Annotated in this window: 162 protein-coding genes, 2 tRNA genes and 3 pseudogenes; 55 read left to right on the forward strand and 112 right to left on the reverse strand. The window is 54.7% G+C overall.

Annotated elements, in window-relative coordinates; genetic code table 11:
* Positions 1–108 precede the first annotated feature (108 nt).
* From rfbC to K7H09_RS08980, 6 genes are all read right to left on the reverse strand, one after another.
* Positions 109–657, reverse strand: a complete 549-nt coding sequence (gene rfbC / locus K7H09_RS08955) for a dTDP-4-dehydrorhamnose 3,5-epimerase (protein ID WP_027959709.1) — start codon at positions 655–657, stop codon at positions 109–111.
* A gap of 3 nt (positions 658–660) precedes the next feature.
* Positions 661–2,007, reverse strand: a complete 1,347-nt coding sequence (locus tag K7H09_RS08960; protein WP_230804464.1) for an NAD(P)H-dependent oxidoreductase — start codon at positions 2,005–2,007, stop codon at positions 661–663.
* Between the two features lie 7 nt (positions 2,008–2,014).
* Entirely contained in the window at positions 2,015–2,791 is a 777-nt protein-coding gene (rfbF, locus tag K7H09_RS08965) for a glucose-1-phosphate cytidylyltransferase (RefSeq protein ID WP_230804466.1), read from the reverse strand.
* A 15-nt stretch (positions 2,792–2,806) separates the two neighbouring features.
* Positions 2,807–3,907, reverse strand: coding sequence for an NAD-dependent epimerase/dehydratase family protein (locus K7H09_RS08970; protein WP_230804468.1), 1,101 nt, complete (start codon positions 3,905–3,907; stop codon positions 2,807–2,809).
* An 814-nt stretch (positions 3,908–4,721) separates the two neighbouring features.
* Positions 4,722–6,347, reverse strand: a complete 1,626-nt coding sequence (locus tag K7H09_RS08975) for a methyl-accepting chemotaxis protein (protein WP_230804470.1) — start codon at positions 6,345–6,347, stop codon at positions 4,722–4,724.
* Positions 6,348–6,530: 183 nt separating this feature from the next.
* Complete coding sequence (locus K7H09_RS08980; protein ID WP_442908117.1) at positions 6,531–7,049, reverse strand: alpha/beta hydrolase family esterase; 519 nt, start codon at positions 7,047–7,049, stop codon at positions 6,531–6,533.
* An 88-nt stretch (positions 7,050–7,137) separates the two neighbouring features.
* On the opposite strand from K7H09_RS08980, the gene K7H09_RS08985 reads away from it, so the two are divergent.
* Both K7H09_RS08985 and K7H09_RS08990 read left to right on the forward strand, forming a co-directional pair.
* A complete protein-coding gene (locus K7H09_RS08985) occupies positions 7,138–8,256 on the forward strand; it encodes a glycosyltransferase (protein ID WP_035538532.1) in 1,119 nt (372 codons plus the stop codon).
* Positions 8,234–9,256, forward strand: a complete 1,023-nt coding sequence (locus K7H09_RS08990; RefSeq protein ID WP_230804474.1) for a lysylphosphatidylglycerol synthase transmembrane domain-containing protein — start codon at positions 8,234–8,236, stop codon at positions 9,254–9,256. The genes K7H09_RS08985 and K7H09_RS08990 overlap by 23 nt, the downstream gene beginning before the upstream one ends.
* A 90-nt stretch (positions 9,257–9,346) precedes the next feature.
* Here the strand turns inward: K7H09_RS08990 and sucD are convergent, their stop codons facing one another.
* From sucD to sdhC, 9 genes are all read right to left on the reverse strand, one after another.
* Positions 9,347–10,219, reverse strand: a complete 873-nt coding sequence (gene sucD, locus K7H09_RS08995; protein WP_009287300.1) for a succinate--CoA ligase subunit alpha — start codon at positions 10,217–10,219, stop codon at positions 9,347–9,349.
* On the reverse strand, positions 10,219–11,385 hold the full coding sequence (sucC, locus tag K7H09_RS09000) for an ADP-forming succinate--CoA ligase subunit beta (RefSeq protein WP_009287299.1): 1,167 nt from the start codon (positions 11,383–11,385) through the stop codon (positions 10,219–10,221). The genes sucD and sucC overlap by 1 nt, the downstream gene beginning before the upstream one ends.
* A gap of 163 nt (positions 11,386–11,548) precedes the next feature.
* On the reverse strand, positions 11,549–12,988 hold the full coding sequence (gene lpdA / locus K7H09_RS09005) for a dihydrolipoyl dehydrogenase (RefSeq protein ID WP_022520465.1): 1,440 nt from the start codon (positions 12,986–12,988) through the stop codon (positions 11,549–11,551).
* 126 nt (positions 12,989–13,114) lie between these two features.
* Positions 13,115–14,689, reverse strand: a complete 1,575-nt coding sequence (gene odhB / locus K7H09_RS09010) for a 2-oxoglutarate dehydrogenase complex dihydrolipoyllysine-residue succinyltransferase (protein WP_230804475.1) — start codon at positions 14,687–14,689, stop codon at positions 13,115–13,117.
* Between the two features lie 38 nt (positions 14,690–14,727).
* Positions 14,728–17,562, reverse strand: coding sequence for a 2-oxoglutarate dehydrogenase E1 component (locus K7H09_RS09015; protein ID WP_027959716.1), 2,835 nt, complete (start codon positions 17,560–17,562; stop codon positions 14,728–14,730).
* Between the two features lie 388 nt (positions 17,563–17,950).
* Positions 17,951–18,661 (reverse strand): succinate dehydrogenase iron-sulfur subunit, encoded by a 711-nt coding sequence (locus K7H09_RS09020; RefSeq protein WP_009287296.1) that lies wholly within the window; start codon positions 18,659–18,661, stop codon positions 17,951–17,953.
* A 27-nt stretch (positions 18,662–18,688) separates the two neighbouring features.
* Entirely contained in the window at positions 18,689–20,461 is a 1,773-nt protein-coding gene (gene sdhA, locus K7H09_RS09025) for a succinate dehydrogenase flavoprotein subunit (protein ID WP_230804478.1), read from the reverse strand.
* A gap of 4 nt (positions 20,462–20,465) precedes the next feature.
* Complete coding sequence (gene sdhD, locus K7H09_RS09030) at positions 20,466–20,813, reverse strand: succinate dehydrogenase, hydrophobic membrane anchor protein (protein ID WP_022520469.1); 348 nt, start codon at positions 20,811–20,813, stop codon at positions 20,466–20,468.
* Positions 20,807–21,184: a succinate dehydrogenase, cytochrome b556 subunit gene (gene sdhC / locus K7H09_RS09035; RefSeq protein ID WP_196518187.1), complete on the reverse strand. Its 378-nt coding sequence runs from the start codon at positions 21,182–21,184 to the stop codon at positions 20,807–20,809. Before sdhC ends, sdhD begins: the two co-directional genes overlap by 7 nt.
* A 501-nt stretch (positions 21,185–21,685) precedes the next feature.
* Between sdhC and gltA the strand changes: the two genes are divergently transcribed.
* Positions 21,686–22,972, forward strand: coding sequence for a citrate synthase (gene gltA, locus K7H09_RS09040; protein WP_009287293.1), 1,287 nt, complete (start codon positions 21,686–21,688; stop codon positions 22,970–22,972).
* 622 nt (positions 22,973–23,594) lie between these two features.
* Here the strand turns inward: gltA and K7H09_RS09045 are convergent.
* The 3 genes from K7H09_RS09045 to gltX form a co-directional block, all read right to left on the reverse strand.
* Positions 23,595–23,670, reverse strand: a tRNA-Glu gene (locus tag K7H09_RS09045).
* Between the two features lie 48 nt (positions 23,671–23,718).
* Positions 23,719–23,794 (reverse strand) — tRNA-Ala (locus K7H09_RS09050).
* A 134-nt stretch (positions 23,795–23,928) separates the two neighbouring features.
* On the reverse strand, positions 23,929–25,413 hold the full coding sequence (gltX, locus tag K7H09_RS09055; protein ID WP_009287292.1) for a glutamate--tRNA ligase: 1,485 nt from the start codon (positions 25,411–25,413) through the stop codon (positions 23,929–23,931).
* A 301-nt stretch (positions 25,414–25,714) separates the two neighbouring features.
* Here gltX and K7H09_RS09060 point away from each other — a divergent pair, with 301 nt between their 5' ends.
* Complete coding sequence (locus tag K7H09_RS09060; protein ID WP_176316289.1) at positions 25,715–26,239, forward strand: helix-turn-helix domain-containing protein; 525 nt, start codon at positions 25,715–25,717, stop codon at positions 26,237–26,239.
* Positions 26,240–26,244: 5 nt separating this feature from the next.
* Here the strand turns inward: K7H09_RS09060 and K7H09_RS09065 are convergent, their stop codons facing one another.
* Entirely contained in the window at positions 26,245–26,841 is a 597-nt protein-coding gene (locus tag K7H09_RS09065; RefSeq protein ID WP_041157863.1) for a hypothetical protein, read from the reverse strand.
* 221 nt (positions 26,842–27,062) lie between these two features.
* Here K7H09_RS09065 and K7H09_RS09070 point away from each other — a divergent pair, with 221 nt between their 5' ends.
* Together K7H09_RS09070 and dusA are read left to right on the forward strand one after the other, a co-directional pair.
* Positions 27,063–27,869, forward strand: a complete 807-nt coding sequence (locus K7H09_RS09070) for a sulfite exporter TauE/SafE family protein (RefSeq protein ID WP_039859307.1) — start codon at positions 27,063–27,065, stop codon at positions 27,867–27,869.
* A gap of 198 nt (positions 27,870–28,067) precedes the next feature.
* On the forward strand, positions 28,068–29,141 hold the full coding sequence (gene dusA / locus K7H09_RS09075) for a tRNA dihydrouridine(20/20a) synthase DusA (RefSeq protein ID WP_041157862.1): 1,074 nt from the start codon (positions 28,068–28,070) through the stop codon (positions 29,139–29,141).
* Between the two features lie 46 nt (positions 29,142–29,187).
* On the opposite strand, the gene K7H09_RS09080 is transcribed toward dusA, so the two are convergent.
* Entirely contained in the window at positions 29,188–30,642 is a 1,455-nt protein-coding gene (locus K7H09_RS09080; RefSeq protein WP_009287288.1) for a catalase, read from the reverse strand.
* Positions 30,643–30,850: 208 nt separating this feature from the next.
* Positions 30,851–31,882: a succinylglutamate desuccinylase/aspartoacylase family protein gene (locus tag K7H09_RS09085; RefSeq protein WP_009287287.1), complete on the reverse strand. Its 1,032-nt coding sequence runs from the start codon at positions 31,880–31,882 to the stop codon at positions 30,851–30,853.
* A 206-nt stretch (positions 31,883–32,088) separates the two neighbouring features.
* On the opposite strand from K7H09_RS09085, the gene K7H09_RS09090 reads away from it, so the two are divergent.
* The gene (locus tag K7H09_RS09090) at positions 32,089–32,700 is read left to right on the forward strand and encodes a TetR family transcriptional regulator (protein WP_039859306.1); all 612 of its coding nucleotides are present in this window, start codon (positions 32,089–32,091) and stop codon (positions 32,698–32,700) included.
* Between the two features lie 76 nt (positions 32,701–32,776).
* Positions 32,777–33,706, forward strand: coding sequence for an alpha/beta fold hydrolase (locus K7H09_RS09095; protein WP_009287286.1), 930 nt, complete (start codon positions 32,777–32,779; stop codon positions 33,704–33,706).
* 55 nt (positions 33,707–33,761) lie between these two features.
* Here K7H09_RS09095 and K7H09_RS09100 read toward each other — a convergent pair whose 3' ends face one another.
* The 5 genes from K7H09_RS09100 to K7H09_RS09120 all read right to left on the reverse strand — a co-directional run bounded on the left by K7H09_RS09100 (position 33,762) and on the right by K7H09_RS09120 (position 42,792).
* Positions 33,762–34,448: a hypothetical protein gene (locus K7H09_RS09100; RefSeq protein WP_009287285.1), complete on the reverse strand. Its 687-nt coding sequence runs from the start codon at positions 34,446–34,448 to the stop codon at positions 33,762–33,764.
* Positions 34,449–34,634: 186 nt separating this feature from the next.
* Complete coding sequence (locus tag K7H09_RS09105; protein WP_141439667.1) at positions 34,635–37,823, reverse strand: efflux RND transporter permease subunit; 3,189 nt, start codon at positions 37,821–37,823, stop codon at positions 34,635–34,637.
* Entirely contained in the window at positions 37,823–39,094 is a 1,272-nt protein-coding gene (locus K7H09_RS09110; RefSeq protein WP_230804480.1) for an efflux RND transporter periplasmic adaptor subunit, read from the reverse strand. The genes K7H09_RS09105 and K7H09_RS09110 overlap by 1 nt, the downstream gene beginning before the upstream one ends.
* A gap of 77 nt (positions 39,095–39,171) precedes the next feature.
* Positions 39,172–40,635, reverse strand: coding sequence for a TolC family outer membrane protein (locus K7H09_RS09115; RefSeq protein WP_009287284.1), 1,464 nt, complete (start codon positions 40,633–40,635; stop codon positions 39,172–39,174).
* A gap of 225 nt (positions 40,636–40,860) precedes the next feature.
* The gene (locus tag K7H09_RS09120) at positions 40,861–42,792 is read right to left on the reverse strand and encodes a sigma 54-interacting transcriptional regulator (RefSeq protein WP_051052014.1); all 1,932 of its coding nucleotides are present in this window, start codon (positions 42,790–42,792) and stop codon (positions 40,861–40,863) included.
* 351 nt (positions 42,793–43,143) lie between these two features.
* Between K7H09_RS09120 and K7H09_RS09125 the strand changes: the two genes are divergently transcribed.
* Together K7H09_RS09125 and cynS are read left to right on the forward strand one after the other, a co-directional pair.
* Positions 43,144–43,956 carry a formate/nitrite transporter family protein gene (locus K7H09_RS09125; RefSeq protein ID WP_009287282.1) on the forward strand — a complete coding sequence of 271 codons (813 nt, stop codon included), beginning with the start codon at positions 43,144–43,146 and terminating at the stop codon, positions 43,954–43,956.
* 44 nt (positions 43,957–44,000) lie between these two features.
* Positions 44,001–44,441 (forward strand): cyanase, encoded by a 441-nt coding sequence (gene cynS / locus K7H09_RS09130; protein WP_027959771.1) that lies wholly within the window; start codon positions 44,001–44,003, stop codon positions 44,439–44,441.
* Positions 44,442–44,494: 53 nt separating this feature from the next.
* Here cynS and K7H09_RS09135 read toward each other — a convergent pair whose 3' ends face one another.
* The 12 genes from K7H09_RS09135 to K7H09_RS09190 all read right to left on the reverse strand — a co-directional run bounded on the left by K7H09_RS09135 (position 44,495) and on the right by K7H09_RS09190 (position 57,092).
* A complete protein-coding gene (locus K7H09_RS09135) occupies positions 44,495–45,337 on the reverse strand; it encodes a fructosamine kinase family protein (protein WP_009287281.1) in 843 nt (280 codons plus the stop codon).
* Between the two features lie 90 nt (positions 45,338–45,427).
* A complete protein-coding gene (tal, locus tag K7H09_RS09140; RefSeq protein ID WP_009287280.1) occupies positions 45,428–46,381 on the reverse strand; it encodes a transaldolase in 954 nt (317 codons plus the stop codon).
* 20 nt (positions 46,382–46,401) lie between these two features.
* Entirely contained in the window at positions 46,402–47,889 is a 1,488-nt protein-coding gene (gene xylB, locus K7H09_RS09145; protein ID WP_230804482.1) for a xylulokinase, read from the reverse strand.
* Complete coding sequence (locus K7H09_RS09150; protein ID WP_230804483.1) at positions 47,889–49,394, reverse strand: mannitol dehydrogenase family protein; 1,506 nt, start codon at positions 49,392–49,394, stop codon at positions 47,889–47,891. The genes xylB and K7H09_RS09150 overlap by 1 nt, the downstream gene beginning before the upstream one ends.
* A gap of 107 nt (positions 49,395–49,501) precedes the next feature.
* Entirely contained in the window at positions 49,502–50,122 is a 621-nt protein-coding gene (locus K7H09_RS09155; protein ID WP_039859344.1) for a nucleoside triphosphate hydrolase, read from the reverse strand.
* Between the two features lie 7 nt (positions 50,123–50,129).
* The gene (locus tag K7H09_RS09160; protein ID WP_039859303.1) at positions 50,130–50,915 is read right to left on the reverse strand and encodes an L-iditol 2-dehydrogenase; all 786 of its coding nucleotides are present in this window, start codon (positions 50,913–50,915) and stop codon (positions 50,130–50,132) included.
* 13 nt (positions 50,916–50,928) lie between these two features.
* Complete coding sequence (locus tag K7H09_RS09165) at positions 50,929–51,612, reverse strand: HAD family hydrolase (RefSeq protein WP_039859302.1); 684 nt, start codon at positions 51,610–51,612, stop codon at positions 50,929–50,931.
* Entirely contained in the window at positions 51,609–52,760 is a 1,152-nt protein-coding gene (locus K7H09_RS09170) for an ABC transporter ATP-binding protein (RefSeq protein WP_022520497.1), read from the reverse strand. The genes K7H09_RS09165 and K7H09_RS09170 overlap by 4 nt, the downstream gene beginning before the upstream one ends.
* Before the next feature lie 12 nt (positions 52,761–52,772).
* Positions 52,773–53,639: a carbohydrate ABC transporter permease gene (locus K7H09_RS09175; protein ID WP_039859301.1), complete on the reverse strand. Its 867-nt coding sequence runs from the start codon at positions 53,637–53,639 to the stop codon at positions 52,773–52,775.
* 29 nt (positions 53,640–53,668) lie between these two features.
* Positions 53,669–54,559, reverse strand: coding sequence for a carbohydrate ABC transporter permease (locus K7H09_RS09180; protein ID WP_009287276.1), 891 nt, complete (start codon positions 54,557–54,559; stop codon positions 53,669–53,671).
* 70 nt (positions 54,560–54,629) lie between these two features.
* Entirely contained in the window at positions 54,630–55,949 is a 1,320-nt protein-coding gene (locus K7H09_RS09185; protein ID WP_009287275.1) for an ABC transporter substrate-binding protein, read from the reverse strand.
* Positions 55,950–56,141: 192 nt separating this feature from the next.
* On the reverse strand, positions 56,142–57,092 hold the full coding sequence (locus K7H09_RS09190; protein ID WP_039859300.1) for a sugar-binding transcriptional regulator: 951 nt from the start codon (positions 57,090–57,092) through the stop codon (positions 56,142–56,144).
* 141 nt (positions 57,093–57,233) lie between these two features.
* Between K7H09_RS09190 and K7H09_RS09195 the strand changes: the two genes are divergently transcribed.
* On the forward strand, positions 57,234–57,545 hold the full coding sequence (locus tag K7H09_RS09195) for an NGG1p interacting factor NIF3 (RefSeq protein WP_133731203.1): 312 nt from the start codon (positions 57,234–57,236) through the stop codon (positions 57,543–57,545).
* Positions 57,546–57,561: 16 nt separating this feature from the next.
* On the opposite strand, the gene K7H09_RS09200 is transcribed toward K7H09_RS09195, so the two are convergent.
* Positions 57,562–58,119 carry an NUDIX hydrolase gene (locus K7H09_RS09200; RefSeq protein ID WP_141439670.1) on the reverse strand — a complete coding sequence of 186 codons (558 nt, stop codon included), beginning with the start codon at positions 58,117–58,119 and terminating at the stop codon, positions 57,562–57,564.
* A 94-nt stretch (positions 58,120–58,213) separates the two neighbouring features.
* On the opposite strand from K7H09_RS09200, the gene K7H09_RS09205 reads away from it, so the two are divergent.
* Together K7H09_RS09205 and K7H09_RS09210 are read left to right on the forward strand one after the other, a co-directional pair.
* On the forward strand, positions 58,214–58,885 hold the full coding sequence (locus tag K7H09_RS09205) for a CoA pyrophosphatase (RefSeq protein ID WP_022520503.1): 672 nt from the start codon (positions 58,214–58,216) through the stop codon (positions 58,883–58,885).
* On the forward strand, positions 58,882–59,550 hold the full coding sequence (locus tag K7H09_RS09210) for a 2OG-Fe(II) oxygenase (RefSeq protein WP_141439672.1): 669 nt from the start codon (positions 58,882–58,884) through the stop codon (positions 59,548–59,550). Before K7H09_RS09205 ends, K7H09_RS09210 begins: the two co-directional genes overlap by 4 nt.
* A gap of 14 nt (positions 59,551–59,564) precedes the next feature.
* On the opposite strand, the gene K7H09_RS09215 is transcribed toward K7H09_RS09210, so the two are convergent.
* Complete coding sequence (locus tag K7H09_RS09215; protein WP_141439673.1) at positions 59,565–60,521, reverse strand: L,D-transpeptidase family protein; 957 nt, start codon at positions 60,519–60,521, stop codon at positions 59,565–59,567.
* Between the two features lie 447 nt (positions 60,522–60,968).
* On the opposite strand from K7H09_RS09215, the gene K7H09_RS09220 reads away from it, so the two are divergent.
* Entirely contained in the window at positions 60,969–61,394 is a 426-nt protein-coding gene (locus K7H09_RS09220) for a PRC-barrel domain-containing protein (RefSeq protein ID WP_141439674.1), read from the forward strand.
* 190 nt (positions 61,395–61,584) lie between these two features.
* Here K7H09_RS09220 and K7H09_RS09225 read toward each other — a convergent pair whose 3' ends face one another.
* Entirely contained in the window at positions 61,585–62,007 is a 423-nt protein-coding gene (locus K7H09_RS09225; protein ID WP_027959781.1) for an OsmC family protein, read from the reverse strand.
* A gap of 204 nt (positions 62,008–62,211) precedes the next feature.
* On the opposite strand from K7H09_RS09225, the gene K7H09_RS09230 reads away from it, so the two are divergent.
* Complete coding sequence (locus K7H09_RS09230) at positions 62,212–63,117, forward strand: DMT family transporter (protein ID WP_022520509.1); 906 nt, start codon at positions 62,212–62,214, stop codon at positions 63,115–63,117.
* On the opposite strand, the gene K7H09_RS09235 is transcribed toward K7H09_RS09230, so the two are convergent.
* From K7H09_RS09235 to K7H09_RS09260, 6 genes and pseudogenes are all read right to left on the reverse strand, one after another.
* Positions 63,071–63,919, reverse strand: a complete 849-nt coding sequence (locus K7H09_RS09235; RefSeq protein ID WP_027959783.1) for an MOSC domain-containing protein — start codon at positions 63,917–63,919, stop codon at positions 63,071–63,073. The two genes, K7H09_RS09230 and K7H09_RS09235, sit on opposite strands and share 47 nt — an antisense overlap.
* A 71-nt stretch (positions 63,920–63,990) precedes the next feature.
* Positions 63,991–64,982: pseudogene (gene gntR, locus K7H09_RS09240) on the reverse strand (gluconate operon transcriptional repressor GntR).
* Between the two features lie 86 nt (positions 64,983–65,068).
* A complete protein-coding gene (locus K7H09_RS09245; RefSeq protein ID WP_141439675.1) occupies positions 65,069–65,596 on the reverse strand; it encodes a gluconokinase in 528 nt (175 codons plus the stop codon).
* 29 nt (positions 65,597–65,625) lie between these two features.
* A complete protein-coding gene (locus K7H09_RS09250; protein WP_009287268.1) occupies positions 65,626–66,906 on the reverse strand; it encodes a TRAP transporter large permease in 1,281 nt (426 codons plus the stop codon).
* 2 nt (positions 66,907–66,908) lie between these two features.
* Positions 66,909–67,502 (reverse strand): TRAP transporter small permease, encoded by a 594-nt coding sequence (locus K7H09_RS09255; protein WP_009287267.1) that lies wholly within the window; start codon positions 67,500–67,502, stop codon positions 66,909–66,911.
* A 70-nt stretch (positions 67,503–67,572) separates the two neighbouring features.
* Complete coding sequence (locus tag K7H09_RS09260; protein ID WP_230804484.1) at positions 67,573–68,646, reverse strand: TRAP transporter substrate-binding protein; 1,074 nt, start codon at positions 68,644–68,646, stop codon at positions 67,573–67,575.
* A gap of 250 nt (positions 68,647–68,896) precedes the next feature.
* Between K7H09_RS09260 and K7H09_RS09265 the strand changes: the two genes are divergently transcribed.
* Together K7H09_RS09265 and K7H09_RS09270 are read left to right on the forward strand one after the other, a co-directional pair.
* On the forward strand, positions 68,897–69,340 hold the full coding sequence (locus tag K7H09_RS09265) for a MarR family winged helix-turn-helix transcriptional regulator (RefSeq protein ID WP_022520513.1): 444 nt from the start codon (positions 68,897–68,899) through the stop codon (positions 69,338–69,340).
* Between the two features lie 118 nt (positions 69,341–69,458).
* Entirely contained in the window at positions 69,459–69,890 is a 432-nt protein-coding gene (locus tag K7H09_RS09270) for an organic hydroperoxide resistance protein (protein ID WP_022520514.1), read from the forward strand.
* A 15-nt stretch (positions 69,891–69,905) separates the two neighbouring features.
* On the opposite strand, the gene K7H09_RS09275 is transcribed toward K7H09_RS09270, so the two are convergent.
* Positions 69,906–70,601, reverse strand: a complete 696-nt coding sequence (locus K7H09_RS09275; RefSeq protein ID WP_141439676.1) for an aspartate/glutamate racemase family protein — start codon at positions 70,599–70,601, stop codon at positions 69,906–69,908.
* A gap of 103 nt (positions 70,602–70,704) precedes the next feature.
* Here K7H09_RS09275 and yghU point away from each other — a divergent pair, with 103 nt between their 5' ends.
* Complete coding sequence (gene yghU / locus K7H09_RS09280) at positions 70,705–71,577, forward strand: glutathione-dependent disulfide-bond oxidoreductase (RefSeq protein WP_141439677.1); 873 nt, start codon at positions 70,705–70,707, stop codon at positions 71,575–71,577.
* 94 nt (positions 71,578–71,671) lie between these two features.
* On the opposite strand, the gene K7H09_RS09285 is transcribed toward yghU, so the two are convergent.
* The 12 genes from K7H09_RS09285 to K7H09_RS09340 all read right to left on the reverse strand — a co-directional run bounded on the left by K7H09_RS09285 (position 71,672) and on the right by K7H09_RS09340 (position 83,442).
* Positions 71,672–71,995: a DUF6693 family protein gene (locus K7H09_RS09285; protein WP_022520517.1), complete on the reverse strand. Its 324-nt coding sequence runs from the start codon at positions 71,993–71,995 to the stop codon at positions 71,672–71,674.
* Between the two features lie 78 nt (positions 71,996–72,073).
* Complete coding sequence (locus K7H09_RS09290) at positions 72,074–72,403, reverse strand: hypothetical protein (protein ID WP_027959788.1); 330 nt, start codon at positions 72,401–72,403, stop codon at positions 72,074–72,076.
* Between the two features lie 55 nt (positions 72,404–72,458).
* The gene (locus tag K7H09_RS09295; RefSeq protein ID WP_041157849.1) at positions 72,459–73,448 is read right to left on the reverse strand and encodes a lipid A deacylase LpxR family protein; all 990 of its coding nucleotides are present in this window, start codon (positions 73,446–73,448) and stop codon (positions 72,459–72,461) included.
* 264 nt (positions 73,449–73,712) lie between these two features.
* Complete coding sequence (locus K7H09_RS09300; RefSeq protein ID WP_039859297.1) at positions 73,713–74,252, reverse strand: YaeQ family protein; 540 nt, start codon at positions 74,250–74,252, stop codon at positions 73,713–73,715.
* A gap of 69 nt (positions 74,253–74,321) precedes the next feature.
* A complete protein-coding gene (locus K7H09_RS09305; protein ID WP_022520522.1) occupies positions 74,322–75,023 on the reverse strand; it encodes a glutathione S-transferase family protein in 702 nt (233 codons plus the stop codon).
* A gap of 52 nt (positions 75,024–75,075) precedes the next feature.
* A complete protein-coding gene (locus K7H09_RS09310) occupies positions 75,076–75,693 on the reverse strand; it encodes a LysE family translocator (RefSeq protein WP_022520523.1) in 618 nt (205 codons plus the stop codon).
* Between the two features lie 100 nt (positions 75,694–75,793).
* Positions 75,794–76,567, reverse strand: a complete 774-nt coding sequence (locus tag K7H09_RS09315; protein WP_022520524.1) for an enoyl-CoA hydratase-related protein — start codon at positions 76,565–76,567, stop codon at positions 75,794–75,796.
* 117 nt (positions 76,568–76,684) lie between these two features.
* Positions 76,685–77,533 carry a 3-hydroxybutyryl-CoA dehydrogenase gene (locus K7H09_RS09320; protein WP_022520525.1) on the reverse strand — a complete coding sequence of 283 codons (849 nt, stop codon included), beginning with the start codon at positions 77,531–77,533 and terminating at the stop codon, positions 76,685–76,687.
* 39 nt (positions 77,534–77,572) lie between these two features.
* Positions 77,573–79,201, reverse strand: coding sequence for an acyl-CoA synthetase (locus K7H09_RS09325; protein ID WP_141439678.1), 1,629 nt, complete (start codon positions 79,199–79,201; stop codon positions 77,573–77,575).
* 131 nt (positions 79,202–79,332) lie between these two features.
* Complete coding sequence (locus tag K7H09_RS09330; protein WP_141439679.1) at positions 79,333–81,120, reverse strand: acyl-CoA dehydrogenase; 1,788 nt, start codon at positions 81,118–81,120, stop codon at positions 79,333–79,335.
* A gap of 123 nt (positions 81,121–81,243) precedes the next feature.
* Entirely contained in the window at positions 81,244–82,617 is a 1,374-nt protein-coding gene (locus K7H09_RS09335) for an MFS transporter (protein WP_230804485.1), read from the reverse strand.
* 180 nt (positions 82,618–82,797) lie between these two features.
* A complete protein-coding gene (locus tag K7H09_RS09340; protein ID WP_167522513.1) occupies positions 82,798–83,442 on the reverse strand; it encodes a class I SAM-dependent methyltransferase in 645 nt (214 codons plus the stop codon).
* 40 nt (positions 83,443–83,482) lie between these two features.
* Between K7H09_RS09340 and K7H09_RS09345 the strand changes: the two genes are divergently transcribed.
* From K7H09_RS09345 to K7H09_RS09360, 4 genes are all read left to right on the forward strand, one after another.
* On the forward strand, positions 83,483–83,866 hold the full coding sequence (locus tag K7H09_RS09345; protein ID WP_022520529.1) for a VOC family protein: 384 nt from the start codon (positions 83,483–83,485) through the stop codon (positions 83,864–83,866).
* A 112-nt stretch (positions 83,867–83,978) separates the two neighbouring features.
* Positions 83,979–84,368, forward strand: a complete 390-nt coding sequence (locus K7H09_RS09350) for a DUF4870 family protein (RefSeq protein WP_022520530.1) — start codon at positions 83,979–83,981, stop codon at positions 84,366–84,368.
* A 2-nt stretch (positions 84,369–84,370) separates the two neighbouring features.
* On the forward strand, positions 84,371–85,306 hold the full coding sequence (locus K7H09_RS09355) for a lysophospholipid acyltransferase family protein (RefSeq protein ID WP_141439682.1): 936 nt from the start codon (positions 84,371–84,373) through the stop codon (positions 85,304–85,306).
* 19 nt (positions 85,307–85,325) lie between these two features.
* Positions 85,326–85,676, forward strand: a complete 351-nt coding sequence (locus K7H09_RS09360) for a DUF4870 family protein (RefSeq protein ID WP_141439683.1) — start codon at positions 85,326–85,328, stop codon at positions 85,674–85,676.
* Between the two features lie 8 nt (positions 85,677–85,684).
* Here K7H09_RS09360 and K7H09_RS09365 read toward each other — a convergent pair whose 3' ends face one another.
* Positions 85,685–87,094 carry a mannose-1-phosphate guanylyltransferase/mannose-6-phosphate isomerase gene (locus K7H09_RS09365; protein ID WP_027959800.1) on the reverse strand — a complete coding sequence of 470 codons (1,410 nt, stop codon included), beginning with the start codon at positions 87,092–87,094 and terminating at the stop codon, positions 85,685–85,687.
* Positions 87,091–88,773, reverse strand: coding sequence for a sulfatase-like hydrolase/transferase (locus K7H09_RS09370; protein ID WP_141439684.1), 1,683 nt, complete (start codon positions 88,771–88,773; stop codon positions 87,091–87,093). Before K7H09_RS09370 ends, K7H09_RS09365 begins: the two co-directional genes overlap by 4 nt.
* Before the next feature lie 238 nt (positions 88,774–89,011).
* Between K7H09_RS09370 and K7H09_RS09375 the strand changes: the two genes are divergently transcribed.
* The 3 genes from K7H09_RS09375 to K7H09_RS09385 all read left to right on the forward strand — a co-directional run bounded on the left by K7H09_RS09375 (position 89,012) and on the right by K7H09_RS09385 (position 92,254).
* A complete protein-coding gene (locus K7H09_RS09375) occupies positions 89,012–90,574 on the forward strand; it encodes a glucan biosynthesis protein (protein WP_230804486.1) in 1,563 nt (520 codons plus the stop codon).
* Between the two features lie 72 nt (positions 90,575–90,646).
* Positions 90,647–91,429: an FkbM family methyltransferase gene (locus K7H09_RS09380; RefSeq protein ID WP_035538567.1), complete on the forward strand. Its 783-nt coding sequence runs from the start codon at positions 90,647–90,649 to the stop codon at positions 91,427–91,429.
* Between the two features lie 21 nt (positions 91,430–91,450).
* A complete protein-coding gene (locus tag K7H09_RS09385; RefSeq protein WP_141439685.1) occupies positions 91,451–92,254 on the forward strand; it encodes a creatininase family protein in 804 nt (267 codons plus the stop codon).
* Positions 92,255–92,272: 18 nt separating this feature from the next.
* Here K7H09_RS09385 and ribA read toward each other — a convergent pair whose 3' ends face one another.
* Entirely contained in the window at positions 92,273–93,376 is a 1,104-nt protein-coding gene (gene ribA / locus K7H09_RS09390; RefSeq protein WP_009287250.1) for a GTP cyclohydrolase II RibA, read from the reverse strand.
* 331 nt (positions 93,377–93,707) lie between these two features.
* Between ribA and K7H09_RS09395 the strand changes: the two genes are divergently transcribed.
* Entirely contained in the window at positions 93,708–94,331 is a 624-nt protein-coding gene (locus K7H09_RS09395) for a RibD family protein (RefSeq protein WP_230804535.1), read from the forward strand.
* A gap of 57 nt (positions 94,332–94,388) precedes the next feature.
* On the opposite strand, the pseudogene K7H09_RS09400 reads toward K7H09_RS09395, so the two are convergent.
* The 4 genes and pseudogenes from K7H09_RS09400 to K7H09_RS09415 all read right to left on the reverse strand — a co-directional run.
* Positions 94,389–95,399: pseudogene (locus K7H09_RS09400) on the reverse strand (lysylphosphatidylglycerol synthase transmembrane domain-containing protein); the annotation flags it as partial.
* Positions 95,320–97,272: a glycosyltransferase gene (locus K7H09_RS09405; protein ID WP_141439687.1), complete on the reverse strand. Its 1,953-nt coding sequence runs from the start codon at positions 97,270–97,272 to the stop codon at positions 95,320–95,322. The gene K7H09_RS09405 and the pseudogene K7H09_RS09400, both read right to left, overlap by 80 nt.
* Positions 97,269–97,667, reverse strand: coding sequence for a 6-pyruvoyl trahydropterin synthase family protein (locus K7H09_RS09410; RefSeq protein WP_027959807.1), 399 nt, complete (start codon positions 97,665–97,667; stop codon positions 97,269–97,271). Before K7H09_RS09410 ends, K7H09_RS09405 begins: the two co-directional genes overlap by 4 nt.
* A gap of 171 nt (positions 97,668–97,838) precedes the next feature.
* Positions 97,839–98,858: a zinc-dependent alcohol dehydrogenase gene (locus tag K7H09_RS09415; protein ID WP_141439688.1), complete on the reverse strand. Its 1,020-nt coding sequence runs from the start codon at positions 98,856–98,858 to the stop codon at positions 97,839–97,841.
* A 360-nt stretch (positions 98,859–99,218) separates the two neighbouring features.
* On the opposite strand from K7H09_RS09415, the gene K7H09_RS09420 reads away from it, so the two are divergent.
* Together K7H09_RS09420 and K7H09_RS09425 are read left to right on the forward strand one after the other, a co-directional pair.
* A complete protein-coding gene (locus K7H09_RS09420; protein WP_041157840.1) occupies positions 99,219–99,947 on the forward strand; it encodes a CDP-alcohol phosphatidyltransferase family protein in 729 nt (242 codons plus the stop codon).
* Between the two features lie 266 nt (positions 99,948–100,213).
* Entirely contained in the window at positions 100,214–100,867 is a 654-nt protein-coding gene (locus K7H09_RS09425; protein WP_230804487.1) for a phosphoribosyltransferase, read from the forward strand.
* Between the two features lie 92 nt (positions 100,868–100,959).
* Here K7H09_RS09425 and K7H09_RS09430 read toward each other — a convergent pair whose 3' ends face one another.
* The 3 genes from K7H09_RS09430 to K7H09_RS09440 all read right to left on the reverse strand — a co-directional run bounded on the left by K7H09_RS09430 (position 100,960) and on the right by K7H09_RS09440 (position 103,059).
* Complete coding sequence (locus K7H09_RS09430) at positions 100,960–101,289, reverse strand: four-helix bundle copper-binding protein (protein ID WP_230804488.1); 330 nt, start codon at positions 101,287–101,289, stop codon at positions 100,960–100,962.
* A gap of 146 nt (positions 101,290–101,435) precedes the next feature.
* On the reverse strand, positions 101,436–101,906 hold the full coding sequence (locus K7H09_RS09435) for a GFA family protein (protein WP_041157837.1): 471 nt from the start codon (positions 101,904–101,906) through the stop codon (positions 101,436–101,438).
* A 193-nt stretch (positions 101,907–102,099) separates the two neighbouring features.
* The gene (locus tag K7H09_RS09440; protein ID WP_230804490.1) at positions 102,100–103,059 is read right to left on the reverse strand and encodes a LysR family transcriptional regulator; all 960 of its coding nucleotides are present in this window, start codon (positions 103,057–103,059) and stop codon (positions 102,100–102,102) included.
* 108 nt (positions 103,060–103,167) lie between these two features.
* Here K7H09_RS09440 and K7H09_RS09445 point away from each other — a divergent pair, with 108 nt between their 5' ends.
* Positions 103,168–104,127, forward strand: a complete 960-nt coding sequence (locus K7H09_RS09445) for a sodium-dependent bicarbonate transport family permease (protein ID WP_027959812.1) — start codon at positions 103,168–103,170, stop codon at positions 104,125–104,127.
* On the opposite strand, the gene K7H09_RS09450 is transcribed toward K7H09_RS09445, so the two are convergent.
* A complete protein-coding gene (locus K7H09_RS09450) occupies positions 104,100–107,282 on the reverse strand; it encodes an efflux RND transporter permease subunit (protein ID WP_141439690.1) in 3,183 nt (1,060 codons plus the stop codon). The genes K7H09_RS09445 and K7H09_RS09450 overlap by 28 nt on opposite strands.
* A 6-nt stretch (positions 107,283–107,288) precedes the next feature.
* Positions 107,289–108,476 carry an efflux RND transporter periplasmic adaptor subunit gene (locus tag K7H09_RS09455; RefSeq protein ID WP_041157834.1) on the reverse strand — a complete coding sequence of 396 codons (1,188 nt, stop codon included), beginning with the start codon at positions 108,474–108,476 and terminating at the stop codon, positions 107,289–107,291.
* A gap of 512 nt (positions 108,477–108,988) precedes the next feature.
* Here K7H09_RS09455 and K7H09_RS09460 point away from each other — a divergent pair.
* Both K7H09_RS09460 and K7H09_RS09465 read left to right on the forward strand, forming a co-directional pair.
* The gene (locus K7H09_RS09460) at positions 108,989–109,948 is read left to right on the forward strand and encodes an AraC family transcriptional regulator (RefSeq protein ID WP_022520552.1); all 960 of its coding nucleotides are present in this window, start codon (positions 108,989–108,991) and stop codon (positions 109,946–109,948) included.
* Positions 109,949–110,391: 443 nt separating this feature from the next.
* Positions 110,392–110,958 (forward strand): manganese efflux pump MntP, encoded by a 567-nt coding sequence (locus tag K7H09_RS09465; RefSeq protein ID WP_230804492.1) that lies wholly within the window; start codon positions 110,392–110,394, stop codon positions 110,956–110,958.
* Positions 110,959–111,079: 121 nt separating this feature from the next.
* On the opposite strand, the gene K7H09_RS09470 is transcribed toward K7H09_RS09465, so the two are convergent.
* The 4 genes from K7H09_RS09470 to K7H09_RS09485 form a co-directional block, all read right to left on the reverse strand.
* Positions 111,080–111,967, reverse strand: coding sequence for a sigma-70 family RNA polymerase sigma factor (locus tag K7H09_RS09470; protein WP_230804494.1), 888 nt, complete (start codon positions 111,965–111,967; stop codon positions 111,080–111,082).
* 15 nt (positions 111,968–111,982) lie between these two features.
* Positions 111,983–112,411, reverse strand: a complete 429-nt coding sequence (locus K7H09_RS09475) for a RidA family protein (RefSeq protein ID WP_230804496.1) — start codon at positions 112,409–112,411, stop codon at positions 111,983–111,985.
* A 66-nt stretch (positions 112,412–112,477) separates the two neighbouring features.
* Entirely contained in the window at positions 112,478–112,936 is a 459-nt protein-coding gene (locus K7H09_RS09480; RefSeq protein ID WP_230804498.1) for a carboxymuconolactone decarboxylase family protein, read from the reverse strand.
* Positions 112,937–113,141: 205 nt separating this feature from the next.
* Positions 113,142–114,707: an MFS transporter gene (locus tag K7H09_RS09485; protein WP_230804500.1), complete on the reverse strand. Its 1,566-nt coding sequence runs from the start codon at positions 114,705–114,707 to the stop codon at positions 113,142–113,144.
* A 93-nt stretch (positions 114,708–114,800) separates the two neighbouring features.
* Between K7H09_RS09485 and K7H09_RS09490 the strand changes: the two genes are divergently transcribed.
* Positions 114,801–115,589 (forward strand): helix-turn-helix transcriptional regulator, encoded by a 789-nt coding sequence (locus K7H09_RS09490; protein ID WP_022520558.1) that lies wholly within the window; start codon positions 114,801–114,803, stop codon positions 115,587–115,589.
* Positions 115,590–115,641: 52 nt separating this feature from the next.
* On the opposite strand, the gene K7H09_RS09495 is transcribed toward K7H09_RS09490, so the two are convergent.
* Positions 115,642–116,574: an AraC family transcriptional regulator gene (locus K7H09_RS09495; protein ID WP_022520559.1), complete on the reverse strand. Its 933-nt coding sequence runs from the start codon at positions 116,572–116,574 to the stop codon at positions 115,642–115,644.
* A gap of 112 nt (positions 116,575–116,686) precedes the next feature.
* Here K7H09_RS09495 and K7H09_RS09500 point away from each other — a divergent pair, with 112 nt between their 5' ends.
* A complete protein-coding gene (locus K7H09_RS09500) occupies positions 116,687–117,904 on the forward strand; it encodes an MFS transporter (protein ID WP_190373723.1) in 1,218 nt (405 codons plus the stop codon).
* A 118-nt stretch (positions 117,905–118,022) separates the two neighbouring features.
* Here K7H09_RS09500 and K7H09_RS09505 read toward each other — a convergent pair whose 3' ends face one another.
* Positions 118,023–118,373: a MerR family transcriptional regulator gene (locus tag K7H09_RS09505; RefSeq protein ID WP_022520562.1), complete on the reverse strand. Its 351-nt coding sequence runs from the start codon at positions 118,371–118,373 to the stop codon at positions 118,023–118,025.
* 80 nt (positions 118,374–118,453) lie between these two features.
* Here K7H09_RS09505 and K7H09_RS09510 point away from each other — a divergent pair, with 80 nt between their 5' ends.
* Positions 118,454–119,269 (forward strand): aminotransferase class IV family protein, encoded by an 816-nt coding sequence (locus tag K7H09_RS09510; RefSeq protein ID WP_022520563.1) that lies wholly within the window; start codon positions 118,454–118,456, stop codon positions 119,267–119,269.
* Between the two features lie 295 nt (positions 119,270–119,564).
* On the opposite strand, the gene K7H09_RS09515 is transcribed toward K7H09_RS09510, so the two are convergent.
* Entirely contained in the window at positions 119,565–120,413 is an 849-nt protein-coding gene (locus K7H09_RS09515) for a LysR family transcriptional regulator (RefSeq protein WP_190373725.1), read from the reverse strand.
* Positions 120,414–120,552: 139 nt separating this feature from the next.
* On the opposite strand from K7H09_RS09515, the gene K7H09_RS09520 reads away from it, so the two are divergent.
* The gene (locus K7H09_RS09520) at positions 120,553–121,221 is read left to right on the forward strand and encodes an FMN-dependent NADH-azoreductase (protein ID WP_230804502.1); all 669 of its coding nucleotides are present in this window, start codon (positions 120,553–120,555) and stop codon (positions 121,219–121,221) included.
* 86 nt (positions 121,222–121,307) lie between these two features.
* Here K7H09_RS09520 and K7H09_RS09525 read toward each other — a convergent pair whose 3' ends face one another.
* Both K7H09_RS09525 and K7H09_RS09530 read right to left on the reverse strand, forming a co-directional pair.
* Complete coding sequence (locus K7H09_RS09525; RefSeq protein WP_230804505.1) at positions 121,308–121,844, reverse strand: YdeI/OmpD-associated family protein; 537 nt, start codon at positions 121,842–121,844, stop codon at positions 121,308–121,310.
* Positions 121,845–121,995: 151 nt separating this feature from the next.
* Positions 121,996–122,760 (reverse strand): SDR family oxidoreductase, encoded by a 765-nt coding sequence (locus tag K7H09_RS09530; protein ID WP_230804507.1) that lies wholly within the window; start codon positions 122,758–122,760, stop codon positions 121,996–121,998.
* Positions 122,761–123,233: 473 nt separating this feature from the next.
* On the opposite strand from K7H09_RS09530, the gene K7H09_RS09535 reads away from it, so the two are divergent.
* Together K7H09_RS09535 and K7H09_RS09540 are read left to right on the forward strand one after the other, a co-directional pair.
* Positions 123,234–124,886 carry a sodium:solute symporter family protein gene (locus K7H09_RS09535; protein WP_230804508.1) on the forward strand — a complete coding sequence of 551 codons (1,653 nt, stop codon included), beginning with the start codon at positions 123,234–123,236 and terminating at the stop codon, positions 124,884–124,886.
* 74 nt (positions 124,887–124,960) lie between these two features.
* The gene (locus tag K7H09_RS09540; protein WP_022520569.1) at positions 124,961–125,092 is read left to right on the forward strand and encodes a putative transporter small subunit; all 132 of its coding nucleotides are present in this window, start codon (positions 124,961–124,963) and stop codon (positions 125,090–125,092) included.
* A 91-nt stretch (positions 125,093–125,183) separates the two neighbouring features.
* Here the strand turns inward: K7H09_RS09540 and ilvY are convergent, their stop codons facing one another.
* Positions 125,184–126,062, reverse strand: coding sequence for an HTH-type transcriptional activator IlvY (gene ilvY / locus K7H09_RS09545; protein ID WP_230804509.1), 879 nt, complete (start codon positions 126,060–126,062; stop codon positions 125,184–125,186).
* Positions 126,063–126,305: 243 nt separating this feature from the next.
* Between ilvY and ilvC the strand changes: the two genes are divergently transcribed.
* Positions 126,306–127,778, forward strand: coding sequence for a ketol-acid reductoisomerase (gene ilvC / locus K7H09_RS09550; RefSeq protein WP_027959828.1), 1,473 nt, complete (start codon positions 126,306–126,308; stop codon positions 127,776–127,778).
* A 119-nt stretch (positions 127,779–127,897) separates the two neighbouring features.
* On the forward strand, positions 127,898–129,430 hold the full coding sequence (locus K7H09_RS09555; protein WP_230804510.1) for an ATP-binding cassette domain-containing protein: 1,533 nt from the start codon (positions 127,898–127,900) through the stop codon (positions 129,428–129,430).
* A 49-nt stretch (positions 129,431–129,479) separates the two neighbouring features.
* Here K7H09_RS09555 and K7H09_RS09560 read toward each other — a convergent pair whose 3' ends face one another.
* A complete protein-coding gene (locus K7H09_RS09560; protein ID WP_162836261.1) occupies positions 129,480–129,650 on the reverse strand; it encodes a hypothetical protein in 171 nt (56 codons plus the stop codon).
* Positions 129,651–130,219: 569 nt separating this feature from the next.
* Here K7H09_RS09560 and K7H09_RS09565 point away from each other — a divergent pair.
* Positions 130,220–131,287: pseudogene (locus K7H09_RS09565) on the forward strand (AGE family epimerase/isomerase).
* Positions 131,288–131,379: 92 nt separating this feature from the next.
* Here the strand turns inward: K7H09_RS09565 and K7H09_RS09570 are convergent.
* Both K7H09_RS09570 and K7H09_RS09575 read right to left on the reverse strand, forming a co-directional pair.
* Entirely contained in the window at positions 131,380–132,411 is a 1,032-nt protein-coding gene (locus K7H09_RS09570) for an aldo/keto reductase (RefSeq protein WP_230804511.1), read from the reverse strand.
* 5 nt (positions 132,412–132,416) lie between these two features.
* The gene (locus K7H09_RS09575; RefSeq protein WP_027959831.1) at positions 132,417–133,628 is read right to left on the reverse strand and encodes an MFS transporter; all 1,212 of its coding nucleotides are present in this window, start codon (positions 133,626–133,628) and stop codon (positions 132,417–132,419) included.
* Between the two features lie 112 nt (positions 133,629–133,740).
* Here K7H09_RS09575 and K7H09_RS09580 point away from each other — a divergent pair, with 112 nt between their 5' ends.
* Positions 133,741–134,664: a LysR family transcriptional regulator gene (locus tag K7H09_RS09580; RefSeq protein ID WP_230804512.1), complete on the forward strand. Its 924-nt coding sequence runs from the start codon at positions 133,741–133,743 to the stop codon at positions 134,662–134,664.
* A gap of 109 nt (positions 134,665–134,773) precedes the next feature.
* Here the strand turns inward: K7H09_RS09580 and K7H09_RS09585 are convergent, their stop codons facing one another.
* Positions 134,774–135,982 (reverse strand): MFS transporter, encoded by a 1,209-nt coding sequence (locus K7H09_RS09585; protein ID WP_230804513.1) that lies wholly within the window; start codon positions 135,980–135,982, stop codon positions 134,774–134,776.
* Positions 135,983–136,132: 150 nt separating this feature from the next.
* Between K7H09_RS09585 and K7H09_RS09590 the strand changes: the two genes are divergently transcribed.
* Positions 136,133–137,020 carry a LysR family transcriptional regulator gene (locus K7H09_RS09590; protein WP_230804514.1) on the forward strand — a complete coding sequence of 296 codons (888 nt, stop codon included), beginning with the start codon at positions 136,133–136,135 and terminating at the stop codon, positions 137,018–137,020.
* Positions 137,021–137,074: 54 nt separating this feature from the next.
* On the opposite strand, the gene K7H09_RS09595 is transcribed toward K7H09_RS09590, so the two are convergent.
* From K7H09_RS09595 to K7H09_RS09620, 6 genes are all read right to left on the reverse strand, one after another.
* Positions 137,075–137,602: a GNAT family N-acetyltransferase gene (locus K7H09_RS09595; protein WP_269063975.1), complete on the reverse strand. Its 528-nt coding sequence runs from the start codon at positions 137,600–137,602 to the stop codon at positions 137,075–137,077.
* Between the two features lie 183 nt (positions 137,603–137,785).
* A complete protein-coding gene (locus K7H09_RS09600; protein ID WP_230804516.1) occupies positions 137,786–138,469 on the reverse strand; it encodes a DUF899 domain-containing protein in 684 nt (227 codons plus the stop codon).
* A 136-nt stretch (positions 138,470–138,605) separates the two neighbouring features.
* Positions 138,606–139,376, reverse strand: a complete 771-nt coding sequence (locus tag K7H09_RS09605; protein WP_230804518.1) for an aminoglycoside adenylyltransferase family protein — start codon at positions 139,374–139,376, stop codon at positions 138,606–138,608.
* 531 nt (positions 139,377–139,907) lie between these two features.
* Complete coding sequence (locus tag K7H09_RS09610; protein WP_138799932.1) at positions 139,908–140,294, reverse strand: DUF6559 family protein; 387 nt, start codon at positions 140,292–140,294, stop codon at positions 139,908–139,910.
* A gap of 273 nt (positions 140,295–140,567) precedes the next feature.
* Complete coding sequence (locus tag K7H09_RS09615) at positions 140,568–141,161, reverse strand: hypothetical protein (protein WP_138799931.1); 594 nt, start codon at positions 141,159–141,161, stop codon at positions 140,568–140,570.
* Positions 141,162–141,323: 162 nt separating this feature from the next.
* Positions 141,324–141,662 (reverse strand): low molecular weight protein tyrosine phosphatase family protein, encoded by a 339-nt coding sequence (locus tag K7H09_RS09620; protein WP_138799930.1) that lies wholly within the window; start codon positions 141,660–141,662, stop codon positions 141,324–141,326.
* Positions 141,663–141,888: 226 nt separating this feature from the next.
* Between K7H09_RS09620 and K7H09_RS09625 the strand changes: the two genes are divergently transcribed.
* Positions 141,889–143,700, forward strand: a complete 1,812-nt coding sequence (locus K7H09_RS09625) for a DUF4153 domain-containing protein (RefSeq protein WP_230804520.1) — start codon at positions 141,889–141,891, stop codon at positions 143,698–143,700.
* Positions 143,701–143,739: 39 nt separating this feature from the next.
* Here K7H09_RS09625 and K7H09_RS09630 read toward each other — a convergent pair whose 3' ends face one another.
* From K7H09_RS09630 to K7H09_RS09660, 7 genes are all read right to left on the reverse strand, one after another.
* Positions 143,740–144,753 carry an aromatic ring-hydroxylating oxygenase subunit alpha gene (locus K7H09_RS09630; protein ID WP_230804522.1) on the reverse strand — a complete coding sequence of 338 codons (1,014 nt, stop codon included), beginning with the start codon at positions 144,751–144,753 and terminating at the stop codon, positions 143,740–143,742.
* Complete coding sequence (locus K7H09_RS09635; protein ID WP_230804524.1) at positions 144,753–145,913, reverse strand: ATP-grasp domain-containing protein; 1,161 nt, start codon at positions 145,911–145,913, stop codon at positions 144,753–144,755. The genes K7H09_RS09630 and K7H09_RS09635 overlap by 1 nt, the downstream gene beginning before the upstream one ends.
* Positions 145,906–147,240, reverse strand: coding sequence for a hypothetical protein (locus K7H09_RS09640; protein WP_230804526.1), 1,335 nt, complete (start codon positions 147,238–147,240; stop codon positions 145,906–145,908). The genes K7H09_RS09635 and K7H09_RS09640 overlap by 8 nt, the downstream gene beginning before the upstream one ends.
* Positions 147,167–148,015 carry an MBL fold metallo-hydrolase gene (locus tag K7H09_RS09645; protein WP_230804528.1) on the reverse strand — a complete coding sequence of 283 codons (849 nt, stop codon included), beginning with the start codon at positions 148,013–148,015 and terminating at the stop codon, positions 147,167–147,169. Before K7H09_RS09645 ends, K7H09_RS09640 begins: the two co-directional genes overlap by 74 nt.
* Positions 148,012–149,022 (reverse strand): NAD-dependent epimerase/dehydratase family protein, encoded by a 1,011-nt coding sequence (locus tag K7H09_RS09650; protein ID WP_041157818.1) that lies wholly within the window; start codon positions 149,020–149,022, stop codon positions 148,012–148,014. Before K7H09_RS09650 ends, K7H09_RS09645 begins: the two co-directional genes overlap by 4 nt.
* Positions 149,019–150,014, reverse strand: coding sequence for a 3-oxoacyl-[acyl-carrier-protein] synthase III C-terminal domain-containing protein (locus K7H09_RS09655; protein ID WP_190373740.1), 996 nt, complete (start codon positions 150,012–150,014; stop codon positions 149,019–149,021). The genes K7H09_RS09650 and K7H09_RS09655 overlap by 4 nt, the downstream gene beginning before the upstream one ends.
* A gap of 171 nt (positions 150,015–150,185) precedes the next feature.
* Positions 150,186–150,473, reverse strand: a complete 288-nt coding sequence (locus K7H09_RS09660; RefSeq protein ID WP_027959842.1) for a hypothetical protein — start codon at positions 150,471–150,473, stop codon at positions 150,186–150,188.
* 422 nt (positions 150,474–150,895) lie between these two features.
* On the opposite strand from K7H09_RS09660, the gene K7H09_RS09665 reads away from it, so the two are divergent.
* The 4 genes from K7H09_RS09665 (at position 150,896) to K7H09_RS09680 (ending at position 154,024) form a co-directional block, all read left to right on the forward strand.
* The gene (locus K7H09_RS09665; RefSeq protein ID WP_230804530.1) at positions 150,896–152,143 is read left to right on the forward strand and encodes an AGE family epimerase/isomerase; all 1,248 of its coding nucleotides are present in this window, start codon (positions 150,896–150,898) and stop codon (positions 152,141–152,143) included.
* A gap of 381 nt (positions 152,144–152,524) precedes the next feature.
* Positions 152,525–153,346 carry an aldo/keto reductase gene (locus tag K7H09_RS09670; RefSeq protein WP_022520595.1) on the forward strand — a complete coding sequence of 274 codons (822 nt, stop codon included), beginning with the start codon at positions 152,525–152,527 and terminating at the stop codon, positions 153,344–153,346.
* A 37-nt stretch (positions 153,347–153,383) separates the two neighbouring features.
* Positions 153,384–153,797 (forward strand): hypothetical protein, encoded by a 414-nt coding sequence (locus K7H09_RS09675; protein WP_027959845.1) that lies wholly within the window; start codon positions 153,384–153,386, stop codon positions 153,795–153,797.
* A complete protein-coding gene (locus K7H09_RS09680) occupies positions 153,794–154,024 on the forward strand; it encodes a hypothetical protein (RefSeq protein ID WP_039859276.1) in 231 nt (76 codons plus the stop codon). Before K7H09_RS09675 ends, K7H09_RS09680 begins: the two co-directional genes overlap by 4 nt.
* A gap of 107 nt (positions 154,025–154,131) precedes the next feature.
* Here K7H09_RS09680 and K7H09_RS09685 read toward each other — a convergent pair whose 3' ends face one another.
* On the reverse strand, positions 154,132–155,028 hold the full coding sequence (locus K7H09_RS09685) for a DMT family transporter (protein WP_009287227.1): 897 nt from the start codon (positions 155,026–155,028) through the stop codon (positions 154,132–154,134).
* 168 nt (positions 155,029–155,196) lie between these two features.
* Between K7H09_RS09685 and K7H09_RS09690 the strand changes: the two genes are divergently transcribed.
* Entirely contained in the window at positions 155,197–156,078 is an 882-nt protein-coding gene (locus K7H09_RS09690) for a helix-turn-helix domain-containing protein (RefSeq protein WP_009287226.1), read from the forward strand.
* Between the two features lie 444 nt (positions 156,079–156,522).
* On the opposite strand, the gene K7H09_RS09695 is transcribed toward K7H09_RS09690, so the two are convergent.
* The 5 genes from K7H09_RS09695 to K7H09_RS09715 all read right to left on the reverse strand — a co-directional run bounded on the left by K7H09_RS09695 (position 156,523) and on the right by K7H09_RS09715 (position 160,050).
* Positions 156,523–157,005, reverse strand: coding sequence for a GNAT family N-acetyltransferase (locus tag K7H09_RS09695; protein WP_041157814.1), 483 nt, complete (start codon positions 157,003–157,005; stop codon positions 156,523–156,525).
* A gap of 76 nt (positions 157,006–157,081) precedes the next feature.
* Positions 157,082–157,552, reverse strand: coding sequence for a GNAT family N-acetyltransferase (locus K7H09_RS09700; protein WP_022520600.1), 471 nt, complete (start codon positions 157,550–157,552; stop codon positions 157,082–157,084).
* A gap of 62 nt (positions 157,553–157,614) precedes the next feature.
* A complete protein-coding gene (locus K7H09_RS09705) occupies positions 157,615–158,142 on the reverse strand; it encodes a GNAT family N-acetyltransferase (RefSeq protein WP_035538687.1) in 528 nt (175 codons plus the stop codon).
* A 206-nt stretch (positions 158,143–158,348) separates the two neighbouring features.
* Positions 158,349–159,230 (reverse strand): aromatic amino acid exporter YddG, encoded by an 882-nt coding sequence (gene yddG / locus K7H09_RS09710; RefSeq protein WP_041157813.1) that lies wholly within the window; start codon positions 159,228–159,230, stop codon positions 158,349–158,351.
* 88 nt (positions 159,231–159,318) lie between these two features.
* Complete coding sequence (locus K7H09_RS09715; RefSeq protein ID WP_022520602.1) at positions 159,319–160,050, reverse strand: AraC family transcriptional regulator; 732 nt, start codon at positions 160,048–160,050, stop codon at positions 159,319–159,321.
* Between K7H09_RS09715 and K7H09_RS09720 the strand changes: the two genes are divergently transcribed.
* Entirely contained in the window at positions 160,049–160,225 is a 177-nt protein-coding gene (locus K7H09_RS09720) for a hypothetical protein (RefSeq protein ID WP_155705713.1), read from the forward strand. The genes K7H09_RS09715 and K7H09_RS09720 overlap by 2 nt on opposite strands.
* A gap of 36 nt (positions 160,226–160,261) precedes the next feature.
* Here K7H09_RS09720 and K7H09_RS09725 read toward each other — a convergent pair whose 3' ends face one another.
* From K7H09_RS09725 to K7H09_RS09740, 4 genes are all read right to left on the reverse strand, one after another.
* Entirely contained in the window at positions 160,262–160,795 is a 534-nt protein-coding gene (locus tag K7H09_RS09725) for an AAA family ATPase (protein ID WP_041157812.1), read from the reverse strand.
* Between the two features lie 347 nt (positions 160,796–161,142).
* Positions 161,143–162,354: a DcaP family trimeric outer membrane transporter gene (locus tag K7H09_RS09730; protein ID WP_041157811.1), complete on the reverse strand. Its 1,212-nt coding sequence runs from the start codon at positions 162,352–162,354 to the stop codon at positions 161,143–161,145.
* Positions 162,355–162,392: 38 nt separating this feature from the next.
* Entirely contained in the window at positions 162,393–163,664 is a 1,272-nt protein-coding gene (locus tag K7H09_RS09735) for an Nramp family divalent metal transporter (protein WP_230804531.1), read from the reverse strand.
* A 101-nt stretch (positions 163,665–163,765) separates the two neighbouring features.
* Positions 163,766–164,683 carry a dihydrodipicolinate synthase family protein gene (locus K7H09_RS09740; RefSeq protein ID WP_041157810.1) on the reverse strand — a complete coding sequence of 306 codons (918 nt, stop codon included), beginning with the start codon at positions 164,681–164,683 and terminating at the stop codon, positions 163,766–163,768.
* A gap of 269 nt (positions 164,684–164,952) precedes the next feature.
* Here K7H09_RS09740 and K7H09_RS09745 point away from each other — a divergent pair, with 269 nt between their 5' ends.
* Both K7H09_RS09745 and K7H09_RS09750 read left to right on the forward strand, forming a co-directional pair.
* Positions 164,953–165,957 (forward strand): LacI family DNA-binding transcriptional regulator, encoded by a 1,005-nt coding sequence (locus K7H09_RS09745; RefSeq protein WP_041157809.1) that lies wholly within the window; start codon positions 164,953–164,955, stop codon positions 165,955–165,957.
* Between the two features lie 298 nt (positions 165,958–166,255).
* On the forward strand, positions 166,256–166,444 hold the full coding sequence (locus tag K7H09_RS09750) for a manganese efflux pump MntP family protein (protein ID WP_230804532.1): 189 nt from the start codon (positions 166,256–166,258) through the stop codon (positions 166,442–166,444).
* A gap of 343 nt (positions 166,445–166,787) precedes the next feature.
* Here K7H09_RS09750 and K7H09_RS09755 read toward each other — a convergent pair whose 3' ends face one another.
* Positions 166,788–167,672 carry a LysR family transcriptional regulator gene (locus tag K7H09_RS09755; RefSeq protein WP_230804533.1) on the reverse strand — a complete coding sequence of 295 codons (885 nt, stop codon included), beginning with the start codon at positions 167,670–167,672 and terminating at the stop codon, positions 166,788–166,790.
* A 107-nt stretch (positions 167,673–167,779) separates the two neighbouring features.
* On the opposite strand from K7H09_RS09755, the gene K7H09_RS09760 reads away from it, so the two are divergent.
* A complete protein-coding gene (locus K7H09_RS09760; protein WP_230804534.1) occupies positions 167,780–168,799 on the forward strand; it encodes an NADP-dependent oxidoreductase in 1,020 nt (339 codons plus the stop codon).
* Here the strand turns inward: K7H09_RS09760 and K7H09_RS09765 are convergent.
* Complete coding sequence (locus tag K7H09_RS09765) at positions 168,766–169,701, reverse strand: LysR family transcriptional regulator (protein WP_041157806.1); 936 nt, start codon at positions 169,699–169,701, stop codon at positions 168,766–168,768. The genes K7H09_RS09760 and K7H09_RS09765 overlap by 34 nt on opposite strands.
* Positions 169,702–169,861: 160 nt before the next feature.
* Here K7H09_RS09765 and K7H09_RS09770 point away from each other — a divergent pair, with 160 nt between their 5' ends.
* From K7H09_RS09770 to K7H09_RS09780, 3 genes are all read left to right on the forward strand, one after another.
* Positions 169,862–170,101, forward strand: a complete 240-nt coding sequence (locus tag K7H09_RS09770) for a hypothetical protein (protein ID WP_041157805.1) — start codon at positions 169,862–169,864, stop codon at positions 170,099–170,101.
* 156 nt (positions 170,102–170,257) lie between these two features.
* On the forward strand, positions 170,258–170,509 hold the full coding sequence (locus tag K7H09_RS09775) for a type II toxin-antitoxin system Phd/YefM family antitoxin (RefSeq protein ID WP_022520613.1): 252 nt from the start codon (positions 170,258–170,260) through the stop codon (positions 170,507–170,509).
* The gene (locus tag K7H09_RS09780) at positions 170,506–170,760 is read left to right on the forward strand and encodes a Txe/YoeB family addiction module toxin (protein ID WP_022520614.1); all 255 of its coding nucleotides are present in this window, start codon (positions 170,506–170,508) and stop codon (positions 170,758–170,760) included. Before K7H09_RS09775 ends, K7H09_RS09780 begins: the two co-directional genes overlap by 4 nt.
* A 255-nt stretch (positions 170,761–171,015) precedes the next feature.
* Here K7H09_RS09780 and K7H09_RS09785 read toward each other — a convergent pair whose 3' ends face one another.
* Complete coding sequence (locus K7H09_RS09785; RefSeq protein ID WP_230804536.1) at positions 171,016–171,423, reverse strand: GNAT family N-acetyltransferase; 408 nt, start codon at positions 171,421–171,423, stop codon at positions 171,016–171,018.
* Positions 171,424–171,442 lie beyond the last annotated feature (19 nt).

Genomic DNA, 171,442 nt, shown 5'->3' on the forward strand with positions numbered 1-171,442 from the left:
AAGGCGCTGCGCGCCATGCCTGGCGCACTACTCAAAGGGGCAGCGTTCACGCTGCCCCTTTTTTAGTGTGTTTGATATCTGGATTCGCTACTAGCTATTGGCAAGTGGTCAAAAAAGCTCTTCGTTTCGCTCACTGATTAAGGGCCAGCTAGCGTCTTTTTCAGACACCACCGTGGGTGGCATCGGCCACTCAATCGCGAGACGTTCATCGTTATAGCGCAAACCACTTTCAGCCTCGGGATGATAGGCAGCCGAGACCAGATAGCTGACTTCAACATCGTCGGTCAGCGTCTGAAAGGAGTGCGCAAAGCCTGGCGGTACATACAGCTGGCGCCGGTTTGCGTCGGTTAATTCAAATAACTGATGGTGCAAGTAGGTTTCCGAGTCTTTACGGATATCCACGATGACATCGACAATCGCGCCTCGAATGCAGCGCACCAGTTTGGCTTCGGCATGGGGCTGCCGCTGATAATGCAACCCCCTTAAGGTGCCACGCTGAGCAGAAAAGGAGGTATTCTGCTGCACAAAGTCACTCAGCAGGCCATGGCGCTCAAACTCCGCATGGCACATGGTACGGGCAAAAAAACCTCGCTCATCACCATGCGGTTCAAGCTCTATCAGGCGGGCATCCTTGAGGTTCGTTTGATGAAAATGCATGTCTTACTCCGTGAAAGTAGCAGCGACACCAGACGTCAATTCCAGGGCAAACATGGCTTCCTGTTCGGCATAAAGACGGTCGATCAACCGCCCTGGTGGTATACGCACATCATCAAAGGTCAGCGCCGCATCCTTTTCCACATGCCCCACCACCTGGCAGCCCAGCGCTAGCCCGATAGGTAATAGCCGATCCCTGCGTATTACCTCGATATTTTCCGCCACTCCATAGACTTCGAAGCCACCGAGTTCTTCAATTGTATCGCCCTCCTGCAAAGCTTTTTTGGCTACGGCGATGACGCCCACCCTGGGGCCCTCTATGGGGGATAACACGGGATCACGGAACAGCACGGCGCGGGCAACGGACGTGGGCACTTCGAAATGGCACAGATGGTAAGGCGTCGTGAAGCAGTAATACGGCCCCTCGCCCAGCTTGTAGAGTTCGAGATAGTGGCGCTGACGGGGGCTGTCGGTCGTCCCTAGCACAAACACGCCTGGCCCCGGCCGTGCCCCAACAACGTAATCCACCAGCCCCGGCCCCTTCGGGTTCAGGTAGGGCTCAAATGCCGATACCGTCTGTTCGATGGGTATTAAGGGCCCACCGGCCACACCATCGGAGAAATCAGGGCCAAGCATGCCGCGCTGCGCCACTTGCATACCGGTGCCGTTGGCGACGATCGCCTGTTCGAACGATATCTTGGTGCCATCAGCAAAAGAGGCCACCATTGCCGGCTTTTGCCCCCAGCGTTTGGCAAAACCTTCCTGGGTAGCCGGGTTGCGATATGGGTCATGCAAGCCTTTAATGTTGCCACACAGTACCGGCTTAATGCCTAGCCCGGCGACGAACCGATAGAGATTCATCTGTACACCAGGCTGGTCGCCATCAGCAAAGCTGTAGACAACCCCTGCCGCATCGGCTTTCACTTTCAAGATGGGGCCGATAGTGCCGTCGAGTTCCGCGTTCATTTGAATGACGTCTTTACCACTTTCCAGCGCCGCCAGGACGGCATGCGCCGCGAACTCCAACGAGCCAGTGACTTCAATAATTGCATCCAATCCCTCTGCGCGTGCCAGTGCCACGGCATCCTCGATGACTGCCGGTCGCCCAGCCGCAATCGCCGCTTCAAGTTCCTGCTGAGTATCGCAGGCGACTGGCTCAATCCCGGTTTGCTGGAAGACTTTGATCGCTGCATCCAAATGACGATTGGCAATCGCACAAAGGCGCATCCCGGGCGTAGCGGTCATAATCTGCAGACCGATACCGCCCGCTTGGAACCCCGCCCCGACCATCCCCACCCGAATGGGATTCCCCTGCGCCTCTCGTTGGGCAAGCGCTGTATCAACAATAATCATTGATGGTTCATTCCTTCCAGAGCTTCCAGGGGGCGCCTTCTGCCCAGGCGGTCTCAAGCACCATTCTGTCTCTCAGTGTATCCATGCTTTGCCAGTACCCGTTATGATGGAAGTAGCCCAATTTCCCCATCTCGATCATCCGGTTCATGGGCTCGTTTTCCCATACGGTCTGGCTATCGTCGATCATCTCGAACACTTCCGGATTACAGACGAAGAAGCCGCCATTGATCAGCCCTCCATCTATTTCGCCCTTCTCACGAAAGCCCTCTACCTGGCTGTTGCCCTCTTTCAAACGCAGGGCACCGTAGCGGCCCGGCTGCGTTACTGCCGTCAGGGTGCACCAATTTTTCGAGGCCAGATGTGAGTCGATCAAGGCATTGATATTCAGATCACTCAACCCATCGCCATAGGTCAAACAGAAAGGCTCATCTGCCAGGAGAGACATTGCCTTCTTGAGACGCCCTCCGGTCATGGCATCGGCGCCTGTATCCAGCACGGTGATTTTCCAATCATCATTAACACTCTGAAGCCAGTCGACGTTACCTGTCTTCAGGTCAATGGTGTAATCGGTTCGATTGCCGCGATAATTGAGGAAATAGTCGCGTATGTACTCCACCTTATAGCCACCCAGGACAATAAACTCCTTTAAGCCATGATGGGCGTACATCTTCATGATATGCCAAAGGATCGGCCGACCACCCACTTCCACCATGGGCTTGGGGCGAATGGCTGTTTCTTCACTTAAGCGCGTTCCGAACCCTCCCGCGAAAATTGCGACTTTCATAGTCTAGCCTCCGTTTCAGGCCTCAAGGTTAACGTGGGTAGCAGCAGGCAAAGCGCTCGGGGTGACTGCATCACACATTTGCCAGCGCAGGTTTTCAGATAGACGGCGCGCAGTGATATGTTCCTGCAGCGCATTCAGACGCATATAGCGTGAGGCTCGGAACTGGGTATCGGAAAACTCCATGCTTTTGAGCCCATTGATCAATCCCATGATCGAATCTATTAGCGTCATTTGTGGTTGGTGCTCAGGCGCCAACTTGGCAAACAGGCTGAAATCCACTTGGTAGGAGCGGCTGTCCGCCGGAGCTTGGGTATTGATACTCAGCGTGGTGCCGGGAACGGCTTTGGCCACTGCAGTGGCTAAATCCCGCACTTGATGATTGCGTTCGTTCGATCCGGTATTGATATTGAGTATGCGTCCGCCGTTTTCAGGTTTGCGCTGTACTGCCCAATCGACAGCTCTGGCCATATCGGAGACGTCGATCAAGGGCCGCCAGGGAGACCCATCGCTAAGCACGGTAATATGCTGCTGACTTAGGGCACAGGCAACGAAATCATTGAGCACCAGATCCAGCCGTAAACGCTCGGACATTCCGCATGCAGTCGCAAAGCGTAAACTGGTAATCACCATGTCGCCCCCAATGCCGGCTAACGCTTCTTCAGCTGCTATTTTCGAGCAGGCATAGGCAGTAACGGGAGCCACGGGATCCAATTCACTGCGTGGAGCCCCTAAAGCGACGCCATAAATGCTGCAACTTGAGGCAAAAACGAAGTTTTCTACCCCCGCCTGAGCCGCTGCCTTGGCAATCTCAACCGTCGCCTGCTGATTGACCTCAGCTGTCACTGCGGCGAAACGGTCTCCCATGGGGTCATTGGAAATCGCCGCCAGTTGAACTACAGCCGTATAACCTTCAAAAAAATCAGCCGGAATATCTCGCACATCCCCCATAAACTGCTGGTCGAGATAGCGCTCAGGAAGAAGTTCGGCATTCGTCAAACAGTGTGCGAAGTAGGCAGTGTCATACCCATGAAGAGTGGCGGATGGGTGACGTAAGGCTAGCTCCCGCACCACAACGGAGCCAACATAGCCCATGTTCCCTATGACCAAGATTTTCAAAATACCACCTCGCCATTATCGTCAATTAAACGAGTTTCCCTACGCTCTTATTTTCAAGCTTATTTAATTCCGATTTTTTTATTCATGCCTACTTGTTGCATTGCATATTTCTGGACTAAAAAGTGTATAGCAGGTAACACAAGGATACTTTAAAGCAATAAAAAAATTGCCACTTTCCAATCAGAAACACTTAAGCCGGACAATATGACTACTGCCTATATAAGTAAAAATCACATGTAAACTAACAACACTACACTCCTGCACTAGATTTTTAATGTATTAAAAAATCAATGTATTATGATCTTTATAATTAAATTTCTTCCGGTAGCCCTCATGAAAAGCCACACACCCACACACATTACAATAAGAAACATAAAAATTACCAAAGATTACATTTTAAAGATAAGTGACACCGCTTTTACTGTCAAGAATAGAGACGGGTTAAAAATCTAGTCTGCAGTACTATTTTTTTCATGTAATAAAGCGAAAAAAAGAGTGCTTTTTTCAAACATTGCTTTTTATTTCTCTATATACTTTTTATAAAATCTGCCATCAATCAGTCTTACTAGCAGCTCACCCAGCCTATGAGAAAGCCTCGGCGTTGATGCCAGTGGTGTTTGTTCCCATTGACTACGGCAGAGGAGTGATTGATGACAAAAAAGAGCGTACCCAGACCGAAGAATTAGAGTGTTATACGCTTGTCAGTTCGCTGCGCGAAGAGGGCCACTTCCTGATGGCACAACCTAGTGAAAAACTTTATTAGCCCATTAAAAAGCAGCAGCGCCTTTGAGGCGCCACTGTTGTTATCAGATTATTAGAACTCTGCTTGTCTTGCAGCCGAGGATAAGGCCATTGCAGGCTTGTACTCTGTTGCTTTTTTCACAACAGCTTCATCTATTTGAAAGGCAGCTACCAGCTCGCGAAGTCGCCCAGCCTGATCTTCCAGGGAAAATGCTGCATTAGTCGACTGCTGAACCAAGGTGCTGTTTTGCTGAGTGGTAGAATCCATTTCAGTAATAGCAGTATTGATCTGCTCAATACCACTGCTTTGCTCCCGAGTGGCAGAGGAGACCTCGACCATCAGCATAGCGAGGCGCTGGATCACCGCTTCCGTCTCACCTATGGTCGCAGCGCCTCGCTCCGCTTGGTCAGAACATAGCTTTATTTTGCTACGCGTATCGTCGAGCATACTACGAATCTCACCTGCTGAAGCGGCACTGCGGCTTGCTAGCGCACGAACTTCTGTAGCGACCACTGCAAATCCACGGCCTTTATCACCAGCACGCGCCGCTTCAACGGAGGCGTTTAAAGCCAGGATATTGGTTTGAAATGCAATCGTATCGATGGCCTCAACGATCTTATCCATGCTTAGCGATGCGGCTGTCACTTCGCGCATTAATTCCACACTTCGGGAAACTTCTTCACCACTGCTTTGCATCTGTTGCGAAGCATTATGGGCCAGCGTATCAGCCTCTTTGGTTGAATCACTATTCTGGCGAACCGTTGCCGTCATCTCCTCCATACTTGAAGCCGTCTCCTGCAAGGCAGCTGCTTGCTGCTCAGTACGAGCGGCGAGCTCCTGCCCACCTTGGGCAATTTCATTGGCTCCGTTCAAGACATTCTCGCTAGAGTCACGTAGTGATGCGACCAAGGTAGTGAGCTCTTTACTCATTTCGGCCATGGAGGTTAATAACTGAGCCGTTTCATCACGTCCTGTGGTTACGATATCGTGTCGCAAATCTCCTTCCGCAACGCGCCTAGCAACCTCAACCGCTCTCCGCAAAGGCAATACAATGCTACGCGTAATAGCAATTGCCAGCGCCAGCGCCATCAACAACGCCACCCCCGCGAAAATACAAAGCTGCCAAATAGCCAAACGATACTCGGCATTTATCGCCTCGTTAGCCGTCTTGACCCCTTCAGCAGCCACTAGGCTAATTTCATCAGCCAACTCCTCAAGCTGGTAGATACTCTCTTTATGCTCACCGAAAGCCAGATTGGCTTGAGAGGTTTCGGTAATACTGCCTAGTTCAATTTGGCGATAGACTGACAAAAAACCCTCTTCATACCCCTGGAGGGCTCTTCCTGCCTGTTGGTACAAAGCATCGAGGCTATCCTTATCGGCAATTTGGCTACCCGCCTGGAAGGCGGCCTGTATTGCTTCGATGGTCGCCGTCCAACTTTGCTGGTAAGCCGCTACCCGATCACTACTGTCGATATTGATGAAGATATCTTTTTCAAAACGCCGCGCTTGCAATGCCAGCCGCTGAATTTCTGCGGCATTGCTTGCGAGTGCTACGTCCGTGTCCAAGGTTTTTTGGGCAGTATCCTTGGTGAAGGTGATGCCCATAATTCCCGCTATTAAAGTGCCCAAAAGAAATAGCGAGACCAAGCCAAAAGCCAGTGCGAGCCGTGTACCGATCTTGAACCGTGAAAGCATTGCCAAATCCTAACAAGTGAAAGAGCTAGGATTTTAGGCAACAAGAATGAAAACTGTAACTCAACCTTTGCAAACTATTGTCAACTTTTATACATAATCAAAGAGTATCTACTATACCAGCGCGTCTCACCTGCGCTAACTTACTGACAGACTAGACATAACCTGAGCAGATATCGGCCAGTTCTATGACACTATCTGCCGATGCTGACAGAAGAACCGCAGCATTTCCCGGGCAGCGTCAGGGCCTTGAGGGTCGGTATAGCTGCCCTTTTTGCTACCTCCTGACCAAGCCATGCCCCCATGGATACGCCACTGCTCTAAGCATGGCTTACCCGAAGCATCACGGTGGGTGGTACAGGTGTAGCCGCGGCCCTTGGAACGTTGCCTTGCACTACCGTCGCTCCTGCTTGACGCGATGTGCTGTACTGGGCGGCCACGCGATCCGCGTTGCGGGGGGGGCACGGTGGTGTCGCGGTCGCCATGAAACATAATCGCTGGCACATCCGACGCCCACCCGGCTCCTTTTGCTTTGTTACCGCCAGCGAGGGGCCCTGTGCCTCCCTGCATGACCCCCAAGGCATCGGGGAAACTCTTGACCACGCCGTGGAGCAGCCCAGAGTGCACGCCTACCGCCGCAAAGATATCGGGGTAGATCATCGCCAGAGTGGTCGCCATGGTGGCGCCTGCCGAGAGCCCTGCCACATAGACACAAACGGGCTCCGTTGTCTCTGAACTGACTTATTTCTCCTTTATGGTGAAACGATGACACTCTTTGGGGTTGGAGGTTAGCTTGCACATTGCCGATGTGACGATGTTTCATGCCCCCGCCAGCGGCGGTGTGCGTACCTATTTGCAGGCCAAACACCGTGTTTTCTCGCGTATTCCACAGCTGCGCACCAGCCTGCTGGTGCCGGGGGCGGAGCGGGATAGTCTTGGCGACCACCACACGCTACCGGCGTTACACCTTCCTTTGGGGCAAGGTTACCGCTTTCCGCTACGCGGTTCTCCGTGGCGTGATGCACTGATTGATCTGAAGCCCGATCTGATAGAGGCTGGCGACCCCTATGTAACGGCCTGGGCGGCGCTCGATGCGGGGCAACGCCTCGGCGTGCCTGTGGTGGGCTTTTATCACTCTGATCTTCCGCGCCTGATGGGTGATCGCTTTGGGCGCTACGTTGAGAAACGCTTAACCCACTATGTCACGACGCTTTATAGCCAGTTTGATAGCGTGCTGGCACCCTGTAACGCCATGGCGAATCGACTGAATGACTGGGGCGTCAATAACGTTCGCGTTCAGCCATTGGGCGTCGATTTGGCGCAATTCAATCCCCAGCAGTGTGACTCTGCGTTTCGCCAAACCATGGGTATACCCAGCGACAAAAAGCTGCTGATCTTTGTGGGCCGCAATTCCCGCGAGAAAAATATTGATGTGCTGCTTACGACGATGCGTCAGCTAGGCAGCGATTACCATTTGCTGCTGATGGGGCCCGGCATGCCACATCACGTACCCAGTAATGTCACCATCGTGGATCGCTGCTGTGGCGCCCACGAGGTCGCGAAGGCGCTAGCCAGTAGCGATGCGCTGTTACATGCGGGCACCCGAGAAACCTTCGGCTTAATTGCTCAGGAAGCGATGGCAAGCGGCATTCCAGTAATAGCAGCGAACGCAGGGGCGCTGGCAGAAAACGTGCCGCTGGGGGCGGGTATTTTATGCAAACCGCTCGACCCCGTTGCCATGGCGGAGGCGTGTGTGGCACTGTTCAGTAATGATGTCGCCGCCAGTGGGCGCTATGCGCGCCGCCATGTAGAGCGCCATTTCAACTGGGATGGTGTCATGCATTCCCTGCTGGAGCACTATCAGCAGCTTTGCCACGGCAGCCAACCGTATGCACTCCACCAACACCACTAGTCGCCGTCAGCTACTGAAGTGGCGACCCATCCATGGTGTGATGATTGCCTTAGCGCTGATTGCACCGCTAGTGCTCACTGCTTGGTTGGGTGGCGCTGAAGCACTGCAGCGCGTCAAACACTTCCCACTTGGGCTGCTGTTATTGATGCTGGTGATGGCCTTTCTGTGCTGGAACCTGAATGCAGCAAGGCTACGTTTGATGCTGGGTGGCCGTGCGGGCAGGCTCGGCCAGCGCGGCGCGCTGGGTATCGAGCTGGCGTCCAAGTTTGCCCTGTGCGCCACCCCAGGCGGCAGCGGTGGCCCAGCAACCCTGTTGTTGTTGCTTGCGCGGCGCGGTTTCCCGCCTGCCAAGGGCGCGGCGGTGTTCCTGATTGATCAAGGCTGCGATTTACTGTTCTTCCTGGCCATGCTGAGCGGCCTGGTGCTCTTTTCAATGCTAAGCGACACCCAATGGCCACATCAGTCGCTCGTGCAGTGGGCACTGGTAGGATTAGCGTTCATGGCAGCGCTGGTGATTGTCGTAATGCGTTATCTACCCAGCCTATTGCGCTCACCCGGCGTGAACACGCCATGGCCAAGCCGATATCAGCGACGCTGGCTAGTACGGCGCCTCTTGCGCTGTCGGCATGCGTTAAAGGTCACCCTTAAGCTCCCGCGCAGTATACTGATCACCATGCTAGCGCTGACGACGGCGCACTGGCTCATGCGCTACAGCTTGCTCTATTTGGCAGTACTGGGAGTAGGTGGCCATGCGGACTGGATGTGGACATTCTTGACCCAGATGCTGGCGATGGCAGCCAGCCAATTTAGTTTTCTGCCCGGCGGCGCGGGTGCTGCGGAGGTGGGCGTAGGAAGCCTGTTGTTACCGTTGATGGAGCGCGAGCAGGCCGCAGCAGCGGTGCTGGTGTGGCGGTTGGTCAGCTACCATTTATATTTGGCGGCAGGCGCGCCGCTCTTTGTACTGTATAGCTATCGCATGCTGCGTCGCTCTGCGGCGTGATAGCAGATGTAATGGCGCAAGGGTAGAAACCAAAAACAGTAAGGGCGCCCCGAGAGGCGCCCTTATAGCGTGCAGCTAAACGTCAATGGCTTACCAGCCAGTCACTTCTTTCAGCGCATCACCGATTTCAGCCAAAGAGCGCACGGTTTTAACACCGGCGTCTTCTAGAGCAGCAAACTTCTCGTCAGCGGTGCCTTTACCGCCAGAGATGATCGCGCCCGCGTGGCCCATACGCTTGCCAGGAGGTGCAGTAACACCGGCAATGTAGGAAACCACGGGCTTGGAAACGTTGGCTTTGATGTAAGCCGCCGCTTCTTCTTCAGCCGTGCCACCGATTTCGCCGATCATGACGATAGCTTCGGTTTTCGGGTCTTTCTCGAACATCTCAAGGATGTCGATGAAGTTAGAGCCCGGAATCGGGTCGCCGCCGATGCCCACACAGGTAGACTGACCAAAACCGTGATCAGTGGTCTGCTTAACGGCTTCATAGGTCAAGGTACCAGAGCGCGATACGATACCGACACGGCCCGGCTGGTGAATGTGACCCGGCATGATGCCGATTTTGCATTCGCCTGGGGTGATAACACCTGGGCAGTTGGGGCCGATCAGACGTACACCCAGTTCGTCGCACTTCACTTTGGCTTCGAGCATGTCTAGCGTAGCGATGCCTTCAGTGATGCACACAATCAGCTTGATACCGGCATTCGCCGCTTCAAGAATCGAGTCTTTACAGAACGGCGCCGGTACGTAAATAACGCTGGCTTCCGCGCCGGTTTTCGCTACCGCTTCTTTCACGGTGTTGAAAACGGGCAGACCGAGGTGCTCCTGGCCGCCTTTACCCGGCGTAACACCACCGACCATTTGCGTACCGTAGGCAATCGCCTGCTCGGAGTGGAACGTGCCTTGGCCACCGGTAAAGCCCTGGCAGATGACCTTGGTGTTCTTATCGATCAGGATGCTCATTACTTGCCCTCCGCCGCTTTAACGACCTGCTGAGCCGCGTCGGTCAGACTGGTAGCCGCGATGATGTTCAAACCGCTAGATGCTAGTTTTTCAGCACCCAGCTCGGCGTTGTTACCTTCCAAACGTACGACAACCGGTACGTTGACACCCACTTGCTCAACGGCACCGATAATGCCTTCAGCAATCATGTCGCAACGTACGATACCGCCGAAAATGTTAACCAGAACGGCTTTAACATTGTCGTCAGAGAGGATGATTTTGAACGCTTCTGCCACGCGCTCCTTGGTGGCGCCGCCGCCAACGTCCAAGAAGTTAGCGGGCTTGCCGCCGCTCAGGTTGACGATGTCCATGGTGCCCATGGCCAAACCTGCGCCGTTAACCATGCAGCCGATGTTGCCATCAAGCGCGACATAGTTAAGTTCCCACTTCGCCGCATCGGCTTCACGCTGATCTTCTTGCGAAGGGTCACGCATGGCCTGCAGGTCAGGGTGACGGTATAGAGCATTGCTATCCAGACCCAGTTTGGCGTCGAGGCAGTGCAGATTACCTTCTTCAGTGACGACCAGCGGGTTAATTTCCAACAGCGCCAGGTCTTTGTCGTGGAACAACTGAGACAGACCCAGGAAAATCTTGGTGAACTGCTTGATCTGGTCGCCCTTCAGGCCCAGCTCAAAGGCTAGCTCACGCGCTTGGTACGGCTGCGCGCCGACCAGCGGATCGATTTCGGCTTTGAGAATCTTTTCCGGCGTCTCTTCTGCAACCGTCTCGATCTCTACACCACCTTCGGTAGAGGCCATGAAGACCACACGACGGGTAGTACGGTCAACCACGGCACCGAGATACAGCTCATCGGCGATGTCAGTGCAAGTCTCAACCAAAATCTTGGCAACAGGCTGACCTTTTTCGTCAGTCTGGAAGGTTACCAGGTTTTTACCCAGCCACTGCTCTGCAAATGTTTTGGCTTCAGCCGGGTCTTTAATCAGCTTAACGCCACCCGCTTTACCACGGCCACCGGCGTGAACCTGGGCTTTAACCACCCACATGTCACCACCGATTTTTTTGCAAGCCTCTTCCGCTTCTTCGGGCGTGTCGACTGCAAAGCCTTTAGACACTGGTAGACCATAGTCGGCAAACAGCTGTTTACCTTGATACTCGTGAAGATTCATCGATTCATGCCATTGGTTGCATGTGACTCGAACGATGATCAGCTTTTTTTAAGAACAGTCTTAAAAGAACTGGCCATCCCCGTTCTTTCGATCTTTGTGGATTAAGACAAAGCCGAAAGTTTGCGCCACCCTTAAAAAGGTGGCGCTTCGTTGTTTAACTAAATTACTTACGCTTCTTGCGATTGGCCATATGAATCGCGTGACCATCTACCGCAAGCGCTGCTTCATGAATTGCTTCAGCAGTCGTTGGGTGCGCATAACACGTCAATGCCAAATCCTCAGCGCTGGAGCCGAACTCCATGGCAATCACACCCTGGGCAATCAATTCGCCAGCGTGTTGACCCACAATGTGCATACCGAGAATGCGGTCAGTTTCCGCATCAGCGATGATCTTAGCCATGCCATCTGAAGCGTTGTTGGCGAGCGCCCTACCGTTAGCTGCAAACGGGAAAGAACCCGTTTTAATCTCAATTCCAGCAGCCTTGGCTTCCTGCTCGTTAATACCGACCCAAGCCACTTCTGGTGCGGTATAGATCACGCTAGGAATAGCGTCATAATTCATCTCAGCCTTATGGCCAGCGATAATATCGGCCACCATAACGCCTTCTTCAGAGGCTTTATGCGCCAGCATCGGGCCGCGTACACAGTCGCCGATAGCATAAATGCCCGGGACGTTGGTACGACACTGGTCATCGACAAAGATAAAGCCACGCTCATCCAGTTCAACGCTAACGCCTTCGTCAATTACGCCTTTGGTGTAGGGGCGACGGCCAACACAAACGATGAGCTTGTCAAAGGTCATCTCTTGTTCGCCGTTGGCATCGCTGTACTTCACAACGACTTCTTCGCCTTTGACTTCCGAACCGGTCACACGAGCGCCGAGTTTGATATCCAGGCCCTGCTTCTTGAGTAGCTTCTGGGTCTCCTTGGCGATGGCGGTATCCACCATCGGCAGGAAGGTGTCCATGGCTTCAAGCATAGTGACTTCACTGCCCAGGCGACTCCACACACTGCCCAGTTCGAGACCGATGACGCCAGCCCCAATCACACCCAGACGCTTAGGTGCCTCGGTAAATTCAAGTGCACCACTAGAGTCAACGATCAAGCCTTCGGTCATCGGGGTCGGTGGAATCTCAACCGGCACAGAGCCCGCTGCGATAACAATGTTGTCAGCGTCATAGGTGGCTTTTTCACCATCATGGCCAGTAACTTCGACCTGCTTAGACGCGACTACTTTGCCGGTGCCTTCAAGGGCGGTAACACCATTGGCTTTGAACAACGCGCTAATACCGCCGACGTTCTTGGCGATGACCTGATCCTTGAACTCAAGCATCTTGGCAATGTTCGTTGACACATCGCTGATTTCAATACCAATCTCGGCGTAATGGTCACGGGCCTCAACAAACTTGTGCGAGGTTTCCAGCAAGGCCTTCGAGGGAATACAGCCCACGTTTAGGCAAGTGCCGCCGTGAACTGTCTTACCTTCCTTGTTAACCCATTTTTCGACACAGGCCGTTTTTAGGCCCATCTGTGCGGCACGAATGGCGGCGACGTAACCGCCAGGGCCGGCACCAATAACGATCACATCAAACTTATCAGCCATGTTGGCTCCTCTAGCTTGCTGGCCTTCCGCCCGCTTTAACTCGAACCGGGCGGAAGGCTGTGTACGATTGCAGATATATCCTGGTTAAGCAGAAGCGTACTAAATCAATATGACGCTTATGCTTTTTTAGATATCCAGCAGTAGACGTGCCGGGTCTTCCAGCAATTCTTTCAAGGTGACCAAGAATTGAACGGCGTCTTTGCCGTCGATCATACGGTGGTCATAAGAGAGCGCCAGATACATCATCGGGCGAATCTCGACCTTGCCGTTGATGGCCATCGGACGATCCTGGATTTTGTGCATGCCCAGAATGGCAGTTTGCGGCGGGTTGATGATCGGGGTGGACATCAACGAGCCAAAGGTACCGCCGTTGGTGATGGTAAAGGTGCCGCCGATCATGTCGTCCATGCCCAGCTTACCGTCACGACCACGCTTGCCGAAGTCGACAATCTTGCGCTCGACGTCAGCGATTTTCATGCTGTCGGTGTCACGCAGTACCGGTACAACCAAACCACGGTCAGTGGATACCGCAACGCCGATATCCTGATAACCGTGATAAACGATGTCGGTGCCGTCGATAGAGGCGTTAACGTCCGGGAACCGCTTGAGCGCTTCTGAAGCCGCTTTTACAAAGAAGCCCATAAAGCCCAGCTTAATGTCGTGAGCTTTTAAGAACGTCTCTTTGTACTGCGCACGGAGGGCCATGATCTCGGTCATGTCCACTTCGTTGTAGGTAGTCAGCATCGCCGCGGTTTGCTGCGCCTGAACCAGGCGCTTGGCGATGGTCTGACGCAGACGGCTCATCGGTACGCGCTTCTCGATGCGCTCACCTTCGGCAGCTGGTGCCGCGGCAGCTTTCGCTGGTGCAGACGATTTTGCTGCTTTCTTGGCAGAACCGTCTTTGATCGCTTTCTGAACGTCTTCTTTCAAGATGCGGCCACCTTTGCCGGTGCCTTCAATCTTGGCAACGTCCAGGTCATGCTCGGCAACCATTTTACGTGCGGCCGGAGCGAGGATTTTGTCACCGACTTTCTCGTCGGCGCCATCGCCATCGCTGCTGTCTGCTTTAGCGGACGCTGAATCGCCACCGCTTTCGCTTCCACTGTCGCCACCGGCCCCTTCGGTGAAGGTCGCAAGAATCGCTTCAGATTCAACCTGGCTACCCTCTTCGGCTTTAATTTCAGCCAGGGCGCCATCGGCCGGAGCGACCACTTCCAGCACAACCTTATCGGTTTCGATGTCGGCCAGCACGTCATCGCGCTTGACCGCTTCACCGACTTTTTTGTGCCAGGTCGCCACGGTGCCTTCCTGGATTGACTCAGGGAAGCTGGGGGCTTTTACGTCGTGTTGCTTGCCGCCACCGCTGGCTTTTTTCTCTTCTTTCTTACCTTCAGATTTCTCTTCGGATTTTTCAGCGCTGTCATCGCCAGAAGATTTCTCTTCTTTTTGGCTGCCAGACGCGCTGCCTTCACCGATTTTGCCTAGCACCTGCTCTGACTGAACGGTATCGCCCTCTTCGGCCATTACGTCCGTCAGGGTACCCGCTTCCGGTGCGACGACTTCCAGCACCACTTTGTCGGTTTCGATCTCAACAATCAGCTCGTCACGCTCAACGCTGTCACCCGGCTTTTTATGCCACGCCGCCACTGTGCCTTCGGCAACGGATTCCGGAAAGGTTGGCGCTTTGATCTCAGTAGCCATGTCGTTTCCCTTATATGTTCTCTAAATCCGGTGGTCGCTTATAAATTAAAAGCGTCTTCCACCAGCTGGCGCTGCTGTTCAGTGTGGACGGACATATAGCCAGCTGCTGGAGCAGCAGAGGCAGGACGTCCTGCAAATTTCAACTCGCGACCAAGGCCATCTTTCAGCATGTCGGCCACTGCACGCATATTGTGCTGGCTGGAGTACCAAGCGCCCTGATTAAGCGGCTCTTCCTGGCACCACACAATATCTTCTACGTTGGTATAGTCTTGCAGCGCTTCCAGAAGCTCTTCTTTCGGGAAGGGGTATAGCTGCTCAATACGCACAACTGCCGTGTCATGACGCTCATTCTCAGCGCGCCAAGCGGCTAAGTCGTAGTAGACCTTGCCAGCACATAGCACAACGCGTGTGACCTTCTTCGGCGCCAGATCTGCCTGGTCGGCGAGTACCATATGGAACTTACCGTGAGCGAGATCTTCAAGGCTCGAAATCGCTTCTTTATGACGCAGCAGCGATTTAGGTGTCATCACCACCAGCGGTTTGCGCAGCGGGCGAATCACCTGACGACGCAGTAGATGATAAATCTGTGCGGGCGTGGTGGGTACGCAGACCTGCATATTGTGCTCAGCACACATTTGCAGGAAGCGCTCCAAACGCGCCGAAGAGTGCTCCGGGCCCTGGCCTTCGTAGCCGTGTGGCAACAGCATGGTTAAACCACACACCCGGCCCCACTTCGTTTCACCCGACGAGATGAACTGATCCACGACCACCTGGGCGCCATTAAAGAAGTCACCAAACTGAGCTTCCCAGATCACCAAGTCATTCGGCGCAGTGGTTGAGTAGCCGTACTCAAATGCCAACACTGCTTCTTCCGAAAGGAAGGAGTCATGAATGGTGAAACGCGGCTGACCATCGGCCATATTCTGCAGCGGAACATAGGTAGTGCCATCTTTCTGATTATGCACCACCGCATGACGGTGGGAGAAAGTACCGCGCCCAACGTCTTGCCCGGTAATCCGGATCGGATGCCCCTGCTCTAGCAGCGTGGCGTAGGCTAGCGTTTCCGCAAAGCCCCAGTTAAGTGCCAAACCACCAGCCTGCATTTTACGCCGGTCTTCATAAATCTTGGCCACCTGACGCTGCACTTCGACGCCGTCCGGCACTTCACACATGCGAGCCGCTAACTGCTGCAGACGCTTCATATCAAACGTCGTGTCGGCATCACCAGACCATTCGTGACCCAGGTAAGGCGCCCAATCAACGAACAGAGAAGCGTTGGGCTCTTGCACCAGTGCATTGGCAACGTGGTTGCCTGCCACGAGATCATCACGATAGGTTTCGATCATCGCTTTAGCGGACTCTTCAGAGAGCACGCCCTGATCAACCAAGCGCTTGGCGTACAGCGAGCGCGCAGAAGGGTGATCTTTGATCTTGGAATACATCATCGGCTGCGTGCCTGACGGCTCGTCAGCTTCGTTGTGGCCACGGCGACGGTAGCAAACGAGATCGATCACCACATCTTTTTTGAACTGCTGGCGATAGTCGAGAGCGACTTGGGTGGCGTGCAGCACTGCGTCCGGGTCATCGCCATTGACATGAAAAATAGGCGCTTGAACCATCTTGGCAATATCAGTGCAGTATTCGGTAGAGCGTGCATCCAGCGGATGCGAGGTGGTGAAGCCCACTTGGTTGTTAATCACAATATGGACGGTGCCACCGGTTTTATAAGCACGGGTCTGAGACATCTGGAATGTCTCCATCACTACGCCTTGACCGGCAAACGCCGCATCACCGTGGACGTTGATCGGCAGTACTTTACTGCCCTCTTCGTCGTTACGGCGATCTTGGCGGGCACGCACCGAACCCTCTACGACAGGCGCGACAATTTCCAGGTGCGACGGGTTAAACGACATCGCCAAATGGACTTCGCCGCCCGGGGACATGACGTTCGAACTGAAACCCTGGTGGTACTTCACATCACCTGAGCCGCGTTCGATGACTTTCTTGCCGTCGAACTCATCAATCAAGTCAGCTGGGTTTTTACCCAGAATATTGACTAGCAGATTGAGTCGACCACGGTGCGCCATACCGATGACCACTTCCTTGGTGCCATAACCGCCAGCACGCTGGATAAGCTCGTCCATCATCGGCACAAACGATTCGCCGCCTTCAAGACCGAAACGCTTGGTACCTGGATACTTGGATGCCAGGTAATTCTCCAAGCCTTCGGCGGCCGTCAAACGCTCCAGCACGTGCTTGCGCACGTCGGCACTGAAATCAGGCGCACTGCGTACCGACTCAAAACGCCGTTGTAGCCAGCGTTTCTCTTCCGTATCGACGATATGCATGATCTCGCAGCCGATGGAGCGGCAGTAAGTACGCTCCAACGCATCTACGATGTCACGCAGTGGCGCTTTGTCGATACCTAAAAAGAAAGAACCGGTTTGGAACTCGGTATCCAGATCAGCTTTTGAAAGCTGATGAAAGGACAGATCGAGATCGGGGACGGGGGTGGGATTACGCAGCCCTAGCGGGTCGATATTGGCCTTTTGATGGCCACGGAAGCGGTAAGCGTTGATCAGTTGCAGGACTTTTACCTGCTTTTTGTTTTCACCGCTATCGGCAGCGGCGACTACCCGGCCCGGGCGACTTTCGCGCCCCAACTGGTAGAACTGATCACGCACGGGGCTAAGTGGAACATCGTGGGAGGCACTGCCCTCGGGGCGCGGCAACTCATCAAAATAGCTGCGCCATTCGTCAGGGACAGACTCAGGATCGGCGAGGTACTGCTCGTAAAGCGCTTCCACGTAGTGAACATTGCCGCCACTAACGTGAGAGGAACGCCACATCAACTCCATTATGCCTTGTTGCATCTCTCGGTCACCCTGCACTGATGGGGTGGTATCGGTATCGTCGCAAACATGCGGCGACATCGCTATTGCCCTGCCGGCGGGGCGGGACATTTGCCGGCGGCGCCGGCCAACGGCCGGAAACCCTGTTCGTCTAGCTATTCTTCATCTCACACTTTATGTCGCATCTAGCGGTCATACTGTGTTTCTAGCGGTCATACGATGTTTCGTCTTCAGTTCATGCTCGAAAGCCGGTACCCCAGGCACCGGCTTTCAAACTTGTCTGATCAGCAGTGCGACGTGACGCCGCACCGCCTGACAAACCCTATGATAACAAGCGAAGCGCCATGATTTAAGTGGCATTATCACCCAACTTAAGTGGCAGGCGCTTTTTTACTAAGATGTCATAGGCTTAGGTAGCATCAGCGAGTAACATTTCGCGAATTTTACCAATTGCCCGGGTAGGGTTGAGCCCTTTTGGGCACACCGCTACACAGTTCATGATGCCACGGCAACGGAACACCGAGAACGGATCTTCCAGGTTGCTCAACCGTTCGCTGGTAGCCGTGTCACGTGAATCGGCCAGGAAGCGGTAAGACTGCAGCAAACCGGCCGGGCCGACAAACTTCTCGGGGTTCCACCAGAACGACGGGCAAGACGTTGAACAGCATGCACATAGAATACACTCATACAAGCCATCTAGCTTGTCGCGCTCTTCTGGCGACTGCAGACGCTCAATGGCCGGTGCAGGCGTATCGTTCTGCAGGTACGGCTGAATACGCTCGTACTGCTTATAGAACAGCCCCATATCCACGACCATATCGCGAATAACCGGCAGGCCCGGCAGCGGGCGCAGGGTCAGCTTGTTGTTTTTGACAACGTCTGACAGCGGCGTGATACATGCCAAGCCGTTTTTGCCGTTCATGTTCATGCCGTCTGAACCGCAGACGCCTTCACGGCAGCTGCGACGAAACGCCAAACCGCTGTCTTGTTCCTTCATCATATGAAGAACATCCAGCACCATCACATCGCGGCCTTTAGTATCGACCTGAAACTCCTGCATGTAAGGTGCGGAGTCGGTTTCCGGATTGTAGCGGTATACGGATACCTGAAGATTGGACATAGTGACTCCCTCTCGTCTATGCGGCGTTTAGTAGGTACGAACCTTAGGCTCGAACGTATCAACGGTTTTCGGCTTGAAGTTAACGTCGCGTTTTTTCAGCTCTTTCGTCGCTGGGAAGAAGAGCGAGTGCTTCAGCCAGTTAACGTCATCACGGTCTGGATAGTCGTAACGCGAGTGGGCGCCGCGGCTCTCTTTACGCTCTAGGGCAGCGATCGCCGTCGCTTCAGCCACTTCCATCAAGTTATCAAGTTCCAGTGCTTCTACACGGGCAGTGTTGAAGGCATTGGACTTGTCAGGCAAGTAGGCATTGGCGATGCGCTCGCGCAGTAGCGCTAGCTTGTCGACGCCTTCCAGCATGTTTTTCTCTTCGCGGAATACGCCGAAGGAGGTCTGCATGATTTCCTGAAGCTCAGCTTTCAGCCCAGGAATGCTTTCACCACCCTCAGACTCATTCCAGCGCGTGATCCGCTTCATGGCCGACTCAATGTCAGACTCGGAAGCGTCCAGGTACTCAATGCCTTCGTTCAGCGCGCCTTCAATAAACATGCCTGCAGCACGACCGAAGACCACTAGATCAAGTAGCGAGTTACCGCCCAAGCGGTTAGCACCGTGAACAGAAACACACGCTGCTTCACCACAGGCAAACAGGCCGTTAACGATATGATCGTTACCGCTTTCGTCCATGGTAATCGCCTGACCATGAATATTGGTCGGAATACCGCCCATCATGTAATGGCAGGTCGGTACGACCGGGATCGGGTCTTTTGCCGGATCGATGTGAGCAAACGTCTTGGAGAGCTCAACGATACCAGGTAGGCGCTTACCAAGTACTTCTTCACCCAGGTGATCAAGCTTCAAGAAGACGTGATCGCCCTTCTCGCCACAGCCACGACCTTCCAGAATTTCCATGACCATCGAACGGGCGACAACGTCACGGCCCGCCAAATCTTTGGCATTCGGCGCATAACGCTCCATAAAGCGCTCGCCGTCTTTGTTGATCAGGTAGCCACCCTCACCGCGGCAGCCTTCTGTGACCAGCGTGCCCGCACCGTAAATACCGGTCGGGTGGAACTGCCACATTTCCATGTCTTGCATCGGGAAGCCCGCACGCAGCGCCATGCCAATACCGTCACCGGTGTTAATCAACGCATTGGTTGTGGAAGCATAAATACGGCCTGCTCCACCAGTAGCTAATACTGTGGCCTTGGACTTAATGTGAACCACTTCGCCCGTCTCGATACACATGGCGATACAGCCGACCACATCACCGCTGGCATTTTTGACCAAATCCACTGCATACCACTCATTGAGGAACACGGTATTGTTCTTCAAATTATTCTGGTAAAGGGTGTGCAACAGCGCGTGGCCGGTACGGTCAGCAGCGGCACAGGTACGAGCCGCCTGGCCACCTTCACCGAAGTTCTTCGACTGACCGCCAAACGGGCGCTGATAAATGCGACCGTTATCTAAACGCGAGAACGGCAGGCCCATATGCTCGAGCTCGAATACCGCTTTCGGGCCTTCAGAACACATATACTCCGCCGCGTCCTGGTCAGCGATATAGTCGCCGCCTTTAACGGTGTCGTACATATGCCAGCGCCAGTCATCATTCGGGTCATCGGACGCAATCGCGCAGGTAATACCACCCTGGGCAGAAACGGTGTGAGAGCGGGTCGGGAAAACTTTCGATAACACGGCCGTCTTTTTGCCGGACTTCGCCAGCTCCAGAGCGGCTCGCAGGCCAGAGCCACCGCCACCAATAATAATGGCGTCAAACGTCAGGCTACGCAGATTAGACATGTAATCAAGCTCCCCACAGAATTTGAATGCCCCACACCAAGTACACGAAAATGCCCAAGATGATGACAGCTTGGACACCCACGCGCAGGCGAGTGGACTTGAGATAGTCGGTGGTGACGGTCCACAGACCAATCCAGGCGTGTGCGGCTAAGGCGACGAACGCCAGTAGCGAGAAAATCCGCATCCACGTCTGGCTGAACAGACCGCTCCACGTGTAGTAATCGAGGTTCGGATTAAACAGCAGAAAGGCAACGATAAAGACCGTGTAGAGGGCCAAAATAACAGCAGAAACGCGCTGCATCAGCCAGTCAGAAAGCCCACTACGGCCAAAACTTGTAATGTTAGTTACCATACCCAAACTCCTGCCAGAATAATCAGAACAGCGCTGACCACGACGGTGATCTGCGCTTTTTTAACGCCACCCTCAAGGGTTACCCCAATATCGGCATCCATCAGCAGGTGCTTGATACCTGCTACAAAGTGGAATGCCAGTGCGGATAACAACCCCCAAGCAATCAACTTAGCCAAAAAATTATTGGCCAGTGCATCGCTAACGGCGTCGAAACCCGCAGGAGATGACAAGGACTTGCCCAGCGCCCAAAAAGCGAAAATCAGGCCAACGAACAGGATGACACCCGTGATGCGGTGTGTGATCGACGTCAGCGCCGGCAGTGGGAAATGTATCGTAGTAAGGTCTAGGTTTACGGGTCGTTTGCTATTCACGGCTTTGTACACACTCTCTTGGCCCGCTCTGCGACAGGTCGGGCATGGCCCGAGCGGGCGGTGGTTGCTGGAAGGGGCTCGGCCGTTGCCAAGTCGGGCACGACCACCTACCTGCCGGTCGCGCGCCGTGGATTATAAGAACCTTCGCCCTCGCTTACAAACCGAACTCAGCCCTAACTCGACTATGGTGCAAGAAAATTGTCCGCATCCTGAGTCGATTTTGCGCTGCAGCATGGTTATAGTGACAGTAGATTAGCAATTTGATAAGCCTGTTAACATATCATGTTAGCCTATCGTCAATCTTCTGACGCTTCGCCATAATGTAGGCTTTTTCATCGTATACAAAAACTATTCAAAGCAACAATATTTGTACAACCTGCAGCTAGCGCTTAGGCTAATTGACAAAATGTCGCACACTTCTATAGTGGGCAAGCCTTTTCGCCGGCGCGGTATGCGCAGCAATGACTTTACGTCCCAACCCGAATTCGAAAGGAGGCCAGCATGGCTGACAGGAAAGCGACATTGACGGTAGACGGTCTGGATAAACCGATCGAGCTACCCATGTATTCCGGCACACTTGGCCCCGACGTCATCGACGTACGCGGTTTAGGCGCTGAAGGCCTGTTCACCTACGACCCCGGCTTTATGGCCACTTCTTCCTGCCAGTCTGCCATCACTTATATTGATGGCGGCAAGGGCGTGCTGCTACACCGCGGCTACCCGATTGATCAACTGGCCAAAGAGTCCAATTTCGTAGAAGTGTGCTACACCCTGCTGTTTGGTGAGTTACCCAACGACGAGCAGTACGCGGATTTTGAATCGCGCATTCGCAACCACACCATGGTTCACGATCAGATCAACAACTTCTTTAAAGGGTTCCGCCGCGATGCCCACCCGATGTCTATTTTGTGCGGTGTAGTGGGCGGCTTAGCGGCCTTCTACCACGACCACATGGACATCACTCAAGAGGAAGATCGCGTGATCAGCGCGATCCGCCTGATCGCCAAGATGCCTACCCTGGCGGCAATGTCCCATAAGTATAATGTGGGTCAGCCCTTTAACTACCCGCGCAACGATCTGACCTATGCAGAGAACTTCCTCTACATGATGTTCAGCAACCCTTGCGAAGAGTACAAAATCAACCCGGTATACGCGAAAGCCATGGATCGCATCTTCATGCTGCATGCGGATCACGAGCAGAACGCCTCTACCTCGACTGTACGCTTGGCAGGCTCCACGGGGGCCAACCCATTCGCTTGTATTAGCGCAGGTATCGCGGCACTTTGGGGCCCCGCTCACGGCGGCGCCAACGAAGCCGTGCTGGCTATGCTCGACGAAATCGGTGAAGACTCCGAAGAGAACATCCAGCGCTTTGTTGATAAAGCCAAGGATAAGGACGACCCGTTCAAGCTAATGGGCTTTGGTCACCGCGTGTATCGCAACTTTGACCCGCGCGCCAAGGTAATGAAAGAGACCTGCGACGAAGTACTTGCAGAGCTCGGCATGGCCGACGACCCTCAGCTTAAAATCGCCAAGCGTCTTGAGCAAATTGCCCTAGAAGACGAGTACTTCATCGAGCGGAAGCTGTACCCGAACGTTGATTTCTACTCAGGCATCATTTTGAAAGCCATGGGTATCCCCACCAATATGTTCACCGTGATCTTCGCGGTATCGCGCACTATTGGCTGGATCTCGCATTGGCACGAAATGCTCAGCGAAAGCTACAAAATCGGTCGTCCGCGCCAGCTCTATATTGGCCACGACCAGCGTGACTATCCGAAAAAATAAACCATCCCCGCTTGACAGTACGATCAAAGGCCACCTTCGGGTGGCCTTTTGCGTATGGGCTGATTAACGCTCTGGTTCATAGACCACCAACGCACCACCACATGCGCTCGCGACCATTCACTAACCTACCAGATGCCTTGAGCAAGCTCTCCCCTTAGAGACCACCCCTTGCCCCTTCTGAGCCTAGGACGCTGCGATAGCCGGATGCAACATTGAAGGACGTCAAAAACGCCTAATTCGACTCCATTATCGCTTGACTTTTTTGCTTCTGGATCCTGCTCAAGGTTTTCCACACTATCTGTGGATAACCCTGTTCACAACCACTTCAAAACGTCCCGAAATCGCCATGGGCAGTGGGCCAGCCTTAAATTGGTTATTTTTTAACCTCCTGTAAGTCATTGTTTTTTAAAGACTTAAGTTCTGTTAAAGATTTTTTGCGTCAACAACAAGGGGTTGTGCACAACCTTTAAGCCAGAATCGCAAAAGTGGACAAGTCAAGCACAAAATCGTCCAAAAATTGTCGATTTGTAGCTCTTTTGTGAACAGCGGGAATACAAAAAGCCAGCAAATGAGAAGACTCATTGCCAGAGAAATAAACGATTAGGGAGGGATGCTGAATTAGTGGCGTCCCATAGGGGGTTCGAACCCCTGTTACCGCCGTGAAAGGGCGGTGTCCTAGACCACTAGACGAATGGGACGTATATCGAGCTGCTTCGCGAAAGGTACTGATAACAAGTACTACTAATTGGTGGAGCCTAGCGGGATCGAACCGCTGACCTCAACACTGCCAGTGTTGCGCTCTCCCAGCTGAGCTAAGGCCCCACATGTCGCGAAGACGGAGCGTATAATACTGATTCCGCTGGCCTTCGTCAACAGAAAAAACGCCAATTTCCTAAGGATGAGAAATTGGCGCTAGCGCTATCTCATGCGCGGTTAGCTGATTTTACTAAACTATTTCACGAAGCGATCTCACGAAATTCTTTTTCAAAGCGCTTGGCCTGCTTTTTCGAGACGCCGCCCAATACCTCTATCGCACTACGCAGGCGTGCCCGGGTAACGTCTGAACCCAGAATCGCCATGGCGTCCATCACTGAGGTGCTGGACGCGCTGCCGGTAATGGCAATAAACACCGGCGCCAGAAAGGCTTTCATTTTCAAGTCAAAGTGCTCAGCCAGCGTTTTCACCTCGTTCAACAGCGCCTCTTTATGCCAAGCCGAAACGCCCTCGAATCGCCAAACAAGGAATTGAAGCAGTTTGACCAGCTCCTCTTCCTCGAGCTTCACGCTATCAAACGACGCTTTTGTTAGCGCCGGAAGACCAGAGAAGAAGTGCCCTGCCAACGGCATTACCTGGGAGAGCGTCTCTACCCGTGGTCGCACCTGCGGCAGTATCTGCTTAACGTAAGCTTCATTGAAAGCCCAGTCACGCAGTGCGCTCAACAGTGCATCATCATCCAGGTCTTCACGGATATACACACCGTTTAACCAGGTCAGTTTCTCCAGATCAAATACAGGGCCACCTAACGAGACACGCTGAACGTCAAACTCCGCCATCATCTCTTGTAGACTGAATTTCTCGCGCTCATCAGGCATCGACCACCCCATCCGCCCCAAGTAGTTGGTAACGGCCTGGGGTAAAAAGCCCATCCGACGATAATAATTGATGGAGGTCGGGTTTTTGCGCTTAGAGAGTTTGGATTTATCGGGGTTGCGCAGCAACGGCATGTGACAAAGTTGCGGCATTTGCCAACCAAAATACTCATACAGCAGTTGGTGCTTTGGTGCGGAGTTAATCCACTCTTCCCCACGCAGCACATGGGTGATCGCCATTAGATGATCGTCGACCACATTGGCGAGGTGATAAGTGGGCATGCCGTCTGATTTAAGCAGAATTTGCGCGTCCACCTGCGCCCACTCCACTTCAATCGTACCGCGCAGCATATCGTTGACCACACAAACGCCTTCGGCAGGCACATTCATGCGCACTACATAAGGCCAGCCTTCCTGTTCACGGCGTGCTTGCTCCTGGCTCTCCAATGCTAAGTCAGCAGGCTTCAATGCCAGGTGCAAGCCCGCAGCCTTGCGGGTTTCACGCAGTTCATCAAGCTCTTCACTGGTGCGGTAACACTTAAATGCATGCCCGGCATCCAACAACTGCTGGGCGTATTGAGCATATATATCGCCACGCTCGCTTTGCCGATAAGGGCCGTGGGGGCCGCCAACATCCGGGCCTTCATCCCACTCAAGACCCAGCCAGCGCAGTGAATCGAGAATCATCTGCTCCGACTCAGGAGTAGAGCGCACCCGATCAGTGTCTTCAATACGAAGAATGAATTGGCCACCGTGCTGACGCGCAAAACATAGGTTAAAAAGCGCGATGTAGGCCGTGCCAACGTGGGGGTCTCCTGTGGGAGAAGGTGCAATGCGAGTACGTACGGTCATGAAAACGTCCTATTGGCAAAAATGCATGGCGATATTATACGCACCTTAGGCGCAACCAACAGCGTCGCGCAGGGAACGACTAGCGCAAGAAAGCGTCAGAGAAATTAACTCAACGTTATTTGTCCACTAATGCGCGCTAAAGCACAATCGCTTAGTATGGCACTGCAGCAACATCTTGGGTGCATACCCCAAGCTTGAGATAGACCAATAAAAGTATGTTCATAGCTCCACTATCTATATTAGAGAAATTTATAGTGGAAGACATTCAACGAGCTTGTTAGCTCATCATCAGGAAGACGAAATGGAATCGCTAGGCTCACGTATCAAGCAACTGCGGCTTAGGGCCAAGCTCAACAAAGCTGCTCTCGCACGCAAAGTTGGCGTGTCAGATGTCACCATTTCTTATTGGGAATCTGGGGCGATCAAACAGATCGGTCACGAACGCCTTGTGGCGCTCGCTGATGCACTCGACTGCTCCCTGGCAACTCTATTGGAAGGTGATAGCGCCCCCGAGCTATTAACGTTGACCCATACTGGTCCCCTCCCCTGGGAACAGGTACAGGCAACGACCATTAAAGTGCCCAGTCACCTCCCGCTGAACATCGACTGGAAAGCACCGTGCGTAATGGCAACACCCGGCCCAGGTACAGATTTTTCACCCGTTAATGCTGGCGATCTTCTGCTACTCGGGCCGACCCATGTGTTTCACAAAGCGGGCCACTATGTAGTGCAACGCGACGATCGTTTCGTTATTGAGCACTTCACAAAAGCCCCAAGCGACACATCGATTCATGCAGTACTGCTAGCCCATTGGCATCCTGCCTAAAGCGTCTACCTCCCCGGACTCTCTAGCACCTCCACCTGGTCACGCGTTTGCCTTGGCTCACTCCCCACCAAGAAGCGTCGTGAGTAGGTGGCCACTTGGCCCAGCCCATGGCGGGATTGATTTACCAGCTCTCCCGCCAGGTGCTGGCCCTCGTGGCCAATACGCGCTTGAACGGCTTCCGGCTGCACACTGCCTTCGGAAACCTCAACCTGTACTATATAGCCACCATCGGGTAAGCCACTGCCAGGGCCAAATGGTCCCGCTGCGAACACGCCATTCTCTATACGCGTCCGCTCACGCCAACGCACGCTGCTGATCTCGCGTTCGACAATAATCTGTACCAGCGTTTCATCGGGCAAGTTGCTCTCGCCTTCCACCATTAAACGCCGATCACTGCGCAGCGATACATGCGCCATTATCTCGACGACAAGAGGCGCCACCTCTTCTGCCGCAGCCACGTCTATCTCAGCAGCTGTGGGCTCAGGGGCTGATGTTTGTTCTGCAGTTGATACCGACTCACTCGGCTCGTCTGTTTCGCCACAGCCTACCAGTAGCGCAACGGATATCATGAACACACCAACACTGCTTAATACATTGCGCATATGCACTCCAAAATATTGCCCCGGAGCCTGTCAGGCTTGACCGATCGTCGCGAAAAGCACACGAATTTGCAGTAGATCCGCATTCAGTCTGACAGGCTCCTAGCAGCTTACCACTGCATAGCCGCCACCACAGTGGAATACTTGTATTGGCCCCGCGACAGGCACCGCTTCAGGTACAATATGCTTATCATGCTAACAAGACACTTTTAGGAGCAGCGGCTTTGGACATCATTTGGTGGTTGGCCTATATAGCACTGGGCGGTTTTGTGGGCTTGATGGCGGGCTTATTGGGGATTGGTGGCGGCGGCATTATGGTGCCAATTCTGACGTCGCTTTTCGTACTCCAAGGCGTGCCCCACGAGCACCTTGCCCACTTGGCTTTAGGCACCGCCATGGCGGCCATCATTCCCGCCTCTACCGCTAGCCTGCTTTCCCACCATCGGCACGGAGCCGTTCGCTGGGACATCGTGCGCTTTATTACCCCTGGCATATTAATCGGCACCTTTTTGGCGACCTTTATCGCTGCGCTGCTGCCCACCCGCGGCCTTGCCATCTTTTTCGCCTGCTTTATGGTGCTAATGTCGCTCCAGATGCTGGCAAACATCAAGCCCAAACCGAGCCGCGGCTTACCCGGCCCTATCGGCGTAAGCGGTGTGGGGTTGGGCATCGGTGGCATTTCCGCGCTCGTTGCTATTGGCGGTGGCTCACTAACAGTGCCCTTCCTCACCTGGTGTAACGTCATGCTACCCCGAGCAATAGGCACCTCAGCAGCCGTAGGACTCCCTATCGCAGTTGCTGGTGCACTTGGCTACATAATCAACGGATGGTCTATCCAAGGACTGCCCAGTGCAGCGCTCGGCTACGTTTACCTGCCCGCGCTACTGCTCATGGCGCCCTTCAGTATCCTAACGGCTCCCATCGGAGCAAAATTAGCGCATAGGCTGCCCGTCAAACTTCTCAAACGAGTATTCGCGTTTATGCTGATGGGGCTGGCACTGCAGATGGTGTATGCGGTGTTTACTGCTTAAACCCAGGCTTTAGCGTAAGGTCCTTTCTCGGAATGCTAAAATGGGCAGTATATGAGAAACTGCCGTCCTTTTTACGGCGCTTGCGAATCGTTGCCATACTTGCCTCTCAGATGTACCAAATCAAAAGCGGCTCAAGTACCAAATATGTACCAACGAACCATGTAAAACGCCGCTTAACTACTGTAAATATGAACAGCTATGAATGATACCACAACCGCGCAAACCCGCATGAAGTCTGGCATTTTCCGCCCGGAGCTGGATAGAACTTTCTCCGTAGCGCCCATGATGGATTGGACAACCCGCGATTACAGAGCGCTAGCACGCACCTTAACCAAGCGTGCGCTGCTGTATACCGAGATGGTCACTACCGGTGCGATTTTGCACGGGACGCCCCGTGAGCGCTTTTTGGGCTATAACGAGGTGGAGCATCCGCTTGCACTGCAGTTAGGCGGCAGCGACGCCGGTGAGCTGGCTGAGTGCGCAGCGATTGCCGAAGCCTGGGGCTATGACGAGGTGAACCTGAACGTCGGCTGCCCGAGTGACCGCGTGCAGAACAACCTGATTGGCGCGTGCTTGATGGGCTACCCCGAAAAGGTGGCAGAGGCAGTGCGGGCAATGCAGGCTGCGGTGTCTATTCCGGTCACGGTGAAGTGCCGTATTGGTATTGATGACCAGGATGAGGACGCTGATCTTGAGCGGTTTATCGCTATCGTTGCTGACGCAGGCTGCGAGGTGTTTACCGTTCACGCCCGTAAGGCGTGGCTGCAGGGTTTGTCGCCCAAACAGAACCGCGATGTGCCGCCGCTTAACTACCCCCGTGTTCACCGTCTAAAGCAGAGCCGCCCTGAATTGCATATTGGCATTAACGGCGGGATTAAAACGCTGGCGGAGTGCCAAGCGCAGCTTACCCATGTGGATAGCGTGATGGTGGGGCGTGAGGCGTATCAAAACCCGTGGCTGCTCGCTGGTGTCGATGAACAGTTGTTTGGTGAGCAAGGCCCGGCAGAGAGCCGTTTGGATGCTGCGAACGCTTTCCGGCCGTATATTCAGCAGCGCTTGGATGAAGGCGCGAAGCTGAATCATATTACCCGCCACCTGCTGGGTTTATTCCAGGGTTGCCCCGGCGGCAGGCGCTTCCGGCGTCATTTGTCAGAACACGCCCATAAAGAAGGCGCAGGATTGCGCCTATTTGATGAAGCGTTAAGTTTAGTGCGTGAGCCAGAGGCTCAAGACACACAGCCCGCCGCCCTTTCTGCCCCCCTTCCCGCTTAAGCGTTGAAGGTGTGGACGGCGCGCCGTGTGCTTAAAAAGTCACGCGTTAGCCGCCTTTCACGCCTTTAGCGATGCGGTCGCCGACTTCCTGGTCAATATTGCGCCAATACTCAAACGCACGCTGAAGCACCGGCTCCGTAACACCATCCGATAGATGACCAACAACGTTCGACACCAAACGGTCACGCTGGGCGTCATCCATCACTTCACGCACCAGGGTATGGGCCTGCCCCCAATCGTCGTCATCGCGGCGCAGGGTGTAGGCGGTGCGCACAAAGTCACCACTCACTTCCCAGGTGTTATCCATAGGGTAGCGCTCAGCATCGGCAGAGGGGCCGCCTTTCGAGTTGGGTGCATAAACCGGGTCGGTGACATTTTGCACCCGCATCGCGCCATCTTTAGTGTAGCTGTGCACCGGCGACTTCGGCGAATTCACCGGGATCTGCTTATAGTTCACGCCAAGCCGCGCGCGGTGGGCATCGGCGTAGGAGAACCCACGCGCCAGCAGCATTTTATCAGGGCTTAAACCGGTACCTGGTACCATATTATTGGGCTCAAATGCCGCTTGCTCGATCTCGGTGTGATAATCCGTGGGATTACGATCCAAGATGAGTTTACCCACTTCAATCATCGGGTAGTCCGCATGGGGCCACACTTTGGTCAGATCGAAGGGGTTATAACGGTAGGTCTTCGCCTCTTCAAACGGCATGATCTGCACTTTCAGCGTCCAGCTGGGGTGATCGCCATTTTTAAGGGCTTGATAGAGGTCGCGGGTATGGTAGTCAGCGTCTGCGCCAGCCATTTTGTCCGCTTCTTCCTGGGTGAGGAAATCGATTCCCTGGTCGGTTTTAAAATGGTACTTGACCCAAAACCGCTCACCCTCTGCGTTGATCCACATATAAGTATGGCTGGAATAGCCGTTCATATGACGCCAGGTTTTCGGGATACCCCGATCCCCCATCAGCCAAGCCACTTGGTGAGCCGATTCAGGCGACAGCGTCCAGAAATCCCACTGCATATCATGGTCACGAAGATTGGTATCTGCGCGGCGCTTTTGCGAGCGGATAAAGTGCTGAAACTTCATCGGGTCGCGAATAAAGAACACCGGTGTATTGTTCCCCACCATGTCGAAGTTGCCTTCTGTGGTGTAGAACTTGATCGAGAACCCGCGCGGATCACGCCATGTGTCCGGGCTACCCCGTTCGCCGGCCACGGTTGAGAAGCGCATCAGTGTTTCAGTGGTCGTGCCCGGCTGGAACACGGCTGCCTTGGTGTACTTGCTGACATCATGAGTCACTTCAAAGCGCCCAAAACCGCCGCCACCTTTGGCGTGAGGCTGACGCTCGGGAATACGTTCACGGTTAAAGTTTGCCATCTGCTCAATCAAGTAGTGATCGTTGAGCAGAATCGGGCCGTTGGGTCCTATGGTAAGCGAGTGTTCGTCACTGGTGACCGGTATACCCGCATCTGTCGTGGTGTGATTAGGTTTATCGCTCGTCATCGCTTTTCCTCCATGTCACGGTAGACGTGGCGTTTGATCGCCACTCGTTCGAGTCCGATGAAAGCTTAGCTATTTGTTTTGGGTGTTATCATTTTGAGTAGCCGCTAACAAAGCCCGTCCTTAGGTATAGTCAAATGGCTACTGACTTGCCATTTATAGTAGCTAATCCTTAACTATTGAAGCGATAGCGTTGAGTTATGAACTACGATTAATAAAACGAATCAGGTGGCGGCACCAAGCTTGAGTTAAAGCTCTCAATAGCCGTTTCTGCCTCATCAATTTCATCAAAACGGGCAATATGGAATAGCGCCTCTCCTTCATTGGCCAGCGGCAAGCGACTCATGCCAATCACAATACCGTCGGCAGCGGCGCGCACTTCGCCTTCATCATTGCCAAAAGGGTCAGCGACTTTGCCCAGCACCTCGCCTTTCGCAACGCGGGCGCCTAGGCGCACCTTGGGGCGCAAAATGCCGTCGATAGGTGCCCGAGCCCAGCTTGACCCTTTGGCAAGCTCCGCGGGTGCTGGCGTGCGGCGGCGTTGTTCGCCGGTCAGCATGCCTAGTCGGCGCATGACTCGCAGCACACCGCGAACCCCTGGGGCAATCGCCCACTCGTCAAAACGCAGCGCCTCGCCGGCTTCATAGGTCAGCACTGGAATCCCGCGGTTCTGAGCGTAGTGGCGCAGGCTACCTTCACGCAGTTCCGCATTTAGCACTACGGGCGCACCGAAAGCATCGGCCATACGCTCGGTTTCGCTTCCAGGACGGAGCTGGGCACGAATTTGCGGCAGATTAGTGCGGTGGATTGCACCGGTATGTAGGTCAATAATATGGGTAGCGTGATCGACGATTTGTTCGCGAAACAGATTTGCAATACGGCCGCCAAGTGACCCCGACTCGCTGCCTGGAAAACAGCGATTTAGATCACGCCGATCAGGCAAATAGCGGGTTTGCTGCAAGAAACCAAGTACGTTTACAACCGGCACAGCGATCAAGGTACCGCGGATACTACTAATCGCTTTCGCGCGCAGTACCCGGCGGACAATCTCCACGCCGTTGATTTCATCGCCGTGAATGCCACCACATACCAACAGCACTGGTCCATCCTTACGGCCATGAACGACTTCGACAGGAATATGCAGGGGCGTATGGGTATATAAGCGCGCCACCGGCACATCAACTTGTAAGCGTTGGCCGGGCATAATGGTATGTTCGCCCAGCTGAAAAGGAGCTCGCGCCATGCTTTCTGTCCTGTTTTTTTAATTCGTTTTGCTCACGACATTAGGGCCAGTTTCATTGCCTGTTTATACGCTTTCAGTCGTGAAATGACGAATTTGTTAACCCACGTTATGAGATGGCTCATTTAACCATACAGTTTTGAATGTAAATGTTCTCCCTCTTAGGTTAAAATATGACCATACTGTGTCGATAATGAGGTTGCATTTCCATGGCAAGAAAGACCAAAGCAGAAGCGGCTGCTACACGAGAAGCACTGCTTGAAGCTGCTGAAGAGGTATTTTTTGCCAAGGGCGTGGCGCGCACCTCCTTAGAGCAAATTGCTCGCCATGCAGGCCTTACTCGCGGCGCCGTTTATTGGCACTTTAAAAACAAAGGCGACCTGTTCATGGCGCTGGTTGAACAGGTGCGTATGCCCTTCCAATCGCTGATGGATGAGGTCGACAAAGCCGACGCCGAATTATCACCATTGGAGTCTATACGACTGGCCTGCCATGCGGGTTTAGTGCGCCTTGAGCAACCTTCTTATCAGCGAATACTCTCCATCCTGCTGCATCGCTGCGAGTTCTTCAGCGATATTAACCCGCTCGACATGCAGGAGCAGATCGGCAACGAGTGTTTTGAAGAGATGCTGAATGTCTTTGTGCTCGCTGAGCAGCAACAATTGTTGCGCGAAGACCTTAGCCCCGAAATTGCAACGCGCTTGATGCAGTCCATGCTGGGAGGCCTGTTCCACGACTGGCTACGTAACCCCGGAGCTTTTTCGATTCGGGAACGCGGTGGCGAGCTGATTGATACCTCTATTCGCATGATGCAGCGTTAAACATTGCACCCACTCTCGCTGCAATGCAGCAAGTATGCTTATACTGGCCCCACTGTTCTAGCCGTGTGAGTACCCTATGGATGCCTTGGAGTTTGTTCGCATACGCGAATTAGAAGTCGCCGTACGCATTTGGAACCCTACTGCCCCCCGCACTTTGATCGCCTGGCATGGCTTTGCTCGTCACGGTGGCGACTTTAGCGCGCTGGCGCGGGAACTCGGCAGTGAATGGCGGATTATCGCCCCAGACACCCCGGGCCGCGGCTTATCAAGCTGGTCGCTTTTCCCTGCTCACGACTACCTTTATAGCCATTACGTGACAGTAGCAATCGCACTGCTTGACCACTTTGAACTCGATTACATCGATTGGCTGGGCACCTCGATGGGTGGCCTGCTAGGTATGTTGATCGCCGCTGACCCACAACACAGTGGGCGTATTTCCCGGCTGATTCTTAACGATGTGGGCCCCGAGCTGAACACGCAGGGTCTTATTGGTCTCTCCAGCTATTTCGGCGTTACCCACCGCTTCTCTAACTTCAGCGAACTCCAACAAGAGCTCAATCAGCACTACGCTAGTTTCGGTATTACCGGTGAATCCGCATGGCGCGAACTAGCGCTCAACAGTGCCCGTCGGTTACCGGATGGTAGTTGGACGTATCACTTTGATCCGCGCATCGGCGAGCAGTTTGTACACGATACGCCGCGCGACATGTGGGCAGACTGGGCGAACATTCGCTGCCCGACGATGGTGATACGCGGTGAGGAGTCCACACTTTTAGACCCGGAAACACTACCGCGGATGACCGCAGCACAGCCTAAGCTTGTGACGCTTACAGTGCCTGACTGTGGTCATGCGCCCATGCTGGATAAACCAGCACAGGTAGACCCCATTCACGACTTTTTAAACCGCCCCGCACCTCGTCCTACCTCCGTTGATAAGACGCAAAACGCCACTGTCTGGCAGCGTGCAGTGCAGTGGCTGACACAGCAGTGGCGGCGTTGGAAATAACCGGGATGCCTAGCATTTAGGCTTCCCGGTGACGCCCTTCAGATAGAACGTCGTATTAGTGGGAGGTGGAGTAATGGGTTGAGTGGCGATTTTTCTGGTTTAGCCGCAGTCTATTCAAACGAACTCGCGTTTCGAGATACGCCTTCTCAGAGACGCTGCGATAGGCGCCCTCTTCAGGTAAGTACTTCACCAGCACTCGGCGCTCCCCCTGTACAGGTAGGGCATCGTGCTTGCTCAGCAGTTTGACCCTGCTATTGGGCTCATTATCAATGACTGCGAACGCCTGCCCACCAGTACCTTCGCGCTCAGTCACCACCACCGTTTGCCCCAGTAAACAGCGGCGCGTGAAGGGGCGATAACGGTGCAGCCCACGGTGCAAGGCCTGGCAGAGCATAGCCGCCAAAGGCGAAGCAACCACCAGCGTAGCCCATAGCACCAGCACCCCTACCGGTATACGTATCAAGCCAAGCGGTAGCCACCGCAATACCAGTAGTTCGATCACCAATGTAAGCACTGCTGCAATGGTCAGAATCACCGTCAAGGCCAGCGTCGCGGGAACCCCAGCGAAGCCTAGAGAAACCAGCGTGCTGGCGAGATGGTCTTCTTTGAGGCTATCGCGTTCAAACAGCTCCAGAGGGGCTAAACGGATAATCACTAACAGCCAGTAAAGAGCCAACAACCCGAGTAGCAACGTAAAGACGATGGTCGGAAACTGCGTAGCAGCGTGCAGTAGATCGTTCATGATGGCGCCTCCCCCGGTACTTAGCCGGTGATGTATTGTTACTTCCAGCTTAGTCCAGATTAGCTTTTGGGCGCCACCTCTACCTTGATCTTAGTCAGCTAGCTTGATTATCGTGACCGCAATAAAAAGCGGGTGCCATCCGAAGATAGCACCCGCCTGTTCTTGATGGTGGTTAATCGCTAAGGACTAGGCTTTGTCATGCTCAAGTGCCGACTGTGAGCTATCATGCCTATTCCCTTTCATCTTGCGACCTAGCCAATCAGAAACGGTTGCAATCATGGCGTAGAAGCTGGGAATAAACAGGCTGCCCAAGGTGGCAACTGAGAACATACCCATAGCGACCGTGGTACCAATGTGATGACTGCTCACGTCGCTGGCACCGGTCGCCAATGCGAGCGGTAAGGTACCAAAGATAAATGCCAGGGAGGTCATCACGATGGGACGAAAGCGCAGCTCTGCTGCTGTAATCGCCGCTTCACGGATTGATTTTCCCTGCTCCTTACGCTGCAGTTCGGCGAATTCGACAATCAGGATGGCATTCTTCGCCGCAAGCCCGACCACCACCAACATGCCGATCTGCACATACACACTGGTGTCCAGCCCGCGCAACGCGATACCCCCAATACCCCCCAGGAAAGCAAAAGGCGTTGCAGTCAATACCGCTAGCGGTAAAGACCAACTCTCATACTGAGCCGCCAGGATCAGGAAGACCATCAATAGGCCGAAGACAATCGCTAGCGTCGCGGCGCTGCCCATATTGGACTCTTGGTATGCGGTACCCGTCCAGCCCATGCCCCAGTTGCTGCCCAGCGCTTCCTCCACGACTTCGTTCATTGCTTCGATCGCCTGAGCTGAGCTATAACCAGCAGCTGGCTCACCCTGGAACATTGCACCGGCATAAACGCCGAAACGGGACACTACCGACGGACCGGTTTGGCGCTCAAGCTCGACAAATTCAGAGAGCGGAATACGTTCGCCATTTCCGCCACGCACGTAAACGCTGCTGACGTCTTCCGGCGTCTTCCGGAATTCATCTTCGTTTTGTAGATAGACCTGAAAATTACGGTTTTGATAGCTGAAGTAGTTCACAAAGCCGTTACCAAAGGTATTACCCAGAGCCGAGTTAATGTTCTCCAGCGCCACGCCGTAACTTAATGCTTTTTGCTGATCAATGTTGGCACGATAAGACGGGACATTAACGTTGAACGTTGTAAATACCCGGTTCAAGGCAGGATGCTGGTTAGCTTTCTGCATGATTTGCAGCGATGCTTCATACAGCTCACGTGCCGATGCACCATCAAAGGACTGCAAGTAGCCGGTAAAACCACCAGTGGTCGAAAGCCCCATGATAGGTGGCAAGTTAAAGGCCATCGCGGAACCACCATCAATACTTGCGCCCAACCCCATAATGCGCCCTACAAGTTCTGTGGCAGTCAAATCACGCTCAGACCAAGGGCTTAGATTGATAAACATTACCCCCCGAGCGGTATTCACGGAACTCGACAAAATGTCATAGCCCGCCACCGCGGAGGAGTATTCCACACCGGGAATATCTTCAATCGCTGCACTGAGTTTTGACATATAGCGCTGGGTGCGATCCAGCGACGCGGCGTCAGGAAGCGACACGCTGACCAGCACAACCCCCTGGTCGGTTTCCGGCACCAGCGTTGAAGGCGTATTGGCGTAGAGCCAGTAGGAACCAACCCCTGTCGCTACCGTGAGCGCTAATGCTAACACCCAAAACCGTACCAAGCCTTTTACGACCCACATATAGGCAGCGGTGATCCCCGCAAACAGTCGGTCAAACAGGCGTAGCGGTGTATTTAGGGCGCGTTTGAATTTGGACTGCCCGGCACCGGCGATTTTGTGCTTGATAAAAATCGCTGACAGAGCAGGGGTAAAGGTCAGCGCCATTAACGCCGAAATGGCCACCGAGATCGCCACGGTAATTGCAAACTGCTGGTAAATCTGCCCGGTAAAGCCGCCCAGGAAAGCCACGGGTACAAACACGGCTGCCATGATCAACGAGGTCGCAATCACCGGCCCGCCGACTTCTTTCATCGCCCGAATAGTCGCGTCGCGTACACTGATATCGTCCTCTTCACTCAGCACGCGCTCGACGTTTTCCACTACAAGAATGGCATCGTCGACCACTATCCCTATCGATAGCACCAAGGCAAATAGCGTCAGCAAGTTGATTGAAAAACCAAACATGTAGAAGCCTGCGAAGGTACCTACGACCGCAACCGGCACCACCGACATGGCAATCACGGTGAAACGCCAGTTCTGCAGGAAAATAAACAGAATGACGATAACGATCAGAAAGGCTTCAATAAAGGTGTGGAGCACCGTTTCCACGGAGGCATCAATAAACAGGGTGGTATCATAAGGGGCAACATACTCAAGCCCGGGCGGGAAGCGACCGGCTAGTTCCTCCATGGTATCCCGCACACCCTGCGCAGTTTCCAGCGCGTTAGCACCGGGCTGCTGGTTAATAATAATCGGCGTCATGGTTGAGCCGTTCAAACGCGCATCAACCCCGTAAAAAGATGCCCCAAGTTCAATACGCGCGACGTCTTCCAAGTGTAGCGAAGAGCCGTCGCTATTGGTGCGTAGGTAAATATTACGGAAGTCGTCGACATTATTAAGGCGGCCGCCAGCGGTAATCGTATAGGTGTACGCACGCGGCTCACTTTGCGGCGTCGATGCCAAATTGCCCGCAGGCACTTCAGTATTTTGTGCCCTAATCGCGCTGGCCACTTCACTGGGCGTCAGGTCGTACTGGGCCAACTTATCCGGATCCATCCAGATACGCATGGCAAACTCGCCGCCGCCCAACACCTCGGCATTACCCACACCCGGCACCTGGCGCAGTTCATCAAGCACGTTAAGGGTCGCGTAGTTCTGCATATAGATGTTGTCGTAGTCGCCATCAGGCGAGGTCAACGCGATAAACATCAAAATCGAGTCAGAGCGCAGCTCAACGGTGACACCTTGTGACTGCACGGCCTCAGGTAACTGCGAAAGCGCTCCCTGAACCCGGTTGTTGACGTTGATGGTGTTAATGTCGCCGTCGGTGCCGATGTCAAACGCCACGCTTAAGCTCATGAGGCCGTTATCGGCGCTGTTGGAGGTCATATAAAGCATGTTCTCAACGCCGTTAATGGCTTCGGCGATGGGAGCCGCCACCGTTTGCGCAACGGTTTCAGCGTCCGCCCCAGGGAACTGCGCTTGCACCGATACCGTCGGCGGCACCACGCTGGGGTACTGCTCAATCGGTAGAATACGCATGGACATCACGCCCACCAACGTCACGATAATCGCCAATACCGTGGCAAATATCGGGCGGCTGATGAAGAAGTTAGAGAAGTTCATTATTGCGCACCCTCTTCTCCTTCAGCGGGCTGGTCATCACCTGCCCCCTCTTCCATTGTCTCTGCCGCTTCAGACTGCTGTTGGGCCTCTTCTTGCTCCACATCTTCAACGATGTCCTCAGCGTTACCAGCAAACGGCTGAGGATCAATCACCATACCCGGCTCTAAACCAGCGGGGTCGCCGACCACTACACGCTCCCCCGGCTCAAGCCCCTCACGAATCAACTGCCATAGGCCAGCCACTTCGCCCAATGAAACAGTCCTTTCGCGGGCTTTGTCCTCGTCATCCAGGACAAACACTTGCGGGCCCATTAGCCCTTGGGTAACGGCAATTTCCGGGACTGCCATCACATCAAAACGCTTCAGGCCCTCGATGCGTACACGTACAAATTGGCCGGGCAGTACGGTCGCCTCAGGGTTTTCGAAGGTTGCGGATGCCTGCACGGTACTGGTGCCGCTATCGACTCGTGAGCCCAGGAAGTCCAAATGCCCTTCTAATTCGGAATCGCTGCCGCCACTCACGCCAGGAATGCTCAACCGCGCACGAATATCCGACGTATCACCGCCGTCACTCAACTGACGACGCAGCTCAAAGGCATCCCGCTGAGGCAGTTGGAAACGAACTTCCAGCGGATCCAGCGGGGTGATCGTAGCCAGCTCCGTACCCGAAGTCACCAAATTGCCCACGTTAACTTGGCTCAAACCGATCATGCCTGAGACAGGAGCCGTCACCTGGGAATAGCCTAAATCCAGGTTGGCACTGGTCAAAGCGGCTTCTGCTTGGGCGACGCTCGCCTGAGCTACTCGTTGGTCGGCCAACGCCTGATCATACTGCTGGCGACTCACTGAGTTTTGGCTTAATAACTGCTCGAAACGCTGGGCATCACGCTGGGCGCGGGCAAGCTCGGCACGAGCGCTCTGTAAATCGGCTTCACGCTGATTGACCGTGGCCTGGTAAAGATCGGGCTCGATGGTGTAAAGACGATCCCCCTCCTCCACCAACTGGCCGGGTTCAAAGTGGCGTTCCTCCAGAAACCCATTGACTCGGGCCACCAAAGTGACTTCATCATCACTGCGTAGCAGTGAGGGGTACGACTTATCCAACGGTATATCTTGACGCACCATTTCGGCCACTTCGACCTTATGAGGTGGAGCTTCTTGCTGGGCACCCTGTTGAGGCGCCTCGGCTTGTTCTTGACCGCAGGCTGAAAGTGCCAGCGCAGCTACTAGCGTCACCAGACTCGCTCGGCGTGAGTGAATCATCTTCTTCATACGTTGCATTCCCATATATCTTTTTTAAGGTGACCGATAGCACATGCGCACCTGAATCACTTCCAACCGACAAGCCATTACGTGCCAGGTTGGGGCGGTGCACCGATGTTGAGCGCGGACTCATAGCGGTCGTTGCCACCGCTTTCGGGCAAGGTGAAATTCACCTCATCGCCGGTTAACCACGCATTGACTTCTTCAATGGCGTCTACATCCAGGCGCCCGGCCTGCTGACGCAGTGAGAGCAGGTTAACGACATAGTCGTAGCGAGCCTCGGCGTAGTTGGCGATGGCGTTATACAAATTCTGCTCAGCGTTCAAAACGTCCACGATGTTACGGGTGCCGACTTCGTAACCGGCGCGCGTCGCTTCCAGCGCACTTTGGTTGGATACAATGGCCTGCTCGCGAGCCTCGACAGTTTCCACATCGTTGCTGACTTGAGTGTACAGAGAGCGAACCTGTTGAATTGACGAACGACGCTGGGACTCGAAATCATACTGGCTGCTTTCAAGTTGATAAGTCCCCTGGCGGATGCTGGCGCTGGTACTGCCGCCGGTGTAGACGGGTAAATTAGCGCGTATGCCTACTTGGCTAGAGGAGTCATTTCCAGTGGTGTTATCAATATCACTGTCGCCATACTGATAGTTGCCAAAGGCTGAAAGGGTGGGCAAACGACCCGCACGGGCAATTTCCACACCGCTGCGTGATACCTCAATCCCCGCCTGTTGCGCCAATACCTGAGGATTGCGCTCAATGGCTTGCTCTACCCAGTAGTCGCGGTTGCTGGGTTCCGGGAGGGCGATTGGCATACTGTCGCCCAACGCTTCAATACTGGCGTAGCGCTGGCCGGTCAGCTGCTCTAGTGCCTCAAATGCCACCTGCAGATTACTCTCTGCGGCAATGCGATCAGCACGGGACTGGTCAAAGGTAGCCCGGGCCTCTTCGACTTCGGTAATCGCAATCAAACCGACCTCAAACTGTTCGCCTGCCTGTTCAAGCTGACGGCCAATGGCTCGCTCTTGGGCAAAACGCGCTTCGAGGACTTCATAAGCCCGCAAAATATCAAAATAGGCGCTGGCCACGTCAATTAATAGCTGCTGTTCGGTAGCTGCCAGCAGGTATACCTGCTGGTCAATCTGCCGCTCGGCCTGAGTGACTTGGCGGCGCGTGACCTCATCATAAAGCGCTTGGGTGGCTTCGAGGGTGAGCGCTACGGTGTTGTAACGGTCATCACCAGCGCTCACATTACCCGTTCCAGCCCCTGTTCCCGCTCGGGATGAACCCTGACTTTCATATTGCTCGTTATGCGCCACGGTGCCCGAGGCGTTAATTTGGGGGAGTAACCCACCGCGGGCAACGTCTCTGCCTGCTTCAACACCCAAATACTCCGAGCGCGCCGAAGCAAGCTCAGCGTTATTATCCAACGCATCACGGGTAATCGTGATGAGGTCGGCGGCTTGAGCAGGCAATACAAAAGAAGCAGTAAATACCGCTAACAGTAGGGGTCGTAAAGGGGCATTGACTGCCCAGTGTGCCAGTCGCATGGGATTGCCTCTAGGTATCAGCGTCAGATGGTAAACGCGCTTAGTCTCTCAACCTGCTTGTCCTGCAGAAAATTAAGCCACTCGCACGTTAAGCCATTCAGAAAGATGAGCATTATAGTTACATTCATGTATGTATGCTAGCCTTGAACAATCTATAAATATGTGTGCAGCCTGTTGTCAAGTCGCATCCAACTTACCTTAGTCCAAAGCATGGTGGTTTGGCGATTAATGCGGCGCTCTTTTACGAAATTCCCGCGCATCGATACCCCATTTAGTTAGCCGCGAGGCCAGCGTAGTGGGTTTAATACCAAGCAGTTCTGCCGCGCCCCCGGTCCCAGAAATTTTACCTCTCGCCTGTTCCAGAGCGGCAATCGTGCTCGCCCGCCGACGTTGGCTCAGCGCCTGCTCAGTCAGCAGCGTTGCTTTACTTTGCTCTCCGCCGGTGTGGCGCAACGTCGGCATTGGTTGAGCACGCCCCATCGAGCGCGACGGCTCTCCCGATAGCAGGTCATCAAACATTAAGCGTCGATCCTGGGTCACGATGACTTGGCGCTCGATGATGTTTTCCAGTTCACGAATGTTGCCTGGCCATGGGTAGCGCTGCAGAATCTCCAACTGGGCGGGGGGAATGCGCACTCCCGGCTTATTAAATTTCAGGCAGGCACGCTGTAAAAAGTGCCGCGCCAGTAGCGGCACATCCTCAATCCGCTTGCGCAGCGGTACCGAATCAATAGGAAACACATTGAGTCGAAAATAGAGATCTTCACGAAAGTGGCCCGCATCGATCATGTCGCGCAGTTCGCGATTGGTGGCGGCAATCACCCGCACATCCACTTCGCGGGTACGGTTATCGCCTACGCGCTCAAATTGCTGATCCTGCAGCACCCGCAACAGCTTACTCTGCAGCTCCAGGGGGATTTCACCGACTTCATCCAAAAATAACGTGCCGCCGTGAGCAAGCTCAAAACGCCCTGGACGATCCTGTACCGCGCCGGTAAACGCGCCTTTCACATGGCCAAAAAACTCGCTCTCAAACAGATCACGGGGAATAGCCGCACAGTTCACGCGGATCAGCGGTCGATCGCTGCGCGTACTCCCCGCATGGATGGCGCGGGCAATCAGCTCTTTACCGGTGCCTGACTCGCCGCTAATCAACACGTTGGCGCTAGTGGGCGCAACCAGCTCAATCTGCTGAATCAGCTTGGCCACTGCCGGACTATTGCCGACAATATCGCGATGATTTAGCTCCGCTTTTATCTCTTCCTGGAGGTACTCATTTTCCAGTTCGAGGCGCTGCTTGAGTGACTCCACCTCAGCAAGGGCATCGCGCAACTGCTGCTCAGCACGCTTGCGCTCACGAATATCACGAAACAGCACCACCGCCCCGACCAAACGCCCCATTTCAAAAATCGGTGTACTCGTGTACTCAACGGGAATTGCCTCACCATTTTTGTGCCAGAACACCTCGTTATCGACATGATGCACCTGACCATCGCTAAACGAGGCGTGAATAGGGCACTGCTGCACCGGGAAGTGACTGCCATCGGCGTGGGTGTGGTGGAACATCAGGTGAGCGTCGTGGCCCACCATATCCTCGGTACTCCAGCCCAGAATTCGCTCGGCGGCAGGATTAACGAAGGTTGTTTTGCCTTCGGCATCCAGACCGTAAATCCCCTCGCCCGCTGCGCCAAGAATCAGTTGGTTCTGCTTTTCAATCCGCTCGAATACCTGCTCGACCCGCTGCCAACCCACCTCACCCTGGCGGTGCTGGCGGCCTAATTCCGCTTTTGCTCGCCGCTGCTCAGCTTTATTGCGGTCTATAAGCGTCAGCAACAGCTGTGAAGAGTCGTCGATACGCTGAGCATAAACCTCAACTCGATACGGCTGGCGCAGCATATCTAACATCACCAGGTCATCCGACCAGGCCGCTTTGTGTGTTAGCGCTTCATCGGTGAAGCTCACCCATAGTGACAGCGAAGCACCCAAGCGATGGCTAAACGGTGCCTCCAAAGGCATTGCTTCATCAATATTGAGCAGCGCGCAAGCGGCATAATTCGCAGCGAGCAGTTGGTCGGCAAACGGATCGACCAAAATCATCGCCAGAGGCGAAAAGCCACCCATCAACGCAAAAGCGTGATGACGTTCAGGCTCATCCATTAGTGTCGGTCTCAAATGAGTTGTCCCATCACCATTCAATTACCGCGCCAGTTACGACATTTCGTCACTAAAACAACGAAATATCGTAGTTTACGATATTTCGTAACACCTTAAACGCTCCAAAAACATCCTCTAAAAAATAAATTAATCCATTCAAAACAAAATATTAGAAATCATATGCGCGAGTTGGCACACAAATAGCACTGGATGGGTGGATAGTGCGATAGCGCCACACGCTTAATCTCTTTTGCACCAGGACGGCGCAGCCATCGGTTTTATTGCTCCTATCAGGAAACACTAAAACTCTTGGGTTAGGCGTTAATTAACCGAAATGACACAGGAGACATATTTATGTCTTATCTAATGCCCAGTGAATTTGTCACCAAGTTGGTGGATCAGGGTGAGTCAAAAGTCTATATGGGCACCCGGGATACGCTTATCCGCGCCTTTATGGCAGGAGCGACTCTGGCGTTGGCGGTTATTTTTGCCATCACCATCGCGACGCAAACAGGCCACTTTTTGATTGGGGCACTACTCTTCCCCGTGGGCTTTGTGATGCTCTACCTGATGGGCTATGACCTGCTCACCGGGGTTTTTATGCTGGTGCCAATTGCATGGCTCGACAAAAGACCCGGAGTGACACTGCCGCGCATGCTGAAGTGCTGGGCTCTGGTAGGGCTTGGCAACCTTGGGGGCGCCCTATTTATCGCCACCTTCGGCTACCTGAATTTCACCATGGGCGGCACAGAGGAGATCAACGCTGTCGGCCAAACGATGATGGCCGTTGGTGAAAGCCGCACGGTGGGTTATCAGGAGGCGGGGCTTGCCGGTTGGATTGTGCTTTTTCTGAGAGGCATGTTCTGCAACTGGATGGTATCCATGGGCGTGGTAGGTGCCGCCATCTCCACAACGGTTTCCGGCAAAATCATGGCCATGTGGATGCCGATTATTGTCTTCTTCTACCTTGGTTTTGAGCACTCAGTGGTCAACATGTTTCTGTTCCCAATTGGCCTCATGCTGGGCGCTGACTTCACGCTGTATCAATACATTATGTGGAACGAAATCCCCACGGTACTGGGTAACCTGGTAGGCGGCCTAACCCTGGTTGGCTTGGTTCTCTATACCACCCACGTCCGTACTCAGCCCAAAAAGGTGCTGTCTTGATCACAGCCTAATAGGCCAAAGCCCCCTTTATAGGAGAAACCCTAATGGATAAACTCGAAATGCGTCACACCCTGCTCGCCGCCAAAGCGCGTAAAAAAATGAGCTGGGAAGATATTGGCAAAGCGGTCGGCATGTCGCCGGTATGGGTGGCTTCCGCCTGTTACGGCATGAACAGCGCCAGCCAAGAGGTTGCCGCTAAGCTGTGTGACACCCTTGGCGTGGAGAGCGATGCGGCAGAAGCCTTAGTGGCCTTTCCCACTAAAGCCTGGGATGAAGCGATCCCCCAGGATCCATTTATCTACCGCCTCTATGAAGTCGTTGGTGTGTACGGTGAGACCCTAAAAGACGTGGTGCAGGAGAAATTTGGCGACGGCATTATGAGCGCCATCGATTTCACCATGGAGGTCGACAAAATCGAAGATCCCAAAGGCGACCGGGTACTATTAACCTTGAATGGTAAGTTTTTGCCCTATAAATCTTGGTAAAACCTAAATCCTGGTAACACATAGGTCCTGGTAAAAACATAAGCCCTGGTAAGTCAGGCGAAGGACTCAAGCCTCGCCACGCAGCGTTCAACCGCAGAACGATAGCCGGCACCGAACAGCACCAGGTGATTCAACAGTGGGTAAAGCTGAAACAGAGCTTCACGCCTCGGCCAGCTGGTCGGGGCGTCGCCGTTCCAGTAGGCGTCAAAAAATGCCTCTCCCGGCGAGCCAAATAGCGTCAGCATCGCCACGTCCACTGCCGGGTAGTGGCGATACACTGCCGGATCGATGATCGCCGGCCCTTTTGTAGTGAAGAGTACATTCCCTGACCACAAATCACCGTGCAGCAAGCTGGGCGGCGCATCGGGCAGCCAGCGCTCCAAATCGTGGGCCAAGCGTTCGATACGGCCACGCAGCTCGCTGTCCAATAGCCCACGCTGGTGGCACGCCTCACACAGAGGGAGCAAGCGGCGCTCGCGCTGGAAAGCTCGACCGTCGCTGAGCGGGGCATTCGGCTGGGGTGTGCGCCCACAAGCGTTATCCTGATGCCAGCCGTGGGCATCGCCAATCACGCTGTGCAAACCGCGCAGCCCTTCACCAAGCGCTGCTTCGCTCTTCTGCCCAGCGGGCACGGTGTCCAATGACTCCATGATCAGCCAGCCTTCTGCCAAACCTAACACCTCTGGCACTACCAGCGATGAACAGGCGCCACGCAACGCACGCAGCCCTTCGGCTTCGCCACGCAGCCGCGCCGTATCGTCGTGTTTAATCACCACCTGCCCCTGACGGGTCTCCAGGCGGTATACAGCAGCAATGTCACCCCCACTGAGCGACTGCAAATCGCCAGCGGGGGTTAATTCGATAGATTCCAACAGTTGGCTCAGGGTGGCATCCATAAGGCTTTCTCCCTGTACCCGAATGTATAACGGCGTCGGGGTTAGGGGCCCCTAACCCCGACGCGCTTAAGCTATGGGCTAGCTTATATTTCAGCCTAACCGCTTATCGATCAGGCTCTCTAACTCAAGCTGGTCGTCGTGGAAGCGGCGGATGCCATCGGCCAGCTTGTCGTTGGCCATGGCATCTTGATTGTGGCCCCAGCGGAAAGCGGCTTCGTTCAATGGCTCGGTAGGCTTGCCACTGCCCTCACTCGCTTGGATTTGCGCAGCAACGCTGCCTTCGGTGGCATCCAGCTCTTCCAGTAATGCAGGCGAAATGGTCAGCCGTGGGCAGCCTGCCAATGCAAGTACCTGCCCGGTATTACGGAAGCTTGCGCCCATTACCACGGTGTCGTAGCCGCCCTGGTTGGCACGCTGGCAAACGCCTTGAACAAACTTAACGCCCGGGTCGTTTTCCGACGTGTAGTCGTTGCCGGTCTCTTTTTTGTACCAATCGGTCACGCGGCCTACGAAGGGTGAAATCAGAAACACCCCGGCATCGAAACAGGCCTGGGCCTGGGCATCGCTGAACAGCAGCGTCAGGTTGCACTGAATACCTTCGCGTTCGAGCACCTCGGCGGCGCGAATGCCTTCCCAGGTAGACGCCAGCTTGATCAGCACGCGGTCACGTGACACGCCACGGGCATCGTACAGCTCGATTAACTCGTGGGCCTTGGCAATGCTGGCCTGGGTATCAAACGACAAACGGGCCGCCACTTCGGTGGAAACACGCCCCGGTACAACGGCGGAAATTTCACTGCCCATGGCCACCGCCAAGCGGTCAACGGCATGCTTGACCTGCTCTTCACGGCTGCCAACCGAGGCTTTTACATTGCTCAGCTCTTCGTCGATCAGCGCTTGATAACCGGGCAGACTAAACGCCTTGAGCAGCAGTGACGGGTTAGTGGTGGCATCTTGCGGCTGATAGCGGCGAATAGCCTCAAGATCACCGGTGTCGGCGACGACAAGCGAATGTTGCTTTAACTGTTGCAGCTGGCTGGTCATAAAATCTCCTTGGTATGCGTTTAAGCGCCGCCATGGCGTTGTTCAAGTGCTGCGCAGTAGCGCATATAAATCGGTTGGTACGCGGCCACTCGCTCAGGATGGGGGTCAGCAAGTGACTGCGCATCCAAGTGGACTAATCTTTCACACAACGTTTCCAGGGTTACGCCCTCTGAACGCTGGTCGCACCAGGCCGCCTGTATTGCGGCGCCAAGCGCGGCCGCATCGGTAATCTCAGGACAAATCACCTGGGTACCGGTAATGTCCGCGACCATCTGGCGCCAAACGGGGCTGTTAGCGCCGCCACCGATCAAACGAATCTGGCTGGCTCCGGCGGTTAAATCGCCCAACAATTCCAGCCCATAGCGTAGCCCGAAAGTGGCCCCCTCCACCACGGCCCGGCACAAATTAGCCTGGGTGGTATTCAGACTGGTCAGGCCAAGAAAGTCCGCGGAGGCGTCGGGCAACATCGGCACTCGCTCACCGTTGAAAAACGGCAATACGGTAACGCCCTCGGCGCCTATCGGCGCGCTGGCTACTTTTTCGCCAAAGGCTGCCAGATCCAAGCCAAACAGTTCACGCACCCGCGTGGTGGCCGAAGTAACATTCATCGTGCAGATCAGCGGCAGCCAGCCACCGGTGCTGGAACAGAAGTTGGCGACCATGGAGTTATCGCATTCAACAGGGTTAGCCGAGTAAGCGCAAACGGTGCCGGAGGTGCCCAAACTCAGCGTGATCAGCCCTGGAGTAATATTGCCGGTGCCAATGGCGCCCAACATATTGTCACCGCCGCCGGAGGAGACGACAACCTGGTCGCCAAGCCCAAGCTCGCGGGCCACGGCCGGGCGTACAAAGCCTACCGGTTCATGGGCTTCCAGCACCCGGGGCAATACCCGCGCCGGGTCTAATTCTGGGGCCATCTCGGCAAAAACATCCAGCTGCCAGCAACGCTTACGAGTATCGAAGTAGCCAGTACCGGAGGCGTCGCCCGCCTCAGTGACCCGTTCGCCGGTGAGCCAGAAATTAAGGTAGTCGTGGGGCAGCAGCAGGCTCTCGATGCGCCGATACGCATCCGGATGATGCTCGCGCAGCCAAACGATTTTAGACGCGGTATAGCCGGTTTGTAGCACCAGCCCCAGCTTCTCCAAACAGCCCGGCTCGCCGCCCAGGCGGGTAACTAAATCGGCATTCTGGGCGCTGGTCTCAGTATCGCACCACAGCTTGGCGGGATAGACCGGCACGCCTTCGCCATCGAGCGCGACCATGCCGTGCTGTTGGCCTGAGACACCAATGCCGCGCACTTGGCTAGCCGATACAGCGACTTTATCCAACGCGGCAAAAAACGCCGCTTTCAATGCGGCTAACCACTCCGCAGGCGCCTGCTCCCGGCGGCCATTTTCGCCCTCTTCCAAGCGGTGAGGACGGCTTGCTTCAGCGAGAATCTTGCCTCGCTCAACGTCTACCACCACTACTTTGGTACTTTGGGTACCGCAATCCACCCCGATATACATCACACTGTTCCTTTGGACGACGCCAGACCCTCTAGCGTAGCGCGTGCGCCACGTTCGTGCAGTGAACTAAGGGCCGCTAAATAGGCTTCAACAAAGCGAGTGCTGTCGATTAAGTCACCAAACAGCTCGCGGTTTTCGATAAAGGCCGTTGGCCGTTGGCGGTTCTCGGCAGCAATCGCCATTAACGGCGCTTTCAAGCGATCGACGATATCAATGGACTGGCCCTGCTCGTCGACCCCTTCAGCGTAGCGCGCCCAGCTGGCCACCACGGCGGCGCTGCGCTCTATTTCTCCACCCTGGGCCAACTGTTGGCGAATCACCGGCACTAACCATTTAGGAATGCGGTCAGAGCTCTCGGCGCAAAGCCGTGTCAGGGTATCTTTGATTTGCGGGTTGGCGAAGCGCTCAATCAACGTTAATCGGTAGGTTTCCAAATCAACCCCCGGTACCGGCTCCAAGGTCGGCGTGCCCTCTTCGCGCATATAGCCCAGTAAAAAATCAACGAATAGCGGATCTTGGCACACCTCATGGGCGTAGCGGTATCCGGCTAAATAGCCAAAATAGGTCAATGCCTGGTGACTGGCGTTGAGCAGGCGCAGCTTCATCAGTTCGTAGGGTTCGACATCCTCCACGACTTGGACACCCACTTTATCAAACGCCGGACGCCCAAGGGGGAAGTGATCTTCCAACACCCACTGGGTGAAGGGTTCGCAGACTACCGGCCAGGCGTCCTCTACGCCAAAGCGCTGACTCAGTTCATCAATATCCGTGGGCGACGTCACCGGAGTAATGCGATCCACCATGGCGTTGGGAAACGCCACCTCACGGGCAAGCCAAGCGCCTAACTCGGCGTCCCGCGCCAGGGCATAGGCGCCAAACATGCGCTTGGCCACGTCGCCGTTGCCTTGAATATTATCGCAAGACATCACGGTAAATGGCGGGATACCCCGCGCACGGCGGCGGGCGAGCGCTTCCACCACCAGCCCGAAGCTGGTGGTGGGCTGGGTGGGGTTAGCAAGATCGGCGCGTACCTGGGGGTTATCGAGGTCGAATTCGCCGCTCACCGGGTGAAAATTGTAACCGCCTTCGGTCACCGTCAATGACACAATGCGAATCGCCGGATCAGCCATCTGCTCGATAACTGTCTCAGTGCCTTCCGGTGCAAACAGGTAATTCACCATACTACCAATGACCCGTGGCTCATACTGGCCATCGGGGTGTTTGACCACCAGGGTATAGAGATAGTCCTGCGCTGCCAGTGCCTGCTGCATGCGTTTGTCGCCGGGCATCACGCCCACACCAACAATGCCCCAATCCAGCGCTTCGCCCTGGTTCATCAATGCATCCAGATACATCGCTTGGTGGGCGCGGTGAAAGCCGCCTACCCCAATATGTACGATGCCGGGGGTGAGCGTCTTGCGGTCATATTGAGATTTGGCAACGTAATTAGATTTGGCAACATCGTCGGTTAGCTTGCCCAGGTTGTGATTGTTAAGTCGGGTCATGGGACTCTCCAGCCAAGGCCTTCTTGGCGCGATGGGGTGAATAAAGGCAGGTAACAAGTGACGCTATCAATGGGTTAACACAAAGGGGCTAACACAAAGTACTAGTACTAGCGCCAGCGCTGGTCAGGCGTTAAACAGCAACTCTTCACTAATTGAGCATTAAGCATATCTTTGTGGTGGGTCCGCTCCAGCGCACCGGTGCGATCCTGGCCCATCTCAAGCCAGCGATTGATCAGTCGATCGACCAACACGACGTCATCAACGTCTAGATATAGCGTCCAATCGAACAGCGGTCGCAGCTCACGCCAGGGGGAGCGGTCAAGCAGCAAGTAGTTGCCCTCGACAATGACGATGCGCTGCTCAAGGGTGATTAGTCGTCCACCGGCACGGGCTAGATCCAACGGGCGGTCAAAAACCGGTACAGCTACCGGATGACCCCCTTGGCGGATGCGTTCGAGGTCACAGCGCAGCCCCTCTACATCGAAGGTATGGGGCGCGCCTTTTACCGGCACCTGCTGCTCGCCCAGCACAGCGTTATCGAAGTGGTAGCCATCCATGGGCACTAGCCCAGCTTGGCCCGGCAGGTGCTGATTAATGGCATCGCAGAGCTGAGCACTGCGATAGGATTTCCCCGCCCCCGGCGGCCCTGCCAGCGCGACCAGGTAGCGTGAGGCGCCTTCGGCGGCGCGAATAATCTGATGGGCTAAAGTATCAAGATCAGGGGTCATGGCCACCTCAGCTCATCCAGTTGCCGCCATCGACATTGAGTGTCTGGGCAACAACGTAATCACTGTCTTGGCTGGCCAAAAACAGCGCCGCACCGGTGTGGTCTTCGGGAAGCCCCATACGCCCAAACGGCACCGCCTCGCCCACCAAGCGCTTCTTCTCACCGAGCGGGCGGTTTTCAAAACGGGCAAACAGCGCGTCGACCTCTTCCCACATCGGCGTATCCACCACGCCCGGGGCGATGCCGTTGACGTTGATGCGGTGTTTGATGAGATCCAAACCACTGGATTGGGTAAGGCTGATGACAGCCGCTTTGCTGGCGCAGTAAACGCTTACCAGGGCTTCACCGCGGCGACCTGCCTGGGAGGCCATATTGATAATTTTGCCCCCCTGACCACGGGCCACCATCGAACGGGCAACCGCCTGCAGGGTAAAAAACATGCCTTTGGTATTGACCGCAAACTGCTTATCAAAGCTTTCCTCGGTCACCTCAAGCACCGGCGCCATATCAAAGATGGCAGCGTTGTTGACCAAAATATCGATACCACTGAAGCGCTCTATTACCGTTTTGACCATGGCGTCAATCGATGTCTGATCGCAGACGTTCAGCTCAACCCCCATCACTTTTTCGGCAGGCGCCTGTTGCTGCAGCGTCGCTAAAGCATCATCAATAGCGCCCCGATCGATATCCGCCACAACCACGCTGGCGCCTTCGCTTAAATAACGCTGGGCAATGGCTAGGCCGATGCCCCGCGCGCCACCGGTAATCACCGCGATTTTATTGGTTAGTTTCATCGTTATGCTCTCGTTAAGGCGAACAGCTGGAAGCCTTGGCTTGCCACTCGTCCACCAAGGCTTCCAGGCCGTGCATATGCTCTAAAATACGCCAGGCACCGACTTGAGTAAGGCGCGCCGCTTGATCAACATCCACATGGCTGGCGCCGACAAACCCAATCACGCACATACCTGCAGCACGGGCGGCCGTCACCCCGGCCACGCTATCTTCTACCACTAGACAGTCACGCGGCACTTGGCCTAAATGGGATGCCGCCAATCGGTAGAGTGCGGGGTCGGGCTTGGGATGCGCTACCTGATCAGCGGTAAAAATGGGCACCTCGCCAAACGCATCGGCCAACCCTGTGCTTGCCAGTGATGCCAATACGCGACTGCGTCGACTGTTGGAAACCACCGCCTTTTCCAAGGTAATGCCACGAATCGCCTTGTCGGCGCCGTCTATAGCTTTAAGCTCCTGCGCCAAGCGGGCCTCGATAGCGGTATCTACCTGTTCGGTGGCATCAGACGGCAGCGTGTGGGCGCTTAACGCTTCGAGATGAGCGAGAATAGCCGCCGTGGTCATCCCCAGCGCTTGGCCTAGTTCCTGGTCGATATTCAGATCGGGCAGCCAGCGGGAGAGATACTCCACCAGCGTACCTTCAGCCAGCGCCTCGCTGTCGACCAGCACGCCATCACAGTCAAAGATGAGTGTCCTCATGCAGGCTCCTCAGAAGGCGAACCGGGCGCGCGGTTATCGTGTCGGGTTAGCCCTGCCAAGGGGTGCTGTTGCAAGCTGGGCAAGGCCAGGCCGCCAGCGTCAAACAGGTGGGCGCGCTCGGGGGCAAAGCCGAAATGCACCGTATCGTTGACCCGATAGGCCACGTCGCCATCGGCCATAATCGTGATCAGTTCGTCGTCCATCTGGACATAGAGCGAGGTTTGGCCACCTAGCCGCTCCAGCACTTTGATCTCGCCGCTCAGGGGCCCCTGCTCTTCAAGCACTAAGTGTTCCGGGCGAACACCCAGCTCAAGGGGGGCGTTGGCCTCAAGGTGCTGACCGTCCACCGGCACGCTGCGTTCACCGCCGCCGGGCATACGAATCCCTACGCCTTCAGGCGAAACGCTGGTCAGCGTTACCGGCAGAAAGTTCATTTTCGGCGAGCCGATAAAACCTGCTACAAAGCGATTGCGCGGATGATGGTAGAGCGCCATGGGCGAGCCCACCTGCTCGACCACACCGTCGTGGAGCACGACGATTTTATCCGCCATGGTCATGGCTTCGATCTGGTCGTGGGTGACGTAGATCATGGTGGCGTCCAGCTCATCGTGCAGACGCGCCAGCTCGATACGCATCTGCACCCGCAGCGCGGCATCCAGGTTGGAGAGCGGCTCGTCGAACAGAAAGATGCTGGGGTTACGCACAATCGCCCGACCAATCGCCACCCGCTGGCGCTGACCGCCGGAGAGCGCTTTGGGCTTGCGGTCTAACAGCGGCTCCAGCTGCAGAATTTTGGCCGCCTCCAGCACCTTGGCGCGTCGCTCTTCCTTGGGCACCCCGGCCAGGCGCATGCTGAAGCCCATGTTGCCCTCGACCGTCATATGCGGGTAAAGCGCGTAGCTCTGAAACACCATGGCGAGGCCACGGTCGGCGGGGCCAACGTCATTGATGCGCTGTCCGTCGATCAAAATATCACCGTCGGTCGCACTTTCCAGCCCGGCGATCATACGCATCAGGGTCGATTTACCGCAGCCGGAGGGACCAACGAAGACCACAAACTCTCGGTCATTGACCTCAAGATCGATGCCCTTGATCACCTCGGTGTCGCCGAAACGCTTGGTAATATTGTTCAGTTGTAGTGTTGCCATGAGGAATATCCTTTACTTGACGGCACCAAAGGTCAGGCCACGTACCATTTGTTTTTGGGTCATCCAACCAAGTATCAAAATCGGCGCAATCGCCATGGTGGAAGCGGCGGACAATTTGGCCCAGAACAGCCCCTCAGGGCTTGAGAATGAGGCGATATAGGCGGTTAACGGCGCAGCACTTGAGGTCGTTAGGTTGAGACTCCAGAACGCCTCGTTCCAACTCAAAATGACCGATAGCAGGCCCGTTGAGGCGATACCCGGCAGCGTGAGTGGCAGCAGCAGAAAGAACACTTCCTGGAAGGTGGAGGCGCCGTCCATACGCCCTGCTTCAAGAATGTCTTTGGGCATATCCTTGAAGAAGGTGTAGAGCATCCACACCACAATCGGCAGGTTCATCAGGGTATAGATGATGATTAACCCGGTGCGGGTGTCGAGCAGCCCAACGTCACGGAAAATGAGATAAATCGGCACCAGCACACCCACCGAGGGCAGCATTTTGGTAGAGAGCATCCACAGCAGCGTGCCTTTGGTGCGTTTAGTGGGCAAAAAGGCCATGGCGTAAGCTGAAGGAATCGCAATCAGCAGCGCGAAGAACGTTGAGCCAAATGCCACCGCAACGCTGTTGAGCGCAAAGCGTGCATAGCCGGAACGCGCGTGCACATCCTGGTAGCTCTCTAAGGTGGGCGAAAAAATCAGCGAGGGGTCGGCAATCGCCGCTGTTTCCGTTTTAAAGCCAGTCAGGATCATCCAGAAAATCGGAAAGAAGATCACCAGCGCCACCGACCACCCCAAAAGTGTCAGCAAGATGCGCTTGCTTTGCGTCGACCGCCACCCTGACACCGAGCGTGGCGCTGCGGTTTTGGAACTTAATGTTGTCATCGAAGTACTCCCAAGACACAAGTGCCGGTCTAATCTTCCAGGTTCTTGGCTACCATACGAACCAGGAAGATCGCCACGATATTGGCGAGAATGATCGCAATCACCCCACCGGCGGAGGCAGTGCCTACGTCAAAATCCAGCAACGCACGAATGTAAATCAGGTAAGCCAGATTGGTCGTCGCCAAGCCAGGCCCACCGGAGGTGGTGACGAAAATTTCGGCAAAGATGGTCAGCAGGAAGATCATCTCAATCATGATCACCACGCTGATGGCACGCTTTAGATGCGGCAGAGTGATAAAGAAGAAAATCGCCACCGGCCCCGCGCCGTCCATCCGCGCCGCTTCCACCTGATCCTCATCCAGCGACTGCATAGCAGTGAGCAGAATCAGCAGTGCAAACGGCAGCCACTGCCATGCAACGATGATCACAATTGACGTTAGCGGCAGCGAGGAGAACCAATCGACAGCGGGCAGGCCAATGGACTCAGACAGCCACGCCAGCACCCCGTTAGAGGGATGCATCATCATGTTTTTCCACACCAGGGCACTCACGGTGGGCATTACAAAAAACGGTGAGATCGCCAGCACACGAGCGATCCCGCGCCCCGCAAACTCCTGCTGAAACAGCACCGCCAGCAGGGTACCGCCCACCACGGTAATCGCCAGTACCCATCCCACCAGCAGCAGCGTGTTGCCCATAGCGGCCCAAAGGGCAGGGTCGGTGAGAAGGTATTCATAGTTTTCCAACCCGGCAAAGCCAGTCATACCGGGCATTAGCAGGTTATAACGCTGGAAGGAGAACCATAGCGTCATACCCAGTGGCACAATCATCCAAAGCAATAGCAACGTTACAGCAGGCGCTTGAAGCGAAAGCGTCCGTAGCCCGCCGACCGTCCGGCCAGAAGCACGTGTTTTATTCATGGAAATACCTGCAGAAACAGTGTGGGGGCAATGCCTGCCGGGTTAGCCAAGGCAGGCACTGCGGGTCACATCAGTCTAGATAACCGGCACGCTGCATGGTGCGTTCGGTGGCACGCTGAGCACTGTCTAGCGCCTGCTCCACCGTGGTGTCACCGGTCAACGCCGCGGCAATGGTTTGGCCTACCTGAGTGCCGATCGACTGGAACTCTGGAATGCCCACAAACTGCACGCCCACATAGGGATTGGGTTCCAGGGTGGAGTCGGTAGGATCGGCGTCTTGAATAGCCTTCAGCACGAAGTCTGCAAAGGGGGCTGCTTCGGTGTACTGCTCATTGGCGTAGGTCGACTCACGAGTACCGGGGGGGACACTGGTCCAGCCTTCGGTTTCACCGACCAGCTCAATGTACTCTTGCGAGGTCGCCCAGGTAATAAACTCAAGCGCCGCTTCCTGATTCTCTGAAGAGGCTGGGATAGCTAGCGCCCAGGACCACAACCAGTGTGAGCCTTTGGGTGTTTCTGCCACGGGTGCAGGGGCAAAGCCTAAGCTGTCCGCCACATCGGACTCATTGCCGTCATACAGCTTGCCCGCGGCCGAGGTGGCATCTACCCACATCGCGCAATTACCGCGGGAGAACAGCGCCAGGTTTTCGTTAAAGCCGTTGGAGCTAGCGCCTGGCGGGCCGTAGTCGTTGAGCAGATCGACATAGAACTGGATAGCGTTGACCCAGGCTTCAGAGTTGAGTTCAGGGTTCCACTCTTCGTCAAACCAGCGACCGCCGTAGGTATTCACCAGGGTGGAAACAAAGGCCATGTTTTCGCCCCAACCTGGTTTACCACGCAGGCAGATCCCTGCTACCCCCTCTTCACTGCCGTGCAGCTCGCCCGCCCACTCACGCACCTCTTCCCAAGTGGGCTGATCGCTCATTTCAATACCCGCTTTCTCAAACAGATCCTGACGGTAGTACATCATTGAGCTTTCGGCGTAGAAAGGCAGCGCATGCAACGTGCCATCCAAGCTCAAACCATCGCGCACTGAGGTCAGTAGATCGTCTTCGTTATAGTCGTCGGGCAGGTTATTCAGGGGAGACAGCCAGCCGCGCTCTGCCCAGATAGGCACTTCGTAAGTGCCGATGGTCATCACGTCGAACTGGCCGCCATCGGTGGCAATATCGGTGGTCATCCGCTGACGTAGCACGTTCTCCTCGAGCACCACCCAGTCCAGGGTGATATCGGGGTGAGCTTCTTCGAAAGCCTCGGTGAGGCTCTGCATGATCACCATATCGTTGTTATTGACCGTAGCCACGGTAATTTCGGTTTGCGCCTGGGCATGGCCCGACATGGCAATGGCGGCCGCTAGCGTGGTAACGGGCAAGTGACGTGCGAGTCGCATAAAGCACTCCTATGGGCTGGTATTGGCATTGTTGTCGCCTTGATCTTATTGATCATCTATCGAACAAATGATCGTACGTAAGCCCAAAAAAAGCAAAGCCGATTAGCTTAGACTTTACGCTAATTCATTACCCCTAACGCATGTTGCAGTGCACCCACTTAGGTTTTAAAGACCTAGAGCGGTTTGAAAGCCCTAGAGTGCTTCAACGATCTGCCGAGCAGCCACTTCGTCAGTCACCAAGCCCTTCAGCCAGCCGCCGCGCAACGCGGCGTGAATCGCCGGGGCTTTTTCGCGGCCACCGGCAATCGCCACCATATGATGCTTACCAAAACGTTCCAGGGGAAGGCTGGTAACTCGCCGCGTAATCGAACAGTCGATCACCTCGCCGTCACGGTTCAGCGGCCAGCCTAGCAACTCCCCTACCGCTTTCAGTCCCAGCAGTTCATCCAGCTCGCTTTCGCTAATAAAATGGTCTTGAAACAGCGTGGCCTGGCGGTCGATGCGCCCAACGCCGATAAAGGCAGCTTCTGACTGCCGCGCCACATCGGCAATCGCCGTAAAGAGACGCTGGGCCAGCATTGCCTCTTTTTCAGCCAGCGACTCTGCCACCACCGGCGCGGGCAGTAAAAAGCGCTCACCACCGGTTTTATCCGCCATCACCATTACTGCATCGTAGCGGTTGGCCGAACCATCTCGGGCGACATTACCCACCAGCGACACAAAGCGATGCTGGGGCCGCTCAACACGACTAAGTGCTTCCACCGCTGCCCGCACCGAACGCCCGGTGCCTAGCGACAGAGTCAACGGTTCGATGCGTTCAACCAGCTGCGCAATGCGCTCGGCAGCGGCGACTGCCAGGTAGGAGGCGGCGCCGTCGGCTGCGTGGCTATCGGCAGGTACCACTTCACAGAAGGTCAAGCCAAAGTGATCACGCAGCGTGCTGCCCAGCGCCATACAGTTAGAGATAGGATGATCAATATGTACTTTGACTAACCCCTCCTGGCGAGCCAACGCCAATAAACGCTGCACACCGGGTCTTGAGACACCCAGTTGGCTGGCGATCTCATCCTGAGTCATTCCACCTACATAGGACATCCACGCGGCTCTGGCCGCCTGATCCAGCTTTACCTCAAATTTATCCATAGGATGGCTCATCTAACAGTCGTGGGTAAACGTCATAAAAGCATCATCATACAAAGCCAAGCCCGCGACCAGTAGTCGCCTATCCGCTAACATAGCCAGAGTTCAACGTTTCACACTGGATTGATCGTTTGGAGGTACAGTATGTATAAGCTCGCATTTTTTGTCCCCGTAGAAGATGCCGAAAGCGTTAAGCAGGCGGTATTCGAAGCCGGAGCCGGGCGTGTAGGGGCGTACGAAAACGTCTGTTTTCAAACCCGAGGCACGGGACAGTTTCGCCCAACGGAAGGCGCCCACCCGCACATCGGCTCGGTGGGCAGCTTGGAAAAGGTCGAAGAGTTCAAAGTCGAACTGCTCTGCGATGAAGCGCATATTCACGGCGCCATCGCGGCCTTGAGGCTTGCCCACCCCTATGAAGAAGTCGCTTATGATGTGTGGCAGCTCGCCGATCTATAATCAGACCTTTAACGTCTTACGCACTGCCAAAATAACGCTCGCGATCTTCTGGCGTTACCATGCTGATATGCAGCGGAAATTCATTGCGGGGGCGGTCGGCGTAAAAATGCTTGAGGGTGCGCTCAATAGTCATGAAGGCGAGCTCATCCCAAGGGATCTCATGCTCTTCGAACAGCGCGACTTCCAGGCTTTCCGGCCCGGCGCTGAAGCCACCGACTAATTCGGCGCGAAAAATCATATACACCTGATTGATATGCGGCAGGTCAATTAGCGTGTAGAGGTTGGCCAGTTCGACCTCGGCACAGGCCTCTTCACGGGTCTCACGGGAAGCGGCCTGCTGGGTTGATTCGGCATTTTCCATATAGCCGGCGGGCAGTGTCCAGTAGCCTTTGCGCGGTGAAATCGCCCGTTTACAGAGCAGCACTTTACTACCGCTGACGGGCAGCGTACCGGCGACAATGCGTGGGTTCTGATAGTGAATCGTGCCGCAGGCATCGCACAGGTAGCGCGGGCGGTCATCGCCTTCCGGGATGGCAAAACGTACTTTATCACCACACTGGCTGCAAAAGTTCATCGCATATTCTCAACGGCTAGTGAATAGAAGCCTCGACGCGCTTGACGTCAACGACCGCTGCTGGGTAAAAGAGAACAAAGTAACGGGATACCCCATGTTAGAGAAACTGCGTAAACAGCTGCAACAGCTGACTCCTCAACGCTTGGATCACATCGTGATGCCCGAGGCCGCCGTGCTGTTGCCGATTGTCGAGCGCCCAGCGCCTACCTTGCTGTTTACCCGGCGGGCCAGCCATTTGAGCACCCATAGCGGCCAAGTGGCGTTCCCAGGCGGCAAGCGCGAGCCCTTTGATAGCGACCTTTACGCCACGGCACTGCGCGAGGCAGAAGAGGAGATTGCCCTCGACCCCGCTCTGGTGCAACCCCTGGGGCGGCTGTCGGACGTTATTTCGCTGCACGGTATTCGCGTTACCCCCTGGGTGGGCATTATTCCGCCGGATTTACCGCTGATTGCCGACCCCGGCGAGCTAGACGCTATTTTTGAAGTGCCGCTAAGTCACTTTCTAGACGATCACCGCACCCATACCGACGTGATTACCGTGGATGGCGTTGCCCACTACGTGCCCAGCTATCATGTGGACGGCCATGTGATCTGGGGATTATCTGCCATGATGCTGGTCGAGTTACTGGCCGAGGGCTTCGGTATGCCGATTGATTTATATCAGCGCCCCCAGGGGCCGCTGCGCCACCACCCTGAGCGCAAAAACCGCCTATCGACACCCTCGACAACCGTTTCCAGTTCGGCGCCATCGAGATCCAACCAATGACACCCAGTGTTGCTACATCTTCACCTGCGCTTCAGCCCACGACGCAGGTCGCTCTTGTGGATGCGCTGGTTGAACAGGGCTGGTATGTGGGCCGCGGGGTTATTGACCTGGAGCTATGCGGCGCGCTGAATAATGAGCTTCTACACCGGGCGGCCTATAACGGACTGGATGAAGCGGGCATTGGCCGCGGTCAACAGCACCTGCTGCGTAAAGATATCCGCGGTGACGCTATTCACTGGCTTGATCGAGAAAGCGCTGCCCAGCGGCGTTACTTAGACGCCATGAGCGAGCTACAGCAGGCGCTTAACCACGCGCTGTTTTTGGGCTTATTTGAGTACGAGGCCCACTTTGCCCACTATCCACCGGGCGCTTTTTATCAACGTCACCTGGATAGCTTTCGAGGCCGTGCCAACCGCGTGATATCTACGGTCGGCTATTTGACACCGGACTGGCCCAGCGACGGTGGCGGTGAGATGGTGATCTACCACCCCGACGACCCCAGACAAGAGGTCGCCCGGGTGGTACCCGAAGCGGGCACCTTCGCCTGCTTCTTATCTGAGACCATTCCCCATGAAGTGCTACCAACTCGCTGCCCGCGTACCAGCATTGCGGGTTGGTTTAGGCGCAACGCATCGCTGGGAGGGGTTTTGGACCCAGCACGCTAGCGCTGCGCCATCGTTTAGCTAATCGGCACAATCTGGCCATTCGCTCGCTCTAATATTTCACTTACCTGCTCGTAGTTGACGCTGGAGGCATTACCCCCGTCATGCTTTTCAATTAAGCCAACTACGTTTAACAGCGTTTCCATACCAAATACTTGCTCATCCGTGGCGGTGAAGGCTTGAATGTAGCGATTCCCCTCTTCACCCCAGCCTACTTTGATCGGCGAATCGATAATATTGACCTGGGTGCCTACCGGCACACGCCAGAACACCGACTCGATATCTTCCGGGTGCATGCGGATGCAGCCCCGGCTAGCCCGCATACCAATGCCATCGGGCTGGTTAGTGCCATGGATCAGGTAACCGGGGATATCCAGCAAAATAGCGTATTCACCCAAGGGATTATCGGCGCCAGGGGGAACCACCGCAGGGGCTGGGTCGCCCCGCTCGGCGGCTTCACGACGAATCGACTCAGGTGGATACCAGGCCGGGTTTTCAAGCCGCATGGTGGTTTCGGTAATTCCCAGCGGGGTGTTATAAGCATCCCGCCCGATACCAATAGGGTAGGTTTCGACCCGCGGCGTCTCGCCCTCTGCTACCTCGGGGTAGTAGTAAAGGCGTAGCTCTGCCACGTTAATCACAATGCCGCTACGCGCTTCATCGGGAAGAATATACTGCCCGGGGATCGTCACTTCGGTGCCTTCTCCCGGTACCCAGAGGCTGGTATCCGGGTTGGCCATACGAATTTCTTCGTAGCCCACGTTGTGTGCCCGGGCAATATCCAGCAGCGTATCCTCTTCGGTCGCCGTGACGGTATACACTTGGCCCACCATGTTGCCCTCTTCAGGCAGTAGAAAATGCCCTTTGGGAAGCTCGCTGCTATCGGCCACAGCACTTGAGGCTAATAGCCAAGCGCCTAGCGCAACGCTGCTAACGCAGAACTGTTTTAAACACTGCAAAGGGTGGGAAATCATGGTCAGGGTTCTCCTTTTTATGTGACCTCACTTTTATCAAACCTTTTATCAAACAGAGGATAGAAAGCGAGCCATTTGGAGACGAATATGAACACTGAGCGAGGGCGGGTCAACTCAACAGCCTGTGGCATGACGGCGCGGGTGTAGGCCCATGAGGGCCGAACAGCAGTGGTGGTGTTACTTAAAAGTTTCACTTTAATGGTTGTATTTTTGAACGCAGCGACTAACCTGATAGTTGTCTTGACGCAGTGAAGCGCAAGATAGCGTTAATTATCCAATGCACTAATTCCCAATGCATTAAGTAGCTAGGGTAATTAACACACTTAGGAATAATAGTATCGGCATTGCCATCGCTTATTTTAAACGAAGCCAATACCGTCACTATTGATTTATTCGGGTTGCTACGCGGAGTCGTTAAGCCCAATAAAATCGCAAGGAGCAAGCAAAATGAAAATGATCAAACCCGCTATTCTAGGTACGCTCATGGTTCCAGCCTTTATGTTTGCCGCTGGCAGCGTAAATGCTGAAGAAAACACCACGACCATGGAAGCGACTTACCTAACGGAAACGCCAGAAAACACATTCCACGCTGACGCCTTAACCGGCAATCAAGTCAAAAGCAGCGTCGAAGATGACGAAGACATCGGCACCATTACTGACCTCGTGATTGGTGAAGACGGCCAAATCAATGCTGTTGTTGTTGGCGTTGGTGGCTTCTTAGGTATGGGTGAGAAAAACGTTGCGATTGAATGGGATTCACTTGAGCTGACTAAAGACGAAGATGGCGATGATTATGTCATTACCGTTAATGCATCAGAAGATGCGCTTGAAGCAACTGAAGAGTATAACCGTGACGGAGACGAAGACAAGTAAGCACTAGTCATAAGATAAAAGCCTTGGCAATTGCCAAGGCTTTTTAATGCATGTCATTTAAGATAACAAAGAAATAATCAAAAACCTAAAATGCGTTTAGTTAGCAAAATGGCTCGCGCACACTGTTTATACGCGAGCCATCTATGTCAAAACACAACCTATTTATAAGCAAAGTACAGCCTAGACAAAATTAGGCTTTCAGTTTGGCCGTCATGCTAATATCAGCATTAAGTACTTTGGAAACAGGGCAATTGGCTTTAGCCGTTTCCGCTGCTTCTTGGAATGCTGCGTCATCAGCGCCACTGATCTCAGCCTCCACGTCCAGGTGAATTTTCGAGATACTGAACCCAGCATCGCTTTGGGAAAGAGTCACTTTGGCGCTGGTTTCGATGGCGTCAGCGGTATAGCCTTTCTCGCCCAAAATCATTGAGAGCGCCATTGAGAAACAGCTGGCGTGCGCTGCGCCAATCAGCTCTTCGGGGTTGGTACCTTTTTCATCTTCAAAGCGCTTGCTGAAGGAGTACTTGGCATCTAAAACGCCACTTTCGGTTGAAACGGTGCCTTTACCATCCTTGAGACCACCTTCCCAACGTGCGCTAGCTTTACGATCCATGAACAACTCCTTGTGTGTGCGATTATGCATAGACATGTTATCAGACAAGGCCTAACGGCAGTTGCCGCTCGACCACCTAACCAGCGTAGCTGATTTTCTCCTGTTCTGCCGAACCCGTGCTTCAATCACTTCCATCCCCTTCTATTCGGCCTTAAGCTAGTTAGCTACCTAACTGGATCACCTCTTGAACGTTAAGGACTCGCCATGTCGTCGGCTGATGCGCTGCGCTTGATACTGCTCTCTTCGCTATGGGGCCTGTCATTTATCTTTATGCGCGTGGCCGCCCCCGAATTCGGTGCAGTGCCTTTAGTGCTGGTGCGCATGGGCATTGGCGCGCTGCTATTGATGCCGCTGCTGATCAGCCTGCACTACCTGAGACTCATCTGGCAGCATAAGGGGCCGCTGCTGTTTTTAGGGGTAGTCAATCACGTACTGCCTTTTTCACTGCTGGCACTTGCCACCACGCGCCTTGAAGCGGGCTTTACCTCGCTGATTAATGCCACCACGCCGATTTTCACTGCACTAATTGGTGCGCTATTCTTCGCTACCGCGATACAGCGCCAGCAGTACCTAGGACTTGCCTTGGCACTCCTGGGTGTTTATGTGCTCTCTGCCGATCGGCTCGATTTTGCCCTGGGCGGCGACGGCTGGTTCATTTTGGCCGTTTTAGGCGCCACGTTTTGCTACGGTATTGCGGGCAACTACTCAAAAACACGCCTTGGCCATCTACCAACCCGTGTGCTGGCCGCAGGCAGCAGCGCCATGTCGGCGCTGGTGCTGATGATTCCCGGCATATTGCTGTGGCCAAGCGAACCCATTAGCCCACTGGCGTGGGGCAATGCCTTGGCCTTGGCTGCGCTTAGCACCACGCTGGCTTTTCTGCTCTACTTTGGCTTACTCGCCAGCGCGGGCGCTACTGCCACCTCAACGGTCACTTTTCTGGTGCCGGTGAGCGCGCTGATATGGGGCTATCTGCTGCTTGGCGAAACGCTCAACCTTCAGATTATCGCCGGTATGGTGATAACCCTTATCGGCACGGCGATTGCCACTAAGCTGCTGCGCATTAAGCGTCGCGAGTCGCCGCCGCCAGTCTATCCCCCACACGAATAACGCTGCCTGCGCCTTCAAGCAGCGTGGCATTTTGGCCAAAATGCGCGCCTTTAAGGTTGGGTTGCGTATTGAGTTCAATCAAGGTTTTTAGCGGTTCAGCAGGGGCAGGCACTGCCGCCGTATGCTGATCGATGGTGGTGATTTTGCAGCGCTTACAGGGCTTACGTAACGCTAGCTGAAAGGTGCCGTTTTGCTGAGTCAACGTTGCCCAGCGATCTTCCGCCCACGCCTCGTCACTCTCTACGACGATATTGGGCCGAAAGCGGTTCATGGGCACAGGAGCATGCCCGCCTGCCACTAACGCTTGATTTAGAGCGTCTAACGACCCCGTAGTGGCAACCAAAAAAGGGTAACCGTCGGAAAAGTAGGTATGCGCCGCCCCGCCATCAAGGAAATCCTCTTCAACGGCACGGGTAAACTCGGTAGCAAAGCGCACCATGCTAAACCCCTGAACCTGCTCGCCTAGGGCGGCGACCAACCAGCGCGATACTTCATCGCTCTCCGGCAGAGCTTTGCAGTGGTCATTCCACACGCTGACCAGGCGCAAATTTCCCTCTGGCTCGGCCAGCGGTACGCTCATAGGCTCGACGTTAGGATGCGACAGCACCAAGTGCTCATCGGTCAGCGCGACCTCAACGGTGGCAAGCGCCGGGAGTTGGCGCTGGGTCACAAAACGCTGCTGCGCGTCTACCAGCATCCAGCGGCGATCCCAGGCTAGCCCGTGCTCTTGCAGCTCGCTTTGAGTCACGCTGATGCCTTTTAGCGATTTGACGGGGTAAATATTCAGTTGAGTAATCTGCACGACGGCCTCGCGACAAAAGTAAAAGGCTACTTTAGTCATTTACGCCGCTAACGGCTACTTGATAACGCGCTCTATAAGGTCATCCCCACTTCAATACGATAGCCCAAATCAACCACTGGGTCTGCTTCTCACCGCGAAGCCGCGCTAATAGCTCCCCCGCAGCTGCTTCACCGATGGCCTGACGGGGGGTGACCACACTGGCTAGGCGTGGTGTCATTACATGGCCTACATCGTGGCCGTGGAAGCCCGCCAGCGCCATCTGCCCTGGTACGTCAATGCCCCGCCGCTGACACTCGAAATATGCCCCAACCGCGACGTCATCGTTGGTGCAGAACAGACCATCCGCCGTGGAGTAGTCAGTGATCACCTGTTGCAGCAGCGCCGCTCCCACACTGTAAGAGGAGCGCTGGGTGCTCTGCAGGGTAACGGGCGTCAAGCCGTGCTCTTCCATGGCACGGCGGTAGCCCTGTTCGCGCTGGCGAGTACGCTCATCCAAACGTACCGCCAGATATATCACCTGGCGCCGACCCCGTAAGATCATCTCGCTGACCATGTCGTAGGCGGCTTGAACGTTGTCGTAGCCCACCGCCTGTTGTAGCGGGGGGCGGTGGGTGTCCATGATTTCCACAATTGGAATACCGGCGGTTTCCAGCATTCGCAGGCTGCGCGAAGTATGGTCACGATCTGACAGAATAATGCCGTCGACATTATAGGAGAGCAACGAGGCCAGGCTGCGTTCTTCAAGCTCGGGGCTATAGCCATAGTGAGAAAGCATCAGGTGATACCCCGCCGGCTCCGTCAGCGTTTCGATACCGAGGATAACATCGGCGAATACCTGGTTGGTAAGCGATGGTACCAGCACCCCGATAGAGTGGCTGGTCGATCTGGAAAGCAGATCCGGCGCACGGTTGGGAATATAACCAATCTGTTCGGCAATCGAGAAGATGCGTTCGCGCAGGCCTTCCGAGACCGTTTCAGGGTCACGCAGGCAGCGGCTTACCGTCATTTTGGTAGCCCCTACGTGGTCGGCAATATCCTGCAGGGTGGGACGTTTTTTCTTCAAAAAGTAACTGCCTTATTCAAGGTGTAAGCATTGAGGTCTTCCCTAAAGCTGACCCCAATGCTTATTTTTCCTTTAACTTACTTCCTTTAAATGGGCGAGCGGCTGGGCGTCGGTAGCGTGGCAGCAAATTGCGTAATGATCGCTTGGGGCGATAAGGTAATCGAGGCATTGAAGGCCTCCTCTTCACTGGGCGGTTCCAGGTCGGCCAGTTGACTGGCTAACATGGTATCGCCTTTGAAGAAGTGTCCAGCCCGGGTTTCAAGCCGTTCAAGCAGTAGCTCCCGGCTGCCCTCTAAATAGAGAATCTGCAGCGCTGGGTCGCCTTGCCGCAGCCGATCACGGTAGCGCTTTTTTAATCCGGAGCAGGCAATCACCAGTGACTCCCCCCTTGCCCGATACTCGGCAAACAGCGCCGCCAAGGTGTCCAACCACTCACTCCGATCATCGTCGTTGAGCGGCTTGCCACTGGCCATTTTGGCCACGTTGGCGGGTGAGTGATAGTCATCACCATCGATAAACGTGGCACCCAGAGTCAACGCCAACTGGTGACCAATGTGCGACTTTCCGGAGCCGGACACGCCCATCACCAAAATACGATGCGAGTGGGTCTTCACTGCGGCTCTCCTATTCATTACCAAGAACCTTAATTGCCGCGCACGGCGGTAAGATCAGGCAGCCAAGTCACGATGCCAGGGAAAGCGATCAGAATTACCAGCACGACTAAGAGCGCCACATAGTAAGGCAGCATGGCTTTGACTAACGACTCCATGGAGACTTTACCCACACCACAACCTACGTAAAGGCAGGTACCTACCGGCGGGGTTAGCAGCCCAATGCCCAATACAAACGCCATCAGTACGCCAAAGTAAGCGGCATCAACACCTACCGAAGTCACGATCGGTGCCAGCATGGGCGCCATGATGACCATGGCCGGCGTTAAGTCCATTACGAAACCTACCAACAGCAGCAAAGTCGCCACAATCAGCAGCAGCATAAACGGATCTTGAGTGATCGCTTGCACTTGGCTGACCAGGGTTTGTGGCACCATATTGATGGTAAGGAACCAAGCAATAACCGTCGCAAACGCTAGCAGCATCATCACCATGCCGGTCAAACGAGCAGTGCGAATCAGCATACCGCCGAGCTCTTTGATCTTGAACTCACGGTAAACCACCAGCGAAATAGCCAGCGCATAAAGCAGTGCCGCCACGGCCGCTTCGGTGGCGGTAAATACGCCGCCAATAATACCGCCAATCACGATGACCGGCAGAACAAGTGCAAGCCAAGCATCTTTGAAGGCTTTCCAGAGACGATCCCAGCGGAACTGCTGCACGCCGCCGCCATCCTTTTTGGCAAGAATATAGGTGGTCACCATCAGCGCAAAGCCAATCAACAGCCCTGGAATGATACCGGCTATAAACAGGCGGCTAATCGAGGTTTCAGTGACGATGCCGTACAGAATCAGCGGGATGGAGGGCGGAATAATAATTCCGATCACCGACGACACGGTATTGATTGCGGTAGCATTAGCTGCGGTGTAGCCCTGCTCTTTCATAGAGGGAATCATCATCGCACCAGTAGCGGCCGTATCGGCCACCGCTGACCCACTGATGCCGCCAAAGAACATCGAACCGGTAATGGCAACCTGCCCTAGCCCGCCGCGCATAAAGCCGACCATAGCGCCAGCCAGTTCCATCAAGCGACGAGCAATACCTCCATTACTCATCACCTCACCGACTAAAATAAAGAACGGAATGGCGAGCAGCGGAAAGCTGTTCACCCCACGAATCGACTGCTCGATCATAATCGACAGCGGAATATCTGAGAGTACCGCCATGACCAGCGCCGCCACGCCTAAACCAAAGGCAATGGGCAGCCCAATAACGATAGAGACCAATAAAATGGCCAGGAAAATCCATAGCATGATTAGCGCTCCCGCTCAGAGTGGCGAATAACGTTAAGGCTGACCCACATTCGCCACACCGCTACCACCGCAATAAAGATGACACACAGCACCAGAGAAAGGCTGATAAAACTCAATGGCACATCCATAATCGCTGAGCGCCCGCTTGAACGCGACAGCACTTGGTAGCCACCCCAAATCATTACCACCATTAGGCCGGTAATAATTAGGTGCTGCAGTAAATAGAGCATGTGTGCCAAGCGCAGCGGCAAGCGCCGTACTAAGGCATCAACGGCAATGTGCTCGTAACGGGAAAACGCCGCAGCGGCCCCGATAAACACCAGCCATATAAACAGCATGCGCGCCAGCTCATCGGCCCAGGGCAGTGAGTAATTAAACAGCGCGCGCCCTACCACGTTGCAAGAAACGGACACAATCAACGCCACTAAAATAACGCCGATAAGATACTCCATACCTAAGGTTAGCCAGCGGAACAGTGCAGGGCCTTGGCGGGTATCGGTATCGATTTCCAGCAACTTGCGATTGGGGTCATCCAGATACACCGATGGATCTTCAATCGGCGTGGGGGTATTTGGGGGTGTAGAGGAGAGTGACATAGGAGCTCCAGAAGCACTGACACGTTGGGCAGGCTCGATGGCCTGCCCAACGGTGCGCTAAACGTAAGGTTTAGTTGCTGCTCTCTTCAACGATCTTTTGAATGTCGGCGATCAGGTCTTCGCCAATACGCGGCGCCCACTCTTCATAAACCGGTTGAACGGCATCTTGGAACGCGGCTAACTGCTCGTCGTCCAGGCGAGTAATTTCCATTCCTCGCTCTGCTAGCTGATCCCGAGACCAGTCATCATACTCAGCAGACAGCTGAATTTCATATTCAGCGGACTGGCGAGCGGCTTCCAGCACCAACTCTTGATACTCAGGCGCCATGCGATCCCAAGTACGCTCGGAAAGCATCATGATAAAGGGAGTATAGACGTGGCGTGTTTCAGTGCCATAGTCCTGCACTTCGTTGAAGTTAGAGGTCAGGATGGTGCTCCAGGGGTTTTCCTGACCATCAACCACGCCCTGTTCCATGGCGGAGAACAGCTCACCAAAGGCCATTGGCGTGGGGTTGGCACCTAAGGCTTCCCAAATCGCTAGGTGTACCGGGTTTTCCATGGTACGAACGCTTAAACCGCGCACATCTAGACCTGCAACGTCATCAGGACTAGCCACCGATCGAGCGCTGTTCGAAAGCTGACGATAGCCATTTTCAGAGAAAGCGAGTGCTTTCAGACCGGTGCCTTCAAAGGCGTCCAGCATGTCCTGGGCAACATCGCTCTGCATGACCGCTACAGCGGCTTCACGACTAGGTAGCAGGAAGGGCAGATCAAAAGCGGCCAGTTCTTCAACGTAACCCGCGGTGGCTGAGCTCGACGGATAGGTCATATCCAGCGTACCGGTTTGTAGCATCTCCATCATTTGAACGTCGTCGCCTAACTGACTGTTAGGGAAAACGTTAACAGTGATGCGGCCGTCGGTGCGCTGCTCCAGAATCTCACCAAAGTATTGGCTGGATAGGTACTGCGGAGAGCTTTCCGCCAGGCCGATCCCCATGCGCAAAGTATGCGAGCCGTGGTCGCCGACTACCTCGCCTTCAATTTCAGGCGGATCAGAGAGCTCCGGGCTTTGGGCATGGGCCATACCAAATGTCAGGGTGGTCGCGCCGACTAAGGTCAGCGTGTTGCGCCAAATAGAGGTCATAGCGTTGTCTCCAAATACTCATTGTTGTTAATGACTGGGTTGTTAATAGCTGAGTCGTTAATAGCGATGTTGTTAATGGCCGATTCAATGAACGGCAATTTGTTACCGGTAACATTGAGTATGCGAAGGCTAGCTACCCGCCTTGTGCGTGTCAAAACAAAACTGCCAACTTACGACCAACGTCTAGGGATAGCCACTAACTGCTTCCCGCGCTACATTAGGCGATGTATTTCGGATCGGAACCATACTTGTGCAACCATCTTGTAGCGAATTAGAGCTCGATCACCAACTTTGCTTTGCGCTCTATTCAACCTCGTTGATGATGACCAAAGTTTATAAACCCTTGCTCAAAAAGCTGGGACTTACTTACCCGCAATACCTGGCGATGCTAGTGCTGTGGCAAAACGATGGCATCACGGTAGGCACAATGAGTAAGCGCCTACTAACCGATCCTGGCTCACTGACGCCACTGCTCAAGCGCCTTGAAGCCGATCAGTTGTTGAATCGCAAACGCAGCCACGAAGACGAACGCGTGGTCGAGCTTTATCTCACTGAAAAAGGCAAAGCGTTGCGCGAACAGGCGTGCCATATTCCAAGCTGTGTGGTGCATGCCAGCGAGCAATCGATCGAGGCACTGACCACGCTGAAAGAGGACTTAGTGCGGCTGCGTGATAGCCTGCAAAAGAACCAATAGCCTTCGATTTCTAGCGCAGGGCATAGAGATTTATTTACCATTTATATTGCGCGCAAAATAAAGCTGCGCTAAGTTAATAGCGCAGATTCATAATGAAAACACCGACAGGAGATACAGAATGACGACCACTATTGAAAACGTTGTTTATCGTGCCCACGCCACTGCTACTGGCGGCCGTGAAGGCCAGGCCAAATCGTCCGATGGCGCGCTGGATGTTAAACTCAGCACGCCCAAAGAGCTGGGCGGCGCAGGCGGTGATGGCACCAATCCTGAGCAGCTATTTGCTGCTGGCTACTCGGCCTGCTTTTTAGGTGCGCTTAAGCATGTCGCTGGCCAGGAGAAAGTAAAGCTTCCTCAGGATACGAAAATTGATGGCCACGTAGGTATCGGCGCCATTCCTACCGGCTTTGGCATCGAAGTCGAGCTAAAAATCAGTCTGCCCGGCCTTGAGCAAGACGTTGCCCAGCAGTTGGTCGAGAAAGCCCATGTTGTCTGCCCCTACTCCAATGCCACCCGTGGCAATATTAATGTCACCCTGACACTGGTCTAAGCGTCGTTACCTAGATTAATCATTTAGTGCCCACGCCACCGCTCTCTGGGCATGCAGAGCGGTGGTGTCGTAAAGGGGTACCTTGGTATCACGCTGGCCCACCAGCATGGCGATTTCAGTACAGCCTAAAATCACCGCCTGGGCGCCATGAGCATGCAGGGAGTCAATGATTGCCAAGTAGCGCTGCCGCGATACATCTTTTATACGGCCCTGGCAGAGTTCATCAAAGATCACCCGATGAATAGTGTCGCGCTCAGACTGATCGGGCACCACGACTTCAATACCGAACTGCTTTTCTAAGCGGCCAATATAAAAGTCCTGCTCCATGGTAAAGCGCGTACCCAATAGGCCAACGCGAGTGATTCCGTCAGCGGTGAGCTGTTCAGCCGTGGCATCGGCAATATGCAACAGCGGAATAGTCACTGCCTGCTCAATAGCGGGCGCCACTTTATGCATGGTATTGGTGGCAATCAGCAGGCAGTCGGCACCCGCGCGTTCAACGCTTTGGGCAGCGCTGGCCAGCATTTCACCAGCAGCGTGCCAATTGCCCTGCTGCTGGAGTGCTTCAATTTCGGCAAAATCGACGCTAACCATCACGATCTTAGCCGAATGGAAGCCACCTAGCGCTGCTTTTACGCCCTCATTTAAGGCTCGGTAGTAGCCTTGGGTAGATTCCCAACTCATACCGCCTAGCACACCAATAACACGCATCCGCCACCTCTTTGGAAAATGAACTACTTTATTATCAGGCTAAGCACTAGCTAACCCTTGTAGCCGCTTTGTCACCGATAGAACACTTATAGTGAGGAAACTAATGAGCGACAACACCTATACTCCCCCGAGCGTTTGGAAATGGGAACCTGGCAACGGCGGTAAATTTGCCAATATCAACCGCCCAATCGCAGGCCCTACCCATGACAAGGCGCTGCCGGTAGGTAAACACCCGCTTCAGCTCTACTCCCTTGCCACGCCCAACGGTGTCAAAGTCACCGTGATGTTGGAAGAGCTGCTGGAGAAAGGCGTAACAGGTGCCGAGTACGACGCTTATCTGATTCAAATTGGCGAAGGCGATCAATTCAGCAGCGGCTTTGTCGAGGTGAACCCCAACTCCAAAATTCCCGCACTGATGGATCACTCTACCAATCCCCCCCAGCGGGTATTTGAGTCTGGCGCAATCCTGCTCTATTTGGCTGAAAAATTTGACGAGTTCTTACCTAGTGACCCAGCGAAACGCACCGAGTGCCTCTCCTGGCTGTTCTGGCAAATGGGCAGCGCACCGATGTTAGGCGGTGGCTTTGGCCACTTTTACGCTTACGCACCGGAAAAGTATCAGTACCCGATTGACCGCTACACCATGGAAGTAAAACGCCAGCTTGATGTGCTTGACCGCCACTTGGCGGAAAACCGCTTTATGGCGGGTGATGAGTACACCATTGCCGATATGGCGATTCACCCTTGGTATGGCGCACTAGTGAAAAATCGCGTTTACGAAGCGGCTGAATTCTTGGAAGCCCATACCTACAAGAACGTTCTGCGCTGGACTGAAGAGATTGATGAACGTCCCGCCGTTAAACGTGGCCGTATGGTCAACCGCTCTTTTGGCGAGCCGCACGAGCAGTTGCATGAACGTCATGATGCCAGCGACTTTGAGCTTCGCACACAAGATAAGCTGGCTGATAGCGAGTAATTAGTCACCCAAAAAAGGGCCTACGCTTGAACTCTCAGCGTAGGCCCCGGTGCAGCATCAATACTCCAAGCCGAGTTCTGTTTAACGAGAAAAACTAAACTGACTCAATCCGCGAGTTATTCAACGCGTAATTCCAAACTCGATAGAAGTAGAAAATATACCCTAAACCAAAGGTGACCAGCGAAATCAACATCCATAGGATGATATGGCCGATATTGCTGAACAGGTTGATATCGCAAACCATTTTTCGCTCGACGCCAGTGCTGGCATCAACTAGCGATGTGCGATTGATGACAAACCGCGCAAACGAATAGGGAAAGAAAAATAACGCTATGCCAAACGTGATAATACTCAACACCACCCAGACAAGTAGATGGCCAATGATATCTAGAATGGAGAGGTCGGCTTTGATCTTCACAGGTTGCCCTTAGTATGCGTGGAAAGCGGCAGAGAGTAACACCGCAAGCCCCAACCGTGAATTATAAATTAATATAAATTAGGGAAGCTGTCGTTTACTCTCCCACCACTCGGCATAGGAACTGTTATGGGGCGCCAAACCGCCTTCATCGGGGGCGTCATCATCCCACCATACCGGGCCACGCTCTCCGAGGGCTTCTTTGGCGTTCTGCACCATGTTGCGGGCTTGGCGAAGCGCATCTTCATCGTCTTGCTGCTGGGCTGTCCTAACCGCCCGACGGGCTTTCATCAATGCTTTGATATGGGTTCGCTTTTCGTCTTCATCTAAGCGCGGGTCAGTGCAGCGCCAAAGCCGATTTTTGGCGACAAAATAGCGTCCATCGGGAGTGTGAGGATACTTGTTAGCCATAAGCAATACTCCTTTCCCGTTGGGCGCTTCTACTCACCTCATTTCACCTAACCGTTTAGAAGCGCTTAGATAGCGTGATAGAGCCGAATTTATCCTGCTCTTCCTGGCCGTCAAATTCACGTGAGCGCTGAACTGCCGCGTAAGTGACTTGCCAATCTTCCCAGGCCAGCGCCAGCCCTGCTGATACGTCGCCTACCCACTCTTTGCGATCAACCGAGTGGCTATTTCTAAACGTATTGCCGTCAAGCGTCAGGTTTTGCGCCATGTAGTAACCGTCTACGCTGGCAAACAGGTACCACTGCCACCCCTCTTTACCGGTCATGTGGTAGCGGCTACCAGGGCTTGGCGTTAGCGTAGGAATGCTAGGCGCCTCATCACCCCAGCGAACGCTATACCCGGCGCTTGCATAGGTGTAAAGGTTGCCCAAAGCGGCGCTAACGCTGGGGCCATGGGCAAACTGCTTACCCATCAAAGGGGAGCTATACCACCACTGGCGACGCATGGCGACGTTGACGATGGCTTCATCGCCAAGCTGGTTATCCCAACCGCTGGGGCGGTCGCTTTCGGTGATGCGGTGCACTTCGCGTTGAATGCTATCGGCAAGCGACGAAGGCCCTACCAAACCAATATCCAGGTGCAGGTCAGTCGCTTGGCGCCAATTGCCCATGGGCACGTCTTCGTAAAGTGAGATACCGCCGTAAACAATCCCGGCGTAGGGGCGATCATCTTCAATCAGTCCACGCTGCTCAATATTGTTTGGCGTATAAATCTGATGCACCAAACGAAAAGCTGCCATATCAGCGCTGCCAATAAGGCTATCGGGTAAAGCGGTGGCCAAGCGTTGCGTCCAGCTTTGTGCTTCCGGCTGAAACGTCCAATTGAGTTCAAAGCCACTGGTAAAGTGGCCATCATCGCTGCTGGCCATGCCATCATTTGCGTGCTTAATCGAGAGGACACTATCGTCGGCTTGTGCCAGCGTTGACAGCAGGGTTACTACAGCCACTAGCGGTAGCAGCTGCCATCGTAGAGGGGGGGTATCTTTCATTGCTCGTTCCTTGAGATTGTCCTGGGGAGTGTTTTTTGGGGCTGTGTTTTGAGGCCACTTTTGAAGAACATCAACAAACATTGTTGATTGTATGTAATTGTGCAAAAAGATAGCAAGCATACTTTTACTGTCTTCTACAGAAAAGAGCTAAGTCACTAACATCAAAGGGTGGCTTGTAGGCCACCCCTTCTGCTGTCATTTGTTTAGATTTATTAGCGTAGTCGACTAGAGTAAAGTTGGTAGGCTAATGACTTAGTTGAATCACTATCTGTCGCGCAGAAGCCACTGCGGAGTGATTTCATGTTGGCCGTTTTCATCGGTAATAAACAGCGATCCTTCGCTGATCATTACTGCCCAGTTAATCGCCCGAGGCAGGTCTTTAGCGATAATTGCTAGGGCCTCTTGTGGCAGCCCCGCCACATGCACATTTTTCAGTGATGCCACGCTGGGCAACACTTTACTCTCCCATTGATCTACCCGGCCGTAAGCAAGTAGCGACACGCGCTCTGCCCTACGTGAGCACCAGGTAATCCGCTCGGCATCGGGCAAACCCACTTCGATCCAGTGCAGTAGGCGACCGTCTAGGCTTTTCTCCCACAGTGCCGGTTCATCTACATCTGAAAGCCCACGCCCGAAGGCCAGCGTCTCGCTGTACCACAACACATAAGCAAGCAAGCGCGCGGTCATGCGCTCTTCGGTCTCTGACGGATGGCGAGCCACGGTAAAGCGCAGCGTTTCATACACCCCGCGATCCAGATCGGTCAGATTGATATCAACTTTGTAGGGCGTTGCACTAAGAGCCATGAAAATGTCCAAACGAAATTTGCGTCAGTGTACCCGATGGTGGGTGTCTCTGGTGAATAGTCTGACAGGTTAAGCTTTGCGGTGATCGTCCGTGACTGTGCCATTTTTCAGCGTATCGGCCTCGTGCATGGGCTCATGCCATGGCTCTTCGAGCGCGGCTTGATACCAAGTTTGCATTGCTGGCAGCGCTAGCAAGCGCTCGACATATGCCTGGGATTTCTCATGGATCGGCAGGTTGAATGTCTGCACGCGAAACGCCACAGGCGCATAAAACGCATCTACTGCTGAGAAGTGCTCACCCGCTAAAAACGGCCCGCCAAAGCGCTCAATCCCCTGCTGCCATAGCGCATCCAAGCGTGCCACATCGGCCTTAAGATTGGCCGATAAGCTATTCAATTCCACCCGCATACCGCAGTTCATTGGACACTCGTCGCGCAGGGCGCTAAAGCCGCTGTGCATCTCTGCTGTGGCTGAGCGCGCCCAGGCGCGGGCGGTTTTATCACTCGGCCAAACATTAGCGTGCTGCTCGGCCAGATACTCGATAATCGCCAGGGAGTCCCACACCGCCAGCTCGCCTTCATCCGTCACATCCACCAAGCAGGGCACCAAACCTGAAGGTGAGAAGCGAATGAAGGTGGCATGGCTTGCACCCAAACCACCCTCGAACGGCATCAGGTGTTCGTTAAACGGAATCTCCAGCGCTTTCATCAGCACCCAAGGGCGCAGCGACCAAGAAGAGTAATTCTTGTTGGCAATATAGAGATCAAACATGCAGCGCTCCTTATGTGGGAAATCGAATTAGCCGATCAATTAGGCAGCCACCTTAACGTGCTGCCTGAGCCAGTGTATTACCGCCTAATCCCATTAATACGCCACCGCCAATGCGCTGAATGAGCCGAGAGGAGCCATGGGATTTTTGTAACCACTCACGCAACGGGCTGGCCAGCAGCACCACCACAACATCCGCTGATGAGAACAGCACATTAGTGGCGATACCTAGCCAGAGCAGTTGCCACGCTACCGGCATAGCGCTCTCGGGCTGCACGAATTGAGGCAGAAACGCGACAAAGAAAAGCGCGGTTTTAGGGTTGAGCACCTCCACCAAAAAACTGTCGCGAAGCACGCGTTTAGTGGTTGCCAGCGGCACCTCATCATTATGGGCACGAATGCCCTGCTGCCATAGCCTCAGTCCCATCCAGAGTAAATAAAGCCCACCGATGATTTTCATGGCGATATAAGCAGGCGGAATCGCTGCAAACAGCAGCGCCAAGCCCAATGCGGCCGCCACCACATGAACGTAGCAGCCCATATGCACACCCATGACCGCTAACCATCCTGCTCGTCGGCCACGCCCCAGGGTTTGCGCTGCGGTATACAGCATTGCAGGCCCAGGAAGATAGGCAAAACCTAGTGCGGCGAGGATGAATGCGGCCCATTGCATATTGGCGATTCTCTTGAAGGTAATGGTTAGGTTTCGAGAATAAAACGGGGGTGACGTAAGCGCCACCCCCTAAATAAGTAAAGCTGGAATGAGGCATGGTTTAGAAGTTAGGTTTACGCTTTTCAACAAAGGCTGACATGCCCTCTTTCTGCTCGTCACCGGCAAAGCAGAAGGCGAACAAGCTGGTTTCCAGTGCCAGTGCACTATCCAGATCCTGATCCATACCATCGTGAACGGCCTGCTTGGCACCACGCACTGATTGCGGGCCGTTGCCTTTCAGTTGCTTGGTGAGCTCTTCAGCGTAGCTTTCCAGCTCCGCTTGCGGCATCACGCGATTGACTAGGCCGATACGTAGCGCCTCTTGGGCATCGATTTTGCGCCCGGTAGTCACCAAGTCAATCGCCATTGCAGGGCCAACACGACGCGGTAACCGTTGGGTGCCGCCAAAGCCGGGGATGACGCCCAGCAGTACTTCCGGCTGGCCGAATACGGCGTTGTCACTGGCTACGGCCCAGTCGCAGGCCAGCGCCAATTCGCAGCCGCCGCCAAGGCAAAACCCGTTCACCAGCGCGACCACCGGCACGGGGAGAGTCTCTAGGCGTTTAATAGTACGCAGCGCTTGGCTGGCGAAAGCTCGCGCTTCTTCGGGCGTTTTTTCACGCATTTCAGTGATATCAGCACCCGCGACGAAAGACTTCTCGCCCGCACCGGTAATCAGCACGGCGCGTAGGTTCGGGTGAGCCTCAAGCTCTACTAAGTGCGCTTCCAGTGCGGAAAGCACTTCGCTGTTTAACGCATTCAGTGCTTTGGGACGATTGATGGTCAGACGCACCATCCCGTCGTTATCAACCTTCTCGATGACTGCTTCGCTCATGGCGGACTCCTTATTTGATTTGTTATGGAACATTAAAGTGAACACCACTCAACCCTAGCGAACGCTTGGTTGAGTGGCAATCACTTCTTTACGCCGCACTCTTCCCTTCAGTACAAGCTAATCGTAAGAGTAGAAGCCGCGCCCACTTTTACGGCCTAGGTAGCCCGCTGCGACCATGCGCTTAAGCAGTGGACAGGGGCGATATTTGGGGTCGCCAAAGCCCTCTTGCAGCACGTCCATAATCGCCAGGCACACATCCAGCCCGATTAAATCCGCCAGTGCCAGCGGCCCCATGGGGTGAGCCGCTCCTAGTTTCATAGCGTTATCAACCGCTTCCGGCGTTGCGGTGCCCTCCTGCACGATAAACGCTGCCTCATTGATCATGGGCACCAGCAGGCGATTTACCGCAAAGCCCGGCGCGTCGCCTACCGGCACAGCAGTTTTACCCAACGCTTTAGCTAGGGTTTCAATCTCGGCCACGGTAGCGTCCGAGGTTTGTTCGGCACGAATCACTTCCACCAGTTTGAGCACTGGCACTGGGTTAAAGAAGTGCATGCCCACTACGCGCTCGGGGTGATCGCACACCGCTGCCAAGCGAGTGAGCGACAGCGACGAGGTGTTGGAGGCCAGAATAGCGGTGCTGCTCAAGCGGCTTAGATCGCGAAACAACTTCTCTTTGAGTTCAGGCTGTTCGGGTGCGGCCTCGATAATAATTGCGCAGTCGCCTAGGGCACTCAGCGTGGTTGTGGTAGATAGACGGGCTAGAGCGGCGCTTTTATCCGATTCGCTGATTTTCTCCTTAGCGACCAACTTACCCAAGCCTTTATCGATGTTCGTTTTGGCACGGCCAAGCTGCTCTTCGGCCACATCGTAAAGGCACACGTTAAAGCCACTAGCAGCCACTACCTGAGCGATCCCCTGCCCCATGGTACCGGCTCCTACAACGCCAACAAGTTGGTCACTCATGCACTCTCTCCTCTATCGATTATCGCTACACTAGGGTTATCAATGGTTTTTAGCTTCTTCACGCAGTACGAACTTTTGGATCTTGCCTGTCGAGGTTTTAGGTAGCTCGCTGAAAATAACCGTTTTGGGGACTTTGTAGCCCGCCAAATGTTCGCGACAGTGGGCGATAATATCGGCCTCGGTCACTTCACCGTAACCGACTTTGAGCTTCACAAACGCACAGGGCGTCTCCCCCCACTTCTCATCAGGTTTGGCCACTACCGCCGCCTCTTCGACCGCAGGATGGCCGTAAATGGCGTCTTCTACTTCAATGGTCGAGATGTTCTCTCCACCGGATATAATGATGTCTTTCGAGCGGTCTTTGATCTCGATATAGCCATCCGGATGCCACACCGCCAAATCGCCGGTGTGGTACCAGCCGCCCTTCAGCGCTTGCTCGGTGGCCTCCGGGTTCTTTAAATAGCCCTTCATGACGTTGTTGCCACGCATCAGTATTTCACCCATGGTTTGGCCATCCTTGGGTACCGGCTCCATGGTGAGCGGATCAGCCACGCACAGTGCTTCGAGCATGTGGTAGCGCACCCCCTGGCGGGCTTTGATTTTGGCCCGCGCTTCCAGCGGCAATTCATCCCACGCCTCCCGCCAGGCGCAGACGGTTACCGGCCCGTAGACTTCCGTCAGGCCATAAACGTGGGTTACCTCAATGCCCAGCTTCTCCACCCCGGCGATCACCGAGGCAGGCGGCGCGGCACCGGCGGTGGTGACTTTGACCGGATGATCGAACTGATGCTTATCTTCCGCAGGCAGGTTCACGAGGCCATTAAGAATAATCGGAGCCCCGCTGAAGTGGGTGACCTTCTCTTCGGCAATGAGCTGCATGATCTTTTTAGGATCGACGCGGCGCAGACACACGTTTACCCCGGCGTTGGCGGCAATCGTCCATGGGAAGCACCAGCCGTTGCAGTGGAACATCGGCAGCGTCCACAGGTAGATCGGGTGGTGGGGCATCGCCCACTCCATGATATTGCTCACCGCATTGAGGTAAGCGCCGCGGTGGTGGTAGACCACGCCCTTGGGTTTGCCGGTGGTGCCAGAGGTATAGTTGAGCGAGATCGCATCCCACTCATCGGCAGGAAGCTGGTAGGCAAAGTCAGCGTCGCCCTCTTGAAGCAGCGCTTCGTACTCCACTTCCCCAATGCTCGGGGTCTCACCAAGAAACTCCACATCGGTCACATCAATGATAAGCGGCTTGTGGGGTAGCTTGGCAACCGCTTGCTGGATGACCTCAGCAAACTCGGGGTCGACCAGAATGGCTTTGGCCTCGCCATGTTCCAGCATATAGCTGATCGCCTCAGCATCCAGGCGAATATTCAGCGTATTAAGCACGCAGCCGGCCAGCGGCACGCCAAAATGTGCTTCAAACATGGCGGGGATATTGGGCAGCATCGCCGCCACTGTCTGGCCCGGCTGAATGCCCCGCTTTTCGAGCGCCGAGGCAAGCTGGCGGCAGCGCGACCAAGTTTCGCTCCAGGTGCGTCGCGTACTGCCATGTACCACCGCCGGGTAATCGGGATAGATCGACGCCGAGCGCTCGATAAAGGTCAGCGGTGAAAGCGGCACGTGGTTGGCAACAGTTTTGGGCAAGCCTTGCTCAAAGATAGCGGTCATGGTCGGCTCCTGACTTTTGTTGATGTTTTTGAAAGCGTTCGTTTTAAGAGTTTGTTTAAAATGGTTGTTTTGATCGCTTAGAAACAGCGCCGCCGCCTCAAGAGGCGGCGGCGTGAAGCTGAAAATTAGCGTTAGTGAACCTCAAAATCGCTTAAACACTGTATACCCGCCTCAATCACGGCGCGCTGAGCACGGCCTACCGGCAGCCATTGAGTGATCGCAAATTCGGCGCTGCGCATCTTGGCCGTATAGAAGGGATCATCGCTGCCGTTGTTAAGGGCTGCTTGGGCACTAAGCGCCGCCTGACCCATTTGCCATGCACACAGCACGTGGCCTGCCAAAGTGAGAAACGGTGTGGCGTAGGCCTGCACCGCATCCGCACCGTTTTCAGGATCGCTGCCTTGTTCCAGAACCATCGCTTGGGTGGCTTTTAAATCTTTCAAGCCTGCGTCCAAGCCGCGGCCCAACGCTTTAAGTGCCGGGTCGGCGTTTAGCTGCTCCACGGTGGCGGCAACCTCATGCAATAGTGCAGTGAGCGCTTCGCCGTTGTCGCGCTGGAGTTTACGGCCTGCCAAATCGAGCGCCTGGATACCATTCGTGCCTTCATAGATGGGGGCAATGCGCGCATCGCGCAGCAGCTGCGCCGCGCCGGTCTCTTCCACGTAGCCCATGCCGCCATGTACCTGAATCCCCATGGAGGCAATCTCCACCGCTTGATCGGTAGAGAAGCTTTTGATCACCGGAATAAGGATATCGGCGCGGGCCTGGGCAGCCTGGCGGGCATCGTTACTTTCAGCGTGGCGGGCGGTATCCAGCTCGGCGGCGCAGTACAACGCCAGGGCACGCAGCGCATCGGTGCGTGAGCGCATGGAGAGCAGCATACGGCGCACGTCTAAATGATCGCTGATACTGCATTCAGCGCCGCCACGGGTTTTGGGAGAGCGCCCTTGGCGACGCTCCAACGCATAGGCAAAGGCGTGCTGGCAGGCACGTTCGGCCACGCCAATACCCTGAATACCGACTTTGTGACGCGCCTCGTTCATCATGGTAAACATATGATTAAGGCCACGCCCTTCTTCGCCAACAAGGTAGCCAATCGCCCCGCCGTTTTCACCAAAGCTCAGGGTGCAGGTGGGCGAGCCATGAATGCCCAGTTTGTGCTCGATAGAGGCGCAGGTGACGTCGTTGCGCTCGCCCAAGGAGCCGTCTTCATTGATCAGGAACTTGGGTACCAGAAACAGGGAAATACCTTTGTTGCCTTCCGGCGCATCGGGTTTGCGGGCTAGCACAAGATGGATAATATTTTCGGCGGCGTCGTGTTCGCCCCAGGTGATATAGATCTTCTGGCCGCTGATGCGGTAATGGTCGTTTTCAGGTACCGCGCGAGTGCGTACTTGGGAGAGATCCGAGCCCGCTTGGGATTCGGTCAGGTTCATAGTGCCCGTCCAGGTGCCTTCCACCAGTTTGGGCAAGTAGGTCGCTTTGAGCGCATCGCTACCGTGATGGGCCAGCGCTTCGATAGCGCCAGCGGTCAGCATGGGGCAGAGCCCCAGCGCCATATTGGCACCGTGAAGCATCTCCTGCACCGCACTGGCAACCACTTCTGGCAGGTTCTGACCACCTAGTGCTTCTGATACACCAATACCGTTCCAGCCACCCTCGACATAAGCCTGGTAAGCCGTCGCGAAGCCTTCTGGCGTCGTCACACTGCCATCGGAGTGGCGCTTGGCCCCTTGCTGATCACCAATCTTATTAAGCGGGCCCCAAATGTCACCGGCCAGTTTTGCGGCCTCTTCGAGTACCGCCTCGACCAAGTCTGGCGTGGCCTCTTCAAAGCCCGGCAGGCTAAGCGAACGGTGCGCTAGCAGCTCTTCAAGCACAAAGCGCAAATCGCGTACCGGTGCGGCGTAAACATTCATAGCGAACCTCGGGCTGAAAATTAAACAATTGTTTGAAAGTGTACCCTTGATAGTAGTAACACTCTCTTGCCCACACCATTAGCCCAAGGTATCACCCGCTATGATTAGCGTCCTCACCCGTCTTTACTTTCGCTCACTTGCTTGCTCCACATCATCATAATAAGTGATATGGCTCTCATCTTCCGCAGGCGGCCCTACCACCGGTTCAGCGGCGTCGACGTCCCATACGGCATCTGAGAGATCCTCCAAGTGCTCGTGCTCCAGTGCCCCCTGCATCAACTCCTCGGTGACCACCAGCTCAGCACCAGCAGCGGTCATTGGCGTAGTCGGCGTAAAGGGTGCCACAGGCACAGGCGCCGGGCGCACGCTACGCCGCCAGGAGAAGAACATAACAAAGAACAGACTTAGTGAGCCGAAGGCCCAAAACAGACCCGCATCGCCCATCGCGGTCATCACCGGAGAAATCATTAGCGGGCTGATCGTGGCGCCAATGGAGTTGATCAGCAACAGGCCCTGGCTCATACGCACCAGCGCCCCTGCGGGGGCGCGGTCGGCGGCGTGGCTCACCGCCACCGGGTAGAGCGCAAATACCCCACCGCCAAGCAAGAATAGCAGTACCGCCAACAGCGGCGTAGAGAGCGGCAGCCAAAGCATCGCCGCCGAGATCAGCACGCAGAAACCGCTAATGCCAATCAGTACCATTTGTCGGTCATGGCGATCCGACCAACGGCCAATCGGGTACTGCAGCAGCATCGCGCCCATAATCACCACCGCCATCATCTGCCCCACCTGACTGACACTCATGCCAATACGCTGTAAATAGAGCGGGAGCAGTGTGTACGCTGCGGCTACCACCATCCCAGAGCCTAAACTACCCATCACACCGGTGGGCGTCAGGGTGATCAAACGGTGCGGGGGAAGCGGTTCGGCGTGCTCCATAATCGGTGACACGCGAGGAATCATCGCCATAGGTAGCACAGAGAGCGAGGCCAGTAGCCCAATCACCATAAAGGGCGCAGTGACGCCCATGGCGTTGGTAACACCCAGCAGCAGTTGGCCCAATACACCGGCGGCGTAAAGTGAAATCATATAAAGCGCCAGCAGGCGGCCGCGAACCTTCTGGTCGCCTGACGTGAGCAGCCAGCTTTCGATAACCAGATAAACCCCAACCGTGGCCCAGCCGCCGATAAGGCGCAGTACAAACCAGGCCCAGGGGTCGAAGAACAAGCCTTGCAGCAGCACCGTGACGGCCACTAATGAGGCAAAACTGCCGTAAGCGCGAATATGGCCAATGCGCAGCAACAGGCGGTCATTCACCATTGCGCCCAACGCTAAACCGATAAAGTAAGCCGACGAGACAATACCGATGACCGTGGCCGACTCACCGGCAGCATCCAAGCGCACGGTAATTAAGGTGGCAAGAGAACCGTTGCCAATCCCGAGGATGAAGAGCCCTAACAGGGGCGCCAGCGCCATGGCTAGCAGTTGCCGCGACATGAAAACCTCGTCTTGCCTAAAAGTGGTGAAACAAAGGACTGAAAACAGGCGTAAAAACGCTACTAAGCGTGTTCACAGGAACCGTCATCTCACCTGGCACATCGAGTCAGGCCGGGATAGCGGCGCGCAATTATTACCCCAAAGGGGGCAAAGTCAATGCTTTTCTAACGTTATAATTATTCACGTTAGCGTTTTGTGTAGAATAACCGTGTCTGGCCCAGGAAATTCCACTACTAAACTATTCATTTGTGCCCACCAACGGAAGGTCTCCTCACTAAAAAAGCTGATATGGGTGGGGTCGCTAATATAGTGCCAGCGGGCAAAAGCCTCCGGCGAAGTGACGCGCTTGGTCATTAAGCCCAGATAGCCACCTGGCGAGAGCTGAGCCGCCAACTGCGTAAGCACCTTGCCGGGCTGCGCCAAGTGCTCAACAACTTCTGTGGCGGTGATAAAATCATATATTTGTGTCAAAACTGAGGCATCGGGGGCGTAAAAAAGGTCGTAAATAGCCATCGAGTGCCCCTGCTCTGCGAACATAACCGACAGCGTCGGCCCTGGCCCTGAACCAAAATCAAGACCGCGGGCGTTGGGTTCGAGCTTAGCTAACAGCGGGGTAAATAAACGCCCTAAAAAGCGCCGGTATCCCGTATCATGCGGCGAGTTTTGATGTTTATCGTATTCGGCCTTTTCTGCAGCGGCGCTTAAATGCTGCTCGGGGGGGACAAATACCAGCTTGCACGTGGCACACTGGTAGTAGTCACGACGCCGATCCCGGTGGTAGGGCGCAGTAGTGGGCTCCACACAGAGCGGACAGCAGCGCATCATCGTATTCTCTGGCTTATCGTTACGTATTAAGGAAGGTGGCATGCTATCAGGTCTGGATCATCTTGTTGTAACCGTGACCGATATGGGTCGCGCAGTCGATTTTTACTCACGTGTTTTGGGCCTAGACGTGCGCTATCGCGATGCCCAACGGGTCGATTTAATGCTCGGTGATACGGCACTTCGCCTACATCAAACCGACACCGATATTGCCCCCATTTCAGCCACACCCACCCCTGGCAGCCTGGACTTATGCCTGCGCTGCCAGCTGCCGCTGGATGAGTTCAAGCAGCATTTAGATGCGCTGGCGATAGACGTAGAGCTAGGCCCCGTCGCCCGCCAAGGCGCCACAGGCCCGATTGAGTCGATTTATCTGCGTGACCCGGACGGTAACCTGCTAGAGATTTGCCGCCCCTCTTCGCGTTAATGCTAAGTCTAATGAATCAAGGTATTATATATCGCGCTTAAATAGCGCGCACTGATGTGCCAAGCACCATCACCCACTTCAGCATCTATACAATTGAATGAAAGGAAACGTTATGCTTGATAACGAAAGTGAATCCCCACTCGACGGCCAAGTCGTAAGCGAAGAGCAGAGCTCCCAGCCCGACACAACCATGGCAATGGTTATTTATGCGCTCTATCTGGCCAGTTTTATCCTTGGTTTTACGTCGATTATTGGTGTGGTCATTGCCTATGTCTATAAGGGCAAAGGCCCTACGTGGCTGGACGAGCACTACCGCTACCAGATCCGCACCTTCTGGATAGGATTGGTGTACGGCATTATTTTCTCGATATTGCTCTTTGCAGTGATCGGTTTCCCACTTTTGCTGGCGCTAGCCGTGTGGTTCATTATTCGCTGTGTTAAAGGTTTCAAAGGGCTGCAAGAGAAGCGCGCACCTTCCAATGTAGATACTTGGTTGATTTAACGATGACACCACAGGGGGCTAATAACGCTAGGCTTTTTTCCAAAGCCAGTGCGATCAGTTGGCTGTGGCGTCAACTGTCACGCTGGCCGCTTGCGCGCCTGTGGCGTATTTCTTCGGCGCTCGGCCCCCTGGTTTACCGCTTTAATAAGCGTGAGCGTTGGGTAACCGATCGCAACTTAGCGATCGTTTACCCAGACCTCTCCATTGCTGAACGTAAAACCCTTGGTCAGCACAGTTTACGCCACTCAACGGCTACGATGTTGGAGCTGGGCCACGCCTGGATGGCGGAACCAAACAAGGTAGAGACCAGCATTTTAGCGGTGCACGGTCGCGACAAGCTCGATAACGCCCGCACCGAAGGCCGCGGCGTGATTGTGCTTGCCCCGCACTTCGGCAACTGGGAGGTGCTTAACTTTTGGCTCTCGAGCCATTTCCCTTTCACCGCCATGTACGAGCCACCCAAAATCACCGCCCTCGATCCCGTCATTCGTCATGGCCGCGAGCGTATGGGGGCAAGTTTGGTTCCCACCAACCCCCGCGGCGTTGCGGCATTACTTAAAGCGCTTAAACGCAGCGAAGCGATTGGCATACTACCTGACCAGGAGCCCGACTGGGGCAGCGGCGTTTTTGCACCCTTCTTTAGTCGCGAGGCTTACACCGCCACCCTGCTGCCGAAATTGGTCGCCCGCACCCAGGCACGGGTAGTCACCGGCGTCGCGCTACGTATTCCTGGTAAAGGGTTTGAGATCCATTTTCTGGATGCCGACGAGCGGGTCTATAGCGACGATGATGTGCAGTCTGCCACAGGCGTCAATGCCAGCGTCGAGAGTGCGATTACCTTGGAGCCTGCACAGTATCAATGGGAGTACAAGCGCTACCGTAAAGTAGTGCAGGAGCAGCAAAATCTAGCCAACTTCCGCGACTATCGTCTTTATTAGGCTGAAAAAGAGAGAACTGATGGCACACCCCCCTATACCCCGCGATGAGATACGCGCTCCGCAGATTATCTACGCGCTTTACTTAGCGGGTATTGTCACTGCCAATATCACCCTGCTGATTGGCGTAATCATCGCCTATGTTTATCGTAAAGAAGCGGCGCCCTGGCTGCAGCAGCACTACCGGTATCTGATCCGCACCTTCTGGATCGGCACGCTCTATGCCTGCATCGCCTTTTTGCTAAGCATTGTGATAGTCGGCACCCTGCTCTGGCCGCTGCTAGCGGTATGGCTAGGCGTGCGCTGCGTACTCGGCTGGGTCGATGTTCGCAAAGGGCTAACACCGGCACGCCCTAATAGCTGGCTTTGGTGAGTTAGACGTCATTCACTGCTGCCACGGGCGTAAACATCATCTAAACGCTCAATATCGTCCTCGCCCAAATAACTCCCCGACTGCACTTCAATCAGTTCAAGGGGTATTTTGCCGGTATTTTCCAGCCGGTGCAGTGCCCCAATAGGTATATAGGTGGACTGGTTTTCAGTTACCAAAAAGCGACTCTCTTCTAGCGTTACCTGCGCTGTTCCCCTCACCACGATCCAGTGTTCAGCCCGGTGATGGTGGCGCTGCAGCGATAAACGCCCACCAGGCTTAACGGTAATGCGTTTGACCTGATAACGCTCGCCTCTGTCCATGGCCTGAAAGCTGCCCCAGGGACGCTGGATCTGGGCTGCCGTGCAGGGTTCGCTACGCCCCGCTTGGGTAAGCGATGTGACTAGCTGCTTTACCTGCTGCGCCTGATCACGGTGGGCCACTAGTACGCTATCCGATGTCTCCACGACAATCAGATTATTCACGCCCAGTGTGGCCACCAAGCGGTGCTCGCCAAACACCAACGAATCCTGCGTGTCGGTCAACCACGTATCGCCTTTGGTAGCATTACCCGCCGCGTCAGGCGTAACGGTTGACCACAGCGCATCGAAACTGCCGATATCGCTCCAAGCGGCAGCCAATGGCACTACCGCAGCACGATCGCAGTGCTCCATCACCGCGTAATCGATGGAGTCTGCAGGACAGCGATGAAACGCCGCTTCACCCAAACGTAGAAAATCCAAGTCATGATGCGCACTGCTAACCGCCTCTTCGCAGGCTTCCAGCATATTTGGCTGGAGCCGTTTTAGTTGACCTAAGTAACTTGAAGCGCGAAGTAGAAACATGCCGCTGTTCCATAGGTAATCGCCGCTGTCGACTAACGCTGTCGCCCGCTTGGCATCGGGTTTTTCAATAAAGGCCGCCAGATGATGGCCGCCTTCCAGCGGCTCCCCGCAAGCTATATAGCCGTAACCCGTTTCAGCCTGTGTGGGCACAACGCCAAAAGTTACGAGATAACCCGCTTCTGCTAACGACACAGCCAGTGAAACGCTATATTGAAACGCCTGGACATCACCAATCACATGATCAGCCGGGAGCACTAGCAGTAGCGGGTCATCGCCAGACTGGCGCGCCAATAGCGCCGCACAAGCAATTGCCGGAGCGGTATTGCGGCCTTCAGGTTCAAGCACCAGGGTAGCGGCTTGATCCATTTCGCGCAGTTGTTCGGCCATTAAAAAGCGGTGACTATGATGGCCCATCAGCATTGGTGCTGTGTCGGTTAGCCCGGCTAAGCGGCTTAGGGTTTGCTGGAGCAGACTCTGGGAGGAGGTTAAGCGCAAAAACTGTTTCGGCATCTGCTCTCGGGAAAGCGGCCAGAGCCGCGTGCCGCTGCCTCCGCTTAAAATCACTGGCTGAATCATTCCTGCGTCCTTGTCATTGTGTTTGAAACGGTGACTGGCCGTACATCAGAGGCAACACTTACCCCAGCAGTCATTCCTGTTGTCACATCAGTGGCTACATCCACCGCTAACTCTCCAAAATCGGCCTGTAGCCAGTGGCGTAATTGGCTCATTCTAGGTACGTCGCGCGACTCTTTGAGTGTAGGCAACGTGCCAGGAACAAAGCCACGCTTTATAAAGGGCGCCAATAATTCAGGGTCGCCACTAATAATATGCACCGGTACTGCCGCGCTGGCATCGTCACCGGTAATCAACGGCGCGGCTTGATGATCCCCCAGCACTATCATCAAGGTATTATCATCCACTACACGTTCAGCCCAGCGGCCGGTGACTTTCACAGCGTAGTCTACCGACCAGGCGTAGTGATCACGAATGCGCTCAATGTCCTGCCACAGCACTTCAGGTGGGTCACCGGCATCCTCCCAGGGGGCAAAAATACGCCCATCGCCAATGGATGACCAATTGTCCAGTACCGGCAGAATCGGCGTCCATGGGGCATGGCTGGAGATCAGTGCCAATTGGGCAAACACCGGTGTCTCACCTAGCAAGTAGCGCTGGGTGTAATCGAGAGTGAATTGATCCGGCATGGTTACCCAGTTGAGAGCAGGCCCGGCGTAAGCGATATCTTTCGCTGCGGCAATTTCATCGAAACCGTAGGCCTCCCCTTCCGGCCACGCCAGGGTAATGGCGGGCATCACACTGAGGGTTCGCTGACCAGTGGCACGAAAATCATCGATCAAAGTGGAGTGGCCGCTGTCCAACATCAGCTGATACCACAGCTGGTTGTCGATCCAGCGGCCGCTGAGGGCTGTCGCGTGGGCTAGCCATGACTGCCCACCACGAATGGGTGAGGCCAACATGCCAGAGACCACGTGGAGGTTATGCTCCCCCAGGCGCTGTTGCATCTCGGCTAGAGTAGGCAGTAGAACGTCGGAGTAACGTGGGTTTTCCAGCGCCGAGATACCGTAGGACTCAATAAAGGTGAGCAGTACATTGCGCCCCGCCAATCCCGGCAGTGGTCGCGCCTCCATGGGTGCGGCCTCCAGCTGTGCAGTAAAGGCGAGGCGGGCGGCGTGGGTATCGGTAATTTGCTGCCACTGAAAACGCGTGGTGTCCACCGCTGGCAAGCGCGCGCTTTCTATCAGCCGTACTCCATTGAGTTCAAGCGCCGCGCCGGTAGTGGCAGTGACCAACAGCGTTAACGCGACCACGCCAGGCAGGCGCTTAACAGAGTTGGCAACGGGTGGCATCATCAGGCGTGCCAAAACCAGAGTGATGGCTATCAGCAGGGCAACCCCCAGCAGCATTGCGCAAACTGCCAACAGTTGACCTACATTACCTACTAGCAGGTGATAAATTGAGCGCAGCAAAGGTATATCAAGATAAAGATTAAGTGGCCGGGCAAAGGCCATTTGAGTGGCGGCTGCGCCTAGATTCGCGGCGGTTGCCAACATCACCCAACTAACGAGTCCGATGGACACTATGCGGCGCGCTTGGCCGACGGGGAGCAGCAACATGAGCGGCGCAATGATAAGCGCCTCCCAAGCGAGCAAATATGAGCTGATCTCGCCAAAACGCCACCAGAGCGGCGCGATGAGTAAGAAATTCAGCGTTAGAAGCATTAGTAATAATCGACTCATCGCATCCCCATAGGTGCCTACTTTAGCTTACAGTGTCAAAGGTATAGTCTGTCAGCGCTTGGTCTCGTTGAGTAGCTGTACCCAATCGCAAGATAAGAGAGCAAGGAATAAGGCTGCTGAAAAGCGCAATAATCATGTACTGTAATATTTTATCGTATAGTTGTTGTGTAAAAATTTCACGCTTTGCTTGGCTTTAGGCCATGCGCTTTGCAGGCCCTCACCGGAAAGGATTTCGCCCATGCGTTGTAATCAAGTTGGTAGGAAGCCGGTTGCCAAGTGGCGGCCTGGCAAATGGATAGTGTTAATTGGCTGCGCGCTGACCTTGCCAGCGTTGGCCGCAGACGATGCGCACTTCAGGCAGGTTATTGAACGCGCCAAACAGCTTGCTCAAGAAACCTACCAAGCCCCGGAAGAGACCTTACCAGAGGTATTGCGTGAGCTTGATTACGATACCTACCGGCAAATTCGCTTTGATCCCGAACACGCCTACTGGAAAGACGAGAGCCCTTTTAACCTACAGTTATTTCATAGCGGCTTTCTGTTTCAAACCCCGATTGCCTTGAACGTTATCGAAAACGACACGGTAACGCCCCTGCCCTTTTCAGCAGAGGACTACACCTACGATGGCAATGCCGCCGCACTGAAAGAGCAAGACTTAGCCGGCAGCGGCCATGCGGGGTTTCGTCTCCACTACCCTCTTAACAGCAATGACTACTCCGACGAATTTGGTGTATTTCTCGGTGCCAGCTACTTCCGCATTGTGGGGCGTGACCAGGCTTACGGACTCTCTACCCGCGGGCTGGCGATCGATACCGCCTCGCCAGATGGCGAAGAGTTCCCGGCATTTCGCGAGTTTTGGCTCTATAAACCCGAGGCTGATGCCGAACAGATTGAACTGCTGGCGTTAATGGATAGCCCCTCAGTCAGCGGCGCCTATCGCTTTGTTATCCAACCCGGTGAGAATACTCAGGTCGAGGTCGAAGCGGAGCTGTTTGCCCGGCAAGATATTACCAAGCTGGGCGTTGCACCGCTCACCAGTATGTTCACTTATGGTGAGGCAAGCCGCGAGCGGCCGGACGATTTTCGTCCACAGGTGCACGACTCCGACGGCCTACTGATACATGCCGGTAGCGGTGAGTGGATCTGGCGCCCGCTGAGTAACCCATCTCACCTGCATACATCCGCCTTTGTAGACGACTCCCCTCAAGGCTTTGGATTAATGCAACGGGAACGGGATTTTAACCGCTATTTGGATACCGAAGCCCAGTATCACCGTCGCCCCAGCCAATGGGTTGTCCCGCTGGATGATTGGGGGCCGGGCCACGTGGAACTTGTCGAAATCCCTACCCCCGATGAGACTCACGACAATATAGTCGCCTACTGGGTGGCGGACGACACCCTGGATGCCGGCGAATCGCGCCGCCTGCACTATCTCACTCACACGCTGAACACTCAGCCTGATGCGCACAATCTTGGCCGCGCCATTCGCACTCGTCATGGCAATGCGGCGGTGCCGGGGCAAGCGGACTCTACCTCACAAGGCCAGCGCCAGTTTATTGTCGACTTTCAGGGAGGTGCCTTAGAGGAGCTCACCGCTGACCAGCCCGTCGAGTTAGATATTAGCGCCCAACACGGCGAGGTACTGCTCCCCCAGGTCACCGCGCTGCCCAACAATGGCTGGCGAGCCAGCTTCCGGCTACCCGCCAGCGATCAACCCAGCGATGTTCGCCTAAGGCTCACCTTAAACGGCGAACCAGTTAGCGAAACCTGGAATTACGTGTGGTATCCCGATGACGAATAGCACTTATCAAGCCAACCTTATCTCGCCAGCGCCTGTGTGGATCAAGGCACGTCCATTCAGAGAGCCCAACTAATGCGGCGCATGGCGCTACGACGACTGCGCAGCGCGGGTGGGCTAGCCCGCTCGCTGTTTATTTATTGGCGGCCTGGGCGTCAGCGTGGCCTGCAGCGCCTCTATCAGCCTTTCATACAACCCGGCACCGTTGCCTTTGATATTGGCGCGCATCTAGGCGACCGTAGCGCAGCTTTTCATGCGCTCGGCGCCAAGGTGGTGGCGCTGGAGCCCCAGCCCGACCTCGCCAAATGGTTTAAACGCCTGGTAAAACCGCCGACCATTACCCTGCTGCCGATGGCGGCGGGCCCTACGGTGGGCTTTGCCGAGATCGCGATCAGCCCCAGCAACCCGACCCTTTCCACCCTGGCCACCGAGTGGCGGGAGCAGATCGGCGAACGCAACGCAGGCTTTAGTCAGGTACGGTGGGAGCAGCGTTTACGGGTGCCAGTGACCACGCTGGATGCGTTAATTGACGAGTATGGCGAACCCAGCTTTATAAAAATCGACGTTGAAGGCTTTGAGGCGGAGGTTTTGGCGGGGCTAAATTGCCCGGTGGCCGCGCTGTCGGTGGAGTTTGTGGCAGGTGCCCTGGAAATAAACGACGCCTGCGTGAACCACTTAAGCCGCCTTGGCGAGTACCGCTACAACGTGGTAGCTGGTGAGCAGCGCCACTTTCGCTGGGCCGAGTGGCAAACGCCACAAGCGGTTAGCGAGTGGCTAAGCGCAGGGGCCGAAGGATTGCCTTCCGGTGACCTATACGCCTGCCGCTCGGATCATCGATTACTTCTGAATGATGCTTAATACCTAAAGGCTTCTCATTTTATGATTCACCACTGGCAAACCCTAACCGCTCCGCAGTTAGCCGAGTTCGCCCAATGCGACCCGGTAGCGGTGCTGGTACTCGGCGCCATTGAACAACACGGCACTCACCTCCCCTTGGCCACCGACTTGACCATTGGCGAGGGCCTGCAAGCCGCGATGCTGGAGGCGCTTGATCCGAACCTTAATGTCATCTGCCTGCCCGCCATTGCCGTCGGAGCAAGCGATGAGCACGCCAGTTTCCCCGGCACGCTTAGCCTGCCAGCACCGCTGGCCATTGCCACATTAGAGGCTTATGGGGATAGCCTGGCTCGCGCCGGCATACGCCGACTGGTGCTGCTTAACAGCCATGGTGGCAATAAGGCGGTGATGGATTTGGCAGGCTTAACCCTACGGCGGCGGCATAGCATGCGCGTGGTAAAAGCGACCTATACCCGACTACCACCGTTAGAGGGTGCCATTAATGCGGAAGAGTTGCGCTACGGCTTACACGGGGGACTGCTCGAAACTGCGATGATGCGCTATTTAGCGCCCGCGCTGGTGCAGTTGGACGGCTACAAGGCCACCCCGCCTGCAGCGCCCCAAGGCGATGCATTAGTGAGCGCAGAAGGTGCTGCAGCTGTTGCCTGGCTGGCAGAAGACTTAAGCATCCAAGGTGTGGCGGGCGATGCCAGCCAAGCCAGCGCTGAACTAGGCGAACGGCTGGTTCAGCACTATGCCCGCCAACTAGCGGCCGTAGTGACGGAAACCGCCCACCTACCACCGCTAACCAACCAAACTCGCTGCACAAGTGGGAGACAGCTTTAGCCCGCGACCGTTTTGCGTTTAACGCTGGCCACTGAGCACATCTTCCAAAAAGTGCCCACCTCGGGTCGCCTTGGCATTTAGATAGCGCTGGTTGTGATCGGTAACGCTGCCGTACAGCGCCTGGCGTGATACCACTTCAATACCACCCTGGCGCAACGCTTCCATCTTCAAGGGGTTGTTGGTCAGCAGCTGCACCTGGTCGATGTTGAGCGCATTGAGCATATCCACCGCCACCGCATACTGGCGCTCATCGTCACCAAAACCGAGCACTTGATCCGCATCCACAGTATCCAGGCCACCATCCTGTAAGGTGTAGGCGCGTAGTTTATTGGCTAAGCCAATGCCCCGGCCCTCTTGAGCCAAATAGAGCAGCACACCGCCACCCATGGCTTGAATATCCGCCACGGCGTTGCGTAGCTGCTCGCCGCAATCGCAACGCAGACTGCCGAACAGGTCACCGGTTAAACACGCCGAGTGCAGGCGTAGCGGCACCGCGCCTTCCCAGCGCTCCGGTTTACCGATCACCACAGCAACGTGCTCACGCAGGCCGTCCGGCTCACGGAAAAGCACAAAGCGGCTGTCGGCAGCATCCTCGAGGGGGATATTCGCTTCGCTCACCCGCTTGAGCATGCCCGGCGCCCCGGCAAGGCATTGTGTAGCGTCTTCAGCGCTGACTTGCAGCAGGCGTCCTTCTGCCAACTGTTGCTCAATGGTCGCTGTAGCCTCTTGGCTAACAAAAGCGCAGAGCGCTGCGGGAATCAGCAGGGCTCTGCGCATCAGCGTCACGGCGCCTAGTTCGGCTATTCCGGCGGGCTTTAACCCGCTCAGTAACCCACCCGCAGGTTGTGAAAGCGTTTCCGCCGTGGCCAAGCCATTCAGCTCATTGGTGCTAATGTGAGCTACCAGCGGTAGGCTGGCGGCCTCGGCGGACAAGTTCATGCCCATCGCCGTCAGGCGGTGACGAGTAAGCACCAGCGAAGGCCGCTCGCCTGCTAGCAAAGCCAGCGCTTCGACCGATTCACTGCCTTCCAGCGCCTGCACGAGCAAACGCTGCCCACTGGCATTCACCACCACTGGCAATCCACGACGGATGTCGAAAATAGCGCGTTCAATCTGGTACATGTAGGCCTCCTGGCTTCCTTACGAGAGGGATGGCGTATGCTTGCTCTAAACAACTTGCTCTCAACTGACGAGAGCCCGCATGATGAAGCGGATTTTTTAGCACGGAGGCGTCATGCCCGAATCCCATGTCAACATTATCGCGCTGTCTGATGCTTGGGAATGGCTGTTGGCGTTGCGTCATCGGCGCTCTTGCGATGTGGCGATCACCTTGGCGCCAACCGGCGAGTGGCAAACGGCTAAAGCGATCACCGCTGAGGCGCGAGAGCTGCTCAATTGCCTGACCCCGCTGGCCAGTCGACCGGCGTGGGTGGTGGCGCAGCTGGGACAGAGTATGGATGGCCGCATTGCCACGGAAAGCGGCCACTCCCACTACATCAACGGCCATGAAAGTTTGGTTCACCTGCATCGTCTGCGCGCTTTGGTCGACGCAGTGGTGGTCGGCGCGGGTACCGCCAGCGCCGATAACCCGCAGCTGACCGTGCGCCATGTTAGCGGCACTAACCCGACGCGGGTGGTGCTGGATCCACGCGGCCGCATTCCCAGCGACTTGGCACTGCTGAACACCGATAGCGCCCCGACGCTGCATATCGTGGGGTCTGACGTAAGGTCTGAGCTGCAGGCAACGACGAGCCTGGCCCACGTTGAACGTTGCGTACTGCCCCTGAACGCCAGCGGTCAGTTCGCTCCCCATGGTGTTGTCACCCTGCTGGCCAAGAAGGGCCTGCCGCGGGTGTTGATAGAAGGCGGCGGCATTACGGTGTCTCAGTTTATCGAAGCGGGAACCGTTGATCGACTGCATCTGCTGGTCGCCCCGCTGCTGATCGGCTCCGGTAGGCCAGGGCTGCAAATGACGCCCATCGAGACCCTTGAGAGTGCGCTGCGCCCGCCCGCGCGAACTTTCCGCTGCGGTGACGATACGCTGTTCGATCTGCGACTGCGGGATACTACCGCCTGAAGGTTGCGCTTTTTCACGACGACTCAGCGCCACCCAGATACCCGGTAGGCTCGCCAGCAACACCAGCACCCCGTAAGCCAATGACACCGCCACGCCTTGAGCGGGTGGCAGGCCGACCAGCGCCCAGACCCCGGCAGCGGCGCCTTCACGCAATCCCCATCCGGCTACCGAAAATGGGATCAGCATGGCCAGTAGCAGTACCGGTGTCAGCGCCAGCACTTGCAGCGACGGTAGCTCAACGCCAATCGCCCGAGCCGCACAGACCATTACCAGACCATAGCTCAACACAATCACCAGAGACGAAAGCAACTGCTGGGGCCACACGCCGTGCCGCAACAAACCACGCCTTACATCGCGCGCCAGGGCTTGGCACCAGCTCGGCAGCCTTGTCAGCCCATGGCTAAAACGTTGGCGCAGCAGCAGGCCGCTGGCGATGAGCGCCGCAAGAGCGGCGAATGCGCTTAACCCCACCGCTGTGATCACTGACTCACCCAGCGCGGCATGCCAGAGCGGTGAGAAAAGCAGCGCGGTTAGCGTTAGCATCACCACGGCGACCTGCCCCGAGGCGCGCTCAATAATCACCGCTCGCCAGGCGCGCCCCCTAGACTGCGCTTGAGTGGCATGGCGGTGCGCCCGCCCGGCGTCGCCTAATACACCGCCGGGCAACAGCTGATTGACCAGTAGGGCCAGGTAGTACTCCCGTAGCGCGTAAGCAAACCGCAGCGGTACATCAATAAGACCCGCGGTAAACTGCCAGCGCCAGGCGCAAAGCATGATCTGTAGCGTGCTGATGGCTAACGCCAGCACGACCCACTCCGCGGAGAAACGTTGCACCTCCGCCACAATCGCCTGGGGCTCCACCCACAACGCCACCGCACCCAGCAACGCTATGCTGACCACCATGCGGCGTAGCCATGGGCTTCTCCGCGCCAGCTTTTTATAACAAGCCCCCAGTCGAGTGAACATACCTTGATCCGGCCCCATAGGATTAGGCCTCTTCCCTGGGGTTGGCAAACAGAGGCGTAGCAAACAGGTCGCGGTGCCCCACCCAAATACCCAGTTCGCCATTGGCCACCGCTTGCTGGCGCTGCTGTAACCAGGTGGCAATACGCGCCGCCGCTTCTGGGGCTTGCTCGGTGGCGGCTTCGGCCCAGCCTTCGAGCAGCGCCAACATCAACGGCTGTTGTTCTTGACTGCCAGCAGCGAGCTGCCACGGTGTTTCAGCTTGTTCAATGCGATAATCAGCCCTCTCTAACGCGGCAGCTAATGCCCCGTGCGCCTGCCCGCCTAGTGCATCACCTAAACCTTTATCGCGCTGCTGGTGAGCCATAAACATCGCCTGCAGCCAGCGGTCTTCGTCATCCAGCACCGGCGCGCCTTGGGGGTCAATAAAGTGCCACTCACCGGTCACGCTTAGCGCTATCAGCAGCGCCTGCTGCTGCCCGGCAATGCGAGCCACAAAAGCATCGATCCACTGCTCGGAGACCAGATCCAGCAGCGCCGATGCGGTGACGAGGTGCGCGTCGTCAAGCGGCACCTCAGCAAGCAGTTCCAACGATACGCAGTGCGTCTCAACGGCCACGGGCTGCCCTTGGCTATTGCTTAATCCGGCAGCACGCTGGCGCGCCTGGGCTAACAAAATGGCGTCGTGATCGATCAGCTTCCAGCGCTGTTGGCCATTCAGGCGCGGCGCCAGAAAGCGCATATTACTGCCCCGGCCGCAGCCAAGATCCGCTATCAGCGGCGCCGGAGTACGCGCGCTCAGCCACTCCGCGGCAAGCTCAGCCAAGGGCTGGCTACGGGAATCGACATCAGCCGCCTCCCGCAGCGTCAGCCAGTCGGACGCAAACTGGCTGCCTGGGCGCAAATTTGGAGAATCGGCGGGCGCAGTTAACGCCGCGGCAAACTTGGCCCCCGCTTCTTGCCAGTCGCTTAACGCATCCCGGGCCTGGGCCGCTCCTTGGCGCAGTTGGTGGCGTAGTTTGTCGTCATGGCAAAAACGGCTGAGGGCATCTTGAAGCGCGTCGACGTCACCCGGTTCAACGCTCAAACCAGCGCCTGCAGGCAAGGTATCGCGAAGCGCACCACCGGTAGTGGTAATCACTGGCAGGCCGTGGGCCAGGGCTTCGGTGACCACCATGCCGTAGCCTTCATACCAAGAGGGCAGTACCAGCGCATGGGCGCTGCGATAGGCCGCTTCCAGCGTAGCGCCATCGCACTCGCCGTGAAGCCGTACGCTGTCTTGCAAGCCGTTCTGATCAATCAGTTGCTGTACACGCTGGGTAAAAGTGGCATCCCGAGCGCCACCGTAGCAGTCGCATTGCCAGTGATCGCCGCTAACGCCCGCCAATGCCTTTACCAGAATATCCTGCCCTTTGCGCGGCGTTAACGTTGCCACACATAGCAAACGTAGTAGCTCACCCGGTTCTGCTGCGGGGCTGATCGGCGCCTGAGCAACACCCGGCTCAACCACAGTGACACTGGGATTGAGTGGCATTTCATAGTGGGCCGCCAGCTCCGGTAAGCGCCGGGCGGTAAAGTGACTGGTGACGATAATCCGCGCCACGTGGGCAAGCGCGTTTAACTCGCTGCGATGAAAGCGCTGCTGATCAGCCTCCTCAAGGCCCAATTCATCGCCTAAGGGGTGGTGCAGCAACGCTGTGATTTCCAGCCGCTGGGCATGTTGGGCAACCACCTCCGGCAGCGCTCCCATGGCCAGGCCATCAATCACCACCGCCGCCTGATCGGGAAGCGACGCTAGGGCCTGAGTGAGCGCTTCTGCTGCCTCGGCATCCGCATCAGGAAACGTGCCAGCCAAGCCGACGACGTCAATTTCCCATCCCTGGTCACGCAGGGCCGAGACAATTTGGGCGTCGTAAATATAGCCGCCGGTACGCTGAGCAGGGTCACCGGCAACGATAAGGTTAAACCGCTTACTCATAGAGCGCCTTCATAGCTTGCCCAGGCTACATGGGATTCATGTAGCTTGATCTCCATATGGGTAATCCCTTTGGCGGTGATGCCCATTTTGCCCTCACCAATCGCCTTGGCGAGCTGGTCAAAGATCACCTTGGCCATGAACTCGGTGGTGGTATTTTTACCCGCGAACTCGGGCACTTCATCCAAATTACAGAAGTTGTAACCCGCCAGTACTGATTTTACCGTTTCGCTGGCAAGGCCGATATCGATCACCAGGCCGTCCTCATCCAGCTCGGGGCGCTGAAAAACCACATCGACAACATAGGTAGCGCCGTGGGTACGCTGGGCAGGGCCAAAGATCTCACCATTGAAACTGTGGGCGATCATAAAGTGGTCACGGACACATAAACGAAACATAGAGACTCCAAATGATAAGAAACCTCTGATTAACTATTGCGCTCGACCATACGGCGTTAAAAATCGCCTCAAAATGCTCATTTACAACCCGTAAACTCCGCTTTTTCGTTGATTTTTGCCTTGTCTGGCCTTCGCTCATTACGTTAATCAGAGGCTCCATAAGTAAATAGGTTATGAGAGGTAGCGCAGGCGGTGACAGAGCTCAACGCTACCACGGCCAAACAACTGAGGAGCAAGCGTGGGCAGTTGTGCAAAGTCGCTTTCACCGCTGATTAGCGCATCCAACCGCTCGTCCACCAGCAGGCTCAGCGCTAATTGAAGGCGGCGCTGGTAGTCCCAGCGTGGGCGTAACTTGGGCGGCAGTTGACCTACTTGGCTGGCCTTGAGCGTTAGCCGCTGGGAGTGAAAAGCTCCGCCCAATGGAATCGCAATATCCCCCTGGCCAAACCAGCTCATTTCGATAATGCGCCCTTCGCTGCCCGCTAACGCCAGTGCTTGGCGCAAGCCGGCGGACTGGCCGCTGGCGTGAATCACGCAATCTTGATTATGGAGAGCTTGTTCGGGAGTGCAGAAGGTGGCGCCCAACTGCTCGGCAAGCTGGCGACGCTCAGGGTTAATATCGACTAACTGAACGGTAACACCAGGCACCTGAGCGCACAGGTACGCTACCAGCGCACCGACGACACCGGCGCCCATAATAGTGATTCGCTCACCCAGCATCGGCTCGGCGTCCCACACGCCATTGATGGCGGTTTCCATATTGGCCGCCAAGACGGCACGTTTAGCAGGCACATTGGTGGGTACTTCCAGCACTGCCGAAGCAGGCACAATGTAGTGATCCTGGTGGGGAAACAGGCAAAAAACGGTTTTATCCAGGAGAACGCTTGGCCCCTGCTCAACGCGGCCAACGCTGCAGTAGCCATATTTGACCGGGGCAGGAAACTCACCCGACTGGAAGGGAGCCCGCATGCGCGAGAATTCGCTTTCAGGCACACGACCATTGAACACCAACGATTCGGTGCCGCGGCTGATACCACTGTATAAGGTACGTATACGCACCTCATCCTGGGCGGGAGGACTTAGTTGTTCACGCCTCATCTCGCCTTGTGCTGGGTTGGTCACCCAAAAGGCGGTGGCCCAGGTTTTTTTAGCGGCATTGGGAGCTTTGCCAACATCGTCAAGCGCCGACATGAGCGTTCCTTTTCGTTACGAGCCCACTTGATTCGGGCTCTCTTTCATTCCGTTGAATGTGGCGTGGCACCATTGCGCTGCAAGTTAGGGGTAAGAGACACGCCGTGTGTCTCAGCCCCCGAGTATAATGTGTGGCCATGCATTGCATGGCCTTAGGCAGAACAGTTTTCAATGGTTCACCATCTTCAGCGTAGCGGGTGAAAAGAATATATTCGATTAACCATTTGGAACAATTGAAACTAACCCGTCTATTTCTTGATCTTATGGACAACACTACCTTCTTCTACAAGAATGGTACATATAAAAATAGTTGCATCATTTATTTCAACTGCGGATAGCGACGCCGCTTCGTGAGCCACCATGCCGCTTTTTTCCAACGCTTCTTCTTACACCCTGCCTAAGCGTCTCTATGGCGCTGCAGAACTACTGCTGGGCAGCTTGCTGCTAATTGCTGTAGGCAAAGGCTTACCACTTTTAATGGCTACTCCGGCCAATTGGTGGGTGGCCTTTGCCTTCTACACGTTTATTTCCGCTCTGGTCATCATCTTCTGGCCCCACGGCGCACTGGGTTGGGCTAACCGGGTCACGTTGGTGCGTGCGGTTGTGGTTTCATTAGTGGCAGGTGCGCTCGCCGCCAATGCCTTTGTAGGGGCAATCTGGCAATGGCTGGCGATCGCGGTGATCGCCCTACTGCTGGATGGCGTTGACGGCTGGATAGCCAGGCGCACCAAAAGCCACACCCGATTCGGGGCGCGCTTTGATATGGAGTTGGATGCCCTGCTGATTTTGCTACTGTGCGCAGGTTTGTTGCGGCTGGAATCACTGGGGTTTTGGGTGCTGTTGATAGGCGCAATGCGCTACCTGTTTATCGCCGCCAGTTGGCAGTTCCCGTGGCTTTCAAAGCCGCTGTTTGCAAGCTTTCGCCGTAAAGCCGTTTGTGTCTGGCAGGCGGTGGCGCTACTGCTAGCATTAACGCCACTAACCTCCCACCTTGTTGCCAGCCTGCTGGCCATTAGTGCATTGATCTCATTGCTCTATTCGTTTGGTGTTGACGTGTGGTGGCTGTATCGAAAAACACAGCGCTCCTAGCCCACTGCATCTTGTTAGCAAGCCGCTTGGCGACTCAGGGAAATAACGGTTTGGATAAGCTGTTTCCTCCTGACTATAGTCATTGTTAGGCTATCTTTTCGCCTTTCGTGTACTGGGGAGACTCTTATGGATCACTCAGCAACAGTTCCCCACGGCCCTTCTGAATTCCGCCGCGCACGTGCCCCCATCACGCGATGACTTTGCTACTGTCGAGCGCTCCCCAGGGAGAGCTAGGCACTTATCCTCTTGGAGTTGAGAAGCCACACATGCACAAGCATCAAGAGCTTTTTGATGATCGACGCGCAGCAGGGCGAAAGCTTGCTTATGTATTATCCGACGCGCGTTATGACCTAGTGCTGGCATTACCTCGTGGGGGTGTACCAGTTGCTTACGAGGTAGCGGCAGCACTTAAACTTCCGCTTGATGTGGTCATCGTGCGTAAGATTGGTGCGCCTGGGCAACCCGAGATTGGGCTAGGCGCTGTCGTCGATGGCGACCCACCTCAAGTGCTGTGGACACCGGATTTGCTGCAGATTTTTCAGCCTTCTGAAAGTTATCTGGAAGCTGAAGTACAGCGCCAACTAAGCGAGATAACCCGCCGTCGTCAGACTTATATTGGTAACCAGGCGCCCATTAACGTTAGCGAACGTCACATATTATTGGTGGATGATGGTATCGCCACCGGTGGAACAGCTAAAGCAGCCGCCAGAGCACTACGCCAAGCAGGAGCCGCTTCCGTTACCTTGGCAGTGCCTTTCGCCCCGCAGTCCACGCTGGATGAGTTGGCTACCGAGGTCGACGATTTGATCTGTTTAGCTACTCCCGAGCCATTTATTGCCGTTGGCCTTCACTATCAAGATTTTACCCAAACCAGCGATGACGAAGTGATCTCCCTATTGCAGAAGGCTCACTCTCTTTAACGCATTCTTTGATATAGATTAAAGTACAAAAAAGCCAGCTTTCATACGCAGTGAAAGCTGACTTGTTTAATTGTTGAGGCTTTTATGCGGCCTTAGACAGCCATCGCAGCACACTCATTGGCGCAATGTTGGCACGCTTTGGCGCACTCCTGACAATGCTTAGCATCGTGTTTGGCACACTCATTTCCACACGCTTTACAAATATCAGCACATATCCGACAGATTTCCTTGGCGTATTCACTCCCCTGGGCCATGAAGGAGGCTGCCAAGCGGCATATCTGTGCACATTGACGATCTAAACGGATGCACTCAGCCATCATTTTTACATCATCTTCTTGCAAGCAGGCAGTGGCACAAGAATCACAGTAGATCGCGCAGATATTGCACGCTTCAATACATGGCTTATATTTTTCAAATTCCATCTTTCTACCCTCCTTGTCATCAAACGAGCACTCGGCCTACTCCTGCACAGGCGTGACAAGCCGTATGTTGAGTTCCTGAAGAACTCGTCTAATAGAGTAGAACAGAGAGCTTGCAACACAAGCGCAGCAAGCGGCGTCACTTAACTCTAACACTCCAACCTCAGGCGCTGGTGCCACTCAGCAAGGCTTTCATCGGGGTATTCGTCGAAGCATTTATCTTGGAACTGCCCATTGACCTCGACCCAGTCGGCCCGACTTCCCAGCATCATGTGCGTTTTCCGGGGAGGGGTCGGCAAGTCCGTATCAATCGCCGAAGCGAAAGGGTGTACCAGCTCGGGCCATTCGGGGTCATAAACCCACAGCGACGATGCACAGTGCTTGCAGAAATGCCGCTCTCCCGTGCTCTGCTCCCCCTTAATGAAGGCGCGGTAGACAGTAATATGCTCTTCGCCGCTAACGTTGAGCGTTTTGCTTTCTCCACTGAGGTTGATTGCGTACCCACCCCCGCCAGCCGTTTTGCGGCACACAGAACAGTAACAGCGATTAAAAGGATAGGGGTGGTTTGACTTCACACTGAACGTCACTGCCTGGCAGTGGCATGATCCTTTGAGCAGCATAGTTACCTCCGTTTGCAGCGGTTACCCAAGACAAATATCAAGGTGCGACTGCATGAACCGAGTGCGATCTTAAGTACTCTCTTTAGTACTCTCTTAAGTGCGCTCTCAGGCTCTATCTTAATATCTTAGCTTAGCGCATAGGATCTACGTCGCTTTCAACGGGGATAATTGACGCTGTTTGTGAGTCAATGCATCAGCGTTCAGGCTTTAAGGCTTGGAGCAATTCAGCCACGGCCATCTCCCCTTCGGGCTCGTCAAACGCTTGTGCCAGCGAAGCTTGTACATAGCTCAAAAAACGAATGGCGGCGGGGGGTAAGCGGCGTTGCCGTCTGACCACAAAGTGCCAACGACTTTTCAGCGGAAAGCCCTGCAACGGCAGCTCTTGGACGCCGTTGGGCGAATCTGCAACAACGTGGCGAGACAGCACCGCTAGGCCCATGTTTGACGCCACCGCTAGCCGAATAGCCTCGTTACTGGCGATCTGCTGGGTAGAGCGTAGCTCAATACCCGCACTGTACAGCCAGGCTTCAAAGGTATGCCGAGTCGCAGAGCCCGGTTCGCGCAGCAGAAATCGCTCCTCTTTGAGTGCGTCCATGCTGAGACCTTCTAGGCCTGCCCAGCGGCAATGCTGCGGCCCCACCACTACCAATGGATTGCTCAGAAAAGGCGCGGCTAACACATCGTCATCAATGGGCGGGTGGCTAAATACGTAGATATCATCCTCATGGCGCTCAAAACGATTGAGCATCTGCTGGCGATTACCTATCTCCACCGTGACATCTACCTGGGGGTTAGCCTGACCAAACGGCCCTAACAGCCGTGGCAGTACATATTGCGCGGTGTTCACCAAGCCGATACTGAAGTGTCCGCGCCCTCCGCTGTTGTACTCCTCCAGGTACTGACTAAACACATCAGCACGGCTAAGCAAGTCCTGGCTGAGTTGATAAAGCGCCTGACCAACCTCAGTGGGCACCAGGCGCCCTTCCTCGTGGCGCACAATCGGTTCACCGACAATTTCTCTCAGCCGCTTTAGCTGCTGAGACACCGTGGGTTGGGTCAGGTGGAGCCGATTTGCCGTGGCCGTCAGTGAGCCTGTGCGAACCACGTCGGCATAGACCTGTAGCAAGCGAAAAGTGAGTTGTCGTACTTTCATAGCCAGATCCATAGATAATCATCTATGACTATATAAATCTTATTTGTTTTCATCAATCTCTTTGGATCGCTAAAGTAACTGCTTTAAAACCCATCAAGGAGATTGTCCGTGCCGGATATTGTGGTGATGTTTTTTGTGCTAGGTGTGGTTGCCGGTGTGGTGCGCTCCGATCTCAGTATTCCCAAAGCCGCTTATGACATATTGAGCCTACTGCTGATGCTGACCATTGGCCTTAAAGGCGGCATGGCGCTGCATGGCAGTTTGAGCATATCGCTGTTGGTCGAGTTATCTGGCGTCACTCTGCTGGGGATCATCATTCCACTGCTTATCTTTCCGGTGGTTCACTATTTAGTACGGCTATCCATCGCCGACAGCGCCAGCCTTGCAGCCCACTACGGCTCCGTCAGCGCCGGTACGTTCGCCGTGGCCCTGGCGTATACCGAAGCGCATAGCCTAATAACAGGTGGGCAGGTGACGCTTTACCTGGTACTGCTCGAACTACCGGCCATCATGCTGGGCCTGTTGCTCTACCGGCGCTTCAGCCGTAAAAAGGCCGCTGACACAACGTCAGAGCCGATCAAAACTTCCGGGCTGTGGCACGAGACTCTGACCAATCGCGGTGTAATCCTGTTGGTGGGCGGTGTGCTTATTGGCTGGCTATACGGCCCAAATGCAGGTGAGTCAGTCACCGGGCTGTATACCAAAGCCTTCCATGGCATTCTGGCGCTGTTCCTGTTGGAGATGGGCTTGGTCGCGGCAGAAACACTGCGCAGCCTGCGCTGGGGGCACAGCCGTCTGATTATATTCGCGCTCGCGGCACCTATCGTGCTTTCCTGCTTTGGCCTGCTAATGGCGTACTGGCTAGGGCTACCCGCTGGCTCAGCGGTTATTCTAGCCAGCCTTTCCGCCAGTGCCTCTTACATTGCCGCCCCCGTTGCTATTCGCGCCGCCATTCCAGATGCCAACATTGGCCTTGCCATGCTGGCATCTTTGGGGCTTACCTTCCCTTTTAACGTGTTAATGGGCATTCCTCTCTATCATCAACTTTGGGCATGGCTGGTAGGATGAGGTGAAGTGTCCAACGTAGCGCTGTGATGGCTGACCAATGGGCCAGACAGTTTACGCAGCGCCACGTAGAACACCGGCGTAAGGAACAAACCAAACAGGGTGACGCCGATCATGCCAGCAAACACCGCAGTTCCCAGCGCCGCCCGCACCTCGGCGCCTGCGCCGGTGGCAACTACCGAAGGCAACACCGCCGCGGTGAAGGCAATCGAGGTCATGATGATCGGCCGCAGCCGCAGTCGGCAGGCTTCCAGGGCCGCTTCCACTACGCCCTTGCCCTGCAGTTCCAGCTCCCGGGCGAATTCCACGATCAGGATGGCATTCTTGCACGCCAAGCCAATCAGCACCACCAGCCCCACCTGCACGAAGATGTTGTTGTCACCCCCACCAAACCAGACACCAATCAACGCCGCCAGCATCGACATGGGCACAATCAGAATCACCGCCAGCGGTAGCGTCCAGCTCTCGTAGAGGGCCGCTAACACCAGAAATACCAGCAGAATCGACAGCGGGAAGACCACCAGCGCCGCATTCCCTTGAGTGGATTGCTGGTAGCTCAGGTCAGTCCACTCCAGCGCCATGCCCGGCGGCAGCACCTCTTCCGCCAGAGCGTTGATGGCGTCCATCGCCTGGGCGGAAGAAAGCACGCGGGGGTCAAATTCGCCGGCTAGGTCTGCTGCTGGGTAGCCGTTGTAGCGCAGCACCGGGTCTGGCCCAAAGGTTTGCGTGATGTTCACCATCGTGCCGATAGGCACCATTTCTCCCTGGTCGTTGCGGGTGCGCAGGCGGGCGATATCTTCCACGCTGCTCCGGTAGGGAGCGTCCGCCTGGGCGATCACCTGCCAAGTGCGCCCAAAGCGATTGAAGTCATTCACATAGGTCGAGCCAAGATAGGTCTGCAGAGTGTCGAACAGCTCGGTCAACGGCACGCCCTGAGCCTTGGCCCTCAGCCGATCCACCTCGGCATCCAGCTGCGGCACGTTGGATTGATAGCTGCTGATCGGAAAGCCCATTCCCGGCGTTTGCGAAATAGCCCCCTGGAGCTGGTTCACCGCCTGCTGCAGCGCCCCATAGCCAAGATTGCCGCGATCCTCGATGAACAGCTGGAAGCCCGACCCATTGCCTAGCCCCAGAATCGGCGGTGGCATGAAGGAGAATGCGAAGCCTTCTTTCAGGCCGCCAATGCCCTGATTAATGCGGGCGTTTATCTCCGCAGCGCTGAGGCTGCGCTCACCAAAGGCGCTGAGGGTTAGAAAGGCTACCCCGGTGTTGGAGGTATTAGTGAACTGCAGCGCGTTCAGGCCGGGAAAGGCGATGGCGTGCTCCACACCTTCGGTTTCCATGGCGATGTCCACGACGTCCTGAAGCATCTGGTCGGTTCGCTCCAGCGACGCCCCTTCCGGCAGGATGACGCCGGCAATCAAGTAGAGTTTGTCCTGCACCGGTATAAAACCCGGTGGCACCGCCTTGAACATCACGCCAGTGCCTAGTAACAGTAGTGCGTAGACCACAAAGACCGCACCACGATGCTTTAGGGAGCGGGCCACGCCTCCTTGGTATTTGTTGGAACTGGCATTAAAGAAACGGTTGAAAGGGCGGAAAATCCAGCCGAACAGCTTATCGATCACTCGGGTGAGGAGATCTTTAGGCGCGTCATGGGGCTTGAGTAGCATCGCTGCCAACGCAGGCGATAGGGTCAGCGAGTTGATGGTGGAGATCACCGTGGAGATGGCAATCGTCACCGCAAACTGACTATAGAATTGACCGGTCACCCCCGACAGAAAGGCCATGGGGATAAACACCGCGCACAGCACCAGCCCCACCGCGATGATAGGCCCGGAGACTTCTCTCATGGCCTGATGGGCGGCGGCCTGAGGTTTTAGGCCCTCCTCAATGTTCCGCTCCACGTTTTCCACCACCACGATGGCGTCGTCCACCACGATACCGATGGCCAACACCAGGCCAAACAGGGTCAGCGTGTTAATGGAGTAACCCAGTAGGTAGAGCGCGCCAAAGGTGCCTATCACCGAGACCGGTACCGCAAGCAATGGGATGATGGAAGCACGCCAGGTCTGCAGGAACAGCGTGACCACCAACACCACCAGCAGCACGGCTTCAAGTAAAGTGGCTATCACTGACTTTATAGAGTCATTAACAAAGATCGTAGTGTCGTAGACGGCTTCGTACTCAACACCTTCCGGGAACTGCTCGGACAGCTCCTCCATGGTAGCGATCACCTGCTCTCGGATATCCAGCGCATTGGCACCCGGTGCCTGGAATATTCCCACACCCACCGCGTTGTTGCCGTCCAACTGCGAGCGCAGCGTATAGTCCCCGGCGCCCATTTCCAGCCGGGCCACATCCGAAAGCCTGAGTATCTCGCCGCCCTCGCCGCGCTTCAGCACGATGTCGCCAAACTCCTCTACTGTTTCCAGCCGCCCTTGGGCGTTGATCAGGGTGAGGAAATCACTATCTTCAATGGGCTCAGCTCCCAACTGCCCGGCGGAGACCTGTACATTTTGTTCACGCATGGCCCCCACCACATCACTGGCCGTCAGGCCACGGGCAGCTATTCGATCAGGATCGAGCCACGCCCGCATGGCGTAGTCCCCTCCGCCGAAGATTTGCGCGTCCCCGATCCCTTCGAGCCGGGCCAGCCGGTCACGGACATTCAGTCGCACATAGTTGCGCAGGTAGAGGGTGTCGTATTCACCGCTGGGCGAGGTCAGGTGAACGACCATCAGAAACGTTGGCGACTGCTTCTGGGTGGTGACGCCTTGCCGACGCACGGCTTCCGGCAGTCGGGCTTCCGCTTGGCTGACGCGGTTCTGCACCCGAACGGCGGCCTGCTCAGCATCGGTACCAGGGCGGAAGGTGACGGTCATTTGCAGCACACCGTCAGAGCCCGCCACGGACTTGAGGTACATCATATCCTCAACGCCGTTGATGGCTTCTTCCAGTGGCGTGGCGACCGTTTCGGCGATCTCCTTCGGGTTAGCGCCGGGGTAGACCGTGCGAACGACCACTGATGGCGGCACCACGTCGGGGTACTCGCTAATGGGCAGGTTGGGTATGGAGATCAGCCCCACCGCTAGAATAATGATCGACAGCACCGCTGCAAAAATCGGTCGATCCACAAAGAAACGCGAGAAATTCATGGCGGTCTAGTCCTCCCTGGCAGCAATGGCGGGTTGGGCGTCAGCAGCCGGGGCGGCGGGCACCGTTTGGGGGCTCACTTCCATACCCGGCATGAAGACTTTTTGCACCCCGTTGACGATCACCCGGTCGCCGGCAGCAAGCCCTTCGCTGATGACCGTGCGTTCATCCACCCGGCGCCCTGTGTCGACCGGGCGACGCTGGGCGAGGTTGTTCTCATCCACCACGTAGACGTAGCGGCGATCCTGGTCGGTCAGGACCGCCTTGCCATCCACCAGCAACGCTTGGTCCAACCGCGCGACCGGCATTTCGACCCGCGCAAACTCCCCGGGCCGAATGCGGCCATCCGGGTTGTCCAGCACTGCCCTGAATTGCAGGGTACCGGTGTTGGGGTTCAAGCGGTTGTCGATAAAGTCCAGGGTGCCTTTGTACTGGCGCTGCGGGTCGCCGCCCAGCTCGATATTCAGGTTGTTCGATGCTTCACCGGTGAGAAGTGTCTGGCTGGCAAACGCGGCCTGCTCGTCGGCCTCGAAGTAGACGTGTATCGGATCGATGCTCACCAGCGTGGTCAGAAGGCTCTGGTCGGCGCTGGCCAGGTTACCGCGAGTGACCATCGCCCGACCGACGCGGCCACTGACCGGTGCTGTAATGCGGGTGTATTCAAGGTCAAGCTCGGCGGTCTGCAACGCTGCCTCGGCGGCATCGACCATGGCACGAGCGTTACTCAGGGCCGATTGACGCTGGTCATGCACTTCCTGGGAAATGGCCTGACGCCCCAGCAACACCCGGGCGCGTTCAGCTTCACTGCCAGCCTGAGCCTGCTGGCTCCTGGCCTGGGCAAGATCCGCTTGGGCGGCGTTAACACGGGCCTGGTATGGGCGTGGATCGATCAAGAACAGCAGATCTCCCAGCTCTACCAGCTCTCCCTCCTCGAAGGCAACTTCCTGGATATAGCCGCTGACTCGCGACCTTAATTCAACCGTTTCAGCCGCTTCCACCCGCCCGGTGAATGACTCACTCAACACCACCGGCTGAGCGGTCACTTCTGCCACCTCGACTTCTGGGGGTGGCGGGGGCGATGCAGAAGCCGCCTCCTCACTCTTGGCTTCACAGCCGGTAAGCAAGGCCATCAGCAGCAGGAACAGGAATATCGCCCGGCTGCTTGCAAAGCGGGTTCTTAGAGACAGACTTCCCATGATTACTTGCTCCAGTGGCTATCGGACGCCGATAGCAGCATTCGTTATATAACGCCTCACCGCGTTGGCGGTTGGCATTTAATTAGTCGGTTCAGCACGATCCATTTCGACATTGCCCTGCGGCTTCCACCGTGAGGGGGCGCCTCGCCTCAGATCGGCAGCGTTCTTGAAAGACGCTCTGGTCATACGGAGGACAGGCAAGCCCGCAGCACCAGGCTGCGGGCTTAGCGCCCATCAGACGCTACCTACAATAGGCGGTACGAGCGCGAGGGAGGTATCGTGTTCCTGCGGAAAGCTTGCCTGTTTCTGTCACGGGCAGAGAGCGGCCCAATAAGCAGGCCCAATCAAACAAACGAACGATTTTCGGACTTGCACAGCATGACGGTCAGGTGACAGCTGATGCGGGTTGTCGATTTCTACGGGGTACTTGCCTGATCCTGCAGAATCAAATGAAAAAGCCTACGATTTATAAATCGAAGGCATATACTGCGAACTAATAGGGAGGAAAGCCATTGACCACTATCTTGCCTGAGCAGATTGTCCAGCTCAGCGACAACCTGTCGCAACAGTTAATCAGCGTTGCCCGTCGCTGGAGCCCACTTGAAGAGCTTCAGGATACGGCGATTGCCGAAGTGCAACTGGTGCGCGCTGACGCCCCTACCAGCTTTCACTGTGCGGTATACGAGCCGTGCCTGTGTTTTGTCATTCAAGGCAGCAAGACCGTGCTACTAGGTGACAAGGAGATCGTCTACACCGGGCCCAGCTACATGGGTAGCGCCGTTTACCTACCGGTGGTAGGCAGGATTGACCATGCCACCCCGGAAAAGCCCTACTTGGCGGTAAAAGTCTCGGTGGATCCCCAGGAGGTAGCAGGACTGATACTGGAACTGGGCGACACAGCGCCGCCCGCGGGAAATGATACTATCTGCTCCGAGACGGACTGCGGATTAAAATCGGCCCCCATGGATGCACGCATGCAGGGTGCACTTTATCGATTGTTGAGCCTGCTCGACTCCCCGGAAGACATCAAGGTGCTTTCCCCCTTGGCCCGTCGGGAGTTGATCTATCGGGCACTCATGGGTGCCATGGGGCCTCACATGCGCCGGTTTGCCGCCTCCGACTCCCAGGCCAACCGGATTGCGCGGGTCATCTATGCGCTTAAAGAGCGCTACACGCAACCGCTCAAGATCCGTGAACTGGCAGCAACCGCCAACATGAGTGAATCGACGCTTTACCATAGCTTCCGGCAAGTCACACGCATGTCGCCCCTGCAGTACCAGAAGAAACTTCGCCTGCACGAGGCCCGACGACTCATGCTGGCCGAGGGGCTCGAGGCGGCCACCGCCAGCTACCGGGTAGGTTATGAAAGCCCTTCCCACTTTAGCCGCGAATACAGCCGCATGTTCGGCGCGCCACCCCGAGCTGATGTCATTCAACTGCGGGCAGCGGGAACAGCACCGCAGACTGCATGACTTCCAGTGTAATCGGCTTCTGGTTTTCCCGATGATTCTGATAACGGCTATTTAGTCTTTTATAACTTCAAGCCACTTAATATTGAATTATTGCAACTAAATCACCAGCAACAATAACGCTATAGATGACTATAAACCCTTAACCTTAAAAGCACATCACAATGTCATTAAACATGACAAACACAATAGGTTCACATCTTTCGCACAAGCCGCAAAAAGTATATTAAAAGCAAACAAAATCAGCTAACACACACATTGTTAGCCAAGGCTATATTAGTTCACTATTACAAACTTTATTTTTAAGACTCTGTCTTGTTTGTTTAATAAATCGTGGTAGGATTCATCGCTATTGAATACCCGACTTTTACACTCAAGCATAGTATTACTACTCTGCCACTGGGTAAATGTGCGCGGTACTTTTCCAGCGAGCGAGTTCACACTCCATGACACCGATTACCCTGCTGTTTCTGGCCGTATCCATGTCGGCGGATGCCTTCGCCGCCTCCATCAGCAAAGGCGCCGAGCTGCAAAAGCCACAGTATCGTCACGCCATCGGGATTGGCCTGGTCTTTGGTGTGATCGAAGCCATTACCCCGGTACTCGGCTGGGTAGCGGGCAAGGCATCTCAGCAGTATGTGCAAGCCTGGGATCACTGGGTGGCCTTTACCCTGCTGACGCTTATCGGCCTTCACATGATGCATGCCGGGCTCAAAAAGGAAGACAAGATAGAGCACCGCAAACAGACGCTCTGGTTATTGGTGTTGACCGCCACTGCTACCAGCATTGATGCCATGGCTGTGGGCGCCAGCCTCGCCTTTATCGATGCCAATATCATCGCCACCAGCCTAGCTATCGGCCTCGCTACTACGGTAATGGCCTCTATAGGCACTTTTCTGGGCAATAAGCTTGGCAAGTTCGTCGGTCACTGGGCAGAACTTATCGGCGGTATTGTGCTAATCGGAATTGGCTTAGCAGTATTGGCCGAGCACACAGCTTTTTTTAATGCTTAACCAGCAATTTATAACCTTGACCTCTTTTAAACCTGAAAGTCTTTCTTAAGCGATTGAGCTTTTACACATGAAGCTGCCGTAAAAGAAAAGCTTGAGAAAAACCTATTTACTTAACTAAAGACTAAAGCTGCGGTAGCTGGTCAGCCAAGTGGCGTAATTTATCCGGATTACGCACAACGTAAAGTGCCTGGATACGACTATCCACGACCTCCAGAGTCATGACCTGAGGTAGCCCATCGTGTTCGATCGTTAACCACCCCGGAAGCCCATTGACAATTACATGACTTACCCAGCAAGGGTTGGATGACGTCGACTTGTGGGCCAAGCCTGCAAAGAACCGGCTTATTTTATCTGCGCCGATAATGAGTCTGCGTACAGCAACTCTCTTGCCGCCTCCATCGGCATGCAGCGTCGCGCTGCCGCTCAACAAAGCCTTCAATTCGGTGACGTCGCCACTGCGTGCTGCTTCAAAGAAGCGTTGGGTCAGTTGGCTGTGCTCTCCAGCCGCCACCTGATAGCGCGGGCGTGCGGCCCGCACCTTTTTTCGAGCCCGGCTGGCAAGTTGGCGACAGCTTGTTTCACTACGTTCGAGGCTGATGGCGACCTGACCAAAATCCAGCCCGAACACATCGTGCAGTAGGAAAGCAGCCCGTTCCAAAGGCGACAGCCGCTCCAGCGCCAGCATCAGGGCGAAAGAGACATCGCTGGCTAGCGCCTCGGGGTCTACCGGAGTATCCAGCGTTTCCACCAGCGGTTCAGGCAACCAGGGGCCCACATAAACCTCCCGTTGCCGATGAGCTACCCTAAGGCGGTCAAGACAAAGCCGGCTGGTGACGGTGGTCAGATAGGCACGCACATCGTTCACCGAAAGGTGGTCAGCATCATGCCAGCGCAGGTAGGCATCCTGTACCACATCCTCCGCTTCGCTCACCGAACCCAGCATTCGATAGGCGATACCGGTCAGATAACGGCGCCAGTGATTAAACTGGCGCGCGAATTGTTCCGTCATGGTGCCTGACTCCCGCTACTCAAGAACGGCGGTCGCGTCAACTTCAAACAACATACCATCCAGCGCTAACCGCGGTACCGGCACAAGTGTTTGCGCAGGCAGCGCATCGCCAAAGGTCTCCTTCACATAGCGGGTCATAACCTCCAACATCGAAGGATCATAATTGACGACATAGGTGTTAATACGAGTAACCTGTTGCGGGCTCGCATCAAGTTCTTGCAACACAGTTCTAAGGTTGCGATAAGCTTGGGCAACTTGATCCGCAAACGACTCAGGCAGTACTCCCTGGGCATTTTCGCCTCCCTGACCGGCAATGCAGGCAACCCGGCTGCCTCCGCTGGCAACCACCGCGTGGCTATAGCCGTTAGGTGCAGGATCATAAAGTTCATCAGAATTGACGATGGTTGTTGTCACTCCACCTGCGTGAGCTGTGTTCAGCGCCATAGCGATAATTCCCCATTTAAAGCGTTTGATGATGCAACAAAACATATCACTACCCCTCAGCTCTGATCACTGACGGCTTTGGGTTTCATTCGGATGAAGCGAACGAAACCCCACACTAATGCGGTTCCAGACGTTAATCGCTCCAATCAGTAAGGTAAGGTCAACGAACTCTTTCTCGGTAAAATTCGCCACGCCCTGCTCGTAATCCTTCGTAGGAGCGCCTGTGTCGGGTAGCTTTGTCAATGCCTCGGTCCAGGCCAACGCCGCCCGTTCCCTTGGCGTATAGAGAGTGGACTCGCGCCAGGCAGACAGCAGGTAAAGGCGTGCCTCGCTCTCACCCGCTGCGCGGGCATCGCTGGTGTGCATATGCAGGCAAAATGCACAGCCATTGATCTGAGAGGCGCGTGTTTTAACTAGCTCAATCAGACTAAATTCCAGTCCACAGTGGCGAACGTACTCCTCTAGCTTAGTCATCGCGGCAATGCCTTCTGGAGAGGCTTTAAAGGCGTTCAGGCGTGTTTCCATTGTCTTGCTCCTCTGTTTTACATGGAGTGGAAAGCTATCCACCGGTCGTTCTACAGAGGTAGACGGAACAGCCTTAATGTTTGTGACATGGTGAGAAATAATTTAGAAAATAAAACGCCTGGGAGACGAGGAGTACGCCAAAGCATTGGCTAGTGGCCAGGGCATTTCGGATACTTATCGCTATCTCCCCTACCCTGTGGGCCACTCAATCACTCTCTTTTCCAACGGCTTTCACATGCCGTAGAGTAACGGCTGATATCAACGCAAGCGCCAAAAGGGTGGCGCCACTTACTGCGGCGGCCATATTCATACCTTGCGTAAACGCAGACTGGGCTTGCTCAAGTATCCCATCGGGAAGTCGTTCAGCAACTGACGTTGTTGCCCACAAACTTTCTCCCAGTGCACGCGAGACATCGTCTGGCACCCCATCAGGAATCACACCGGCAATCTGCACGCGATACAACAGGGTCGCCATGCTGCCGAGAAGTGCTACGCCTAGTGCCACCCCCAACTCTTGAACCATCTCGGACATCGACGATGCAGACCCGGTTTTTTCCGGAGGTGCAGACCCTACCACCAAGTCTGTGCCCAGCGCGGCGATGGTACCCAGCCCCAGGTATACCAGTGAAAATCCGATTACGACCTGGAGTACCTGAACGGAGAGTGGGTCTACTTGAGCCAGAAAACCACAACCGATGCTTGAAAGCATAAGCGCTAAAGCAATAACAAACGCTGGCCGAATTCGGCGCGCAAAGATAGGGGCAAGGATACCGGCTAGTACCATCATCAGCGCTGGCGGCCCCATCCACAACCCAGCAATCAGCGGCGTGTAGCCCGCCACTAGCTGAAGATATTGGGTAACTAAGAACATCATTCCCGCCACGCCCACCAGCCCTATCAGGAGTATAAAAAGGGCGGCAGTGAAGGTTTTACTGGCAAACAGTTTGAGATCAAGCAGTGGATCGAGAAGCTGCTTTTGGCGACGCACAAAGAACAGTGTTCCCACTACGCCTAGTGCGAGAGTAACCAATACCAGTGGCGTCAATCCTGCTTTAGAGAACTCCTTTATGGCATAGATACTTGGCAAAATTGCTATCAACAGCAACAGGACACTCAAAAGATCCAGACGGCCTGCCTGTGGGTTACGGTACTCCGGCAGGAGTAATGGGGCAGTTAACAACAGTATGATGACGATGGGCACGGCAATTAGGAAAGCGGCTCCCCACCAAAAGGGTGCTAACAGCAACCCACCGACCACCGGGCCTAACGCCATACCCAGTGCGAACATGGTTGCCCATATACCGATCGCCAGTGCCCGCTGGTGCAAATCAAAAAACATATTGCTAATCAGGGCCAACGTAGAAGGCATCAGGGTTGCTCCGGCAATACCCAGTGCTGCCCGCGCCACAATGAGCCACTCGGCATTGGGTGCATAAGCTGCAAACACCGACGCGACCGCAAACGCAGAGGCTCCCATCATCAGTAGCCGACGTCGGCCAATCCGATCCCCTAGCGTGCCCATAGTGATCAGAAAACCGGCGATCATGAAGCCATAGGCGTCCATAATCCACAGCGCCTGGGTACTGCTTGGCTGTAGCTCTACCGCCAGGGCTGGAAGCGCCAAGTAGAGAATAGTTACATCGAGCCCAAGCAGCATGGTGGGCAGTGCCAATACCGCAAGCCCCGCCCACTCTTTAAGGCCAGCCTTGTTATAAGGCCGTCCTCCTGCAACCGTATAGAGAGGGGTGTGAACATCACAATTGAATGACATGTAGCCTCCGACTTCATCATGGAAGCAGGCATTCTCAGACACTCAATATGGGGTTACAATATAGCCAATTATCCTATTACCAAAGGTAATAGCATGTCGAATCATAGGCTTGAACGAACACAGAGTGATCTCACCGAATTCATGCTGCGGCATCGTCGCAAATTGACGCCCGCGGACGTTGGACTTCCCACCAGCGGGCGAAGGCGTACACCGGGCCTAAGGCGAGAAGAGGTTGCGGCGCTTGCTGGGGTAGGACTGACTTGGTACACGTGGTTTGAGCAGGGCCGTGACATTAAGGTCTCCGAACGCTTCCTGCTCAATATCTCCCGTGCCCTGAAACTGGATGACGCCGAGTGCTGTCATCTTTTTCTGTTGGCACACCGCCGAGCGCCGCCAGCAGAAGCGTATCAAGAGCAGAGCATATCTCCCCGGATACGATCGCTGATGGATGATCTCTCTCGCCCTAGCTACGTCATGAATCTGCGCTGGGATGTTATTGGCTGGAATGCGCAGGCCGATAAGCTACTTCAGTTCAGCAGCCGAGAGGCGTCTGAACGCAACCTGCTAAGGATGGTATTTACCGCCCCCGATCTACGCCGACGACTTCCTGACTGGCAACTGGATGCCTCGCATATGCTGGCGCAGTTTCGTTGTGACTTAGCTGTCGCCCCTGAAGACCCGATCATGCAAACGCTGATCGACGAGCTTTGTCAGTTATCTCCAGACTTTCGGCGCTGGTGGGAAGCTTCAAGTATGGAAGGCTACCATCGAGGAATCAGCAGCCTCCTCGATACAGAGGGCGGGCATCATACTTATACCCATGAGACGCTAATCGTTGATGAGCACCGTCATCTCAAGATGGTTGTTTACTTCGACAGCTAAATCGTTCCTATGCCATCTTCTTTCACGGAATATTGAAGAGAAGACTCAACCGTCACACGGTCTCTGCTTCACGCGCCTCACTCGGCGGGTGGCCAATAATGCGTTTGAACGCGCGACTGAATGAGGCTTCGGAGTCATAGCCAAGCCGGTTCGCGGCCACGGCGATGCGCATATTGTCCCGCGCTATCCACTGTCGAGCCTGAAACATCTTTACCCGCGCCACATACTTGGCGGGAGTCACCCCTAACATCCGGCTGAACTTATCGTTAAAGCTTGAGCGCGAAGCTCCCATGACATCCGCTAACTCGGCGACTGACCAATCGCGCTCCGGCTGCGTATGGATGGCTACCAGCACCTTGCCGAGTTGTGGGCAGCGCACGGCTGCAATCCAGCCGCTAGAGTCGCTGCAGGCACACTCAATCCAAGCACGAATAATAGTGGCGGCCAGCACATCGGCCAAACGGGCAAGTATGCCGCAGGCACCGATTCGATCCAGGCTAATTTCTCGCTCCATTGCCTCCAATAAGGCAGGTACCGAGGGATCACGTTTAGCCAAATCGCTAGCGCGCATCATGTCAGGCATTATCGCAATCAGAGGGTGTAGCGGGTCGAGATTGAAGTGCATGGCGCCACAAAAAAGCACATCCGGCTCAATATCACTCTCTTTTGACTCACTGTTCACCAGATAAATATTCTCGGAGACCGGCCTACGAGCCAACGTAGCCTTATCCACTGCAGGCACGTCCTGCGAGCTGGCCATTACGTAGGACGCTCCACGCGGAAAGAGCACCGCATCGCCAGCGTTCAGGTATGTCCACTCGGTTGTCTCGGTACGCAACCAACACCCGCCTTGAGCCACAAAAAGAAAAAGTGCTGCTGGCTGGGCAGAGGTTGCGACGGCCCAAGGGGCGCGCAGCAGGCAGCGCCCATACTCCACGCCCTCAAGGCGCAGGCCGAGCAGAATTTCAGTTAAGGTGTCGCGCATATTAATGAACCCGGTTTGGACAAATAGTCATGCTTTACGGATTTTATATCATAGAAAAGCCAAACCCTTAATTTTACACTGCAGCTTCAACTAACACTTTAGTAGGCCTGCAATGAACGACACTACTTGCTCCGCCAGCCCGTCATTACTAACGGCAACACCCACCGCTGAACCTACCTCAGCCAATTGGATGGGCATTGTCAGCCTCGCGCTGGGGGTTTTTGGTTTAGTGACTGCCGAATTTTTACCGGCCAGCCTGCTGACGGCCATGGCAGCGGATCTCAACATCTCCGTTGGCGCCGCGGGCCAAGCGGTCACGGCTACTGCTGCAGTAGCTGCGCTTGCCGCGCTAACAATCCCACTTCTGACCCGCAATTTTGATCGTAGGTTTGTGCTGCTTGGTTTATCGCTGCTGCTCGTCGTTTCCAACGTCTTGGCGGCAACGGCGAATAGCTTTTTTGTTTTAATTTTTGCTCGAGTACTGCTGGGAATTGCCTTGGGAGGGTTCTGGTCGATGGCCGCTGCCCTGGCAATGCGCATGGTGCCCGACAATCTGTTTGCACGCGCCATGTCTATTGTTTTGACCGGCGTGTCTGTCGCTACCGTTTGCGCAGCCCCTCTGGGCGCCTATATTGGTGGTCTCTGGGGGTGGCGCAGTGCGTTTATTGCCGCTAGTTGCCTTAGTCTAGTGACGCTCGTGACTCAGCTTTTCGTCATTCCTGCCATGCCGCCAAAAGACAACCCAAGCCTGCGCACTCTCTTCCAACTGCTCACACGCACGCAGGTTCGCGTTGTGCTGTTAGCCGTAGTGCTGATGATTTCAGGCCATTTTGCCGGATTTACCTACATACGACCGCTCCTTGAAGAGGTGGCGCAGCTATCCGTCAGTGCAATCTCTGCGGTACTACTCGGCTTTGGCATTGGTGGTTTTTTTGGCAATTTCGCCGGTGCATTTATCGCGGAGCGTAGCGAGCGCAACGCCATTATGTTTGGTGGGGCACTCATTATTGCGATCACCATTACGCTACTGTTCGCGGGTAGTTTGGCCAGCGTTACTGCCGTGTCTATCGCACTGTGGGGGTTTGCTTTCGGCGCTTTTCCCATCGGATTTCAAACCTGGATAGTTCGTGCCGCGCCGGATCAAGTTGAAGCTGCAGGGGGCTTGATAGTTGCCGCCTTTCAGGTTGCTATCGCCAGTGGCGCTATAGGCGGCGGCATACTAGTGGATTACCTCGGCGCGCTGGGTGGGCCCCTATTAGCCCTGATCACTACCAGCCTGGGAACCCTGCTTGTGCTGTCATTTGGGCCACGCTCACAAAGCCCGGCCTGATAGCAAGAGAGCCGGGAGTAGTGAGACTTCCCGGCTCCTCAGTTGACTAGACCACCCAGCGGAAATGCGGTGATTCAAGCGTTACATGCCTCTTGCAGTTCCCGTTACCCACTGTTCATCACCGTTCAATATCGCACAGGAAACTCTCCAGAATGGCACGGCTTTGGGCCAGTTTGGCTGCTTTCTGGTCGGCAAACTCAATTTGTTCGTGCAAGACATTGCGTAGTTCGTCACAGGGCTCGAAGACTGGGCCCTCCCCTCTCACACACGGTAGGAATTGCTTGATGGTTGCCAGAGTCATGCCTGCTGAACCGAGCAGTTTGATCCGCTCGACAGTGCGAATCTCACCCTGCCCGTAATGACGGTACCCATTGGTGGCGCGCGTTGGCTTAAGCAAACCTTCCGCTTCATAGTAGCGCAGCATGCGAATGCTTACTCCGGTGCGTTTTGCCAGCTCGCCTATTTTCATTTCACTCTATTGACTCTTACAGCGCTGTTAGGGTTTAGGGTAGTGACTCCTCACTGCAAGTTCAATCAGGAGTTAATGCCATGTTCACTAACACCAGCACTTTTCAGGCCCATATTAATGGGCAACCAGCCACTCTTTCAGAGCTGATACCCCTGGCCTTTGCAGGGTTTGCCCATTTCACGGCCATGCAGGTACGAGATCGAGAGGTCAAAGGGCTAGATCTTCATCTTGCCCGCCTGCAGAAAGCGTCAAAAGAGTTTTTTGGAAAGATGCTTCCCGAGGAGCAACTGGTCTCCTACATCAAAACAGCTATTGATAAAGGCCCGAAAGACCAGTCATTAACGGTCACTCTCTTCTCCCGCCATGGCGAATTCACCGCGGCCAGCATGGATGCGGAGCCAGACGTGCTCGTCCGTAGCAGCGCACCGGCTAATGGCCCTAAAGGGCCGTTGAGGCTGAGTAGGGTAGATCACGAGCGACCTCTAGCTTCTATCAAGCACGTTGGTGAGGCGGGCAAAACCTACTATCTACATCAAGCTCTGCGCCAGGGTTTCGACGATGCAGCCTTTGTCGACCGCCATGGGCGATTGAGCGAGGCAACCATCTGGAACCTTGCCTTCTGGGACGGTGAGACGGTGATCTGGCCACAGGCAACGATATTGCAGGGCACCATGATGGGTATTGTTCAACGCCAACTAAACCGCCTCGGTATTGCCCAGCGCCACGAGGAGATCACCATTGAGCGTCTTCAGGAACTGCCCGGTGCCGCGGTGATGAATTCATGGACACCTGGGATCGCAGTCACTGCCATTGCTACCACTGCTTTTGCAGAAATAACCCCGTTCATCAGTCTGCTTCATAAAGCCTACCAAGCTGAGCCCAACAGTGTGTTGTAGGGGGTCTTTCCATATAGCGCGGAATCTGAGACAACACCATCGATTTTCCAGCGTTGTCTCAGCAAGCTCTTCGGCAAAGTGCATTGCACATTGCCCCCCGCCACCACAAGAGTGAACACGGCCTTTCCGTTCAAACGTTGCAATCAACAGACCAGTTGCTCGCTCAATGCTGGTAAGCGCACCTTTATTTAACAAAAGGCTTTCAAGGGCCTGCATGTAGGCTCGCTTGTATGTGTTGAATTGCCATGCCTTACTCACTCTTATAAGGGTAGATTTAGCAAACACAATGTTAAATTTAATTAACTTTAGACTTAAGCCAATCGACAAAGGCCTGCATTTTGGCGCTATGCTGCCAACTTTGGGTCGGGATGTAGTAACACAGCATTGAATCAACGCCTTGATACGACATTGGCTGCAATGTGTTAGCTTTCACAAAGTCAGAAACCAGAGTCTCTGAACAAAACACCAGCCCTTTCCCAGCAATAGCTTCATACACGCCATAGAGCTCCTGATCAAAATATCTTATTTCAAAGTTTGGAAGAGACTCCCCATTTTCCATTAACCAGCTTTCCCAAGGTGAATCCGGTAATTTACTATTCTTCCATTTAGTCAGGTAGACAATAGGAGGCTTACCCGCTGTGATAGAGTTGATAAAAGAAGAGCCTCCATACACGTTAAAACGTTCTTTTTTCAATAAGCTTGACTCATCAACACGGGTTACGTCTCCCAAACGGATAGAGAGGGCATTAACTTTAGATGCCACCACTTCACCTGTTGATATTTCAACATCAATATTTTGATAGATTTTATTGAAATCATGTAATAACGGAATTAACACCAGGGCAGCAAAGGATGAAGTGGTATCAACATTCAGTCGTGATGCCCCTGACTTTATATTATCTAGCGCAGTCTGAATTTTCTGCAGACCTGCTGTTGTTGCCTCAGCGAGCTGGTGCCCCTCTGAAGTTAATATCACTTTTCGGTTTTTTCGGTTAAACAGCCGCACTCCCAACCTACTCTCAAGGTTGCTGATGTGGTGCGACACACCTGCTGGCGTTATCGACAGCTCCTCAGCGGCATCTTTAAAGCTCCCCAGTCGAGCTGCTGCTTCAAACACCTTAATCGCTTGCAATGAAGCCTTCACCGCCAGCCCCCCATTTTGGACTCAAACCCGTTTCTCAATAGGTAAGTTTTATTCATCTATCGAGCCAGTTTATTCATTTGTCGCAGTATTGGCAAAAAGGCAGCATAGCCACTCCACATCACTATCAGTCGAGCCCACTATGCACACATTACTTCATATAGACGCCAGCGTACGCAAGACGTCCAACCCAAACCCCGACCACAACTCAATATCAAAGCGCATTGCTATGCAGTTTGTTGATAAATGGAGGTCTGCTAAAAGTACAGATAATTACATTTATCGTGATATTGGCTTAAATCCACCAGCTTTCATTGACCAAGACTGGATAGGCGCTGTGTTTACTCCGGATGACCGAAAAAGTTCTGAGCAACTCGAAAAACTGGCTTTATCAGATCAGCTATTTAACGAGTTATCTCAAGCGGATGTCATTTTAATATCTTCACCTATGTACAACTACGGCATGCCCGCCCCTCTTAAAGCATGGTTCGATCAGGTAATGCGTATAAATAAAACATTTAGCTTTGACTTGGCTCGTGGCGACCATCCTATAGAGCCCCTTTTGTCTGGAAAAATACTTATTTTAGTGACCTCATGCGGAGAATTTGGGTTTGGGCCAGGAGGTGAACGTGAGCATATGAATCACCTCGGGCCACATATTAAAACATTGGGCAGATACTTGGGTGTCGAGTCATTTTATGAAATAACGTCAGAGTACCAAGAATTTGGGGACGAAAGGCATCAGGAATCAGTTGCTAATGCGCTTAAAAATGCAGGATTACTAGCGACTGATTTGGCTAGCAAAGCATAAATCCTTAAGCAGTAGCAGGGCAGTGCAATATGCGCTGCCCTGCTTAAAAGCTATTAATCTTGAACAGTAATACAGAAACTGCAACGCTAACCTGCCGTTTTAGGTGGGCTAAACGCTTTACTGTAATAGCCAGATGGATCGAAGCAGCAAACGCGGCGCTTTCCAGAAGCAAGCATGTCGCAAGCATCTAGAATCCGCTTCGCTCGGGTCTTGGACTGCTTGGCGGACATAATCCAATGAATCCAGTCCAGGCGAGCAATCGTCGTGGTATCGCTCCAAACGGCTTGAGCTTCTGGAGACGCTGCAAGGGCATCCTGCAAATCAGCGGGCACCTCGGGTTCAGGCTCCTGCTCTACGGGCGTAATCTCAAAGGTGACATCGTCGCCACTATTAACGCCTGCCGATTCAAGCAGCTCTTTACTTACCCGCAACCAATGGCTCAATTGGCCGTCCGGTTCAAGAGTAGCCTGGAAGGCATAAGTATTGAGGGTGCCCTCTACCGTTGTCCTACCTCGCCGTGGGAGCTTCTCACTCACGCTTTTGGGCAGCACGACAAAAGCCCATAAATTATCGCTATCCTGCTTGGCCGGACGAAGAAGCGTTGCATTAAACTGAGATGTCATAGCTCTTTGTGTCCTATTTTTAATGTGGCAATTAATAGCACTCCAATCAAAAGGGGCAGCCCCTCCTCCAGAGCAGGCTGCCTGTGACATGGTGCTGCTGCATAGCTCATGGCCTCCTCACTCTGATTATAGTCAGAGTGAGGCCCTATCTTCAGACGCGATTTATTGATACTCCGCCATCTGCCAACAGTGCCGTTCCGGTCGTAAAGCTTGATGCATCTGAAGCCAGGTAGAGTGCGGATTGAGCAATTTCTTCAGGCTTTGCCGTCCGCTTCATTGCATGCAGGTTGGCTACGAACGCTAACGCTTCGGGGGTATTGGCAAACTCCTTGGCGGCAGCGGTATCCGTTCCCCCCGGCAGTAACGCATTCACCCGAATGTTATCAGGGCCATACTCGCAGGCGAGCACCTGCGTCAGCCCTATTAGTCCCGCTTTACTGGCCGCATAAGCCGCCATGCCAGGCATTCCGGCGCTATAGCCAACAAATGTCGAAGTAAAAATTAACGAGCCACCGCCAGCCGACCGCATGGCAGGCAGTTGATACTTAGCGGCCAGAAAAGCGCTTGTTAAATTAGTCGTGATTACCTGATTCCAATCAGCCAATGACATCTCGGGCACCGGCCCCATCGCGCCTAAAATGCCTGCGTTGTTAAATGCCGCGTCCAGTTGACCAAACCGCGCGAGTGTCTCATCAACGAGCTTTCTGGCGAAAGACTCATCACCTACGTCGCCGGCAACCGCTAACGCTTGGCCACCCTCTTCTTTTATTGCGCTGACCAGCACCTCCAGCTCTGACTCTCTTCTGGCCGCTACCACGACAGTAGCTCCCTCCCTAGCGAAAAGCCGGGCAGTCGCTCTACCAATACCTGCGCTGGCACCAGTAACAATGGCAACTTTATTTTCGAGTGCACCCATCTTTATGACCTCCATCACTGTTCAGAAAAAGGGGAAATTCCCCCACCAACAGCGAAGATCATAAGAAGCCTTTTACCTGGCGCCGACCCGAAACTTGCTACATTGCGCAGGTACTAAAATGCTGAGCATACCTGTGGCCTTTTCAGGGCACGGCGTAGCTGACCCGCCTGCTGATTCCCGACGAGCCGGGCTTCAACCTGTACTGTTCGAGCTTAAGGGAGTAGGGTAGCCCTCCGGATCGACTCCCCCAGCGCTTTGTTGCGATTCACTGTGGAAGTCCATCTGCCTCCCTATTTAAGGCGTTTCCAGCGCCTGACACTTGCACGACCTGATCGCCAACCGCGATATCATCTCGCTACAGACATACCTAGAAAGATGTTCTGTTTTTTGCTTACGTCCTGTCGCGGCCACTCCTTCAAGGGAACTGTGGTTGCTATTTAGGATGCTAGGGCTGCAAAGCCTATGGGTATTCAATGAACGAAGAAAGTTTCTATCAATTCTCGACCGTGACTGTGCTCGCCTTGTTGGCGTTTTTTTACGGCGGCACTTACCTGCTGACCTTGCTGATCAAGAAGAAAAAGGAAAATACTGACGCCTTTATGGTGTCTAATCACCAGATCGGCTTTGGCCTTGGCGCTGCCAGCATGACCGCCACCTGGATCTGGGCAGCCTCGTTCTACGGCGCCGCCACCTCGGGTTATACCTATGGCATTTCCGGCCCTTTACATTACGGGCTGTGGGGCGCGCTGATGATTCTGTTTATCTACCCCTTTGGCCGACGTTTTCGCAAACTGGCGCCCAATGCGCACACCCTGGGTGAGCTTATCCATGCCCGCCATGGTTCTTCCAGCCAGATGATTCTTGCCTCCTCCAACATCCTGGGCAGCATCATCAGCCTGATGGTCAACTTCACCGCTTCCGGCGCGCTGGTTTCGGTGCTTTCGCCCCTCTCTTTCCAGGCCGGTGTGGTTATTGCTGGGGTCGGGGTGCTCTCCTATACGCTGTGGTCAGGCTTCCGCGCCTCAGTGCTGACGGACTTTGCCCAACTGATGGCGATGATGGCCGTGGCCATCCTGATTATTCCAGCGGTAATGTTTGCTCTCGGCGGCCCGGAAACGCTGTCAGACGGCATGAGTCTTCTTACGCCAGAACAAGCCAACCTGTTCTCGATGGACGCGATCCTCAATCAAGGTGCGCCCTTCTTTGTAGCGGTGCTGGCATACGCCATTGGCAACCAGACCATTTCCCAGCGCCTATTCGCCGTGCGTGAAGATCATATCAAACCGACCTTTATCACCGCGACCATTGGTTATGGTGCCATTGTCATTGGTCTTGGCATGATCGGCTTGATGGCATTGATGACCGGCATGGAGCCGATCGATGGCGACATGAACAATCTGATTCCGCAGATGGTTTCAATGTACCTCTCACCGGTGTTTATCGGGTTGTTCTTTATTCTGGTGATCGGTTCGCTCTCCTCCACTGCTGACTCGGATCTTTCCGCCATGTCGGCGATTGTGATGGCCGATGTCTACGGTAAAAACATTGCCAAAAACAAGCCCGACCCGACCAAGATGCTGTTTATTGGCCGGTTAACCATGATCGTCGCGACGCTGATCGGGGTGGTTCTTGCCAGCTTCTCGATGGACATTCTGATCATGCTGGTCTTCGTTGGTGCGCTGTGGGGTGCAATTGTGTTCCCGGTCATCGCCAGTTGCTTCTGGGATCGAGTCACCAACAAGGCCTTCACCTCCGCTGTCATCGCGGGCTTGGTGATGTTCTGTGTCGCACGATTCGAGCTAGTACCGATGATTGGCGTCACTGCGGGGCTGTTTGAACTACTCGCCGCCGTCGGCGGTGGTGTGGTGCTCGGTCTGATGGCCTTCGGCTTCTGTGGGCGCAGAATTGGTTTGGTTTTCGGCACACTCTGCGCCATTGTGCTGGCCTACTTCTGCGTCGGATTCCTGCGGGACTACACCGTGCTGCTGGCTTCCTTAATGGCTTACGGCGTCAGCACCATCTTCTGCATCGCGGTCAGCCTGATGAGTTCCAGTAAGTTCGACTTCTCGCAGATCGATCAGAAAGTGATCAACTACGACCCGACCAAACCTGCGACGCAAGGCTAAGTCCAGCGCCACGCTAGATTCATCACTTCATCCGCTGGTGCGCCAAGCGCACCAGCCAGACAATAGGAAAGCGCATGCAAACCTTTATCTTGGCGTTATATGTACTGATCTGGCCGTTGATCTCACTTGTCATCTTCGCGGTGATTGGCATCGCCACCGTCAAAGACATTCGCATTGCACGACGTGATAAGCGTGAACTGGTGTGATGTAGCTCTTCATCGATGAACAGTAACAGTGGTTAAGGAAAATAGAGGCAAGGAAAAGAGATGCGGCAAAGGATTGCCGTGGTTTGTAACCCTACATCAAGCTCCAAAATGCATCGACCAGCGGGTTTTTTAAGTTTTTCTTTAACGTAAACAAGCCAATATCGTAGGGTTCCAGCTCAGGCTTCACATCAAGCACCCGAATACGATCCTTCAATGGGCTGTTATCGAGCACAATTTTTGGCACTACGCCAATGCCGAAGCCCAAGCTCACCATACTTACAATCGCCTCATTGCCCGTGACCTGTGCATAAATGCGCGGGGCAATATCGCGTTGGCGAAACCATTCGTCCACACGAGTTCTTGAGACACCGCTTTCAGATAAAATCATCGGGATACTCGCCCACTCTTCGGGTGCGGTTGGCGAGGTCGTGGGAATATTTGGCACTTGCTGCTCAAGTGGTGCGATAAATAACAAAGGCGACGTGGCAATGGGCTTGAATGCTAACCCGCGAGGTAAGTTTGCGGGGCGTGCCGCGATGCTGAGGTCTTCTTTACCGTCCAGAACATGCGCAATCGCGTGTTCTGGATCCCCCGTGCGCAGCTTTATTTCAATCGCAGGATAGGCGATACGAAAGCGGCGCAGCAGCTCGTACAGAAAACTGTAGCTCGCGGTGACTGAACCGTACAAGCTGATTTCACCGCTTAATTGATCAGAGTTGTCAGTTAACTCATGGCGGATCAAGTTCCACTGGCTGCTGGTATCGCGCGCGTATTTAAGAAATTTCTGGCCTTCCTGAGTCAATGCCACGGTTCGATTGTCGCGATTAAACAGCGGTACACCCAGCTCGTCTTCTAAATGACGAATGTTGCGCGACAGCGCAGAAATGCTGATATGACACTCATCGCTGGCGCGTCCAAAATGCAGCGTTTCTGCCAGGGCAAGGAATTGTTTTAAAAGTTTAATATTCATAATAAGACCGACGCTCCGCGACTGCGCTTGTGGCGATGTCCGAATACTAACCGACAGTTGCGAAAAATGGGACGTGTTATTGCAAATATATCAATTTAAGAAAGAGTCACTCTTCTATACATTACCTCTCATCACATGCTCTTACCGACATGGCGCTAGCGTTTCCCCCTAGCGACGGTGTCACCTTTTTAATATCGGTGTACCTTACACCGACACATTGATCATAAAATTAGGATGCTAACGATGGCTAACTATTTCAATACGTTACCGCTACGCGAGCAATTGGCTCAGCTAGCGCAATGCCGCTTCATGCACACCGCTGAGTTTGCTGATGGCGTCGAAGCGCTAAAAGGCAAAAAAATGGTGGTTATCGGCTGTGGCGCACAAGGCCTTAACCAAGGTTTGAACCTACGTGACAGCGGCCTAGATGTTTCTTATGCACTGCGTCCTGAAGCCATTGAGCAAAAGCGCCAGTCCTGGAAAAACGCCACTGAAAACGGTTTTGTGGTAGGAACTTACGAAGAGTTGATCCCCACCGCAGACGTTGTTTTGAACCTCACCCCTGATAAGCAGCACACTTCAGTAGTGAACACAGTGATGCCGCTGATGAAGGAAGGCGCCTGCCTGTCTTACTCTCACGGTTTCAACATCGTAGAAGAAGGCATGAAAATTCGCGACGACTTAACCGTCATCATGGTGGCACCGAAGTGCCCTGGCTCTGAAGTTCGCGCTGAATACGTGCGTGGTTTCGGTGTTCCCACCTTGATCGCTGTTCACGAAGACAATGACCCCAAAGGCGAAGGCCTTGCGCTCGCCAAAGCTTACGCAGTAGGTACTGGCGGCCATAAAGCGGGCGTGCTGATGTCCTCTTTCATCGCGGAAGTGAAATCCGACCTGATGGGCGAGCAAACGATCCTTTGCGGCATGCTGCAAACGGGCTCCCTGCTTTGCTTCGACAAGATGGTCGAAGAAGGTATCGACCCGGGCTACGCCTCACGTTTGATTCAATACGGCTGGGAAACAGTCACCGAAGCACTGAAGTACGGCGGTGTGACGAACATGCTGGATCGTCTTTCTAACCCAGCGAAGATCAAAGCGTTCGATCTTTCTGAAGAGTTAAAAGACATCATGCGTCCGCTGTACAACAAACACCAAGACGACATCATGAGTGGCCACTTCTCTAAAACGATGATGGAAGACTGGGCGAACGATGATGCGAACCTTCTAAAATGGCGTGCAGAAACGGCTGAAACGAACTTCGAGAAAACACCCGCTGGCGATGTAGAAATCTCTGAGCAAGAGTTCTTCGACAACGGCATTTTGATGGTCGCTATGGTGAAAGCCGGTGTTGAGCTTGCTTTCGAAACCATGACAGCGGCGGGCATCATCGCTGAATCGGCTTACTACGAGTCGCTACACGAAACGCCGCTCATCGCGAACACCATCGCGCGTAAGAAATTGTACGAAATGAACGCGACTATCTCTGATACGGCGGAATACGGTTGCTACCTCTACAACCACGCCTGTGTGCCACTGTTGGCAGACTTTATGAAAGGCATCAAATCCGATGTGATCGGTAAAGGGCTTTCGCTAGACGACAACGGCGTTGATAACGCACGCCTGATCGAAGTTAACACTGCCCTTCGTTCACACCCCGTAGAAGCCGTTGGCTCGGTTCTTCGTGGCTACATGGCTGACATGAAAAAAATCGTTTAATCGCCTGATTAAACGATAGACGTTCAGGTCATCAAAACCTAAGCCGTCAAAAAAAGCCGAGATATCATCACGATATGCTCGGCTTTTTTGGTTCCCCGAACAGCGTAAGGAAGAGAGTAATGGATTCGTTAACCCGCCTAGACGATATTCACCAAAACCATATCCGCCTAACAAAAGCGACGGTTAGCTTTGATGATCGTTTCACACTAAGCGAGATTGATTGGACCATTACGCCAGAACAGCATTGGGTTATCACTGGCCCCAATGGCGCAGGTAAATCCGCCCTTGCTGCTGCGCTCGCGGGCATTGGTGACATCCAGAGCGGAAGCATTCAAGGCCTTCCCAACAACGTGGAAATCGTCTCTTTTGAAGCACAGGCAGAGCTCATCGCCCAAGAGTTGAAAAAAGACGACGCCGACATTATGGACGTCATTTCACTCGGCACTCCCGTCAGTGAAATGATTTTCGACCACTGCCAAGACACTGAACTTGCCCAATCCTTGGTCGAGAAATTTGGCCTAGGGAAACTGCTCGATCGCGCGTTTCGTAAACTTTCCACCGGTGAAACCCGCAAAGTCATGCTGATTCGCGCGCTGGCCAACAAGCCTGATTTACTTATTTTAGACGAACCATTCGATGGCCTGGATGTAGACACGCTCGCCATGCTGCAAGCACATCTAGCCTCTATCATCGACACCGTTCCCATGGTCATGGTGCTGAATCGCTTTGATGAAATGCCCGACTTCATCACCCATGTGGCCTACTTAGATAAAGAACGTGGGGATAAAGACCGTTCGGATAACAATAGTGGGAATAAAAAGAGAGGGGATAAACAGAGTGGCGACAAAGGCCGCTTGAAGCTCACGGTAGATCGTCTGGACGACGCCGCCTTTAATGAGCTCTACCAATTACTGCATTTGAAAACCACCGACCTAAGCGTGCCGGAGGCCGACCCCACCAATAAGCTACCCGCTCTCGACCCGAGCCAGCCATTAGTAAAACTAACGCAAGCGACCATCCAATACGGCGACACCGTGATTGTCGATAAGCTCGATTGGACGATAGAACGGGGCCAGCATTGGCAACTGAGCGGCCCTAACGGTAGCGGCAAAACCTGCGTTTTATCGTTGATCACCGGCGATCATCCGCAGTGCTATACCAACGATATTTTCGTGTTTGGTTTCCAGCGCGGTAACGGCGAAAGCATCTGGCAGATTAAACAGTTTATCGGCTATGTATCCACTAACCTGCAGTGGGAATACCGGGTTAGCACCAGCTGCAAAAACGTGATTATTTCCGGTTTCTACGACAGCATCGGCATGTACACCAAGCCCACTGACAGCCAGAAAAAAATTGCCGACCAATGGCTCGAACTACTGGGCATGCAAGACCGCGCCGACCAGCCGTTTAACAAACTCTCGTACGGCGACCAGCGCCTGCTACTCATTGCCCGCGCCATGGTCAAACATCCGCCCCTGTTGATTCTAGATGAACCTTGCCTTGGCCTGGACGACATAAACCGCCAACTGGTCCTCGCCCTGATCGAGAAAATCTGCCAGGGCTCAGAAACCACCGTGCTCTACGTCAACCACCACGCGGAAGATCAGATAACAGGCATAGAGCATTATTTAGGACTGGAGAAAAATAACTAATTTTTCAAATAGTTAATATCATTAACTATACTGAAAAATGGCCAGCCAGCTAGTCTTTTTTGTCTATCGTTACCTCAATCGATTTGCTATCGCCAGCAAACCATTTCTGAACATACAGAGTACCCACGATAGGCGCCGTTCCTTCATCAGGCACTTCTTTATAGCGAACGCTGTTTTTGGTTTCTTTCTCGTATTCAAACATAACTACTTTCTTCGACATGAAACATATCCAGTAAATAATAATTAGGACTTGGGCGACTAATGTCGCTCAACAGGCTTGTTAGGTTTTGGAATTAATCAGTCTCAAAGCGAACGGTTACTTTCGATCCGCACACCTGAGCGACGCAACGCGCATAGCCTTCAAGAGATCATCGACCTTGTGATGATATAGATCAAGGTCTACGTTGGATGCAGGCGCAGCCTGTTGCCGTGCCTTCACGCATCACACGGAGGTGAATATTGTTAGCAAGCTCAGGATCCACGCCCAGTCGCAGACACTGCCCGGTAGCAAGGCCGCCTTCGTCAGCGGCCAAACGATCCACCCCAACGGTGGCCCATCGTCACGCCCTCTTGATCACATAAAGATATGGATGCAATGAACCACGGCACAAAGCCCCATGACACCGATCAAAAGCCCCGGCGCTGGCTCGATAGCGCCACCCACCCTTCTGGCTGACCCGCGAAGGGCCCGCGCTGTTTGAGTTCCACCGCCAGGCGCGTCTGGACTCCGGCGGCTTCGCACCGCTCGATGGTGACGGGCGCATACCCGACGACGCCGTGGCCGACACCATGCTTACCGCGCGCATGGCGCATAGTTGTGCCTTAGCAGCGCTACAGGGCGTGCCGGGCGCTGCCGCGCTGGCCGAGCATGCTATTCGCGCGTTGGAAGGTAAGCTGCACGACGAGCAACACGGCGGCTGGTTCGGGGCCGACCCCGCCACCAGCGACGACCGCACTAAGCAGTGCTATACCCATCACTTCGTCGCCCTCGGTGCCGCCACTGCGACCCACGCCGATATTCCCGGCGCGGCTGCTCTGCTCGAAGAGGCCATTGGGGTGATCGACACCCGCTTCTGGTCGATGGATGAGCAAGCTTTCGTCGAGAGTTTCAGCCAGGACTGGAGCGAACTGAGCGACTACCGCGGCGGTAACAGCAACATGCACGGCGTAGAGCTGTGCTTGGCCCTAGCCGATGTGCGCGACGAACCGCTGTGGCTTGATCGGGCGCTGGCCATCGTCGAACGACTGATTCACCGCCACGCGGCTCCCCGGGAATACCGCATCCTCGAGCATTTTCACGGCGACTGGTCGGAGTGGCCGGAACACAACGCCGACCGCCCTGACGACGGCTTCTACCCCTATGGCGCTACGCCGGGGCACGGCTTTGAGTGGTCGCGTTTGATGCTGCACCTGGAAGCATCGCTGCAATCCCGCGGCCGAACGGTTCCTGCTTGGCTGTTCACCGACGCTGCGGCGCTATTTGACGCCAGCCTGCGCGATGGCTGGAATACCGACGGCGCCCCGGGGCTGGTATATACCGTCGATTGGGAGGGTAACCCGCACTCCCTGCGGCGACGCCACTGAACCCACGCCGAGGCGGCGGGCGCGGCGGCCGCGTTCCTACAGCGCACCGGCGAGGCCCACTACGAGCACTGGTATCGGCAACTCTGGGATGCGATCGACACTCTCTTTATCGATCGTAAACGGGGCGGCTGGCACCAGGAGCTCAACGGTGAGTTGCAGATCGACCCCGCCGAAGGCGACGTCAAACCCGATCTCTACCATGCCTACCAGTCCACGTTGCTGCCACGGTTGCCCTTAGCCCCCAACCTAGCGTTAACCGTCCACCGGTTGTAACTGGTTGTAATAAATAGTGCAACGTTCACCCGAGGTGGTCACCCCTCAGTCGCCGTGCCTGTCGTGGGCCCGGCTTTTTCAGTTTATTTCAGTCATACCAGTGGTGGATTACGCTCAGCGAACTGGCCGTTCCAATAGGGATAATAGGGGTAAGGCGGAGTTACCGCGCTCGCCACGTCTAATCGTGCAACCTGAGACTCATCAAGGCGCCAGCCAACCGCACCGAGATTCTGCCGTAACTGGTTTTCGTCCCGGGCACCTATCAAAACCGATGACACCGTCGGACGGCGCAGCAACCAGTTAATCGCTACCTGGGGCACGCTCTTGCCGACTTCGTCAGCGATCTCGAATAGCACGTCCAGTACCCGGTACAGTCTTTCATTCGGCACAGGTGGCGCGAATCCTTCGGTCTCGTGAAGACGGCTCCCGGCGGGCAGTGGTTGGCCGCGACGAATCTTACCGGTTAGGCGGCCCCAGCCCAGCGGGCTCCACACCAGAGCACCCAGGCCTTGATCCTGCCCCAACGGCATCAGCTCCCACTCGTAATCCCTGCCCACCAGGGAGTAATACGTCTGGTTCGCCACGAAGCGCACATAGCCATAACGCTCGGCAACGCTCTGGGACTTCATCAACTGCCAACCAGAGAAGTTGGATGCCCCTAAGTAGCGAACCTTACCAGCCCGCACCAGATCATCCAGTGCGGACATCACCTCCTCCACCGGGGTCATGGCATCGAAGTGATGCAGTTGCAGCACATCGATATAATCGGTTCCCAGCCTTTTTAGTGCGCGCTCGGTGGCGCGGATCAAGTGGTGTCGAGAGCTGCCCACGTCATTGGCGTCATCCCCGCTGCGTAGTGACAGTTTCGTGGACACGATCACCCGGTCACGACGGCCTTTGATCGCCGCACCAAGGATCGCTTCCGATGCACCATCGGAATAAACATCTGCGGAGTCGAACAGATTGACCCCAGCGTCCAGACATATATCGATCAGCCGCTTCGCTTGCTCAACATCGGTATTGCCCCAGGCACTGAACAGCGGCCCCTTGCCACCGAAGGTGCCGGCCCCGAAACCCAATGCAGGCACCTTGAAACCAGACCGCCCTAGATAACGATATTCCATCACACTCACTCCTGTTCGCAGGAAATTGCCGGGGCGGGCCGAAGGGACTCGCCATGCTCACGTTTGATGGCCCAAACGGCCACCGCCAGTCCGGTAAGAGCAACCAGTGCGGCGGCGCCAGGCACGGCGGTAAAGCTGCCGCTGCGCTCAATCACCACACCGCCCAAGCCCGCACCAATGGCATTGCCCAGATTGAACGCACCGATATTGAAGCTGGACGCCAGGCTGGCCGCGCCTTCCGCCCGGTTAAGTACCCACAGTTGCAAGGGCGCCACCGTAGCGAAACCGGCCATGCCCAGCAGGCCGACGAAGACCACCGTTGTCCACTGATAGCCGAGCGCAAAAGGAAACAGACCCAGCACCGCCGCCAGCACTGCCAATGTGATAATCAGGGCCGGTGCCAGCCCCCGATCCGCGAGACGCCCGCCGAGCAGGTTACCGACGATCATGCCAACGCCGAATACCAGCAGAATCAGCGACACCGCATCCTGGGAGAAACCGGCGATGCCGGTCAGCATCGGCTGGATGTAGGTAAACACGGTGAACACCCCGGCGATGCCAAGCGCTGTCATCAGCAACCCCAGCAACACCGTGGGTCGACCGATCGACGCCAGACTCTTTTGCCAACCCAATACCTCTCCGTCACCGCTGTCGCGAGGCACCATGAGGGCGATCACCAGGGTCGCCAGTACGCCCACACCGGTGATTGCCCAGAAGGTGGTGCGCCAGCCATATTCGTGCCCCAGCCAAGCGCCAGCGGGCACGCCCAGCAGCGTCGCCACGGTCAAGCCGGTGAACATCGTGGCGATGGCACTGGCCCGTTTGTCCGGCGCCACCAGGCCAGTGGCGACCACCGAACCGACGCCGAAAAAAGTGCCGTGTGCTAGGGAGGTCACCACCCGGGCAACCATCAGCATCGAGTAGTTCGGAGCCAGCGCGCAGGCCAGGTTGCCGAGGGTAAAAATAACCATCAACGCCACCAGCACCTTCTTGCGAGGCCAGCGGGCACTGGCAATGGTGAGCAACGGCGCGCCCACGAACACACCCAGGGCATATCCGGAGATCAGCAGGCCCGCTTGGCGGATGCTCACATCCAGATCGGCGGCCACTTGCTCCAGCACCCCCATGATCACGAACTCGGTGGTGCCGATGCCGAAGGCACCAATGGTCAAAGCGTAGAGCGCCCAGGGGATCGGGCGCGAAGAGGTTGAAGTCATCATCAAAACGTCCATCAGGGAATGATGAGGCGAATGCTAGACCTGCATCACCCTCCTTGATACCTTTAGTATCTTTAATGACTTTCAATATTTTATTGATAATGAGACCATCATGGATCGTCTAAGCGACATCGCTCTCTTTCTTCGCGTGGTGGATCTGGGTACGATCAGCGCCGCCGCCCGCAGCCTTGACCTCTCGGTGGCCGTGGCCAGCCAACGTCTGCAGCGGTTGGAAAAGGGCCTCAATGTACGACTACTGCACCGCACAACCCGACGCCTTCACCCCACCCCCGAGGGGCTGGCACTGGCGGAACAGGGCCGCGATCTAGTGGAGGGGCTGGAAGCACTCACCCAGGATCTACGCAGCGGCGCCGACAACGTCACCGGCACCCTGAGAGTTACTCTGCCCCACTCCTTCGGGCGTCAGTACATTTCACCGCTGTTACCCGAGTTCCTTAACCGCTACCCCCGCTTGAACCTGGATGTCAGCCTGACGGATCAGGTGGTCGACCTGGTCGGCGAGGGCTATGACCTGGGCATTCGCATCGGCATTCTGGAAGACTCCAGCCTGGTGGCCCGGCGCTTGGCCGACGACGAGCGGGTACTGTGCGCCTCTCCCGGCTACTTGGCCCGCCACGGCACCCCGCAACGCCCCAGCGACCTGGTCGATCACCAATGCCTGGTACTTTCCAGCAATCGGCGTCGGCAGGACATCTGGCATCTCACCGACAAACAAGGGCAAAGCGAGGCAGTACAGGTAGGCGGCCGCATACGCAGCAATCAGGGAGAAATGCTCACCGAAGGGGTACTCGGCGGCTTGGGCATCGCACAGCACTCGGTGTGGCACATCCACGAATACCTGCACAGCGGTCAATTGAGCGTGGTATTGCCGGATTACCGGTTAACGGAAACCAGCATCTACGCGGTGATGCCCCAGCGCCAGTTGGTGCCACCTCGGGTGCGGGCGTTTGTGGCGTTTCTGGGAGAGCGGCTCGCTGAACATCCTGTCTGGGCGTTGCGGCGGGAAGATCAGTAAGTGTCAATTGCATCTAGATCGAGATGGATCCATCGATGTGAGCCGACCAGTGCTTTTCACCAATCTTGCCTATCAAAAAGTTTTCACCCAGCGGTCGTCCTGTTTAACGCTACGAAACTGGAAAACCATGCTTTCGAGCGGCCCAGACAGCCAACAGAGTTGCCGTCAGTAACACCAAGAGCGCGGGCGGGAAAGCACCAGCACCAAAGCGATCCAAAAGCACGCCGCCGATGACACCACCGCCAGCGATAGCCAAGTTCCAGACAGTAACCAGCATCGATTGCGCAACGTCTGCCGCTTCTCCAGCCGCCTTGGCGAGAGCTGTTTGGAACAGCGTGGCAGCTCCCCCAAATGCGAGTCCCCAGGCGCCGACAGCTACATAAATGGCAACAGGCATATCACCTGCGATACCAAGCATCAGTGCCGCTACCCCGAACAGGGAGGTGCTGGCGAGCGTCATTACACGAAGATAGCGATCAATCAACACGCCAATGACCCAAATGCCGACCAACGCAGCAATACCGAATACCAGCAAGACCAGATCGGTTCGCTCAGCCAGATTAGCATCAGCCAAAAAAGGAGCGATATAGGTGTAAAGGATGTTATGCGCGAGCACGAAGGCCAGTACTACAAATAGCACCGGACGAATACCTGGAAGGGTGAATACCTGCCTAAGCGTTAGCCGCTTACCAACGGATTGACCCGCGAAGTCAGGCACCTTTGTATGAACCCACACGATCAGGATCAGCGCCATAAGCGTCATTATTCCAAAGCAAGCGCGCCACCCCATCAGTGTGCCTAGAAACGTGCCAGCCGGGACACCCAAAGAGAGTGCCAATGGTGTTCCCACCATCGCAATAGCAATAGCGCGCCCTTTTAAATGCTCTGGCACCATTCGAGCGGCATAGCCTGCCAATAGAGCCCACAATAGGCCTGCTGCTACACCAGCGAGAAATCGGGCCATCATCGTCAAGATATAGCTCGTTGAAAGCGTCGTGATCGTATTGGCGATAGCAAAGCCCACGATAGCGGCCAGCAATAAGGGCCTACGCCGCACCCCCTGCGTGGCTGCCATCAATGGAATAGCGGCTACTAAGGAGCCGATGGCATAGAGGGTAACAAGTTGTCCCGCAAGAGATTCTGAAACCTCCAGTCCTGCTCCGATCTGGGGCAACAGGCCCGCTGGCAAAGCCTCGGTCAAGATAGTCACGAAACCCGCTAATGCAAGTGCGAGCAAAGCCGTAATGGGCAGTCGATCCGATTGTTCGGTTTCGCTTCTCTCCCGATCTAAGTTACTCATTTCCGATGTAGACATCATTATTGCCCCGTCTAAAGCGAAGATTCAGGTGCTAAAGCACGCTTACCTACCGCATGTGAGAATAGGCACTCACATTAGGCATATTGAGTAATTAGGAGAATAATGCTAATTTTCCGAATATATCGGAACAAAATTCCTTAATGGAAAAATATGGATGTATTAAGCGGCATTGAGTACTTCGTACAGGCGGCTGAAACCCGTAGCTTCTCTGCAGCTGGGCGAAACCTGGGCGTGTCTTCTTCAGCAGTAGGAAAAAGCGTAGCCCGACTAGAAACTCGCCTGGGTGTTCGTTTACTTCATCGAAGCACTCGCAGTATCACGTTGACGGCGGAGGGAGTACTCTTTCTTGAGCGCTGCCGTCGTATATTAAGCGAGGTGGAAGCAGCAGAACTGGAGTTGTCAGAGATACATACGGAGCCCAAGGGCAAACTTCGGGTGAGTTTTCCACTCGTTGGGCAGCTTGTGATGCCAGTGCTGACTTCCTTTATGCATCGTTATCCTTTGATCGAGCTAGATGTGGATTTTTCAGACCGGATGGTAGATGTAATCGAGGAAGGGTTCGATGCCGTTATTCGCACCGGAGAGCCAGCAGATTCTCGTTTGATGTCACGCCCACTTGGGAACTATAGCCTGGTGCTTGTGGCCTCACCGGAGTATCTATCCCAGCGCGGTCACCCACAAACACCCGCTGACTTGGTCGATCATGCTTGTTTGCAGCACAAGTTTCCCAGTACCGGTAAATATGAGGCTTGGCCGCTTCGGGCAGTTGGCAACGAAACAACTCCCACGCTAAATACAGCCATGGTGTGCAACACCTCTGAAGCGTTAATCGCAGTGGCCCGTGCAGGACTGGGCATCGCGTGCCTACCGGACTTTATGGTGAGAGAAGCTATCAGTAAGGGAGAGCTGGTTACTGTCCTGAATGAGCATATCGAGCATCAAGGAACATTTCGCATGCTATGGCCCTCCAGCAAACACTTGGCCCCCAAACTACGGGTATTTATTGATTTTTTGGTTGAAGAGCTTTTTAAGGCTTAGTTTTTTCGGTTCCTTATAAGATTGCAAACCGAGGTGATCAGACTGAGCTTCAGGTTATACAGCTACTATAGATCTGCTTTGAAACGAAAGAAATTTACTGCCACCTAAGATGCGATCCTCGACATATTTCATACCAATTTTTTCGGCTACGCGAGCTGACGCAATATTCTGTGGGTCTATATCCGCAACTATGCGAGGAAGCCCAACGGTGTTGAGCCCATGCTCAAGAATAATCTTCGCTGCCTCTGTAGCGCCCCCTTTACCCCACGCATCCCTGACTAAGCGCCAACCGATCTCTACTTCAGGCTTTAGCACATGGTAAGGAATTAAAAGAACCCAACCGTAGAATTTTTCTGTTTCACGATCACGGATCGTCCAATAGCCCAGCCCAGAGGGATACACTTGCTCAATCCGCTCAACCACAAAGCTTCTATGAGCGCTAGGCTTATGCCAAGGCCCCTGGACGAACCGCGTTACCTCTGGATCACGATCCATTCTCAAACACTCTTCGAGATCACTTAGCCTCCGTGGCCGGAGCGTTAGATGATTGGTGTTAAAGGAGGGTTGCGTATTACGCTGCATAACAAAGCTCTAGATAAAAGCGGCCCCGGGGCAATCCTCACTCCTCGATTTCATTTGGAGGGAAGGTGTTCTTAAATTGCCATTGATTGCAAACTAACGCTTGAACAGAACGGCCTTTGAAACACATGCACAATCTGCAAAAAAACGCCTCACTTCAATGGTTGTTTAGCTCACATATGAGTTTCAGCCGTCATACTCGTCGTGGCGGCGGTTCCACACATACGGCTTCGTCTGTGGCCAACCTTCCGGTGAGTCCTCCCAGGTTTCCTGGCGACCAAACGGCGTCAAATCCAGGTATGTCCAGTGGCTACCTAAATATTCGACGCCACGAGCACCGGTAAAGTAGGTGCGATAAATGTCGTTTCCATCGCGGAGGAAGACACTCGCGCCATGCTTTTCGCCCTCCTCTGTCGTTGCGCCGACATCCTCGTTGAAGTCGCTTCCGTAAGAGGAGTACCAGGGAATCGTCCAGCCCATGCGCGTCTTATATTGATTGATTTTCTCTAGCGGAGCGCGTGACACCATGACTAGCGAGGTGTCACGTGCATGGAGGTGCGCCGGGTGCGTCATGGCATCGGCCACCCACGAGCACCCATCACACCCCGCCTTCCAATCGGGGGCAAACATGAAATGGTAAACAATCAGTTGACGTCGCCCAGCGAACAAGTCGAGGAATGACACGCTGCCCTCATCGCCCTGGAAGACATAAGGCTTTTCCATTTTCACCATGGGTAGCTTGCGCCGCTCAGCGCTCAAGGCATCGCGTGCCCGAGTGTGTTCTTTTTCTTTAATGAGCAATCGGTTGAGTGCCGCCTCCCACTCTTCAGGGGAGACAACTTGCGGTAAAGGGTGTTTAGTTGTTGGCATATTTGGCCCTTCTTCTTTAAAGCCCGTTTGTTCTCGCTCCGCAGAAAGATCTAATTCATGGGTTGATACCAATAGCCGACTCAGTGCTTGAGTAGCACCATAGTCACCTCCCTTTCGGTAAGGGTCAGCGCTTCTATCAATGCGGGGTGGCAAGGCACGTTTCGATGGATTGCCGCATGGAACAAATTAGCGCCTGGAACTCCCCCTGCTTCCCCTGCCATTGGTCGACGACCTTTCCGAAGTAGCCTTGCTTAGCGTAGTCCAATAAAGCCGCATCTTCCTTTGCCAGCTGTTCCTTTGCCCACTCTGCTGCCACATCTTTTGAAGCAATATCACCCGTTGCTACGGTCAGCCACATGCGAGACAAGGTTAAGAGCACATTGCGTTCATCACCTGCTGTCTCTGCCAGCAACGTAGGCAAGGAATCACGAATCGCTCTTTGGACATCAGCCATTGGCACTGGCTCAAACACCTCAGCGGCGTTGATCCCATATAGCGGCAGGCTGTTATCGATCACCTTTTTCAGCACAATCGCCAGATCAGGATCACAGGCTGGTTTCGGGATGTGCCCTGCCTCGAACTCATCCCGCAACCACTCACCGTATATAAGTTCCGCCCGCGGCGGGAACCGCCAGGGCACAACATCAGAGATCGTGATGACCGTCAGCTCTACTGGCCTGGTAGCTTGTGCATTGCCAATCGTGCCAGAGACCTTCATCAGCTGCGCAACCAGAGCCTCCCTCTGCTTACAGGTTGGTGAGTCGCTCACTGCCACCAGAACATCAACATCGCTGTTACGCTGTAAGCCATCGGCAACGGCAGAACCAAAAAGATAAATACCCACAATCGACTCGCCAAGCACGTCTTCCGCGATGGATTGCGCTTGTTGTGCTTCATATGGAATCACGGGTCACACCACTTTTGCTGGAATGTAGTTTCCTACACTGACGAAATGCGGCGATGGTAAAAATCGAACCAGATAGAGAGTGTTTTTGAGTTTTTAGGTGGCCCAATATCTTCATCAAACATAAGCTTATGACCTCGGGTGTTACTACCCCAAACTCATGCAGGCCCCACGGTTTATCAGTGATTCTCTAAAAGATATTAACTCCACGACGCTGATAGTCGTGAACAATCTCGGCGAAACCTTCACAATCTACATAGCCAAAGTAGGAATGTTCTCACGCATCACGAGCAGATAATTCATCAGGACAGTGGCCTAATGAAAAACAAGCTGGACAAGTTCATCGGCCACGGGACTGAGCTTATAGGCGGCTTTGTGATGACCAGCACTGGCTGCTTGATGCGGCAGCACACACGACTTTTCAAACAGCTTTAGCTTTTAAGATGGCTATCGGCTTGCTGGAACAATGCATTGGCAGCTTTAACATATTGGCTAAAACAGATGCAAGTAGCCTCGCCATGGGCTATTACTGGCTCACTGACCGCCGCCATCTCCTCCGCCGCCAGAGCAATCGATGCTAGACGCGTCACCTCCAAAACTCGCTGACGCTGCTATTACGCTTGAACAGTTGAACTCAGTACTACCCGAAAAGTAGGCACCGCCGACCTCTTCACGCAGCTTTTCATAGCTGAAATTTTCATGTAGCTCGCTCTGATAAACGACAAATTCTGGATGATTGGTATACATCGCCAGCGCGTAGTGCTGATGCTGGCTATTTAGCCCCGCACGCTCAATACTCCGCCTTACCTGCAGCTGTGTGTAATATTCCTGGCGGCCATAATCGTTGACCAAAACGTTAGGCAATTTCTCTATGTAGCTTTTAATAGCACGCTTCTTCTTAAAGTTATCGAGTAGCCCCACCCTTAACCTCCGTTCTTTAATAAATACCAGGAAACCTCTGGTTAACTATTACGCTTGGCCATACTCTATTAAGAATCGGCTCGTGCACGAGTCCAATCAAAGTACTCATTTACAACCCGTAAATTCGCACGCGAATCCGATTCTTTTTAATAGGCTGTGGCCTTACCTGGCCTGCGCACGCCGACTTTTCAGAAAAAGCCTAGACATTAGTCTGACTCTATAGGCAACAGATTTTAAACGTCCCCTGTGCGCTCGTTAAGACGCTCTGTTTACTCATGGCCCAAGCAAACCCTGTGACACCGCAAAGAGTGCGAAGAGAGGAATTGCCACGACCGTTGCGGCCGCATCAAATGTAATGGCAACTGGCGTTGCGATAACACGCCCGGCTGTATCGATGGGCCCCCTGGGCATGTTCATCCTGACTTGATACTCCTTTTCGAGTTTTTCAAGCGGCAAACTTCCTTCAATGGTATATCGCTCGCCTCTAATCTCCCGTATCAACTGGAAGCTATCGGTGACGGGGTTTTTCGTAAAGCCCAATGCGGTTAATTGACTGACAAGTTCGGCTGAAGGGTTCTGTTCATGCAGTGTGAGCTTAATGCTGCCGGTCACCACATTGGAGCTAGAGAGCGAGAAGCCGCTAAATTCGGGAAGAAACTCAACTTCTCGGCTAAGCACCAGCGCCTGGCCAAGTTGCTGCTGAGAGGGAAACAAAAAAGCTTCACGCCGCGTAGTGACCACTAAATCGTTCGTTTCTTTATTAACGTAGAAGCCGTTAACGGCCATCAATCTCTCTGGCTTGGGCTCCCACAGTTTTGTGGTGCAGCCCGCTAAAAAAATACATAGAACGATCACTACTCGATACATGCTTCCCTCCTGGTTATGGTCTATGGCAGTCCAAGTAAACTTTACCTGACCAGAGCTTTAAAAAACCAGGGTTTTTTATAAGTATAATTTCATATAAACCTGAAATGGGAGGAGAACGACTCTTCATCGCTATGATCAATCCTACGGCGCACCAGCTCCTCGCTATGTTTCGACTGCTGACAACCGCACATACTCAGGAACCCTTTCCTTGAGCAAGGTGATGAGTTCAGGCTGCATTAACTCGTAGTGGTCGGGAATATCCAGGCAGACTAATCTCTTCCCCTTGAGTAACTCCCCGTACTTCTTAGCGACTTCATCCCGGTGACTCTTTTCCATCACCAGGACGATGTCAGCCCACTCAATTAAGCGCCAAGAAACCGGCGTTTTAGCACTCGAACTTGTCCCAGCTCCAATTGCTTGAATACCGGGGTAAGCTGAAAAGATACGTTCAGCCGTCGGACTGCGGAGTCTATTTGCGCTGCATATAAACAGAAGATTCAAAGCTCCTCCCTGGCCCGGCTTTACGACGTGCCTAAAGCACAGCATAATTAATTAGCAGTATTTCGTTCCGTCTATCTTTGCACTTTGCAACCTTTGTCACTTTCTCACGTTATTATAGTTGCTTAGAGCTAGTTAATTACTTAGGGCCAGCTAGTTACTTAGGGCTCGTTAGCTGCTTAGAAGAATTACGGCCCCCACGCCGCCACTCAACCGTAGAAGAGCTGTCATGGACGATAATCGCCTAAACACCCTCGATCGGGCCACTAGCCTGGGCTTGATTTTTCTCGCCTTCGTACAGGGTTGTGCGCTCTATGTGCTGCATTTGGCTATCGACCATGAGTACTGGCTGGTCGCCGACCAGCGCTGGCTTAAGGCGCTCTACACCGTCGCAGTCGCCTTGCCAGCGTTTTATCTGATCAGCATCGTGCGACTGCGTGATCGCATCAACTTCCTACCGCTGCTGCTGGCTCCCCTACTGTTTTGGCTGGGCTGGCACCTTGGCTGGGTTGAGCAGGTGCCCGAGCCGCAGCAGTGGGGAGGCCACCCGTTTACCTTTGCCTTTTGCATGGCCGTAGGAACTGCCTTGTTTATTCTTGCGCTGTTCTTTCGTAGCAGCGCCGCCAGTGGCACTTGGCCAAAAACCTATCAGCCCATGCTGAATTACTCATGGGAGCATGCCCTGACAATCGCCCAACTAGGCCTATTCATTGGAGTTTTTTGGAGCTTGCTATCTTTGTGGGCAGCGCTCTTTTCAGCCATTGGCTTAGACTTTTTCAAAACATTGTTCCAAACACCCGCTTTTTTCTATCCAGTCACCTGGCTGGTGATTGGCATGGGGCTGGTGATGGTCCGCAATCGCTTTCGTTTTATCGCGAGCGTAAGACTGATGTGCGAAGCGCTTATCAAGGCGCTACTGCCGCTGGTTGCTTTAATATTATTGATGTTCTTTGCCGTGCTGCCCTGGACCGGCCTGCAGCCGATATGGGATACCGGCAGAGCCGCGCAAATACTTATGGCGCTGATGTTGACCCTGCTGCTGTTCTTCAACGCCGTTTTCTATCAAACCGATAACAAGCTGCCCTATCCTATATGGTTACGCAGCGCCGTTATGCTCGCCGTCGTATTGCTGCCGATAGGTAGCCTGCTGGCCGCCTGGGCGCTCTGGCTACGAATCGACCAATATGGTCTCAGCTTGGATAGGCTCTGGGCGGCACTGCTGCAGGCACTGACGGCAGCGTTTACCTTCAGCTACAGCCTGCTTCTGCTCTGGCGAAGACAGGCGGCGCTCCCCAGTATGCAGCGCGCCAATATTGGCCTAGCCCTGCTGGTGGCCGGGGCGCTGATCGTGGTTAATACGCCGCTGGCGGATATGCGCCACTGGGTGGCCCAGCATCAGGTCAAGCGGTTGATAGACGGACGCACCACTGTGGATGCTTTTGACTACCGCTATCTACGCTTTCACCTCGGCCAGCCGGGCAGTTTGGCATTACAAGCACTCGCTGACAGCGAGTTTGCCCAATCGCGACCTGAGCTGATACGGCGTATTGAGCTCTCGCTAAAACAAACCAATCGCTGGAACCAGGATCCACTAGTGGATACCCACAACCTGGATGATGTCGCCCAGCAGTTTAGCGTGCCCCCTGAAGACGCCACGCTACCCGAGCCATTGCTCGCCTTGTTAATTGAGCAGGGCTCAGCCTGCCTAAGCCAAGTTGAACCCTGCCAAGCGTTTCAGGTAAGCAATGAGCATGAATTACAATGGCTTATCTACGCGTCCTACAGCTCGCATGGACAGGTCTATACCGAGCACAATGCAGGCTGGCAGCATCTAGGCACGCTGACTGAGTTAGGCGCAGCGCAGGATGAAAATGCTGACGGCTGTCGAAATACCAAACCGTCAACCAATTTACAGCCCATACCAGGGTCGTTAAATGCCTACCAGAGTGGCAACTGCCTATACAGCCTGCGGCCCACCCTCGAAAGCGTCAGGCAACAAATACAAGCCCGTTCAGAGGCAAACGATGTTCGGATTAATTAAGGTGCCTGCTCCCCGCATTGTCGAGGGTTTACGCGGGGGCTAAAGCCTTACCTCAACGGCTGGATCAGTGCCGGGCTCTAACTGCTCACCAACCCAGAGCTGATGCAATCGAGTTTTGAGAATATCGCCAGGCCCAGAGATGAATTTAGGCTGACCGAAGTGAGTCATCACTTCGTGTTGGCGCTCTAGTGCACGACGATCCTGCGAGACCACTGGTGCCAGGAACAACCGAATGGCCGCTTGTTTAAGCCAACTTGGCGCCAACCCCTTGGGTGTCGAAAAGCGCGCGAAAGGCGTGAAACTGTTTCCCGTCGCTGGCGTGAAAATGGCGGTGACACATAACGTCAACTTGGTCTCACCTTCCCACCGCGCTTGCACCGTGGTGGGCGGATAATAGCGCGAGACGCTGCGCGAGCGATCACGCTCCAAAAAGCGCGACATCAGGCCATAATCGGGCTGGGTTTGTTCGATGGCCATATCGATCCCGTCTCCGTGGCTGGTAACAATCAGCTCCACTGGCAAGCGTCGATCCCGGCGACGAATAAAACCATGATGCAGATGATTGGTGTGGAACGGATCCATAACGTTTTCAACCGCATCGTAGGCACGCCCCACCCAGGTGCCTTGTTGCCACCAGAAATGATCAAGTTCAGGGTTGCCAAAATCAGGCGGTAACACGGGCCCGGGCGGTGCCGCGTCAGAAAGCGCCACAAAGATCCCGCCGTGCCGTTCGACTACGCGCAGTGCGTCGGCCTTCAGCTTTTGATCATGGGCCGTATCGATCAGACAACCGGGCACTTCGATACAGGTTCCATCGCTTGCGAAGCGCCAGCCGTGGTAAGGGCACTCGAGTGCCCCCTTGTGCACACGCCCTTCAGAAAGTGGGTAATTGCGGTGCGGGCAGCGATCGACCAAGGCGCCAATCCCCTCTTCGCTGCGAAAGAGTGCAATCGGTGTATCGCAACACATGACCTTTTGCGCTTTGCCGCGTTTCAGGTCTTTCGATAAGGCAACCATGTGCCAGGCATCACAGACTGACTGGGGGAATGTCATTAAGGCAGCTCCTCACCATTCCACTCGAGATCGTAAGTGGCGGCGGCATTCGTCGAGATATTGTGTTTGCAACCCGTCAGGGAGAAGGAGGCGGCATCGCAAAGCGCACCAAGCAAAGGCCAGCGATCGCCAGGCCGAGACACCACGTCGTGCCCGGTAGCAACGCAGCGCCACCAATCGCGCATACGCGCACCACGCACCGCCTGCGGCAGGCCAAATACGACCATTGCCGGGCCAAGATAAAGAGTGCGTGGCGCGGCCTCAGGTGCGGCGATCCCGCCACCGATTGCATGGGCAAGATGACCGGCACCAGTGAGCAAATGCACACCGCTGGTCGCGCGCGGATTGCACTCAAGCAAGTAAGCAACGCCAGCTTCATCGAACATTGCATCGCAGGCGAACTGCCCGTGAATGGCGGCACACTGCGCTAGGCGAGCAGCTATTTTGCATAGCGCTTCGCGATGCTGATCAGCGACAGGTTCAAAAGCATAGCCAGCTCCCCCGCCCAGGCGCCAGCTGGAACGGTAGGCAGCAAAGGCAACCAATTCTCCCCGATGCGCCACGCCATGAAAGCAGACTTCTTCGCCATGGATACGCGCTTGTGCCATCCAGGGTTTGTCGGGGCTGGGTGTAATAGCGGCCAACGCACGCCGGTCAGGGGCGACCAGTGCGCTATCACCAAATCGGCTGAAGCGCGGTTTGAATACCCACTCGCGACTTCTGCTAGCGAAGCGAGTCAAGTCTTCTACGGAGTCTATCGGATGGCTTTCCGGCACGGGCAGGCCCCATTCGCCACAGTGGCGCGCAAAGGCGAGCTTGTCGTGTAGTTGGCGTAACGTGGCAAGGTTAGGCACAAACAGGCGCTCACCCAATCGGCACTGAAGGGCAGGCGCCGCAAGATGGAAAACCTCCTCGCAGGTCGGCACCACCCGCTCGAAACCGAAGGTATCGACTAGCTCGACAATACGCGCGCGGAAGGCTGCGCCCTGCTGCCGGGGCGCAGGATAGCGGTGAACCCGCGCAGGGGCTTTCGACCAGCGCGCCATGCGCACCGGTACGCTGTCAGCCAGATGCGGCTCCCATCCGGCCGCGGCGAAATCCCGGGCAATATCCAGCGCGGCAACCGCCCGGGCGCCGGTAATAAGCACGCGTCTAGCCATCACGCCACACCACTTTACGGCGCTTGGGGCCGCTCCACGCGCTTAGATCATGAACGACCTCAACCGGCACCGGCAAATCGCATGCCTGGCTCAGTGCCCGTGCAGCAGTCGTTGCGCTCGTAGTGGAGATTGAGGCGGAGATCGTGGTTGAGATAGCGGCAGGGTAACGAGATGACAAATGCAGCACGACGCGCTCAGGCCCTGCTTCGGCCTGCCAGATATTGTCGCCCCCCAGCACCGCCTCAAGCGCTGCTACCACTAGAGGTGGCGTAACGGTGCGACCCTCAAAACGCCAGATATCGTTCACCCGGCCTTGTGGCGCATGGATGACCCGACCCGCAAAACCGCACGGGCAGGGACAAGCGTCGAGCTCAAGATAATCGTCACCGCGAATACGGACTATTGGTTGGCTGGTGCGGCGAAGATCGGTAATGATCGGTCGATAGCCGGGCGTGCCGGGAACCGGCTCAAGCTCGATAGCCAACGCATGGTCGTTGAGATGCAGCCGGCCGTTCGCACACTCAGCGGCCAGAAACCCTTCGGTCGCTTGGTATATTTGACGTGGCCTTACCCCCAGCCGCTCGGTAAAGAAGTGGCACTCAGCTTCACCGGCCGGTTCGCTGCCGCAAAACAGATGCTGCAGCGAGGGGAAATGCGCCCCTGCTTGGGCAAAGGCTGCCAGCCGATGGGGAGGTGCGATCAGGATCGTCGGCTCGAATTGCGCCAATTCCTCAATGCTCTGTTCAATCGACGCTTCGAGAGGGAAATGGGCAAACGTAAACCGCCCTCGCCCAACATCGCTGTAGAGCGCATTACTGGCGCGCAAATGCAGGGCGAGCCGTTGGCGCTTGAGCCAAGCACGCGCCGGTAGCAGTCGGGCCAGGCTCTGACCGATGTAGTCGGCACGCTCTGCGGGGCTGGCGAGAAATAGCCCTCGCGCACCGCCTCCCGTTCCGGTCGACCAGCCTGCCGACAATTCGCCAACGGCTGTGCCTTGCTCCGCGGCGGCGGCCAACCCGCGCAGTTCCTCATCGCTCATGCCTAGGCTATTCCAAGCGCCGTAATCAGCACGAAGATCCTCGATGTCAGTGACCGGAAACTCCGCCAGATCACGACCGGCATATCTTGCCAGTGCGGGAGTACGGGCGATGACAGGCTGCAGCTTGCGCCACATATTGGCTCGCCGCGCAGCCAGTTGCCCCGACGACAGGCTCAGCGCACGCCCCGTTCGTATCCACGCGGCTAAGACCCGGTCAGTTCGCATCATGGCCGCCAAAGCGCTTGGCACTGGCAGCGCAATGCGAAGGTAGGATGACCAAGTCGCCATTGCAGCACGCCGCCTCGCTCAACAGGTTTAGCGTAGCGCGATAACGCAGGGTATCGCCGAGAAGTGCGGTGGTAAGCCGCGGCGGCGGTCGGCGCTGCGTGATTGACTTGCCAAGCCACACCGCATCGGCAGCCAGCAAAACCTGGCGATCATCGGTGGTGCGCAGTGCCAGCCCCCAGTGGCCGACGCAGTGGCCGGGCAGTTCGACGGCGATCAGGCTACCATCGCCCAGGATGTCGCGACCTTCGTTAAAGGGCGCAAATCCGCTGGGTAGCGCCACTGCTGGAGCATCTTCGAAAAAGCGAGCATTGGCATCGGCCGCCTGAGGAACCAGCGCAGGCAGCAGGCCCTGGCGCACGCGGCTAAAGCGACCCGGTCGGCGCAACTCGGACAGGCCCGCACGGGCGCAATAGACCGGCCGCTGGGCAAGGTGGCTCATTCCCGCGACGTGGTCGCCATGAAAATGCGAGATGATGGTGCCGACAATCGCACTGTCTTCAATCCCATGGGTCGCGAGCCAGGCGCTCCACGCCTGCTGTGCATCGATTTTGACCGGCGTTGTCCAGCGATAGAACCGCTCGGGAAACGTCTCGGTTGCATTGATAAAAGCAGGATCATAGCCGGTATCAAACAACAAAATACCCCGCGTCGGGTGATCAATCACCCCCACCATGGCGGGAAAATCAACCGCACACAGGCTCCCACCTGAGAGAGTGGCGATCTCTGGATGTCGGCATAAACCGCGTTCAAGCCAACGAAATCCGACGCGGATCATGGCTGCTTTTCCTGCATGGCAAGCTGCCGCGCTTCGGCCAGCAGGGTTGCCAGTGCATCATGCTGGGGTCGGTAGCCGAGTAGTCGCTGAGCAGGCTCAAGATCAAAGGTCTGAGAGTAGGCCAGCGTCGCCAGCTTGTAGCGGGTCAGCATCGGCTCGCGAGCAGAGCGCATCAGCAGCGCAGCGTTTTCACTGAGCACAGCAATAGCGCGCGCCAAGCCAACCGGCAGTGAGACAAGTTGTGGTGTTTTTCCCAGCGCATCGGCGAGCTTACCAGCCACCTCTCGTACCGCAATGGGGCTACCTCCCGATATGTTGATTGCCCTTCCGGCAAGCCCGACTGCCTGCTCCTCAGCGGCGCAGATAGCCCATGCGGCGTCGCGCAGATCGGTCAACTCAATCAGCGCCCGGCCGCCACGCGGAAGCGGCATCCGCTCGCGCCCCGCCAGTTCGGCCAACTTGGGCAAGATCACCCGATCGCCCGGCCCCACCAGTGCGCGAGGGCGAATGGCGCAGCAGGCCATGGCGTCTTCCCGCGGCTCAAGCACGCGACGTTCCGCCGCGAGCTTGGTACGTGCGTAGTGGTTAAGTGGCTGAAGCGCGGGGCCGTCATATTCGCCGATGGCTATCCGGTCACGATACGCAGCAAAAATTGACGGCGAAGAAACAAACATGAAACGCTCAACGCTCGAGCAGCTGGCCGCTTCAAGCAGGCGTTCGGTCAGTTGAATGTTGTGGATCTCAAATGCTCGCCTGGGGCCCCAGCTGGCCGATAAGGCGGCGGCATGAATCACGCTATCGACATCCTTTAAGAGCCCGCGAAAATCAACTTCTGGCTGGGTAAGATCCGCCCTAACAAACTGCGCGCCGAGTGACGTAAGCGCCTCGCCCGCCGCCTGCGAACGCCCTGTGGCTCGCACAGCATGCCCGCGTTTTAGCGCCTCGCGCACCAGCGCCATGCCCAGCCCGCCGGTCGCCCCGGTGATAAGGATACGCCGTTGACTCATAGCTTGAGCACCATTGCACTGGCACTGATCCCCGCGGCAGTGCCCAACAGCAGGATATAGTCACCCGGCTTGGCGACCCCCGTCGTGAGTGCGTGGGCGAGCACGGTCGGGATTGAGGCGGCGATCTGGTTACCGGTATTCGGGAAGATATTGACCACGCGGTCACTGTTGGGCGCAAAAAGCCGCTTGATATGCTCGACCCCTGGCGCACTCGCCTGGTGGCAAATCACGCAGGCGAGATCATCCTTGCTTATTTCCGCCTGAGTGAGCGCACGCTCGATGACGCCAGGCAACGCTTTGGCAGCGGCCTTGAAGATGCCAAAGGCGTCCATCTCGAAATAGGAACCGGCGACCAGCGCCTGGTAACCTTCAGCGATGCGCAACTTTGTGCCGCCCGCGCGAAGCTGCGCTAGCGCGTGGTGAGCACCATGGGTAACCGAAACGCTTGAACGCATTCCACAGGTTGGGTCTGACGTCGCCTCAATCGCCAGTGCCGCCGCACCATCGCCAAAGATGGAGCGCGTTTTCGGCTCCTCAGGGTTAAGCCCTGCCGACGCGATATCGCTCGCAAATACAAGCGCGCGCCGCCAGCGCCCGCAGGCAATGCCCATGGCGGCGATATCCAGTGCCACCATAAAGGATAAACAGGTCTGGTTAACATCAAAGCTAGGCACGCCGGACTGGCCAAAGCCGAGACGGTTCTGGACTAACGCGGCTGTAGACGGAATCGGTTGCTCCATAACGCCACAACCGCCAATGATGACGTCGGGCGGTGTACTGCCCCAGCCTGCGCGGTTCAGCGCCTCACGGGCTGCCTCAGTCGCCATCATCGAGGTGGTCTCCTCCTCGCTCGCGACATGGCGCGCGGCAATGCCAAACTGACGTTCAGTCCAGCCGGGCGATTGACCTTGACGCTCGTCCAGAGCCCGCGAAGTTAACAGGGTGCGAGGGCGATAGCTGCCCCACCCGGCAATCGTAAAGTTGCTAATCATATGTCCAATTCTAATCGATTCGCTCTCATACTCTAATAAAGCTTAATATCAATCAATTAGAAATTAGACGATGTTCATTTTATGGCTAACTTGGTGGAGCGCGTAAAGGAGAGCCAATCACACGCTAAAAAAGCTCGTGATTTGCGGATAGCTGTCTGCTGCTTACGTTTGTTAAATTCCAGTTGCACCGACCGTGGCGAGGCCCAGGGAAAGAGCCAACACCGCTAATAGCCTCACCCACCACAGAGTGAACTGCCTGCGAAACAGGTTTATAACAAACAGCATACTTCCTACTATCCCAACTAAAACACCTACTCCAACGACTATCGCCCCTGGCTCGCCACCGAGAAAGTAGGCGCGCATTATTTCGGGAAACAAACTCCAGGCAAAAGGGATGAGCAAAGCAACTGCAATACTTGCTAAACCAGTAACTAATGCCGCGACTTCGAGCCTAAACATAGCACTCCAATATATATTTAATGCCGCTTCTCACGGGTGGCAAAAACGCGGAAATGTAGAAGCTATGGTATTCGATACTTGACCAACTGTTTTGGCGCAAAGACTTTGCGCTACAACTAACGAAGCGCGACGATGAAAAAAGCGAACCAGGCTGAGAAGTGCGCCACCTGACGGTGCGATAGGTTGTATGTCTTTATGATTGCATTTTCTATAAGTCGGATTCATGGTCATAGCATATAACGTAGCTTTGGCATCTGGCGCATGGATTGTGTATGCGGCCACAAAGGGCTCGGTGTCTCAATTAAACATAACCTACGCCCCTTGAGCAAAGCACCGCTTATAGCCTTCCAGCTGTCAGACCGGCGGCACCATCGTCAATGGCTGAGGTAAGATCCCACTCGATCACATAAGGCATGGCTGCGATGAACCACGACACCGATCAAAAACCCCGGCGCTGGCTCAATAGTGCCACCCATCACCACTGGCTGACCCGCGAAGGGCTCGCATTGTTCGAATTTCATCGCCAGGCGCGTCTGGCCTCTGGCGGTTTCGCAGTACTCAATGGTAACGGGCGCATTCCCGACGGCGCCAGCGCCGACACCATGCTCACCGCACGCATGGCGCACAGCTGTGCCCTAGCGGCGCTACAAGGTCTACCAGGCGCTGCAGCACTGACCGAGCACGCCATTCGCGCTTTGTCTGGCAAGCTGCGCGACGAGCATCACGGAGGCTGGTTCGGGGCCGATCCCGCCACCAGCGACGACCGCACTAAGCAGTGCTATACCCATCACTTCGTCGCCCTCGGTGCCGCCACTGCGACCCACGCCGACATTCCCGGCGCGGCTGCTCTGCTCGAAGAGGCCATTGGGGTGATCGACACCCGCTTCTGGTCGATGGATGAGCAAGCTTTCGTCGAGAGTTTCAGCCAGGACTGGAGCGAACTGAGCGACTACCGCGGCGGTAACAGCAACATGCACGGCGTAGAGCTGTGCTTGGCGCTAGCCGATGTGCGCGACGAACCGCTATGGCTTGACCGGGCGCTAGCCATCGTTGAACGGCTGATTCACCACCACGCAGCTCCCCGGGATTACCGCATCCTCGAGCATTTTCATGGCGACTGGTCAGAATGGCCGGAGCACAACGCCGACTGCCCCGACGACGGGTTCTATCCCTATGGCGCCACGCCGGGTCACGGTTTCGAGTGGTCACGGCTGATGCTCCACCTGGAGGCAGCGCTTGAATCTCGCGGCCGCGCAGCTCCTTCTTGGCTATTCGCTGACGCTGCGGCGCTATTTGACGCCAGCCTGCGTGACGGCTGGTCCACCGACGGCACCCCAGGGCTAGTGTATACCGTGGATTGGGAGGGTCGCCCAAACTCCCTGCGGCGTCGCCACTGGACTCACGCCGAAGCACTGGCCGCCGCTGCCGCGTTTCTACAACGCACCGATCAGGCCCACTACGAGCGCTGGTATCGGCGGCTTTGGGATTTCATCGACACCACCTTTATTGATCGCGCGCGGGGCGGCTGGTATCAGGAGCTCGACGGTAAGCTGCAGATCGACACTGCCGAAGGTGACATCAAGCCCGATCTCTACCACGCTTACCAGGCCACACTGATACCGCGGCTACCCTTGGCACTCAACTTGGCGTTGGCTGTCGAGAGGCTGTAGTAGCTCAACCTTTACCCGAACTGATCGTATTATGACCACCTGAGGTTAGCTGCCAGGGTAGTGGTCACTGTGGCTAACCTAGCTATTTTTCGACTGTCGCTAATCGTACATACTCTGGAACTCTTTCCTTGAATAATTTAATGAGTTCAAGCTGCATTAACTCATAGTGATCCGGAATAGATTCAAAGCTCCCCCTAGGCCCGGCTATACGGCCTGCCTGAAGCGCAGCGATGACTTTGACGTATCGAAGCGGAGGCATTCGAGTGACGCGCCTGGCTAGCTGCTCCTAAGCATGTACGCCCGATGCTTCCGCTCTTCTCGCATGATATAGAGGACGAGAACCCACCTCTCATCCATTTACCCAACAACCAGGAGGAGAACATGCAGACAATCAAACTAGGCGGAGAAAGCGTACCCCGTATAGGCCAGGGCACCTGGCATATGGGCGAGAATGCCGGACAACGGCAGGCTGAGGTCAGGGCGCTGCGTGAAGGTCTGGATCTGGGCATGATGCTGATCGATACCGCAGAGATGTATGCCGAGGGCGGTGCTGAAGAAGTCGTTGGCCAAGCAATCCGTGGCCGGCGCGATGAAGTGTATCTGGTCAGCAAGGTCTACCCGCACAACGCCAGCACCAAGGGTGTTCAGGCTGCCTGCGAGCGCAGCCTGCGCCGATTGGGCACCGACACTATCGATCTATACCTGCTGCACTGGCGCGGCCAGTACCCGCTGAGCGAAACAGTGGAAGCCTTCGAACGGCTGCGTGAGCAGGGCAAGATCCTGCGCTGGGGTGTGTCGAACTTCGACATTGACGACTTAGCAGAGCTCAACGAGCCAGCTTGCGCCACCAATCAGGTGCTCTACAATCCCGAAGCACGGGGCATTGAATACGACCTGCTGCCTTGGCAAGCACAACAAAACATGCCGCTCATGGCCTATTGCCCGATCGGGCAAGGCGGCGCGCTACTGCATGATGCCGCCCTGCAACGCATCGCCGGCAAACACAGCGCCACCACCGCGCAAGTCGCCCTCGCCTGGGCTCTGCGCCACCCTGGTGTGATTGCTATTCCTAAAGCCGTGAAACTGGATCACCTCAGACAGAACTTTGATGCAGATAACGTCAGACTCGACGAAGATGATCTGGCACAGATCGATGCCGCCTATCCTCGCCCAATGCGCAAGCAGTCTCTGAAGATGGTTTGAAGAAGAGTCATTAACGGCCCAGCACTGGAGTGATGTCATGTCACTGCCCGCCCCACAACCAAACGCCTGGATTCGCTTTCTCGCCCACCTGCTGTTTATTCTGGCGGCGTGGACGCTGTTCATTAAATACCTGTTTCCCATTGGGTACGGGCTGGCATACGGCGAGCCCTGGGCAAGGCATATCTATTGGGATCTATGGCCACTGGCGCACGTTTGGCTAGGTTGGGCGCTGCTCGAACGGCCTAGCTATACGCGTGCATTGGCGGTGGGCATGTCCGTCATTGAAATCCTCATCATCTGTACCCTGTTCGTCCGTTTTCTCGCCGACCCTGAGTGGTCGATCTGGCGTACCAACTGGTTTGTGAATAAGGTATTTGTGCTGACATGCTTTGTGCTGGTGTTGGCTGCCACGGTGCCGGTTCAAAAAAACCTGAAGGAGCGACCGCTATGAAGCATCACATCAAGCATCGCATCACGCGCAGACAAAGCCTTACGCTCATCGGCACCACGCTCACCGCCATGACGCTCCCAACCGTATCACTTCTTGCCAACACGGGCGGGATGCAACAGAAGACCTTTGCGGGCACGGACAAAACGCTGCCATTATCGGCATGGGCACTTGGCGAACATTCAACGTTGGCAGTGATCCGAAGCTGCTCGATGTGCGTACCGAAGTAGTTAAGGCATTCTTCGAGCATGACGGCGGACTGATCGACTCTTCGCCCATGTATGGCTCGGCGCCTCCAACCACCGCAACTGAAATGCAGTGCCCTCTTTATTAGTCACTAAACAGGCTGCCGCCACCGCCAAACCAAACGATGGGCATTAAACATCAGCAGGTTGCCACTCACAATCATTGCTAACCCTATAAGTGCATCCGCATGCCACTGGTAACCCTCGAACACCGTTGACAGCGCCAGCGCAACCAAAGGAAACAATACCGTCGCATAAGCCGCCTTACCGGCACCAATACGGCCGACCAGCATAAAGTAGGCACCAAAGCCTCCCACCGATCCTATTACCGCCAAATAAACCAGGGCACCTAGATATCTCGGTTCCGCTGGCAGGCTGAAACTGGCTCCCTGAGCCCAGGCAATCAGCCCCATCAACATCCCCCCATACAGCATAGCAAAGGCGTTGGTGGTGTTGATTTTCAAGCCGCATCGCTGGTGCCTGACCGACACCATGTTACCCAGCGAAAACCCGTAGGTACCCAGCAACGTCAAACCAATGGCGCCCAGCAGTTCCCACGTAGCCTCAACTGTGACCAGATCCTGCCAGAAAATCAGCGCCATGCCCGGCAGACCAAGGGCCAAAGCCAGGTAAAATACCCGCGGAACCGGTGTGCGAAAGAACAGGTAGCCATTGGCCGCATTAAACAGTATCGACATAGAAAACAGGATGGCAATTAGGCCGCTGGGCAGATAACCCGCAGCGGTATAGAAGCAGTAGAAATTCAAACCAAAGACACAGCCCCCCTGCAACAGGCAGAAAAGATGATCCCTGGTATGCAGAGCCTGGCGTCGGCGCAACAATGTAAGCCCGGCCAACAGCACCAGCGCGGCGATGAGAAAACGATAGAATACCGAGACCGGCACCGCCACCTCGCCCACTTGCCAAGCGATAGCCAGCCAGGTCGAGCCCCAGATAAGAACTGTTGAGATATACAGAAGACTATTCATGGCTTGCCATTCCCAGAGTGGTTAGTGTCAGCCATAGTATCGGCTCACCCCGGCTGGCTAGCTTGCCTGCGTTTGCGCCAGTTTGTCTATTCTTGCGGTTGAATGGTTCGCTGAATTGAGTTTCGTGCTGAGCCTGAGTACTGTTAACGCAGTTCCCAGGAGCCGCCCATGTTCACCGACACTTTGAGCCACTATCCCAGGATGAAACAGACGCAGGCGCGTCTAGTAAGTAGCACCCAGCTAAAAAATGGCATGGCGCTGGCCCGTTGGAGTAACCAAGAAGACCGTATTGAGAAAATTCACTCAAACCACCACACTCTGAGCGTTTATCTGAACGGCGCGGAGAACTCCCTACGCAGGCAGGGATCACAAACCATTGCCAGCGAGACCAGCAATAGCGTGTGTTTAATGCCCGCCAATCTGATCACAAGTTGGGACGTGCATGGGCCTATCTCACTACTGCATTTCTATTTCAGCGACACTCACCTGAGTCAGTTGATCGAACAGGTATGGGATAAAGATGGCCGAAGCGTGCAACTGGACGAAATCGACTTCGCCCAGGATGCCCTGCTCACTCAGCTGTTTTGCACCACCCTTGGCCAGAGCAACTGGCAAGACCCGCTGGATCAATTAGCGCTGGATTCCGCCACCCAAACGGCATTGATACACACCCTACGCCACTATAGCCAGCACCGACTGCCAACTCTGCGCCCAACCGGTGGACTACCTGCGTGGCAATTAAAACGAGTGGTGGAGTTCATTGAGCATCACCTGAACCAACCCCTTACGCTGGCATGCATGGCGGGTATCACTGGCTTAAGTGACTACCACTTCGCCCGCATGTTCAAACAAGCCACTGGTTACCCACCACATCGCTATGTGCTGCACCGTCGTCTTATCCGGGCGCAATACTTGTTGGCGGAAACATCGCTAAATATGACTGAGATCGCACTACGCTGCGGTTTTGGCTCCAGCAGTCATTTCAGCAACCGCTTTCGCGCAGAGACAGGTGTCAGTCCTACTGAGTATCGGACGCAACAACGTAGCTAGGATTCTTACGAAGACTGCCTGCTACCCGCCCCGCTTTAGGACTTTGTCGCCGTCGCGTTTTTCTTTCAGCGCTATGCAGCGCTCAACTGGGCCGGGGGCTATATTGGAGACGCTTTCATTGCCCAGGCCATGCTGCTGGTATTGATGGCGTTAACGGGATGGGGAATGGATAACGCGCCACGCGCAACAAACTCACCAGTTGCTATAGGTATAGCCATCAGCCTCTTCGGCCTGATCATAATGCCGCTGATGGCGCCGCTAAGCGGCGGCACCTGGCACCTGGCACCTGGCGGAAGTGTTCGGCATTCATGCCGCCCCCACAGCAGTTACCACGCTGGGCCTAGCCCTTATCATGTTCCAGGGTTTCGCCCTATGGAGTGGCGACGAAGAAGCCAAGGAAAGGGCGGCCACCAGACGCGAACTTCTGCGACTTGTTATATCTTGTTAACTAACTGCAAAGTCTTCAAGCGCTTTTCCTGTCAAACGGTAGCCTATCCATTCATTTTGCGGTTTTGCGCCTATTGACTCATAGAACTGGATCGCAGGTTCATTCCAGTCAAGTACGTTCCACTCGAAACGGCCGCATTTTTTCGATATTGCAATGTTAGCAAGATACTTCAAAAGTGCTTTGCCAGCCCCGACGCCACGATATTTTTGAGTAACGTACAAATCTTCAAGATATAGCCCATGCTTACCGAGCCATGTTGAGAAATTGAAGAAATAGACCGCAAAGCCAATAGGTTCGTTATTGAAATAACAGATAACGGCCTTAGTCGTCGTATTATCGCCAAACAAAGCGTTTTCTATATCCGCGACTGTCGCTAGCACTTCATGCTCTGCTTTTTCATAAGTCGCAAGTTCTATGACAAATTTATGGATTAAAGCCGAGTCTTCAATGGTAGCTTGCCGGATTTCCACTTCTGACATTACCTACCTCCGTATCTTGTAATAATGTTTGTGTTCCGCTTGCTGCGTCACCAATTCGCACGCAACCGCTCTCGCGCTACTCTACGCTGGCGTTATATAAGATCACCTCATCTCCAGCCCCATAGCCGCTAATCACGGCCGCGCGGGAGACTCCCAGCGTGGATTGATACAGCTTCTCAGCGAAGTTGCCTTCCGAAGTGGTCACCATCACCGCCCCCACATCGCAGCCCTGGCGACGCACGTGGGCCTTGAACGGCGCTAGCGACTCCACAATGAGCTGCTTACCCAGCCCCCTACCTGCTGCTTCCGGGTGAATGCCGATTTGCTCCAGCTCGATGATGCTTTTTTCCCGAAAGCCGTTCTTAACGCACCAAAGGATATAGCCACGCACCAGACCGTCCACCTCCACCACGTAGTAAACGCCCCGTGGATAGGTGTTAAACGACGACTCAATCCACAGCGCGTGATTTTTCTCACGGGGGAAACACGCCTGATACACCTCGGCGATGGCGGCAATATCGTTTTTTTCTGCTGCTCTTACGGTCATTCTAAAGTCCTTTTTTCTTTGAGAGCCCGTTGCTATCGGCTCATACCCGCCCTTTCTGGGGCTTACATCATGACTTTTTCGAATCCAAAAAACTCTAGCTTGTGTGCCTTACCGCCTGCCTCCTCATCATCCGGTAAGGGGTAATAGCGGTTGTAAAAGGAGACAATCTTAAAACCACACTTGTTGACATAAAAGTGGATGTTTCGCTTTTCGAAGTAAGGCGTATGGGTCATCCATACCCGCGTCTTGGGGTACGCCTGCTCGATGGCTTTCCACGCACGGTAGCCCACGCCACGCCCGTGGGTGCTGGGCAAGAGATAGAACAGATCCAACGAGTTGTGTTGAGTGGATTCGTCAATGACTACAATCGCGCCCCCCACTTTAACGCCATCTAAAAGGATGTGATGCACCATGGCATCTGGCGCATTAAGAGAGTTCTCGATATCTGCGTCAGAGGGAATCAAGCTCGGCTCCACCGCGCCAAAGGTCTCTTCTACCGCCACGCTAAACGAGGCTTTTAGCTCTTGCTTGAACGCATCAAATGCCGATGCGTCTGCCAACGCCAGCGTGACTGCGGATGAATGTTCCATGGCTGCGCCTATTTGCTCAATGAGCGTCATCAACAAACCGTTTAGGCTAACCGCTGCCATGACGTTTTGCTATACCACGCCCCTGCAACCAACTACTTATCCACTTGAACGCTGAATCTCGGTGACCACTTCTGCCTTAACGGAGTTGGCGATAACGCCAGCAAGTCGTCTTTTGCAGCACCAGCGTTATCAGTCTGCCATCATTTCTAGCGCTGCGCGCCCCGATGCTTCGCGCGACTTGCGATCAAAGAACCAATGACGATGAGCACGCTGGCACTCAATACGGCCACTGTGGCCTCGCCGTATCCCGCCAGGATCAGTAGCATCACCGAAATGAGTGGCGCGCTGTAGGCTAGGGTGCCAAGTAGCTGGATGTTCCCGTGTTTGACGCCATAGTCCCAGGTAAAAAATGCGATTCCAACCGGCCCGAGGCCCAGCCCAACCACGCCTACCCATTGCATCAAGCCATCCGGCCACACCGTCTTTTCCCACAGCATATGGCACCCTAAAGCCAGCAGCGCCGTCACGCCGCAGAACCAACCGACGGCATCGGTTGGCACTGAACGCACCAACCTGCTGAGCACGGAGTAAGAAGACCAAATCAATGCACACGCCAGCGCTACCAGATAACCGGGCAGTTTCTCCCAAGCAAATCCGCCTGCATTTCGGCTGATCAACAACCAACAACCCACCAGCGCCACCAAGGCGCCAACGATAGACTGAGCTCGCATCCTCTCGTCCGGTAACAGGGCAGACAGCAGAACGATCAGTAGCGGCCAGAGGTAAGCCAACAGGCTGACTTCCACCGCCGGTGCTAGCGTCATCGCCTTGAAATATGCAAAGTGATAACCGAATAACCCGACGATACCGATACACCAGGCAAACGGCGACTGGCGTATATACCGAACGCCCGTATGGCCAGCCAAGATCCAACGCCCACCCATCAACAGAAACGCAATGCCGAAAGTCATGGCCATCAGCTGGAACTCTGGAATATCTCCACCGGATAGCTTGGTCAGCAAAGCCAAAGTACCCCAAAGCAGAACGGAAATGGATCCGATCCAGGTAGCGGCATTCACGGTTGCCATGTCATTCTCCCCCGAGATTCTCATGCGTTAGCGGTTGCGGGAGAGCGTATCCATGGCATCAATGAGGATCTTTTGAATCCTGGCGGAATTATGTCGAGAGACGGCGGAAGTGGCTAGGCGGTTTGCCAAAGTGACGTCTGAAGCGGTCGCTGAAGGCCGATAACGACGAGTAGCCTACCGCATCAGCCACCCGCTGAACGCTGAGGCCTGACTGTTCCAGAAGCCGAAACGCCTCTTTCATTCGCACTTCTGTGAGGTATTGATGAGGCGTCATGCCCACCTGATGGCGAAAAAGATCGTTCAACTGCCGAATACTCAAATGGGCCACGTTAGCAGCCTCAGCCATGGAAATAGGTTGGTGGAAGTGATCATCCAGAAACTGTTTTGCCGCGTGAACCCTGCGATCCAGTTTCAATTGACTTCCATGGCGCTCCTGCAGCAGTTGTAACAGCAATAGCAGCATGTGATGCTGGGTAGCATCCGCTCCAGCCCCGCTCATGACCTGAGCATGTAGGAACTGGACGTAATGGCGCAAAGCCGAATCAAGCTCCACGAAACAAGGCAGCTTATCTAGCGCAGGAGCCAGCCCCTCAGGCAAATCAGCCACCAAAAACCGATTATCTTCTGTTGCAGCAAACCCATGGCCGCTTCCTGAAGGGATGATGGCCGCACGGTGCTGTACCACCTCCCCCGCCATGGAATCTACTGACAGAAACAGCGTGCCGACCAGGGGCAATACCAGTTGATGATGGTCATGGGAGTGACTTTTCACTTCATCATCATAGGTACGTATGTGCAGGCCGATCTCTGGATATTTCATGACCTTACTCAGCAGTCGTGGGCATATTCACTTCCTTGACCTGATTCCTCCAGCCTTAGGCTGTGCGTTTTTAGGCAACGCTCGCTTGGTGGATGGAGGTGGCATCCAGCGAGAGGATTCTCTTGGCTCGGCGCATATCGATAGTGATGATGCTGTAGTTCAGCAGTCTTGGTAAAGCGTGGGGAAGAAAACCGTCAACAACAATGACAATTTAAAGGCTATTTACATGCTGTAAAACGAACTTCACGCGCTCATCAATAGTGTCACGCGGCACTTCCAGCGTTTTGTAACCCCATTGCGAATACCAGCTTTTCATCCCCTCGAATACCTTGAGGGACTCCTCGAACGTTTGATCACGCTCTGAATCTGTACCGTAAATGTCTTCCCATGGCGGCAGAAGAAAAACAACGGGATTATAGGGGAACAGTTGAACATAGTTGGCGATGTCCGCCCGTGACAACGCGCTCTCCGCATCAAGCATGTACAGCGCATCCAGCACCCCACGATCAAAGAACGTGGCCTGCTCGCCAACAGCGACACGCCGGTACTTTTCAATATCGGATTTCAGAATATCCTGAGCGAAAGAGACCGGGTCTGGCCGAGGTGATAGCTCCGCCGCCAACCGTTCCTTGATGATGCTTCGGGCAGACTCCGGTATGACGCGATAGCCCCGTTTCTCTATGGCATCAAGGAGCGTGGTTTTGCCACCACCGGGGCCGCCGGTGAGTACGAATCGATGGTTCATATTATTAACGCCCTACAGCAGACAAGGAAAACGCTATTGAGTGAGATGCTGTCTCCCCCAACACAATAAAAGCTCAGGCTCCCCCATGATCTCATCTAGCTGCTCGCCCATTCGCACAAGACACCATGTTTCATAGGTGTACTCTGTTGGCGTAGATGTTAGATATTTATATCAACGCAGTGCTCCTTTTTAAAGACTTTTCTAGCCCACTTAACTAAAAAAAGCGTTAGCAAAAATGCTAACGCTTAAAACAACCTTACGATGAAGCAAGGTTCAGATCACTATCCGCACAACTAGCCATAGACATATAATCAAGTACAACTTTTTATTCAGGCCGAAGCCGCAGGTTAAAACCGATAGATAACACTCCCTTGTAGGCGATCGACACTTCCACTACGGCCATCCACAGTATGCCGTGCAGCATGAGCCAACTCAATTCCGTAGGTTATGTTATGACCAGGGCTCCATTGGTAATTAATATGCACAAGTTCACGCTCTTCATCATAAGCACTTATAAACTCACTTGAGCTACCAGTATTAACAAGAGACACGCCATCGCGCTCGGCATTATCCCAATCTGCATTAACAAGTGAGTATGAAACGTTGAAAGCACCAGGGCCTATATCGTGGCTAATGCCAATCGTTCCCCCCCATGCAAAGATGGTCTCTAGCTCGCTGCCTGCTCGATAAGCTGAGGGTGCCGGGTTTACTTTCATGTAAGCCCCAATCCCCTCACCGCCGGTTATTTGACCACGCAACGTCGTATTTGGCGTAAGAGCGTAATTAGCCGCGACAAAAGCTCCCCACCCGATCTTTGAGTCCTTTGCTGCACCATCGTCAAAGGCCACTTCTCGAATCATGGCAGCTGATGCCCAACGTAATGCACCAGCCAATGATTCGTACCGAAGCGTAATGTCTGGCAAGCCATCTTTACGATCAACATCAGTACCAGCAATGGATCTACCACCGGTTACTGCATCGTAGCCTCCGTCAAAAGAGTTGCCAGACATGGCACCGCTCGGATCCTCAATAGCAACATGAAAATCACCTACTGAATACCGCAGTTGTGCTTGTCGAAGGAATGCATCGCGACCTGCGGGGCCAGTAAAATCAAGCGTAGGAGTAGTGCTTATAAAGGTGTGAAAATTGCTCCACGTTTGTCCTGCCGTAATACCGTTCCATGAGCCATAGGCCTGACGCATTCGGAGATTACCGAAGAAAAAATCGCCTTCGATATTGGTAATCAAGTCACCTTTCTCTGTCGGCGTTGTAGTGCGGATACCCAGGCGTGACTCATTAGCATGCAGATTCGAATGCCCACTTGTGCTTGGTTGGCCATCCACAGCAATTTTAGAGAAGTTCACACTATCGCCCATGCCACTGCTATTTCCAGTCTTAATGTCGCCACTGTCATACATCACATCAAGCTTAGCGTAACCGTATAAAGAAACGTTGGTTCCATTCACATCATAATCAATTGCAAATACAGAAGGAGTAACGAATAGAAAAGAATAGCCTAAGAAAGGAAACACTCTGCACCACAACAAAAACTTATTCATATCTTTATCTCTATATTTGTAATACTTTTATTTTCAACTTAACCCAGGAGCCTAAAGACAAGCTGAGAAGACATTGCGAAAATGGTCACCAACCCCACTAGAGCAAGCGTGGTTTGTAGAGGGCCATTTTTTAGATCCCCCATCACATCTTCACGTCTTGTCAAAAGAAAGAGAATAATTCCCAAAAAAGGTGCTACTAGGACGGTTAAGGCTTGAGCGATAATAATTAGCTCAATGGGAGAACCTTTCGCCACCACAGCAACCGTAGCTCCCCAAGCCAACACCCCGTATACAAGCAGCTTGACTCTCCATCCGGATAAACTGCTGTTCCAGCCCAACGCATCCGCTAATAGCGTTCCTCCCGCAGAAGCGTTTGCCGCCATTGATGAAAAGGCTGCTGCAAAGAACCCAAGGCTGAACAGTACCGCCCCTACCTTTCCTGCCAGCGGCTCCAATACACTAGCCAGCTGTGGAAAAGTCGTTGCTACAGTACCAGTGGAGTGAAGTACCGCTGAGGCTACAATGATGATGAGCATCGCCATAAATGCGGTAGCCACATTCCCCGGAAGAGTATCCATTAACGTAATAGCTCGGTACTGCTGCCTATTCAGCTTTCTTTCATGGATGGCATAGCCAGTATAAAAAGCTGAGTTAATGGAGAAATTTGTACCGATCAAAGCAATTAAAAGAACGCTGGCCTCAGCAGGAAATTTGGGAATAAGACCTTGCGCAGCAGCCGCCCAATCTGGGTCACTCAGTATGGTTGATGCTAAAAAACCTACGGACATAAGCCCAATCAAAGCGACCAACAAGCGCTCCATCGCCTTATAAGTATTCCGCATGGCTATTAATAAGCCGACCGCTACTGTACTAGCGAGCGTCCAGCCTACTACCGAACCTCCTAAAAGCAGGCTTAGCGCTAAACCAGAGCCAACGGCATTGCCTACAGCAAACATCAAAGTGATAGAGAAAACACCGAAGCCAGCCATGACACCAATTGGCCGACCAAGTTTTTGCTTGGTGACTTTGACCACAGAGTCACCAGATGCAAGGCCCAACCGAACAGCCATATCATTAAACACAAACATTAGCACTGCAGACACAAGGATTACCCAAAGCAGCATGTAGCCATATTGGCTGCCTGCCTGCACAGCGGATGTCAGCGCACCGGGTCCGAAACGCCAAGCGCCAGCGACAAATGCAGGCCCCATTAACGCAAGCATTTGTGGCAACGTCAGAGAAAACCGAGATCGATGGTGGTTTGTCGCAGGGGGAAATGGCCCTGAATCATGTTTGGTATTCATATTCATCCTACGCTCCTATTAAATTTGTTATTTAGGATGCATACGGTGATGCCTCATTGGCATCACCGTTCGGGGACGCCCAGCGCCTAAGGAATAGTCAATCTCGGTTAGGCTAACCCGGCTTGTTTCATAGCAGCAGCAATTTCACGATCTGCGCCTTCGGCAAGCGGACGAAGCGGAGAGCGCACAGTAGCGTGATCGAGAATCCCCCGGGCTACTAGGGCCCACTTCAGAGCCACAGTTCCTTCCATATGCGAACCACGGTGATAGACATTCTTGGTGACTGGAAGGAGGCGATCATGTAATTCGCGCGCCTTAGCATAATCCTTGGCTTTTCCAGCTTTGATCAGTTCGATCAAAGGCTCCGGTGCAATACAGCCATAGCCAACTAGCGCACCATCGACATCAAACATGGTGTGAAGTAGGTACTCATCATGACAAGTCAGAATTTGTAGATCCGGATACTCAGCGCGAATGACAGGAATTTCAGTATCCCAGCGCTTCATATTGCGAACACCATTTTTCATCGCAAACACACCAGGTTGAGCCGCAATATCAAGCTGCGTCTGGAGGTTGTAAGTGGCTTTCGTATTGTCCGGATACTGGAAAAGAATCAGCGGTAGCCCACTCTCCTCATGAATGCGGCGATATCGCTCTTGAGGCGCTCCCTCCTGATAACCAAACCTTAGCCAGCCATGAGATGGGTAGACTAGACCAGCAGATGCGCCCGCCTCGACAGCCCGTTTTGCTTCTTCGGCTGCAACATGGTCGCCTTCGCGAGTGATGCCCGCAATAATTGGGATCTCACCTTTTACCGATTCAACAAATGCCTCAATAACACGCCTCTGCTCATCAGAGGTCATGAATGTACCTTCACCAGCGTGGCCAAGAACAACGAGACCTTTAACGCCGTCGATGCCGCCCAACCAAGAGCCAAGCTTCTTGATTGCAGCAAAATCAACCTCGCCATCGCGAGTGAAAGGAGTAACCGGCGCGGGGGTTAAACCTCGGAGATCGAGAGACATGATGATTCCTCTTATATGATTGTGTTATCGTTCCTGGGAACGATTGCAATCGTTTCACCAAATACACCACATCGAAAATTAGACGTTAGTCTACGACTCACAAATGATGTGTGGATACGGAAAGCAAACTAATAGTAAATCAGTGGGGTTAGCGTCATATCGCTTATAAGATCGCTGTAAAACCGATAGAATGGTTCGCCTAAATGCCTGTTTATGCGAGCCAACACAGAGGTTCAGTAATCCACCTCACGTCATGGAATAATATATTCATGCACGGTAAGCCTATAACTATGCAAGACGTTGCCAAAGCCGCGGGCGTCAGCACGTCTACAGTCTCTCGCGTTCTTGATGAGCGCCTTCCGCCTTCCAATAGCCCAGCCGCTCAACGGGTTAAAAAAACGGCGGAAGAACTCGGCTATAAGCGTGACATTCTTGCCTCCAGCTTGAGGCGAGGTGGTACAGGCACTATCGGTGTACTGGTGCCCCGACTGAGCGATACCGTCATGGCTCTTATCTACGAAGCGATCTCTAAAGTTGCTCAAGAACGTCACTATTTCGCTATCGTAGCAACCAGTGGTGACGATCCTGAAAGCGAGCGTCAAGCGGTTGAATTGCTTCTCAATCGACGTGTGGACGGCCTAATTTTGGCTACCAGCCGACTTGATGACCAATTACCATCTCAACTGCGTGACCGGGGAGTTCCGCACTCATTGGTGCTTCGTACCGATGGTAAAAGTCCTTCTGCCTTGGGTGACGATATTCAAGGTGGATACCTTGCTACTCGGCACCTCATCGACCTGGGGCACCGTGACATTGGCCTTGTTGCAGGCCCTAGCTTTACCTCTAGCGCTCGCGACCGACAAAAAGGCTTTCGCAAAGCCATGAGCGAATCAGGGATTCCTGTGCGTGAGCCATGGATTATCGAGTCAGGCTATGGAATCGAAGCTGGCGAGGAAGCAGGGCTGGCTCTGCTCTCACAGAATGAGAAACCAACAGCCATTTTTGCAGTCAACGATAACCTCGCTATTGGCGTGATGGCTGCTGCACATAGACTTGGCATTGAGGTGGGCAGAACGCTTTCATTAGTCGGATATAACGATATCCCTCTTGCCAGTCGTCTACCTGTGCCGCTCACGTCTGTATACATACCTTTTGACTATATTGCACAACAGGCTGTCGACTTACTGCTAAGCGATAAACACTCTGGCTCGCCGATCAATAGAGTGGCTATGCCTAGTTTGATCCCAAGATCATCATCAGTCCGACATATATAAAAAATCATGAGTACGCAGTATTAAGCTATTACTCTGAGAGCCCTCCTAATGCTAATCTAAATTATGGCAGAGGGCTATTCACTAGATACTCATTAGCAAATAGTATACGCCCTACATTTATAAAAATATTTACTTTTTCATTAACTGCTTATCATCAGAGAAGAACTTGATAGAATCCAGCGCTACTCAGCATCCTAACCTTACACTTAAGTAAGTTATTTTACGCACCTAGTTTAATCAAACGAGCTTTCCTACCATAACGTGTATTGCCCTGCATTCCATCACTGGCCTAGACGCCGTGAACATAGACACCAGCCTCGTATTCATTGATGTGAACATCATCACCGCCAGCCTCGCCATTGGCTTAGCCATCACAGTGATGGCCTCCATAGAAGCGCTACTAGACCACAAACTCGGTAAATATGTTGGGCCATTGGGCAAAACTCATTGGCGGCGTAGTGTTGATTGGGATGGCACTCAGTTTTAGTAATGCTGCCGTTTCTTGAGCTGTAGCCAAAGTTGCAATAGGCATTGCAACGACAGTTTTGCTTGGCGTGAGTCAGCCCCCACTGTTTCAGAGTATTTATAGATTCCCTTGGTCAGAAAGTTTTTCCCTCCTATGGATGGAGACTGGCAGGTAACCATCCGTTCGAACTGGCATTTGGTTTTGCGCCAGACCACAGGGCTATTGGCACTGTAGCGGCAAATTCCCAGGGTAGCTGTGCGTGGCTTGGATCGCTGACGCAAAGGAACGGAGAACGACAATCCTGGTGAGCTTTCGGCCAGTAGCCGCCGTCAAAATGGCGCTCACCGAAACGACACAAAGCTGTTCAAAGTCTTTCGATCAACATATCGATAAAGGCGCGTACAGCGGGGTTGGTGCTACGACTCTGTGGCCATAGCGCAACGATATTATGCCGCTCTACGCCGAAGTCGGACAGGATTGGTACCAGTTCCTTTCGCCTAACCCGCGGGGCAGCCATGAAACTTGCAGCCATCCCGATGCCTGCACCCGCGGTCATAGCGGCTATGACGGCTTCGCTTGAATCAACGACAACAGGGGAAGACGGCACTATCTCGATCTCTTTCTCGCCGATCCGGAACGGCCAGCGAAACATTTGTCCCGTGCTTTGGTAGCGCAAATTGATCGTTTCGTGCCCCACCAGTTCATCTGGATGCTCGGGAGCACCATACCTAGCCAGGTAGTCTGGCGAAGCGTAGCAAGAGAGCCTGTAAGGTGAGAGCCGCCTGGACAAAAGTGACGAATCCGCAAGGTCACCGATCCGCACTGCAAGATCAATGCTCTCTTCAACCATACCGACGATGTGGTCGCTCAGCCGCAGGTCGATCGTTACCTTCGGGTAGTGTCTTCGAAAATCCGTAATAGCAGGAGCAATCAGATGCAGACCCAGTGGAAGTGATGTCGCAATTCGTAATGTGCCTGCGGGCTCGGAACGAGCGGACTTCACTACCTGCTCTATCTCTTCTGCTTGGCGCAGCAGCTCTAGCACACGCCCATGCAAGTCGCGGCCCTCGGCCGTGAAAGACAGCGAGCGTGTCGTACGAGTGAAAAGAGAGACGCCGAAGTGACGCTCCAACCGCTGGATGCTTTTGCTTATCGCAGAGGGCGAAACAGACAGCGAGCGCGCCGCAGCGGTGTAGCTGCCTAAGGAGCCGGCGCGTGCAAATGCGATAAGCCCCGTGAGGCGTTCCAATCCGATTTGTTCCTTCATGGAATTATTAAAACGAATCTACGCACCATTATCAATGACAAGGAACTTCCTTACTATTTGCCATGTGACTATTCTTGAGTGAGGTTGTGATGAACGACATGATGAAAGCAGTGCAGCTGCATAGTTTCGGTGGCCCAGAGGTCTTGCTTTACGAAGATACGCCCCGACCCGAAGTACAAACCGGTGAAGTGCTTATCCAAGTTAATGCGGCAAGTCTTAACCCACCAGACCTTTACCTGCGCGACGGCTATCGGGCGCTACCTCCAGAATGGCAGCCTAGCCCACATTTCCCGTTGATATTGGGCACTGATGTGTCAGGGGTCGTTGCTGCCATTGGCGACGAGGTTTCCAAAGTCAGCGTAGGTGACCACGTCTTTGCAATGGTGCGTTTTCCCGAAGACCTGATGACGGGCAGCAGCACCTATGCCGAATATGTCAGCGTTCCTGAAAGCCACCTAGCGTTGAAGCCAAAGGGCATTTCTAATGTCGAGGCAGCAGGTGCCCCAATGTCACTGCTTACTGTCTGGCAGTTTCTGGTTGATCCTGGTAATGACCTACCCAATCCATTCCAGGCATTTCGGCATGTGCCTGTACCGCTCGAAGGCAAGACCGTCTTGATCAATGGAGCTGGCGGTGGCGTGGGGCATATAGCAGTTCAAGTCGCCAAATGGAAAGGGGCGCGTGTAATCGCGGTTGCTTCAGGTAAGCATGAAGAGCTTCTTCGCGAGCTGGGTGCTGACGACTTCATTGATTACACCAAGGCAGCCGCCGAAACGGTCGCTCATGATATGGATCTGGTGCTTGACGCTGTGGGTGGCCCGAACATGGAACGCTTCCTCAGCATTATTAAACCAAGCGGCTCGCTCTTTCTGGTCAACCCCTTGGGCTTTTCTGCCAGGAATGAAGCCGACAAGCTAGGGATTACGGTTTCCTCACTACAGGTGCACTCAAACGGAATGCTGCTGGCACAGGCCAGTCGCTTGCTCGACGACCGTACCATTCGGATCGTGATCGACAGTACCTATTCGTTGGCAGAAGCATCGGCTGCGCACCAGAGAGCTATGCAAGGCGGCGTTCAAGGTAAGGTCGTGCTTGTCGTTAAACAGTAACCGGCCAAGCGTTGTTTCTGAGCGCGAACCACTTCTGTCAGAAAATCCATCAAGGCATGAATCCTCACTACGCCTCGTAGATCCGGGTGCATCAGAAACCACAAGCCGTATTCCAGCTCGGGGATGGGATCAGTGAGCTGGATAATGTCTGGATCTTCGTCCGCCAAATAACAGGGCAGAACACCCAGCCCCATACCGGAGCTAACAGCGCTGAGTATATTGACCAGAGTATCGACACGGTAGACACAGGCCGCTTTCAGCGCGTTGTTGTCCATCCACTGATCCAGTGCTGAGTCCTGCAATCGCGGACCAGCACCAATCCAGGGCTGGCTAGCAAGAACCTTGATGGAAGCCCCCGGTGACAGATTGAAGCTTCGATGTCCGTAGACCGCCTGCCCTATGGCCGTCAGCGGTCGCCCAATCAGATTTTCAGGAGGAGCATTGGACGGGCGGATGGCGACGTCAGCTTCTCTGCGCGTCAGATTGAATAGCTGGTTGGATACGGCGACGTCCAACACGATGCCTGGATATTTATGCTGAAACTGCGTGAACAGAGGAGAGAGCAGCCCCATCAACAAAGAGTCCGTTGTGGTGAGCCAGATTTCCCCTCTCGGCTCCAAGTCGCGCCCAGCGACTTTACGTTCGGCGGCCAAGGCTGCTTCATCCATGATTCTGGCGGTTTCAGCGAGCTCTTCTCCAGCAAGCGTTGGCCGGTAACCGGTTCGGCTTCTTTCAAAAAGAGCAACACCAAGGCGCTGTTCGATATCACCCAGCCGTCGGAAAACCGTAGCATGACTGACGCCCAAGGCGCGTGAGGCACCCGACAGCGAACCTGCAGTTGCGATTGCCAGGACGACCTCAAAGTCGTTCCACGCTAGGTGACTCCTGGTTTTCTGTGTCATGGCAGAAGGTTGCCTGAGATTTTTACCTGTTCGTTTTTGCAAAGTTAATTCTCACTTTCATGGAATACCTTGCAGCTTAGAACAAGATTAGCATGCACCTGAACCCATGAGATAACCCAATCGCCCCCGGAACAGGGACGATATGACGGAGGTCAGGCGCATGATGAACTCAACAAAAGTGCAGAACTTTCACCACCACGGCTCGTTAACCCGCTGCGATAACGATGCCGTGCCAGAAGGAAGTGCCGGCAATTTGCTCAAGGGAAGCATCCCTTCCAGATACCGCGATGGGCGGGGAGGCGTTGATCTTGAGCGTGTGCGGCTGGATCAGCAAGAAGCTCGACGACAGGTAATCCAGGCGATGGTACGACGTATCGAAAAGCTATGGCGTCTGCGTTGAGACAACGCATTAGCAAACAAGCTGCCAACACGCGTAACTTTCCAATGGATTCGAATCCGCAAAGCGGCGGAAAACCGAGCGCTGTGCAGTTGATTGTCAAACCTCACTACGTACTATATCCTGTACATTAACAACATCCTGTACAGGAGCAACCTTATGGATGCTATCAGCTACACAGCCGCTAGAACCAATCTAGCAAAAACCATGGAGCAGGTCTGTGAAGACCATTCACCTATGATCATCACCCGAAGCAAGGCGCAATCCGTGGTAATGATCTCTCTCGAAGACTATGAGGCGCTGCAAGAGACAGCCTATCTTCTGCGCGCACCTAAGAACGCCCGCCGTTTGCTGGAATCCGTTGCCGAATTGGAACAAGGTGGTGGTCAGGAGAAGGAACTTCTTGAATGAAACTAATCTTCTCCGAGAGCGCCTGGGAAGACTATCTGTACTGGCAGAAAACCGACAAGAAGATTCTTAACCGAATTAACAAGTTAATCAAAGAGACCAAACGAGAGCCATTTGAAGGGGTCGGCAAACCAGAGCCTCTCAAACACAGTCTCGCCGGTTATTGGTCTCGGCGAATCAACGAAGAACACCGAATGGTTTACAAAGTCACGGATGACGCTTTGCTAATTGCCCAACTCCGATATCACTACTGATTTAACGCAGCATTAAGGTGTAAGCAACGCTGCCACCTAACCTAAAACATTGTGCCGTAAAAACGACACCCAGCCTTGAGCTGAAAATGCCAAGCGTTGCGATTCACTCTTAAACGCTTTGTTATGACGCTGAGCTTTGAGTCAGTTAATTTAATCGTGTGCCATAACGTTTTGTTAAGGGGTGGGCTTTAGCCCGTCCCAGCGAGCACAGCGAACGGTTTGAACCACTTGTTGGATGGTGCCAATATGACCTCACTATTTATTAGGGAAGTATTCAAGTATCTCATCTTCCGCATCATCAAATAGGCCAGTTGAACGCCAGCCTAGGTGTCGATAAAAGCCATATGAACGAGCTTTCGCATCGGATGAACACCCGAGGAAAAGTCGTTCAAACCCGAAAGAGTTGAAAGACTCAATCATTTTATTCAATAGTGCTTTGCCAACACCTTTACTTTCATATTCTGGCAATAGTGCCAAAACAACAATTTCTCCGGTTTCGCTATCACCGAAGCAATAGCCAATAATCTTTCCTTCACTAACACCAACGTAACCAGGTAAGGAGCCATCGCTAATTCCTGCTTTCCAGCTCTCTAAAGTAATACCGAGTTCTTCCAATTGTTCGACAGAGAAAGCGTTTTCTCTCGTCTTTCCTCCTGGATTCATAGAATAACCGCAGCACTTT

The sequence above is a fragment of the Halomonas sp. IOP_14 genome (assembly GCF_021021315.1).
Classification (GTDB): Bacteria; Pseudomonadota; Gammaproteobacteria; order Pseudomonadales; family Halomonadaceae; genus Vreelandella; species Vreelandella titanicae.

What these genes read in the sequence shown, in the direction of transcription:
- dusA (WP_041157862.1), top strand. Translation starts at nt 28,068, where the DNA reads ATGAATGATACCACAACCGCGCAAACCCGCATGAAGTCTGGCATTTTC.
- K7H09_RS09765 (WP_041157806.1), bottom strand. Translation starts at nt 169,701, where the DNA reads ATGACACAGAAAACCAGGAGTCACCTAGCGTGGAACGACTTTGAGGTC.
- K7H09_RS09430 (WP_230804488.1), bottom strand. Translation starts at nt 101,289, where the DNA reads ATGGAATTTGAAAAATATAAGCCATGTATTGAAGCGTGCAATATCTGC.
- K7H09_RS09730 (WP_041157811.1), bottom strand. Translation starts at nt 162,354, where the DNA reads ATGAATAAGTTTTTGTTGTGGTGCAGAGTGTTTCCTTTCTTAGGCTAT.
- ribA (WP_009287250.1), bottom strand. Translation starts at nt 93,376, where the DNA reads ATGTACCAGATTGAACGCGCTATTTTCGACATCCGTCGTGGATTGCCA.
- K7H09_RS09525 (WP_230804505.1), bottom strand. Translation starts at nt 121,844, where the DNA reads ATGACATCTCAGTTTAATGCAACGCTTCTTCGTCCGGCCAAGCAGGAT.
- K7H09_RS09165 (WP_039859302.1), bottom strand. Translation starts at nt 51,612, where the DNA reads ATGAGGACACTCATCTTTGACTGTGATGGCGTGCTGGTCGACAGCGAG.
- K7H09_RS09590 (WP_230804514.1), top strand. Translation starts at nt 136,133, where the DNA reads ATGGATGTATTAAGCGGCATTGAGTACTTCGTACAGGCGGCTGAAACC.
- K7H09_RS09600 (WP_230804516.1), bottom strand. Translation starts at nt 138,469, where the DNA reads ATGCCAACAACTAAACACCCTTTACCGCAAGTTGTCTCCCCTGAAGAG.
- K7H09_RS09180 (WP_009287276.1), bottom strand. Translation starts at nt 54,559, where the DNA reads ATGAATAAAACACGTGCTTCTGGCCGGACGGTCGGCGGGCTACGGACG.
- K7H09_RS09555 (WP_230804510.1), top strand. Translation starts at nt 127,898, where the DNA reads ATGGATTCGTTAACCCGCCTAGACGATATTCACCAAAACCATATCCGC.
- K7H09_RS09150 (WP_230804483.1), bottom strand. Translation starts at nt 49,394, where the DNA reads ATGACCCGACTTAACAATCACAACCTGGGCAAGCTAACCGACGATGTT.
- K7H09_RS09385 (WP_141439685.1), top strand. Translation starts at nt 91,451, where the DNA reads ATGATTCACCACTGGCAAACCCTAACCGCTCCGCAGTTAGCCGAGTTC.
- K7H09_RS09595 (WP_269063975.1), bottom strand. Translation starts at nt 137,602, where the DNA reads ATGCAGCGTAATACGCAACCCTCCTTTAACACCAATCATCTAACGCTC.
- K7H09_RS09410 (WP_027959807.1), bottom strand. Translation starts at nt 97,667, where the DNA reads ATGTTTCGTTTATGTGTCCGTGACCACTTTATGATCGCCCACAGTTTC.
- K7H09_RS09085 (WP_009287287.1), bottom strand. Translation starts at nt 31,882, where the DNA reads ATGGCGCGAGCTCCTTTTCAGCTGGGCGAACATACCATTATGCCCGGC.
- K7H09_RS09725 (WP_041157812.1), bottom strand. Translation starts at nt 160,795, where the DNA reads ATGAACCATCGATTCGTACTCACCGGCGGCCCCGGTGGTGGCAAAACC.
- K7H09_RS09115 (WP_009287284.1), bottom strand. Translation starts at nt 40,635, where the DNA reads ATGCGACTGGCACACTGGGCAGTCAATGCCCCTTTACGACCCCTACTG.
- K7H09_RS09580 (WP_230804512.1), top strand. Translation starts at nt 133,741, where the DNA reads ATGGATCGTCTAAGCGACATCGCTCTCTTTCTTCGCGTGGTGGATCTG.
- K7H09_RS09480 (WP_230804498.1), bottom strand. Translation starts at nt 112,936, where the DNA reads ATGGAAACACGCCTGAACGCCTTTAAAGCCTCTCCAGAAGGCATTGCC.
- K7H09_RS09080 (WP_009287288.1), bottom strand. Translation starts at nt 30,642, where the DNA reads ATGACGAGCGATAAACCTAATCACACCACGACAGATGCGGGTATACCG.
- K7H09_RS09320 (WP_022520525.1), bottom strand. Translation starts at nt 77,533, where the DNA reads ATGAGTGACCAACTTGTTGGCGTTGTAGGAGCCGGTACCATGGGGCAG.
- K7H09_RS09570 (WP_230804511.1), bottom strand. Translation starts at nt 132,411, where the DNA reads ATGGAATATCGTTATCTAGGGCGGTCTGGTTTCAAGGTGCCTGCATTG.
- K7H09_RS09745 (WP_041157809.1), top strand. Translation starts at nt 164,953, where the DNA reads ATGCACGGTAAGCCTATAACTATGCAAGACGTTGCCAAAGCCGCGGGC.
- lpdA (WP_022520465.1), bottom strand. Translation starts at nt 12,988, where the DNA reads ATGGCTGATAAGTTTGATGTGATCGTTATTGGTGCCGGCCCTGGCGGT.
- K7H09_RS09675 (WP_027959845.1), top strand. Translation starts at nt 153,384, where the DNA reads ATGTCACTGCCCGCCCCACAACCAAACGCCTGGATTCGCTTTCTCGCC.
- cynS (WP_027959771.1), top strand. Translation starts at nt 44,001, where the DNA reads ATGGATAAACTCGAAATGCGTCACACCCTGCTCGCCGCCAAAGCGCGT.
- K7H09_RS09775 (WP_022520613.1), top strand. Translation starts at nt 170,258, where the DNA reads ATGGATGCTATCAGCTACACAGCCGCTAGAACCAATCTAGCAAAAACC.
- K7H09_RS09135 (WP_009287281.1), bottom strand. Translation starts at nt 45,337, where the DNA reads ATGGATGCCACCCTGAGCCAACTGTTGGAATCTATCGAATTAACCCCC.
- K7H09_RS09660 (WP_027959842.1), bottom strand. Translation starts at nt 150,473, where the DNA reads ATGTTTAGGCTCGAAGTCGCGGCATTAGTTACTGGTTTAGCAAGTATT.
- K7H09_RS09370 (WP_141439684.1), bottom strand. Translation starts at nt 88,773, where the DNA reads ATGAGTCGATTATTACTAATGCTTCTAACGCTGAATTTCTTACTCATC.
- K7H09_RS09395 (WP_230804535.1), top strand. Translation starts at nt 93,708, where the DNA reads ATGGATGGCCGCATTGCCACGGAAAGCGGCCACTCCCACTACATCAAC.
- sucC (WP_009287299.1), bottom strand. Translation starts at nt 11,385, where the DNA reads ATGAATCTTCACGAGTATCAAGGTAAACAGCTGTTTGCCGACTATGGT.
- tal (WP_009287280.1), bottom strand. Translation starts at nt 46,381, where the DNA reads ATGACCAGCCAGCTGCAACAGTTAAAGCAACATTCGCTTGTCGTCGCC.
- K7H09_RS09510 (WP_022520563.1), top strand. Translation starts at nt 118,454, where the DNA reads ATGTTCACTAACACCAGCACTTTTCAGGCCCATATTAATGGGCAACCA.
- K7H09_RS09485 (WP_230804500.1), bottom strand. Translation starts at nt 114,707, where the DNA reads ATGTCATTCAATTGTGATGTTCACACCCCTCTCTATACGGTTGCAGGA.
- K7H09_RS09215 (WP_141439673.1), bottom strand. Translation starts at nt 60,521, where the DNA reads ATGATTTCCCACCCTTTGCAGTGTTTAAAACAGTTCTGCGTTAGCAGC.
- sdhA (WP_230804478.1), bottom strand. Translation starts at nt 20,461, where the DNA reads ATGTCTAATCTGCGTAGCCTGACGTTTGACGCCATTATTATTGGTGGC.
- yghU (WP_141439677.1), top strand. Translation starts at nt 70,705, where the DNA reads ATGAGCGACAACACCTATACTCCCCCGAGCGTTTGGAAATGGGAACCT.
- K7H09_RS09450 (WP_141439690.1), bottom strand. Translation starts at nt 107,282, where the DNA reads ATGAATTTCTCGCGTTTCTTTGTGGATCGACCGATTTTTGCAGCGGTG.
- K7H09_RS09225 (WP_027959781.1), bottom strand. Translation starts at nt 62,007, where the DNA reads ATGGATCGTAAAGCTAGCGCACGTTGGGAAGGTGGTCTCAAGGATGGT.
- K7H09_RS09325 (WP_141439678.1), bottom strand. Translation starts at nt 79,201, where the DNA reads ATGACCGCTATCTTTGAGCAAGGCTTGCCCAAAACTGTTGCCAACCAC.
- K7H09_RS09740 (WP_041157810.1), bottom strand. Translation starts at nt 164,683, where the DNA reads ATGTCTCTCGATCTCCGAGGTTTAACCCCCGCGCCGGTTACTCCTTTC.
- rfbC (WP_027959709.1), bottom strand. Translation starts at nt 657, where the DNA reads ATGCATTTTCATCAAACGAACCTCAAGGATGCCCGCCTGATAGAGCTT.
- K7H09_RS09090 (WP_039859306.1), top strand. Translation starts at nt 32,089, where the DNA reads ATGGCAAGAAAGACCAAAGCAGAAGCGGCTGCTACACGAGAAGCACTG.
- K7H09_RS09200 (WP_141439670.1), bottom strand. Translation starts at nt 58,119, where the DNA reads ATGAACTTTTGCAGCCAGTGTGGTGATAAAGTACGTTTTGCCATCCCG.
- K7H09_RS09350 (WP_022520530.1), top strand. Translation starts at nt 83,979, where the DNA reads ATGCTTGATAACGAAAGTGAATCCCCACTCGACGGCCAAGTCGTAAGC.
- K7H09_RS09305 (WP_022520522.1), bottom strand. Translation starts at nt 75,023, where the DNA reads ATGTTTGATCTCTATATTGCCAACAAGAATTACTCTTCTTGGTCGCTG.
- K7H09_RS09275 (WP_141439676.1), bottom strand. Translation starts at nt 70,601, where the DNA reads ATGCGTGTTATTGGTGTGCTAGGCGGTATGAGTTGGGAATCTACCCAA.
- K7H09_RS09585 (WP_230804513.1), bottom strand. Translation starts at nt 135,982, where the DNA reads ATGATGTCTACATCGGAAATGAGTAACTTAGATCGGGAGAGAAGCGAA.
- K7H09_RS09505 (WP_022520562.1), bottom strand. Translation starts at nt 118,373, where the DNA reads ATGAAAATAGGCGAGCTGGCAAAACGCACCGGAGTAAGCATTCGCATG.
- K7H09_RS09520 (WP_230804502.1), top strand. Translation starts at nt 120,553, where the DNA reads ATGCACACATTACTTCATATAGACGCCAGCGTACGCAAGACGTCCAAC.
- K7H09_RS09535 (WP_230804508.1), top strand. Translation starts at nt 123,234, where the DNA reads ATGAACGAAGAAAGTTTCTATCAATTCTCGACCGTGACTGTGCTCGCC.
- K7H09_RS09260 (WP_230804484.1), bottom strand. Translation starts at nt 68,646, where the DNA reads ATGACCTCTATTTGGCGCAACACGCTGACCTTAGTCGGCGCGACCACC.
- K7H09_RS09340 (WP_167522513.1), bottom strand. Translation starts at nt 83,442, where the DNA reads ATGATGCGCTGCTGTCCGCTCTGTGTGGAGCCCACTACTGCGCCCTAC.
- K7H09_RS09175 (WP_039859301.1), bottom strand. Translation starts at nt 53,639, where the DNA reads ATGACAACATTAAGTTCCAAAACCGCAGCGCCACGCTCGGTGTCAGGG.
- K7H09_RS09425 (WP_230804487.1), top strand. Translation starts at nt 100,214, where the DNA reads ATGCACAAGCATCAAGAGCTTTTTGATGATCGACGCGCAGCAGGGCGA.
- K7H09_RS09380 (WP_035538567.1), top strand. Translation starts at nt 90,647, where the DNA reads ATGCGGCGCATGGCGCTACGACGACTGCGCAGCGCGGGTGGGCTAGCC.
- K7H09_RS09160 (WP_039859303.1), bottom strand. Translation starts at nt 50,915, where the DNA reads ATGAAACTAACCAATAAAATCGCGGTGATTACCGGTGGCGCGCGGGGC.
- K7H09_RS09335 (WP_230804485.1), bottom strand. Translation starts at nt 82,617, where the DNA reads ATGTCGCGGCAACTGCTAGCCATGGCGCTGGCGCCCCTGTTAGGGCTC.
- K7H09_RS09415 (WP_141439688.1), bottom strand. Translation starts at nt 98,858, where the DNA reads ATGTCGGCGCTTGACGATGTTGGCAAAGCTCCCAATGCCGCTAAAAAA.
- K7H09_RS09360 (WP_141439683.1), top strand. Translation starts at nt 85,326, where the DNA reads ATGGCACACCCCCCTATACCCCGCGATGAGATACGCGCTCCGCAGATT.
- gltX (WP_009287292.1), bottom strand. Translation starts at nt 25,413, where the DNA reads ATGACCGTACGTACTCGCATTGCACCTTCTCCCACAGGAGACCCCCAC.
- sdhD (WP_022520469.1), bottom strand. Translation starts at nt 20,813, where the DNA reads ATGGTAACTAACATTACAAGTTTTGGCCGTAGTGGGCTTTCTGACTGG.
- K7H09_RS09650 (WP_041157818.1), bottom strand. Translation starts at nt 149,022, where the DNA reads ATGAGTCAACGGCGTATCCTTATCACCGGGGCGACCGGCGGGCTGGGC.
- gltA (WP_009287293.1), top strand. Translation starts at nt 21,686, where the DNA reads ATGGCTGACAGGAAAGCGACATTGACGGTAGACGGTCTGGATAAACCG.
- K7H09_RS09300 (WP_039859297.1), bottom strand. Translation starts at nt 74,252, where the DNA reads ATGGCTCTTAGTGCAACGCCCTACAAAGTTGATATCAATCTGACCGAT.
- K7H09_RS09345 (WP_022520529.1), top strand. Translation starts at nt 83,483, where the DNA reads ATGCTATCAGGTCTGGATCATCTTGTTGTAACCGTGACCGATATGGGT.
- odhB (WP_230804475.1), bottom strand. Translation starts at nt 14,689, where the DNA reads ATGGCTACTGAGATCAAAGCGCCAACCTTTCCGGAATCCGTTGCCGAA.
- yddG (WP_041157813.1), bottom strand. Translation starts at nt 159,230, where the DNA reads ATGGCAACCGTGAATGCCGCTACCTGGATCGGATCCATTTCCGTTCTG.
- K7H09_RS09760 (WP_230804534.1), top strand. Translation starts at nt 167,780, where the DNA reads ATGAACGACATGATGAAAGCAGTGCAGCTGCATAGTTTCGGTGGCCCA.
- K7H09_RS09170 (WP_022520497.1), bottom strand. Translation starts at nt 52,760, where the DNA reads ATGGCAACACTACAACTGAACAATATTACCAAGCGTTTCGGCGACACC.
- K7H09_RS09715 (WP_022520602.1), bottom strand. Translation starts at nt 160,050, where the DNA reads ATGAAATATCCAGAGATCGGCCTGCACATACGTACCTATGATGATGAA.
- K7H09_RS09375 (WP_230804486.1), top strand. Translation starts at nt 89,012, where the DNA reads ATGCGTTGTAATCAAGTTGGTAGGAAGCCGGTTGCCAAGTGGCGGCCT.
- K7H09_RS09665 (WP_230804530.1), top strand. Translation starts at nt 150,896, where the DNA reads ATGAACCACGACACCGATCAAAAACCCCGGCGCTGGCTCAATAGTGCC.
- K7H09_RS09780 (WP_022520614.1), top strand. Translation starts at nt 170,506, where the DNA reads ATGAAACTAATCTTCTCCGAGAGCGCCTGGGAAGACTATCTGTACTGG.
- K7H09_RS09735 (WP_230804531.1), bottom strand. Translation starts at nt 163,664, where the DNA reads ATGAATATGAATACCAAACATGATTCAGGGCCATTTCCCCCTGCGACA.
- K7H09_RS09060 (WP_176316289.1), top strand. Translation starts at nt 25,715, where the DNA reads ATGGAATCGCTAGGCTCACGTATCAAGCAACTGCGGCTTAGGGCCAAG.
- K7H09_RS09420 (WP_041157840.1), top strand. Translation starts at nt 99,219, where the DNA reads ATGCCGCTTTTTTCCAACGCTTCTTCTTACACCCTGCCTAAGCGTCTC.
- K7H09_RS09315 (WP_022520524.1), bottom strand. Translation starts at nt 76,567, where the DNA reads ATGAGCGAAGCAGTCATCGAGAAGGTTGATAACGACGGGATGGTGCGT.
- K7H09_RS09785 (WP_230804536.1), bottom strand. Translation starts at nt 171,423, where the DNA reads ATGAATCCAGGAGGAAAGACGAGAGAAAACGCTTTCTCTGTCGAACAA.
- K7H09_RS09490 (WP_022520558.1), top strand. Translation starts at nt 114,801, where the DNA reads ATGTCGAATCATAGGCTTGAACGAACACAGAGTGATCTCACCGAATTC.
- K7H09_RS09100 (WP_009287285.1), bottom strand. Translation starts at nt 34,448, where the DNA reads ATGAACGATCTACTGCACGCTGCTACGCAGTTTCCGACCATCGTCTTT.
- K7H09_RS09720 (WP_155705713.1), top strand. Translation starts at nt 160,049, where the DNA reads ATGACCTTACTCAGCAGTCGTGGGCATATTCACTTCCTTGACCTGATT.
- K7H09_RS09435 (WP_041157837.1), bottom strand. Translation starts at nt 101,906, where the DNA reads ATGCTGCTCAAAGGATCATGCCACTGCCAGGCAGTGACGTTCAGTGTG.
- K7H09_RS08990 (WP_230804474.1), top strand. Translation starts at nt 8,234, where the DNA reads ATGCACTCCACCAACACCACTAGTCGCCGTCAGCTACTGAAGTGGCGA.
- K7H09_RS09155 (WP_039859344.1), bottom strand. Translation starts at nt 50,122, where the DNA reads ATGACCCCTGATCTTGATACTTTAGCCCATCAGATTATTCGCGCCGCC.
- K7H09_RS08975 (WP_230804470.1), bottom strand. Translation starts at nt 6,347, where the DNA reads ATGCTTTCACGGTTCAAGATCGGTACACGGCTCGCACTGGCTTTTGGC.
- K7H09_RS09230 (WP_022520509.1), top strand. Translation starts at nt 62,212, where the DNA reads ATGTCGTCGGCTGATGCGCTGCGCTTGATACTGCTCTCTTCGCTATGG.
- K7H09_RS09205 (WP_022520503.1), top strand. Translation starts at nt 58,214, where the DNA reads ATGTTAGAGAAACTGCGTAAACAGCTGCAACAGCTGACTCCTCAACGC.
- K7H09_RS09640 (WP_230804526.1), bottom strand. Translation starts at nt 147,240, where the DNA reads ATGGCGACTTGGTCATCCTACCTTCGCATTGCGCTGCCAGTGCCAAGC.
- K7H09_RS09645 (WP_230804528.1), bottom strand. Translation starts at nt 148,015, where the DNA reads ATGATCCGCGTCGGATTTCGTTGGCTTGAACGCGGTTTATGCCGACAT.
- K7H09_RS09015 (WP_027959716.1), bottom strand. Translation starts at nt 17,562, where the DNA reads ATGCAACAAGGCATAATGGAGTTGATGTGGCGTTCCTCTCACGTTAGT.
- K7H09_RS09540 (WP_022520569.1), top strand. Translation starts at nt 124,961, where the DNA reads ATGCAAACCTTTATCTTGGCGTTATATGTACTGATCTGGCCGTTGATC.
- K7H09_RS09220 (WP_141439674.1), top strand. Translation starts at nt 60,969, where the DNA reads ATGAAAATGATCAAACCCGCTATTCTAGGTACGCTCATGGTTCCAGCC.
- K7H09_RS09470 (WP_230804494.1), bottom strand. Translation starts at nt 111,967, where the DNA reads ATGACGGAACAATTCGCGCGCCAGTTTAATCACTGGCGCCGTTATCTG.
- K7H09_RS09195 (WP_133731203.1), top strand. Translation starts at nt 57,234, where the DNA reads ATGTATAAGCTCGCATTTTTTGTCCCCGTAGAAGATGCCGAAAGCGTT.
- K7H09_RS09295 (WP_041157849.1), bottom strand. Translation starts at nt 73,448, where the DNA reads ATGAAAGATACCCCCCCTCTACGATGGCAGCTGCTACCGCTAGTGGCT.
- K7H09_RS09440 (WP_230804490.1), bottom strand. Translation starts at nt 103,059, where the DNA reads ATGAAAGTACGACAACTCACTTTTCGCTTGCTACAGGTCTATGCCGAC.
- K7H09_RS09120 (WP_051052014.1), bottom strand. Translation starts at nt 42,792, where the DNA reads ATGGATGAGCCTGAACGTCATCACGCTTTTGCGTTGATGGGTGGCTTT.
- K7H09_RS09255 (WP_009287267.1), bottom strand. Translation starts at nt 67,502, where the DNA reads ATGTCACTCTCCTCTACACCCCCAAATACCCCCACGCCGATTGAAGAT.
- xylB (WP_230804482.1), bottom strand. Translation starts at nt 47,889, where the DNA reads ATGTATATCGGGGTGGATTGCGGTACCCAAAGTACCAAAGTAGTGGTG.
- K7H09_RS09655 (WP_190373740.1), bottom strand. Translation starts at nt 150,014, where the DNA reads ATGATTAGCAACTTTACGATTGCCGGGTGGGGCAGCTATCGCCCTCGC.
- K7H09_RS09575 (WP_027959831.1), bottom strand. Translation starts at nt 133,628, where the DNA reads ATGACTTCAACCTCTTCGCGCCCGATCCCCTGGGCGCTCTACGCTTTG.
- K7H09_RS09630 (WP_230804522.1), bottom strand. Translation starts at nt 144,753, where the DNA reads ATGACATTCCCCCAGTCAGTCTGTGATGCCTGGCACATGGTTGCCTTA.
- K7H09_RS09465 (WP_230804492.1), top strand. Translation starts at nt 110,392, where the DNA reads ATGACACCGATTACCCTGCTGTTTCTGGCCGTATCCATGTCGGCGGAT.
- K7H09_RS09210 (WP_141439672.1), top strand. Translation starts at nt 58,882, where the DNA reads ATGACACCCAGTGTTGCTACATCTTCACCTGCGCTTCAGCCCACGACG.
- K7H09_RS09700 (WP_022520600.1), bottom strand. Translation starts at nt 157,552, where the DNA reads ATGACCGTAAGAGCAGCAGAAAAAAACGATATTGCCGCCATCGCCGAG.
- K7H09_RS09560 (WP_162836261.1), bottom strand. Translation starts at nt 129,650, where the DNA reads ATGTCGAAGAAAGTAGTTATGTTTGAATACGAGAAAGAAACCAAAAAC.
- K7H09_RS09125 (WP_009287282.1), top strand. Translation starts at nt 43,144, where the DNA reads ATGTCTTATCTAATGCCCAGTGAATTTGTCACCAAGTTGGTGGATCAG.
- K7H09_RS09405 (WP_141439687.1), bottom strand. Translation starts at nt 97,272, where the DNA reads ATGAGTAAGCGGTTTAACCTTATCGTTGCCGGTGACCCTGCTCAGCGT.
- K7H09_RS09705 (WP_035538687.1), bottom strand. Translation starts at nt 158,142, where the DNA reads ATGGAACATTCATCCGCAGTCACGCTGGCGTTGGCAGACGCATCGGCA.
- K7H09_RS09330 (WP_141439679.1), bottom strand. Translation starts at nt 81,120, where the DNA reads ATGAATGTTTACGCCGCACCGGTACGCGATTTGCGCTTTGTGCTTGAA.
- K7H09_RS09495 (WP_022520559.1), bottom strand. Translation starts at nt 116,574, where the DNA reads ATGCGCGACACCTTAACTGAAATTCTGCTCGGCCTGCGCCTTGAGGGC.
- K7H09_RS09355 (WP_141439682.1), top strand. Translation starts at nt 84,371, where the DNA reads ATGACACCACAGGGGGCTAATAACGCTAGGCTTTTTTCCAAAGCCAGT.
- sucD (WP_009287300.1), bottom strand. Translation starts at nt 10,219, where the DNA reads ATGAGCATCCTGATCGATAAGAACACCAAGGTCATCTGCCAGGGCTTT.
- K7H09_RS09530 (WP_230804507.1), bottom strand. Translation starts at nt 122,760, where the DNA reads ATGGGTGCACTCGAAAATAAAGTTGCCATTGTTACTGGTGCCAGCGCA.
- K7H09_RS09190 (WP_039859300.1), bottom strand. Translation starts at nt 57,092, where the DNA reads ATGGATAAATTTGAGGTAAAGCTGGATCAGGCGGCCAGAGCCGCGTGG.
- K7H09_RS09310 (WP_022520523.1), bottom strand. Translation starts at nt 75,693, where the DNA reads ATGCAATGGGCCGCATTCATCCTCGCCGCACTAGGTTTTGCCTATCTT.
- rfbF (WP_230804466.1), bottom strand. Translation starts at nt 2,791, where the DNA reads ATGAAAGTCGCAATTTTCGCGGGAGGGTTCGGAACGCGCTTAAGTGAA.
- K7H09_RS09500 (WP_190373723.1), top strand. Translation starts at nt 116,687, where the DNA reads ATGAACGACACTACTTGCTCCGCCAGCCCGTCATTACTAACGGCAACA.
- K7H09_RS09635 (WP_230804524.1), bottom strand. Translation starts at nt 145,913, where the DNA reads ATGGCTAGACGCGTGCTTATTACCGGCGCCCGGGCGGTTGCCGCGCTG.
- K7H09_RS09110 (WP_230804480.1), bottom strand. Translation starts at nt 39,094, where the DNA reads ATGAAGAAGATGATTCACTCACGCCGAGCGAGTCTGGTGACGCTAGTA.
- K7H09_RS09695 (WP_041157814.1), bottom strand. Translation starts at nt 157,005, where the DNA reads ATGTCAGAAGTGGAAATCCGGCAAGCTACCATTGAAGACTCGGCTTTA.
- K7H09_RS09020 (WP_009287296.1), bottom strand. Translation starts at nt 18,661, where the DNA reads ATGTCCAATCTTCAGGTATCCGTATACCGCTACAATCCGGAAACCGAC.
- K7H09_RS09250 (WP_009287268.1), bottom strand. Translation starts at nt 66,906, where the DNA reads ATGCTATGGATTTTCCTGGCCATTTTATTGGTCTCTATCGTTATTGGG.
- K7H09_RS09455 (WP_041157834.1), bottom strand. Translation starts at nt 108,476, where the DNA reads ATGGGAAGTCTGTCTCTAAGAACCCGCTTTGCAAGCAGCCGGGCGATA.
- K7H09_RS09290 (WP_027959788.1), bottom strand. Translation starts at nt 72,403, where the DNA reads ATGGCTAACAAGTATCCTCACACTCCCGATGGACGCTATTTTGTCGCC.
- K7H09_RS09615 (WP_138799931.1), bottom strand. Translation starts at nt 141,161, where the DNA reads ATGTATCGAGTAGTGATCGTTCTATGTATTTTTTTAGCGGGCTGCACC.
- K7H09_RS08960 (WP_230804464.1), bottom strand. Translation starts at nt 2,007, where the DNA reads ATGATTATTGTTGATACAGCGCTTGCCCAACGAGAGGCGCAGGGGAAT.
- K7H09_RS09105 (WP_141439667.1), bottom strand. Translation starts at nt 37,823, where the DNA reads ATGAACTTCTCTAACTTCTTCATCAGCCGCCCGATATTTGCCACGGTA.
- ilvC (WP_027959828.1), top strand. Translation starts at nt 126,306, where the DNA reads ATGGCTAACTATTTCAATACGTTACCGCTACGCGAGCAATTGGCTCAG.
- K7H09_RS09270 (WP_022520514.1), top strand. Translation starts at nt 69,459, where the DNA reads ATGACGACCACTATTGAAAACGTTGTTTATCGTGCCCACGCCACTGCT.
- K7H09_RS09690 (WP_009287226.1), top strand. Translation starts at nt 155,197, where the DNA reads ATGTTCACCGACACTTTGAGCCACTATCCCAGGATGAAACAGACGCAG.
- K7H09_RS09365 (WP_027959800.1), bottom strand. Translation starts at nt 87,094, where the DNA reads ATGATTCAGCCAGTGATTTTAAGCGGAGGCAGCGGCACGCGGCTCTGG.
- K7H09_RS09685 (WP_009287227.1), bottom strand. Translation starts at nt 155,028, where the DNA reads ATGAATAGTCTTCTGTATATCTCAACAGTTCTTATCTGGGGCTCGACC.
- K7H09_RS09095 (WP_009287286.1), top strand. Translation starts at nt 32,777, where the DNA reads ATGGATGCCTTGGAGTTTGTTCGCATACGCGAATTAGAAGTCGCCGTA.
- K7H09_RS09065 (WP_041157863.1), bottom strand. Translation starts at nt 26,841, where the DNA reads ATGCGCAATGTATTAAGCAGTGTTGGTGTGTTCATGATATCCGTTGCG.
- K7H09_RS09680 (WP_039859276.1), top strand. Translation starts at nt 153,794, where the DNA reads ATGAAGCATCACATCAAGCATCGCATCACGCGCAGACAAAGCCTTACG.
- K7H09_RS09185 (WP_009287275.1), bottom strand. Translation starts at nt 55,949, where the DNA reads ATGCGACTCGCACGTCACTTGCCCGTTACCACGCTAGCGGCCGCCATT.
- K7H09_RS09670 (WP_022520595.1), top strand. Translation starts at nt 152,525, where the DNA reads ATGCAGACAATCAAACTAGGCGGAGAAAGCGTACCCCGTATAGGCCAG.
- ilvY (WP_230804509.1), bottom strand. Translation starts at nt 126,062, where the DNA reads ATGAATATTAAACTTTTAAAACAATTCCTTGCCCTGGCAGAAACGCTG.
- K7H09_RS09475 (WP_230804496.1), bottom strand. Translation starts at nt 112,411, where the DNA reads ATGGCGCTGAACACAGCTCACGCAGGTGGAGTGACAACAACCATCGTC.
- K7H09_RS09625 (WP_230804520.1), top strand. Translation starts at nt 141,889, where the DNA reads ATGGACGATAATCGCCTAAACACCCTCGATCGGGCCACTAGCCTGGGC.
- K7H09_RS09770 (WP_041157805.1), top strand. Translation starts at nt 169,862, where the DNA reads ATGATGAACTCAACAAAAGTGCAGAACTTTCACCACCACGGCTCGTTA.